The following is a 208449-nucleotide window of genomic DNA, read 5'->3' as shown; positions in this document are numbered from 1 at the left end:
GGGGTCGCGGTTGTATCGGACGGGGGATTTGGTGCGGTGGGATGGGTTGGGGTCGTTGGTGTTTGTGGGGCGTGCTGATTTTCAGGTGAAGGTGCGGGGACAGCGGGTGGAGTTGGGGGAGGTGGAGTCGGTGTTGGTGCGGTGTCCGGGGGTGGTGGCTGCTGCGGTGGTGGTGGGTGAGGGTGGTGGGTTGGTGGGGTATGTGGTGCCGGAGGTGGGGGTGCGGGTGGATCCGGGTGTGGTGGTGGAGTTTGCGGGGTCGGTGTTGCCGGGGGGTGTGGTGCCGTCGGTGGTGGTGGTGTTGGGGGAGTTGCCGGTGACGGCGAGTGGGAAGTTGGATCGTGCCGCACTCCCCGCACCGGAAGCTCCGGCGCGTCGATTCCGCGCTCCGGCAACCCCGTTCGAGTCCGTTGTCGCCGAGGTGTACGGCGACGTCCTCGGTGTCGATTGCGTCGGTGCCGACGACGACTTCTTCCGGTTGGGCGGAGACTCGCTGTCGGCCACCCGGGTCGTCGCCCGGGTCGATGCCGCTCTCGGCGTCGACGTCGGCGTGCACGCCCTGTTCGAGGCACCGACCGTGACGGCTTTCGCCGCGCGCGCGGCGAAAGCGGGTGTGCTGACGCACCGGCCGGAGTTGCGGGCAGCGCCGCGCCCCGAACGCATTCCCCTGTCCCTGGCGCAGACCCGCATGTGGTTCCTCAACCAGTTCGACACCTCTTCGCCCGCCTACAACATCGCCATGGCGTTCCGGCTCACCGGCGCACTCGACCTCGGGGCACTGCGGGCCGCGGTATCCGATGTGGTGAAGCGCCACGAATCGCTCCGCACCCGCTTCCCGATGGCCGGCGACGAACCGGTGCAGGTGATCCTCCCTGCTGCTGATTCGGTGCCGGACCTGCCCGTCACACCGGTGCCGAGCGACGAGGAGTTGCGGGAACGGCTGTCGGCGGCGGTCTCGGAGGGGTTCGACGTCACTGGGCAGATCCCGTTGCGGGCCGCCGTGTTCGAGATCTCCGGCACCGATCGCGTGCTGCTGGTCGTGGTCCACCACATCGTTGCGGACGGAGTGTCGATGGTCCCGCTCGCCCGCGACATGATGGTGGCGTACACCGCGCGGGCGGCCGGATACACCCCGGAGTGGCACCCGCCCACGGTCCAGTACGCCGACTTCACGCTCTGGCAGCGTCAGCTCCTCGGGTCGGAGGACGATCCGCAGTCGATGGTGTCGCAGCAACTGGACTACTGGCGCACCACGCTGTCCGGCCTCCCCGCCGCCCTGGACCTGCCCGCCGACCGCCCGCGGTCGATGCAACGCACACCCGACGGGAGCAGGGTCGGATTCGAGATCGACGCCGTTCTGCACCGCCGGCTGCTGGCGACGGCGTCCACGCACCAGTCGACCGTGTTCATGGTCGCGCACGCCGCCCTGGCCGCCTTCCTCGCGCGGATGTCCGGTACCGAGGACATCGCCGTCGGCACCCCGGTCGCCGGGCGCGGCGAGGCCGCCCTCGACGACGTGATCGGGATGTTCGTCAACACCGTGGTGCTTCGGACCGTCGTCTCCGACGCGAGCCGGTTCTCCGAACTGCTCGAGCAGGTGCGCGACGTCGATCTCGGTGCGTACGCCCACGCGGAGGTGCCGTTCGAGAAGGTCGTGGAAGCGCTCGATCCGCCCCGCTCGACGGCACACTCACCGCTGTTCCAGGTGCTGCTCGAGTTCCAGAATGTCGAGCGCCCCGACCTTTCGCTGCCCGGCGTCGAGGTCGAGGGCATCGACCTCGGTGCGACGATCGCCAGGTTCGACCTGCAGCTGACGTTGTCCGAGGAGTACACGGACGACGGAACACCGGCCGGCATCACGGCCGGTTTCACCTACGCCACCGACCTTTTCGACGCCGAAACCGTCGCCGGCCTGGCCGACCGGTTCGTCCGGATGCTCGACACCGCCGTCACCGACCCGTCGATCAGGGTCGGCGACCTCGAGATCCTCGACGCCCTCGAACGGGACGAACTCGTACCCATGCGCGGCTTTCCCGCGGCCGCGGAACGCACGCTCCCGGACGTCCTCACCGCGGGCGCTGCGCTCGCACCGGGGGCGACCGCAGTGTCGTGCGAAGGCGTCACCGTGTCCTACCGGGAACTCGACGAGCGGTCGAACCGACTGGCCAGGGCGCTGATCCGTCGGGGTGCCGGACCGGACGCCTTCGTCGCGATCGGCGTGCCGCGATCGCTCGAATGGGTGCTGTCGGTGTGGGCGGTCGCGAAATCGGGGGCGGCGTACGTGCCGGTCGATCCCGCCCTGCCGCCCGCGCGCACCGGCGGTATGCTAGAGGATTCGGGCGCGGTGGTCGGGTTGACGGTGACGGCGCACCGTGACCGGTTGCCCGGCGTGGTGCCGTGGCTGCTGCTCGACGATCCCGAGGTGGCGAACGGGTACTCCAGCGACCCGGTGACCGACGCCGACCGTCCGCGTCCGCTGAGAGTCGACCACGCCGCGTTCCTGCTCTACACGTCGGGGTCGACGGGAACACCGAAGGGGGTCGTGCTCACGCACGGCGGACTCGCGAATCTCGCAGTCGAGGAACGGGAACGGTTCGCATCCATGCACGGTGCGCGGGTGTCGCATCTGGCGTCACCGAGCTTCGACGCGTCGTTGTTCGAACTGCTGATGGCGTTCGCCGTCGGCGCGACACTGGTCGTCGTGCCACCGACGGTCCTCGGGGGACGGGAACTGGCCGAACTCCTCGCGAGCGAACACGTCTCGCACGCATTCTTCACACCCACGATCCTGGACACCCTCCGCCCCGAGGACGTTCCGTCCCTGCGGATTCTCGCCGTCGCGGGCGAGCGGTTCCCACCCGAACTGGCCGACCGCTGGACCCCGGGACGATTCGTCTTCAACGGATACGGACCCACCGAGGCGACGGTGCAGACCACGATCAGCGAGGTGCTGTCGCCGGACGAACCGGTGAACGTGGGAGGCCCGGGGCGGGGCGTCGACGTGATCGTGGTGAACACATGGTTGCAGCCCGTTCCGGTGGGGGTGATCGGGGAACTGTACGTCGCGGGGCCGGGGCTCGCGCGCGGCTACCACCGGCGGTCGGCGCTGACGGCCGCGTCCTTCGTGGCGAACCCGTTCGGCGAACCCGGCTCCCGCATGTACCGGACCGGCGACCTCGTGCGGTGGAGCGAGGTCGGCAGACTGGAGTACGTGGGACGCAACGACTTCCAGGTGAAGATCCGGGGCCAGCGGGTGGAACTCGGTGAAATCGAATCGGTGCTGGCCCGCTGCGACGGCGTCGGCCGCGCGGCGGTCACCGTGCACAGCGGCACCGGCGACCGGCTGGTGGGATACGTGACCGCCGAAGCCGGGGCGAGCATCGACACCGCCGGGGTACTCCGGTACGCCGGATCCCACCTCGCCCCGTACATGGTGCCCGCCCAGCTGGTGGTGCTCGACCGGCTGCCCGTCGGCCGCACCGGCAAGCTCGACCGGCGAGCGCTACCCGCACCGGTGCTCGCGCCCAGAGAATTCCGGGCACCCGCCACCCCGGTCGAGGAGGCGGTGGCGGAGGTCTTCGCCGACGTCCTCGGCATCGAACGCGTCGGAGCCGACGACGACTTCTTCGAACTGGGCGGGAACTCGCTCGTCGCGACCCGGGTGGCGTCCGCGCTCCGCGACCTGCTCGGCACCGACGTCGCGCTGCAATGGATCTTCCGCAACCCCACCCCGGAGGGCCTGGCTCGCCGCATCGTCGACCCGTCGGCGCTCGGAAGCATGCCGGCGGACGACGTGCTGAACGTCGTCGTTCCGTTCCGGGCGTCCGGTGCGCAACCCGCGCTGTTCTGCGTGCACCCGGCGGGCGGACTCGCGTTGGGATACGCCGGACTGATGAAATACGTCTCGCCCGACCGCCCGGTGTACGGGCTGCAGCTGCCGATCCTCAGTGGCGGAACGACGTTCGAGTCGATGGCGCAGCTCGCCCACCGATACGTCGTCGAGATGCGCGCGGTGCAGCCGCAGGGGCCCTACCACCTGCTGGGCTGGTCCCTCGGCGGTGTCATCGCCCAGGCCGTCGCCGTCGAACTCCGTGAGTCCGGCGCCGAGGTCGGCACACTCGCGATGATGGACAGCTACGTCGCGGAGGGCGAAAACTTCGGTGACCTCGAGGTGAACGCCGAGGAGTGGCTGCACGGGCTGGGTGTCGAGTTCGAGGGCGAGGGCGACACCGGCATGTCGTACCGCGAGCAACTGGTCGAGATGCTCGGACGATCCTTCGGCCGCGACCCCGCTTTCGCGTCTACCCTCCTCGGTCGCATCAGCACCGGCCTGGAGAACTCGAAGCAGATCTCCACCGGATACCGGCCGCGAGTGTTCGACGGCGACCTGTTGTTCTTCAGCGCCGCGCAGTCCGCCGACGGGGAGGAAGGCGAACGGCCGTCGCCGAGTGTCTGGCAGCCCGCGATCACCGGCGTGATCGTCGAACACAAGGTGGAGTGCGACCACCTGCGGATGACCACACCGGAAGCCCTCGCGGTCATCGGGCCGATCCTGGAGCGCTCCCTGGGGTCACGCCCCGATCGCACTGCCGATGACGGGCCAGGACTCCCGTAACTCGGTCTCGAACAGCCCCCACGAATGCGTGCCCTGCGACAGATAGGCGAACGTGGCGGGAATCCCCAGCGAGTGCAGCCGCGACTGGAACGCGGCCGCGCACACGTTGGTCACCATCTCGACGACGCTGCCGCCGATCGTCTGGGGCACCACCAGCACGGGGTCGTGGTTGTCGATGCTGCCGGGAAGCCCGTTGCCGCTCGAGACGAACAATTCTGTGCCGCGCAGTCGTTCGGCATTCAGCATCGGGTCGTGTACCCGCCACCGCGGATCCATGGCGGAGCCCCACATGTTGGCCGCATTGCCGCCGCCCCGCAGTTCCACCATCGACCGCACCATCGCCTGGCCCAGCAGTCCGCTCGTCGCGGCACACCCGCTGTACGAGCCGACGGCACGATAGAAACCCGGAGCCTGAATGGCGAGGTCGAGTACCGCGCCGCCTGCCATCGACACCCCGCCGATGGCGTTCGCCCCCGTGGTCGCGAAGCGGCTGTCGATGGCGGCGGGGAGTTCGGTCGTCAGGTACGTCTGCCACTTGTTCCGGCCGAGGACCGGGTCGTCGGCATCCCAGTCGGTGTACATGCTGTACTGGCCGCCGATCGGCATTACCACGTTGACGTGCTTGTCGGCGAAGAAGTCCCGCACACCGGTGTTGTTGAACCAGGAGATCCCGTCCGACCCGCCGCCGATCCCGGTGAGCAGGTAGAAGGTGGGCGCCGGAGCACCCGATGCGGGAGAGATGACGTCGTTGGCCACCCACCGGCCCATCGACTCCGAATACACGTCCACCCTGGTGATGCGGGGCTCGGCGGACGCCGACGGCGGGCCGAGCACCGCCCACACGGATACGACCAGCAGTATCACCGCCAGTACACGCAGAGAGATCGAGGATCGCAGAGCTTCGAACGTTCGCATGGACGCCCCCTGGCTGTGGCCTGCCCTTCCAATCTAGGTCTGCGGGGTACCTGCTTGGTGCGGTTCCAGCGAACCGGTGTAAAGATGATTCGGTGACCGACAACGACCGGCCCGACGAACGTTTCACCCTCGCAAGCGAGCGGACGTTCCTCGCCTGGATGCGGAGTTCGCTTGCACTTCTGGCCGGTGGCATCGCGATGATCCACCTGGTCCCCGAATTCAGCACGGGGTGGGTGCGGACGACCCTCGGCCTGATCCTGATCGGTCTCGCCGCAGCCGCGGCCCTCGTCGGCATGCGGCGGTGGTCGCAGGTCGAGAAGGCCCTGCGCGACGGCGCACCGATGCCGCCGCCCCACGAGCTGTGGCTGTTCGCGGTGACACTGACGGTGGTGGCACTGGGAGCGGCGCTCGCCAGCCTGGTGGCCGCGCTCTAACCTGCAGAAGAGGTTTGCATCTCGCGAACCGGACGCGAAGACGAAGGAGTACACGGTGGCCCACGAACTCAAGCTCGGTTACAAGGCGTCCGCGGAGCAGTTCGGTCCGCGGGAGTTGGTGGAGCTGGGTGTTCTGGCGGAGGCGCACGGTATGGATTCGGCGACGGTGTCGGATCATTTCCAGCCGTGGCGGCACGAGGGTGGTCATGCGCCGTTCTCGTTGGCGTGGATGACGGCGGTCGGGGAGCGGACGGAGCGGTTGCAGTTGGGGACGTCGGTGATGACGCCGACGTTCCGGTACAACCCGGCGGTGGTGGCGCAGGCGTTCGCGACGATGGGGTGTCTGTACCCGGGGCGGATCATGCTCGGCGTGGGTACCGGTGAGGCGCTCAACGAGATCGCGACAGGTTTCGCGGGTCAGTGGCCGGAGTTCAAGGAGCGATTCGCGCGGCTGCGGGAGGCGGTCCGGTTGATGCGCGAGCTGTGGCTCGGCGACCGGGTCGACTTCGAGGGGGAGTACTTCACCACGAAGGGGGCGTCGATCTACGACGTGCCCGAGGGTGGGATTCCGGTGTACATCGCCGCCGGGGGTCCGGTGGTGGCCCGGTACGCCGGTCGTAGCGGCGACGGGTTCATCTGCACGTCCGGGAAGGGCATGGAGCTGTACACGGAGAAGTTGATGCCTGCGGTCGCGGAGGGGGCGGAGAAGGCCGACCGTGATGTCGCGGAGATCGACAAGATGATCGAGATCAAGATTTCGTATGACACGGATCCGGAGTTGGCGCTGGAGAACACGCGGTTCTGGGCGCCGTTGTCGTTGACACCGGAGCAGAAGCATTCGATCGACGATCCGATCGAGATGGAGAAGGCGGCGGATGCGTTGCCGATCGAGCAGGTCGCGAAGCGGTGGATCGTGGCGTCGGATCCGGATGAGGCGGTGGCGCAGATCCGCCCGTATCTCGATGCCGGGTTGAACCACCTGGTGTTCCACGCTCCCGGCCACGATCAGAAGCGGTTCCTGGAACTCTTCGAGCGGGATCTGGCGCCGCGGTTGCGTGGGTAGGCGGCTTCGCCGCCCGTGCGCCTTTTTGGTAGTGGGTGCTACCAGAAAGGCGCACGGGTGCGGAGCGCCTCAGAGCATGTTCACGCGCTTGTAGAGGTGCCGGGAAGGACCGCCCAGCAGATCGGCGTCGTCCAGGAACCGCATGAGCGGCTGCGAACTCTCGCGGATCTTCTCGGCCCGGAATCGGTTGTTCTTCGCCTCGCGGAGCGCGCGTTCGGTGTCCAGTCCGGCTGCCGCGTAGACGGCGGGATTGATCATGCTGGAGACGATCAGATTGGACGCGATAGCGATGCAGGCGCGGCTCGCAGCACGGTGCGCCTTGCTCATGCCCTGGGCCCGTCGCAGGGTCTCCTCCCGGGCGAAGCGCATGTGCCGGGCTTCTTCGACCACGTGAATCTTGCTGGTGACGCGGACGATCGGCTGGACGCGTGTGTCCTTCATCCAGTCGCGCTGCATGACGTCGAGGATCTCTTCGGCGACGAGAATGCCGGCGTACGCGACCTCTCCCGAGGCGAGCGCCTTGAACCCGCGGCCCAGGGTGACCACCGACTTGCGCGGAACGTAGGAGGGGCATCCGAACTTCTCGGCGGTGCGAGCGAACATCACCGAGTGCCTGCACTCGTCGGCCACTTCGGTCAGCGCGAACTGGAAGTGGGCCTGCGATGCGTCCTTGGCGTACATGTCCCGGATGACCATCTGCTGAAGGATCATCTCGAACCAGATTCCGGTGCCCATGATCGAGGACACCTCGTGCTTCGTCAGCGTGATCTGCTGTTCGAACGTCATCTCGTCCCACATCGGCGTGCCGTACAGCGAGGACCACTCTGGGGTGAGGCCGTACAGGTCGTCGGAGACCGGTGCGTCCCAGTCCACCTCGACGGTCGGGTCGTACGACATGCGTGCGGAGGACTGGAGAAGCCGGGCGCCGGTGTCCTGGCGATCCGTGATCTTCGGATTGCGGAGAGCGAGCGTCGAGCGTGCCATGAAATCCTCCATGTCAGTGTGACCAGCAGTTACACCTAATCATGTCGAAGTAACCTCTTGACGTCAATGCCTCTGGTGTACAAATTGTGGACAACGGCCGGGCAGTTCTTCGGGCGTCAAGGCCCCGGTGATGATCCCCACAACTGCGACCCAAGGCTTGCTCAAAATTTGCCAATCGTCTGTAGTGAGTTCTCGGCAGCGGGCCCGGATGATCCCTTGCCCTGGCATCACCCTGCAGAAAGCGGAATGAACCCATGTCTGATCAGAAGAGTGCCGCCCAGCCCCACAGCCCCGACGTCGTCGTCGGCGCTCGCGTTCGGGTCCGCCGCGACTCCGACGCTCCCGCGCCCGGTGTCGTGATCGAGGATTTCGCGGACCTGTCCCAGTCGGAGGGACTCCTCGGACGTGATTGGGCGCCCGTGCACCGCTGGGCCGTCGCTCTCGACGACGGACGCCTCGTGTTCGCCGACGACGGCGAACTCGACCTCGACGCCGAAGCACCGCAGGCGGCGCGCGGCTGATTCAGCCGAGTCTGTCGGCGACATCCTGAAGTTGCTCGACTGTGCCTGCGGCGATGGTTCGCACATGTTCGGTGACGACGGAAATCGGCCAGTCCCACCACGCGATCCGCACCAGTGCGGCGATCTCGGATTCCGAATAGCGGTCCTTGATGTGGACGGCCGGATTCCCGCCCACGACCGCATAGTCCGGCACGTCCCGCGTCACCACCGAACCGGTCGACACGATCGCGCCGTGCCCGATGCGGACGCCAGGCATGATCGTCGCGTTGCCTCCGATCCACACGTCGTTGCCGACGACGGTGTCGCCCCGCGACGGTAGATCCGCGAGCAGATCGGCGTGCTGGGCCCACGACCCGCCCAGGATCGGAAACGGGAACGTCGAGACTCCGCTCATCCGATGATTTGCGCCGTTCATGATGAACGTCGTTCCGGTCGCGAACGCGCAGAACTTGCCGATGATCAGCCGGTCCGGCCCGTAATGGTGCAGGACATTGCGCGTTTCGAACTCGTCCGCGAACTCGGGATCATCGTAGTAGCTGTACTCCCCGACCTCGATCAGTGGATTCTCGATCAGAGGTTTCAGCAGGACCACCCGAGGCTGACCCGAAACGGGATGCAGGGTCATCGGATCCGGTGCGGCATTCGTGGGCAACTACTTCTCCATTCCTCGGCGCAGGCAGGCGTGCGCGATCTCCTGTATAGCGCCGTACTGCCCTGCGCTGCATGTGCTTTTCAGGGGCATCGGCTATTGCCGGTGTTCACGAACTGGTGCTAGTGTCGAACGACCTTGGGGGAGGTTGGTCCCCTCGCAAGAGAAGATCAGCAGTGCTCACCTCCCGCGCGCCCGGCCGTCTGGTCCTCGTCTGGCGAAGTATTGATCGAATCCAGGCGATAAGTTCTGCTGTGCTCACGGGCCGTGTAGGACCTGATCTGCGCCGGCATCGAGCAACGCGATTCGATCATCGATGGAGTGAAAGGCGCCGACCCCGATGAGCGCGGCTGCGAATCGCGTGGCTCTCAGGGCATGCACTGTGGCGAGCCCACTGCGGCGATGCGATCGAATATCGACGATTGCCACATCCCGAGGCAGCGCGCCATTTTCGCGCAGGCGGGCGATGACGGATCGCTCCAGATCGGCGTCGACAAGCACCATGCATGCGGAATGCACGGTGTGGGCGAGGGGCGTGTTCATCGGCATTCCCTGGACTGCGTTCCCCGCGATGAACGCGCGCCGTCCATCTCTGGGTCTGCTCTGCTGAGCCGTCAGTCGGCGGTGACGCCGTCGAACTCCGTCGCACAGGCAGCGCCGCCAGATGTGCCCTCCCGTGGAGTCCGCGAGACGCCGCGCGGCCGGCCCCTCCGCACGGTGCCCGCGATTCCCGATACTGGGCCAGAAAGGTGTGGTGGTCTCTCGCTGCATGTCACCGAGTCCGCTGGCCGGGGCCGGGTTCGTCGCATCCGATCGCTGCGCCGGGTTCGGTGTGGTCGGGCGCGAACATCGCCTCGAGATGGGCCTTGATCTCCTCGGTACTCATCGTCCCGTGCGGGCCGCGGGTCCGTGTGCCGGGGTGGCCTGTGTCCTCGATGAGTTCATGTGTATGGTTCCTTGCCTTCGTATCGTATTAATCAGGTTTCACCGGAAGGGGTTTCGTCACGTCATCAGCTCAATGGACGTGAGGTCCCACGCCGACAGGACCGGAAAGGTTGGTCGGGGAAGCGGGGCAGGGCAGGTCCGTGTGGGGTCAGAGGCCCACGGCGTGTTCGAGTGCGTCGAGTTCGCGGCCGAGGTGGGAGGTCAGCGTGTGCAGGTGCGGCACGGTGCGGCGGCATCCGGTGATCCCGAACGAGATGATGTCGTCGTTGCTGGTGCAGGTGATGTTGAGTCCCTGCCCGTCGACGGGGATCGAGAGCGGGTACACCGCGTCGAGCCTGGCACCGTTCCAGTACAGCGGGCGGCGTGGCCAGGGGACGTTGGAGATGATCAGGTTGAACGGTGGACGCAGCTTCGGATGGTGCCCGAACAGCATGCTTGCGCCGGCTGGGCTGGCGCCGAGTCTGCAGTGACACTTCTCGACATCCTTCCCTCCCTTCGTGGAACCACCACGTCCCGGTTGGATCCGACGGTGTGGCCGGTGACCACCCACTATCGTCACGGGCGCATCACGGTCGGCGGCGTCGACCTGGACGAGGTGGCCGATCGGTTCGGTACGCCGACCTACGTGCTCGACGAAGTGGGCCTGCGCGGCGCAGGTGCGACGATCTCGCGCGGGTTCCGCCACACCGAAGTCCTCTGCGGCACCAGTTCTTTGCTCACCGGCGGCGTCGCACGGGCGGTTGCCGGGCTGCGCTGCGATGCCGCACCGAACCCGGACGACATCTCTGACCGGATGCTGACCGCGGTCGCGGTGATGTGCGATACGCACCGCGAGCATCAGGTGCTGATGACGGAATTGCATGTCGGGATCGCCACGGGCGGCACCGACAGCGACGGAGCATCCGGACTCGGGGATGCTCTGGAGAACGCCGTCGACGAGGCGTGCATTCGAAACCGCCTTCCCCGCCCACGTATTGCTGTGGATTTCGGTGACTCGATCACGGGACGAGCGGCGGTGACGGTGACCCGGGTTCGCGGAGTCGATCGCACCGACTCCGGGAGGCCCGTCATCGTGGAGGGCAGTGCTGGGTCAGCGATCGCCGTTACCGCTGGGGAACCGGTCGCCGCGGCCATCGCGAACCGCCACCCGCTCGGCCCCACCGAGATCTTCCCAATCGTCGACAGTCGCGGTGTGATGGGAGACCATTTCTGCTCCGGAGTTGTTCTGTCGCAGGATATTAGGGCTGGGCACGTGGTGGCGTTGGTCGGTCGCGACGGTAGGGACCTGTTGGACTCGGCGCAAGTGGTCTCCGTCGCCCACGGCCGTATCCATCAGATCCCGGCCGAATAGAGTTGCAGGCGTTCACCCGGCAACATGGCACTGAGGTAGTCGTCGCGTAGCGCGGACTCGAAAAAGTGCCGGGTGAATGTCGAGGAGCCGCGATCGACGCATGCCGTGGGTGGGAGTGCTGCGTGTCAGGGTAGGCCCTGTGCCGACGGCACTCTCCGTCGGTTACGCGTGCAGGGGCCGGACCGGCGGTGACCTCAGTGTGAGGGGAAGCCCGGCCGCTTCGGCACAGCGGATCCGCATCTTCGATGCTGTCGGGATCGTCGCCTCGGACGAGTCCGGTGTGGATGGTGGCGGCGATCGCGCGGATGCGCCCGGCCGGGTCGCGGACGTCGGCGAGGGGGCGGCGGGGCAGGTGGTACTCGGTGCGGTTGACGGCGTTGGTGCCCAGGCGCATGCGGGTGGGGTTGGTGCAGTCGCACTGGTGGCACACCACCGCGTCGTCGGCGCCGAACCACCCCAGCCGTGGAATGACCCCGCGTTCGAGCTGATAGGCGAACAGGTGCGCCGGGACCGTGCCGCGGCGGGACGGTCCCGGGCAGGCTCGCCGCCTAGTTGACTGGTGGGGTGCGGTATTCGAAAGGTGCGGTACTCCTCCATCCGCCGATTGTCGACACAGAACGCCCGAGGTGGTGTATGGATACCGTCAAGAATCAGTCCGGATACTTCCCCGGGGCCGGTCGACGGCCGACTCTTGTCTGATCCGCGTCGATGACATTGGAAGGAAGACCCTGCCGTGGACCCGTTCGTCCTGACTCTCGTGCTCTTGGGATCGTTCCTCGGGGTAGCCCTGATACTCCGCCACATCAATACCCGCCCACCTGCCCGCCCTGGGCGTTCCGAAGGCCCGTCCGGTGCCGGTCCCCGCCGGTGACCGGCACCCGCACCCGTCCCGGCCGCGGCTGCAATGACCACGGCCTGGCATGTGATTTGCGATATGTCGCGCATTCAGGGTTCGGCTGCCCTACCGCCCGTGGGTAAGACCGCAGTTCGGGAGCGAAAGGAATCCGCAGTGCTGCCCGTAGGGCCCTCATCGCCCCCGACCGAGAAGATCACCTCCGGTGCCGGAGACTGGCGGGAGGACGCCGCGTGTCGCGGTATCGAATCGTCGGTGTTCTTCCCCCCGGACGGGGAACGCGGTCACGCCCGGGCCCGACGCGAAGCGCGGGCCGACGGAGCTGCCAGGACTGCCCCGTGTTCCGCCGGTGCCGCGACCACGCCCTCGCCGCGGGGAACCATACGGAATCTGGGGCGGCATGACCGAAACTGACCGCAGACGACACGCCCGCCGCCGCGTCGCGACCAGCACCGGCCTCTCACACCGCGCCAGCCTCTACCAGCCTTTACCAGCCTTTACCAGCCTCTACCAGCCTCTACCAGCCTCTACCAGCATCGAGGAGCTCGATGGCGGTCGTCGTGTCCGCACCCCCGTGAGATTGGGCCACAGGTTCACCTCACCGGGAACGTAGGCGAGCCGCCGGTGCAGCGACACCGAGTCGCGCCACGGGTCACCGCCCAGAAGGCGGGCATTGCCCGAATCCGCGCGCAGCAGGCCGAGCAGCACCCGGATGGTCGTCGACTTGCCGGACCCGTTGGGGCCGAGGAATCCGTGCACCTCCCCCGGCCCCACCTCGAGGTCGAGGCCGTCCAGTGCGCGGGTCGGCCCGAACGTCTTGACGAGATTCTCCACTGAGATCGCAGCCATGACGGGACGTCGAAAGTTGGTCACACGGGCTCCCTCCGGATGTCCGGACTGGCGGCGATCAACTCGCTGACCGTCTCGGGGGCCTCACGCAACGCCAGGTGCCCGACCCGGTCGAGGATGCGAATATCCACGCCGAGCAGCTCCCTGACCCGCGGGCGCAACCGTGCCGGAGTGATCAGCCGGTCGTGCTCACCGGTGGCGACGACCACCGGGACGCGCCCGGACCAGCGGAGCACGGTACCGGCCGGCAGACGGGGCGGCAGCCTCCCGGGAAAGCAGTGTTCGGCGATCATCGTGTACCAGCTCACCAACCCCATGTCGGGGACCGAGCGAGGCGACTCCAGGTACGACAGCAGTTGCTCACTGTGCTCGAGGGTGGGGTCGAAGCTCCATTTCGTGCGCAACCACGTCAGTTCCGGTGTGCGGCGCAGGGAGACGATGCCCGCGGGGTTGAGCAGAACCAGCTTCGCGACCCGCTCGGTGGGCGTGGAGGCGAGGGCAATCGCGGCGCCGAGAGAATGTCCGACCAGGATCAGCGGTTCGGCTACCAGTTGCGGAAGCAACGCGTCGAGCCAGTGACCGTACGTTTGCAACGAGTGGCGATGACGGTGCGGCCGCCGAGACGAACTCAGACCCGGCTCCCCGGGCAGGTCCGGGACCAGGATCCGGTGCCGGCCCCGTAACGCGCACACGGTCGCCAGGGTGGTTGCGGAGTTCAGGCCCGCCCCCGGAAGCAGCACGACCGGCGGCCGGCCGGCACTCGTCCCGGCGGACAGCACGGTGGTGGCGCCCAACGGCGTGTCGAGCCGCGCGAGGGAGTGCGGCACCGACCATTGCTCGAGGCGGTCCCGGCAGCTACGGCGGACCGGAACGCTGTCCCCGGAGTCGTGGTAGATGCCGTGTGTGGCGATGGGCACGTGCTTCATCGCACGCGCCGCGAGACAACGTGATTCGAACCGATCACGTGGCGATGACTGACACGACGAAAAAGGGATGCGGTGCGCATGATGAGGCCTCGGTCCGGTCTTGTATGCGAAAAAAACTTGCCGACCAGACTTCCCGGCGCACCACGATCACCTTATCGCGAAAAGTCCCTGGTGCGCGTAAACAATGCGCTAAAGCGCGCCCACCCGGCGCAGGCGGTGGTAGCGGGGATCGGTTACGGTCTGCCGGAGCAGAGCTCGAGCTCGGATCGGCCCCGAGACGTCCGCTGCCGGCACGCCCCCGGTGGGGATAGGCGTGCTCTCCGCGGCGGCTACCGGTCGAGGGTGGCGTACCACCGGTCGATGAGGGTGCGGTCACGCTTTGTGCGTCGGCGAAGCCACCGGTGCCCGAATGATCTCCGCCGACGAAGAGTCCGGCTACCTGGACCTCCTGCTGGCGCACCCGATCAGTCGCACCCGGCTCCTGCTCGAGCGCCTCGCCGCCCTGATCGTGGGCGCCGCACTGATCGCGGTCGTCGTCCTGGCCGGGCAACTCGCCGTACGCGGCAGCGCTCAGCTCGACAGCATCAGCGTCGCGAACTTCGCCGCACAGGCCGTGCACCTGACACTGCTCGCCATCTTCTTCGGGGCGGTGGCCGTGGCCATCGGTGCCGCCACCGGGCGTTCCCGTGCAACGGTGTTCGGCGCCACCGCCGGCCTCGGCGTCCTCGGCTACGCCGTCAACGGGTTCGCCCCACAGATCGGTGTCGAGTGGCTGCGCTACCTCACACCGATGCACTACTACATCGGCGGGGAGCCGATGGAAAACGGTGTGCAAGTCTTCGACGCCGTGATTCTTGTCCTCCTCACCGTCCTCGTTACCGCCGCCGGTGCCCAGCTGTTCAACCGCCGCGACATCGCTCGATGACGGTCGGCGCCGCGGACACGTTGCGGTGACGCTCGAATACTCGTCCACCAGGACCAGTCGGTGCACCGCTCATGTGCCGAGCTCGCCGAGAAGGTCATCGATCGCTCTGCGTCGGTGTACACCGCGACCAGGCTCGGCCCGACCACCAGTAGGGCGCTGAAACCGAGCAGGAGCCACGAGGAAATCGCGTGGCGGGGTCACCACGGACGTCTGATCGAATCCGATGTCTTGATCGGTCCCCGGTTGCCGGTCATGGGGAATCACCTCCGCGGGACTCGATATACACGTCGGGGATTCCGTCCTGATCCAGGTCGATCGCTTCCTCCTCGGCGATCTGCCGGTACACGCGGTTGCGGATCCGCAGCACCATCGTCGCGAGCAGCGCCGCGATCAGCGACCCGCACAGCACCCCGATCTTGACATGATCGTCGCGGACGCTCGCCCCGCCGTAGGCGAGTTCCCCGATCAGCAGCGACACGGTGAACCCGATCCCGGCGAGCATCGCCAGACCGAAGATGTCGATCCACCGCAGCCCCGAATCCAGGGTGGCGCGGGTGAACTTCGCCAGCACGAACGTGGTGCCGAAGATTCCCGTGGTTTTCCCGACGACCAGGCCGGCGACGATGCCGAGGGTGACCGGATCCTCGAACGCGCTCGTCAGCCCGGTCATCCCACCGACAGTGACCCCGGCGGCGAAGAACGCGAACACCGGCACCGCGAACCCCGCCGAGAGCGGCCGGATCCGGCGCTCGAAATGCTCGGCCAAACCGGGACCGGCCTCCGGCCCACCGGCGGCCTCACTGCGGATCACCGGAACCGTGAATCCGAGCAACACCCCCGCGACGGTGGCGTGTACCCCGGAGGCATGCACGAGTCCCCAGGTCAGCAAGGCCAGGGGGATCAACAGCCACCACGACCGGTTCCGCCGGTGCACGGCGAACGCGAACACGGCCAACGGCACCGCCGCCGCGGCCAACGGCAGCGCGGAGAGGTGGCCGGTGTAGAACACGGCGATGATGGTGATCGCCAGCAGATCGTCCACCACCGCCAACGTCAGCAGGAAGATCCGCAGCGTGGAGGGCAGGTGGGTGCTGATCACCGCCAGCACCGCCAGCGCGAACGCGATGTCGGTGGCCGTCGGGATCGCCCACCCGCGCAGGGCGCCGTCCCCGGTGCGCAGGTTCACCAGCACGAACAGGATCGCCGGCAGCGCCATCCCCCCGGCTGCCGCGGCGATCGGCAGCACCGCCCGGGCCGGGTCGCGCAGGTCACCGGCGACGAACTCGCGTTTGAGTTCCAGCCCGACGACGAAGAAGAAGATCGCCAGCAGCCCGTCCGACGCCCATGTTTCCAACGGCAGGTGCAGGTGCAGCGCTGCGGGGCCGACCGTGAAGTCCCGCACCGCGTCGTAGCCGCCCGACCAGGGCGAATTCGCCCAGATCATCGCGACGACCGTCGCCGCGAGCAACAGGCCGCCCCCGACGGTTTCCCTCCGCAGGATCACGGCGATCCGCGACGCCTCCGCCCACGATCCTCGGGAAAACAGCGGGGCGCGTGGGGAACGGGTATTGCTCACGAGATGCCTTCCGGTCGAGATTGCACGACCGCCGACCAGACTTCCCGGCTCACCGATCTCACCCTATCGTGGACGGCACCCGCCCGGTGTGGCTCCCGCTCGACCCACAGATCCTCAGCCACCACTGACCAGCCGTGTTCGGCGTCGGCGACCGCCGGGGTTACCCTCCTGTTCGTGACTTCACGCACCGGCGCGTCGCCGTCGACCGCGCTGCGACGGGCGGCGGATCGGGTGACCCTGTCCCCTGTCCGGGTGGTGGCCCTGGGTTTCGCGGCCGCGGTGGCGATCGGCACCGGACTGCTGCTGGTGCCCGCCGCGAGCCAACCGGGAACCGAGACCGGCGTCGTCGACGCCCTGTTCACGGCGACGTCGGCGATGTGTCTGACCGGGCTGGTCGTCGTCGACACCCCCACCCACTGGTCGGGGTTCGGCCAGGGCATCATCCTCGGCCTGATCCAGGCCGGCGGCTTCGGGATCATGACGATGGCGTCGGTGGTCGGGCTGATGCTCGCCAACCGGATCGGGCTGCGCGCCCGCCTCAACGCCGCCGCCGAGGTCCGCGCATCCGGTCTCGGTGACGTACGCAGCGTCGTCATCGGCGTGGTCCGGATCAGCATCCTCATCGAAACCGTCACCGCCATGTGCCTGGCGGCCCGCTTCGCGCTCGGCTACGACGAACCACCCGGCCGCGCCCTGTGGCTCGGGGTATTCCATGCGATCTCGGCGTTCAACAACGCCGGGTTCGCGCTCTACAGCGACAACATCATCGGCTTCGCCGACGACCCGTTCATCTGCCTCCCGCTGCTGGCCGCGGTCATCCTCGGCGGCATCGGATTCCCGGTGCTCTTCGAGGTGGGCCGGCGCGTGCGCGGCAAGTCCCGCCGGTGGAGCCTGCACACGAAGCTGACCGTCACGGTCACCGCCATCCTGTTGATAATCGGCCCGGCGCTGGTGCTGGCGCTCGAGTGGGGCTACACCCTGCGCGGACACGACCTCGGGTCGAAGCTGCTGGTTGCCGCGTTCCAGGGCATCATGCCCCGCACCGCCGGATTCAACAGCGTCGACTACGCCCAGATGGACCCCGCCACCCTGCTGGTGACCGATGTGCTGATGTTCATCGGCGGCGGCAGCGGCGGCACCGCCGGCGGCATCAAGGTCACCACCTTCGCGCTGCTGCTGTTCGCGATCGTCGCCGAGGTCCGCGGCGAGCGGTCGGTGGTGATCTTCGACCGGCGGATCGGCCCCCGTGTGCAACGGCAGGCGCTGGCGGTGGCCCTCATCGGTGTGGCCCTGGTCATGGTCCCCACCATCGTGCTGCTCGCCGGCACCGCCTTCGATCTCAACGTCCTGCTCTTCGAGGTAACCTCCGCATTCGCGACCGTGGGGCTGTCCACCGGCATCACCGCGCAACTCCCCGCCTGGGGCCAGTTGATCCTGGTGATGCTGATGTATCTCGGCCGCATCGGCTCCATCACCCTGGTCAGCGCACTCGCCGCCCGCCACCGGGACCGCCGCTACGAACTCCCCGAAGAAAGGCCCTTCATTGGCTAGGAAACCGTCCTCCGACGTCGTCGTCGTTTTGGGACTGGGCCGGTTCGGCAAGTCCCTCGCCCTCGAGCTGATGGAACAGGGCACCGAGGTGCTCGGCATCGACGCCAACGAGGTCGTAGTGCAAAAGATCTCACACCGCCTCACCCACGCCGCCGTCGCCGACACCACCGACGAGGAATCGCTGCGCCAACTCTCGGTGCACGACTACGACCGGGCCGTGGTCGGAATCGGATCCGACCTCGAGGCCAGCCTGCTCACCGCCTCCGCCCTGATCAACCTGGCGGTGCCGCACGTATGGGCCAAGGCGATCAGCAACGCCCACGCCAAGATCCTCCGGCAGATCGGCGTCCAGCATGTCGTGCGCCCCGAGCACGACATGGGCAAACGAGTAGCGCACCTGGTGCGCGGGCGGATGATGGACTACATCGAATTCGACGACGGCTTCGCCATGGTCAAGACCACCCCACCCGCGACCGTCGTGGGAAAACGCCTCGGCGACACCACCGTCCGCAGCACCTACGGAGTCACCGTGGTCGCGATCAAACGCCCCGGCGAGGGCTTCACCTACGCCACCGCCGACACCGTCATCGAACCCGGCGACACCATCATCGTCTCCGGCCAGGTCCGCGACACCGAACGCTTCAGCGACCTGACCTGATTCTCCCGTCTCGGTCCCGCCCCGCCGATCACTGACAGGATGGTCCGCCCGCGCAGTCGACAACCCCTGCCGCACCCACCTCATCGACGTCGGCACCCCGACCGGGCACCACTACCGGTCGGCGGCACCGCCGTTCCCGTCCGCGGCACGGCGCTCGGCTCACGAGGCGGTGAGAGCGAACACCCGCATCGTGCGGTTCGTTCGGTGCTCGTAGACGCCGTAGACGCGCACCATCTCGTCGAATTCGCGATAGATCCGTGTTCGCTCCGGTTCGGCGAGGAGAGTCGCGGTGACGGGGATGTCCTTCCCGCCGATCGTGACTTTCGCGTTCGGCTGGGCGAGAAGGTTCCCCGACCACGCCGGGTGGTGATCCTGCCCGAAGTTGCTGCCCACGACGAAGATCTGCTTACCCTCGCGGTAGTAGAGGAGCGGGCTCGTCCGTGGCGCGCCAGACTTGCGACCCGTCGTGGTCAGCAGCACTACCGGAGCGGCGATCGGACCGAGGATCGTGAAGCGTCCCCTGGTCTTCTGGAGGAGCCGGCGGTCGACTCCGGCGAGTTTCCGGATCACCCACGATCCGGGTCGGGTGGCGGCAAATTTGGCTGCGGGTTCGCGGAGGAAGCTGTTCTCGCTGCCCCATCGGACGTCGGGGAAGGGTGATTCGGCCATACGTCATCTGACCGCCGGGCGGGTGCGGTGTCAATCACCCAGAACCGGTGGCCGGATACGCTATGGCCATGGCTGCGCCAGCGACACCCTCACCCGTGAATCCGCCCGCACGTCCCCAGCCGTCGAGCGTCTACATCGCCTCACCGGAGGGGGATACCGGCAAGTCCACCATCGCGCTGGGTGTCCTGCAGATGCTGTGTGCGTCCGCGGCGAGGGTGGGCGTCTTCCGTCCCATCGCCCGATCGACGCAGGAAACCGACTACATCCTCGAGTTGCTCCTCGAACACACCACGGCCGACATCGGGTACGAGGAGTCCCTGGGGGTCACGTACGAGCAGGTCCACGCCGATCCCGACGGCGCGCTCAGCGAGATCGTCTCCCGGTATCACCAGGTGGCGGCGCAGTGCGATGCCGTCGTGGTGATCGGCAGCGACTACACCGACGTGGCCAGCCCCAGCGAGCTCGGCTACAACGCCAGGATCGCCGTGAACCTCGGCGCCCCGGTGTTGCTCGCCGTGAGGGGAGCGCGGCGTACCCCCGAGGAGATCGCCCAACTCGCCCAGCTCGCCATCGGTGAACTGACCGCTCACCACGCGCACCTGCTGGCCGTGGTCGCCAATCGGTGCGACCCCGACCAGCTCGATGCGGTCACCGACGCGTTGGCAGTCACCGGTGTGCCCGCGTGGAGCCTGCCCGAGATCCCCTTGCTGGTCGCACCGACCATGGCCGAACTCCTCGAGTCGATCGACGGGAGCCTGTTCAGCGGCGACCCGGAGCTCCTCCACCGGGAGGCGCTGCGGGTGATGGTGGGTGGAATGACGGCCGAGCACATCCTCGAACGCCTGACGGAGGGCACGGTGGTGATCGCCCCGGCCGACCGTTCCGACGTGCTGCTGGCGATGGTGAATGCGCATGAGGCCGAAGGTTTCCCGTCGCTGGCGGGCATCATCATGAACGGCGGGCTGATGCCGCACCCGGCAATCGCGAAGTTGATGGCCGGCCTCAAGCCGCGGTTGCCGATCCTCACCACCGGACTGGGCACGTTCGACACGGCCAGCGCGGCAGCGCAGACCCGTGGCCGGGTGGCGGTCGGTTCGCAGCGCAAGATCGACACCGCCCTGAGTGTCATGGAACTCCGGGTGGACGCACCCACACTGCTGGAGCGGTTGAAGCTGCCGATCCCGTCGGTGGTGACTCCGCAGATGTTCGAATACCAGCTGATCGACCGCGCCCGCCGCGACCACAAGCACATCGTGCTCCCGGAAGGCGACGACGACCGCATCCTCCGCGCGGCGGGGAGACTGCTGCAACGGCAGGTGGCGGAGCTGACGATTCTCGGCGACGAGGTGCAGGTGCGTCGCCGCGCGGCGGAACTCGGCGTGGACCTCGGTGACGCGCAGGTGCTCGACCCCCGGACGTCCGAACACGCCGGTCCGTTCGCCGAGGAGTACGCGCGGCTCCGCGCCCACAAGGGCATGACCGTGGACCGTGCCCGCGAGGTGATGACCGACATCTCGTACTTCGGAACCATGATGGTGCACTTGGGAATCGCGGACGGCATGGTCTCCGGTGCCGCGCACACCACGGCGCACACCATCCGGCCGTCGTTCGAGATCATCAAGACACAACCGGGAGTGTCCACGGTGTCGAGTGTGTTCCTGATGTGCCTGTCCGATCGGGTGCTCGCGTACGGGGACTGCGCGGTGGTGCCCGACCCCACGGCCGAACAGCTGGCCGACATCGCGATCTCGTCGGCGCAAACGGCGTCCCAATTCGGTATCGATCCGCGTATCGCGATGCTGTCGTACTCGACCGGCGACTCCGGCAGCGGTGCGGACGTCGACAAGGTGCGCTCTGCGACGAAACTCGTCCGCGAGCGTCGCCCGGACCTGTTGGTGGAAGGCCCCATTCAGTACGACGCTGCCATCGAGCAGAGCGTGGCCGACAAGAAGATGCCCGATTCGGCGGTGGCAGGGAAGGCGACGGTCTTCATCTTCCCCGACCTCAACACCGGGAACAACACGTACAAGGCCGTGCAGCGCAGCGCCGGCGCCATCGCCGTCGGTCCGGTGTTGCAGGGCCTCAACAAACCGGTCAACGACCTCTCGCGAGGGGCGCTGGTCGAGGACATCGTGAACACCGTGGCCATCACCGCGATCCAGGCGCAGGGAGCAGAGCAGTGACCGAGGGGTCCGTACTGGTAGTCAATTCCGGTTCGTCGTCGATCAAGTTCCAGCTGATCCACCCGGACACCGGTAAGTCCTCGGCGTCCGGTCTCATCGAGAGGATCGGGGAACCCGAGGGGCGCATCGTCTATCACCACCGCACCGGATTGGCGGAGCGCCACGTTCACATCGCCGACCACCGCGCCGGACTGAAGATGTTGTCGGACATCGTCGCCGAGGTGGGTCGACCTCTGAGGGAGGCGGGGATCGTCGCGGTCGGCCATCGCATCGTCCACGGCGGCGACGTATTCTTCGAACCCACGATCATCGACGACGCAGTGGTGCAGTCCATCTCGGACCTTTCGACCCTTGCGCCGCTGCACAATCCGGCGAACGTGATCGGGATCGAGGTGGCGCGGGAGGAGCTGCCGGACATCCCGCACGTCGCGGTGTTCGACACCGCGTTCTTTCATACCCTGCCCGCGGAGGCGTCGACGTATGCGATCGACCGGCAGGTCGCGAAGGAGCACTCCATCCGGCGGTACGGCTTCCACGGCACGTCGCACCAGTACGTGTCGGCGCGCACGGCCGAGTTCCTCGGCAGGGACCTGTCCGAGCTGAACCAGATCGTCCTGCACCTGGGGAACGGTGCCTCGGCGTCCGCGATCCGCGGGGGACTGGCCGTCGACACCAGCATGGGGCTGACCCCGCTCGAGGGACTCGTCATGGGCACGCGGTCCGGGGACGTCGATCCCGGCGTCATCCTGCACCTGCACCGCAGCGGGATGGGTGTCGATCAGATCGACGACCTCCTGAACCGGCATTCCGGCCTCAAGGGCTTGTCGGGGGTCAACGACTTCCGGGCGCTCCTGACGCTGGTCGGCGAGGGCGACGAGGCTGCGGCGCTGGCCTACGACGTGTACGTGCACCGACTCCGCAAGTACATCGGCGCCTACCTGGTGGAACTCGGCGGCGTCGACGTCATCACGTTCACCGGGGGAGTCGGCGAGAACAACGTCGACGTCCGCCGCGACAGCCTGGCCGGGCTGGGACGCCTCGGCATCGTCGTCGACGACGACCGCAACCGCGCGAGTTCCCGGGACGCACGCCGTATCTCGGTGGACGAGTCCGACGTTCAGGTGCTGGTCGTGCCCACCAACGAGGAGTTCGCGATCGCCTGTGCGGCGGTGGAGCTGATCGGGGCCTGAGCGTTACAGCAGGCTCTTGGGCCGGATGGTGTTGGCCAGATCCACCAGCGTGTACCGGTGAGTGCGCTCGGGGGCGTTGCGGGCCAGCGCCCGCAGGCCGGCCTCGGCGCCCTTGCGTAGGCCCCGTTCGGTGAACGGCACACCGAGGATCTGCTCGAGTTCCGTCGCCGACGTGTGACCGGCACGCATCCAATCCAGTGCGGTGCCCAGTACGAGCGTGCGCATCTGCAGTGCCCGGCTCTCCTCGGGTGCGAGCGCGGCGACACGGAGCGCGGCCTCCCGGAGAGCCGATTCGTCGAGTTCCTCGATCGGTTTGCCGGACAACAGCATCAGCACGCTCGTCATCCGGGCCATGGTGAAGTGCCGGGACGTCGGGGGAACCTGATCGAGGGCGGCGATGGCACCGGGCAGATCGCCGCGTTCGGTGAGTTGCCGCGCCAGCCCGAATGCCGCACTCACCATGCTGTGGTCGGTACGCCACACCGTCCGGTAGTACTTCTCGGCGAACGTTCGCCACTGGTGGGGGTCGGAGCTCTCCCAGTGCTGCAGAATCAGTTCGGCGGTGGCGGCCAGCGCAAGTTTGGGAGCCGTCTCCCCGGGCATCGCCTGCAGTACGGATTCGAAACGGGAGAACGCCGTCTCGTAGTCGCCGTCGATGAGCGTCGCGAGTCCGGCGTACCAGTCGACGCGCCAGTTCCCACCCATCTCTCCCTCCACGTCACGGAGGAGTTCGGTGGCGGTGGCGGCGTCACCGAGATCGAGGTGGGCCTTGATCTCGGCGAGCGTGAGTTCCCGGGAGAACGACACGTCCAGATCTCCGACGACCCGTTCGATACCGTTCTCGCGCGCGTGCCGAATGGAATCCAGCGTCTGCTGCGGCTCGCTGTGCACCGCGGCGGCCAGGAGCGGGGCGTTGGGATCGGTCGGGTCGATCAGGGGTACCGCCAACGCCTGCGCCACGGACTGCGGATCGAGATTCTCGTCCCGTTCGACGCCGTCGACGTACACGTCGGTCTGCTCGACGGCCTCGTCCGTGCCGAAAGTCGTTCTCTGCTTGCTGAACACGGTCGACAGTCCGGGATGCTCCTCGCCGGTCTGCTGCGCGAGGATCTCCCGCAGCACCGCCGTGAGCTGACCCGCCATCTCCTCGGCCGACGCGAAACGCCGGCTCGGGTCGGGGTCGGTGGCGCGCAACAGGAGTCGGTGGAAGAACTCGTACTCCGCGAGGAGCGGCGCCTGCTCGGGGGACGGGATCCCGTCGAGGTACCGGCCCTTGTCGGACGGCATGTCGAGCGTCAGGACGGCGAGGGTGCGCCCCACCGTGTAGATGTCGGACGCCACGGTCGGGCCGGTCGTGACGATCTCCGGCGCCTGATACCCGGGTGTGCCGTACAGGTAGCCGTAGTCCTCGATGCCCGCGACGGCACCGAGGTCGATCAGCTTGAGGGCATCCTCGGTGACCATCACGTTGTCGGGTTTGAGGTCGTTGTACACCAAACCGGTGGAGTGCAGATACGCCATTGCGGGAAGGATTTCGAGCACGTAGGCGATGGCCTGCTCGACCGGCATGCGTTCGGGCTTCGCGTGCGTCGACAGGACGTCCCGAAGCGAGTGACCGCCCACATACTCCATCACGATGTACCCCATCGGGGTCCCATCCGACCGGGGATGCTCCACGAAGTTGAAGATCTTCACGATGCTCGGGTGGGCCACCTCGGCGAGGAACTGGCGTTCGGCCACCGCCACGGCCTGAGCCTCGGCGTCGCCGAAGTGCAACAGTCCCTTGAGAACCACCCAGCGGTCACTGACGTTGCGATCGATGGCCAGATAGATCCAGCCGAGGCCGCCGTGCGCGATGCAGCCCTGCACCTCGTACTGGCCGCCGATCAGCTCGTTCGGGCCGAGAAGCGGCCGGAAGTCGTACGTGGCTCCGCACTGGGGGCACAGACCGAACTCGGAGCCCTCGGACGCGGCGCCGGTGCGGCCCACCGGCTTGTTGCACTTCCAGCAAAAGCGCTTGCTCTCGGGGACTTTCGGGTCGGTCATCACGGCGGATGCCGGGTCCAGTGTCTTCACGACGGGAACCTCGACGAGACCGCCGCCGAGACGCAGGCGCTGCCCGGACCGGGTGCGCGGTGAGCGCGTCGAGCGGCCGGTGCCGGACGCGCCGGACGGCCGGGACGTCGGCGCCGCCTGGGTGGCCTGGGTGGCCTGGGTGGCCGGACCCTCGTCCGGTTCTTCCCGGACCGCGGCCTGCGTGGCGTCCCCTTCCGGCTCCCGGACGGCGGCCTGGGTGGCGATGTCCGGGTCGGTGGACTCCGGATTCTGCGAATGCTGCGGCATGCGTCCCCTCAGTCCTGGTACACGGCGGACGGCGGGGCGGGGGACGGCCCCAGCATCGACAGCCACTGGTCGTACATCCTGGTCCAGGTACCGTCGCGGCGGATGCGTTCGAGCGTGCCGTTGACGAACCGCACCAGGTCCTCGTTCGACTTGGTGATGCCGACGCCGTACGGCTCGGCGCCCATGCTGTCCCCGACGATCTCGAGATACGGGTCCTGGGACGCCAGACCGGCGAGGATCGTGTCGTCGGTGCTCACCGCATCGACCTGCCGCTGTTGCAGGACCACCAGGCAATCCGACCACATGGGGACCGTCAGAATGTTCGCGGTGGGCGCCACCCGCTGCAACCGTGTCAGCGACGTCGTGCCGCGGACGACGCAGACCCGTTTCCCGTCCAGGTCGGCGGCGCTGCGGATCGGGGAGCCCTTCACGACGAGAACCCGCTGCTGCGCCTCGAAGTACTCGGAGGAGAACGCCACCCGTTCCTTTCGGTCGCAGGTGATGGTCATCGTCTTGGCCACGATGTCGACCATCGACTCCTGCAGCGCCTTCTCACGATTCGCCGACGTGAGGATGCGGTACTCGAGCCGGTCCGGATCGCCGAACAGATCCCGCGCGATCTCCCGGGCCACGTCGACGTCGAAGCCCTGGATGGCACCGGTCGCCGGATCGCGGAAACTCATCAGATTGCTGCCCGTGTCGAGGCCGACGACGAGACGCCCCCGCGCGCGGATGGCGTCGACCGTCGGCATCGGCGGTGCGGCGTCGGGGTCGGGGAACGGGCGCAGGCTCGCGGTGGGATCGCCGCAGTCCTTCTCGGGAGTCGGCGGCACAGCGCTGGTCTCGGGCGCCGGCGTCGCGGCCGCGGGAAGCGGGGGCTCGGTGTACGACACGCTCGGCGATCCGACGTGCTCGGGACTCGACTCGGCGCACCCGCCGATCAGTAAGGTGGCCGCCACGAGCACGAGCGCGATCCGGCGCCGCCTCACTGATATTCCCTCAATCGAGGCCACAACCCGATGATAATTCCGCCGACCGCGATCAGTGTCAGGACAATGGCGCCGGAACCGAGCGCGGTCAGCACCCGGGCCGCGGATTCGACATTCGACCGCAGACGGTCGCGTGCGGTGCCGATTCCGTCGGTGAGCGCGTCGTCGACGGCGGTGAACTGAGCCGCGGAATCCGAAGGTCCCGGTCCGATGGCGACCATTGCCGCCGAGACGAAGTCGCCCCTGGCGAGGTTCTCGTTCATGCGGTCGTGTGCCGAGGACCAGCGCGTCCACGCCTCCTGCGCCCTCGCCACCTCGTCGTGGCCGACCGCGCGGTCGCCGTCGTGGGGGTAATTCGACAGCAGGGTGTCGAGCTGACCGGACTTGTCTTCGAAGACGGCGTCGTAGTCACCGTTCGAGTCGCGGCGGACCAGTTTGAGGGTCTCCTCGGTGCGCGCCTGCTGGGCCAGGATGCGGGCCGCGGTCAACTCGTGCATCGGGCGGGCGCCCTCGGTCAGTGCCCGCTTGGTGTCGAGGGAGGAGACCAACCCGGCGACCAGCATCCACGCCAGGAGGATCGCCGTGCACGACGACGCCACGATCAGCCCGAGATTGAACGTGCGCCGACTGAGCCTCGCAATGACGATCTGGGCGACGAGCAACGCGACGAGTGCGACGAGGATCAGGATCAGCGCCAGCCAGGGCGGACGGGAGTAGTCCCGCTGCGTGTCCGCGACGTCGGCTTCCTGCTGGGCGTGCAACTGCTGCGCCATCGGCAGCATGCTCGTCTGCATCAGTGTGGACGCCTCGCTGAGGTAGGCCGCGCCGACCGGATGACCGGTGCGATTGTTGGCCCGCGCGGTCTCGACGAGACCGGAGTAGACGCTGAGGTCGGTGGAGATGGAGGCAAGCAGTCGGCGGCTGTCCACGTCGCTCGCCGCGAGTCCGCCGGACGCGTACACGAGGTCGGCGGAGGCGGTGCCGATCGCCTGCGTATAGGTGTCCCGGAGTTCGGGCGGTTCGAGACCGCCGGAGATGAACGCCGTCGTGGCCGCGGCATCCGCCACGGACAGGGCGCTGTAGAGGTTCTGCGCCGAGAACGACAGCGGTTCCGTCTCCGCGAGGACGCTGTCGAGAGTGGCTTCCCTGCTGTTCACCGTCGAGGCGGCCACGAACCCGGCGGTGAGGGTGAGCAGGACCAGGAGGGCCCCGAGGGCGGTGAGTTTGGCGGGAGTCGACTCCAGGAACGCGCGCAGTTCCTTGCGGCGTGCCACCGCGGGGTCGACGTCGTCGTCCGCGGCGGCAGACAATGCGCGGCTGCCGTGGGGTTCGATCGACGGTGCCTCACGCAGAACCACCTCGCACCCCTCCCGTGTCATGGCCGCACCTTGTGGGGAGCATATAAGCAGCGGTCGGTTCACGACTGCCGACGGGCAGTTCCGGAAGAAACCGTTAGTGTGAGGGAACTGCAGGGAGACCCATCAGGTCGGACAGGGGTAGTCGATGCGTGGTGACGGTGACGGTTGGGCAACCGGGCCGGACGGCAGTCGTCATTGGGGCAAGCACGGTGCCGCCGGGTTGTTGCTGCGTGCGCCGCTCCCCGACGAGACGCCGGCCGTCCTGCTACAGCACCGTGCGGTCTGGAGTCACCAGGGCGGTACGTGGGCGTTGCCCGGCGGTGCCCGGGACAGCCACGAGTCCACCACCCACGCCGCGGTGCGCGAGGCCCACGAGGAAGCAGGCATCGAGAGCGCGGCCATCCGCGTCCGCACCGAGGTCGTCACGATGAAGGCCGCGAGCGGCTGGAGTTACACCACGGTGATCGCCGACGCCGAGCGCCCACTGCCCACCGTCGCGAACGGCGAGAGCACCGAACTGCGCTGGGTGCGGGAAACCGACGTCGCCGGGTTGCCGCTGCACCCGGGTTTCGAAGCGGGGTGGCCGCAACTGCGCACCACCGAGGTGCGATTGCTGCTCGACCGGCACGACGTGCTGGGCGAGCGCGGCGCGCTGGCACAGTTGTCGAAGGCCCTGCCCCGCACGGTGCACCTGCCCGACGGCACCTACGGGTGGCTGCCGCGCGTCGAGGTGCTCGAGGCCCTGGACGCCGTCGGCCGCCTCGCCGAACCGGCCGGCCACGGCACCACGCTGGGAACGGTGACGGCGATCGTCACCACCGATCCCGACCTGATCGAACAGTTGCCGGCCACCGTCGTGGTCCTGCCGCCCGCCACGGTGCTGGACTGGCTGGATCAGCCGTAACTACGCGTTCTGCTGCAGCAGGGCGGACAGTGAGCGCGCGGCGGCCTGCGGGTCGCGGGCCTCGGTGATGGCCCGGACGACGACGATGCGGGAGGCACCCGCGGCGAGGATCTCCGGAACCCGGGACTCGTCGATGCCGCCGATCGCGAACCACGGGCGGTTCGGCTCCGAGTCGGCGGTCGATCGCACCAGATCGATGCCCGACGCGGTCCGTCCGGGCTTGGTGGGGGTGGCCCACACCGGTCCGGTGCAGAAGTAGTCGACGCCGTCCTCGATCGCCGCCAGGCTGGCCTGGGCGCGGCTGTGGGTGGAGCGTCCGATCAGGACGTCGGAACCCACCACGGTCCGTGCGTACGGGACGGGCAGGTCGCCCTGGCCGAGGTGCAGCACGTCGGCTCCGGCCGCCAGCGCCATGTCGGCGCGGTCGTTGACCGCGAGCAGCGCTCCGTGCCGCCTGGCCGCGGCCGCGAGCACCGACAGCGCCGCCAGTTCGTCCCGGGCGTCCATCGTGCCGAACTTCTTCTCTCCGGCCGAGCCCTTGTCGCGGAGCTGGATGATGTCGACGCCGCCGGACAGTGCGGCCTCGGCGAACTGCGCCAGGTCGCCCTTCTCGCGCCGAGCATCGGTGCACAGGTACAAACGTGCTGTTCCGAGGCGGCGCCGACGGTCCGTGAGGTTGCTGTGATGCGAGGTGGTCACGGCATGACGGTAGCCTCTACGGTGAAAGTGCAACACGGGAGTCCCGGGGAACGTGGGGCTGAGAGGGGCTCACGCCGAGCCCGACCGTCATACCTGACCCGGATCATGCCGGCGCAGGAAGTGAGGTGGAGTTCAATGGCGAGATCGGTATCCGTCGTCGGAGGCGGAGTGATCGGCCTGTCCATTGCGTGGCGAGCAGCCCGCAACGGCTGGTCGGTACGGCTGTACGACCCGTCGATAGGTTCGGGAGCGTCCTGGGTGGCGGGCGGCATGCTCGCCCCGTTGTCCGAGGGCTGGCCAGGCGAGGAGAGCGTCCTCGAACTGGGGAGCGCATCGCTCGACCGGTGGCCCGAATTCGGGAAGGAACTCGAGGCCGGAGCCGGCGTCGAGTTGTTCACGTCGGAAAGTTCGCTCACCGTCGCGCTGGACGGCGCCGACGCGGAGGACCTGCGGACCATCGCCGAATGGGTGGGCGCCCAGGGGCGGGAACTGCAGATCCTGGGCCGCGCCGAAGTCCGGGCCCTCGAGCCGATGCTGGGTCGCGGAGTCCGATTGGGACTCTTGGCCGTCGACGAACTGGCCGTGGACAACAGGCTGCTGTTGCAGGCGCTGCAGCGGTGCGCCGCCGACGCCGGAGTGGAGCTGATCGGGGAGGCCGTGCACAGCCTCGACCGGCTCGACACCGACCAGATCGTCGTCACCGCGGGCATCGCGTCACCGGCCCTGTGGCCCGGGCTTCCGGTTCGCCCGGTGAAGGGCGAGATCCTGCGGTTGCGCTCGCGTCCCGGGGTGACCCCCGCGCCGGGCCGGACCATCCGCGGCAGCGTGCACGGCAGGCCCGCCTACCTGGTGCCGCGTGCCGACGGCATCGTCGTCGGTGCCACCCAGTACGAGTCGGGCAACGACACGCAGGTCACGGTGGCCGGTGTGCGCGACCTGATCGCGGACGCCGAGGCCCTGATGCCCGCCATCGGCGAGTACGAACTGCACGAGACCTCGGCGGGTCTGCGTCCGATGACCCCGGACAACCTGCCGCTGATCGGCCGGGTGTCCGATCGGGTCGTGGTGGCGACGGGACACGGCCGTAACGGCATCCTGCTCACCCCGGTGACCGCCGACGCGACGATGGCATTGTTGGAGGGCTCGGCATTGGTCGAGGCGAAAGCCGCCGACCCCGAACGTTTCGAGAAAGTAGCGAGGTAGAGATGAGTGAGCAGCAAGTAGTGGTGCCGATCGGCATCAGCGTCAACGGCGAGGACCACGAGTTCACGGAACCGTTGACCGTCACCGGGCTGCTGGAGGTGCTGAACCTGCCCACCAAGGGCATCGCGGTGGCAGTGAACGGCGCCGTGTTCCCGCGCGCCCGGTGGGACGAGCTCGTGGTCCGGGGCTGGGAGATCGAGATCCTCACGGCGGTGCAGGGTGGCTGACGCGACGCCCGGCGTGCAGAAGGGCCTCACGATCGCGGGACGCACGTTCGGTTCACGGTTGATCATGGGCACCGGCGGCGCCGCCAACCTCACGGTGCTCGAAGAGGCGCTCGTCGCGTCCGGCACCGAGCTGACCACGGTCGCGATGCGCCGCGTCGACGCCGCAGGCGGCACCGGTGTGCTGGACCTGCTGCGCCGGCTCGACATCGCCCCGCTGCCCAACACCGCGGGGTGTCGCGGTGCGGCCGAGGCTGTGTTGACGGCGCAACTCGCCCGTGAGGCGCTCGAGACCGACTGGGTGAAGCTCGAGGTCATCGCCGACGAGCGCACCCTGATGCCCGACGCCATCGAGTTGGTCAGCGCTGCAGAGCAACTGGTCGACGACGGATTCGTCGTCCTGCCCTACACCACCGACGACCCGGTTCTGGCCCGCAGACTCGAGGACGTGGGCTGCGTGGCCGTGATGCCGCTGGGTTCGCCGATCGGCACCGGGCTCGGTATCGCGAACCCGCACAACATCGAGATGATCGTGGACGGTGCGGGGGTGCCCGTCATCCTCGACGCCGGCATCGGGACCGCAAGCGACGCCACCCTCGCGATGGAACTCGGCTGCGATGCGGTGTTGCTGGCCACGGCTGTGACCAGGGCGAAGGATCCGGCGCTCATGGCTTCGGCGATGCGCGGGGCCGTGGTGGCGGGGTACGAGGCACGTCACGCGGGCCGGATTCCCAAGCGGTTCTGGGCGCAGGCGTCGTCGTAGTCCTCGGGGTCGCGTCGGGGTCCGGCTCAGGGTCCGACCGGTACCAGGGGACGAGCCGGGAGTAGACCTGCGGCCGATGCGCGCCGTCCGCAGGTTCGGGCATCCTTCTCATCATGATTGAAGTGAGGGGACTGACAAAGACCTTCGGTGCGACGAAGGCGGTGGACAACCTGACGTTCAACGTGAAGCCGGGTATGGTCACCGGCTTCCTCGGCCCGAACGGTGCAGGCAAATCGACGACGATGCGCATGATCCTCGGGTTGGACCGCCCCACGGCGGGCAGCGCGTTGATCGACGGCAAACCGTACAGCGACCTGGTGCAGCCGCTGCGGACGGTGGGGGCACTGCTCGACGCGAAGTGGGTGCACCCCAACCGCTCGGCCCGCGCCCACCTGCAGTGGATGGCGGCGTCCAACTCGCTGCCGAAGAGCCGGGTCGACGAGGTGCTGCACCTCGTCGGGCTCACCGAGGTGGCCGGGAAGAAGGCAGGCGGGTTCTCGCTCGGCATGTCGCAGCGCCTGGGCCTGGCCGCCACGCTCCTCGGCGACCCGAAGGTGCTGCTGTTCGACGAGCCGGTGAACGGGCTCGACCCGGAGGGCATCGTCTGGATCCGGAAGTTCATGCAGCGCCTCGCGGCGGAGGGACGCACCGTGCTGGTGTCGAGCCACCTGCTGTCCGAGATGGCGCTCACCGCAGAACATCTGGTGGTCATCGGCCGGGGGCGTCTGATCGCCGACACCACCGTGTCCGAGTTCGTCAGCAAGTCCTCGGAATCGACGGTGCGGGTGCGGAGCCCCCAGCTGGACGCGTTGCGTAGCGCGCTCACGTCCAATGGGCTCACCGTGCGCGAGGACGGATCCGACGGGCAGCAGGCGCTCGTGGTGGTGGATTCGTCGACGGACGTCGTCGGCGGGATCGCCGGTTCGCAGGGCATCGTCCTGTACGAGTTGGCATCTCAGCGCGGATCGCTGGAGGACGCCTTCATGAAGTTGACCGGAGACGACGTGCAGTACCACGCAGAGGGCGTCGAAGATGTGATGAGGGGTGCACTGTAATGGCTGTTCTCAATGCCGAACGGATCAAGATCACGTCGACGAGGTCGCCGTGGTGGTGCACGGTCATCATCATCGTGCTGGGCCTCGGCCTCGCCGCAGTCATCGGGCTGAGCGCGAAGGCCAGCATCAACTCCTTCAACAACCAGATCGCGGACGGTAAGCAACCGGATTTCGATCCGTTCCTGCCGCAGATGTCGGACGCCGTCGGCGGTGTCTCCGGATTCGGCGTGCTGGTCCTGATGATCCTCGCGGCACTGGCCGTGACCAGCGAATACCGGTTCGGCGTCATCCGCACCACGTTCCAGGCCATCCCGAACCGGGCGTCCGTCCTCATCGCGAAGGCGGGCCTGATCGGCGCGTTCGGTGCGGTGCTGACATTCGTGCTCACGTTCGGCGCGTACGCCATCGCGAAGGCGACCGCGGGTGACGAGGCAGGAGCGGCGCTCACGCTGTCGGGTGACGACGCCTGGCGGTCGATCTACGGCGTCCCGATCTACGCGTTCCTGTGCGTGGTTCTCGCCGTCGGCGTCGGCACGCTGCTGCGCCAGTCGGCAGGCGCGATCGCCCTGCTGCTGCTGTGGCCGCTGCTGATCGAGAGCCTGTTCAACCTGTTCGGGTCGTTCGGCCAGAAGATCATGCCCTTCCTGCCGTTCCTCAACGCCAACAACTTTTTGGGGGCGCCGCAGGGGGTCGACTTCCACTGGGGCCCGTGGGGCAGCCTGGTCTACTTCGCGGTGTTCGTCTTCGTGATCTTCGGGGCCGGCCTGGTGGTCGTCAACAAGCGCGACGCCTGACACCCGATACAGTACTTTCGCCCCGTTCCTCCGCCAGGTGATCGTCGGGAGACCTGGCTGAGGGTGACGGCGGGGCGGGAGCCTGTGGGCCGGTGCGAAATCCATTCGCGCCGGCCCACAGGTGCTTCTGCGTTAGGCTCCCGACATGCGACTACGGGGAGCCTTCACAGTCGGAGTGGCCGGTGCGATGGTCTTGGCCGGGTGCTCGTCGACGAGCGAACCCGATTCGCCGCCGGTCGATGCGAGCGCTCTCGCGGCCTCGGTCACCGAGGGCGGTGTGGTGGGGCACCTGGAGCAACTGCAGACGATCGCCGAGAACAACAACGGCAACCGCGCGGCCGGAACCTCCGGCTACGACGACAGCGTCGACTACGTCGCACAGGTGCTGGAAGACAAGGGCTTCGACGTCGAGACCCCAGAGTTCGAGTTCCACAACTTCGACGTCCGGACGGAGGCGCTCAGGTCCGGCGACCGTGATTTCGAGGTGCGTGCACTGGCGTATTCGCCGTCCACCGGTCCGGACGGGATCACCGCCCGCCTGGTGCCCGCCCCCAAGGACGAGAGTCCGGGATGCGAGGTCACCGATTACGACGGCCTCGACGTGACCGGGGCGATCGTCCTCGTCAACCGCGGGGTGTGCCCGTTCGCGGCCAAGCAGCAGCTCGCGTCCGAGCGCGGCGCCGCAGGCGTGATCGTCGTCAACAACGAGGACGGGCCGATGAACGGCGGAACTCTCGGCGATCCGGACGTGGGCAAGGTACCCACGGGCGGAGTGAGCAAGGCGGACGGCGCCGCGCTCGAGCAGGCCGGGGGTGACGTCACCCTCACCCTCGACACCACCACCGAGTCGAGCACCGCTCGCAACGTCATCGCCCAGACGAAGACCGGTTCGACCGAGGACGTCGTGATGGTCGGCGCCCACCTGGACAGCGTCCCGGACGGTCCCGGGATCAACGACAACGGCACCGGCGTCGCCGCGACCCTCGAAACGGCCGTGCAACTCGGCGGTTCGCCCGACGTCGACAACGCGGTGCGCTTCGCGTTCTGGGGCGCAGAGGAGTTGGGTCTGCTCGGTTCGGAGGCCTACGTGAACAGCCTCAGCGAGGACCAGCGGAACGACATCGCGCTGTACCTGAACTTCGACATGCTCGGTTCCGAGAACGCCGGCTACCTGGCGTACGACGGCGACAACTCCGACAAAGTCGGCGAGGGGCCCGGACCGGAGGGTTCCGCGGGCATCGAGCGCACGTTCATCGAGTTCCTTAAGGGCAACGGGGTCGCCGCCGACGGCACGGACTTCGACGGCCGATCCGACTACGGTCCGTTCATCGAGCACGGCATCCCCTCGGGCGGCGTGTTCAGCGGCGCCGACGAGACGAAGACCCCCGAGCAGGCACAGAAGTGGGGCGGCACCCCGGATGTGGTGTACGACGAGAACTACCACAGCGCGACCGACACTCTCGAGAACGTGAACCGGGCCGCGCTCGCCAAGAATGCCGCCGCGGTCGCGTATGCCGTCGGGGTCTATGCGGAGTCGCTCGCCGGGCCGAACGGTGTCCCCACCGGCGCGGACCGGGAGAAGGCGCGGGCGGCGGAGTGATGTCCGATTCGACACGGGTTTGTGCATGTGACGCTGGGTTACCCTTACTCTCGTGAGCGACGACCCGGCCGAAGAGGACAGTGCCGAACTCGACGCTGCGCAGACACCGAAACGAGGCGACAAGGTTCTGGGCTGGATGGGATCGGTGAACCGGCAGCCACAGCTGATCGAAGGGCTGCGGAGGGTTCGTCGTGCGCTACCCGGCGATCCGGCGTTCGGCGATCCACTGTCGACGGCAGGCCCCGGCAGCGCACGGGCCATCGCCCGCGTCGCCGATCGCTTCCTCGACCACCAGCCGGGCGCGTCCCGCGAGATGAGCCTCGGCGCGCTGCAGGTGTGGCAGGCGCTGCTCGAGCGCACCGGACGCGGCCGGGGAACGCAGGAAGTGACCATTGTGTTCACCGACCTGGTGGGGTTCTCCAGTTGGTCGCTGCCCGCCGGTGACAGCGCCACCCTCGCCCTGCTGCGTGACGTCGCCCGAGCCGTCGAGACCCCCATCGTCGACCGCGGAGGACACGTGGTGAAACGCCTGGGGGACGGCGTGATGGCCGTCTTCCCGAGCCCGGACCGCGCGATCGACGCCGTCTTCGCCGCGCAGGAGGCTCTCGCGGAGGTGGAGGTGGACGGCTACCGCCCCCGCATGCGCGTCGGCATGCACACCGGTGTGCCCCGGCAGATCGGCAGCGACTGGCTCGGCGTGGACGTGACGATCGCGGCACGCATGATGGAACTGGGCGGCGACGGCAACGTGATGGCGTCGTCCGCCACGCTGGAGAGTCTGCAGCCGGGCACCCTCGACGAACTGGGTGTCGGCGTCAAACCGTGGCGACGCGCCTTCTTCGCCCCCGCGCCCAGCGGGGTGCCTTCCGATCTCGGTATCTGGCGGTTGCGGCTCCGCCGCCCGTGAGTACTTCTTAACCGCCGGACGTTAACAAGTACTCACGAGTGACGGAGTCGCCACAGGGGAGAGACGGGGCCGTGACCGGCGCCCAGGTCGTACGACGCCTCCAGACACTTGGTGACCCATTCCTTGCCGAACGCCACCGCATCGGGCACGGACCACCCGTGGGCGAGAGCGCTCGCGATGGCGGCCGCGAGGGTGTCGCCGCCGCCGTGATCGTTGCCGGTGTCGATACGGGGACTGCTGAACTCGAGGAACCTGTCACCGTCGAACAGCAGATCGGTGCTCGACGCCGACGTCCGGAGATGCCCGCCCTTCACGATCGACCACTTCGCCCCGAGTGCGTGCAGCGCCTCGGCGGCCCGGCGCGCGGTCGCGTCGTCCACCACCTCGATGCCGGTGATCAGCCGGATCTCGTCGAGGTTCGGGGTGACCACCGTGGCGATCGGGATCAGCGTGTTCCGCACGGCGTCCAGCGCCTCGGCGTGCAGGAGCGGATCTCCGTGCATCGACGCGCACACCGGGTCGACGACCAGCGGGACCGGTTGGTCGCGGCCGATCCCGACCTCGGTGCACACGGCGGCGACGGCCTCGATGATGGCCGTCGACGCCAGCATGCCCGTCTTCGCTGCCCCGACCCCGATGTCGTCGACGACGCACCGCACCTGCGCGGCCACCGTCTCCGGCGGAATCTCGTGGAAACCGCTGACGCCCACCGAGTTCTGCACCGTCACCGCGGCAACAGCGACGCAGGCGTGGACGCCGCACAGCGCCATCGTCCGCGAGTCGGCCTGGATCCCGGCGCCGCCGCCGGAATCGGTGCCGGCGATGGTGAGGACGCGGACGGGGGTCTGGCCGTCGGGGGTCAGGGGCAGCAGCTTCACGAAGGGGACCTTACCGATTCTCTGAGGTGACGGATTCGACGGGCAGATACACGCGACCACCTGCGTCGACGAACTCACTCGACTTCTCGGCCATGCCCGCCTCGATGGCTTCGACCGAATCGAGTCCGTGTCGCTGCGCGTATTCGCGCACGTCGGCGGAGATCCGCATCGAACAGAACTTCGGGCCGCACATCGAGCAGAAGTGGGCCGTCTTCGCCGGCTCGGCGGGCAGCGTCTCGTCGTGGAACTCCCGCGCGGTATCCGGGTCGAGGGACAGCGCGAACTGGTCGTGCCAGCGGAATTCGAACCGGGCCTTCGACAGCGCGTCGTCCCGCTCCTGCGCCCGCGGATGCTGCTTCGCGAGGTCCGCGGCGTGCGCCGCGATCTTGTACGTGATGACCCCGGTCTTGACGTCGTCCCGATTCGGCAGTCCCAGGTGTTCCTTGGGTGTCACGTAGCAGAGCATCGCGGTGCCGGCCTGCGCGATCATCGCCGCGCCGATCGCGGACGTGATGTGGTCGTACGCCGGCGCGATGTCGGTGGCGAGCGGCCCGAGGGTGTAGAACGGTGCCTCCTCGCACAACTCTTCCTCGAGGCGCACGTTCTCCACGATCTTGTGCATCGGGACGTGCCCGGGACCTTCGATCATCACTTGCACCCCATGGGATTTCGCGATCCGCGTGAGCTCGCCGAGGGTGCGCAGTTCCGCGAACTGGGCCTCGTCGTTGGCGTCCGCAATGGAGCCGGGGCGCAGGCCGTCACCGAGCGAGAACGTGACGTCGTAGCGGTGGAGGATCTCGCACAGTTCGTCGAAGTGGGTGTACAGGAACGACTCCCGATGGTGGGCCAGGCACCAGGCCGCCATGATCGAACCGCCGCGGGAGACGATGCCGGTGACGCGTTTCGCGGTCAGCGGGATGTAGCGGAGCAGCACCCCGGCGTGGACCGTCATGTAGTCGACGCCCTGCTCGCACTGCTCGATCACGGTGTCGCGGTAGATCTCCCACGTAAGTGCCGTCGGGTCTCCGTTGACCTTCTCGAGTGCCTGGTAGATCGGCACGGTTCCCACGGGCACGGGCGAATTGCGCAGGATCCATTCCCGGGTCTCGTGGATGTTCTTGCCGGTGGACAGGTCCATGATGGTGTCGGCGCCCCATCGCGTCGCCCACACCATCTTCTCGACCTCTTCCGCGATCGACGACGTGACCGCGCTGTTGCCGATGTTCGCGTTGATCTTGACTGCGAACGCCTTGCCGATGATCATCGGCTCGAGTTCGGGATGGCAGCGGTTGGCCGGGATCACGGCGCGTCCCGCCGCGACCTCGGCGCGCACCGCCTCGGGTGAAACACCCTCGCGTGCAGCGCAATACTGCATCTCGGGGGTGACGACGCCGGCGCGGGCGGCGTCGAGTTGGGTGCCCTCCCGATCGGCGATCCACGGTGCACGCAGATGCGGCAGTCCCGCTTCCAGGTCGATCGCGGCGTCCGCGTCGGTGTACGGACCCGACGTGTCGTACAGGTCGAGGTGCTCACCGTTGGTGAGGTGTACGCGCCGGACCGGCACCCGGACGTCGTCGCCCGACAGCAGGTACTGCTTGGTGCTGCCCTCGATCGGCCCCGTGGTGACGGACGTGGCTGTAGATACGTTTGTGCTCATCGATGATGCTCCCTACGCCGGCATTACCCGGACAGGTTCGACGGTCGACGGCCCTAGCCGTCCTCTCAGCCCGCTGGTGCGAGCCCCCGTGGATGTGTAGTTGTCCCACAAACTGTAACCGAGATCTCTGTGAGCAATCATTCGGGTGAAACTTGGACAGCGGTTCCCGGCATCGGTATAAAGGGTGATGAACATCACATTTCGGTTACGGCACACACCCCCAGGAGATAACCATGCTGACAGACGCGCAGGTTGTGGACGTGATCGACAACGCCGATCAGAACCGATTCGAGCTACGCCTGAGTGGTGACCTGGTCGGCATCCTCGGGTATTTCGCCTTTGCAGACGCGCCGCCCGGCGCCGGTGCCGGCGTGGGGGTGGTGGCCGCCCGGCCGCCGGGTCCGAAGGGTCGGGGGCGGCAGGCGCCGGTGGTCTCGTTCATGCACACGGTGATCGTGGAGGACTTCGGCCACCGCGGACTCGCCGCCCTCATGGTGGGTCGCTCCCTCGACCTCGCCCGCGGTTACGGCTGGAAGGTCCGGCCCGTGTGCACGTACGTGCAGCGCTTCGTCTCGGCGCACCCCGAGTACCGCGATCTCGTCGTCCCGGTGGAGGGCTGACGACGGTCGGGGCACGAATCGGGCACTCGTCGGCAACGAAACGGTTCCGGGGGCGGCGAGTCTGCTCGCGAGGATGCCGCCTTGCTGATTCCATGAGTGGCATGGATCACACTTCGAACAGTTCCGGGTCGTCCGGGAACATCACGGCCGCTGAGGCTCGCGTGCTCGACAACCCTGCCCACGAACGATTCGATCTGTGGCTCGGGGACGAGTTGGTCGGCATCCTCGGCTATCGGGACGAGGACGACATTCCCGGATTCACCGCGAAGCCGGGCGAGGTGGTCGCGTTCATGCACACGGTCGTCAAGGAAGAGTTCGGGGGGCAAGGGCTGGCCGCAATCCTCGTGGGCGAGGCGTTGAGCTCGGCGCGTCGGCGTGGCTGGAAAGTGCGCCCCATCTGCACGTATGTCCAGCGCTACCTGGCGCTGCATCCGGAGCATCTCGACGTTCTGGTTGCCGAGTAGCCCTACTTTCGAGAGCACTGCTCTTGCCATCTGCGACTCCGCTGTGAATACTGCTCTGTATAGAGAGCGGTGCTCACATTCGAGGGAGTCGTCATGGCCGTGTCGGATCGGATCGAGAGTCGTACCGGGGTCGCACGGATCTGCGCCGCGGCGCTGTTCGCCCTCGCCGGTGTCCTGTTCGTCGTCTACCCCGTGGTGCGTCCCTACGCGGCGGGTGGGGCGCCGGACGGACGGGCCGAGTTCGCCTCACCGTGGTGGCTCGTCGCTCACCTCGCCGCCGTCGGCGGGTTCATCGCGTTCGGGCTTGCGCTCGTCGCGCTCAGCGGACTGCTGAATGGGACGGGTGGCGAACGAGCGGCGGTGGTCGCAGTGGCGGCGTCGTGGATCGGGACAGGGCTGACGCTGCCCTACTACGGTGCCGAAACGTTCGCGCTGCACGCCCTGGGCGGCAGCGGCCTGGACGAGGGGGCCGTCACGACCCTCGCCGAGGGCGTGCGGATGGGGGCGGCGCAGGCGACGCTGTTCGCCGCAGGACTGCTACTCGTCGCGGTCGGCGCGTCGGCGGCCGCCGTGGCGATCGCCCGATCCCGGCTGCTCGCGGGCTGGGCGGGGATCCCGATGGCGGTGGGGTTCGCACTGTTCATCCCGCAGTTCTACGTCGACGCCCCATTGCGCATCGGGCACGGTGTGCTCATCGGGTTCGGGTGCGCGGTCGTGGCGCTCGGTGTGCTGCGTTCTCAGTCGCCGAGGTCGACGATGACCGGCGCATGATCGCTGGCGCCCTTGCCCTTGCGTTCGTTGCGGTCGATCTCGGCCTTGTCGACACGGCCGGCGAGGGCAGGCGATCCCAGCACGAAGTCGATGCGCATTCCCTGCTTCTTCGGGAACCGCAACTGGGTGTAATCCCAGTAGGTGTAGACGCCGGGGCCGGGGGTGTGCGGCCGGACGACGTCGGCGAATCCGGATTCGATGAATGCCTGGAAGGCCTCACGCTCGGGGACGGACGTGTGCGTCTTGCCCTCGAACAGCGCCGGATCCCAGACGTCCTCGTCGGTGGGGGCCACGTTCCAGTCGCCGACCAATGCGATCTGCGCGTCCGGGTTCTGCCCCAGCCACCCGACCGCATCGGTGTGCAACTTCGCCAGCCAGTCGAGCTTGTACGTGTAGTGCGGATCGGCCAGCTCACGGCCGTTGGGGACGTACAGGCTCCAGATGCGGACGCCGTTGCACGTGGCGCCGATGGCGCGGGCTTCCTGCGCGGGCGCGACCTCGGGGTCCTTGTGGAAACCGGGCTGATCCTCGAACCCGATCTGCACGTCGTCGAGACCCACGCGGGACGCGATCGCGACGCCGTTCCACTGGCTGAGGCCCACGTGCGCGACCTTGTAGCCCAGTTCGCGGAAACGCTCGTACGGGAACTGCTCGTCCTTGCACTTGGTTTCCTGCATCGCCAGCACGTCGACGTCGGACCGCTGGAGCCAGTCCAGGATCCGGTCGGTACGGGCACGAACAGAGTTCACGTTCCAGGTTGCGATGCGCACGGCAGCCACCCTAGCGGCACTCTCCGACAGGTCGTCAGCCGACAGGTTCGGTGGCGTAGCGGTACCGGTGGTGGGCCACGAAGCCGAGGTTGCGGTACATCGCCTGGGCGCCCTCGTTCTCGACGGCGACCTGCAGACACGCGTGGGTCGCGCCGTGTTCGCGTCCCCAGTTGATCATGTCGCCGCAGATGAGGCTGCCGATTCCGTGGCGGCGGTGAGCCTCCGCGACCTCGACCGCGGTGAGCCCGACCCACCGGCGGTCGTCGGGCGCGGACGTGACGGATCCGCGGGCGACGGCCAGCAGCGTCGAGTCGGCGGCGCCGATCCGGCCGAACCCGAGAGTGCCGCCGCGGACCGAATCCAGCACGTCGACCGCGAAGTCGGGGAGCGCGGACCCGCGGTAGCGATAGAGGGCGAGCCAGTCCGGATCGGGGTGATCGGTGACCGTGGTGGTGCGTGGGCCCTCGGGCAACGCCAGGTTGTCGATGTCGGCTGCCATCACGACCACTTCGTCGCTGACGTTCCAGCCGAGCGGTACCTCGCCCAGCCGGTCGGGAATCAGCAACCGCAGCGGGCGGTCGCGCTCGGCGTACCACTCGCGCAGACGGTCGAGCGTGCCGCCCGGGGAGGCGTCCTCCAGGCTGCCGACCGACCCACGGTCGCCGAGCGGGGCCGCCGAGTTGGCGCGTCCGGTGAAGCCGTGACCGTACCGGGCGAGCCACCCGTCGATCCACGCGTGCTCGACGCCCGGCCAGCCGTCGGCCGAGGCCAGTTCGAGGGACCGGATCTCGCTCGCGCGCACCGGTCGCGCGGGGACGGCCTTCAGCGCGATCACCCGCTCCGGATCCACCTCGACCACGGAGCCGTCCGCGGCGCGGACGACCACCGCCGGTTCGACGCTCTCCAGCACCCCGATGACGTCGGTCATCGGATGGCTGTGGCCGGGTGGCAGCTGATATCGCAGCACTACTCGGCTTCCGAGCGGAATGTCAGTCGTCATGCCCGAAGGGGTCTTCGACCGTTCCCGGCACCCAGCTGAGGCCGGGAACGCCCCAGCCGGCACGCTTGATGGTCTTCTTGGCGGCGCGTGCGTTGCGGCCCACCAGCATGTCGACGTAGAGGAAGCCGTCGAGGTGACCGACCTCGTGCTGCAGCATGCGTGCGAAGAAGCCGTGTCCCTCGATCTCGACGGCGTTGCCGTCGGCGTCGGTGCCGGTGACCTTCGCCCACTCGGCCCGTCCGGTGGGGAACTGCTCGCCCGGCACCGACAGGCAGCCCTCGACGTCGTCGTCCGGATCCGGCATGGTCTCGGGTCGTTCCGACGTTTCGAGGACCGGGTTGACGACGCAACCCCGGCGGCGGAGTGCCGTGCCGTTCCCGTCGACGTCCGGGCAGTCGTAGACGAACAACCGCAGCGGCAGGCCGACCTGGTTGGCGGCGAGCCCGACGCCGTTGGCGGCGTCCATCGTGTCGTACATGTCGGCGATGATCTCAGCGAGTTCCGCAGGTGACTGGGACACTGCCTCGGTCGGTTCGTGCAATACCGGGTCGCCCACGATCCGGATGGGGAGGATGGCCATGGTCGTCAAGGATAGTGCGGCGCGCCCGAGCCGTTCGCACTGCCCGCGGCGTTCGTCATGGTTGAATAGTCGCTGAAGAACAGTGGTGTAATTCGTTGCTCGGTCGGCCACGCGATCGAGGAGCCGGGGGAACGTGGTTTCGCTGAGGTCGAGCGAGAGCTAGTAGTCGAGGAGTGAGATGGACGGCGCAACAGCGCGTAGTCGGAACCAGTCCGAGCGCACCGACGGCGACAACTCGGCAGGGGTCAAGGACGTCGGTGACGACGGCCTCTCGCGTCGGGAGCACGACATCTTGTCCTTCGAGCGCCAATGGTGGAAGTACGCCGGCGCGAAGGAAGAAGCGATCAAAGAGCTGTTCGACATGTCCGCCACCAGGTACTACCAGGTTCTCAACGCACTGGTGGACCGGCCGGAGGCACTCGCAGCCGACCCGATGCTCGTGAAGCGCCTGCGACGGCTGCGCGCGAGCAGGCAGAAGGCCCGCGCCGCCCGCCGCCTCGGGTTCGACGTCACGTAGCACCCGGTCGCTAAGGTCGACATCGTGAGTACTCCGAAACCCGAATCGTCCGGCCCGCCGTTACGTGCCCTCGCGATGGTGCTGATCGCCCTCGCGATTCTGTTCGCGGGTCTCGGGTTCGCCTCCCTCGGAGGTTCGGACTCGGAGGAGACCGCCGCCACCGTCACCACCACGGCGGCTGCCACGACCACCGCCGCCGTGCGTCCGACGACGGCTGCCGGAGCCGCGGGCGCCACCTCGACGCCCGCGGCGAGCACCACGTCCGGTGCCTCGAGTACCTCGAAGTCCGCCGACGCGGCGTCGGTCCCGGTGCGGGTGCTCAACAACAGCAATGTCACCGGTCTCGCGAGCCAGACGGCCACCGAACTGATGTCCTCGGGGTGGACGGTGTCGGAAACCGGCAACTACAGCGACGGCACCATCTCCGAAACCACTGTGTACTACGGGACTTCCGCCGCCGAGAAGGAAGCGGCGACGGAGATCGCCGCGCAACTCGGGGTGTCGGCCCAGCCGCGGTTCCCGGGTATCGCCAATTCGTCCGCCGGTGTGATCGTCATCGTCACGTCCGCGCAGTAGACCGGACGGTCGGTGCACCATCGCCGCGGTTATGATCAGATGCACTTCTTCGCCACCTCAAAGGAGCGGTTTGATGGCCTCGAGTTCTACCCGTCGGATTTCCTGGCGCATTGTCACCCCGGTGGTGGCCATTGCAGCACTCGGACTGACCGCCTGCAGTAACAACGAGGAGCCGACCGACGTTCCCGGCACTACTCCTCCCGTCTGGACCGGCGCCGCCGATCCCAGTGCTGCAGGCGTTCCCGGCGACGCCGAGAGCGGTTCCAGTGAGTCCGCGGAGAGCGGCGCGGTCAGCGCGACGCTGAAGAACGCCGAGGGCGAAGACGTGGGCACCGCAACGTTCAAGCAGGCAGGCAGCCACGTCGAGGTCACCGTTTCCGTCAAGGATCAGACGCCCGGCTTCCATGGTTTCCACGTGCACTCCGTCGGCAAGTGTGAGACGAACTCCGTGGCACCGACCGGGGGTGCGCCCGGAAACTTCCTGTCCGCCGGCGGGCACTTCCAGGCCGAAGGCCACTCGGGGCACCCCGCGAGCGGTGACCTCACCTCGCTGCAGGTTCTGGCCGACGGCACGGCCGAGTTGGTCACCACCACCGACGCCTTCACGGTCGAGGACCTGAAGAACGGCGACAGCGGCACCGCGGTCATGATCCACTCGGGTTCCGACAATTTCGCCAACATCCCCACCCGTTACGCACCCGCCCCCGATCAGGAAACCCTGAACACCGGGGACGCGGGTTCCCGGGTGGCCTGCGGTGTCATCGGCGCCAGCTGAGTCGCGTGACATCCCGGCTTCGGCCGGGATGCCGGTGCGCTGCCGCGCACTGCGGCCTGTGGTTGGATCGAAACCGTGGTAGTTCCCTTTCCCGGTTCGCCGCGGCCGACTCTGGGCGTCGAGTGGGAGATCGCGCTGGTCGACAGGGTCACGCGGGATCTCTCCAACACGGCCGCGGAGGTATTCGACGCGGTGGCGAATCTCGCCGGTCCCGAGGATCCGCGGATCACCAAGGAGTTACTGCGCAACACCGTCGAACTCGTCACCGGTATCCACTCCACCGTCGGTGAGGCGATGGACGACCTCGATGAGTCGCTCGACCTGTTGCGGCGGGCGGCGAACCCGCTCGGCGTCGATCTCATCTGCGCGGGAACGCACCCGTTCGCGCAATGGTCGACCCAATTGGTCACGCGCACACCGGATTACGACGAGCTGATCGAACGCACCCAGTGGTGGGGCCGTCAGATGCTCATCTGGGGTGTGCACGTCCACGTCGGTGTGTCCTCGCCGCAGAAGGTGTTCCCGATCCTCAATGCGCTGCTGCAGCGGTACCCGCACCTGCTCGCGCTGTCCGCGTCCTCACCGATGTGGGCCGGCGTCAACACGGGGTACGCGAGTAATCGTGCGCTGATGTTCCAGCAGCTCCCCACCGCGGGGCTGCCGTACCAGTTCGCGAACTGGGGGCAGTACGAGGATTTCATCAGCGACCAGATGAAGACCGGTGTGATCACCAAGGTCGGTGGGATGCACTGGGACATCCGGCCGGCGCCACGGTGGGGCACCATCGAGGTCCGCGTCTTCGACGGCATCTCCACCCGCGCCGAACTCAGTTCGCTCGTCGCGCTCGTGCACTGCCTGATCGTCGACCTGGACCGGCGTTTCGAGGCAGGTGAGAATCTGCCCAACCTGCAGCCGTGGCACGTGAAGGAAAACAAGTGGCGGGCCGCGCGGTACGGGCTCGACGCCGAGATCATTCTCGACCAGGACAGCAACGAGCGCCTCGTCACCGACGACCTGAACGACCTGCTCGAGAAGCTGGCCCCGACCGCTGTGCGTCTCGGCTGCGCGGACGAACTGGCCGCCGTGGCCGAGATTCCCCGTCGTGGCGCTTCCTACCAGCGGCAACGTCAAGTCGCGGAGGCGACCGGCGGTGACCTGGTGGCCGTGGTCGATGCGCTGGTGAAAGAGCTCGGGACCTGAAGGACGGTCTCGGGCAGGACACTCGTCCACTTCCCGTTCACGTGTTGTTTACACTTGGCGGGTGTCGATCGACGATGTTGCCGTTGTACGGCCGGGTGGGCCCGTCGATCGATCCCGCATGTTCGCGGCGGGCGGGGCGCTCGGGGTGGCGATCCTGCTGGTGGTCGTCCAATTGGTCGCGTCCACACAGGGTTTCCAAGGCCCCCTCGAAAGCCTGTTCCACGACTATGTCCTGACCCCCAAGTCGGCGTCCGTCCCGTGGGCAGGCCTCGCGCTCGCGATGGTCGGGCTCACCAATCGCCAGCGCGTCGTGGCACTCTCCGCCGCGGCCGGTATCGATGTCGTGGTCGCCGCGGTGCGCTATCTGTCCGGTGGCCCGCTGACCGTCGGCAACGGCGCGACCTGGGTACTCACGGCGGTGGGCGTGTATGCGGCGGTCCGATGGACCGGCGACCAGCGGCGCAGCGCCCTCAAGGGTGTCGGACTTGGTGCGCTGCTGATTCTCGCGACCAAATTCGGTGACGCCTGGCTGCAGGTCACGATCATGGCCGGGCCGATGATCCTCGACGAATACGCGCAACTGGCCGATCACGCGCTGGGCAGCCCCTCGTGGCACCTGGGGCAGTTCGTCGACGCCCTCGGACCCGTCGGCTACGGCATCCTCCACTGGGTCTACATCGAACTGCCGGTCGCGGCCATCGCGGTGGCCGTCTACCAACTGCGGAACGGCTGGCCGTCGCACTACCTGGTCCGCACGTTCCTGTTGATCGGTCTCATCGGTCCCGTCTTCTACGTGCTGTTCCCGGTGGTCGGTCCGATCTTCGCGTTCGGCACCGAGGGGCAGGGGTTCCAGGTCAGCGACTACTGGCCCAACCTCGTCCCGACACCCGACTTCGCGCCCGAACCGATGTCGTTCGACTCGGCGACCCCCCGCAACTGCATGCCGAGCCTGCACACGGCGTGGGCTCTCGCCCTGTTCATCCACTCCCGGCAGGGCGCCTGGTGGCTGCGGCTCGGTGGCACGTTCTGGCTGGTGTGCACGCTGACGGCGACCCTCGGGTTCGGCTACCACTACGGCGTCGACCTGGTCGCCGGAGCCGTCCTGTGCCTGACCATCGAATCCGCGTTGCGCGACCCCGAACGGGGGTGGGGCTGGTTCCGGGTCCGCCTCGTCGGAGGCGGCGCGCTGGTGCTGGCCGGACTGCTGCTCAGCTACCGCTACCTCGCGGTGCCGATGGGCCGATTCCCCGAGGTGTCCGGACCACTCGTCCTCGGTGCCCTCGCCGCGATGAGCCTCGGGTTCTACGCGACGTTCTTCGCCCGGCCCGACACCGCACTCGCACGGTGGGGCAGCGGCGCCAAGGCAGCGGTCACGGACGTTCTGGCGGCTCCAACTCGTTGATCATCAACAGCCCGTCCTGATCTCGCTGCTCCCGGTACGCCACCCGGCCGACGCTGTGCGCGATGACCGGCGCGGTGAACAGGGTGAAGATGCCGACGAGGATCAGCATCCAGATGTCGACGTTGCCACGCAGTTCGAGGACGGCGCCCGCGAGAACCATGATGAGACCGACCACCTGCGGTTTGGTGGCGGCGTGCATGCGGCGCAGGGTGTCCGGGAATCGGACGATGGCGATGGCGGCCGTCAGCGCGAGCAGCGAGCCGCACAGCATGAGCGTGGCCCCGATGACGTTCAGCACGGTGGTCACGACTTGTCACTCACCCGGAACCGGGCCACCGACACCGAACCGATGAACCCCACCAACGACAGCGCGACGATGGCGGGCACGATCGTCGTGTCGCCGGTGTACGCGGCCCACACGGCGAGCCCGCACATCGCGAGCGCGATCAGGGTGTCGAGGGCGACGAGGCGATCCAGCGAGTTGGGCCCGTCGAGCAGCCGGAACGTCGTCAGAACCCCGGCGACGACCAGGACGATTCCGGAGATGACCGATACGACTGTCATGAGCTGCCCTCCTGAGTGGGGTCGTCGTAGTGCAGGTCGCGGTTGTGCCAGGGGCTCGGTTTCCAGTCGGAGTCGCGTTCGAACGCCTCGATGAACAACCGTTCCAACTGCGCGACCGTGCGGTAGAACTGGCTGACCGCCTTCTGCGAACCTATGTCCAGGACGTGCACGTAGACGATCCGCCGTACCTGGTCGATTTCGAGGACCATGGTGCCCGGAATCAGGTTCAGTACGTCGATGCACAGGGTCAGGACGAGGTCGGACTTGATCCCCAGCTGGTAGCGCAGGACCCCGGTGACGGGCGGCGGCCCGGGCCGGAGTGCGAGATAGGCGATCTGGAGGCTCGACTGGAGCGAGTAGTACACGAACATGACTGCCAGCCGGAGCAGTGGCAGGACGTGCACCCGGCCCTCCACGGGCACCCGCGGCAGCGGCATGAGCACCATGATGAGCGCGCCGACGGCGAGCCCGCCGAGGCTGTTGCCCCAGCTGACGTTGCCCCACAACAGGATCCACACCGCCATCAGCCACAGCAGCGCGCCGAACTGGAGAAGTCTCTCGCGTTTCATCGCGGTGCCTCCTGCGCTTCGCCGCCGGGGTGACCGCCGAGGACGGCGTCGATGTAGATGGACCGGTTCTGCAGATCGCTCGCCGCGCGATCGCTGATCTGGATGATCTGGCCGGCGAACACCGTCATCGCCAGCCCCACGGCGACGAGGGCGACGGTGGGGATGAGCATCATCGCGGGGATACGGCCCACGTCGGCGCGGTCGTCGAACGAGATGTCGGCCTCGGACTCGTCGAGCAGCGCCGACGGGCTGACGTCCGCGAGGTCACCCTCGGGGGCGTCGGCGCGCGCCCGCCAGAACGCCTTGGTCCACACACGTGCGACGACGTACAGCGTGAGGAGGCTGGTGAGGGTTCCGCCCGCGACGAGGATCCACGCCAGCACGCTCGCATCCGCCGAGCCGGCCTGCAACAGCGCGACCTTGCCGATGAACCCGGAGAACGGGGGGATACCACCGAGGTTGAGGGCCGGGACGAGGAACACGATGGCCAGGACGGGGCTCGCCGCGGCGAGCCCGCCGAGCCGTCGCAACGACGACGATCCGGCCTGGCGTTCGATCAGACCGACCACCAGGAACAGCGTGGTCTGCACGAGAATGTGGTGGGCCACGTAGTAGATGGCACCCGACAGCCCCGACTGTGTGGACAGCGCGACACCGAACACCATGTACCCGATGTGGCTGACCAGGGTGAACGACAGCAGACGTTTGATGTCGCTCTGCGCGATCGCACCGAGGATGCCGACGAGCATCGTCAGGAGGCCGCACACCATGAGCACGTTGTCGAGTTCGCCCTCCGGGAAGAGCAGCGTGTGCGCGCGGATGATCGCGTACACACCCACCTTGGTGAGCAGGCCGGCGAACACCGCGGTGACGGGCGCGGGCGCGGTGGGGTAGGAGTCGGGCAGCCACGTCGACAGCGGGAACACCGCCGCCTTGATGCCGAACGCCACGAGCAGCACACCGAAGATGGCGGTGCGCGTTCCGGACGGGATGCCGTCGAGGCGGGTGGCCATGTCGGCGAGGTTGAGCGTTCCGGTGGCTGCGTAGGCGAACGCGATGCCCGCCAGGAAGATCAGCGACGACACCATCGACACCATCACGTACGACACGCCCGCACGGACACGGTCTGCGCTCGCACCGAGCGTCAGCAGGACGAAGCTGGCGGCGAGGAGCACCTCGAAGCCGACGTACAGATTGAACAGGTCGCCCGCCAGGAACGCGTTGGAGATGCCCGCCGTCAGCGCCAGATACGTCGGCAGGAAGATCGAGACGGGCTGGTCCTCACTGCCGTCGCGGATACCCTGACCCACGGCGTACGCCATGACGGCGAGCAGCACGATCGACGAGACCACCAGCATCATCGCGGACAGCCGGTCGACCACCAGCGTGATGCCGATCGGTGAATCCCAGCCACCCACCTGAATGGCTGTCGTCCCGTCGCGGTCGGCCAGGAACAGCAGCAGTCCCGACACGACGAGAACACCGATCAACGCGACGAGCGTGATGATCCGCTGGGCACGCGGACGCCGGCCGAGCACCAGCGTGGCCGCGGCGGCGAGCATCGGGACGAGGACGGGCAGCGGCGCGAGGGCCGTGATGATGTGCGGGGAAATGGTCACGACCTCTCCCCGATCCCGGCCTTGTCGGCGTCCTCGTCGTCGTCGAAGTCACCCTCGTGCAGGTCCTCGTAGCATTCGAGGTCCTCGAGGTTCTTCAGCTCTTCCAGGGGAATAGGGTTTCCGTCCTTGTCGAATGCGTCGCCGCTGAAACTCGGCTCGCCGGTGACCGGGTCGTCGGAGCGGTCCCGGTCGGGTGCCTCGGCGGGCGACCGGCGCCGCAGGACCCTGGTGTCCTCGGGGTCGTTCTCGACGGCGTCCTGCGTGGTGATCTTGAACGACCGGTACGCGAGCGCGAGCACGAAACCGGCGATGCCCATCGTGATGACGATCGCGGTCAGGATCATCGCCTGAGCCAGCGGGTCGGCCATCGACTCGTGGATGGACTCACGGCCGACGATGGGCGGATTGCCGTCCGAACCGCCGGACGTGAGGATCAGGAGGTTGATGCCGTTGCCGAACAGCAGCAGTCCCAGCAGCATGCGGGTGATACTGCGCTCGATGAGCAGGTAGACGCCCGCCGACACCAGGACGCCGATGATGACGAGAAATCCGATGTTCGCGCTCATCGCTGGTTCACCTCGATCTGTGCGTCGAGACGTGCTCCGAGACTGCGGAGCACGTCGAGTACGAGCCCGACCACGATGAGATACACACCCAGGTCGAAGAACAGGGCGGTGACCATCTTGACGTGGCCGACCAGCGGCAGCGTCACCTCGAACACCGCGGAGGAGAGAGCCGGGGCGCCGAGGAACAGCGACGCCAGCGCGGTGCCCGCCGCAAGTGTGAGTCCGAGGCCCAGGATCTTGCCCGCGTCGATCGGGACGGTTTCGCCGAGTTCGTACCGTCCACCCGCGAGGTACCGCAGGACCAGCGCGAGACCGGCGGTGAGGCCGCCGGCGAACCCGCCACCCGGCGCGTTGTGACCGGCGAAGAAGAAGTAGACCGACAACACCATGATGGTCGGGAAGATCAGCCGGGTCGTCACCTCGAGGACCAGGGACCGGTGTTTCGGGTCGATGAGGTCGCCGCCGAGCAGCCACGTCGTCTCGGAATGCGACGCCGACGAATCGGCCGTGACCGCGGGGGCGTCGGACACCCGGGGTGCGCTGCCGAAGCGGCGGTTGCGGAACACCAGGCTCGCGACACCCGTGGCCGCCACCAGCAGCACCGAGATCTCACCGAGCGTATCCCAGGCACGGATGTCGACGAGCAGGACGTTGACGACGTTCTTGCCGTTGCCGAGGTAGTACGCCGCGTCGGGGAGTCGCTCGTAGATCGGCACCGAGTTCCGCGCGTTGATGGCGTACGCGCCGATCGTGGTGATGGTGGCACCGACCGCGACCGCCAGCAGCGCCCGCGGAATCTTGAATCCGATCGCCCGGCGCTCGTCCACCTCGGCGGGCAGTTTCCGGAACACGAGAACGAAGATGACGAGGGTCAGCGTCTCCACCAGGAACTGGGTGAGCGCGAGGTCGGGGGCACCGTGGAGGGCGAACAGCACACCGCAGCCGTAGCCGCTGAGACCGACGAGGATCACGCTGGCCAGACGGTTGCGCATCACCGTCGCGGCGAGCGCGGCCGCGACCATCATCAGCCCGATCACGAACTGCACCGGCGAATCCCACAACCGGACGTCGGCGCCCGTATTCGTGCCGACGACGAGCAGCACCAGCGGCACCACCACGAGGGTGCCGAGGATGGTCGCCTGGGTCAGCGGGAGCGAACCGCGCTGGGTGGCGCCGGTCAGCCGCATCGACAAGGCGTCCATGCCGCGCAGCGTCGCGTCGTAGATGCGGTCGGCGTTGCCGAGCGGCGGATGCTCGAACCGCAACCGGTTGACCCAGCGCTGCGCCACGAAGAGCGCGGTGCCGACGGCGAACACCAGCAGGGTGAGCAGCAGGGCGGTGTTCACGCCGTGCCACAGTGCGAGGTGGTAGTCGGAGACGCCCTCGGCGGGCAGGGTCTGCGAGTACGGCGTCAGAAGCTTCTCGAGCTGCGGCGCCACGAGTCCCGCCGCCAGGCTCAGTACGGACAGAACGGCGGGCGCGGCGAGAAACAACGGTCCCGGTGCGTGCATGCCCTGCACGGCCGGGCTCGGCCGCGCGAGCCGCTTGCGACCGAAGGCGCCCCACATGAACCGCACGCTGTAGGCGAGCGTCAGGATCGAACCGAACACCACGACGCCGACGGTGACGATCCGCGCCGGGTCGGCGAGGACGGTCGTGCTCAACAGGGAGTCGAATGCGGCTTCTTTTCCGATGAACCCGAGGAACGGGGGAAGCCCGGCCATGCTCGCCGCGGCCAGCGCGGCGACGACCATCAGAGCGGGAGCACGGTCACCGAGGTGCGCAAGTTTGCGGATGTCGCGGGTGCCCGTCGTGTGGTCGATGATCCCGACCACCATGAACAGCGCGGCCTTGAACATCGCGTGGGCGACGACCATCGTCATGCCGGCGAGCGCGGCGTCGCGGGTGCCGAGGCCGACGAGGACCATCATGAAACCGAGCTGGCTGACGGTGCCGAACGCGAGCACCAGTTTGAGGTCGAAGGCACGCATCGCCCGCCACCCGGCGAGGACCATCGTCAGCAGACCGAGCGTGATGATCGTGAACCGCCAGGGCGCCGAGTCGGCGAAACCGGGCGACAGTCTGGCGACGAGATAGATGCCGGCCTTCACCATGGCCGCGGCGTGTAGGTAGCCGCTGACCGGGGTCGGGGCGGCCATCGCTCCGGGCAGCCAGAAATGCAGCGGCACGATCGCGGATTTCGACAGGGCACCGATCAGGACAAGCACGACGGCGACACCGGCGAGCCAGCCGCGAGGTGCGATCTCGATCAGTTCGGACAGGTTGTACGTGCCACTCACCTGGCCGAGGATGATGATGCCGACCAGCATGGCCAGACCACCCGCGGTGGTGACGAGCAGCGCCTGCGTCGCCGCCCGGCGACTCGACGCGCGTTCGGCGTAATGCCCGACCAGCAGGAAGGACAGGACCGTCGTCAGTTCCCAGAATATGTACAGCAGCAACATGTTGTCGCTGGCGACGAGGCCGAACATGGCCCCGGCGAAGGCCACCATCTCGGCGGCGAAGATGCCGAGGCGGGGTTCGTCGTCGGTGAAGTAGCGCGCGCAGTAGACCAGGATGAGCGTGCCGATGCCCAGCACGAGCACCGACATGATCGCGGCGAGCGGATCGAACCAGAAGTCGAGGTCCATCGACAGGCCCGGAGCCCACTCGATGGACACGGTCTGCTCCGTGCCCCAGTTCGCGATCACCCATCCGAGCGACGCCAGCGGGACGAGGGAGAGAGGGTAGAAACCATTGCGGCCGAACTTGCGCACCACAAGCGGAGCCAGAACGGCGGCAACGGCATGGGCGAGCAGAACAGCAAGCAAAAGGCACTCCGTCGGGGGTCAGCGGGCGGCGGGGTGTCGGAACGAAACGAACCGAGTCGTGTAGACCGTTCGCTTAGCTAGCGAACTGGGCTACGGGGTACATCCTACTGGGTCGGTTATTCGGACTCACAATCGCGGCAAATCGGACTAATGGGGCGGAATGTGTTATGGGCGGCCGGCCGGACTGTTCTATCTTGTGACGGTGCCTGCCGAGATCCGAACCGCCGCGCTCGCCCACATCCGCGACCGGAAACTCCTCCAGACCCGATCGGTGGGGAAGACCGCGTTCTACATGGCAGGTGGAAAGATCGATCCGGGCGAGAACGCCGAACAGGCTCTGCACCGCGAGATCCGGGAGGAACTCGACGCCGGAATCGTCGACGGGACGCTCGAACATCTGGGGGTCTTCGAGGCGCCCGCGTACGGACACCCCGAGGGCACCGACCTGCACATGACCTGCTTCCTCGCCGAACTGAGCGCCGAGCCGCGGCCGGCGAGCGAGATCGCCGAACTGCGGTACTTCACCGTCGACGAATACGCGGCCATGCCCGACGTCGCGCCCGGTTCGATGCTCGTGTTCCGTCGGCTGCAGTCGCTCGGCCTCCTCGACTAGCTGCCTTCCGGGGTACTGCGCCGCTCGTGGACCGAGTAGACGCAGAACGCGACGACGAGCAGCATCACGAAGCCGACGAGATGGTCGGACGCGGCGGTCGAGGCAGGCGACGACGGCAGACGGTGTTCGCTGCTCGAGCCCGGGTAGACCACCCGGCTGCGGGGAACGGTGGTCGCCGCCACGAACACCAGCGACGCGAACGGCAATGCGAAACCGAGCACCGCGACGGGCGCCGACCCCGGCAGAGCGGCGGCGAGCGCGAAACCCGTGCCGCAGCCCAGCACGGCCAGCCGGATCAACAACGCGACGCCGTCGTCGCCGAAGTCGGGCCAGATTGCGGCGAGCAGCGGAACGACGGCGGCCAGGCTCAGTCCCCACTGCGGGCGCCGCCACTTCGGCGGGACCCTGACCGCCACCGCGATGCCCGCGGCAAGCGCGACGACGCCCACCGCCAGCAATGCCGTCGCGGGCGTCGTCACCCGCGGAGTCCGGAGGTCGTCGAGGACGAGCACGGCCGCGGCGGTGACACCGGTCGCGGCGAGCAGGAAGCGTCCGTCGATCCCCGGGAACCGGCGTGCGATCAGCACCGTGACCGTCAGAATCACGGCGAGCGAGAACGCGACGATCAGCCAGACCGTCAGGGGTTCGCCGAATTCCTGATCGTCGATCCATGCCCCGAGCAACCGGTTGAGCAGGGCGAGAGCCAAGGCGCCGACCAGCGCGGTCAGCAGGGTCTTCCGGTCGGGACGCTGCACCCGGAACTGCGACCGCGCCACCACCGCCGATGCGAGCGCGAGCACGAGAACTCCGATCAGCAGCCACTGCGGGGGTTCGCCGATCGCGGAGGTGCTCATACTCGCGGGCTCGACATACGCGGTGTCGCCGCGCGGTAGTCGCTGCACACTCGCGAGGAGGAACGCGCTCGCCACACCGAGAGTCGACGCCAGCTGCGAAACCCAGCGACCCCACACCGCGGCGACCGCCGCGCCCAGCAGGAACCCGGCAGTCGCGGTCTTCGCGAAGTGCAGGGCGATCAGCGTGTCGACCCCGCCGACGTCCGGCACCACCCAGCGCGCACCGATCAGGGCGAGCGCGCACGCCGCCGCCAGGAGCCACGACACCCGCCGGGAGCCGGACCGTTGCAGACCGGCGACCGCGATGACGGCGAGAACGAGAGCCACCACCACACCCGTCGGCTGGCTGCTGAGCCACCGGTCGACCTCCCGGTCGGACGCGTTGATCGTCCAGGCCCGGTTGCGGGGATTGGTGAGGACGAAACCGGCCAGTGCACCGGACGCGAGAGCAGCCGCGGCCGACAGGGGTTCCCGGAAGTCCATTCGCTCACGGTACTCGAGCGGGTAGGAATGGAAATGGCGAACCCGGCGTTGGCACCGAAGGCGTGCCCGAGAACGACTCCGATCGAATACCACCGAGGCGAGGAGCCCACCTATGACGTCGATCAACGAGAAGGCCACCACCCTGCTGGGACTGCACCAGCCCGGCAACCCCGTCATCCTGCCCACCGTGTGGGATGCCTGGTCCGCGAATCTGGCTGTGTCCGCTGGCTTTCAGGCGCTGACAGTCGGAAGCCATCCGGTATCCGACTCGATCGGCAAGCCCGACAACGAGGGGATCACGTTCGACGAGCTGCTGCACCGCATCTCGCAGATCACCGCAGCGGTGGATCTGCCGCTGTCGGTCGACATCGAATCGGGATACGGGCTCGAGCCCGCCCGTCTGATCGAAGGTCTGATCGGCGCGGGAGCCGTCGGCCTGAACATCGAGGACACGGTCCACAGCGAGGGCGGGCGTCTCCGCGAACCGCAGGAGCACGCCGACTTCGTCGGAGGGTTGCGGCAGGCGGCCGACGCTGCCGGGGTCCACGTGGTCGTGAACGCGCGCACCGACCTGTTCGTCAAGCAGGTGGGCGACGAGTCCGACCGTGTCGACCGCGCGATCGCTCGGCTGAAGCTCGCCGCAGAGGCCGGCGCCGACGTGCTGTACCCCGTGGGCCGTCACGACGACGCCACCCAGAAGCGGCTCACGTCGGAGCTGCCGCTGCCCGTCAACGCCATCGGTCTGCCCGATCAGGACGATCCGGCGAGCTTCGGGCCGCTCGGCGTCGCGCGGGTGAGCTTCGGCCCGTTCTTCCAGGCCGCCCTCGCCGCACACGCGGCCACGCTGCTCGGCCGCTGGTCCTGACCCGTGAGTACTTGTTAACCGCGGGCGGTTAACAAGTACTCACGGGCGCGTCAGCGCATAGGACTCGAGGTGCGCCACTTGCTCGGGATCGAGTGAGGGGCGCACCTTTTCGCGTGCCTCCGCCACGTCGGCGGCGGAGACGTCGGCTGCGTCGATGTTCCGGCGCATGGCGGCCAGCGCGGCTTCCCGCAGCAGCGCCGAGCAGTCGGCGGCCGAGTAGCCGTCGAGGTCGTCCGCCAGGGCGTCGAGGTCGACGTCGGCGGCGAGCGGCACCGACTTCCCGGACGTCCGCAGGATCGCGCGGCGGGCAGCACCGTCCGGCGGCGGCACGAACACCAACCGCTCCAGGCGGCCGGGCCGCAGCAACGCCGGGTCGATGAGGTCGGGCCGGTTGGTGGCGCCGACGACCACCACGTCGCGCAGCGGTTCGACGCCGTCGAGTTCGGTGAGCAGTGACGCCACCACCCGATCGGACACCCCCGAGTCGGAACTCTGACCGCGGCGCGGCGCGAGGGCATCCACCTCGTCGAGGAAGATCAGCGACGGGGCCGAATCCCGCGCCCGCTGGAACAGTTCGCGGACCGCCTTCTCGGACGCACCCACCCACTTATCCATCAGTTCGGCGCCCTTGACGGCGTGCACGCTCAGATGTCCCGAACTTGCCAGCGCCCGAACGAGATAGGTCTTGCCGCAACCGGGCGGGCCGTACAGCAGTACTCCGCGCGGGGGATCGACCCCCAGCCGGGCGAACGAATCCGGGTGCTGCAACGGCCACAGCACCGCCTCGGTCAGCGCCTGCTTGGTCTCCACCATGTCCCCGACGTCGTCGAGGGTGACACTGCCGATCGCGAGTTCCTCGCTGCCCGACCGCGACAGCGGGCGGATCACGTCGAGCGCGCCGAGCAGGTCGTCCTGGGTGAGCGCCGGGTCGACGGGTTTCCTGGCCGCGCGTGAGGCGGCACGCAGGGCCGCTTCCCGGCACAGCGCGGCGAGGTCGGCGACGACGAATCCCGGTGTGCGGGCCGCGATCGCGTCGAGGGCGATGCCGTCGGTGGGGACCTTCCGCAGAAGCAGTTCCAGCAGCGCCCGGCGGGTGGAGCCGTCGGGCAGGGTCAGGGTGAGTTCGCGGTCGCACAGGTCCTGTCCGCGCAACCTGGCGTCGACCGACTCCGGGTGCGCCGACGTCGCGACGAACGCGACCCCGACGGTGTCGACCGCGCGGCGGAGCTGTTCGACGATCAGCGCCGACACCGGCTCCGGCGTGGCGGGCAGCAGGGCATCGATGTCGGTGATCAGCAGGACGCCGCCGCTGCGGATCGCGTCGACCGCCGCGGTGACCCGCTGCAACCGTGAGTCGGCTTCCAGCGCGCCGGCACTCGGCCCGTCGAGTTCGACGACTCGGCGGGAGGCGAGCACCGCTCGGGCGAGCGTCGCCTTCCCGACGCCTGCGGGCCCGGTCACCAGGACGCCCAGATGCGGTGAGGCCCCGAGTTTGCGGAGCAGTTCGGGTTCGTCGAGCGCCAGTCCGAGCCATTCGGTGAGTTTGGCTGCCTGGGTGTGGGAACCGACCAGGTCCTCGACCGGGACCGGGGGAACTTCCTCGGCGGGCCGGACAGGCGGCGCGGGCAACCGGGACGGAGTCGCGGACACCGTCGCGCGCACACCCTCGCCCCATCCGACCGCGGTGTTGGGCTGCACGCTCACCGGACCACCGGCCGGGTCGACCCCGCTGACGGTGAGCAACTCGGATGTCCACGCGACCCCGAACGTCCGGGACAGTGCCTGCGTGGCGGGGGCGGTGCTGGTTCCGGGGCCCAGATCGCGGGGGAGCAGCGACACCGTGTCGCCGACGGTGAGGACCTTGCCGAGCAGGGCGTGACGCAGCGTGACGTCGGAGACGGAGTTGACGGCCAGGTTCGAGCCGCTGACCGTCACCGTCTTCCCGCCGTACACCGTCACCGGTGTCACGACGACCGTGCTGTTCTCGGTCAGCCCGGCGTTGGACAGGGTCACGTCGTCGAGGAGCGCAGTCCCGGTGGGCGTTCCGGACGGCGCGCGACCTGCCACCGCGGCGGTGCGGCGCGCGCCGACGAGGGCGATAGCGTCCCACTCGCGGAGGCCGAGCGCGGCCAGGGCTTCCGGATGCAGCCGGACCACACCGCGCCGGGTGTCGGCGGCCGAGGTGTTCAGTCGGACTGTGAGCGCGAGTTCCGGTGAGGTCACGTCGTCGAGCCTACGTGCGGGAGCGAACTATCGGGCCGGCCGGCGCAGTCCGAGCCGTGCGGCGGATCGCCTGCCGCGGGCGTCCGGCTGACGCCGGATGGCCCGCCGCTCGGAGGGCTTGATGTCCCACGTCTCGGGCCGCGCGGCCACCCACCGCTTCGAATGGACCGCGAACGGAATGTGCCCGAGGTACACCGCGACGAGCGCGATCAGCAGGATGTACGGGTAGGTGACCAGAGCCGCCGCCGCGAGCGCCACGAGGACGAGCAGACCGGCAGCCATGTGCGGCGGCACCGACACCGTCTTCAGCGCCAGCGTGGGGATCCGGCTGACGATCAGCGCCGCGGAGATCACGGTCCACGCCACGACGACGGGGTACGACGACCACCAGCCGTCGCCCCACTGCGCCGCGGCAGCCAGCGGGGTCAGCGCGACCAGCGCACCCGCGGGCGCCGGGACCCCCGTGAAGTACTCGTTGGCGTAGCCCGGCATGTCGTCCTCGTCGAGGAGCGTGTTGAACCGGGCCAGCCGCAGCACGATGCTCACCGCGTAGATCAGGGCGATGATCCAGCCGAAACTCTGGCCGTCCAGCAGCGTGACATAGAGGACGAGGGCCGGTGCGACGCCGAACGAGATGGAATCGGCAAGCGAATCCAGCTCCGCGCCCATCTTGCTGGTGGCGTCGAGCATCCGTGCGATCCGGCCGTCGAGCGAGTCGAGGACCGCGGCCGCACCGATCATGGCCAACGCCGTTCCGAGGTCGCCGTCGAGCGCGAACTTGACCGCGGACAGCCCCGCGCACAGCGCGAGGATCGTGACCACGCTCGGCAGGAGCCGGACCGCCTGCTTGGGTCGACCCCTCCGCTGTCGCTTCGCGTTGGCGATCACGGCAGTTGAGCGATGACGGTCTCGGCACCGATCGTCCGTTGCCCTCGCTCGGCGAGCAACGTGGTGCCCACCGGGAAGTACGTGTCGACGCGGGAGCCGAACCGGATCAGGCCGTACGTGTCACCGATCGGGAGGGTATCGCCGACCTTGGCGTCGCAGACGATCCGGCGGGCGAGCAGACCGGCGATCTGCACGACGGCGACATCGTGGCCCTCCGAGGTGTGCAGCAGCATGCTGTTGCGTTCGTTGACCTCGCTGGCGTCGGCGAGGTCGGCGGAGAGGAACTGGCCCGGCCGGTGGACGACCTTCCTGACCTCACCGCCGACAGGACTGCGCTGGACGTGCACATCGAGCACGGACAGGAAGATGCTGACCCGGGGGAGCGGCTCGGTGCCCATGTCGAGTTCGGACGGCGGGACCGCGGAGTCGACGAGCGCGACCTCGCCGTCGGCGGGCGCGACCACGACGCCGACACGGTTCGGCGGTACGCGGTGCGGATGCCGGAAGAACGCGGCGCAGGCCGCGGCGGAGGTCAGCGCTCCGCGCCGGACCCACTTGCGCTTGCGACCGAGGACGGCCACACCGAGTGGCGCGAGGACGAAGGGCAGCCCGGCCGGATGTAGGGGCGGAACTGCTCCGCGGACGAGGTCGACGATATGCCCGACGCTCGTGGGTTGCGGGGTTCCGGGGGGTGTGGGCTTGCGTGCCACGGGCTCCTCTAACTGTGTCGGACGGACGTGCTGCCTGCGCGCCATCGCGCCGCACTCACAGATTACGTGAGCGCTACCGGCTGCAACGGCATCAGGAGAGAGTACGCACTCGCGGGGTCCGATGTGTGAACGGATCGTGGCCGGATGGCGAGCGGCGTGATGGGTCCACCCACCTGGAACGTCAACTGCTCACCCGGCAGCGCATCGACGGCTTCGAGGAGAAAACCGGCGTTCACCTGCACATGGAAGCGCGCGGGCTGCTCCGTCGCCGGGCTGCCGACGACGATCTCGACCGACTCGAGAACACCGAGATCCACCCGGTCGCCGGCGTCCGCCAGGAGTGCGCGCAAGTCCGCCGAGGAGAAGGTGTGTTCGATTCCGCGGTCGAGGGGCGACAGACTGCGATGGTCTGGGAACGCGCCGTCGACGAGGCGGGTGGTGAGCTGCTCGGCGCCGCAGCGGAGGGTGACGCCGACGCCGACGCCGACGCCGACGACGACGGTCACCGTGTCGTGGCGACCCAGCAGTCTGGCCGCGTCGTCCAGGAACTTGCACGGGACGACGGCGGAGATCGGTTCGTCCGGCGGTTCGAGGACGGCCACCGTGCCGACCGCCAGCCGGTAGCGGTCGGTGGTGACGAGCCGCAGCACGTCGTGGTCGGTTTCCAGGAGGCAGCCGCGTAACACCGGGAACTGCGAGTCGGCGTCGGCGGCGAACCGCACCGAGCCGAACGCGGTGAGGAGGTCGGTGGTGCGGAGGACGATCGTGCACTCCCGCGCCGCTCGCGCGTCGAGCAGGCGGTGAATTCTCGTCAGTTCGTGCCGGGCGTCGTCCAGCCCCTTCTCGAGCCGGCCGAGATGCCGGTCGAGAAGTCCGTGGGCGTCCGTGCCGCTCAGCACGGCCGCCATCTCCTTCACGGGCATCCCCACCCGGCGCATCGCGGCGACGAGGACCGCTGCGTCCACGTGCTTGTCGGCGTACCAGCGGTAGCCCGTGCGCGGGTCCACCACGTGCGGGGTGAGCACGCCTGCCTTGTCGTAGAACCTCAGCGCGCTGACCGACAGACCGGACGACCGGGCGAGTTCACCGATGCTGAGCACGGTGCTCACTCTGCCCCTGCGGTCCGACAGCGTCGGCGTCGAGTTCTGCGCGGAGTCGCTCGACGGCCCCGCGGATCGTCCGTCCATATCTGTTTTCGGGGAGGTGTTCGCAGCTCTGCGCGGCCCGATCGAGATGGTGGCGTGCCTCGGACGACTGGCCGAGCGCGTGATGAGCGGCCGCCACGTTGAGGTGCAGCGACGGGTAGAACCCCGCGACCCGGAGCGAGGAGTGGTGCTGCCGAGCTCGGTCGTCGGTCAGCGAGTCGGCGGCGGCGAGGGCCCGCAGATCCCAGCGCAGCTCCTCGGCGGGGTCGGTCTGGACGTCCGCCAGGTAGTGGGCCAGCGTGACGACGTGCAACGGGTCCGGTGTGTCGTCGCCGGGACCGGCGAGGGCGTCCCACACCTCCTCGAAGATGCGTCGGGCGCCCTCCCGGTCACCCGTCACTGCCAGTTCCTGTCCTTGCGCGATCCTCGCCATGACGGCGTCCGGTGTGTCCATGCGGACCACGCTGAGGCCTCGACCAGGTCGAGGGTCAACCGGACTACGTGCGTTCGGCCGCCGACTTGATGCGGGCGAGGGTGGTGTTCATGCCCTTGACGAGGTCGACCTCGAAGTCCTCGTTGCCGCCGAGGACGGTCTTGACCAGGAACTGCGACACCTTCGACGTTCCGGTCGGTGCTTCGCGGCGCTCGGTGACCTTGGTTCCGCCTGCCGTCGGCTCGAGTTCGTACGACCAGATGGTGCGGTTCTCGAGGATCCGGAACGCGATGGTCTTGTTCGGCTGGAACTTCACGACCTTCGACGTGGTCGGCCACACTAGGAAGCCCTTGCGGTTGATGTTGACGGTCTTGGTGCCCTCTTCGACGACGCCACCGAGGACGCGCATCGTGCGGCACTGGGGGCTCCATTCGCCCATTCGCTTCAGATCCGACACGACGGCCCACACGTCATGCGGGGGCGCGTCGATGTCGATGCTTGCTTCGAGGGTGTTTGCCATCGGCTGTCTCCAGTCAGGGAAGGTGGTACGTAAGGTAACAATTACTTTGGCGTCATGATAGGCGCTCGTGCCAGAGAGGTGTGCGGTAGGTCACTGAATTCTCGTCCCGACTGCAGTTTTCCAGCACTTCCGCGCGCCTCATCGAAACCGTGTAACCAAAGGGGCACGATGGGCGATGAGTCAAGAGCGCGACGAAATGTCGCCGGTGCAATGGCGCAAAATGGAAAGTTGTCGAGTCGGTGTTCGGAAGTGATCGGTAGTGAATGTTCATTCGATCCTGCGGTGGGACCGCAGCCCTCTCCCTCTACTCGAATCAGCCCGATTGCAAGGACGTCCGTCCTCGTGGCCGAGTGAAAGACTCGAACGTCTGATGACGCCACGCGAAATCGAGGAAGCTCTCCGCGGCCGGTTGTAGACGCCGTCGTCGCTCCCGCAATCCCGTCACTCTCCGCCCGACCCCGGGGGAGACTGGGGTTGTGGGAGCCGAAGAGTCTGTCGTTGTCGGAACCGGAGCGGTCTCCGCCGAAGAAGTGATCCGGGTGGCACGTCTCGGCGCGCCGGTGCGGATCTCGCGGGACGCGATGTCGGCCATGGCGGAAACCCGGAAGCGCATCGAGGCGCTGGCCGAGGATCCGAAGCCCGTGTATGGGATCTCGACGGGTTTCGGGGCCCTCGCCACCCGGCACATACCCTCTGCGCTGCGGACGCAGCTGCAGCGCAGTCTGGTGCGCTCGCATGCCGCCGGAAATGGCCCCGAGTTGGAACGTGAGGTCGTGCGTGCCCTCATGCTGCTGCGGTTGTCGACCCTGGCCACCGGCAGGACCGGCGCGCGGCCGGAAGTCGCGCAGGTCTACGCGTCGCTCCTGTCGGCGGGGATCACTCCGGTGGTCCACGAATACGGCAGCCTCGGGTGCTCCGGCGATCTGGCGCCGCTGGCCCATGTCGCGCTCGCGGTGATCGGTGAGGGCACGGTGCGGGACGCGGACGGCGAATCGATGCCGGCTGCGAAGGCGCTGTCCGCCGCCGGTATCGCACCGGTAGTCCTCGCGGAGAAGGAGGGGCTGGCCCTCATCAACGGCACCGACGGCATGCTCGGCATGCTGCTGCTGGCGTGCGAGGACCTGCACGGGCTGCTGCGTCTGGCCGACGTCACAGCGGCGATGAGTGTGGAGGGGCTGCTCGGCACCGACAAGGTGTTCGCCCCCGATCTGCAGGCGCTCCGGCCGCACCCCGGACAGGCCCGCGCCGCCGCGAACATGGTCCGGTTGCTCGCCGGCTCGGAGATCGTGCAGAGCCACGCCAATCCCAGCTGCACCGTGGTCCAGGACGCCTACTCGTTGCGGTGCGCGCCGCAGGTGGCCGGGGCGGCGCGGGACACGCTCGCGCACGCCGAGCGGGTGGCGTCGTGGGAACTGGCGAGCGCAATCGACAATCCGGTGGTCACGCTGGACGGGCGGGTGGAGTCGAACGGCAATTTCCACGGGGCGCCGGTCGGATACGTGCTGGACTTCCTGGCCATCGTCGTCGCGGACGTGGCGAGCATGAGCGAGCGCCGCACCGACCGCTTCCTCGACGTCGCCCGCAATCACGGGCTGCCCCCGTTTCTGGCCGACGATCCGGGGGTGGACAGCGGCCACATGATCGCGCAGTACACCCAGGCGGCGATCGTCTCGGAGCTGAAGCGGCTGGCGGCGCCGGCGAGTGTGGACTCGATTCCGTCGTCGGCGATGCAGGAGGACCACGTGTCGATGGGGTGGTCGGCCGCCCGGAAGCTGCGCCGGGCGGTCGACGGACTGACCCGGGTCCTGGCGATCGAGGCGTTGACGGCCGCTCGTGCGCTGGACCTGCGTGCCCCGCTGGCGCCGTCGCCCGCGACGGGTGCGGTGCGGGACACGATCCGCGAGCACGTTCCCGGACCGGGAACCGACCGTCACCTCGCGCCGGAAATCGAGGCCGCGGTCACCCTCGCGGCCTCCGGCGCGCTGGTCGCGAGCGCGGAGACGGTGGTGGGAAAGCTGGACTGAGCGGCGTGCCCCGCGGCCCGTTGATGCCTCGAGCTTTGCGAACTACGGTGGAATGCAGGAGATGGTCCTCATGACTCTCGCGGAGTTCGACACACGAAGGAAGGCCGTCGACACGGACCGTGGTCCGGTGAGCTGCCTCGATTCCGGCACCGGCCCTGTGGCCTTCTTCATTCACGGTGTCGGGACCTCCGGCTACCTCTGGCGCAACGTGATCCGTCAACTCGAGGGAGAACGGCGGTGCGTCGCGCTCGACCTCCCGCTGCACGGTCACACCCCCGCCGCGCCCGATCAGGGACTTCACCCTCGGCGCACTCGCCGACGTGGTCGCGGCCACGTGCGACGCGCTGGGGCTGTCGAAGGTCGACGTCGTCGCCAACGACACCGGTGGGGCGGTCGCGCAGATCTTCGCGGCCCGGCACCCCGATATGTTGTCGTCGCTGACGTTGACGAACTGCGAAACCCATGACAACGTGCCGCCGAAGGCGTTCCTTCCCGCCGTGCTGCTCGCCCGGGCGGGACTGCTCGCCCGGATTGCGCGACCGCTGGCGAGGAACGTGTCGAGGGCTCGCAAGTTGTTGTACGGCAGTGGGTATCAGAACGTGTCCCTCCATCCACGCGACCTGCTCGCGGTCGAGTCGGACCTTGCGGCACTCAAGGTGCCCACACTCGTCGTGTGGGGCACCGGGGACGTGTTCTTCCGGACGAAGTGGGCCTACTGGCTGCGCGACCTCATCCCGGGAGCGCGGGAAGTCGTGGAGATCCGGGGTGGCAAGTTGTTCTTCCCCGGCGAGCGGTCGCGCGAACTGGTCGTCGAATTGCGCAGATTCTGGGCATCCCGTTCCTGAGCCGCGCTCAGCGCAGCGGGTCGAAATGCCGCATGACACCGGGAACCTCGCCGCCGGTCATGGAGTCGGCCAGCATGCGTCCGGTGAGCGGCCCCAGCGCGATGCCCCACATTCCGTGACCGCCCGCCACGTGCACGCGGGGGGAGCGGGTGGCGCCGACGAGCGGAAGTCCGTCGGTGGTGCAGGGCCGGGACCCGACCCACTCCTCCCGACGCGATTCCCAGTCGATGCCGGTGAACATGGGCGTCGCGGCCTCGATGATCGCCTGTACCCGGCGCGGGTCGAGAGGTGCGTCGGGACTACGGAATTCCATCATTCCGGCGACGCGGAAACGGTCCTGCAAGGGCGTGCACGCCACTCGCTGGGTGGGGAAGTAGATCGGGTTCTTCGGCATCTGCTGGGGCTGGACGCTGAAGCTGTAGCCGCGGCCGGCCTGCACGAGGGCGCGGACACCGAACGGGCGGGCGAGTGCATTGAGGCGCGCGCCGCTGGCGATGACGACGGCATCGGCGGCTACCGCGTCGCCGGTGGCCGAGACCAGCCGGACCCCTGACTGTCCCCGATCCTGCACAGCCGTCACGTCGAAGCCGGACCTGATCTCGCCGCCACGGGCCCGGACGGCGTCGGCGAGTGAGTGCACGAAGCGCGGCGGGTCGATGAAGCGCTGGTTGCGCAGCCTCAGACCGGAGTGCACACCGTTACCGAGACTCGGCTCGAGAGAGTGGATCTCGTCCCTGTCGACGCGGTCGTACTCGACCTCCCCGCCGGCGGCCTCGACGTGACGGAATTCGTCGACGAGCGCTTCGCGGTCCTCGTCCGACTTGAATGCGGTGAGGAACGGGTCGGCGAGATGGGTGTGCTCCCGCACGCCGCCGTCCGCGAGTTCGTCGTAGGCGCCCAGGGAGATCCGGTTGACCTCGGCGAATACCGTCATCGCGTCCGCCCACCGGGAGGGTGTGCAGTGCCGCGCGAAGCCGACGAGGAAACGCACCAGGCGCAGATCGGTCGTGAACGGAACGTAGACCGGCGACGACGGATTCAGCATCGCGCGCAGCCCGTACTTCAACACGGCGGGCTCGGGCAGCGGCAACGTCAATGCCGGTGCGAGCCAACCCGCATTGCCCCAGGACGCGTCCGACGCGACACCGTGCCGGTCGACGACCGTGACGCGCACGCCACGCTCCTGAAGGAACCACGCCGTGGACAATCCGACGACGCCTGCTCCGACGATCGCGACATGGTCAGGGCGCTGCACTGTGCTCATGACTCCATCATCGGTCGGCGACGGCGCCGGGGGAGTAGCCGTTCGGCCAGTCCCGGACAGTGACCCCTGTGCAATCGGCCAGGGGTCACATCCGCAGTCCCGTCAGCTTCAGATGCAACATCAGGATGAGCCGGGTGTCCGCGTCGGTCAGGTCCACGTCGCACGAATCGACGCAGCGTCGCAGCCGGTTCCTCAGAGTGTTGGGGTGCACGTGCAGTGCGGCCGCCGCATCGGCGACATCGCCGCCATGGGCCAGGAAGGCACGGGCCGTGGCCACGAGATCGGTACCGTGCTGCTCGTCGTGCCGGGTCAGCGCGGCGAGCGGGGTGAGCTCGCCCAGGCCGTCGAAGATGTCCGCGACGCGCAACGCCAGCACCGACGCGAGACTGTCCCGCATCGAACCGACGACACCGCCGGACCGGGCGTGCTGCAGGACGGTGAGGACCCGGTCGGCGTCCCCCCGCGACAGGTGAGCCTGGCTCGCCGTCGTCACTTCGCGTCCGACGGCGACCACGAACGCGGCCCCGCTGCGGGCGCGACCGAGGAAATTCTCGGCGAGGCGCCGGACGTCCTTCTCCGATGCGGCGATGACCACATAGATGACGTCGTCGAGCTGGGCGGCGACCGAATCGACCGCCAACGTGTCGAGGTACAGGCCGAGGGAGGCGAGCAAGCCGGACGGCAGTGGGCGCCCGACCGCGACCGGGGCGGCCGCCGCGACGGTCAGCCTTCCCTCCAGCCGGAGGTCGTCGGCGGCACGGAAGGCGGGCTCGCCACCGTTGATCAGTGCGCGCACCCGATCGACCTGCATCCGGCGCGTCACGTCCACCCGTTCCCGCTCCGCCGCGATGTGTTCGGCGACGACGGGGACCGCGGACCGCAGGATCGATTCCTGTTCCGGGGTGGGGGCGGACGTCATCGCCGCCCAGATGGACCCGACCGAGCGTCCCGCGTCCCGCACCGCGATCACCGCGCGGGGAGTCATGTTCGGCATCCGCATGTCCACGTAGAAGACGTCGGTGTCGCGATGCAGGCGTTCGAAGACACCGGCGTCCGCGAGGAGCTGCCGGTACTTCCCGGGCACCTGCCGTCCCAGGATGGTCTCGATGCGGGCTTGGTCCACGGCCTGCTCGCCGCTCGAATAGGCCAGAACCGTCGAGTTCTCGTCCTCGATCGTGATCGGCGCGCCGATCAGCTCGGCCAGCGACCCCGCCACCGTGAACAGGTCTTCACCGCGCAGGTCCATGTCTGGGAGCCTAGTTGCCGGGGACGGTCCGGCCCGGTCTTCGCCGCGACACCGTGTCCTCGAGACACGAGCCTCCGGGTCCTGGCGGTGGCCACCCCGCACGGGCATTGTGGGGGTATGGCGGCGGCGCAGGGCGGACCCGGAACGATGGCCGCGTGGCGCGTGGTCGCGCCCGGCCCCGTCGCGGGCCACCCCCTGGAACTCGGACGTGAGGCCGTTCCCGAGCCGGGACCGGGCGAACTTCTCGTGAAGGTGCTGGCGTGCGGAGTGTGCCGCACCGACCTGCACGTGACCGAAGGTGACCTGCCCGTGCACCGGTCCCGGGTGATTCCCGGCCACGAGGTGGTGGGGGAGGTTGCCGCACTGGGTGATTCGGTGTCGGGGACCTTCGCTGTCGGCGACCGGGTGGGTATCGCCTGGCTGCGTCACACCTGCGGACACTGCGCGGCCTGCCTGCGCGGTTCGGAGAACCTGTGCAGGCAGTCGCAATACACGGGTTGGGATGCGGACGGCGGATACGCCGAATTCGCGACGGTCCCGGCCGACTACGCGCTGCACCTGCCGGACGGCTACACGGACACCGAACTCGCACCACTGCTGTGCGCCGGGATCATCGGCTACCGCGCACTCGAACGTGCCGCGGTCCCCGACGGCGGTGCACTGGGCCTCTACGGGTTCGGCGGCAGCGCGCACCTCACCGCCCAGGTCGCGTCGATCCGCGGCGCCCGGGTGCACGTCATGACGCGTGGGGCGGAGGCCCGTGCGCTGGCGCAGCGACTCGGGGCGGCGTCCGTGCAGGGAGTGCGCGACGTGCCGCCGGAACCCCTCGACTCCGCGATTCTGTTCGCCCCGGTGGGCGATCTGGTGCCCGTCGCGATGGAGGCGCTCGCCGACGGCGGCACCCTCGCCGTCGCGGGGATCCACCTCTCCGACATCCCCGCGCTCGAGTATCAGAGGCATCTGTTCCGGGAACGGCAGATCCGCAGCGTCACCGCCAATACCCGTTCGGATTCCGTCGAATTCCTGCGCATCGCAGCGGAACACCGGCTGAGTATCGACATCCACCCGTACCCACTCGACCGCGCCGACCGGGCCCTGCGTGACCTGGCCGGCGGAAAGTTCAGCGGTGCAGCAGTTCTCGAGCCGTAGAGGGAGACAGATATGAGCGAACATGCAGGGGCGCCCGTGGTCGTCGGCGTCGATGGTTCCCGCGCCGCGCTCGACGCGGCGCGCTGGGCCGCGGGCACGGCGGTCCGGCTCGACGCCCCACTCCTGCTCGCCCACACGTACCCCGACGAGGCCACGTTCTACAACGGCACCGCGATGATGATCGACGCCCAGTTCATCCAGGAACTGCGCGAGGACGGCAACTCGATGCTCGACGCCACCACCGCCGCCGTCTTGCAGGACCATCCCGGACTCGCCGTCGAGCGCGACGTCCGATCGGGCGCGGCGGCGTCCCACCTGATCGAGTTGTCGAGGGCGGCGCGGATCGTGGCGCTCGGTGCGCAGGGTGCGGGCGCGGTCACCGACTACCTCCTCGGGTCCACCGTGCTCCGCACGGTCAATCACGCGCACAGCCCCGTCGCGGTCGTCCGGGGAGAGCCCGCGACGGCGGCACCGGACACCCGCCCGATCGTCGTCGGCGTGGACGGCAGCCAGGTCAGCGAGAAGGCCGTCGAGGAGGCGTTCGCACTCGCGTCCGCGTTCGGCGTCGGTCTGGACGTGGTGCACGCGTGGAGCGGCGAGAAGCAGCACGGGCTCGCCCATGCGTCGAAGTACGTGGACTGGACCGCCTACGAGGAAGGGGAGAAGGCCATCGTGTCCGAATGCCTCGCCGGTATCCGGGACGAGTACCCGGACGTGCCGGTGAACGCGGTGACGACGCAGGGGGTGTCCGCCGACGTCCTGCTGCGGCACGCGGCGCGGGCGCAACTGCTGGTGGTCGGAAGCCACGGCCGCGGCAAGGTGCTGGGTGCCCTGCTCGGATCCGTCAGCCAGAATCTGGTGCACCACGCTCCCTGTCCCGTCCTCGTCTGCCGGGCTCGGCAGTGACACCGTCCGAGCCGCGCGGATAGGCTCCTGTCATGGCTGGGGTCGAGGGTGTCCTGCTCGATATCGACGGGGTGCTGGTTACTTCGTGGCATCCGATCGACGGTGCCGCCGCCGCGGTGCGGGAGGTGCGCGAGCGCGGACTCGCGTGCGCCTACCTCACCAACACGACGTCCCGGACGTGCGACGAGATCGCCGATGCCCTGCGGTCGGCGGGCATCGAGGCCGACGCCGGCGAGATCGTCACAGCGGCCCGGCTCACCGCGGAGTACGTCCGGTCGACCTACCCCGGGGCGCGGGCCTGGGTCCTCAACAGCGGCGACATCACGGCCGATCTGTCCGGGATCGAACTGGACGACGACGACCCCGAGGTGGTGATCCTCGGTGGGGCCGGGCCGGAATTCACCCACGACGCACTCAGCCGCGTGGTGGAGCTGATGCTCGACGGCGTCCCCGTGGTCGCGATGCACCGGGGCACCACATGGGCCACCCACGACGGGCTGCGCATCGACACGGGTACCTACCTCCCCGGTATGGAGGAGGTCGCGGGAACGAACGTCGTCTCGGTGGGCAAGCCGTCGCTCGCGGCGTTCCTCACCGCCACCGATCTGATGGGCACGGAACCGGATGTGACGGTGATGGTCGGTGACGATCTGACGGGTGACGTCCTGGCCGCGCAGCGGGTGGGACTGATCGGCGTGCTGGTGCGGACGGGCAAGTTCCGCCAGTCGATTCTGGACCTCGCCCCGCAGCGTCCGGACCACGTCGTCGACTCGGTCGCGCAGCTGCCGAAGCTCCTCGACGAACTCGCCTGACCGCGGTCCGGGACTAACCGCCCGCGAGCGGGTACTCTCGCGGCGAATCCTCCAATTCGACGTTCCCAGAAGGAGCTTCCATGCTCGCTGTCTCCACACCCGTCACCTCGACCGCCTCGGCATCTCGTACTCGTATCTCGTCTCTGTTCGGCCGACGGCTGGCACGTGTGGGAGCGGCGATGGCCGTGGGTCTGGGCGTCGCGGCGGGAATCTCGGTGGCCGGCGCAGGCGTCGCCGGTGCCGCCCCCGTCAACTGTGTCTCCCCGCCGTCGGCGAACGACGTCCAGGTGTCGGACACCGCGAGCTGCGGCGCCAAGGCGACCGACGCCGGCGTCGCCCACGCGATGGCCGCGGACAGCGGCACCGCGGTGAGCGTCGCCAACGGACACAGCGGCGCCACCACGTACGCCAACGGATACGGAACGTCGCTCGGTGCGTCGACCGGCTCGGGGCAGGCGTACGCGCTCGCGCTCGGCGGCGGCATCGCCCGTTCCGGTGCGGCCGACGGCACCACCACCGTCGCGATCGCCGGGTGGGGTTCGGGTGCGACTGCCGACGCGAACGGCGTCGACTGCGTCGGTGCCCTGTCCCTCGCGTTCAACGTGAACACCGGTCAGGTGTGCGCGATGCGCTGATCGCCCGGCCACCGGTTCCGTCCCGACCTTGCACTCACCCTGTCCGAGTGCTAAAAATGCACTTGGCACTCACGACGCGTGAGTGCCAGGTCGGGACGGTGAGACCGGGAACCAAAGACACCCCTGGTCGTCCGTCGCGGGCACCGAACTCGGCCGAAGGCGTAAATGAGGCGACCCGACTAGCGGTCGCCTTGTGTGTCACCCCCAATCCGGAGGATCACTTCGCAATGGCCAAGATCATCGCGTTCGACGAAGAGGCCCGTCGCGGCCTCGAGCGGGGACTCAACGCCCTCGCCGACGCAGTCAAGGTGACGTTGGGCCCCAAGGGTCGCAACGTCGTGCTCGAGAAGAAGTGGGGCGCCCCCACGATCACCAACGATGGTGTTTCCATCGCCAAGGAGATCGAGCTCGAGGACCCCTACGAGAAGATCGGTGCCGAGCTGGTCAAGGAGGTCGCCAAGAAGACTGACGACGTCGCCGGCGACGGAACCACCACCGCTACCGTTCTCGCCCAGGCTCTCGTCCGTGAGGGTCTCCGCAACGTCGCTGCCGGCGCCAACCCGCTGGGTCTGAAGCGCGGCATCGAGAAGGCCGTCGAGGCCGTCACCGTGCGTCTGCTCGAGACCGCCAAGGAGATCGACACCAAGGAGCAGATCGCTGCTACCGCTGGTATCTCCGCAGGCGACCCGTCCATCGGCGAGCTCATCGCCGAGGCCATGGACAAGGTCGGCAAGGAAGGCGTCATCACGGTCGAGGAGTCCAACACCTTCGGCCTGCAGCTCGAGCTCACCGAGGGCATGCGCTTCGACAAGGGCTACATCTCGGCGTACTTCGCCACCGACCCGGAGCGTCAGGAAGCCGTCCTCGAGGACGCGTACATCCTGCTCGTGAGCTCCAAGATCTCCACGGTCAAGGACCTGCTGCCGCTGCTGGAGAAGGTCATCCAGTCCGGCAAGCCGTTGGTCATCATCGCCGAGGACGTCGAGGGCGAAGCCCTGTCCACCCTGGTGGTCAACAAGATCCGTGGCACCTTCAAGTCCGTGGCCGTCAAGGCTCCCGGCTTCGGTGACCGTCGCAAGGCTCAGCTCGCCGACATCGCCATCCTCACCGGTGGCGAGGTCATCAGCGAAGAGGTCGGCCTCTCCCTGGAGACCGCCGGACTCGAGCTGCTCGGCCAGGCACGCAAGGTCGTCATCACCAAGGACGAGACCACCATCGTCGAAGGCGCGGGAGACCCCGAGGCCATCGCCGGTCGCGTGGCGCAGATCCGCGCCGAGATCGAGAACAGCGACTCCGACTACGACCGCGAGAAGCTGCAGGAGCGCCTGGCCAAGCTGGCCGGTGGCGTTGCAGTCATCAAGGCTGGCGCTGCCACCGAGGTGGAGCTCAAGGAGCGCAAGCACCGCATCGAAGATGCCGTGCGTAACGCCAAGGCTGCCGTCGAAGAGGGCATCGTCGCCGGTGGTGGCGTGGCTCTGCTGCAGTCGGCTCCCGCGCTCGACGACCTGAAGCTCGAAGGTGACGAGGCCACCGGTGCGAACATCGTTCGCGTCGCCCTCGAAGCACCGCTGAAGCAGATCGCCTTCAACGCGGGCCTCGAGCCCGGCGTCGTTGCCGAGAAGGTTCGCAACCTGCCCGCAGGTCACGGCCTCAACGCCTCGACCAACGAGTACGGCGACCTGCTCGAAGCCGGCATCAACGACCCGGTCAAGGTCACCCGCTCCGCGCTGCAGAACGCAGCGTCCATCGCGGCTCTGTTCCTGACCACCGAGGCCGTCGTCGCCGACAAGCCGGAGAAGGCCGGAGCGCCCGTGGGCGACCCGACCGGCGGCATGGGCGGTATGGACTTCTAAAGGCGGCTACGCCTCCTGTGAGTGGTTGAGGAGTCCTCGGACTCGCCTACCACTCACGGGCACGAAGTGCTCGAAGAGCCCGGGACACCATCTGGTGTCCCGGGCTCTTTCGTGTCGGTGACCCGCCCCTTCCCGTGTGCGCGTCGGCAGATCTCCTGTCGGCAGTGGCCGTGGATTCGTTTCACGGCCACAGTGCTTTTCGGTGTCGCCCGGGTCAGTGTCCGGCCGGCATCAGCATCCAGGCGGCGAGGTAGACGAGGGCCGCGGTGCCGCCGGTGACCAGCGTGGCGACCACGGTGAGCAGCCGGACGAGGTTGACGTCCACCGAGAAGTATTCGGCGATGCCGCCGCAGACGCCCGCGAGCATCTTCTGGTTGTCGGAACGGGTGAACTGGCGGGGAGTGTTGCTCTCGAATGTCATGCTCCCATTCTGTTGGGCGAGACCTGCCGGCACATCGGGATGTACCCCGATCCCGACCCTGGTCTTTCACCCTGAGTGCCCGCTCCATACCGCTCGCTGTTCGTGCCTCGGGGTCGATCGTTCTCGTGTCCGCGCCGCGCCGATGAACTCGATATCCCACACTTCAGGGCGATTCGGTGTAAGGATAGAAACTTTTGCCGATCAATTTTGAATTAGAGACAAATCGGATGCGTTCACCGCGGCAAAAGAAGAGACATTCGAATTCGCCGACCCTCATTCTCGGGCGGGTGATTCAAGGGCAATGACAAGAAAAAGTCCGGAAACAATGCAATCAGGTATGTTCTGTCGCTCCTCGATTACGGGAACGTGGATCCGGAGGTCGTGGTGACGCTATATAACCTGATAGAGGCGCATGTTCAGGCGATAATTGAGAAGTAGCCAGTACTCATTCGTGAGTTCGTCGTTAAGTCAACGATCGCAAATGTTTACCACTTTGTGCTTATTCGAAGAGAAAACTCGGGTACAAATGACGGAGCCCCTGATCGCGGGGGGAAGTTCGAAATCCACTGCGTCGAAAAGGAGTAATACTATGTCCGACAGCTTTCTGACTCTGCTCGAAGCGCTCACCACACTGATCGACTTCATCGGGTCCGTCGCGGAATAGGGAAACCCCCGTTTCGACCCCACTTCTCGACGAGAGCTGGAGTCCACATGACATCATGTGGGCTCCAGCTCTCGCCTCTTCGGAGTCGGGCAGGTGACGTCGCAGCGAAGGAGAACGATGGTCAACCGCACTGCAGCGGGTAGGTACGGGGTGCGGCTCGCGCTCGCGGTCGCCCTGACGGCGGCGATTCCGTGCCTCGGAGTCCAGGCGTCCGCTTCCGCCGATCCGACCGGAGACGCCAGTGTCGCGGCCGGTGGCTCCCACCTGGTGAGCACCGACGAGATCGACGACCGGCAGTTGACCATGCAGGTGTACTCGGCCTCCATGGACCGGGAGATTCCACTGCGGGTCATCACTCCCGCGGACACGAGCGCACCGAGGCCCACGCTGTACCTGCTCAACGGGGCGGGCGGCGGCGAGGACTCCGCCACGTGGCAGGCCAGGACCGATGTCGTCGACTTCTTCGCCGACAAGAACGTCAACGTGGTCACGCCCATGGAGGGCGCGTTCAGTTACTACACGGACTGGGAGCAGACCGACCCGGAACTGGGCAACAACAAGTGGACGACGTTCCTCACGCAGGAACTTCCGCCGATCGTCGATTCCGCGCTCGGCACCAACGGCGTCAACTCGATCGCCGGCATCTCGATGGCGGGTAGTTCCGTGCTGAGCCTGGCGCAGTCGGCTCCCGGCCTGTACGAGAGCGTCGGCGCCTACAGCGGCTGCGCGATGACCAGCACGGACCCCGGCCGCACGTACGTGCGGCTGGTCGTCGAGGGCCGCGGCGGCGGCGACACCTCCAACATGTGGGGACCGGAAGACGGCCCCGGCTGGACGGCCAACGACCCGTACATCAACGCGGAGAAGCTGCGCGGACTCGACATCTACGTCAGCAACGGATCCGGACTGCCCGGGCCCGGCGACCAGCTGAACGGGCCGGGGATCAACGGCGACGTCGGAACGCTCGCCAACCAGATCCTCCTCGGCGGCGCCATCGAGGCGGCCACCAACCAGTGCACCCACGCGCTCGCGGACAAACTGAACGAACTGCAGATTCCCGCAACGTTCGACTTCCGGCCCGTCGGCACGCATTCGTGGTCGTACTGGCAGGAAGACCTGCACAAGTCGTGGCCGATGCTCGCTGCGTCGATCGGCCTGTAATCACCGGTCTCGGATGAGACTCGACCCCCGCAGATCCCGGATCTGCGGGGGTCGAGCCGTCTAGTCTGACGAGGTGGAGACAGTACCGATCCAGATGCCCGACGGAACCACCACTCCGGTTCGCCTGTTTCCCGGCCCGGACGAGGCCCCCGTCATCGTCGTGTTTCCCGGCCTGGGAATTCCCGCCGGCTACTACGAACCCTTCGCCGAGGAACTCGTGTCCCGGGGGTTCAACGCGGCAATCGGCGAGCTCCGCGGCCAAGGCGACAGTCGTCCCCGCCCGAGCAGCGCCAGCACGTACGGCTACCACGAACTGGTGGCCCTCGACTTTCCCGCAATCTTCGAAGTGGTGCGGGAGCGATTTCCCGCCGCCACGCCCTTCCTGCTCGGACACAGCATGGGGGGTCAGCTCGGTGTGATGTACGCGGCCCGGATCCGCGGCCGGCTCGGCGGGATCGTGCTCGTCGCGTCCGGGTCGCCGTATCACCGGGGGTTCCCCGGCATCCATGCCCCGCGGATGCTGGTCGGCGCCGCGGCGATGTCGATGACGGCCAACCTGGCGGGGTTCTGGCCCGGCGACAAACTCGACATCGGAGGGTTCGGGCGGCAGTCGAAGGCGCTGATCACCGATTGGTCGCGATTCGCCCGCACCGGCAGGATCGAACCCGACGGCGCCGACATCGACTACGAGGAACGCATCGCCCGGCTGAAACTGCCGGTGCTGTCGGTGACCGTCGAGGGTGACGATCTGGCGCCGGAATCCTCGGCGAAGAACCTCCTCGCGAAGCTCCCGAACGCCGATGTCACGCTGTGGCACCAGCCGCAGCCGCTGGGCCACAACGGGTGGATCCGCGACCCAGCCGGCACCGTCGACCGGATCGTCGAGTGGATCCACGACCACACCTGACCCGTGAGTACTTATTAACCGCGGGCGGTTGATAAGTACTCACGGGCGGGTGAGCATCTCCCACAGGAACGTGAACGTGAGCGCCGATTTGAATGCGGCCTGCGCGTTGTCCGCGGCCCCGCCGTGCCCGCCCTCGATGTTCTCGTAGTACCAGACCTCGTGGCCCTGCTTCTCGAGCAGTGCCGTCATCTTGCGGGCGTGGCCGGGGTGGACGCGGTCGTCGCGGGTGGACGTGGTGACGAGGATCGGCGGGTAGTCCGCGGTCGCGTCGGTGTTCTGATACGGCGAGTACTCGCTGATGAACTTCCAGTCGTCCGGGTTGTCCGGATCGCCGTACTCGGCCATCCACGACGCCCCGGCGAGCAGCAGGTGGTACCGCTTCATGTCGAGGAGCGGAACCTGGCACACGATCGCCCCGAACAGTTCCGGGTAGCGGGTGAGCATGACGCCCATGAGGAGTCCGCCGTTGCTGCCGCCCTGGATCCCGAGCTGCTTCGACGTCGTGATGCCGCGGGCCACCAGGTCGCGAGCGACCGCGGCGAAGTCCTCGAACGCCTTGTGGCGACCCTCCCGCACCGCCTGGGTGTGCCACGACGGGCCGTACTCGCCGCCGCCGCGGATGTTCGCCACCACGTACGCGCCGCCGCGTTCGAGCCACGCGAACCCGACCGAACCGCTGTATCCCGGGACCATCGAGTTCTCGAAGCCGCCGTATCCGTACAGCATGGTGGGGCAGGGGCCGGTGACGTCGTCGCGGCGCACCACGAAGTAGGGGATCTCGGTTCCGTCGTCGGACACCGCGAAGTGCTGCGCCACGGACATGCCGTCTGCGTCGAAGAACGACGGCGCCTGCTTGACGGGTTCGAGCGGTCCACCGACCGTGCCGTACAGCAGCGTCGCCGGCGTCGTGAATCCGCTGGAGTTGACGAAGAAGCTGTCGCTGGTGCGGGGATCGGTGCTGATGATCCCGCTCGCCGTGAGTTCCGGTACACCGTCGAGAGGCTTCTCCTCCCACCCGGTGTCGTTCGGCGTGAGCACCGACAGCTTGGTCTGCACATCCGACAGTCGCACGAGGAGAAGGTGGTTCCGGGTCCACGTTCCCTGCTCGAGGGACGTGTGCTCGTCCGGGGTGAACAGTGGCGTCAGCTCGCGTGACCCGGCGAGGAAGTCCGCGTAGTTCGCGGCGAGCAGCGACCCGGCCGGGTAGACGGTGCCGTCCACGTCCCAGTCGGTGCGCGGACGGATGGTCAACCAGTCGCGGTACACGGACGAGCCCGCGTCGTCGGGGGTGTCGATCCGGACCTTCGACCCGTCCGGGAGCAGCTGGTAGCGCTCGGAATTGTAGAAGTCCATGGACCGGCCGACGAAGTGCCGCTCGTATCCGGGGGTGTCGTCGTACGAGGCGCCGACGGACACGTCAGTGGTCTCACCCTCGAAGACGGTGACCGCCTCGGTGAGCGGGGTGCCGCGATGCCAGCGTTTCGCGATTCTCGGGTAGCCGGAGTCGGTCATCGAGCCTTCGCCGAAGTCGGTCCCGACGTACACGGTGTCCGTGTCGATCCAGCTGATGCTGGTCTTCGCCTCGGGGACGTCGAATGCGTGGTCACCGCCGACGAATTCGCGCTTCTCGATGTCGAATTCGCGCACCACGGACGCGTCGGCGCCACCACGCGAGAACGACAGCAGGGCGCGTGACTGCTCGGGTCGCAGCACGCTGGCCCCGGCCCACACCCAGTTCTCGTCTTCCCGTTCCGCCAGGGCGTCGACGTCGAGCAGGACGTCCCACTCGGGGTTCTCCGTGCGGTACTGCTCGAGCGTGGTGCGCCGCCAGATGCCGCGTTTGTGGTCGCCGTCGCGCCAGAAGTTGTACAGGTACTCGCCGCGCATGCCGGCGTAGGGGATCCGGTCGTCCGTGTCGAGCACGTCCAGGATCCGGCTCTCGAGCGCAGAGAACTCGGCGTTCTCGGTGTACTCGGCGAGCGTGCGGGCGTTGCGCTCGCGCACCCAGTCGAGTGACCGTTCCGCGGTGACATCTTCGAGCCAGAGGAAGGGATCCGTCATGGCGCCATTCTTGCAGGCGGTGTCGTGCCTGGTCGCGGCGGCAAAGGTGTGACGGATGAGGCTACTCGCGGGTAATACGACCGCGTGGAGACAGCGATTCCGGACGGGACTACCCTGAACAACCGTGACCTCACACTATGACGTCGTTGTCCTCGGAGCCGGTCCCGGTGGGTACGTCGCTGCTATCCGCGCGGCACAGCTGGGATTGAGCACCGCCATCATCGAGCAGAAGTACTGGGGCGGTGTGTGCCTGAACGTCGGCTGCATCCCCTCCAAGGCACTTCTCCGCAATGCCGAACTTGCGCATCTCTTCACAAAAGAGGCCAAGACGTTCGGCATCTCGGGAGAGGCGTCCTTCGATTTCGGCGCCGCCTACGACCGCAGCCGCAAGGTCGCGGACGGGCGTGTCAAGGGCGTTCACTTCTTGATGAAGAAGAACAAGATCACCGAGTACGACGGCAAGGGGTCGTTCACCGACGCCAACACCATCTCGGTCGAGCTGTCCAAGGGCGGGACGGAGACGGTGACGTTCGACAACGCCATCATCGCCACCGGTTCCACCACCAAGCTGCTGCCGGGCACCTCGCTCAGCGAGAACGTGGTCACCTACGAGGAGCAGATCCTCACCCGCGATCTCCCGGAGTCGATCCTCATCGTCGGTGCCGGCGCGATCGGCATGGAGTTCGGGTACGTCCTGAAGAACTACGGAGTGGACGTCACGATCGTCGAGTTCCTCGACCGTGCGCTGCCCAACGAGGACGCGGACGTGTCCAAGGAGATCGAGAAGCAGTACAAGAAGCTCGGCGTCACGATCAAGACCGGTGCCGCCGTCCAGAGCATCGACGACGACGGCAGCAAGGTCACCGTCTCGATCAAGAACAACAAGTCCGGCGACATCGAGACCGTCGTGGTCGACAAGGTGATGCAGTCGGTCGGATTCGCGCCCCGCGTCGAGGGCTTCGGCCTCGAGAAGACCGGCGTGCAGCTCGATCGCGGCGCGATCGGCATCACCGACACGATGCAGACGTCGGTGCCGCACATCTACGCCATCGGTGACGTGACGATGAAGCTGCAGCTGGCGCACGTCGCCGAGGCGCAGGGCGTCGTGGCCGCCGAGACGATCGCCGGCGTCGAGACGTTGCCGATCGAGGACTACCGGATGATGCCGCGGGCCACGTTCTGCCAGCCGCAGGTCGCGAGCTTCGGCCTGACCGAGCAGCAGGCCAAGGACGAGGGTTACGACGTGAAGGTCGCGACGTTCCCGTTCACCGCCAACGGCAAGGCACACGGCCTCGGTGACCCGACCGGTTTCGTCAAGCTGATCGCCGACGAGAAGTACGGCGAACTGCTCGGCGGGCACCTGATCGGCCCGGACGTCTCCGAGCTGCTGCCCGAGCTGACCCTCGCGCAGAAGTGGGACCTCACGGTCAACGAGCTGGCTCGCAACGTGCACACGCACCCGACGCTCAGCGAAGCCCTGCAGGAGGCCATCCACGGTCTCGCCGGGCACATGATCAACTTCTGACCCGAATACCGAGAGGGCCCGCACAGTCTCTGTGCGGGCCCTTCGCGTTTCTCCCCGAGTTGCTTCCGCGATCCGATGGCGAACTGCCCGCTGCGATGGCATCGTGGGGAGGATGACCATGCCGGACAGCACGCCAGAAGGATCCGAGGGCGAGTACAGCCTCGACGAAGAGGACCAGTTGCAGCCGGAGGACACGTTGGTCGACAGAGGTGTGGACGACGTTCTCGACGAGGGCTATTCGCCTCCGGAGAGGCCGCTCGGGCTCGACGCGTACGGGACGACGGCCGCCGAGCAGCGCGAGGGTGAGACCCTTGATCAGCGGCTCGCGGAGGAGGAGCCGGACCCGGCTCTGGAGGACGACAACGCGGAGATTCTCGACGACAACGAGGTCGGACGACTGCGGTCGGGCCGGCTCGTCGCAGAGGACGAGGGTGTGGGCGAGGACGAGGAGAAGGACCTCGTGGCGTCCGACATCGGCATCGACGGGGGAGCGGCGTCGGCCGAGGAGGCCGCGGTCCACATCGTCGACGAGGAAACCGACTTCGACGAACTCAGCTGACGCCGCGAGCGGCGTCGTATTTCTCCTGCGCTGCCCGGACGTCGGGTACGCGCGCTTCGACGAGCTCGATCAGGCCGATGAGGCGTGAGCCGACCTCGGCGCCGAGCGGCGTGAGGCTGTACTCGACCTTCGGCGGAATGGCTTCGAGCACTTCGCGGACCACGAGGCCGTCTCGTTCGAGGGCTTGCAATGTCTGCGACAGCATGCGCTCGCTGACGCCGTCGACGCGTCGGCGGAGCGCGCTGAACCGGTAACTGCCCTCGGTCAGCGCCGCGAGCGCGAGCACACCCCAGCGGCCGGTGACGGTCTGCAACGTTTCGCGCGACGCGCAGTCGCGTGCGAAGACGTCGGCTTCGAGGGTGCGGTCTTCACTTTCCTGTGCTGGGTGCGCGGGCTCGGACATACGTCCAGTCTACCCCACATGCAGGAAGTGCTTACGAGAACATTTGCACTTACGAAAAATTAGTGCATGATGGAAAGTGAGCTTGAATAGTCAACTCGCACCACTACGCGCTAGGAGTTCGTCATGACCATTGCCGTCACAGGAGCAACCGGACACCTCGGTCGACTCGTCGTCGAGGCACTGCTCGACAAGGGCGTACCCGCCGGCGACATCGTCGCCGTGGTCCGAACCCCCGCCAAGGCCGCGGACCTCGCCGACAAGGGCGTCGCCATCCGGCAGGCGGAATACGGCGATCGCGCCGCACTGGAGAAGGCGCTCGCCGGCGTCGACAAGCTGCTGCTCGTCTCGGGGAGCGACATCGGGCAGCGGATCGCCCAGCACACCAACGTGATCGCCGCCGCGAAGACCGCCGGCGTCGGCTTCGTCGCCTATACCAGCGTCCTCGACGCACAGAAGAGCCCGATCGGACTGGCCGTGGAACACCGCGCCACGGAGGACCGGCTGACGCAGTCCGGAATCGACTTCGCGCTGCTCCGCAACGGCTGGTACTGGGAGAACTACCTCGGCAGCATTCCCGCCGCGGCGGAGACCGGTGCGCTGTTCGGCAGTGCCGGAACGGGTGTCGTCGCCGCGGCCGCCCGCAAGGACTACGCCGAGGCCGCCGCCGCGGTCCTGCTCGCCGACGGGCAGGCAGGCAAGGTGTACGAGCTCGGTGGCGACGAGCGCCTGACGTACAGCGAATTGGCGGAGGTCATCTCGTCCGTCCTCGGAAAGCCGGTGTCGTACAAGGACCTTCCGCAGGCCGAGTACGCCGCGGTGCTCGAGGGCGCCGGACTGCCCGCACCGATCGCGAGCATGCTCGCCGACTCCGATGCGGGAGTCGCCGTCGGCGCCCTCGACACCGCGCACGGCGACCTGCAGAAGCTGATCGGCCGCAACTCGACTCGCGCCGCCACCGTCCTTGCCGTGAGTACTTATTAACCGCGGGCGGTTGACAAGTACTCACGGGTGTAGGCAACCCAACTGCCGAATTCGGTGATGTCCGTGGCCCCGTCGACCGCGTCGTGGGTGCAGCTGAAGCCGACCACGGCGCGGCCGTCGGACAATTCGACGCTCGTCAGCGCCATCGGGGCGGGCAGTGCGGCGAGGAAGGTGCCCAGCCCGGCGGGTGACACCCGGAACAGTTCCCCGATGATCGCCGCTCCCGCGCCGGGGCCGCGACGGACGAGACCGGGCTTGGGCGGCGTCGTGTCGAGTGCGGTGAGCCGGTAGGCGTCGGTGGTGGTGACGGTGTCCACGAACCGTGCGCCGATGTCCTCGAGCTGGAAATGCAGGGGCTGTCCGCGCAGGTGGGCTCCGAACACGGCCAGTTCCACACCGTCCGCGACGAGGGTGGGCGCCGGTGCACCGACGAGACGGGCCGCGAGGTCCACGGCCACCTGGTCGGCGAACGCCGGCACCACGAACATGACACCGAACGGGTCGCCGGTGGCGGTCGGGGCGCCCGGGACCGCGACGGCCGCCATGTCGAGCAGGTTGCAGAAGTTCGTGTACGTGCCCATCCGCCGGTTGATGTCGATCGGATCGGCTTGTACGGCAGCGATGGTCGGGTGTTCGGTGGTGGTGGGCAGCAGGAGGCCGTCGAAACCGGCCAGCAGTTCCCGCGTCTGCGCCTTGACGCGGGTGAGCGTGTCGAGGTCGGCGGCGAACTCGTGGCCCGCCGGCTTCCTCGCCGACTCGACGATGGCGGTGACCACCGGATCGGCGCCCGCCGGCGCGGTGTCGAGGAATTTCCCGACAGCGGTGTACCGCTCGGCGACGACGGCGCCGTCGTACAGCAGGCGGGCGGCGTCGAGGAGTGGGGAGATGTCGATCGCCTCGACGGAGAAACCTCGGTCCGCCAACGACCCCACCGTGGCAACGAATGCCGCACGGTACTCCGGTGTCAGCAGATCGAGATTCTGTTCCGCGGGAATCGCGACCCTCGGCTGCGTGGGCGCCGCCAGGCGGACGTCGGACGGCCACGCGCGGCTTCGCGGGTCCGCGCTCGCCGGGCCCGACATGATGCGGGCGGCGGTCACGGCCGTGTCGAGTTCGGTGGCGAAGACGGTGACGCAGTCGTAGTCGACGCAGGCGGGAACGACGCCGTCGGCGGGGATGACGCCGAGCGTCGCCTTGATGCCGACGAGACCGTTGAACGCGGCCGGGACCCGCCCGGAACCTGCTGTGTCGGTGCCGATTCCGATGTCGGCGATGCCGAGGGCGACGGCGACGGCGGAACCGGAGCTGGATCCGCCCGACACCCGGTCGGGGTCCCACGAGCACCGGACGGCGCCGTACGGACTGCGTGTCCCGACCAGCCCGGTCGCGAACTGGTCGAGGTTCGTCTTCCCCAGCACCACAGCGCCCTGCTCGACGAGGCGGCGCACAGCGCTCGCGGTGACGTCGGGGAGGTAGGCGAACTCGGGGCACGCTGCCGACGTCGGCAGTCCCGCGACGTCGATGTTGTCTTTGACCGCCACGACCTTCCCGGCCAGGGGGAGGTTTTCGCCGGCGTCGAGACGGGCCTGCACGGCAAGGGCATCGGCGTGCACGTCCTCGGCGGGCCGGAGGGTGATCCACACTTCCGGACGGTCCACCTCGGCGATCCGCCGGAAGGCATCCTCGACACGGGCGGTGGGGGAGAGGGTGGTCTGTCCGCGGTTCACGGCATCGACAGTCATCAGTTTTCTGCTCCAATCACGACGAGGGGGGTGCCCGGTTCGACGATCGCGCCCGGTGACACGAGGACTTCGAGGACTGTTCCGGACGTGGTGAATGCAACCGGCATCTCGAGTTTCATCGCCTCGAGTACCACGGCGTTCTGTCCCGGTTCGATGCGCTGCCCAGCTTCGACTTCGACGCGCCACACGCTGCCGACCATGGGAGCCTCGACGACGACAGCCCCGGGCGGAACGTCGACCCGTGCCGACGGCTCGGGTGCGGGCGCCTGCTCGACGCGGTCGAATTCGCCCGACGCGCGCCACGCGGACTTCTCCGCCTCGAACGCCGCGGACTGCCGGGAGTCGAACTCGGCGATGGATTCGGCGTTGTCCCGCAGGAACTTCAGGTGGTCGGCGAACGCGAACGTGCCGTCGGAGATCTCGGCGTCGAACCGCCCCGCGACGGCCTGCTCGCGGTATTCGCGCAGCTGCTCCGGGGTGACGGGTTCCCACACGATGCGGTCGAAGAACCGGAACATCCACGGTGTGCCCTCGTCGAAGGGGCGGTGCTGCCGGTAGCCGGACCAGATCGGGACGGTGCGCCCGATCAACTGGTAACCGCCTGGCGACTCCATGCCGTAGACGCACAGGTACTTGCCGCCGATCCCGACCGCGTCGGACGGCGTCCACGTGCGCGCCGGGTTGTATTTGGTGGTGACCAGGCGGTGCCGCGGGTCGAGGGGCACGGCCAGTGGTGCGCCGAGGTAGACGTCGCCGAGCCCCAGCACCAGGTACTCGGCGTCGAACACGGCGTCGCGCACGTCGTCGACGCTGTCCAAACCGTTGATGCGCCGGATGAACTCGGTGTTCGACGGCAGCCACGGCGCCTCGTCGCGGACACCGTTGCGGTACCGGTCGATGGCCTCGGCGATGGACGGGTCGTCGAACGACAGCGGCAACCGGACCGTGCGACTCGGCACCACCAGATCGTGTGTCGCGGGCAGCAGTTCCTCGATGTCCTGGAGGATGTCCAGCAACCGGCCGGCGGGAAGTTCGTCGGCATCGAAATGCAGGTGCAGGGAGCGCACACCCGGAGTGATGTCGATGATGCCCGGGACCCGACGCCGGATCAGCGCTTCCGACAGCGCGTGGACGCGCATGCGGAGTCCGAGGTCGAGTTCCCGGTCCCCGTACTCGACGAGGACGTTGTCGTCGCCGCCGCGGAGGTACGCGACCTCGGGACGGTCCAGTACGGGCGGGATGCGGCGCAGGACCCCGCCGTCGCTGTTCGCCGAGCGGGTTGCGGTGGGCGGAAGATCCAGTTTGCGAGACGAATCCGACGCCCGCAGCACGTGCGCACCGTCGTCGGAGACGGCGACGAACCGCACTTCGTCGCCGGGCCTGATCTGCCCGAGCTTCCACCGGTGCGCCTTCACCACGGTGAGGGGGCACGCGAAGCCGCCGAGGCTCGGTCCGTCGGGGCCGAGCAGGATCGGGGTGTCGCCGGATACGTTGAGCGCTCCGACGCTGTACGGGTTGTCGTGCAGGTTCGACGGGTGCAGCCCGGCGTCGCCGCCGTCGGTCCTCGACCAGACCGGCTTGGGGCCGTCGAGCCGGAGGCCGGTCCGGTTCGCGTGGGTCTGGACCTTCCAGGTCGTGTCGTAGAACTGCGCCATGTCGGAGTCGGTGAAGTAGGCGGGCGCCGGCTGCGGTCCCTCGGTGACGGCGAGATGCCACACGTGCGTGAATTCGGGACGCGAGTCCTCCGGGACGGGATGCGGTGCGCCGAGACCCGTGGTGTTCTCGAACAGCGAGTCGTCGAAGAGTCCCAGCACGTCACCGGTGGTGACGGCCTTGCCGGTGATGCCGCCGAACCCGCCGAGCGTGAACGTGGACGCGCTGCCGTGGTACAGCGGAGCGTCGATGCCGCCCCGGAACGCGACGTACGTGCGCAGGCCGGTGTCCGCCGGAGTGCCGACGTCGAGGACCGACCCGGCCGGCGCTTCCACCGGTTCCCACAAGGGGATCGGTTCGCCGTCGAGCGTGACCGGGGTGTCGGCACCGCCCACACAGATCACCGTGGCATCCGAGATCACGAGGCGCGGCCCCTGCAGGGTGCATTCGAGACCCGGCGCGCCGACCGGATTGCCGACCGCGGTGTTGACCAACTGGAACGACAGGTCGTCCATCGGTCCCGACGGCGGAATTCCGACCTCCCACAGTCCGGTTCGGCCGGGGTGATCCTGCACGGTGGTCATCGTCCCGGCGCGGAGCACGTCGACGCGTCGGCCGGTCGGCCGCAGATCGGCCAGCGACTGCGTGGTGTGCTCGCCGGCCAGCACCGTGTCGGCGACGCAGATCCGCCGCAGCTGGGGCAGGTTCGTCTGGACTCCGTAGATGTGCGTGTCGGCGAGTGCCTCCGCGAGGGCGGCGAACGCCGCCGTACGCCGGTGCCCGCGGGTGATCACCTTCGCCAGCATCGGGTCGTAATAGGCACTCACTTCGGTTCCCGTCTCGACCCACGTCTCGACCCGCGTGTGAGCCGGGAACTCGACCCCTGTGAGTCGTCCGGCGCTGGGACGGTAGTCGTGGCCGGGGTCCTCGGCGTAGATGCGGGCCTCGACGGCGGTTCCCCTGATCTCGGGTCCGGAGTCGGGCAGCCCGTCGAGCATGGAACCGTCCCCGCGGGCGAGCCTCAGCATCCACTCGACGAGGTCCACTCCGGTGACTTCCTCGGTCACCGGGTGTTCGACCTGCAGTCGCGTGTTCATCTCGAGGAACGACGCTTCACCGCGGTCCACGTCGTAGACGAACTCGACGGTTCCCGCGGACCGGTAGTTCACCGACGACGCGAGACTGCGGGACGAGCTGAGCAGTTGTTCCACCACGTCGTCGGAGAGTCCGGGTGCCGGGGCCTCCTCGACCACTTTCTGGTTGCGGCGCTGTAGTGAGCAGTCGCGGGTGCCGAGGCTCAGCGTGCGGCCGAGTCCGTCGCCGAACACCTGCACCTCGATGTGCCGGGCACGGGCGACGAAGCGCTCCAGGAACACCCCGGACGAGGAGAAGTTGGCCTGAGCGAGGCGCTGGACGCGGTCGTAGGCCTCGCGGAGTTCGGCGGCGTCGAAGCACGCCTGCATCCCGATGCCCCCGCCGCCACCGACCGCTTTGATCATCACCGGATAGCCGATGTCGGAGGCCGCGGACAGGGCGTCGTCGACGGAGTCGAGGAGCCCGCTGCCCGCGACGAGCGGGACGCCGACGGCGCGGGCGGCCTCGCGTGCCGTGTGCTTGTTCCCGAACGTGCGCAGCTGTTCGGGGGTGGGACCGACGAACGCGATCCCGGCGGATTCCGCCGCTGCGGCGAACGCGTCGTTCTCCGACAGGAAGCCGTATCCGGGATGAATCGCGCCCGCGCCCGTCGCCAGGGCGGCCTCCACGACGGCGTCGGCCCGCAGATACGACTCGTGGGCGGGAGCCGGACCCAGCCGGACGGCGACGTCGGCCATCTCGACGTGCGCGGCAGCCGAATCGGCGTCCGAGTGGACCGCAACCGTCTTCAGTCCGAGGAGGTGTGCCGATCGCATGATGCGGCAGGCGATTTCGCCCCGGTTCGCGACGAGCAGGGTGTCGAAGGAGTACTCGATCGGCGGTGTATTCATCCCTGTGGACATGGTTGTATACGCTAAGGACGGGGTGTTTCACCGAGATTGCTCGAGGTAACGCGTGGGTTAGTAAGACCTCTCACGGCCTGCGCGAATCGGGATCACGGTGAGGACGGCTGCACCGGGGGTACGAACTCGAACGTCGTTCCGAGCAGCCACACCAGGAGCAGGACCACCGGCAGGTGGAACATGAACTGCAGGAACGTGAATCCCACCAGATCGCGCGCCTTGAGCCCCAGCACTGCGAGCAAGGGCAGCATGAAGAACGGGTTGATCAGGTTCGGCAGGGCCTCGGCGACGTTGTACACCTGGACCGTCCAGCCCAGGTTCATCCCGACATCGGTGGCCGACTGCATGACGTAAGGCGCCTCGACGAGCCATTTTCCGCCTCCGGACGGCACGAAGAGGCCCAGCACGACCGTGTAGAGGGCGATGACGACGGTGAAGCCGCCGCCGCTGCCGATGTTCGTGAAGAACTCGGCCAGGTGCTCCGAGATGGTGAGGCCGTTTCTGCCCTCGGCCTTCGTGAGGATTGCGGCCATCGCGGCATACAGCGGGAACTGGACCAGGATGCCGGCCGTCGCCGGGACGGCCAGCGCGACGGCTTGCAGGAACTTGCGCGGCGTCCCGTGCAGCACCAGCCCCAGCATGAGGAAGACCAGCAGATAGGCGTTCAGGCTACTGACGACGGTGAGCACGGGTTTGGTCACCAGCTGGGAGATCAGCCACCCCAGCGTCATCAGACCGGCCAGCGCCGGCAGGATCCGGCTGTATTCGAGCCACTCTCCCGGTCGCGTTCGGGGCGCCACCTCCTTCGGCCGGTCGTCGAGGTCGACGTCCAGATCCTGGGCGGTGGTGACGGCCGCGCCCCTCGGCGCGGAGAAGTGGGCGATCACCACGGTCAGGGCGATGATGATCACGCACATCAGCAGCGACTGCCAGGTGAAGATCGTGGTCCCGAAGTCGAGGACGCCGGTGATCTCCAGCAGCGCCGGCGGTAGGGATGCGGCGGTGGCCTGCAGTTGCGCGGCGGACGAGGACATGCCGAGCGCCCACACGGCGCCCAGACCCATGAAGGCCGCAGCGCCGAGCGCACGGTAATCCACTCGCAGGTCGGATCGGCGGGCGATCGCCCGGGCGAGCAGCCCTCCGAACACCAGACTGAGCCCCCAGTTCAGGAAGGAGACCGACATGGACAGGAATGCGACGAAACTGACTGCGGTGCGCGCCGACTGAGGCACCAGGGCCAGGCGATCGATCAGCCGGGCGACCGGCGGGGACGTGGCGACGACGTATCCGGTCAGCACCACCATGGCCATCTGCAGGGTGAACGCCGTCAGATCCCAGAAACCGTCACCGAACGCGTCCACGACCGTCTGCGGAGACGAACCGTTGGCCAGTGCGGCCACCGAGACGACGAAGACGCCGACGAGCGCGAAGACGTAGGCGTCCGGAAACCATTTCTCCGTCCAGCCGGCCAGCGACTGCGCGACCCGCGCCAGTCCCTTCTCGGAGCGGACCTCGTCGGTAGCGGATGTCATGCGGCCGTTCCTCTTCTCTACGCGATGCGGAACCTACGAATAGTCGCGTTCGATCCTCAGAGTCCCGATGGTGGTGGCCAGGGCGTCGTACTGGGTCACCAGAAAGCAGAATTCGATCATCCGGCGGTCGTCGAAGTGGGTGCTCAGCGCCGACCACGTGGCATCGTCCAGGTTGTCGGTGGCGACGAGTTGGTCGACGGCAGTGAGGATGGCGCGGCGGCGCGCGTCCCAGCCCTCCGCGGCGGGACCTTCCAGCACCTGGTCGAGGAGCGCCGGGGTGACGCCCGCCCGGCGTCCGAGGCGCACGTGGTGGTCCATCTCGTAGCTGCACTTCCGCAGGTGTGCCACCCGAAGGATGATCAGTTCGGTCTCGTACCGGGAGATCTGCCCGCCCGGCATCAGCTTGCCGGAGTACTGCAGCCACGCACGGAAGAGCCCCCTCGTGCGGCCCACCGTGCTGAACAGATGTGCGTCCGGCACACCGGCGACACGGGAGATGATTCGCCACAGCACCCAGTTGACGGGGCCGAGTTCCTTCAGACGTCCGGGTGGAATGCGTGCGGTCACGCCGCCCCCTCTCCTTCTACTCGTCCCCTCGCGGGAACGGCTGCGTGCGCGCGTAGTTCGATCGAACGGGTCATCTCCGTGGCCCGAAGTGCGAGCATACGCACAGAATCCGACCCGGGTACCCGGGACGGCGCGTATATCCGATTCTTCCGCCCCGCGATTCCCCGTTCGAGTGCATCGACCGCCACCGTGATCGAGGAGGTCCGGGTCAGTGCACTGCCGCGGGGTGGGGGAACCGCGAGGCCGTCGAAGTCGATCAGGGTCCGGTCCGTGTCGATCTCGCCGAGCCGGGCGATACCGACCCGGGTCCCCAGCGGTTTCATCTCTTCCCGCAGGGCCCCGCCGAGCTCCTCGGCACCGCCTCTCGTGGCGCCGTGCACGCCGCGCAGGGGGCTGAACGTCGTCGACGACGCCACGACGAGTGCGTACCCGTTGCGGTGGCCGATGTACGGTCCCGCGGCGCGCAGCGTGTGATACGTCCCCATCACGTTCACCTCGATGGCATACCGCATCACCTCCGGATCGCCCTCGACGATGTGCGCCGGGGGCGTCACGCCCGCGTTGGCGACGACGACGTCGAGGCCGCCGAGCCGGTCGGCGAGGTAGTCGAACGAGTCCTCGACGGCTCGCCGGTCGCGGATGTCGCATCGACGCCACGGCGCCCGGCCGCACGTGGTGGCTGTCTGTTCGAGGAGTTCGGGTTCGAGGCCGAGCAGCCCGACACGGGCGCCCCGCTCGTGAAGTCGTCTGGCGAGTCCGGCGCCGATACCCCGGGCTGCCCCGGTGATCAGGACGCGGCGTCCGACCAGATTCTCTTCGAGAGTGCGTGACATGAAGCGAGTTCCCAACCTGTGTTACCGAGCGGTAGCAAGACGCTAGCACCCGCTCGGTTCGTTGGTGGGAAAAATGTCCAACCGAATTGGACAACTGTCTCAATCCCGGATCGCCCAGGCCATCCGTGCGAGGGAAAGTGCCTGTTCAGCACGCTCGATGACCACTTCACGCGACTCGCTGATATGCGCAAGCAGCGTGTCGTACGCCGTATCCAGCTTGCCGTCGAGAGCGAACTCGGCCACCGAGATGTGCTCGTCGATGGTCGCGCTCATGCGGTCGGGGGTGAGGTAGTCGAACATCCGGACCGGCCGCACCTTCGCATTCACGCTGACGAGCGCATCGGACAGCGCCCGGTTGCCGGCCGACCGCAGCAGAACGGTGTGGAACTGCTCGTCGAGCGCCACGAACCCGGCGTCCGGCTCGGGGTTCTCCTTCCGCAACGCGTACCACCGGTCGAGCTCGGGTCCCAGAACGTCCGGGTCGTGCGACAGCGACTCGTCGGCGCGGACCCGGGCGATTCCCTGGAGTTCGAGCGTGATGCGCAGTTCGTACAGGCCGGCGAGCTCGTCGATGCGGGGGCGGTACGGAAACAACCCGCCCACGTCGCGCTGGACGAGTCCGTCGGCGAGAAGCCGGGCCAGGGCCTCCCGCACCGGCGTCCGGGACACCCCGTAGGTGTCGGCGAGACGCTCCTCGCCGAGACGCTGTCCCGGTGGGATCCGGCCGCTCATCAGGTCGGTGCGCAGCGACAGATACACGTGATCGCTGAGGGAGCCGGCCGGTTCTCGGCGCGCCATCAGATGGCCATCGCCGCGCGGACGTCGGAGACCGCGGTACGGACGTCGGTATCGGGTGCGGCGCCACCCGCGCCGGAGGACGTGACCCGCCCCGACTCGAGGACGTAGTAGCTCTCGGCGGATTCGAGCGCGAACCCGATGTGCTGTTCCACCAACAGGACTCCGAGCCCGCCGCGGCGGGTGAGTTCCACGATGGTGCGCTCGATCTCGGCCACGACGGACGGCTGAATGCCCTCCGTCGGTTCGTCGAGGATCAGCATCTTCGGTTCCGTGATCAGGGCCCGCGCGATGGCGAGTTGCTGACGCTGCCCGCCGGAGAGGAGACCGGCACGCCGGTCGAGCAGGCCGCGCAAAGCCGGGAACAGATCCAGCACCTCGCCGACGAGTTCCCTTCCGCGCTTGCGGCCGTCGGCCACCACCTGCAGATTCTCCGCGGTGGTCAGCTGACCGAACGACTGCTGGCCCTGCGGCACGTAGGCGAGGCCGCGCGCCACGCGGGCGCTCGGCCGCAGCGCCGTGACATCCTCGCCGTCGAACAACACCCGCCCGGTGTCGACCTTGATCAGTCCGACCGCGGCCCGGAGAAGCGTGGTCTTGCCCGCGCCGTTGTGTCCCATCACCGCGGCCACACCGTCCGACGGGACCGTCAGCGCGACTCCGTGGATCACTTCGGTTCGGCCGTACCCGGCCCGGATGTCGTCAAGCTCGAGCATCGCTGTCCTCCTTAGAAACCTCGGGCTGCAACTCGGGGGCGGCGCCGGCCGCGGCGGTCCCGAGGTACACCTCCTGCACACGCGGGTCGGCCTGCACCTGCTCCACGGTTCCCTCGCTCAGCACCTTCCCGGCGTGCAGCACGGTCACCGACGTCGCGAACGCGCGCATGAAGTCCATGTCGTGCTCGACCACCACGACGGTCCGCTCACCGCCGATGCGGCGCAGCAGGTTTCCCGTCTCGTCGCGTTCCTCGTGGCTCATGCCGGCCACCGGCTCGTCGAGGAGCAGGACGGAGCAGTTCTGCACCAGCAGCATCCCGATCTCGAGCCACTGCTTCTGCCCGTGCGCGAGGATTCCCGCCGGGGTGTCGCGGAGCTTGCCGAGACCCGTGACGTCGAGCGCCTCCTCGATGGCGGGGAGCACCGTCTTGCGTCGGCGCAACAGTGTGAGTGCCGAACGGCCGGCGCCCGCCGCGATGTCGAGGTTCTGGAGAACCGTCAACTCCTCGAACACGCTGGCGGTCTGGAACGTGCGGCCCACGCCGAGCCGGGCGATGCGGTGCACCTTCTTGCCGATCAACTCGACACCGGATTTCGTGACCGATCCCGTCGCGGGGACGAGCCCGGTGATGGCGTCGACGAGAGTGGTCTTGCCGGCGCCGTTGGGGCCGATGAGGAACCGCAGGTCGCCCTGCATGAGGGTGAGGTCGACGCCGTCGACCGCCTTGAAGCCGTCGAAGCTGACCCGAAGGTCCCGGACCTCGAGGTACTCGCTGGACATTCCGGCGTTGCCGCCGAGCACGGGTTCCTTGGCCGTGGCAGGAATCGTCATCGCGCCATCTCCATTCGTTCCGTCGGCTCGGTCTCGTCTTCCGGTCCGGGCGGGGCAGGTTCGTCGGAGGATGCCTTCTTCTTCCGCTTCAGCAGCGCGAACAGTCCCGCGACGCCAGCCGGGAAGAAGCCGACGACCACGATGAACAGCAGGCCCTGCGCGTACGTCCAGCCGGAGGGGAACGACTCCGAGAACGCGCTCTGCGCCCACGCCACCCCGATGGCGCCGAGGACCGGGCCGAGGAGTGTGGAACGTCCGCCGATGGCCACCCCGATCAGGAACGCGATCGACGGGACGATCCCGACGTCGGCGGGGGAGATGATGCCGACGATCGGCACGAACAGCGCGCCGGCGAGGCCCGCGAAGAACGCGGCCGTCACGTAGGCGACGAGTTTGATGTTCGCCGGGTCGTACCCGAGGAAGCGGACGCGCTCCTCCTGATCCCGGACGGCGACGAGCAGTTCGCCGTAACGGCTGTTCATCAGCTGCCGGGTGATCGCGACCACGGCCAGCAGCACACCTGCGGCGATGAAGAACAGCATCTGCTTGTTGGCCGGATCGTTCAGGTTGAAACCGAAGAACGTGCGGAACCGGTTGAGGCCGTTGCTTCCTCCGGTGCTCTGCTGGCCCACCAGCAGGATGGCGAACGCGGCGGCGAGCGCCTGGCTGAGGATCGCGAAATAGGCGCCCTTGACGCGGCGCTTGAACACGCCGAGCCCGAGGACGAACGCCACCAGCGCCGGGATCAGCAGGATTCCCAGGATCGTCACGATCGGCGACGTGAACGGCACCCAGTAGCCCGGCAGTTCGCGGATGCCCGCGATCTGCATGAAGTCGGGCACGGTGTCGCCGCGGAGTTCTGCGTCGGCGATCTTCAGGTGCATCGCCATCATGTAGGCGCCCAATCCGAAGAACACACCCTGGCCGAGGGTGAGCATGCCGCCGCGGCCCCACGCCAGGCCGATACCGACCGCGACGATCGCGAAGCACAGGAACTTGCCGAGCAGGCTCAGCCGGAAGTCGCTGAGAACCGCGGGGGCGACGACGTACAGAAGCACTGCGGCCAGCGCGAATCCCGCCCACGCGCGGTAGCGGCCACTCGTCAGGATGCTCATACGAGACTCCTCGTCTTGACGGCGAACAGGCCCTGCGGCCGAACCTGGAGGAACACCACGATGACCACGAACACGATGACCTTGGCGATCGACGCCGTGGTCGAGTACTCGACGAACGAATTGAGGATGCCGAGCGCGAACGCGGCGATCACCGCTCCCTTCATCTGGCCAAGGCCGCCGACCACGACCACCAGGAAGGCGTCGATGAGGTAGCTCTGCCCGATGGTCGGGCTCGTCGAGCCGATCAGGGTGAGCGCCACACCCGCGACACCCGCCAGACCGGAACCGATGAAGAACGTCGTCACATCGGTTCGGCGACTGGAGATCCCGCTCGTCTCCGCGAGGTCGCGGTTTTGCACCACGGCGCGGATGCGGCGTCCCATCGGGGACTTCTGCATCGCCAGCGACAGCGCGACCACTGCCACGACCGCCAGCACCAGGATGAACAGGCGCGTCTTCGGCACCACCGCGCCGAGGATCTCCACACCGCCGGAGAGCCACTCCGGTGCGGCGACGTTGACGGCGGGTGCACCGAAGACGTCCCGCGCCAGCTGCTGCAGGATCAGTCCCACCCCGAACGTCACCAGCAGCGTGTCCAGCGGCCGGTGGTACATCCGCTTGACGAGGGTGACCTCGAGGAGGACGCCCATCGCGCCACCGACCACGAAGCCGACGAGCAGAGAGATGAACAGAGAACCGGTGGCGCTCGACACCACCTGCTGCACCACGTAAGCCGTGTACGAGCCGGCCATGATGAATTCGCCGTGGGCCATGTTGATGACGCCCATCTGGCCGAACGTCAACGACAGCCCCAACGCCGCCAGCAACAGGATCGATCCGATACTCAACCCGGTGAACAGCTGTCCGATCACTACATCCATCGATGTGTGTCCTCTCTTACCTCGTGCTCGTCGGACCCTGTCCTAGCTACCCAGCGACTCGGCCCACGGGTAGGACTTCAGGTACGGGTCCGGCTGAATCGGGGTGCCCGAATCCCAGACCGTGTAGATCAGGCCGTCGTTCCGGATCTCACCGATGCGCGCGGTCTTGGTGATGTGGTGGTTGGACCCGTCGATGGTGACCAGTCCCTCCGGTGCGGCGAACGTGACGCCGTCCGCGTTGTCCTGGATGTCCTTGGTGGCGAAGGAGTTCGCCTTCTCGACGGTGTTCTTCCACAGGTACACGGACGTGTAGGCGGCCTCCATCGGGTCGGACGTCGGCTTGTTCGCGCCGTACCGGGCCTTGTACGCGTCGACGAACTTCTTGTTCTCCGGCGTGTCGATGGTCTGGTAGTAGTTCCAGGCGGTCAGCTGTCCCTCGATGTTCTGGACGCCGATACCGCCGACCTCCTCCTCGGCGATCGACACCGACACGACGGGCATGTCGGCGGGCTTCAGGCCGACGTTCGCGTACTCGCGGAAGAACGCGACGTTGGAATCGCCGTTCAGGGTGTTGAAGACGGCGTCCGCATCGGCGGAGCGGACCTTGTTGACGATGGTCGAGAAGTCGGTGGAGCCGAGCGGGGTGTAGTCCTCGCCCTTGATCTCGATCCCGTTGGCCTCCGCGTACGCCTTGATGATGCGGTTGGCGGTCTGCGGGAACACGTAGTCGCTGCCCACCAGGTACAGCGACTTGACGCCCTTCTCCTTCAGGTAGTCGAGGGCGGGCACGATCTGCTGGTTGGTGGTGGCCCCGGTGTAGAAGATGTTCTTCGAATCCTCGAGCCCCTCGTACTGCACGGGGTAGTAGAGCAGCGAGTTGTTGTCCTCGAACACCGGCAGCATCGCCTTGCGGCTCGACGACGTCCAACCGCCGAACACGGCTGCGACGCAGTCACTGCTGATCAGCTTCTCCGCCTTCTCGGCGAACACGGTGGGCTCCGAGGCCCCGTCCTCCGCGACGATCTGGATCTTCTTGCCGAGCACGCCGCCCGAGTTGTTGATCTCGTCGACCGCGAGCGCGATCGAATCCCGGACGGTCACCTCGCTGATCGCCATCGTGCCGGACAGCGAGTTCAGTGACCCGACCTTGATCGTGTCCCCGGAGGTGTCCACACAGGACGCCGCGGTGGACTCGCCGGCCGTGTCGGACGCCTTGCTGCCACAACCGGTCAGCACGAGCCCGATGGCGGCGAGCGCGGTCGGTGCAGCGAGGGCGCGCTTGGAGAAGGTGCGCATGTACGGGCCTTTCCGTCGGAGGACTTGGGGACCTCCGCAACCCGGGACATGTATCCGCCCCACGTATACAGAGGTGTATTCGTGGGGCGAACATTAAGCGGCCGTTGTTGCGTCTGAATGTCTGTCGGTGACGTGTTCGTGACGCGAATTACGGTTACGTGAACAAGCGCTCACAGAGCCCCCGGCGTGGCCGGATGCTGCTGCCGCTGCGGCCAATGTCACACCGGTTCAGTCGGATTGAACCGATGTGACAAAGGACGAGTCAGCGGATCAGGTACGGCGAGACCGAACTCTGGTGCTCGCTGATGTCGAGTTGCTTGCCGAGCGGCGGGAACGCGCGCTGCGGGCAGTTGACGCGCTCGCACACCCGGCAGCCGGCGCCGATGGGGGTGCCCGGGTTGGAATCGTCGAGGTCGAGACCATCGCCGTAGACGAGGCGGTGGGCGTGCCGGATCTCGCAGCCGAGCCCGATCGCGAAGATCTTGGCGGGCTGGCCGTAGCGCTGAGCGCGACGTTCGACGGTGCGGGCGATCCACAGGTACCGGCGGCCGTCCGGCATCTGCGCGATCTGGTTCATGATCTTGCCGGGGTACGCGAACGTCTCGTACACGTTCCACAGCGGGCACGTGCCACCGCTGGTGGAGAAGTGGAACCCGGTGGCGGACTGCCGCTTCGACATGTTCCCGGCCCGGTCGACGCGGACGAACATGAACGGGACACCGCGCAGCTTCGGGCGCTGCAGCGTCGAGAGACGGTGACAGATCGTCTCGTAGCTCACCGAGTAGAACGCGGAGAGCCGCTCGATGTCGTACCGGAAGTCCTCGGCCACGTCGTGGAACTGGCCGTAGGGAAGCACCGTGGCCGCAGCGAAGTAGTTGGCCAGCCCGAGCCGGGCGAGCGCAACGGACTCGTCGCTCGTGAAGCCGCCCTCCGCCACCAGCTTGTCGAGCAGGTCGCCGTATTCGAGGAACGCGAGCTCGGTCGCGAACTTGAACACCTGCTGGCCGCCCGACAAATGCGGCGAGATCTCCAGCAGTCGGGATTCGGGGTCGTAGCGGTGCAGGACGTTCTCGCCGAGGTCGATGCGCCTGACGATCTGCACGTCGTGCACGGTCTGCAACCTGCGGGCGATCTCACCGCCGACGTCGCCGCGGTGGAATCGCATGCGCGCGGTCAGTTCCTCCGCCGCCGTGTCCAGTTCGTGCAGATAGTTCTGCCGCTGATAGAAGTAGTCGCGGACCTCTTCGTGCGGCATCGTGATCGAGCCGCTGCCGCTGCCGTCGCTGTAGCGGTCCTCCGTGGCGAGAGCCAGCTGCGCGGTGGTGTTGCGGAAGCGGCGGTGCATGTTGACCATCGCCTTCGCCAGACCCGGATGCGACGCCACCATCTCCGCGATCTCCTGGGCGTCCGCGTCGATGCCCATCTCCTGGTCCAGCGCCACCTCGCGCATCTCCGCGATCAGGCGCGTGTCGTCCTGGGACGAGAAGAACGTGGTGTCGACGCCGAACACCTCGCTGATCCGCAGCAGCACCGGCACCGTCAGCGGCCGGACGTCGTGCTCGATCTGATTGAGGTAGCTGGCGGAGATCTCCAGCGTCTTCGCCAGCGCCGCCTGGCTCAGTCCACGCTCGGTTCGGAGCTGACGCAACCGGGTGCCGACGAAGGTCTTGGACATACGGCAATGGTACCGGTGCAGGTCAGATGTGCGAACGGAACCTTCGCAAGATTCACTCGCGGGTCGGGACGCGATGACGCGGGGCGAACGTACCTCTGGGCGCACTGGAGGCGCTGAAAGGTACATTCGCCCGTGCTCAGGCCTTGTTCTCCGAGCGCGGCGCGCCGACGCCCGGGTCGATCTGGAACGGACCCGACGCGGACGGTGCGACGGGGAAGTCGAACATCGCCGTCGGCAGGTACACCGTCGAGCAGGAGTTCGGGATGTCCACCACCCCCGACAGCCGGCCCTCGATCGGTGCGGCGCCGAGCAGGAGGTAGGCCTGCTCGGGGCTGTACCCGAACTTGGTGAGGTAGTCGATCGCGTGGAGACAGGCCCGCTGATACGACAGGTGCGAGTCGAGGTACTTCTGTTCCCCGTCGAGGGTGACGGACGTTCCGGAGAACGCGAGCCACTCCGAGTACTGCGGGTCCGTGTTGCCGGGCATGAAGATCGCGTTCTCGGACACGCCGTACGTGTCCATGCCGCCCTTGATGATGTCGACGCGCAGGTCGATGAAGCCACCCATCTCGATGGCGCCGCAGAACGTGATCTCGCCGTCGCCCTGGGAGAAGTGCAGATCGCCGACGGACAGGTTCGCGCCGTCGACGAACACCGGGTAGAAGACGCGGCTGCCCTTGGTGAGGTTCTTGATGTCCTGGTTGCCGCCGTTCTCGCGTGGGGGCGCGGTGCGGGCGGCCTCGCCGGCGACGCGGTCGAAGTCGGCGCCCGACAGGGACCCGAGGACGGCGTCCTGCGGTTCGGGCGGCAGGGCGAGTGGGGGAACCCGGCCCGGGTCGGTGGCGATGAGCGCGCCCTCCCTCGCGTTCCACTTCGACAGGAGGGCGGCCGACGGCGCGGTGCCCATCAGTCCGGGGTGGACGATGCCGGTGAACGAGACGTGCGGGACGTGCCGCGACGTGGCGGTCTGACCGGAAAAGTCCCAGACGGCCTTGTAGGCGTCGGGGAACTGCTCGGTGAGGAATCCGCCGCCGTTGTGGCGGGAGAAGATCCCGGTGTACCCCCATCCCTGGCCTGCCAGCGGGCCGGAATCCTCCTGGGGGATCGGTCCGACGTCCAGGATGTCGACGATCAGCAGGTCGCCGGGCTTCGCGCCCTCCACGGCGAACGGTCCGGACAGTGTGTGAACCGTGGTGAGGGGCGCGTTCAGGATGTCGTCGGCGGAGTCGTCGTTGTGGATGGCGCCGTCGAACCATTCGCGGCAGTGCACGCGGAAGGAGTCGCCCGGTTTCACCGTGACTGCGGCCGGGATGTCCGGGTGCCAGCGGTTGTGGCCGACGATCGCCTGATCGGTGAACTTCTTCGAGGAATCGAGCGGAAACAGCAGTTCGGGCATGTGCGCTCCTTCGGTGACCGGTCAGGGACGAGGAAGTCGGCGGTGCAGCGGGTTGTTCGTGACGGGTGAACGCCCGGCCGTGGTCCCGGGCGGCGGACCGGTGACGACGTCCGGTTCGTGAGCCGACCTCTTCGTGCTGTCGAGGAGGTTCATCGCGGACGACGACCCGTGTCCGAGCCGCGGCGAGGACACGCGCCGGACGGCGTCGCGGTCGCATCGGGGGCAGCGGGTGGTGCCGGGTGCGTCGGCCATGGGGAACGACCGCTCGAACGAGCCGCAGTCGGCGGCGCATCGGAATTCGTACAGCGGCATCTGGTGCCCTTCGCCGGAGGAGACCATTCGAGGTCACGGTAACCGACCTGATTGGTGATTGCAGTCACAACGGCCGCGTCGAGGGGTATGCGGCGGCGGGAAGGCGAGGGGCGCAGGGGCGGAACTATCTGTGTACGACGAGTTGCGTGCATTTGGTTCACCACCTGCGGCTTTTTGCTACTGGCGAGTATTTTTCCTCTCCGATCGGGCAGGTATGGCGCCGAACTTTCTTAACAGTCTTTGCAAGGAGCTGTGAAAAGCTAGCCAAGATTGGCAGTAGCAACAGGTAGACGGCACTTTTTGCTTGTGTCACTCTGGGTAAGTACATACGAAGGGCCTGGCAAGGATGTGAAGCAGTACATCCGTACCGGACCAGCAGATCGAAGAGAGTGGAGTCTTGATGTCGACCACCGGCACCCCGAAGACCGCAGCTGAAATCCAGCAGGATTGGGACACCAACCCGCGCTGGAAGGGAGTAACCCGCAACTACACGGCGGAGCAGGTCGCCAAGCTCCAGGGCACCGTTGTCGAAGAGCAGACCCTCGCACGCCGTGGTTCCGAGATCCTCTGGGACCTCGTGAACAACGAGGACTACATCAACTCGCTGGGCGCGCTGACCGGTAACCAGGCCGTTCAGCAGGTCCGTGCAGGCCTCAAGGCCATCTACCTGTCCGGCTGGCAGGTCGCCGGTGACGCGAACCTGTCCGGACACACCTACCCCGACCAGAGCCTCTACCCGGCCAACTCGGTCCCGCAGGTCGTGCGCCGCATCAACAACGCCCTGCTGCGCGCCGACGAGATCGCCAAGGTCGAGGGCGACACCTCCGTCGACAACTGGCTCGCCCCGATCGTCGCCGACGGCGAAGCAGGTTTCGGTGGCGCGCTCAACGTCTACGAGCTGCAGAAGGCCATGATCGCGGCCGGCGTCGCCGGTTCGCACTGGGAAGACCAGCTCGCGTCGGAGAAGAAGTGCGGCCACCTCGGTGGCAAGGTCCTCATCCCCACGCAGCAGCACATCCGCACCCTGACCTCGGCTCGCCTCGCGGCCGACGTCGCGGACGTTCCCACCGTGGTCATCGCCCGCACCGATGCCGAGGCCGCGACCCTCATCACGTCCGACGTCGACGAGCGCGACCAGCAGTTCCTGGACGGCACCCGCACCGCCGAGGGCTTCTTCGGTGTCAAGAACGGCATCGAGCCCTGCATCGCTCGCGCCAAGGCCTACGCCCCGTACGCCGACCTCATCTGGATGGAGACCGGCGTGCCGGACCTCGAGGTCGCCAAGAAGTTCGCCGAGTCCGTTCGCAGCGAGTTCCCGGACCAGCTGCTCGCCTACAACTGCTCGCCGTCCTTCAACTGGAAGGCGCACCTGGACGACTCGACCATCGCGAAGTTCCAGAAGGAGCTCGGCGCGATGGGCTTCAAGTTCCAGTTCATCACCCTGGCCGGCTTCCACTCGCTCAACTACGGCATGTTCGACTTGGCCCACGGCTACGCCCGCGAGGGCATGACCGCCTTCGTCGACCTGCAGGAGCGCGAGTTCAAGGCCGCCGAGGAGCGTGGCTTCACCGCCATCAAGCACCAGCGTGAGGTCGGTGCCGGCTACTTCGACAGCATCGCCACCACGGTCGACCCCAACACCTCGACGGCTGCTCTGAAGGGATCCACCGAAGAGGGTCAGTTCCACTGAGCCTTGTCCTCCAAGGCTTCGACCGATCACGGTTTCACCTGATCAACCCGACCCCGGGGAGGGGCCTGTAACCGGGCCCCTCCCCGGGCGACGACTCCACTAGACGAAAAAGGAGCTGACGTGACCAGCGAAAAGATTCAGCGCGTCGGCGTGATCGGCGCCGGGATCATGGGTGCCGGAATCGCTGAGGTGTGTGCTCGCGCGCACGTCGACGTTCTGGTGTTCGAGCAGACCCGCGAGCTTGCGGCGGCGGGGCGTTCGCGCATCCTCCGTTCGCTCGACCGCGGAGTGAGCAGCGGCAAGATCACCGAGCGGGAACGTGAGCAGGCCGCCTGGCGGCTGCGGTTCACCTCCGATCTCGGTGATTTCGCGGACCGACAGCTCGTCGTGGAGGCCGTCGTCGAGGACGAGAAGGTGAAGAGCGAGATCTTCACCGAGCTCGACCAGGTCGTGACGGATCCGAACGCCGTACTGGCGTCCAACACGTCGTCGATCCCGATCATGAAGCTGGGCATCGCCACGAAGTCCCCGGAACGGGTCATCGGGATGCACTTCTTCAACCCCGTTCCGGTGCTTCCCCTCGTCGAGCTGGTGACCACGCTCAAGACGAGCAAATCGGTGTCCGAGCGGGCCGAGGCCTTCGCCAGCGATGTGCTGGGCAAGCAGGTCGTCCGTTCCGCGGACCGTTCCGGATTCGTCGTCAACGCCCTCCTGGTGCCCTACCTGCTCTCCGCAATCCGCATGGTGGAGTCCGGGTTCGCCACCAAGGAAGACATCGACAAGGCAACGGTTCTCGGCCTCGCACACCCGATGGGTCCGCTCGCGCTGACCGACCTGGTGGGCCTGGACACGGTCAAGTCCATCGCCGACTCCATGTACGAAGAGTTCAAGGAGCCCCTGTACTCGGCGCCGCCGCTGCTGCTTCGCATGGTCGAGGCCGGGTTGGTCGGCAAGAAGTCCGGAGCGGGCTTCTACGAGTACGGCGACAACGGTCGTGCCAGCAAGAAGGCCAGCTAGTAGGTAGGTAGGCGACTACACCTGTGCGCCTTTCACGACCACTGGCGGTTGTGAGAGGCGCACAGGTGCATCGAGCCCAGAGGCATACTCAGCCACTGGACTGAGTCCAGAAAGGTCGACCGCATGTCCAGCACCGCAGCATACGGATCCAGCATCCTGGGGTATCCCCGCATCGGACCTCGCCGCGAACTCAAGCGTGCCCTCGAGTCCTACTGGCACGGCACGAGCACGAAGGAAGAACTCGTCGCCGTCGCCCGGGACCTTCAGGAGGAGACGTGGAGCGAACTCGCCGCGACCGGTCTGACCCAGGTCCCGGGCAACACGTTCTCCTACTACGACCACGTACTCGACAACGCGCTGCTGTTCGGTGCCGTGCCCGAGCGGTTCGAGCCGCTCGAGAGTCAGCTCGATCCGCTGGACTTCTACTTCACGCTGGCCCGCGGCCGGCCGGACTTCCCGCCGCTCGAGCTGGTGCGGTTCTTCGGCACCAACTACCACTACCGTCAGCCCGAACTGGACGAGAACACCGAGTTCTCGCTGCGGTCCGAGACCGTGATGGACGAGTTCGAGCGGGCGAAGGCGCGCGGGATCGAACTACGTCCCGTCATCCTCGGCCCGGTGTCGCTGCTCCTGTTGTCGAAGGTCGGTCCGACGTCGAAGCGGCACGGCTTCTCGACCCTCGACCTGCTGGACAAGGTGCTGCCGGAGTACGAGCGGCTGTTCGAGCAGCTCGCGAAGGCGGGCGCCACGTGCGTTCAGCTGGACGAGCCGTCGTTCACCGAGGACCGCACACCGGAAGAACTGGCCGCGCTGGCCAAGGCGTACGAGAAGCTGTCGCACGCACCGCTGCGGCCCCGCATCCTCGTCACCGGTCCCTACGGGCATCTCGGGGAGGCGCTCGCCATCCTCGCCTCCACCAAGGTGGAGGCTCTGGGCCTCGATCTCGTCAGTCACCGGCTCAGCGCCGACGAGCTGGCGAAGATCCCGGGCATGAAGCGCAAGCGCATCTACGCCGGTGTGGTCGACGGCCGCAACGTGTGGCGCGTCGACCGGTACAACACGCTGACGTACCTGAACACGCTGAAGGACGTTGTGCCGGATCTCGTGGTGTCGACGTCGACGTCGTTGCTGCACGTGCCGTACGACGTGTTGTCCGAGTACGACATCCCGGGTGATGTCGCGGACCGGCTCGCGTTCGCGAAGCAGAAGGTCGGCGAGGTGGTCTCGCTGGCGAAGGCGCTCACCGAGGGGCCGTCCGACAAGTGGCGCAAGCGTCCCACGTCGGTGCACTTCAAGCTCAAGCACGCGGTGCGAGCACGGGTCAATGCGATCAAGCCGGGCGACCGCTTCCGGGTTCCGTACGAGGAGCGACGGGTCGCCCAGCAGGAGCGACTGAACCTGCCGCTCGTTCCGGCGACGACGCTGGGCTCGTTCCCGCAGACGGACGCGATCCGCCAGGCCCGGTACGAGCTGGGTGAGGGACGCCTCGAGTGGGAGGAGTACTACAAGCGGATCCAGGCCGAGATCGAAAGCACGATCCGTTTGCAGGAAGACATCGGTCTCGACGTCTTCGTGCACGGTGAGCACGAACGCAACGACATGGTGCAGTACTTCGCGGAGCTTCTCGAAGGGTATGCCTTCACCCACAACGGGTGGGTGCAGGCTTACGGCTCGCGGTGTACACGTCCGCCGATCCTCTACGGGGACGTGTCGCGGCCGAAGCCGATGACCGTCGAGTGGATTTCGTACGCGCAGTCGCTGACGGACAAGCCGGTCAAGGGCATGCTCACGGGTCCGGTGACGATGATCGCGCGGTCGTTCGTCCGCCAGGATCAGCCGCTGTACGAGACGGCAGACCAGTTGGCGCTGGTGATCCGTGACGAGATCGCCGACCTCGAGGCGGCGGGTATCGCGATCATCCAGGTCGACGAGCCGGCGATCCGGGAACTGCTGCCGTTGCGCGAGAACGGCCGCGAGGCGTATCTCGAGTGGGCGGTCGACGCATTCCGTCTCGCGACGGGCGGGGCGAAGCCGGAGACGCAGATCCACACGCATATCACGTACACGAGCCGGGCGTCGGTGGTCGACGCCATCGAACGGCTCGATGCGGACGTGACGGCGATCGTGGCGACGCGCTCCATCACGTGGGTGCTCGATGCCATCAAGGAGCGGGCGCTGACCCACGGTGTCGGTCCGGGTGTGTACGAGAGCCGGTCGGCCCGGATCCCGGACATCGACGAGTTGGACGAACTGCTCACGGAGGCGAGCGAGTCGATCTCACTCGAGCGGTTGTGGGCCAACCCGGACGGCGGACTGAAGACGCGGCACTACTGGCAGCTCGAGCCCTCGCTGCGCAATATGGTGGCGGCCGCGAAGCGTCTCCGCAGACGGGCCGAGAAGGAAGAATCCGAGGCCTGATTTCTCAGGCGTGTTCGGGGTCACCGCCTCTGCGGTGGCCCCGAACGTGCCTTCGGCCGCGCAAACATGTAGACGTGTAGGCCGCCACGAGTGGGGCAGCACGCGACGGCGCCTACGACCGCGTGGTCGGCAGCGACGTGCGGTACCGATTCGTGATCGACACGGCAACGATCTGACCTACGCATCACCGAGTTGATCTCGCAGTGACGCCAGTGTCTTCGCCAGCAACCGGGACACGTGCATCTGCGAGATGCCGACTCGGTCGGCGATCTGGGTCTGTGTCATGTTGCCGAAGAACCGCAGCATGAGGACGGTCCGCTCCCGTTCGGGGAGAGATTGGAGCAGGGGGCGCAGGGTTTCGTGGTTCTCGACGTCGTCCATCGCGGCGTCGTAGTCGCCGAGTGTCTCCACCATCGACAGCTCGCCGGTCCGGTCCGACGACGTGTTGTCGACGGAGACGGTCTGATACGCGTTGCCGGCGAGGAGCCCCTGCGCCACCTCCTCCTGTTCGAGGTCCAGGTGTTCGGCGAGTTCGCTGACGGTGGGGGCGTGACCGAGGCTCTGGGACAGTTCGGCGACGGCCTGGCTGAGCGCGAGGTGCAGTTCCTTCATCCGGCGGGGTACTCGCACGGCCCACCCGGTGTCGCGGAAGTGCCGTCGTACCTCGCCCATGATGGTGGGGACGGCGAACGACACGAAGTCGGATCCCCGCTCCACGTCGAACCGGTCGACCGAGTTGACCAGTCCGAGGCGCGCGACCTGAACCAGATCGTCGTGCGCCTCGCCGCGGCCGTCGAAGCGTCGCGCGATGTGTTCGGCGAGTGGGAGACAGCGCGTCACGACGGCGTCCCGCAGTCTGCGGCGCCGGGGATCGTCCTCGTCGAGGGCTGCCATCTGTTCGAAGAGTGCTGTGACGTCCTGATACTCGTCCGGCCAACGGGCCGTGTGCCCCCCACTGTGAGTATGGGACGTCACAGACTCAGGCCGTTCTTCACCTTGGTGAATTCCATGGTGGTCACGAAACCCGCGGTAGCGGGGTCGGGTTCCTGTTTCAGATCGACCGAATCGGTGAGGGCGTTGAGTACGTGCCAGGCGAACGAACGCTCGCCGAGGGAGCCGACCGACGTGGTGGTGCTCGATACGTCGACTCGCAGGGTGTTGTCGAGATATTGCAGCCGGCACACCAGAAGCGCGTCCGGTGTCGCGCGGACGATCAGCTGGGTACAGATCTCGTCCATGGCCAGTTTGATGTCGGCGATGGAGTCGAGGTCGAAATCTTCGTGGATGGCAACGGTTGCTGCCAGGGCGCGCAGTACGGAGAGCTGATCGGGCGTTGCTCGCACGCGCAGTTCGACGACGGGATGTGTGTGATCCTGGTCGGATTCGATTGTCTTGGCGATGGCCATGAGACCTCCGGGTCGGGCGTACCGTGCTGTCGGCGGGCGGTGGGTCGGCTCGCGCTGCTGAGAAGTCAGGGTAGCGATCCGGCGACACCGCAGGTGGAATACCGCAGAACAGGACCGATCAAACCAGTCCGATCAGTACGTTTGCCCGAGTAATGTTGGCGGCACGATCAGCGTTCCTGAGGCCCTCGGCAGGGTCATGGTGGTCACGGGAGACGAGTGGGATGCCTGACGAGATTCACCTGCACACGTTGACGAGTGCTGTCGAGGCTGTGCAGGCCGACGCGGTCGCCGTGTCGCTCGACTCGGTGCTCGAGTTGCTCGAGCCGGAGGACGAGACCGACGTCGCGCTGCACAGGCTGTGCCGTCGGGTAGTCCAGACGTTCCCGGGTGCGGCGATGGCCGGGATCACCGTTGTCCGAGCGACGGGTCCCGTCACGGTGGCCGCGACCTCGGACGAGCTCGCGGCACTCGAGGAGTTGCAGTACCGCCTCGGTGAGGGTCCTGCGCTCGACGCCGTACGCTCCGGCGAGACCGTGCGGGCCGACCGTGCCGCCGCGCACGAGAGGTGGCCGGCGTATGCCGCGAGTTCCGAACCGGCCGGCGTCCACAGCTATCTGTCCGTACCCCTGCCCGTCGCGGAGCAGTCCGCTGCGCTGAATCTGTACGGACTGCTGCCGCACGCCTTCCACCGGATGGACGAGTCGGCGCTGGAGCTGTACGTCGAGGCGGCTGCGGTCGCGGTGCGTAATGCCCGGCGGTACAGCGAGGCGAGAAACCTGATCGAGCAACTTCGTATCGCCCTCCGGTCCCGCGCCGTCATCGATCAGGCGAAGGGAATCGTGATGGCGTTGCGGGGTCTCGACGCCGAGACCGCGTTCGACGTCCTCGTCACGCGTTCGCAGCGGGAGAACGTCAAACTGCGCGTGGTCGCAGAACGTGTCGTCGCGGCTGTTTCGGCGCGTACAACCGTGCATAACGGTTTGTAATCGCTCACCAGGGCAAATGAGAGCTCGAGTATCTGTTATTTCCTTGTGACACATCACAGGCGGGAGTAGTCTCGAACCGAGGTTGAACACACAGCCGATGTCGGGAAGCGCTGCGGTAGCAGACGGTGTCATGTGTCCGAGGTCGGGTCTGTCTGCAGGTGCTCCGCTTCCCCTCTCAATGTTCGAGATGGGGTGAGCCATGTCTGTTGGTCCAGGGGTCCCAGAACCTGAAATGGCGTGTTCGGGCACGGAGTTCGGTACCACGTACAAGCCGAGGGTAACGCTCTCGGCTGTCGGTTCCGCTCCGACACGCTGTGCGAGCGCGGAATTCACTTCCGAGCGACTCGGGTCCGGGGTGATGTTGGTAGGGGTACGAGGCGAGATCGACCTGTTCAGTGCACCGGGGTTCCGCGACTACGTGTGCACGCGGATCTCGCCGGAGGGGCAGTTCATCCTCGACATGTCGCAGGTGGATTTCATCGGAACCGCGGGTCTGTCGGTGCTCGACACCGTCCACACGACGAACGTCCGGGACGGGCGGACGTGGGCGATGATCTGCGGCCGTCCCGTATATCGGCTGCTCAGAGCGGCGGGCCAGGAGTCGAGCTACCCCTGCTTCGCTTCCGTGGACAGTGCCCTCGGGGCCTGGCACGGCCGAACGGCCTGACCGTCCGAACCGGCGCCCGACTTTCAGTGGGCGCCGGTTCGACTCGTGCGCGGAGGGGCCGACACGCAGCGGCCGTAGGCGCGGAGAGTGTCGGTGGCGACCCGGTCCCACGAGTAGCGGGCGCGGGCGCGATCGCAGCCCGCCATGCCGTATCCCGTGCGCAGGGCGTCGTCGTCGAAGATCTGTCGCAGGGCCTCGGCCAGGCGGACCGGGTTGCGCGGTGAGATGAGGCGTCCGGTGATGCCGTCGACCACCGTGTCCCGCATCCCGCCGACGGCGGACGCCACCACCGGGGTGCCGCAGGCCATCGCCTCGAGCGGAACCATGCCGAACGGCTCGTACCACGGGGTGCACACGACGGCATCCGCCGAGCGCAGCAGCGAGGGCATGGCGTTTCTCGGCACGCGCCCGACGATCCGTACCCGGTTGCGCACCTTCGCCTCACGGGCCAGTGTCAACAGTCGCGACGCTTCGGGGTCGTCGGCGACGTCGTCGGCGGCCGGACCGCCCGCGATGACGAGTTCGGTGTCGGGGAAGTGGGAGAGTGCCTCGATCGCGGTGTCGAAGCCCTTGCTCGGCGCCAGTCGGCCGACCATGACGAGGCGATGGCGTTTACCCTTCTCGTCGGCCCGGCCGTCGGGCGTGAACTCGGCGACGTCGACGCCGGACGGAACCACGGACGTACGCGAGCGCGGCAGGCCGAGGTGGGAGAGTTCGAAGACCTCGTCCGTACACGTCGCCACCACCCGGGTGGCGCCGCGGGCGATCAACTGTTCCAAGTGAATTCGGTTGTGAGTGCTCGACGAATCCGCTCGCTCGAACCTCTGCTCGACCACCCCGAGCGCATGGAACGTCTGGACCACCGGAATGCCGAGCGTGCGGGCGGCGAGTTGCGTCGCGATCCCGGACATCCAGTAGTGGGCGTGGACGATGTCGGGCCGTTCGGATTCCCATTCGGTCTTGAGGAAGCTGCCGAATGCCCCCATCAGCGGCAGGATCTCGGCCTCGGACATCCGCCGCGCCGGCCCGACCGGCACGTGCACGACGGTGTACCCGCCCAGGGTGGTGACCCGCTCCGGGGCGTCCTCGCTGTCCGCCCGGGTGTAGACGGTGACGTCGTGACCCTCTCGTGTGAGGGCTGCCGACAGTTCGGCGAGGTGAATGCTCTGCCCCCCGACGTCGGCGCCGTCCGAGACGTCGAGAGGACTGGCGTTGGCCGAGACCATCGAAATCCTCAATCGTCTCGAGGTGCCGACGGCTGCCGTTCTCATCGGTTGCCCGCCGCACACGGGAGGTCTGGGTTCGCGATGAATGGCCGTCATGCCACGGGGATTCCCGAACTTCGGGTTTGTAAACCGACCGGCTAGCACTCTGTCACAGGACAGGTTGCACCAGCCGGCCGGTATTGCGTTCTAATACCAACGCCGCCTGCCGCCGACCGCACGTCCGGTGGCGCCGAGAATCCACAGGATCGCGCCGATCACCAGGAGGATGATGCCGATGGTCCACAGCCAGGTGAGGCCGGTGAGCCATCCGATCAGGAGCAAGATCAGTCCGAGCACGATCATGGCGTTCCTCGATTCTTCATCCCACCGGGGTGATGAGAGTGTCCGGTCCCGGACCCTCCCGCACCCCGTCGACTCCTGCGCCCATTGCGTAGGTCAGATGCCCGCCGAGCGCGCCGCCGATGCCGATCGCGAGAAGTCCCGCGGTGCTCGTGACGACAGCGCGTGCGTCCGATCCGTGCCTGCGGCGAAGGTAGGACGCGAGCATGGCCGTGATGCCGATGGCGTTGGCCTCGGCGTGGATCAGGCCGACGCGGCGCTGACGCGTATCGCGTTCGGCCCAGTCCGCCCAGCCGGTCACCAACGTCGGGGGAGTGGCGAGCAGTCCCAGGCCGATCAGTCTGCGTGCGCCGACGTGATCGCGGAATGCCAGATCGAAGACGGTCGCGCCGACCCACGCCCCGATGGGAAGGCTGACGAGAACGGGATGCACGGGGTGCCCGAGCCATGATCCGCGCAACACCGGGCCCGCGCCGGACGAACCGAGCGCCCCCTGGATCCGCTGTTGCAGGAACCGGCTGCCGCCGTCGAGGAACCCGGCGGATTCCGCCTTCCGGAACAGGCTCTCGAGGTTCATGCCTTGCGGTTACCCAGGGTGGCGCGAAGAAAACCGGCCCACCTTGTCGTCGATGCAGGTCGGGCGTAGCGTCGGGACCACGTTCTCGAAGGTGAGGTGAGTGCCGTGAAACTCAATCTCTTCGCTGCTTGGGTCAGCTTCGCTCTCGTGTTGTTCTCGGTGGTCTGTCTCGGCGGGTTCCTCGTCGCCGCCGGCTCGGGGCAGGGCGGCTGGGCGGTGATCTCCGGATCTCTGTGTGTCGTCGCGCTGGCCGGAGCGATGGCGCTGTACGGCGGAACCGTGCGTCACGATCACAGGCTGCACCACGAAACGCCGCACCTCTTCTGACGGCGGCATGTTCGGGAGGCCTCAGGATTCCGCGAGCCTCCGCTTCTCCGCTTCGATGTCGAAAGTCGCGGCCGGCCAGTCGAGGTCGAGCTTCTCCAGGGCGCCGATCAGCAGCTCGGTGACCGCGATCCGGCTGTACCACTTGCGGTCGCACGGAACCACGTACCACGGCGCGTAATCGGTCGACGTCTCGTCGAGCATCGCCTGATACGCGTCCTGGTATGCGGGCCACAGCCTGCGCTCGTCGACGTCCGACGGGTTGTACTTCCAGTACTTGTCCCGGCGTTCCACCCGTTCGAGCAGCCGCGCCTTCTGCTCGTCGAGTGACACGAACATCGCGACCTTCACCAGCGTCGTGCCGCCGGCGACGAGTTCCTTCTCGAATTGGTTGATCTCGTCGTAGCGGCCGCTCCAGACTTCCTCGGGCACGAGATCGTGAACCCGGACCACTAGCACGTCCTCGTAGTGCGACCGGTCGAAAACACCGAGTTGTCCGCCGCGGGGCAGGGCCTTGTCGATCCGCCACAGAAAGTGGTGGCGCTTCTCCTCGGGAGTGGGCACGCCGAACGACGCGTGATCCACGCCCTGCGGATCCACGTGCCCGACGACGTGGCGGACCATTCCGCCTTTACCCGCGGTGTCCATGCCTTGCAGCACGAGCAGCACCGACCGGTGGTCGCCGGATCGTCCGTTGGCGTAGAGCTTCTCCTGGAGCGACGACAGTACTGCCCCGCGTTCCTCCAGCAGCGCGACCCCGTCCGACTTGTCGCCGACGAATCCGGGTGTGCTCCCGCGATCGAGTTCGGCGATCGGCTGACCCGGGCGCGACCGCAGGGCCTCGATCGCCGACATTTTCCACAATCCGCGTGCCTTGTCTGCCATGTGCAAACAGTGCCACAGGAGCGTTACATGGAGTTGTGAGCGGCGAGGTGCATCGGTGTCGCGTCCTGGTGATCGGGACGGGTTTTTCCGGTCTGGGCACGGCCATTCAGCTGCGCAAGCGGGGGCGCGACGACTTCATTCTGCTGGAGAAGGCGCGGGAGGTCGGTGGCACCTGGCGGGAGAACACGTACCCCGGTTGCGCGTGTGACGTGCCCTCGCATCTGTACTCGTTCTCGTTCGAGCCGAACTCGGACTGGACCCGGATGTGGTCGGGTCAGGAGGAGATCTTCGACTATCTGCGCGGTCTGGCCGACAAGTACGACCTGCGGCGCAACATTCATTTCGGCCGCACGATGACAGGCGGGTACTGGGACGCCGAACGGCAACGGTGGCACGTCCACACCGAGTCGGGCGACGAGTACGTCGCCCAGTTCGTCGTGTCCGGGATCGGCGCCCTCCACATCCCGAACGTCCCGGATCTGCCCGGCGCCGACACGTTCGAGGGCACGGTGTTCCACTCGGCGGAGTGGAACCACGACTACGACCTGCGGGGCAAGAAGGTCGCGGTGATCGGCACGGGCGCCAGCGCCGTCCAGTTCGTTCCCGAGATCGTGGGCGACGTCGCCGAGTTGCAGTTGTATCAGCGGACGCCGCCCTGGGTGATACCGGGCTTGAACTTCGGCATTCCGCCGCAGGCGCGGCGCCTGTTCGGCCGGGTCCCGTTGGCCCGTCGAATGGTGCGTGCCGCGGTCTACTGGACCTACGAATCGCTCGCGCTCGGGTTCAACGGGCACTCCCGCCTGATGCGGCCGATCGAGAGCGCGGCACGGAAGAACCTGAACAGGACCGTCACCGATCTCGAACTGCGCCGGAAGCTGACCCCGTCCTATCGCATCGGTTGCAAGCGGATCCTGGGGTCGGACGTGTACTACCCGGCGCTGATCTCACCGAAGACGGTCGTGCTCACCGAGGGCATCGCGGAGGTGCGCCCGCACAGCATCGTCGCGGGCGACGGGGCGGAGCGGGTGGTGGACGCGATCATCTACGCCACCGGATTCCATGTCACCGACGGCTTCGACAATGTCGAGCTCACCGGGGTCGAGGGCCGGCGCCTCGCCGACGAATGGGAGGAGCACGGGATCCGCACCTACCTCGGTATCACCGTCGCGGGTTACCCCAACGCGTTCTTCCTCTTCGGACCCAACACCGGGCTCGGTCACAATTCGGTGGTCTTCATGATCGAGTCGCAGATTCGTTATGCACTGGAACTGATGGATCTCGTCGACCGGCGCGGCGCCGATTCCGCGGCCGTCCGGCCCGCGGTGCAGAGCCGCTTCAACACCGACATCCAACGGAAACTGGCGAAGGGGGTGTGGTCCACCGGCGGGTGCGTGAGCTGGTACCTGGACTCGCACGGCGTCAACCGCACCATCTGGCCGGGTTCGACCGTGCGCTACTGGCGCCGGACGCGGTCGGTCGAACCGGCGGACTTCGAGTTCACACTCGGCTGAACGGCGGGGGCGTCACTCCGTCGACGAGATGGCTTCCCCAGAGGTCCACCCCGGTGATCCGGGCGGTGGCCGTGCCTGCCGGGCTGGTGATCTGCAGTTCCGTGCCCGCGGACAGGTCGGCATCCGGGCCGAGGGCGTCCGTCAGGGTGCGGACGCGGCCGTGCCAGACGTACCGACCGCTGATGGGTTCGAAGTTTCCCGCCAACTGGACCTGCACGGTCACGGCGGGACGGTCGCCGACGACGACGTCGGCGGGGCCGCGGTAGCCCTCTTCTTCTTCATCGTGTTCGTTCACACAGGCAAGTTTACCTGTAACTGCTAGTTACACAAGAAACGGTCGGGCGCCTAGTCGGCCTCGGCCGCAGGCGGCAGCAACGGGTGCGGGATCGCGTTGAATCGCGCGGGCGAGCCGTTGACCGCAGCGATACCGGTGACGCCACCCCAGGTCATCATCGTGAGGTAGTTGATCAGATCCTCGACCGACATGGACCGGTTGGAGATCCACCAGTGCGTCGCCAACTGCACACCACCGACGATTCCGTACGCCCAGGGGACGGCGCCGCCGGAGTCCATCTCCATCTGCCGCAGCCGCTCGCCGAGAACGGTGGAGAGCACCTCCGCGATCATCCGTTCCGAGTCGGCGACCGTCTCGCGGCCGGGGCCGGAGCCGTTGGCCATGATGTACAGGTAGACGTCGGGATCCGACGCCACCGTCTCGACGTACGCCGTGATGGTGGCGCGGGTCAGCTCGAAGTCGTCGAGGTCGCCGCCGATGGCCTCGTAGATCCGCGGGGCGAGTGTGGTCTCCACGTAACGCGCCATGGTCGCGTTCGTCAGATCGCTCTTGTCTGCGAAATAGCGGTACAGCACCGTCTTGGAGACACCGATCTCGGATGCGATCTCGTCCATGCCGATGTCGCGTCCACGCAAGCGGATGGCGGCGATCGTTCCGTCGACGAGTTCTTCTCGGCGCGCAATCTTGTGCTCACGCCAGCGGCGCTTGCGCCCATCGGGCTTTGCCGCCTTGTCCAGCTTCGTCATCGACTCGGTCACCTGCTCAGGATCCTTCACGTCGTCGTTCGCCACTGAGTCTCTTCACATCCGTTTCGTGTCGCGATCTCCTGTCAGCTTAGTGCTCCGGTCTTGTCGCACGGCACAACGCCGTCTGTGCGGGCGCGCGTCCAGCGGCTGGGCTGCCGCCTCCGCGCCGTCCTTGGGCACAATGGCGTCTGTGGATCAACTGAGCCTTTCCGCCTTCGACGACGACGCGAAGCGCCGCGATCTCCGCAAGATGAAGGCTGTCGCGACGGGCTTCCTCGTGTTCGCCACCGTGGTCTACCTCGTGTGCAGGTGGCAGGAATCGCGGGGCGCCGGGGCTTGGGTCGGCTACGTGCGGGCCGCGTCCGAGGCAGGAATGGTCGGTGCGCTGGCCGACTGGTTCGCGGTGACGGCCCTGTTCCGGCATCCGCTCGGATTGCCGATCCCGCACACCGCGATCATCAAGCGCAAGAAGGACCAGCTGGGGGCGAGCCTCGGCAACTTCGTCGGCCAGAACTTCCTCGCCCCCGAGGTGGTGTCCGCCAAGGTGGAGGCTGCGGAGATCCCGCTGCGGCTGGGCACGTGGATGGCGCAGCCCAAGCACGCCGCGCGCGTCGCTGCCGAGACGGCCACCATCCTGCGCGGCTTCGTCGAGATCCTGCGCGACGAGGACGTGCAGCAGATCATCGACAGCACCCTGGTGCGCAGGCTGGCCGAGCCCCAGTGGGGGCCGCCGATCGGGCGGGTACTCGGCGAACTCCTGCGCGAGAACCGGCAGCTGCCGATCCTGGATCTGCTCGCCGAGCGGGCGCACCAGTGGGCGCTCGGGAGTCAGGAGACCATCGACCGGATCGTCAGCCGCGATTCGCCCGCCTGGTCGCCCAAGTTCGTCGACGCCATGCTCGGCGAGAAGATCCACCGGGAGCTCGTCGAATTCACCTGGAAGGTGCGATCCAACCCGGAGCATGAGGTGCGGCAGGCGGCCAACCGCTTCCTCGTCGACTTCGCCGACGACCTGCAGAACGATCCCGCGACCATGGAGAAGGCCGAGAAGATCAAGGCCGAGATCATGGGGCGCGAGGAGGTGACCGGCCTCGCCGCCGCGACGTGGACGGTCGCCAAGCGCCTGATCATGGAATCCGTCGACGACCCGAACAGCACGCTGCGCACGAAGGTCGCGGAGAACGTCGTGCGATTCGGTGAGCGGCTGCGCGACGACCACGAGCTGAGAACCAAGGTCGACGGGTGGGTGCTCGCCGGCACGCGCTACGTCGTCGTTCACTACACCGACGAGATCACCGCGATCATCTCCGACACCGTCGAGCGCTGGGACGCCGAGGAGGCGTCCAAGAAGATCGAATTGCAAGTGGGACGGGATCTCCAGTTCATCCGCATCAACGGCACGGTTGTCGGTTCGATCGCGGGCCTGCTGATCTACACGTTCTCGACGTTGCTGTTCGGGTGACATCTGCCTCGACGGAGGGTCCGCTTGCTGGGTGCTAGCAGAGTGCTTGCAATTGCTAGCACCCTGCTTTAGGCTTGGTTCTGCCCAGCAACACGGAGGACTGATGGCAAGCGACGATCGCGACGCAGCCGGTGCAGGAGATCTGGCAGCTCGCGTAGTCAGCAACGCCGCTCACGACATCGGAGGTTTCATTCGTGCCCAGCGCGAAGCGGCCCAGGTGTCGATGCGGCAGCTGGCGCAGCTGGCCGGTGTCAGTAATCCGTATCTGAGTCAGATCGAGCGTGGGTTGCGCAAGCCCTCGGCCGAGGTGCTTGGGCAGATAGCCAAGGGTCTCCGGGTGTCTTCGGAGGTCCTGTACGTCCAGGCGGGTTACCTCGAGCAGCGGCCACACGGTCCCCTCCGTGACGCTCTGCTCGCGGATACGGCCATTACCGAGCGGCAGAAGCAAGTGCTGCTCGAGATCTACGAGTCGTTCTGTCGTGAGAACGAATCGGCGGAAGCGGCCGAATCCCGGACGTCCGAGCTTCGGACAGAAGAACACCAGCGTTCTGATTCCCAGACGCCGGAACCAGAACCCCCCACCGTTGAACAGGAGAAAGCCGATGACTGACCAGAAGACCATCGACAGCGTCAAGACCTCGCTGTACGCGGCCGTAGGCGCCGGAGACGTCGTTGTGCAGGCCGTGGCCGACGTCGTCGCCCAGGTCCGCTCGCGCGCCGAGTCCACCCAGGGTGACGTCGAGGAGCGGGTCGGCGGCGCCAAGGAGCGCATCGCCGGACTCCAGGAAGAGGTCACCGAGGGTGTCGAAAACCTTCGCGACCGCCTCGCCGGACTGCCGTCCGAGCTGCCCGAGGAGCTTGCCGAGCTGCGGGAGAAGTTCACCGCCGACGAGCTGCGCAAGGTCGCCGAGGCCTACCTGAAGGTCGCATCCGACCTGTACACGTCTCTCGCGGAGCGCGGCGAGGACACCGTCGAGCGCATCCGCAAGCAGCCGGTCGTCGAGGAGGGCATCGGCCGCGCCGAGACTGCCTTCGGCGACGCCGTCGAGCTGACCGAGGAAGCTCTCGGCACCGTTGCACGCCAGACGCGCGCCGTCGGCGAGCAGGCCGCGAAGCTCGCGGGCCGCGCGTCGGGTCGCATCTCCGACACCGCCGAGGGGCTCGGCGAGGCCATCGCCGACGCCGGCGACGAGGCTGCCCTGAAGGTTCTCGACCTGGGCGACCAGGCCGAGGAGGCGTCGAAGGACGCTGCCGATCGCGTCACCGCCACCGCGGCCGACGTCCAAGCTCGTGCCGACAAGGCTGCCCCGGCCAAGCATGCCGCTCCCGCCAAGAAGGCTGCTCCGGCCAAGGCTGCGGCAACTCCGGCCCCGGCTCCGGCCAAGAAGGCCGCCGCTCCGGCCAAGAAGGCTGCTCCGGCCAAGAAGGCTTGATCCTTCACGCTTTTCGGCCCCCGCACGTTCGGTGCGGGGGCCGTTTGCGTGTCGACCTCGTAGGATGGGGCTGTGATTCAAGTTGACGGCGTCGTCTCGGTGATCTTGTTGGTGATTCGCATCGTCGCCCTGGGCGGCGCCGCGTACGCGCTGTTCCACGCGGCTCGCCAGCGCAAGGACGCGTTCACCGCCGTGGACAAGTTGAGCAAACCGATCTGGCTGAGCATTCTCGCCGTCGCGTTCCTCGTCCTCCTGCTGTTCCCCGCCGTGCAGTTGTTCGGCATCGTCGCGGTGGTCGCGGTGTGCGTCTATCTCGTGGACGTGCGCCCGCGCGTCGATGACGTGCAGCGCGGGCCTCGCTGGTAGTCGCTCCCACCCCATGAGCAAGTGACGGCGTGGCTCTCGTGCGCCCAAACGATGACAATGGACATTGTGACAATGCTATTGTGATGACACGGCTACCGAGGAGCTGACATGTCCGTCGTCCACCTGCGTGACTCAGCGAGCGATGCCCACCGGGCCGTGGGACTCGTCGGCGGTCCGTCCCGGCTGCTGCTCCGACGGGCGCGCACCGTCTGATGAAGGAATACCGGATCGACGACCTCGCACGCGAGGCGCGGGTGAGCGTGCGCAACGTGCGCGTCTACCAGGACCGCGGACTGCTTCCGCCGCCACGGAAGCAGGGGCGCACCGGGTGGTACAACGATTCGCACCTCGCCCGGCTGCACCTGATCGGCCGCATGCTCGATCGCGGCTACACGTTCGCCACCATCAGTGAACTCCTCACGGCTGCGCACTACGGACTCCAGGTCAAGGACGTTCTGGAGACCGACGACCCGGGCAGCCGATGGAAGAAGCGCAGGCGAGCGGCCCGTCTCACGATCGCCGAGCTGAAACGCATGTTCGGTGCGCAGACCACCGAGGCCAACATCGCCAAGGGCACCGAACTCGGTGTGCTCGTTCCCGCGGGGGACGACTACTCGGTGAACAATCCGCGACTGGTCGAGGCTGCGCAGGTCCTCGTCGACGCCGGCATCCCCCTCGAGGGCGTCCTCGAACAGACCGCGGCGATGCGACGAGACCTCTCGGACGTCGCCGCGCGGTTCGTCACCGTCGTCGCGGACCGTTACCTCGCCGCCGAGGGTGAGCCGCTCGAACTCGACGAGGCGAAGGTCTCGGAGATCGCGCGGCTCATCGACCAGATGCGTCCCCTCGCGCACGACGCCGTCCAGTCGCTGTTCGAAGAGGCGATGGAGGAGCAGATCTCCAAGGCCCTCGTGAGGGCGGCCCGGCAACTCGGTGAGACACCGGGTCCGGCGACGAGCACCGACACCAACAGAGCAAGTTAGACAGGACAGGGGTAGGAATGACCAGCAGTTCGCGCACCATCGCCTTCCGGGCACTCGCCGGCGCAGCCGGAGCGGGCGCCGTCGTCGCCGCGGCAGCGGCGATCCGCCGCACGCGCGCCACCCGCGGGTTGACGTTGTCGACCGAGGTGGCGCCGAACGAGTTGCTGCGCACCCCGAACCTGCGCCCGGACGTGACGGAGATCCTCACCGACGACGGAGCGACGCTGTACGTCCGCGCCTACGGTCCGGTGGACGGCGATCCCATTGTGCTGAGCCATGGCTGGACCTGTTCGACCGAGTACTGGTACCCGCAGGTGAACGCGCTGGCGGACGAGTACCGGGTCATCACCTACGACCAGCGTGGGCACGGCCGCAGCACGGTCGGTTCGCTCGCACTCGGCCCGGACGTCCTCGCCGACGACCTGTCTGAGGTGCTGAAGGCGACGGTGCGTGAAGACCAGAAGGCCGTGCTCGTGGGTCACAGCATGGGTGGCATGAGCATCATGGCGTGGGCAGGCCGGCACCCCGACGAGGTGAAGAAGTACGCGTCGGCGGTTCTGCTCGCCAGCACCGCCTGCGACCGGCTCATCGCCGAGACCACCGTCGTCCCGCTGCCGAATCGTTTTCCGCGAGTGCCGGTCCCGGTCGGCCGCGCCGTCCTGAGCACACCGGTGCCGTTGGTGTCGTCGCCGGTGATGACCCGCGCGCTCCAGTACGTGTCGATGTCGCCCAACGCCTCCCGCGCCGAAGTCCAGTTCTGCGAGAACATCGTCCGGGACTGCAAGCCGCGCATCCGCGGCGGCTGGGGTGCCGCGCTCAGCGGCCTCGACATCCACGAGGCTCTCGACAACCTCGACGTCCCGACCACGGTGCTCGTCGGCTCCATGGACCGACTGACCCCACCGGTCCACGCCCGCAAGCTCGCTCGCGTCCTGGACGAGGCGGGTCACCTCGAGCGGCTGATCGTCCTGCCCGGCGTCGGCCACATGAGCTCCGTCGAGAGCATCGACGAGTTCGACAAGGAGATCGTCCGGCTGCGCAATCTCTGATCCGACAGGCGCCCGCGTATTGGTCAGGCTCACACGCAATAGCGTGTGAGCCTGACCGATACGTCGGATTCTGTGTTCGCCGGGGCTAGCTGAACACCACCGTCTTACGGCCGTGCACGAGGACGCGGTCCTCGAGATGCCAGCGCAGGCCGCGGGACAGTACGAGCTTCTCGATGTCGCGACCCTGCCGGACCATGTCCGCGACCTCGTCGGCGTGGTCGACGCGGATCACGTCCTGCTCGATGATGGGGCCCGCGTCGAGTTCGGCCGTCACGTAGTGGCAGGTGGCGCCGATCAGCTTCACACCGCGGGCGAATGCCTGGTGGTAGGGGCGGGCGCCGACGAAGGACGGCAGGAAGCTGTGATGGATGTTGATCGCCCGGCCGGCCCAGTGCTCGCACAGTGCCGAGGGCAGCACCTGCATGAAACGCGCGAGCACCACGGCATCGGGGTCGTGGGCGTCGACCAGTTCACGCACCTGCTCGAACGCGGGCCCGCGTTCGGCGGGATCCTTCGGGAACGGCACGTGATGGAAGTCGATGCCGTGCTGTCGCGTGACGTTCTCGAGGTCGCGGTGGTTGCCGATCACCGCGCAGATGTCGGCGGGCAACTCGCCTCCGGCCGCACGGCCCAGCAGGTCGTGGAGGCAGTGCGCCTCCTTGCTCACGAGCAGCACCACCCGCTTGCGCTCACCGGTGTCGGACACGGTCCACTCGGTCTCGGGGCCCAGTTCGGCGGCGACGGCCGCGAAGCGTTCCCGGAGTTCCTCGATGGACATGTCGACGGACGACGCACGCACTGCCTGACGGGTGAAGAACCAGCCGGTGTCGGCGTCGGCGTGGTACGCCGCCTCGACGATCCAGCCGCCGACCTCGGCGAGGAACGTCGAGATCCGGGCGACGATGCCGGTGCGGTCGGGGCAGCCGAGAGAAAGAACGTACCGGTGGTCCTCGGTCGAAGCAGCGCTCATGGGCAACAGTCTTTCAGGTCGCGCTCCGGCCGTTCACCACGGCGGTGCCGACGAGGGTGCCGGCGTCGATGTCGTGTATCGCGCGTTCGGTGAGCAGCTGCAGGAGATCGAGACGAATCTGCTCGACGGTCCCGGCGTCGAACGGGGCGAGCGCGCGGCGGAAGTTCCCACCGAGGACGAGGTCCCAGGAGAACTCGGGGGTGGCGGGAATGATGTTGGACAGCTCCCGGACCTCGGTCGAGTGCGCGCCCAGCTCGCCGAGCCACTGGTGGAGCGCGTCCGGGGTGTCGATGCGTTCGAGGGGATCGAACGGCGACCCGGCTGGTTCGGGCTCGGGTTCCCGGTGCCGGGCGACGGCGTCCTGGAACGCGGCCGCGAAGTCGCGCAACGCGCCCCGCCGCCACACCGTGATCCCGACCTTGCCGCCCGGCCGGACGAGGCCCGCGAGCCGGGTGAACGCGGCGTCCATGTGGGGCAGGAAGAACACGCCGTACGAGCAGGCGAGCGCGTCGTAGCCCGCGTCCGGGACGGTGCTCGGCGGTTCCCAGGTGGTGGCGTCCGCGCAGACGAACTCGACGTTCTGCAGTCCTCGCTCCGACGCCTTCAGGCGCCCCTGCTCGAGGAGTTCGTCGGCCAGATCGACGCCGTGGACGAGGCCCGCCGGACCGACCGCGGTGGCCGCGGGGAGCGCCGAAGAGCCTGCGCCGCAACACACGTCGAGGACGGCGTCGCCGGGACGCAGTCCGAGCTGGAAGACGAGTGACTGCCCGGCAGGCGTCCACACGGCCGTCGTCAGCCGGTCGAACTCCAGCCGCGCCTCGTCGAAGATCGATCCCGGATCACTCATACGGCGATGCTAGGCCGTGCCGCGAGCCCCGGAAGGCATTGTGCGAAGCTCACAGGTATGTCCGACGTTGCACTGACCCGCTCCCAGGTGGCCGACCTCGTCGACCACACGCTCCTCAAGCCCGAGGCCACCACCGACGACGTGAAGGCGCTGATCGACGAGGCGCGCTCGCTCGGCGTGCTCGCCGTCTGCGTGTCGCCGTCGATGCTGCCGATCAAGGCGCCGGGTCTGGTGACCGCCGCGGTGGTCGGGTTTCCCTCGGGCAAGCACCACTCGCTGGTCAAGGGGGCCGAGGCCCGGCTCGCCGTGGACCAGGGTGCGCAGGAGATCGACATGGTGATCGACATCGGTGCCGCCGTGGCCGGCGACTTCAACGCGGTGCTGGCCGACGTCCTCACCGTCCGCGAGGCCGTCGGCGACCGCACGGTCCTGAAGGTGATCCTCGAGACCGCCGCGCTCACCGACGAGGCGATCGTCGAATCGTGCCGGGCCGCCGAGCGGGCCGGCGCGAACTTCGTGAAGACGTCCACCGGATTCCATCCGGCCGGGGGAGCGACCGTGGAGGCGGTGCGGCTGATGGCGCAGACCGTCGGCGGTCGGATCGGCGTGAAGGCGAGCGGCGGGATCCGCACCGCACAGGCCGCCCTCGACATGATCGCGGCCGGTGCGACGCGGCTGGGACTGTCGGGAACCCGTGCTGTCCTGGACGGGCTGCCCGACTGACCCGGTGGTCGGTCAGACCAGGAGGCCGCAGCTGCTCTGCTGTTCTTGCTGCTGTTGCTGGGTGCCGGCGGCAGGCATCCTGTAGGCGCCGCCTTCGAGGGTGATCTCGATGGCGTCGTCGGTGACCTTCAACGACGTCGGCTGCATGCCCAGCGGGTAGGTCTGCAGACTCGACGTGAGGATCTGGACGACCCCGTCGACGAGATCGGTGGGAAGACCGAAACCGAGGACCTCCGCACCCACCGTCTCCACCTTGACGGTCCCGTTCACGACCTCCGGTTTGACGGTCAGATCCGCGAGCCCGGCCGGGCCGACGGAGAACCTCAACGTCCCGGCGTTCGAATCGGCGGTGACGCCGCTGATGAGCGAACCGAACGCCTGCTGCTGCAGCGTCGCGAGGATGCCCGCGGTGGACCAGGTGATGTCCGCGTCGGAACTGCCGATGGTGCCGCTGCTGTCCGCGGTGTTCTCGATCCGGATGTCGTTGACCTGGGCGTGCACCTGCATTCCCTGGGCGGGGCCGAACTTGGTGTCGTCGCTGTCGATGGTGATGTACGGGACGTTCTTGTCGACCGACTGGAGCAGGACCGGCTTCCAGCTCAGGCCCACGTCCACCTGCGAGCCGAGTTGGCTCTCGAACTGGTCTGCCATGCAGGTCTTCACTCTGTTGCGCACGAAGAGTTCGCCGCCGACGAGGACCACCACGAGCGCGGCGATGACGACAAGAGAGATGACGAGCACACGGTTACTTCGGGGTGCGGAGTTCGTTCGGGCTGCCATTACACGGATTCTTCCCGACAACTCTGAACAATTTCTGTGAATGCGCCCGCGGCGGGTCGCCGAGATCCGCAGAAATTGTGATACGTGCCACAATCGCCCAGTAATCTAGGGGAATGTCCGGATGGTTGGCTCCACGTCCCGGTGACCCGGAGCGCGAAGGTGTCGGTGAAGAACTGACACGCGTCGCGACGGCTCAGGCGGGTTTCTTCACCACTGCGCAAGTGCTGCGCCTCGGTTTCGCCTCCGACGAGATCGGCGAGCGCGTTGCCGACGGCTCGTGGGTCAAGATCGAGCGAGATCTGTTCCGCTTGAAGGATTGCCCGCACTCCGATCTCGAGGAATTCGCGAAGTGGTGCACCTGGTTCGGTGCCGCCGCCGCGGTCTCCCACCAGAGTGCCGCCGAACTTCACGGTCTCGGGCATCTGTACCCGCGGTTCATCCACCTCTCGACGGTGCTGTCGCCGCCTTCGCCGACGCAGCAGTTGGCGCTGCACCGGCGTTCGCTCCGCCCGGAGGACTGCGAGCAGGTCGGCCCCCTGCGCATCACCACGCCGCTGTGCACGGCACTCGACCTCGCCGCCAGCGGCATCTCGCAGGAACTGCTCGACGAGGTGGTCGCCGACGGCGTCGCGATCGGGCGACTGAATGCGCGCGCACTGCACGGGCAGTGCGGATCCCTGCCGGCGCAGGTGGCGCAGCGCGTCGAACACGCACTGGCCACCTGCACCTGACCGGTCACCGCCCCGGGATCAGAACGGCCACTCGCCGTTCCGGGTGCCCTCCAGGATCGGGATCATCGAGAATCCCGCGTCCGTCAGTCCGCCGAACGTGTGGCGGTTCGCGGATCCCGTCGGTCCGTGTCCGTGTCGGTAGCCCGCCACGTTCCACGTGTACACGGGGACGTCGGCCGGGACGTGCCGGGTCGGATCGCCCCACGCCGCCTGCTCGTCGGTGACGATGACGACGCGATCGTGGTCGCGGTAGTGTTTCCGCACCGCCGACGCGGTGTCTGTGCCGCCCAGGTCGCCGAAACTGTCGACGACCCGCAGCACCGGCTGGTGCTTGAACGGCACGTACCGGCTGTCCGTGCCGAACTCGACCAGGTTGGCCCGTTCGGCACGCGCCGCCAGAACGGTGCCGAACACCGCGGCCGCGTCCGCCCGCGTCAGTTCCGACCGCGCCGAGACGCGGCTGTAGAACATCGATCCGGACCGGTCGACGAGCACCAGGGTGCGGCCGGGCAGCGACGGGACCGCGGACAGCGATGCCCCGAGCGCACGTTCGAGCGCATGTCCCCACCGCAGGCTCGGCGCGTTCCGGTAGGCCGCGAGGAACCGCATCGGCAGCTGCCGCGACTTCGCTACCTCGCCCGGATCGGCGATCCGGGCCGCCACCTGTTCGGCGACGTGGTCGGGAAGCCCGGCCTCGTCGAAGTTCCTCAGGTTGCGCAGAAGCGCCATGTACCCCATGGACGGGATCACCGCCTGCCATGCTGCCGCGTCCATCGGTCCCTCCAGCCAGCCGGCGAGCGACTCCCACGTCATGCCGGCCGCCGACAGCCGCTCCGGGGTCCGGAGGACGGCACGCCGATCCTCCGGCAGGAGCGCCGCCAGCGCCGCCCGTTCCGTGAGCATCCGCAGGCCGGTGGGGATCGTGTTCTCGCGTCCCTGCCGCCGATCGATCGCGTGCCGGAACAGCTCGCCCTGCCATGTCGCCGACGGCGACGCATGGGTGAGCTCGAGGACGTCGCCGAAGCGGACGTCCCTGGCATCGGAATCCCACTTCAGCAGTGAGCGTTCCGAGTACAGGCGGACGGCGGCATCGGCGACCCCGCGCTTGACCGGCTTCGGGATCGAACGACCGTGGCGCGCAATCCAGTAGGCGAGGATCTCACCCGGCTCGTCGGCCCGCTCCAGCGCCGACGAGATGACGGCGCGGTTGCCGCCGTGCAGACCGGCGCCCAGCCGGGCCCGGACGAACTCGGCCGCGGCCACCACGGACGCCGAACGCAGATGCGCGTCGCGGCGCATGTTGGTGACCGCGAGGAGGAACAGCTCGCTCTTCGCGTCGCGGGCGTAGCCGCCCTCGAACGTGCGGCCGGCCGGTTGCGTCTCCGACGTGATGGGGCTCTGTACCTTGGTGCGGCGCAGCGTCTTCAGGTTGAACTTGCTCATGGGTTGTTCCTCCTTCCGGGCGGTGTCGGTGCTCGTGGGGTGCGCGCCACCCGAGGTCGAGTCCACGACGGGGTGCGGAGTCGAACCGCGTGCTTGCGCACTTCACCTGAGGAGTATCCGTCGTCTGCGCACCGGGTGGCGCACACGCATGTCGTGCCGACTTCGGAGTCGGCGGAGGCACGGACGCGCTCTACCGCTGATGTAGGGTCTCGCGGCCGATGACATTTCGTGACGCGACGACCTGCTCATTCATCTTGAGTCTCATGGTATGGCCACGGCGATCTGTCTCAACCTGATGGCATTTCTTCAGCGGACCTTCCCCCACCAGCTCCCTGTGCCGACGGCGTAATCCCGATTGTTCGGAGATGCCCCGACGTGCTGGAAGATACCTCGCCCGGCGACTGGATCGCCCAGGCGCTGTCGCGGTTCGAGTGCACGGTCGGATCGCTCGTGCCACCGATCTACACCCGGTATTCGCGAGTACTGCATCCGCCGCCCGGATTGACCCCGCCACCGGCTGCAGGCCGGCATACATCACGGTGCCGGTGACGGCCGCGACAACGTCTGGAACCAAGAACCCGACGGAGGGGACATGCCGGAAGGACAGTTCGCGGCGCTGCCCGATGTCCTCGTGCAACACACCACTACTCCGGACGACTGCTGGTTCGGCTTCTGGGAAGGCCACGCCGGTCATGGCATGAACCTGCCCCATCCCGGGCCGCGCGTCCATATTCCGTCCCGGGCGTAGCCCCCACGACCGCGCGCAACGCGTCGGTGGCCGGGTCTCGCTTAGATCCTCGACGACGGCGGTCTCTCGCATCCACCACGAGCCACTGGGTCGGGCAGTCGGTTCGGTCCTCCGAACCTCGGACGGGATGCGGAAGCCGGAGGCTAGAGTCGATCACGTCGGATGTGGGAGCAGGGGAGGTGGGCGGTGCCTACGTCTCGGTTGCAGGCCGACCTGAGGACCCTGCCGATCATCCTGGCCCTGTCCTTCGCCTTCACGATCACGGTCGTCGACCCGCTGGTGCTGAGCCTGAATCTGCCGCAGGTGAGCCGGGCCCTCGATGTGCCACCGCAGTTCGGCGGATTGCTGGGCGGCATGGCGACGCTGGTGATGGCCGCCGCCGTCCTCGCCGCGGGCAACCTCGGCGACGCGTTCGGGCTTCGACGCTTGCTGATGTCGGGACTGGTCGTCGTCACGGTCGCCAACCTGCTCTCCATGCTTTCGCCCAACTACACCTTTCTGTTTGCGATGCGAGTCTTGGACGGATTGGGAATGACGGCGCTGCTCGGCGTGCCGCTGGCCCTGCTCAAGGCTTCCGTGACGGACAAGCAGCGGCCGACGGCCATCGGCGTTTTCGTGGCCGTCGAGATGGTTCTCTGTGGGGTACTCCCGGCGCTCACGGGCTGGGCGGTGGCGGCCGCCGGCTGGCGAGTCGTGTTCCTGGTCGCACCGCTGCTCGCCGTGATCTCGCTTCTGCTGACGGCGAGGTACGTCCCGGAGACGCCCGTTCAGCATCGCGCTCGGCTGGACGTGGCCGGCGTCGCCCTGGTCGGTACGGCGCTCCTGGCACTCGTCATCGGACTGGCAGCCGCGCAGAACGGCATGTTCCGGCCCGAGACATGGCTGCCGCTGGCTGTCAGCGTGGTCGCCGCCGTGCTTTTCGTTCGCCACGAACGCCGCACCTCCGAACCGGCACTGGACCTGGCTCTGTTCGCAAGCCGGCCCTTCAGCGTGGCTCTGGCCGCGACCTTCACGCTGAATTTCCTCATGGCCGGACTCGGCATCGTCCTGGGGCAGTTCGGCAGTGTCGTGCTCGCGCTGTCGCCGGAGACCATCGGCCTGTTGTTCCTCCCCGGCACGCTGCTGATTGCCGGCTTCGTGGTCTTGTCCGGGAGCCTGGTGGGGAAGTTCTCGCCGAGACCGGTGATGGTCGTCGGCCTCCTGTTCATGGCAGCCGCCGGACTGCTGATGGCGGGCACGGTCGAACCGACGATGGCGCTGTGGCTGCTCGTCTCGGCCGTGTGGCTGTACAACCTGGGCTCGATGGTGACCTCCACATCGGTGTCCGAGACGGTGCTCTCCCAGGCGCCGAGCGGGCAGTCCGGAACGGTGGCTTCCGTGCAGTTGGCCTTCGGGATGACCGGCTATGCGTTCGGACCCACCGTGTACCTGCTGCTTCTCAACGTGTTCTTCCAGCGCGAATGGCTGGCCGACACCGAGGCACGCGGACTGACGGCGACCCAGGGCGAGCAAGCCGTGGATGCCGCGCGCAGTTCGGTGGCGCAGAGCCTCGGTGGCGCCGGGTACGACCCGAACCTGCTTCGGCAGGTGGGCGGTCTCGACCTCGGAGCGGACTTCGCCGACGCGGTGCGACTCACCATGCTGACCGTCAGCGTCCTGCCCGTCGCTGTGGCTGTGGCGGCCTTCGTGCTCACGGCCCGCCGCAAGAAGCCGACGGTGTGAAGGTGACTACCAGCACGTCCCTCCGGGCCGGCTCACCGCGGTCGACGGGTCGGATCGGCGAGACACCGTGCCAGGTGCAACGGTCGTCGCCCAGGAGGAAGGTGCCGGGTTCGCGCGGGGTCGCCGTCACGAGTCGTTCGCCGTCCGGGCCGAACACCGAGCTTTCGCCCCCGACGGCATTGTCGACGCCGATCAACAGGGAACCGACCAGCGTGACACCGTCGCGGTGCACGCCCTCGGGCGTGGGCCGGCCCTCGTTGTCAGCCGATGCGACCACGCGGAACGGATGCACCCAGACCGTCCATTCGGGAGCGTCGTCGAGGACCGGCGCGATCCGGCCCACCAGCTTCACCGTGCGCTCGAACAGCGGATCTTCGAGGAACGCGGCTGTCAGCGGTTCGAAATGGCGGTCTCGTCCGAGGTAGAGAAGGTTGGAGTCGTCAGGCTGTACGAATTCACCGTGCGCCGTCGGCTCCAGCGCGCCGTCGACCGCCCGGTACCGGAACCGGCCGTAGCGCCGCAGCCGGTGCACGCCCTGTTCTGCCGCGTACGGGTCGGGCGCAAGCTCCTCCCAATGCGCGGAGAACCGAACCCAGGGATCGGCGTCGGCACCGATGGATCGCCTCAGGTCTGCCGCCGGCATCAGGAACGTACCCACGGAAGCGAGCGCTCGCCGTGCGGCGTCGACCGGGTCCGTGCCGGCTTCCCTACCCCCCGCGGCGTCCTCCCTCATCTACTCAGAGTCGCCGAGGACGGTCCCACAGCGCAACCTTCGCCGGTGCAGGGGCGGCGATGAATTCGGGAAGCGATTCGGTGGGCCAGACCTCCCCGCCGTGTTCGGCCGGTCCTGCTGGGCGATGCGGCGGATGGTCCAGGCGCATACCGCGAGCACCCCACGTACCAACCTGTCATCGGAGCAATGTCGCACCCCCAACTAGAAGCAGAGTGGCTAGCCTATCCTGCGGAGCTGCAGGATCAGATGTACCGCGCGGGCGATCGGCGCGGCACCTTCGGGAACTACCCGCCGGAGGTCTGACCTCAGACGGGAGCTCCTGTAGGGTCCCGCGGTCGGTGGCATTTTGAGACGCTGCGACCTGCGGACTTGTCACTTCTCTCGCAGTGCGAGCCAACTCCAGCCGCGACTCGTAGATCATTAGCGCTCGCTCCGTGCTGGCCCAGTAGGCGCCGGAATAGTGCTTCTGGCCGTGGTACCAGCTGAACGTTCGCCACGGTGCGGCGACGTCGACCAGATCCTCCGGCGAGACATCGCCCCAATCAGCTTCTGATTCAACACCATCGGCCTTACGGCGGATGCTCGCCACTACGGAGGTCGGATGCGGATCAAGATCAACGGCCTCAGGGAACCTCGATACCGAAGCGGACCGCACTACCGCAGCCCTTCACCATCGATCATCAACCCCGGTGATCCGTTGACCCGACATTGGCGTGGGCCTGTCTCACGACAATGGCGGATCCGCCATCTGCCCGCCACTCACCGTGAGATTCCGACTTATGGTCGTGTCAGCGGTCCGTGGTCCGGGTTAGCTGCCCGTAATGTGCCATAGCAGACCGGAAGGGTTGACTCCTGAGATTCCTGTCACCCCATCCTGCGGGTTGACTTCGTGGCGGTGTGTCGGCCCCTTCCGGCCTGCGTTCGCGGAGTGACTGAAGAGAGGCGTGACCCCAAGCTGCTGTGAGAGCTACAGGGACCTGCGTCCCTGACCGGATTCGAACCGGCGACCACGCGATCCACAGTCGAAGTAGCCCTCGCCTGCGCACCGGCACAACATGTTTCGTGAAGTGACTCTACGGGGCGCTTCGGGGGATGTCGCGTGAATTAATTCGTGCCGGAACCGGGCGCGACCACTTCCCACGGAACGGTGAGGATGTTGTCGCGGAGCCGGCGGCGCTGGGGTTGCACGGGAAGTCCCTGCGCGCGCAGCAGTTCGAGGGCGGCCCGCCACCGCACCCGCGGTCCGAACGAGCCGTGAGGCGCCGCAGTGGCCCACGCGCGGTCCGCTGCCGCGAGGAGGGCGTGGACCGGCTCACCCGGTACGTTGCGATGGATCAGCGCCTTGGGTAGCCGTTCGGCGATGTCCGACGGCTTCTCCACGGCGAACGGATCCCACGCCAGCGTCAGCGACAGCGGGCGGTGGGCGTCGAGCAGCACCCACGCGCAGCGGCGGCCCAGCTCGTCACAGGTGCCGTCGACGATCAGCCCGCCCGGTGCGAGCCCGGACTGCATCCGCGACCAGGCCGGCCCGACGGCATCCTCGGGATACTGCCGCAGCACGTTGAACGCGCGGACCAGGACGGGTCGCAGCCCGGAGAGCTCGAACCCGCCGCGGGCGAAACTCACTCCGTTCCTGCTCTCGACCACACGCTCGGGATCGATCTCGAGCCCCACCACCCGGCGGTCGCCGCGCACGGCGGTCAGCCGGTCGGCGAGCTCGAACGTGGTGTGCGGCCGGGCGCCGTACCCGAGGTCGACGACGAGCGGGTCGACGGACGCGTGCAGCGTCCGGCGCACCAGCGCGTCGTGGACGAGCCAGCGGTCGCTGCGTCGCAGCCGATTGATGCCTGTCGTACCCCGGGTGATGACACCGTGAGGCCGCTTCAGCGTCGCTGAAGTCATGGGAAATCCGTGCGGTGGTTGCTAGTGCTGCGACAACCACGTTTCGGTGATCTCGGCCTCGGCGCGGAAGAGGTCGATCAGGTTGACGAGCATCAGCTGCTCGAGCTTTCCGCCGATGAACGGCAGGTACACCTTGGCCTCGGACGAAGTGCGGAACGTGCAGCCGGTCTCGGTGGCGAACAGCTTCATGGTGCCCGTGAGGCTGCCCGGGCCCGCGGGGATCGAGGCTTCGTACGTGCCCGTGGTCGGCTCACCGAAGGGCGTGTACGACTCCTTGCGCGTGATGACCATGTCCTTCTTCATCACGGTCTGCGCGATCTCGGGGAGTTCCGACCGCGGCAGGATGTGGTGCAGGACGATGTCGATCCCGTCGTCGTTCACGTCGAAGTGCTCGATGTGGTTCTCGGAGTACTTCCGCATCTCCTCGATGCGCGCATCCCAGTAGTCACGGTTGGTGAACGCGTTGTACACCTCTTTCGGGGTGTGCTTGTAACGGGCTGAGTAGTCGATGCGGCGAGCCATGATCGCCAAGGTTACCGGCTGTGACGGAACACAAGGGACACCCGCCCCAGGTCAGGCCCCGAGCCACTGCTGCGTGAAGCCCTGCTCCTTCTCGATCAGGCGCAGGACCTCGTCCGCGATCGCGCTTTCGATCTTGCCGCCGATCAGCGGGATCCTCACGTCGGCCTTGCCTTCGACCTGCACCTTCGACCCGGAACCGGCAGCCGTCAGGGTCTGGGTCCCCGAGATCACCGCCGGCGCGCCCTGGACTTCGGCCGTGAACGTGCCCTCGGCGTGATCGCCGTCGAGCGTGCCCCACGTCTCCGTGCGCTTGATCACGAGATCGCCCGACCGGACCTTCGAGACGATGCTGGGCAGGTGCTCGGCGGGGATCGACTGCGACATGGCCACCGAGATGGTGCCCGGGCCGGTCGTGACCTCGTCCAGGGTTGCCCCCGGTCCTCCGACCCGGTCGAGACGGTCGCGCCAGTACTGCTCGGTGATCAGGCCCGCATGGACCTGGGCGACGGGAAACGTATAGGACGACGAATGCTCGATGCGGCGACTCACGATCCGCAGGCTACCGTTTGCGGTTGTGTGGGACGTGAGCATTGTCAGTCAACTCGTCGATTCGGGCGCATTCGTGTCCGAGAACCTCGAACTGTCGGGGATGACCACGCTGCGCGTGGGCGGGCCGGCGCGGATCGTGGCGGAGTGCCCGACCACGCAGGTCCTCGTCGACGTGGTGCGTCTCCTCGACGCCGCGCACATCCCGACTCTGATCCTCGCCGGCGGCTCCAATCTGGTGGTCGGCGACGACGGATTCGACGGTGTGGTCGTGCGTGTGTGCAACACCACCGTCGGTCTGGAGGAGGGATTCGTCACTGCCGAGGCGGGCGCCGAGTGGGATCAGGTGGTCGCGCAGACCGTCGCCGCCGAGCTGGGCGGGCTCGAATGCCTGTCGGGGATTCCCGGATCGACCGGGGCCACCCCGGTGCAGAACGTGGGCGCGTACGGCGTCGAGGTGGGGTCGATGCTGCGGCGGGTTCACCTCCTCGATCGACGCACCGGTGAGGCGCGCTGGGTCGAACCCGACGCCCTCGGCCTCGGTTACCGCACGAGCGTCCTCAAACACTCCGATGCCGCCCTGGTGCTGGCCGTGGAACTGACCGTGCATCCCGACGGGCTCGGCGAGCCGCTGCGCTACCGCGAACTGGTCTCCGCGCTGAACGCTGCCGAGGGCGACCGGTTGCCGTCGGCGCAGGTCCGCGACGCCGTGCTGGACCTGCGGCGGGGCAAGGGCATGGTGCTCGATCCCGAGGATTACGACACCTGGAGCGCGGGCTCCTTCTTCACCAACCCCGTCGTTGCGGACGGCGAGTTGGCGGGCGTCCTCGCCGCGATCGAGACCCGCCTCGGCGACGTCCTTGTTCCCCAGTACCCGGCCGACGGCGGAACCAAGTTGTCTGCGGGGTGGCTGATCGAGCGGGCCGGCTTCTCGAAGGGGTATCCCGGCGAGACCGCCGTCGCGCGGCTGTCGACCAAGCACACTCTCGCGTTGACCAATCGAGGTGCCGCGAAGAGCGAGGACCTGCTGGCATTGGCTCGCGACGTCCGGGACGGCGTCCAGGCGGCGTTCGGTGTCCGGCTCGAACCCGAACCCGTGACGGTGGGCTGCGCGATCTGAGACAGGTCCGTAGCGCAGGTAACCTGTTAGCTGTGCATGAACTGGGTTCTCGGACAAGTCGGTCGCGCGTCGCGTTGATCGCGACGGCGCTGATCGCGTTTCTCGTTTTGCTGACCGGATGCACGGTCGGCTCCGAGTCGGGAACCGCCACCGCGCCCCCCGAACCGGCGGTCGAGGTCACCCAGAATCCGGCGTCGGGCACCGAGGACGTCAATCCGGTGGCGCCGATCTCCGCGACCGCGTCGCAGGGCACGTTCACCGACATCTCCCTCGTCAACGCCGAGGGGCGTGCCGTGCAGGGTGTGCTGTCACCCGACCGGACCACGTTCACCGTCGGGGAGGCACTGGGTTACGGCGCCACGTACACGTGGACGGGCACGGCGCTCGGCACGGACGGCAAGTCCGTTGCCGTCGACGGCAGCTTGACCACGGTCGAGCCCGACGAGACCATCGGCGCCACACTCAACATCGGCGACGGTCAGGAAGTCGGCATCGCCGCCCCGATCATCGTCCAGTTCCACGAGTCCGTCGAGGACAAGGCGGCGGTCGAGAAGGCGATGACCGTCACGACCAACCCGCCGACACCGGGCTCGTGGGCGTGGCTGCCCGACGACAACGGGTCGCGCGCACATTGGCGTCCGCAGAACTACTGGGCGCCCGGCACCACCGTGAGCCTCGACGCCCGGCTGTACGGACTGGACTTCGGCGACGGCGCGTACGGCGCGGAGGATTTGTCGCTGAACTTCACCGTCGGGCGTAGCCAGATCGTGATCGCGAACGCGCCGAGCCACCGCATGCAGGTGGTGCGCGGCGGCGAGACCATCATGGACATCCCCGTCAGCTACGGCGAAGGCAACGAGGCCCGCAACGTCACCCGTAGCGGTATCCACATGGTGACCGAGAAGCACGAGGACTTCCTCATGTCCAACCCGCCGTTCTACGAGAACGTGCGCGAGCGCTGGGCGGTCCGTATCTCCAACAACGGTGAGTTCATCCACGCGAACCCCGAGACCATCGGCGTCCAGGGTTCGTCGAACGTCACCAACGGCTGCATCAACCTGTCCCTCGGGGACGCGCAGCAGTACTTCGGCACCGCGATGTACGGCGATCCCGTCGAGGTGACCGGGACGTCCATCGACCTCTCGGCCGCCGACGGCGACATCTACGACTGGGCCGTCAGCTGGCCCGAATGGCAGTCCATGTCGGCGCTCGCATAGGCGAGCGAACTTTCTTCACACCCGGTGGAACCGAAACCGGGCCGCCTGCGTCTACCTGAATGAGGACGCGTCAACGGCGCCGTGTTCTCGGGTCACACAACTGTGGGGAGTCGTCCGCTGTCGAGTCGACGGACGACCCCGACAGTCCGTTTCGGTCGAAAGTCGTTGATCGGCAGGGGGCTGTGGGATGGGATGGATGTTGCTGGGGGTCGTGACGATCGTGGCGGGACTGTGGACCGTGGTCCTGGTGCTCGAACACCAGGACCGGCGGACCGCCGCGAACGCGCCTACGTCGTGCGGTGAAAACGCCCGGACGAAGCCTGATCTCGTGGCTTGACGACGATCTGGTCGATGTTCACGTGGGAGGGCCTCGAGGCGACGAACCCGACGACGTCCGCGACGTCCGCGGCGACGAGCGGGGTGATGCCCGCGTAGACCTTGTCGGCGCGCTCCTGGTCGCCTTCGAAACGCACCAGGGAGAACTCGGTTTCCACTGCGCCCGGTGCGATCTCGGTGAGACGGACCGGCTTGCCGAGCAGTTCTCCGCGCAGCGTGCGGTGCAGGACGCCCTCCGCGTGCTTGGCGGTCGTGTATCCGGAACCGTTGTCGTACGCCTCGAGCGCGGCCAGCGATGTGATGGTGACGATCAGACCGTCACCCGACTCGACCAACTTCGGCAACAGCGCCTTGGTGATCCGAAGGGTGCCCAGGACATTGGTCTCCCACATCCACCGCCAGTCGTCGAGATCGGCGTCGGCGACGGTGGCCAGTCCCTTGGCGCCGCCCGCATTGTTCACGAGCACGTCGACCCTCGGCAGTACCGCGCTGAACGCGTCCACGGAATCCTGGTCCGTGACGTCGAGTTCGAGCGCGGTACCGCCGATGTCTTCGGCGATCTTCTCCAGACGATCCAGTCGCCGGGCCCCGATGACCACATGAAATCCCTGCGAGGCCAGGGTGCGGGCGGTGGCTTCTCCGATTCCGGAGCTCGCCCCGGTGACGACGGCGATGCGGGTGTCAGGTGAAAAGGTCATGCCGACATGTTAGGGCTCGTCGATGACGGAGTAGCCACTCGCGTCGCCGGCGACGCTGCGGCTGCGCTCGCCCCGGATGTCGACGGGGACGTCACCGGCCAGGGTGATGCGGTTGAGGCGCCGGTACTGATCGTCGTAGTCGGCAACGGCGTAGTGCTGAGTGGCACGGTTGTCCCAGATCGCGACATCGCCCGACTGCCAGTTCCACCGGGTCGTGAACTCGAGCGAGATCGCGTGATCCTGCAGAACCCGGAAGAGTGCCTGCGACTGGGTGCTGCTCAGGCCGACCAGGCTCTTGACGAAGCGACCGAGCAGCAGTGTGCGCTCGCCGGTCTCGGGGTGCACCCGCACCACGGGGTGCTCCGTCTCGAAGTAGGTGGACTGGAACTCGGCGCGGTACTCCTTCGCCTTGTCGTCCTGCGCGCGTTCCGCGCTGGTCGCCGCGTAGTCGTAGACGTTGGTGTGCGTCGCCCACAGGTTGTCGGCGAGGACCTTCAGCGGCTCGGGCAGCGCGTTGTACGCGGCGACACCCGACGCCCAGGTGGTGGATCCGCCGTACGTGGGGAGTTGTACGGCGCGCAGGATCGACGCCTTCGGGATGCGATCGACGAACGTGACGTCGGTGTGCCAGCTGTTGGCCTTGCCGTAGTCGGAGTCGATGGGCAGCACTTTGGTGCCGCGCGACGTGACGGTCGGATGCGCCGTGGTGGGGGAGCCGAGAAGCTCCGCGAATTCGTACTGCGAGTCGTCGGTCAGATGTTCCTGGCCGCGGAAGAAGATCACCTTGTGCTCGAGCAGGGCCTGGCGGATGAGCGACACGGTGGCGGGGTCGAGGTTGCCGCCGAGCCGGACGCCGTCGATCCGGGCGCCGATGTGGGCACCGAGCTTGACGACGCTCGCCGCGTTCTGGGAACCCTCGGCGTCTGTCACGTGCTCGGGCGCGAAATCGATGGACATGGTGAGCCTTTCGGATACCGGAGACGGTGTGGAGTCCCGTAACCGAACCACCGGTGGGTGTGTCGCAGGAAGGATTTGCGTCACCCTGATCGCAAGGGGCGGGCGCTACGCGGCGGCGCGAACCTTCCGCGTGATCGCGACGACGCAGAGCAGGCTGAGCAGCGTGACCGCAGTGAGGTACAGGGAGATCGGTGCCGACGAACCCCAGTTCGCGTACAGCGCGGCGGCCACTGTCGGGGCGAGCCCGCCGCCGAGAACCGATCCGATCTGATAGCCGAGCGACGCACCGCTGTACCGGACCTCGGCACTGAACAGTTCGGTGAACAGAGCCGCGATCACCGGGGGGTTCCGGAGGTCGATCAGCGGGAACAGCGCGGCCGCCCAGACGGTCAGCCCCACCGAGCCCGTGACGAGGAGCACGAGCGTCTTGCTCATGCCCAGGACCTTCGTCGAATAGGACAGCAGGTACGCCATGAAGATGTAACCGACCGTGTTGATGCCGATGAACGCACCCGCGGCCAGCAGCACTTCGCGCAGGTTCTCCCGCAGGACGGTGACGATCGGCAATCGTTGATCGCGGTGCGTGCTCTCGACCTTCTCGAAGTCGGGGCTCTCGGAGATGGTGAACCGGATGACGAGACCCATCGGCACCATCACCGCACTGGCCAGGAACGGGACCCGCCAGCCCCAGGACAGGAACGCTTCTTCGCTGACGGAGAACGTCGCGAACGCGGCCAGCGTCCCCGCGATCGAGGAGAAGGACGGGAAGAACAACGGGCCGAACACGATTGCCGCGGCCATGCCGTAGATGACGTAGTCGTACCACTCGATGGCGGTCCCGATGAGACTGGCGCCCGGCCACCTTCAGCGGCCGGACGGTCGCCCGGGGTGTCACGGAGTTCTGGGTGGAGGTCACGTCGATTTCCTTCGAGGGTGCGAATGGAGGTTCGGTCACGATGGCGATCTCGGCCGTCTGATCAGCGACATCTCGGAGGTGCTCACATCGATACATCTCGCTCCTAAAACTGTACGTTCGGTTGGTATTTCGGCGTAGTGCGTCGTGAAACACTCTTGCCGTCAAGAGTGGCGATGCCCTCCGATGTGCGCCGGCAGGCGCCACTCGCAGTGGCGGGAACTGGGGTAAGTGGCGCGGCGCGGAGGCACCCGCCGACGCGCCCTCCGATTGGTGAAACCGACCGAAGCTGCTACTTTCGTGTCATGTCTTCAGGCCAGTCGACCGCTCCGCGGGTCACCTATGTGACTTCCGCGCTGGGCTCGCGGCTGCCCTTGGCGCGGGAACTGTGTTGTCGCTGTCTCAGCATCTGCAGCTAATTCGCGCAGTCTTCTCCTGATCGATCGTCCTCGGTCGTCCCACTCTCGGCCCGGGACGGATGCAGCGTTCGGACGAAGGTGCGCACCGCCTCCGCATGCAAGGACTGCCACGTGTCTACCCCCACTCTTTCCAGCCCCACCCGGACCGGCTCCGCATCTCGATTCCAGCGGCCCGTGTCCCGTCCCCGTCTCCACATCGTTCCCCCCGAGCTGCGGATCAGCGACGGCCCGGCCGCCGGTGTTCTGCGGGTGGCCCGGTCTCGCGGCCCGTTGTCGCGGGACGTCGCCGCGAAGGCAACCGGCCTGAGCATCGCCACCGTCAACCGTCAGGTGTCGGCGCTCCTCGACCTCGGGCTGCTGCGCGAGCGCGGCGACCTCACGCCGTCCGGCGCGATCGGTCGTCCGCGGGTTCCGTTCGAGGTCAACCACGAGCCCTACCTGACGGTGGGCATTCACATCGGCGCGGTCGTGACCAGCATCATCGCCAGTGATCTGCGCGGGAAGGTCCTCGGCGCGGTCGAGGTGCCCACCCCGCAGGGCGCGTCCGCCGACGCACTCGCCGGCATTGCACGCAGCGCGCGGGCCTTCGCTTCCCGCTGGCACCGGCGTCGCCCGCTGTGGGCGGGTGTCGCACTCGGCGGTCGGGTCGATCCGCAGACCGGTGTCGTCGACCACCCCCGGCTGGGATGGAAGTCCGCTCAGGTCGGCGCCATCATCGCGACTAGACTCGGGTTGCCCGTCTCCGTCGCGGCGCACGTCGAGGCGATGGCCGCGTCCGAGCTGCTGCTGAGCCCGGACAGCGAAGACGGTGTCGCGCAAGGCGAAACGGGCCTGTACTTCTACGCCCGTGAGACGGCCGGCATCGCGATCACCATCGACGGCCGCGTTCACACGCCGTCGAGCGGTCCCGGTTCGATCGCGCACCTGCCGACGGGCTCGTCGGCGCAGTGCTCGTGCGGTTCACGCGGGTGCCTCGAGGCGACGATCAGTGATCGCGCGGTCATTTCCGCCGCCCTCGATGCGGGCATCCTCCCGGCGTCGAACCAGCGGCCGACGATGAGTGCCCTCTACAAGGCCGCGTCCTCGGGTTCCGTTCCCGCGCACGCGCTTCTGGTGGTACGTGCTCAGGTGCTCGGGAAGACGGTCGCCATGCTGCGGGACCTGTTCAACCCGGATCGGGTGATCCTCGGAGGCCAGGCGTTCACCGAGTACCCGGCCGGGATCCCGCACGTCGCGGAGGCCTTCGCGCAGGCATCGTCGCTGGAGCGCAGGGACATTCGCATCTCCGGATTCGGCAACCGGGTGCAGGAGTACGCCTCGACGGTGGTGTCGCTGAGCACCATCTACTCCGATCCGGTCGGAGCGATGCGCCGGACGTCGATCTAGCGTCACAGCGATTCGTCAGCCGCACAGGCAATTGCCTGTGCGGCTGACGAATTCGTATGCTTCTTCCCCGGGTGCTTGCTCCCCGGTGCGTCTCAGAGTTTGCGCAGCCCGTCGAGGACGCGCTCCATCAGTTTCCGGTCCGGCCCGGTGGACCCGGCGGTCTCGTTCACGGTGACCGCCCCGGCTGCCGCGAGGTCGCCGAGGAGTACGCGCGCGACGCCGAGCGGGATCGACGCGAGCGACGCGATCTCGGCCACCGACCGCGGTTCGGAGCACAGCGCGAAGACGCGGCGCAGTTCGTCCGGTGCAAGCATCCCGTCCACGACGGTGTCGCCGTCCGGGCGGGCGACGATGAGCGCCTCCAGTGGCAGATCGACCCCGGACTCGGTCCGCCCGCCCGTGAGGATGAACGGCCGGACGATGGAGACGGTGTCCTCGGGCGCCACCCACTCGGTGGGCTCGGCGGCAGGACTGTCGACGGACTCGGGAGTCTGATCGGCGTGTTCGGAAACGGGTTCCACCTGCTCGGGAGCGGCCTCGGCGCGGCCGGGCTCCACCCACTCGGCCGGCTGCGGCGGGCTCGGGTCCTGCTCTTTCCTGGCGCTGCGGCGCCGGCCGGCTGATCCGAAGCGCGCCCCTGTCGCGCCGATCGACGGCCAGTTCTCGTCGCTCACAGTCATCGGTTGGGACCCTTCTCGCACTACCCCACCCACTCCATGGTCCCAAACTCGCGTTTCGGGTGAATGCACCGGTCCCTGTGATTCCGGCTACAGGGTGCGCGCGAGCGTTAGATTTGCTGCGTGACCCACTGGCGGCAGAACTCGGATCCGTTCCTCGCTCCCGATCTCGGCCGGTCCGCGCTGCTCGTCGTCGACACACAGGTGGACTTCGTCGACGGCGGGACCGCCCCGATTCCCGGCACCTCCGCGGTGCTGCCCGCGATCGCGCGTCTCGTGGACGCCTACCGGGAGGCCTCGGCGCCGATCGTGCACGTCGTCCGGTTGTACGAGGGCGACGACGTCGACCTGTGCCGGCGCCGCGTGATCGCGGCCGGACTCGACATCGTCAGACCGGGCACCGCCGGCTCCCAGGTGGCGCCGGAGCTGGGGGTGCCACCGCTCGACCCCGAGTCGCTCCTCGGCGGCGGCCTCCAGTCCGTCTCGCCCACCGAGCACATCCTGTTCAAACCCCGGTGGAGTTCGTTCTACCGCACCGAACTCGACGGCCGCCTGCGCCAGTGGAGGGTTGACACCGTGGTGATCGCGGGATGCAACTATCCCAACTGCCCGCGCGCCACGATCTTCGACGCCAGCGAACGCGATTACAAGGTGCTCGTCGCAGCCGATGCGATCTCGGGCGTCGACGCGCGTCACCTGGAGGAGGCCGGGCGAATAGGGGTTCTCCACGCGGAGACCGACGAGATCGTCGAGGCGTTGCAGCCACCCGAGCTCGAGGTGATCAGCTGAGCGGCGGCGCCGAGGTCGCGTCCGGTGGCGCACCCCGCCTGCGCAGCTCCGCGCGCGCCCGCTCGATGCCGCCGTGCTCCAACGCGGCGAGTGGTGACTCGTCGGCCCAGACGAGCTCACCGCGACGGCGGACCGTGACACTCATCGAGCCCGCGAGGTGCTCGAGGGCGCCGGGGATGTTGCGACGCTCGGTGGGGAGCGGAACCGGCAGCACGTGCGCCGCGCTCAGCGGGGAGCCGCCCTCGATCTCGACGCTCCACGTGCGACCGCGGCCCCGCAGCGACCACCGATCGTCCGTGACATGCGCCCGGACGGGGGAGGTGACCGGGTTGCCGAGGCGGAACACCGTGCCGTCGGGCAGCGCGACGACGACGGCCGTGACCTCGGTGCGCAGCCCGCCCGCGGTGATCTCGCCGCCGGCGAACGCGACGCACGCCTGCCGGTCGGCGAAACCCTGAGCCTGGCCCCACCACCAGGAGTGGGGGAATCCGCCCTTGCCCCAATTCTTTTCGCCGTAGACCTGGGCGCCGTCGAGGTCGATCTCGGTGCCGCCCAGCACGGCCGTTCCCTCGGCCCGTCCGCCGAGCAGCCACGGGTGCCAGTACTGGTTCAGCGCGGGCACGGTCTGGAACACACTCGATCCGCCGAGCCTGCGCCGCGGCCACGGGACCTGGGCGCCGACCCGGACGTCGAGGCGGGCGTCCGGCCCGAGGTCCACCCGCACACGGTCGACGGACCCGCGGAAAGCGTCGCCCGCGAACGCGCCGAGTCCGGCAGGGTTGGCGTAGCCCTCCGGATGCGCGGCGGTCCGCAGGAACCGGGTGGGGTGACCGGCGAGACCGAGCGTCGCCCAGTGCCCGTCCGCGGCCCGGTTGATTCCCGCCAGCGCGATGACGACCTGTCCCGTCGCGGGCTGGGTGAACCGCCAGAAATAGCCTTCCATCGCGACGTCGTGTGCGGCGAGCACGTTGCCGAACGGCAGATCCGCTCCCGTGGCGCGGTATGCCCGCAGCAGACGCGGCATCGGTCAGCTTCCCGGCTGGGGGTGCAGCACCGCCTGCGACTGCGTCACCTGCGCCACGAGTCGATCCTCGCCGTCCCGCAGTTCGGTGACGACGGCGACCGTGGTTCGTCCGGCGTGCAGCGGCCGCGCCGTCGCGGTGACGGTGCCCTTGCGGACGCCGCGGGTGAACACCGTGCTCGAACTCGTGGTCGACGTGGATGCCCCCGCCGGAAGATTGAGAAACGCGCAGACCGCTCCGACACTGTCGGCGAGCGTCATCAGCGCCCCGCCGTGCATGCCGTTTCCCGCGGTCGTGCGGTGCTGTTCCCACTCGAGGTGCCCGACGACCTCTTCGGGCGCGGCCTTCGTGAGGCGGACCCCGGTATGTACGGCGAACGGCATGGTCGCGACGAGATCAGCGGGATGCATACCCGTGGATGCTAGGCGCGGAACCGAACCCGCGCAGGCGGTTCGCGGGGATACCCGCGCCGGTCGATCAGAGGGGCAGCGAAGACTCCGCGAGTCCGGCCGGTGCCCCGCGACGGCGGAACCACTCCTGACCGAACGCCGCCCGCAACTGATCCTCGGGCATCTGCAGGAATGGGCCGAAATCCCCGATCTGGGTGGCGTGCGCGTGCATCGCGGCCCGTTTGGCGTCCATGGCCGAGGTGACGTCCACGACCGTGGTGATCTCGGAGTCCGGCAGACCGAACGTGTCGAGGTCCGGTGGCTGGGCGTTCTCGGACCACTCCGGATTCGCGGCCATGAGCCGCCGGATGTGGTCGCGGCTCACGGCGGCCTCGTAGACGTGCGGCACACCGGCCAGTTCGGCGGCCCGGATGCCCACGTGATGCACCTGGACATGATCGGGATGACCGTAGCCACCGTTGGGGTCGTAGATGGTGACCACGTCGGCGGATTCCTCGACGAGGATCGCGGCCAGCCGGGCAGCTGCCTCCTCGACGTCGACGTTGCAGAACGCGGCGGGGTTCTCGTTCTCCGGCGTTCCCGCCATCCCGGAATCCGCGTAGTGGAGCAGCACCACACGCTGGGCGCCGAGCAGCGACGTCGACTCCTCCAGCTCGCGGCGCCGACGTTCGGCGAGTGATTCGCCGTCGGTCAGGATTCCGTCGGGGGCCTCGCCGAGCGCCCCGTCCGTCGCGGTGACCACGACGACGCGATGGCCGGCGTCGGCGGCCTGACGCATCACGCCGCCCGTGGTGAACACTTCGTCGTCGGGATGGGCGTGGAAACACACCAGGACACTCATGAGCGCAATACTTGCACGTGCTGGAAGTCGCGGCCACGATCTGTGAGGCTCGACGCGTGCTCGGTACCTATCGTCAGATCTTCGCCGCCCCCGGCTCCGCAGCGTTCTCCGCCGCAGGATTCGTTGCGCGGGTACCGATCGCCATGGTCGGCATCGGCATCGTCACGATGCTGTCCGAACTGCGCGGCGACTACGCACTGGCCGGTGCCCTCGCCGCGGTGTTCGCGCTGACCTACGCGTTCATCACCCCGGTCGTGTCCCGGGCGGTGGACCGGTACGGGCAGTCCCGTGTCCTTCCCGTCGCGTCGGGGATCAGCGCGACGTCCATCGCCGCGATGCTGTTGTGCGTCCGGTTCGGGACGCCCGACTGGGTGCTGTTCGTGTGGGCAGTTCCCGCCGGCTGCATGCCCACGATCGGTGCGATGGTGCGCGCCCGCTGGACCGAGCTGTACCGCGGCACGCCACTGCTGCGGACGGCGTTCGCGTTCGAGGCGGTGGTGGACGAGCTGTGCTTCATCGCGGGACCGGTGGTCTCCGTCGGATTGTCCGTCACGGTGTTCCCCGAGGCGGGACCGCTCGCGGGTCTCGTCCTGCTGGTGGTCGGCACGCTCGCGCTCGTCGCTCAGCGCGGCACCGAGCCCCCCGTGCATGCAGCAACGCACGACGGCCGCCCGTCCGTCGTCAGGACGCCCGCCGTGTGGATTCTCGTGGCGGTGATGGTGTCGATGGGCACGATCTTCGGTGTCATCGACGTCGGTGCCATCGCCTTCACCCGAAGCCACGACGCACCCGCCTCCGCCACCGTGGTGCTGGCCCTGTTCGCGGCCGGTTCCGCTGTGGCGGGCATCGTGTTCGGCGCGATCCGGGTGTCGGCGTCGCTCCGGAAACAGCTGATGGTCGCGGTCCTCGCGGTGGCAGTGCTGACGGTTCCACTCCTTCTGGCGGACAGCATTCCGGCGCTCGCCGTCGCCTACGCGGTAGCGGGGATGACGGTGGCGCCGATCATGATCGTCACGACCGGTCTCGTCGAGCAGATCGTGCCCGCGGCCGCGCTGACCGAGGGCATCACCTGGATCGTCACCGGGCTGGGTGTCGGCGTCGCCGTGGGATCGGCACTCGCGGGCCGGATGATCGACGAATTCGGCACGACGGCGGGTTACGCGGTGGCGGCGGTCGCCGCGCTGCTGGCCTCTATGGTGACCCCATGGCTATTCGTGAAACAGTCGGCGTCGACGGAACGCCCCTCGTCTACTCGGTGACCGGTGACCCCGACGCGCGGGCCCTGGTGCTTCTGCACGGTTGGGCGCAGTCCTCGAAGTGCTGGGGCCCCGGGGTGCTCGACGAACTCGCGGCCCGCTACCGCGTCATCGCCGTCGACCTTCGCGGACACGGCTACTCGGGTGCGCCCGACACCGGCTACGCCGACTCCGCGATCTGGGCCGGGGACGTCGACGCGGTACTCACGGCCGAAGGTGTCACGTCCGGCGCCGTGCTTCTCGGCTGGTCCTACGGCGGCCTCGTGATCTGCGACTACCTGGCGTCGCACGGCACGTCCGCCGTCGACGGTGTGGTCCTCGTCGGAGCCATCACCAGCATCGGTCGCGGGGAGGCAGGCGGCAAGGTCGGTGCCGCGATGCGCGCGGCGATCCCCGGCGCGATGTCCGAGGAACCGCGCGAGGCGATCCGCGCGCTGGGCGCATTCGGCAACGCGCTCACCGGACCGCCGGAAGGCAAGGGCGCACAGTCGCAGGCGCTGTTCGGGGCCAGCCTCACCACCCCGCCCCGGGTGCGGGCCGCCCTCTTCAACCGGTCCGCGAGCCACGACGACCTGCTCCGGTCCCTCGACGTGCCGGTGCTCGTCCTGCACGGCACCGAGGACTCCGTCGTCGACGTCTCGGCTGGTAGGCACGCTGCAGAACTGATCCCGCAGGCGCGGGCGTCGTTCTGGGAAGGCTGCGATCACGGACCGTTCGTGGAGGATCCCGAGAGGTTCGTGAAGGAGGTCGGCGAGTTCGTCGACAACCTCGGTTAAAGGGGCCGATCGGTGAGGGAGCACTATGGAGTGGTGACGCCCATGCACAACTCGCGCCCCCGCAGGGTGGCCGTCCTCTCGGTCCACACCTCACCACTGGCGCAGCCCGGTACCGGCGATGCGGGCGGCATGAACGTCTACGTGCTGCAGTCCGCCATCCAGATGGCGCGTCGCGGCGTCGAGGTGGAAATCTTCACCCGGGCCACGTCGTCCGCCGACGCACCGGTCCAGGAAGCGGCGCCGGGGGTCCTCGTCCGGAACGTCGTAGCGGGCCCGTTCGAGGGGCTGGACAAGCAGGATCTGCCCACGCAGCTCTGCGCGTTCGTCGCCGGGGTGCTCCGCGAGGAGGCCCGCCACGAACCGGGCTACTACAACGTGGTGCACTCGCACTACTGGTTGTCGGGGCAGGTCGGCTGGCTCGCCCGCGACCGCTGGGGTGTGCCGCTCGTGCACACCGCGCACACGCTCGCCGCGGTCAAGAATCTGTCGCTCGCCGACGGTGACACTCCCGAACCGGCCGCCCGCCAGATCGGCGAGCAGCAGGTGGTGGCCGAGTCCGACCGGCTCGTGGCCAACACCACCGAGGAATCCGATCAGCTGGTCCGCCATTACGGCGCCGACCCGAACCGGATCGACGTGGTGGCGCCCGGCGCCGATCTGACGCGGTACCGGCCGGGCGACGGGGCCGCCGCCCGGGCGAAGCTGGGACTCGACCCGCGCGAGACCGTCGTGACGTTCGTCGGACGCATCCAGCCGCTCAAGGCGCCCGACGTCCTGCTCCGCGCCGCCGCCGAACTGATCGCCCGAGACCCCGAATCGACACTGCGGGTGCTCGTGGTCGGCGGTCCGTCCGGTTCCGGGCTGGCTCGGCCGGACGCGTTGATCGAACTCGCGTCCTCGCTCGGCATCGCCGCGCGGGTGACGTTCCTCCCGCCGCAGGCGCCCGATCGGCTCGTCGACGTGTACCGGGCTTCGGATCTCGTTGCGGTGCCGAGTTATTCGGAGTCTTTCGGGCTGGTGGCCATCGAGGCGCAGGCCTGCGGCACGCCGGTGATCGCCGCGAACGTGGGCGGTCTCGGCGTCGCCGTCCGGAACGGCGAGACCGGGCTTCTCGTGGACGGGCACCGCACCGAGGACTGGGCGGCGGCGTTGCGGTCGCTGGTCTCCGAGCCCGGCAGGCTCGCCGCGCTGGCCGCCGAGGCGCCGCGTCACGCGGAGAATTTCTCCTGGGAACACACCGCCGACGGACTCCTCGAGAGTTATCGGATGGCGACCGTCAACTACAACTACGGACACGGCCCCAGCGAATTCTCACCGCGTCGCGGACGCGGACTGTGGAAGCTGCGCAGGGCCGGGGGAGTGCGCGCATGAGCGACCTGGCCGACGTGATCGAGTCCGCCCTGACCGAACGTGAGATGGACTTCACGAGGAAGGACTCGACGCACTTCATCGTCGAGTTGCCCGGCGAGCGCAAGCTCAAGACCACCACGCTCCTGACCGTCGGCAAGCACGGTCTGCGCGTCGAAGCGTTCGTCTGCCGCAAGCCCGACGAGAACTTCGAAGGGGTCTACAAGTACCTGCTGCGGCGCAATCGCCGGCTGTACTCGGTGGCGTACACGATCGACAAGATCGGCGACATCTACCTGGTCGGCCAGATCGCCGAGCACGCGGTGACCGCGGACGAACTGGACCGGATTCTCGGGCAGGTGCTCGAGGCTGCCGACGGCGACTTCAACACTCTCCTCGAACTCGGTTTTGCCGGTTCCATCAAGCGCGAGTGGGAGTGGCGCGTCTCACGCGGGGAGTCGCTGGCGAACCTGAAACCGTTCGAACATCTCATCGAGGACTCGCAGCCCTGAGTGCTGTCGACCGCCCGCGGACCGGAAATACGCACGGGTAGAGTTGCGGCGAGCTTGTGACTGTTGTCACAGGTTAGGTACATGTGTCTGATGTTCACAGAAACTTGTACCGACAACTGCTGCTGCAACACTTCGAGGGAGAGGCCCCAGTGAGCTTCAAGAGCCCGTTTCCGGACGTCGAGATTCCGAACCTCAGTGTCTACGATTTCCTTTTCGGTCAGGTCGACCCGGCCGATGGGGACCGGCCCGCGCTGATCGACGGTGCCTCCGGCGCGGTCACCACCTACCAGTCGCTCATCGCCCAGATCAACGGGGTCGCGGGGGCGTTGGCCGCGCGCGGTCTCGCCGTCGGCGAGGTGGTGGGTCTGCATTCGCCGAACGTTCCCGCGTTCGCGTCGGTGTTCCACGGGATCCTGCGGGCCGGTGGCGTCGCGACCACCATCAACGCCCTCTACACCGCGGAGGACATCGCCAAGCAGCTCACCGACTCGAAGGCGAAGTTTCTGTTCACCGTCTCCCCACTGCTGCCGCAGGCCAAGGATGCCGCGGCCCGCGTCGGGATCCCGGTAGAGAACGTGATCGTCCTCGACGGCGCCGACGGGCACCCGTCGCTGAAAGATCTGCTGGCCGACGGCGCCCCCGCCCCGGAGGTGTCGTTCGATCCGGCGACCCAGCTGGCGGTGCTGCCGTACTCGTCCGGGACCACCGGCCGGCCCAAGGGGGTGATGCTCACGCACCGCAACCTGGTGGCGAATGTGTGTCAGATCAACCCGCGGATGGGCATCGGTGCCGACGACAAACTGCTCGCGGTGCTGCCGTTCTTCCACATCTACGGGATGACGGTGCTGCTGAACGCGGCCCTGTACAACCGGGCGAGCTTGGTGACGATGCCGAAGTTCGACCTGGTCGAATTCCTGAAGATCGTGTCCGGGCAGAAGTGCACGTATGTGTTCATCGCCCCGCCGGTCGCGGTGGCGTTGGCCAAGCATCCGCTGGTCGACGATTACGACCTGTCGAGCGTGCATTCGATCTTCTCCGGCGCCGCCCCTCTGGATCAGGAGCTGGGCAAGGCCGTCGCGAACCGGCTCGGGTGCCGGGTGCGGCAGGGCTACGGGATGTCGGAGATGAGCCCGGTCTCGCACGCGATCCCGTTCGACCGTGACGACATCGCCCTGGACTCGGTGGGTCCGTCGATCGCGAACATGGAGTGCAAGCTGGTCGACCCGGCCACCGGGGAGGAGGTCGCCTACCCGGCGGAGGGTGTCAGTGAGCCGGGTGAGTTGTGGTGCAAGGGCCCGAACATCATGGCCGGGTACCTTGGCAACGACGAGGCCACCGCGGAGACCCTGGATGCGGACGGGTACCTGCACACCGGCGACATCGCGACCGTCGACTCCGAGGGGGTGGTGACGATCGTGGACCGGATGAAGGAGCTCATCAAGTACAAGGGTTACCAGGTGCCGCCCGCCGAACTGGAGGCGTTGCTGTTGACGCACCCGCAGATCGCCGACGCCGCCGTCATCGGGGTTCTCGACGACGAGGGTGAGGAGGTGCCGAAGGCGTTCGTCGTCCGCCAGCAGGGCGCCGACCTGGACGAGGCTGCAGTCATCGCGTTCGTCGCCGAGCGGGTGTCGCCGCACAAAAAGGTCCGCAAGGTCGAGTTCATCGACCTGGTGCCGAAGTCCGCCGCGGGCAAGATCCTCCGCAAGGATCTCCGGGCAAGCGAGGCCGGCCGGAGCTGACGGCAGGGGTTCACGGCGCGAGGGTTCCGGGAGGCATGCCAGGATGAACGGCATGAGTACCGGAACCCTTGTGCTGCTCCGCCACGGCGAGAGCGAATGGAATGCGCTCAACTTGTTCACCGGCTGGGTGGACGTCCACCTGACCGATAAGGGCATCGCCGAGGGCAAGCGTGCCGGCGAATTGCTGCTCGAGCACAACCTGCTCCCCGACGTGCTGTACACGTCGCTGCTGCGCCGCGCGATCAGCACCGCCAACATCGCGCTCGACACCGCCGACCGGCACTGGATTCCCGTCACCCGCGACTGGCGTCTCAACGAGCGCCACTACGGTGCCCTGCAGGGACGCAACAAGGCGCAGGTCAAGGACAAGTACGGCGACGAGCAGTTCATGCTGTGGCGCCGCAGCTACGACACCCCGCCGCCGCCGATCGAGGCCGGCAGCGAGTACAGCCAGGACACCGATCCCCGCTACGCGAACCTCGATGAGGTCCCACTGACGGAGTGCCTGAAGGACGTCGTCGTCCGCCTGATCCCGTACTGGGAAGACACCATCTCCGCCGACCTGAAGGCGGGCAAGACCGTGCTGATCACCGCGCACGGCAACTCGCTGCGCGCCCTCGTCAAGCACCTCGACGGAATCTCCGACGAGGACATCGCGGGCCTGAACATCCCGACGGGCATCCCGCTGCGCTACGACCTGGACGAGAACCTGAAGCCGCTCAACCCCGGGGGCACGTACCTCGACCCCGAGGCCGCCGCCGCGGGCGCCGCCGCGGTCGCGAACCAGGGCGGGAAGTAACCCGTGCGACCGGCCGGACGTCGCGTTCGCGGGACGTCCGGCCAACGGCAGGTTAACTGCGGACGAAGACTCCGGTCGCCGCGTGTGACGTGCGCGGAAATGCCCGGTCCCGGCGTAACCGGCCCGCCGCACGAACGTACGATTCAGGCGTGAGTGTTGTTCAGGCCGTCTTGCTTGCCATCGTGGGCGGCTTCGTCGGTTACCTCGTCGGTGGCGTGCTGATCCCCATGCTGTCCACCCGGCAGGCGCAGCGCATGGAAGAGCAGTCCGGGCTCACGATGTCGCAGGTGCTCGACCTGATCGTGCTGGCATCCGAGAGCGGCATCGCCGTGGTCGACCAGTTCCACGACGTCGTCCTGTTCAACCCCCGCGCGGAGGAGCTGGGCCTGGTGCGGAACCGGCTCGTCGACGACCGGGCGTGGGTGGCGGCGCTCCGGGTCCTCGAAACCGGCGAACCCGTCGAGGTCGACCTGAGTACCAAGAACCCGCAGCGCGGACGCGATCGGATCGCGGTGCGCGGCACCGCACGTCTGCTCAGCAAGCAAGACCACAACTTCGTGGTCCTGTTCGCCGACGACGACTCCGAGCAGGTGCGGATGGAGGCGACCCGCCGCGACTTCGTCGCCAACGTCAGCCACGAGCTCAAGACCCCGGTCGGCGCGATGGGTCTGCTGGCGGAGGCACTCCTCGAATCGGCCGACGATCCCGATTCGGTCCGGCACTTCGGCGAACGCGTGCTCAGTGAATCCGTCCGGCTCGGCAAGATGGTCACCGAACTGATCGCGCTGTCGCGGCTGCAGGGCGCCGAGAAACTGCCCGACCTCGAGGCCGTCTCGGTCGACGAGGTGGTGGACGAGGCGCTGCAGCGTTGCAAGATCTCCGCGGAAGCCGCCGGCATCGCCGTCACCACGGACCACAACAGCGGCTACGAAGTGCTCGGCGACCGCGCCCTCCTCGTCACCGCGCTGTCCAACCTGGTCCAGAACGCCATCGCCTATTCGCCGAAGGGCACCCCCGTCTCGGTGAGCCGGTCGATCCGCGGCGACAACGTGGCGATCTCGGTGACCGACCGCGGCGAAGGCATCGCCAAGGCAGACCAGGAGCGGGTGTTCGAACGGTTCTTCCGCGTCGACAAGGCGCGGGCCCGCGCGACCGGCGGAACGGGGCTCGGCCTCGCGATCGTCAAACACGTGGCCGCCAACCACAACGGATCGATCGACCTGTGGAGCAAGCCCGGAACAGGTTCGACGTTTACCCTGCAGATTCCTGCACACATCGAGACAGTGGACGCCGAGGGCGGAAACGTCGGGAAGAGAGAAACCGGTATGGAGGCCAAGCGATGACAAGTGTGCTGATCGTGGAAGACGAGGAGTCACTGGCCGACCCATTGGCATTCCTGTTACGCAAGGAAGGATTCGAGACGACGATCGTGGGCGACGGACCGTCCGCGCTCGCCGAGTTCGACCGGGCCGGTGCCGACATCGTCCTCCTCGACCTCATGCTGCCCGGCATGAGCGGCACGGACGTCTGCAAGCAGCTCCGCAGCCGGTCCGGTGTCCCCGTCATCATGGTGACGGCACGGGACAGCGAGATCGACAAGGTGGTGGGCCTCGAACTCGGCGCCGACGACTACGTGACCAAGCCGTACTCGGCGCGGGAACTGATCGCCCGCATCCGCGCGGTGCTGCGCCGCGGCGTCGACAGCGAACTCGACGTCGCGCAGGACTCGGCCGTCCTCGAGGCGGGACCGGTCCGGATGGACGTCGAACGTCACGTGGTCCAGGTGAACGGCGAGGCCGTCACGCTGCCGCTCAAGGAGTTCGACCTCCTCGAGTACCTGCTGCGGAACTCGGGCCGGGTGCTCACCCGCGGGCAGCTGATCGACCGGGTGTGGGGCGCGGACTATGTCGGCGACACCAAGACCCTCGACGTGCACGTCAAGCGTCTGCGCTCGAAGATCGAGACCGACCCGGCCAAGCCGGAGCATCTCGTCACCGTCCGCGGCCTGGGCTACAAACTGGAGGCGTGAGCGGACGCCGATCCGCCACAGTTGCACACGAATTCGTCAGCCGCGCAGGAAATTGCCTGTGCGGCTGACGAATTCGTGTGCGTGTGTCAGAACGGGTTGTACACGTAGACGCCGCGAAACGGCGCCGAGATGATCTGCGTGATGGCGTGCTCGCGACCCTGGTCGTCGAACTGCCTGCAGTAGACCGCGACGTAGTGTCCGTCGCCCTTGCACTCGATGACCCGGCCGGTGCCGTACGGGCTCAGCACAATTGCCCGGTCACCCTTGTCGCCGAAGGCACCCGGATCGAACGGTGCGACGAAGTTGGCCGTCTTGTCGTAGAAGGTGTTCCAGTCCGGGGTCGGCTGGGCGGACGCGGTCGGCGCGAGGGCGAGCGTCGCGGCGGCGGTCAACAGGGCACCGGTCAGAATTCGAGCGAACATGATCTCTCCTGTCATGGCTGTGCCCGGAACGGGGCCGTGACGGGTAAATCGACCGGTGGGTCTGATGCGTTACTCGGCGGCCTTCTTCTGCGCCGCGGCGGTGGCGGGATGGACGGCGACGAGGCCGAGGCCGGCCCTGCGTTTGCACATCTTCGCCAGCTCCGAGTACGCGGCCTTGCCGAGCAGTTCCGTCAGCTCGGGTGCGTACGACTGCCAGACGGCCTTGGCGCCCACGTGGGCGTCGGGGGAGCCCGAGCAGTACCAGTCCAGGTCCGAGCCGCCCTCGCCCCAGCCGCGCCGGTCGTACTCGCTGATGGTGGTCTTGAGGATCTGCTCGCCGTCCGGGCGTTCGACCCACTCCTGAGTGCGGCGGATCGGGAGCTGCCAGCACACGTCGGGCTTGACCTCGAGTGGTTCGATTCCGCGCTTGAGTGCCATCGAGTGGAGCGCGCAACCGACGCCGCCCTCGAAGCCGGGGCGGTTCAGGAAGATGCAGGCGCCCTGATACCGGCGGGTGCGCAGCGCGGGCTCGTCCTCGAGGTCGTCCTCCTCGACGTAACCCTTCTTGCCGAGACCCTTCTCCATGAACTGCCAGTCCGCGGGTGTGAGCATCTTCACTGACCGGTTCAGCTTCTCCAGGTCCTCCTCGTCGGTGAGGAACGCGCCGTGGGAACAGCAACCGTCGTCGGGCCGGTCGCCGATGATGCCCTGGCAGGCGGGGGTGCCGAACACGCAGGTCCAGTGCGAGAGCAGCCACGTCATGTCCGCGGCGATGATGTGCTCGGCGTTGTCGGGATCGGGAAACTCGACCCATTCACGAGCGAAGTCGAGGGGTACTTCCGGGCTGGGCGTCATCTTGTGTGAACGCCCTGCTTTACGTGCTGTCACAAAGCCCGACGGTAGACCCAGTACCGTGTCAATGTGCGACTAGGGGTACTCGACGTCGGAAGCAACACCGTCCATCTTCTCGTAGTGGACGCCCACAGGGGCGGCCACCCCACACCGATGAGTTCGACCAAGTCGACTCTGCGGTTGGCCGAGAACACCGACGACCGGGGTGACATCACCCCCCAGGGTGCGGATCGCCTGGTGTCGACGGTGTCAGACTTCGCCAGCATCGCGAAGACGTCGGGGTGCGGCGAGCTCATGGCGTTCGCCACCTCCGCCGTGCGCGACGCCAACAATTCGGACGCCGTGCTCGAGCGAGTGCACACCGAGACCGGGGTGGCACTCGAGGTTCTGTCGGGTGTCGACGAGGCCCGGCTGACGTTCCTCGCCGTGCGCCGCTGGTTCGGGTGGAGCGCGGGCCGCATCCTGAACCTCGACATCGGAGGCGGATCCCTCGAGCTGACGGCGGGTGGTGACGAGGACCCGGACGTCGCGCTGTCGCTGCAACTCGGCGCGGGACGGCTCACCCGGGACTGGCTCGAAGCCGACCCGCCGGGCAAGCGTCGGGTGGCCGTGCTGAGGGATTGGCTGGACGCCGAACTGACCGTCCCGTCCAAGGAACTGCGCGCGGCGGGGCAGTGGGATCGGGCCGTCGGCACGTCCAAGACGTTCCGCTCGCTGGCCCGGCTGACGGGCGCGGCGCCCTCCGGCGCGGGCCCGCGGGTCAAGCGCACCCTCACCGCCAGCGGTCTCAGGCAACTCATAGCTTTCATTTCGCGGATGACGGCCTCGGACCGTGCAGAATTGGAAGGGGTGAGCTCCGACAGGTCGCAGCAGATCGTGGCCGGAGCACTCGTTGCGGAGGCCAGCATGAGAGCACTGGGCGTGGAAGAACTGGAAATCTGCCCCTGGGCTCTGCGTGAGGGTTTGATCCTCCGCAAGCTCGATACGGAAATGGGCGGTGAATTGATGGTGGGTGCTCGATGACCGAGGACAGTCAGCAGATCTCTGTTTCAGAGCTGCTCAAACGCAACGGACAGCAGGTGGAGTCCCGGGGCGGGCGGCGTCGTCGCGGCGTCAAGGGGGGAATCTCCGTTGCCGAGCTGACCGGTGAAATTCCGGTGGTTCGGGATCCGTCCGATTCGCGGGCACTCGAACCCGAACCCGAACCGGAATCTGCCGCGCCCGAGCCGCCGCGCACCACCGCACCGGCGGCGCCGTCCGTGCGTGCCGACGGGCGCACCGCAGCATTCAAGGCTCCCGTCGACGACGAAGACGATGACGACGAGCCCATCGCCAGTCGCCCCGCCGGTCGTGGCCGCGGAGTGGTGTCGGGTGGGACGTCGCGTGATCACCAGGGAACCTGGGTCAGCCGCTCCGTCCAGAAGGAACGGCCGGCGCCCGAGGCCGCCGCGTCCGCACCGGCGCCCACCGTGGCCGCCCCGGTCGTGAAGAAGCCGGAGCCTGCGCCGACCGTCGCCGCTCCCCGCGTGAAGCCGGCGCCGAAGCCCGACACCCCGGCCAAGGCCGAACCGGCGGCGAAGTCCGCAGCGCCTGCCAAGCCCGCAGCGCCTGCCAAGCCCGAGGTGCCGGCGAAAACGGAGGCGCCGGTGAAAACCGGAACCGCAACGAAGGCCGGTCCCGCAGCGCCGACGAACGGCGCGTCGAAGTTCGTCGAGACGCCGAAGCCCGAGGCTCCCGCCAAGGCGAAGCCGGAACCCGCGCTGCTGTCCGGCTCGACTCTGGCCGGTGACCTGATGCGGCAGTCCCGGGACTCGGACGCGGCGAACGCGGGCGAGGAGACGGACCTCATCGAGGCCGCCACCGACGACGCGGACACCGAGAAGCGCGAGGGCGACGCGCAGAAGCCCGAGAGCCCTCGCCGTTCCCGCAAGGAGGCGAAGGCAGAGAAGGCCGAGGCCGCGAAAGCGGAGAAGGCGGGCAAGCAGGACGAGGCAGGCGAGAACTCCACCCGCGAGTGGGCCGTCCTCATCGGTCAGGGCGTCGTAGCCGTGATCGCCGGGGCCCTGCTCTTCAAGGGTTTCGAGAAGCTGTGGGACGTCTTTCCGTGGGTCGCGCTGATTCTGGCGCTGCTCGTCATCGTGGGACTGGTCGCGATGGTCCGCATCCTGCGTCGCACCGACGACATCACCAGCTTCGTGATCGCCGTCGTGGTCGGGATGATCGTCACTCTGGGGCCGTTAGCCTTCATGCTTGCGTCGGGCTGAGTTGCTCATGGTCGGGGACAGTGGGCACGGGCAGGTTCGACCGTCACCGCGCGGGCGGAAGGTACTGGTGGGCCTGTCGACGGCCTCGGTGTACCCGGAGAACACGGAGGCTGCGTTCCGGTATGCGGCCGATCTGGGATACGACGGCGTCGAACTGATGGTGTGGGCCGAATCGGTCAGCCAGGACATCGGGGCCGTTGCCGGGCTGGTGCGCAGGTACGCGATTCCGGTCCAGGCGATCCACGCGCCGTGCCTGCTCATCTCGCAGCGGGTGTGGGGTGCCGACCCGGTCGCGAAGCTGGAGCGTTCCGTCCGCACCGCCGAGTCGCTCGGGGCGACGAGTGTCGTGGTGCACCCCCCGTTCCGCTGGCAGCGCCGGTACGCCGAGGGATTCGCCGATCAGGTGGCCGAACTGGAACAGCGCAGCGATGTGGTCGTCGCGGTGGAGAACATGTTCCCGATGCGGGCGGACGGTTTCTTCGGCAGCAAGGAGAGGTCCGCGCAGCGGCTCCGGAAGCGGGGCGGACCGGGGGCGGCGCTGTCGGCGTTCAGCCCGTCCTACGACCCCACCGATTCGGGACACGCCCACTACACCCTGGATCTGTCCCACACGGCCACGGCCGGAATGGACGCGATGAAGCTGGCGGAGCGTATGGGGGAGGGCCTCGCGCATCTTCACCTCGCCGACGGTCGGGGCGCGTCAATGGACGAGCACCTGATCCCCGGCCACGGCGCCCAGCCGTGCGCGCAGTTGTGCCGTCATCTCGTCGACACCGGATTCGATGGGCAGGCGGTGATCGAGATCAACACGCAGAACGCCCGGACGCAGCGGGAACGGTCCTCGATGCTCGCGCAGGCGCTGGCGTTCGCCCGGGAGCACCTCGAACCGGGTCGCGCCGCCTCGGGGTCGTCGCGCAGCCACTCCGGTGGCGATCACGACGACACCTGAGATATCTGCCGCGTCCCTGCTGCGGTAAGCTCGTCGCCATATTGGATAGTTTTAGTATCTAGTGCTGGGGTATCCGAGGTCGAGAGTCGACGAGCCGAAGGAGGGGCCGTGCGCGTTTCCGAGTTGGTCGCCCGTACCGGCGTTCCGCTCGCGACGGTGAAGTACTACCTGCGCGAAGGTCTGCTGATGCCGGGCGAGGCGACGAGCGCCACCCAGGCCCGGTACGGCGAGAAGCACGTCGAGCGGCTGGGCCTCGTCAAGGCGCTGGCCGGAGCCGGACTCCCGATTCCGCGCATCCGGGAGATCCTCCGGCTCGTCGACCATCCCCACGGCTCGCTGTTCGAGGTGCTCGGCGAGGCCATCGCGCAACTCCCGCCCTACCTCGACGCCTCCGCCGACGACACGGACGAGTTCCCGCGGGCACGCGCCGTCCTCGACAGGCTCGGGCAGGTGTACGACCCGCGGTACGTCGCGGTCGGCCAGCTCGAACGCGCGCTCGAGGGGCTCGAAGAAGCAGGCATCCCGATGACCGAGGAGCGGCTCGAGGCCTACGGGCGGCACGTGCGCGGAATCGCCGAGATCGACATCGGACTCATGCCCACCGAACCGGCCGAGGACGCGATCCGCTACGCGGTGCTCGGCACGGCCATCTACGAGCCGGTGATCGCCGCGATGCGCCGCCTCGCACACCAGGACGTCGCGCAGAAGCGTCTCCGCAACCCCGAAGAACAGGATCAGCAGTGAGCTCAACTCCCTTCCGCGACCTCAACGTCCTCACCGCTGCCGGTGACGGGACCTATCAGGCGTCGATCGACCCGATCTGGACGATCGGCCCCAAGGTGCACGGCGGTTCGATGATGTCGCTCTGCGCGGCCGCGGCCCGCAGGCGACTGCTCGACGAGAACGGCGACGCCGAGCTGTCCCGGGTGCAGCCCCTCGCGGTCGGTGCCAACTACCTGTCCGCTCCCGATCCCGGCGAGGTGACCCTGTCGACGACGCTGCGCAAGCAGGGCAAGCAGGTGTCGTTCGTCGATGTGGAGCTGACGCAGGGCGACCGCGTGGCCGTGCACGCGTCGGTCACGCTCGGCGTCCCCGACGTGGGGGAGCCGCAGTACAACGGCGACCACGCCCTGTCCCAGCTCCCGGTGGAACCGCCCGCCGATGCCGTCGTCCTCACGGCCGACCATCCGATGGGGCAGATCGTCCACGTGTCGCAGGGCTGCGACATGCGGGTCGACGGGACGTCAGCGCACTTCCTGACCGGCAACCAGGGCGAACCCGAGGTGCGCATGTGGGTGCGACCGCGCGCGGGCGACGAGGACGATCCCGACACGGCGGCCCTGTTCGCAATCATGACCGGAGACATCAGCGCCCCCGTGACGATGAACCGCGGCATGTTCGGCTGGGCGCCCACGGTGCAGCTGACCACCTACCTGCGCAGGCAGCCGGCACCGGGGTGGCTGCGCGTGATGGCCAGCAGCACGGTGCTCGGCGGCGCGTGGTTCGAGGAGGACCACACCGTCCTCGACTCCTCCGGGGCGATCGTCGTGCAGAGCCGGCAATTGGCGATGATCCCCCGCTAGGAAGGCGCCGCAGAGCGTCGTGGCAGGCTGTTCGGCATGACGAGAATTGCGGTAATCGGAGGCGGCAAGATCGGCGAGGCCCTCATCTCGGGGCTTCTGCAGGCAGGTCACGCCATCAAGGATCTGGTGGTGGCCGAGCAGCATCCGGCGCGCGCCGACGAGCTGGCCGCGGCGTACTCGGTGCGCGTCACCACCCCCTCCGACGCCGCCGAAGGCGCCGACGTCATCGTGATGGCCGTCAAGCCGGGCGACGTCGAGGCCGCGCTCACCGAGGTGTCCAAGGTGGAACTCGACGGCGAGCGCGAGCAGCTGCTCGTGTCGCTCGCCGCCGGTATCCCCACCGCCTTCTACGAGACGAGACTGCCCGCCGGGTTCCCGGTGGTCCGGGTCATGCCCAACACGCCCATGCTGGTCGGTGAGGGCGTCAGCGTGCTCGCACCCGGCAGGCACGTGAAGAAGGAGCACCTCGAACTGGTGCGCGGCGTCCTGTCGTCGGTCGGCAAGGTCGTCGTCGTCCCCGAATCGCAGATCGATGCCGTCACCGCCGTCTCCGGCTCCGGTCCGGCCTATTTCTTCCTGGTCGCCGAGGCCATGATCGACGCGGGCGTCGGGCTCGGACTGACCCGGGCGACCGCATCCGAACTGGTCGTGCAGACCATGGTCGGCTCCGCAGCCATGCTCGACAGGTCGGGGGAGAGCGCAACCGAACTTCGTGCCGCCGTGACTTCGCCCGGCGGAACCACCGCGGCGGCGATCCGCCGGCTGGAAGGAAACGGGCTCCGAACAGCTTTTTTCGACGCTCTCGAAGCCGCGAAAATTCGTTCCGCCGAACTCGGCACGTCAACCGAATGAATATTCGATTGCCCACACCCGTCGCAGTAACCCCATCCGTCCCGCTAAGCTCGAAGTAGCACGTGCGTGTCTGTTCCGCCGGAGGGGAAGCCGGCGGCGCGAGACGTGCCGGAGGTAAGTGGTTGATGACGTCTGCAAAAAAGCCGTCCAAGGGCTCGGCCCCGGACGGACAACCGGCACTGGCCGGAACGCAATTTCTCACCGTCGCCGAGGTAGCGACGCTGATGAGAGTGTCCAAGATGACTGTGTATCGGTTGGTGCACAGCGGCGAACTGCCCGCCGTCCGTGTGGGCCGCTCGTTCAGAGTGCATGCGAAAGCAGTGCACGACTACCTCGAAACCTCGTACTTCGACGCCGGTTGACCGATCGGCACGAAGAGGGTCACCTCGGTTTCGCCGGTAGCGGTGCGACCTAGTTTTCAGGGAGAGGACCCGCACCGGTACGATTAGCGACTGTCGTACCAGCCAGCTGGTGTCGTAAGGCGCTGAGCTAGTTAAAACGAGGCCCAGGCGCCAGAGCGGCGCAGGCGTACGTGACCGGCGTGCGCAGGAACGCTAGAGAAGAACGTGAGGGACACCCGCTATGGGTTCAGTGATCAAGAAGCGACGCAAGCGCATGTCGAAGAAGAAGCACCGCAAGCTGCTTCGCCGCACCCGAGTGCAGCGCAGGAAACTCGGTAAGTAAAGAGTTGCGTCTGGATGCCCGTCACCTCCGGTGGCGGGCATCCGTCGTTTCGCCGACCCCTCCGCGTATTGGGCGGCCGACCAATTGTCGTTGTGCGGAGCGCCATCCCCCTCCTGCACGTATCGTTGACGTCACTCGCTACGTGATCGGGGGTCCTAGTGGTTGTGAGTGACGGAGACAGTACTACGCGAACGGCGGTGCCGCGCGTCGTGCTGGTCACCGGGGCAAGCAGGTTTCTGGGTGGGTACCTGGTCACCCGGCTCGCTCAGAATCCGGACATCGAGCGGGTCATCGCGGTGGACGCGGTGTCGCCGAGCAAGGACATGCTGCGCCGCATGGGCCGCGCCGAGTTCGTGCGCGCCGACATCCGGAATCCCTTGATCGGCAAGGTCATTCGCAACGCCGAGGTCGACACTGTCGTGCACGCGTCGACGCTGGCGCGCCCGCCGAAGTCGGGCAGTCGCGCGGCCATGAAGGACATGAACGTCATCGGCGCGATGCAGTTGTTCGCCGTCTGCCAGAAGGCGCCGACGGTCCGGAAGGTCGTGCTGCGCTCGGCCTCCGTGGTGTACGGCTGCAGCGCCAAGGACCCGGCCAAGTTCACCGAGGAGATGAGTGCCCGGCGGCGTCCCGCGGGCGCCTACGCACGGGACTGCATCGAGATCGAAGGATATCTGCGCGGAATGGGGCGCAGGCGCCCCGACATCGCCGTGTCGATTCTCCGCCTCGCACCGCTGGTCGGGCCCCGCCTCAACGCGACCGTCGCGCAGTACCTCACCTCACCGGTGGTGCCGACCATTCTCGGACGCGACGCACGCCTGCAGGTGCTGCACGAGGAGGACGCGCTCGCCGCACTGGAACGGGCCACGGTGTCGGGTCCGGCGGGCACGTTCAACGTCGCCGGCGACGGGGTGGTCATGATGTCCCAGGCCATCCGTCGCGCCGGGCGGATCGAGGTCCCGATGCCGTTCGGGTTGTTCCGCAACGTCGGACGTGCGCTGATGGGTCCGGTGATGCGGTCGTACACCACCGAGCAACTCGAGTACTTCCACTTCGGTTGCGGACTCGACACCACCCGCATGCGAAGCGAACTATCCTTCGAGCCACGGTGGACCTCGATGCAGGCGCTCGACGACTTCGCTCGCGCGGCAGGCGTCAAGCCGATCATCAAGAACGAATGGGTCGACGCAGCAGAAAACGCACTACTCGCTCTTACCGGCACGGCGAAAGGGGAGAGGTGAACGAAGTGGCGAAGGTCATTCCGTTGCACGGTGCGACAGCCGCGCGCGGGGCCGCTATCGGACGATCGAGGCGTGAGCAGAGCGAGAGCCGACATCCGTCCGCGATGCCTCCACCCGCCGTGATCACCCCACCCGAGCCCGTCACCGAGTCTTCGGCCGTCGACGCCGTCCGCAACGCCCTGGCCGAGCAGATCGTCAACACCGCCGAGTTCGTGCGCCGCCGGCTGTCGGGTGACTATCACGTCGACGACTTCGGCTACGACCCGCACTTCGCCGAGAACGTGTGGCTCCCGATCCTGCGGCCGCTGTTCGACAAGTGGTTCCGCGTCGAGGTCAGCGGTCTGGAGAACATCCCGTCGACCGGTGGCGCGCTGGTGGTCGCCAACCATGCCGGTGTCCTGCCCATCGACGGTCTGATGACGTCCGTTGCCGTCCACGACCATCACCCCGCGCATCGCCCGCTGCGGATGCTGGCCGCCGATCTGGCCTTCGAGATGCCGCTGGTCGGCGGTGTCGCCCGCAAGGCCGGGCACACCCTCGCGTGCCACCCGGACGCCGTGCGCCTCCTGCAGGACGGGGAGGTCGCGGCCGTGTTCCCCGAAGGTTTCAAGGGCATCGGCAAACCGTTCAGCGAACGCTACAAGCTGCAGCGGTTCGGCCGCGGCGGTTTCGTGTCCGCCGCCATGCGGACCGGTGCGCCCATCATTCCGTGCTCGATCGTCGGGTCCGAGGAGATCTACCCGAAGATCGGCGAACTGGGGACGCTCGCCCGGCTGCTGGGGATGCCGTACTTCCCGGTGACCCCGCTGTTCCCGCACTTCGGACCGCTCGGCCTCGTTCCGCTGCCGTCGAAGTGGTACATCGAGTTCGGCAAGCCGATCGTCACCGACACCTACGACGCGGCGGCGGCCGACGATCCGATGGAACTGTTCGAGGTCACCGACCACGTCCGGGAGACCATCCAGCAGACGCTCTACCGGCTCCTCGCGAAGCGCCGCAACGTGTTCCTCGGCTGAATCGTTGAACCGGCGGCTCAGGCCGCCTGTTCGCGGCGGCGCGCGACGATCGCGGCGAGTGCGCCGCCGGCAGCGCCGAGGAGCAGCGCCGTGGGGACGCCGATCTTGGCGGCCTTGCGTCCGGTCCGGAAGTCGCGGATCTCCCAGCCCCGGTTCTTGGCGAGCTCGCGCAGATCGGTGTCGGGGTTGATCGCGACGGCCGTGCCGACGAGCGACAGCATCGGTACGTCGTTGTGACTGTCCGAGTACGCGGTGCAGCGCTTGAGGTTGAGCCCCTCGCGGACGGCCAGGGCGCGCACGGCGTGCGCCTTGCCGAGGCCGTGCAGGATGTCGCCGACCAGACGCCCCGTGAACATCCCGTCCTCGCTCTCGGCCACCGTGCCGAGGGCACCAGTGAGGCCGAGGCGTTTCGCGATGACCTGGGCCAGCTCCACCGGGGTCGCGGTGACGAGCCACACCTGCTGACCGGCGTCGAGGTGCATCTGCGCCAGTGCCCGGGTGCCGGGCCAGATCTTGTCGGCGATCACCTCGTCGTAGATCTCCTCACCGAGCCGGGCGAGCTCGGCCGTCGACCGTCCGGAGACGAAGGAGAGGGCCTTCTCCCGGCCGGAGGCGACGTCGTCGCTGCTCTCCTTGCCGGTGATGCGGAACTTGATCTGCTTCCACGCGAAGTCGACGAGGTCGGACGTCTTCAGGTACTTGCGGGCCGCGAGTCCGCGGGCGAAGTGGATGATCGAGGCGCCCTGGACCATCGTGTTGTCGACGTCGAAGAACGCGGCCGCCGTGAGGTCGAGGGGAACGTCGTGTTCCACCACCTCGGTATCCTCGCCGGACGCGACGTGAAGTGCGAGGGCCGCATCGGCACTCGCCTCACCTGCGACGTTGGCACGTACCTCGGCTTCGCTGGGTCCCAGCGGATTCCTGAACTGGCGTCGGCCCGGGAGGATGATCCCCGCCAGACCTGAACCGAAACCCGTGCCGTTCGGTAGTGATCGCGCAGGCACTCGCACCTCCCGTATCGCAGAAGCCTCTGGGAGCAGCCTATCCCCCGAATCGGGGACGGGGCGGGTGGATGGCCGTGCAGGGGGGACTGTGTGACGTTCATCTCCGAGTCGATTGGCGTCTGTGGACCCCGAAACGGCACAGTGACTCCACCGGACGCGTCGAAAGGAAGTGGCGAGGCATGAGCACGAACGGACACGAGGTGACGCTTCTCACGAGGGCGGGGTGCGGTGCGTGCGCGCCGGCCCGCGAGCGGCTGCTGGTGGTGTGCGAGGAGTTCGGGCTGGAACTGACGTGCATAGACGTCGACGAGGCGGCGGCCACGGACCCCGAATTGCGGGCCGAATTCGGCGACCGATTGCCGGTGGTATTGCTCGACGGACGTGAGCACAGTTACTGGGAGGTCGACGAAGAGCGCCTTCGCTCGGATTTACGCAAGTAAGGGAACCCTAAAAGTGGGATCTTCCGATGCCGTGCAGGTAGGACCGCATGTCGCGCAGTCGCAGCGACTTTGTGCATGGGTTCACAAGCAGTTACCGTGGTGTGAACAATTCCCCGGAGCATCGTGAAGAACGGCATCGAATGCCGGTCGGACGAGGAGCCAACGACGTGACCGAAACGCACCAGACGCATGGGTCTGTGGCCCCTGGCGTCACGGGGGCGGTCGGGCAGTCTGTGGTCGGGTCTCCGGCCCCCTCGGTCGCCGGCGCGGCTCCGCTCCCCGAATCGCGGGACATCCCCCAGGCTACGGTGACGCGCCTCGCGACGTACCTGCGGGTCCTCGGAGTGCTGACGGAACGCGGCACGATCATCGTCTCGAGCGAAGAACTCGCCGCCGCTTCCGGTGTCGGTTCCGCGAAGCTCCGCAAGGACCTTTCCTTCCTGGGGCCGAACGGTGTGCGCGGCGTCGGCTACGACGTGACGCGCCTGCGGGCCCGCATCGAGCGAGCACTCGGCCTGGACCGCGGACACAAGGTGGTGCTCGTCGGCGTCGGAAACCTCGGCCAGGCGCTCGCCGGCTACGGCGGCTTCGGCCGTCGCGGGTTCTCCATGGTCGGACTGTTCGACAGCGACCCGGCGCGGGTCGGTGCGCCGGTGGGCGACCTCACCGTGCGGCACGTCGACGAACTCGAACAGGCCTGCGCCGAACTCGAGGCCACCATCGGTGTCATCTCGACGCCCGACGAGGCGGCGCAGGAAGTCGCCGACCGTCTGGTGCGCGCCGGACTGCGCTGCATCCTCAGCTTCTCCCCGACTTCGCTCGACGTCCCCGATCACGTCGAGATGCGCCGCGTCGACCTCGCGGTCGAAATGCAGGTCCTCTCGTTCAACAGCGCACGCAACACGGAATCGGTCCCCACCGCTCCCCGCGTCCGCATCGGACATTCGGCTGTCCCGTCCACCGCACCAAGAAACGGATCAGTGATCGCGCCGTGAGTGTTCTGCTTGTCGGGGTCTCGCACAGGACGGCCCCGGTGCCGGTTCTCGAGCGGGTAGCTGTCACCGACACCGATCGCCCGAAGCTGACGGACAAGCTTCTGGCGTCGTCGCACATCTCGGAGGCGATGATCGTCTCCACCTGCAACCGGGTGGAGATCTACGCCGTCGTCGATGCGTTCCACGGTGCGCTGTCCGAGGTCGGCGAATTGCTTGCCGACCACTCCGGACTGGATCTCACCGATCTGCACCGGCACGCGTACGTCCGCTACAGCGAGGCGGCGGCGGAGCACCTGTTCGCCGTGGCCAGCGGCCTCGACTCGATGGTGATCGGCGAGCAGCAGATCCTGGGGCAGATCAGGACCGCCTACGCGTCGTCCGACGCCCAGCAGGCCGCGGGCCGCACGCTGCACGAACTCGCGCAGCAGGCGCTGCGCGTCGGCAAGCGGGTGCACTCGGAGACGGGCATCGACTCGGCGGGCGCGTCCGTCGTGTCCGTGGCCCTCGACCGGGCTGCCGGCATCGTCGGCGACGGCGGACTGGCCGGACGCACCGCCGTCGTGGTCGGCGCCGGATCCATGGGTGGCCTGTCGGTCGCGCACCTCACGCGTGCCGGGATCGGCCGCATCGTCGTCGTGAATCGCACCAAGGAGCGTGCGGAGCACCTCGCCGACACCGCCCGGTCCAACGGTGTGGAGGCGGATGCCCTCGAGCTGAGTGAACTCCCGGCCGCGATGGCCCAGGCGGACGTCCTCGTGACCTGTACCGGCGCGGTCGGCGCCGTCGTCACGCTCGCGGACACCCACCGGGCGCTGGCACAGCCCGGCCGCGACGCCGAACGCCCCCTCGTCATCTGCGACCTCGGACTGCCCCGCGACGTGGAGCCCGCCGTGTCGGGCCTGCCCGGGGTCACCGTCCTCGACATGGAATCGCTGCAGCGCGATCCCGCCGCAGGCGCCGCCGCATCCGACGCCGACGCCGCCCGGACGATCGTCGCTGCCGAACTCGCCAACTACCTCGCCGGCCAGCGGCTGGCGGAGGTCACGCCGACCGTCACCGCCCTGCGCCAGCGCGCCGCGGACGTGGTCGAGGCGGAACTGATGCGACTGGATTCGCGTCTGCCCGGACTCGACGACCCCGAGCGCGACGAGGTCGCACGCACCGTGCGGCGAGTGGTCGACAAACTCCTCCACGCTCCCACGGTCAGGGTGAAGCAGCTCGCCTCCGCACCCGGTGGCGACTCCTACGCCGCCGCCCTGCGTGAGCTGTTCGAACTCAGCCCCGGGTCCGTCGAGGCCGTCGCCAAGCCCACCGACCTCGGCGGCGCCACCGACCTGAGCGCCATCGACATCACGGATGGCTTCATCGCCGGCCAGGACCCGCGCCTGCGCCGCTTCGTCACAGACGACAACCATGGGAAGGAATCGCAGGCATGAGCGCCGTCGGCACCCGTACGCTGCGGATCGGAACCCGTGGGAGTGAGCTCGCGACCACCCAGGCCGGAACCGTGCGTGACGCACTGATCTCGGCCGGGCACGACGCCGAACTCGTCATCATCAAGACCAAGGGCGACCAGTCCATGGAATCGGTGGAGAAGATCGGAGTCGGCGTCTTCACCGCCGAACTCCGGGAAGCGCTCGCCGACGGACGCGTCGACGTGGCCGTCCACTCCTACAAGGACCTGCCGACCGCCCCCGACGAACGGTTCACCATTGCCGCCATCCCGCCGCGCGAGGATCCCCGCGACGCGCTCGTGGCCCGCGACGGACTGGTACTCGGTGAACTGCCCGCCGGTTCGAAGGTCGGCACGTCCGCACCGCGGCGCACGTCGCAGCTCCGGGCGCTGGGCCTCGGCCTCGACATCCGCCCGCTGCGCGGCAACCTGCAGCGGCGCCTCGGCAAGGTCGAGTCCGGCGAACTCGACGCCGTCGTCCTCGCCCGAGCGGGCCTGGCGCGGATCGGACGACTGGACCTGATCACCGAGTCCATCGAACCGGTCCAGATGCTGCCCGCACCCGCGCAGGGCGCGCTCGCCGTCGAATGCCTGTCGGCGAACACAGCGCTCGTCGCGATCCTGTCGGAGCTCGACGACCCGAACAGCCGCGCCGCCGTCACGGCGGAACGCGCACTGCTCGCGGAGCTCGAGGCCGGCTGCACCGCGCCCGTCGGCGCCATCGCTGAGGTCGTCGAATCACTCGACGACGACGGCCACATCTTCGACGAACTGTCCGTCCGGGGCTGCGCCGCAGCCATCGACGGTTCCGACGTCATACGCACGGGGGCCGTGGGCTCCCCGGAGAACGCCGAAGAACTCGGCCGCTCCGTCGCGCGTGAGCTTCTCGAGCTCGGTGCGCGGGAGCTGATGAATGTCACCGAGGCCGGTGATGCCGATGTTTGATGTGCGAAGGCCGACTGATCGGCCGATCCGCTTCCTGTACCCATCTCGACACATGATCGCACTGGAGAATTACCGATGAGCCGAGTCCGTAAGAACACCCCCGGACGAATCCTGTTCGTGGGATCCGGACCGGGCGATCCGGCACTGCTCACCGTGCACGCACGGGACGTCCTTGCCGCAGCGACCCTCGCCTTCACCGACCCCGACGTCGACAAGGGCGTCACGGTCCTGGTGGGCACCGACCTGGGCGTCGACGCCGAGACCGGTGAGCCGCTCGCGGAGGTCCGTCCCGCACTGGGTGAGCCGGCGGAGGTCGCGAAGACCCTCGTCCACGAGGCGAAGAACGGCCACGACGTCGTGCGGCTGGTGTCCGGCGACCCGCTGACCACTGACTCCGTGATCGCCGAGGTCACCGCCGTCGCCCGCACCCAGGTGCAGTTCGAGGTCCTGCCGGGCCTGCCGTCCGCGTCCGCCGTCCCGTCCTACGCCGGTATGGCACTGGGGTCGGGACACACCGAGGCCGACGTCCGCGGCGAGGTCGACTGGGCTGCCCTGGCCGCCGCACCCGGACCGCTGGTCCTGCATGCCACGTCGGGTCATCTCGCCGAGACGGCGAGCGCCCTCGTCGAGCACGGCCTGGCTCCGCAGACCCCGGCCGCCATCACGGTCCGCGGCACCACCCGCCAGCAGCGCACCGTGGAGGCAACCCTCGCGACGCTGAACGAGGCCGGTTCCGAACTGGTCGGTTCGCTGGTCGTGACGGTCGGCAAGGTCGTCGCCCAGCGCAACAAGATGTCCTGGTGGGAGTCGCGCGCACTGTACGGCTGGAAGGTCCTGGTGCCGCGCACCAAGGATCAGGCAGGCGAAATGAGCGACCGCCTCGTCACGCACGGCGCCATTCCGATCGAGGTGCCCACCATCGCCGTCGAGCCGCCCCGCAGCCCGGCGCAGATGGAACGGTCCGTGAAGGGCCTCGTCGACGGCCGGTACCAGTGGGTGGTCTTCACGTCCACCAACGCGGTGCGTGCGGTGTGGGAGAAGTTCGAGGAGTTCGGGCTCGACGCCCGCGCGTTCTCCGGCGTCAAGATCGCCTGCATCGGTGAGGCCACGGCCGCCAAGGTGCGCTCGTTCGGAATCAACCCCGAACTCGTGCCCTCCGGCGAGCAGTCGAGCGAAGGCCTGCTGGCCGAATTCGCCCCGTACGACGACGTGTTCGACCCGGTCAACCGGGTTCTGCTGCCCCGCGCCGACATCGCCACCGAGACGCTGGCCGAGGGCCTGCGCGAACGAGGCTGGGAAATCGACGACGTCACCGCCTACCGCACCGTCCGGGCTGCGCCGCCGCCGGCCGAGACCCGCGAGATGATCAAGACCGGTGGGTTCGACGCCGTCTGCTTCACCTCGTCCTCGACGGTGCGCAACCTCGTCGGCATCGCCGGAAAGCCGCACGCGCGCACCCTCGTTGCCTGCATCGGTCCGAAGACCGCCGAGACGGCCATCGAGTTCGGCCTGCGCGTGGACGTGCAGCCGGAGACCGCTCAGGTCGGCCCGCTGGTGGAGGCTCTCGCCGAGCACGCCGCGCGCCTGCGTGCCGAGGGCGCACTGCCCCCGCCGCGCAAGAAGTCCCGCGCTCGGCGATAGGCGCTACGCGCCTGTGCGCCTTTTTGGTTGTTCCCACTGCCAAAAAGGCGCACGGGCCCGACGAAGGAGGGCATGTCCTTGTTCCCGACCCACCGACCGCGACGGCTTCGCCGGACACCGGCCCTGCGTCGTCTCGTCGCCGAGACTTCGCTCGAGCCACGGCATCTCGTGTTGCCGATGTTCGTCGCGGACGGTATCGACGAGCCTCGTGAGATCTCGTCGATGCCCGGTGTCTTCCAGCACACACCCGACTCGCTGCGGCGGGCGGCGAGGGAGGCGGTCGAGGCGGGACTCGGTGGACTCATGCTCTTCGGGGTGCCGCGTCCCGACGACAAGGACGCCGAGGGTTCCGGTGCATCCGATCCGGACGGCATCCTGAACCGCGGATTGCGCTGGCTCGCAGACGAAGTCGGCGATGCGACGGTGGTCATGGCGGACACCTGCCTGGACGAGTTCACCGACCACGGTCACTGCGGTGTTCTCGACGCGAGCGGTGCGGTGGACAACGACCTCACACTGCAGCGGTACGTCGACATGGCGGTCGCGCAGGCCGAGGCCGGCGCGCATCTGCTCGGTCCGAGCGGAATGATGGACGGCCAGGTCGCCGCCATCCGCAAGGCACTCGACGACGCGGGCTACGCCGACGTCGGTCAACTCGCGTACTCGGCGAAGTACGCATCGGCGTTCTACGGCCCGTTCCGTGAGGCCGTCGGTTCGTCGTTGCAGGGTGATCGCCGCACCTACCAACAGGATTCGGCCAATCGCCGGGAATCGCTGCGCGAGGTCGACCTCGACATCGACGAGGGTGCCGACATGGTGATGGTGAAGCCGGCGATGTCCTACCTGGACGTCCTGCGCGAGACGGCGGACCGTTCGCCCGTCCCCGTTGCGGCGTATCAGATCTCGGGCGAGTACTCCATGATCACGGCCGCCGCACAGAACGGCTGGATCGACCGGGACGCCGCGATCCTCGAATCGCTGACCAGTATCCGCCGCGCAGGCGCGGACGTCGTGCTGACGTACTGGGCGACCGAAGCGGCCGGCTGGTTGTGATCGTTTCGTCGGCGGATACGGTAGTGCCATGACCCAGCAGTGGCCACCGACACCGCCGCACCAGGCACCGCACCAGCAGGGCCCGTCTCCGCACAATTTGCCGTACCCCCCGCCGGTGCCGCAGCCGAAGCCGGAACGTCCGGCACCGGTCGACGTGGGCACCGCGGCGCAGCTGCTGTGGGCGGTGGCCGGGCTCGGTCTGATCCAGGCGCTGGCCGCGATGGTTCTGGTGGTGGGGGAGAAGTCGACGTTCGTCGACGAACTGATGAACAACCCCAGCGTTACCTCCGGCGAGGTCGACATGAGCCGCGACAGCGTGGAGTCGCTGTTCTACGTGGGTATCGGATTCACGGTCGTCCTCATCCTGATCCTCACCGGGCTGTTCCTCCTGTTCGTGCGTTTCATGCGTAAGGGCCGGAACTGGGCCCGGATGCTGCTCACCATCGCGTGCGTGATGATGGTGGTGTGGACCGTCCCGGTGCTCTTCGGCATCGGATCCGACGGGAGCGGCACCGCGCTCGCTCTGGGCGGCGTGCAGATTCTCCAGGCCGTGGTGGCCGTCGGCGCCGTCGTGCTGATGCACCGCAAGGATTCCAACAGCTACTTCCTGAGGTTGCCCCCCTCCGCCGAGTAGCTTCGATTTGCTCGTGAAATATAAAGATGTACCGTGAAGTACGTCACAAGGGCAGACCGCAGACTTCATTTCGACCGAAGGACTTTTCTCCATGCGCGCTGACGATCGAGCACACGGGTCTCGCAAGGAAGCACTGATGTTCGCCCTCATCGTGGCCTTCGTACTGCTGACCCTGTTGCTCGTCGTGATCCCGGGCGCCCTCTCCTGACGTGCCTCACGTTTTCCTCGCGGGCCACGATGTCGCAGGATGAGCGTGTGAGCGAACCAGCCGTCTTGTTCAGTGAGCCCGGCGCCCGCTGGCGGATGGTGGCGTTCGGTCCGGTGTTCTGCCTGATCGCATTGATCATCGAACTGCTCACCGGCCCGGTGGTGCACTGGTTCGCGCTGCCGCTGTTCGCGGTGCTGCTCAGCGGTTTCGTCTACGTGCAGGTGGTGGCCGCGCGCAGGCATGCCAGCGTCGAACTCACGACGTCGTCGCTGCGGCAGGGCGCCGAAGACCTGCCGATCACCGAGATCGTGAAGATCATGCCCCCGGCCGACCCGGAGTCGTACGAGCAGCAGCCGTGGGAAACCGCCCGGAGTCTGGGAGAGCTGTCCGCGGTTCCCCGCCGGCGGACGGGCATCGGGCTGCGACTGCGGGACGGTGCCCTGGTGCAGGCGTGGGCCAAAGACGACGTGGCACTGCGCGCGCAGCTCGAATCGCTGCTCGCGAAGTCGGCGGACGGGTCGGCGGAATGAACCGCCGGACCGTGGTGGTGGCAGCGGAGTGGATCGGCGCCGTGGCCGGTGTCGTCGCCGCGGTGTGGTGTTGGAACCACGCCCAGGTCACCTCGGAGTTCGGTCCCGTGGCGCCGGGTGCACCCTCCTTCGAGGGAACCGAGTATTCGGGGTCGTGGATCGCCGTCGCCGCCGGACTGCTGACGGTCGCGGGGTTGCTGGTGATCGACTCGGTACGCCGGTTCCGGTCCGGCCCGGCGGGCGAACCCGCCGAGCCGTCCTCGTCACCGGAAGATCTGGGTCTTGCGGACGGTGTCGGTCCCGGGACCGTCGAGCATCGCGGAGCCGAGTAGCGCCTCGGGAACCCCGAGTCCCTCGATCAACGTCTGCGCGTGCGGCCGCAGCGACCGGCAACGTTCGTTGATTCCCCGCTGCACCGCCTTCGACCGCTCCACCGACAGCTGCCGGTGCTCCATGAACCACGCCTTGTCCTCCTCGATCACGCTCAGCGCGTAGAGGTCGCAGACATCGCTCAGCAGGTCGCGGGCGTCGTCGTCCTCGCATTCGTCGATGCCGGCGACGAACGCCTCGAGCACGACCCGGTCGATGTGCGCCTGCGCGGCGTGCAGCACGTGATCCTGCACGAAATTGAAGGCGTCGAACGGGTTCTCCTCGCGCTTCTGCGCACCCTGGAGGCGACGGGCGGCGGTCGAGAGCAGGTACTGCTCGCGGTCCTCGAACATCGTCAGCTGGGTGCCGCGGTTGAAGAGGCTGCCGTCCTCCTCGTTGTCCTGCCTCGTGTCGAGGATCGTCTGGATGATCTGCTGCGCGGCGGTGCGCTTCTTGACGACGTCGGAGACCGTGGTGGCCGCGAAGCGCATCCATTCGACGGGGCTCATGCCGCGCACCTCGTCCGCGTAGGACGTGAGCAGTTCCTTGGCCACCAGCTGCGTCAGGACGTGGTTGTCGCCCTCGAACGTCGTGAACACATCCGTGTCCGCCTTGAGCGCCGTGAGACGGTTCTCGGCCATGTACCCGGCGCCGCCACACGCTTCACGGGCTTCCTGGATCGCACGGGTGGCGTGCCAGGTGTTCGCGACCTTGAGCCCGGCGGCGCGGCCCTCGAGCTCACGCTGTTCCTGGGGGTCGGCGTCGGCACTGCTCTGGATCTCGTGCATCTTGGCGACGAGCTCGTTCTGGGCGAACTGGAGCGCGTAGGAGCGTGCGATCAGCGGGAACAGCCTGCGCTGGTGGACGAGGTAGTCCATGAGCAGCACCTCGTCCTCGGCTTGCGGCGCATTGAACTGCCTGCGCTGCAACGCATATCGGGTGGCGATCGACAATGCGACGCGGGCGGCGGCGCCGGCGGACCCGCCCACCGTGACCCGTCCCCGCACGAGAGTGCCCACCATCGTGAAGAATCGGCGGTTCGCGTTGTCGATCGGCGAGGTGTACGTGCCGTCGGGTTCCACGTCCGCGTACTTGTTGAGTAGGTTCTCGCGCGGAATTCTGACCTGGTCGAACGTGATTCGGCCGTTGTCGACACCGGGAAGCCCACCCTTGTAGCCACAGTCCGACGTGTGGACGCCGGGGAGGTCGTTGCCGTCCTCGTCCCGGATCGGTACCACGAAGCAGTGCACGCCCTGCGACTCGCCGCCCGTGATCAACTGCGCGAACACGGCCGCCATCGTCGCGTGCTGCGCCGCCCCGCCGATGTAGTCCTTGCGTGAGGACGGCGTGGGGGAGTGGATGACGAATTCGCCCGCGTCCGCGTCGTACGTGGCAGTGGTCTCGAGCGCCTGTACGTCGCTGCCGTGACCCGTCTCGGTCATCGCGAAACACCCCAGCAGATCCAGGGCGACGAGACGCTTCACGTACGCCTCGTGGTGGCGCGCGGTGCCGAGGTTCTCGATCGCGCCGCCGAACAGTCCCCACTGCACGCCGGCCTTGACCATCAGGGACAGGTCCGACATCGCGAGCATCTCGATGCTCGTGACTGCGGCTCCGGCGTCACCGGTGCCGCCGTGGTCTTTCGCGAATCCGTCGGCGGCGTAGCCGTTGCTCGCCAGCAGACGCAACTGCGCCAGCGTCTTGGCGCGGGCCTCGTCGAGGTCGGGGGTGTAGTGCGGTGCGAAGTCGGGGGAGCCGGACAGTTCCGCCCTGACACGCTCGCGTACCTCCCGCCAGCGTCCGTCGAGTGTGCTTCTCAGGTGGTCAGCTGTGGTGGCCATGACTCGACAGTAGCCGTCGCTCCGAGGCGCGTGATGTCGGTCGAGGAACGGATGGGGATCGTGGCCGCGGCTCTACGCATCTGCGATCCCGTTCTTCCGGCCGACCGTGGCACCGGCGATGGGTGTTGCGCTCTGCACTGTCCGGGGTATTCCGGTGTGGTGAACTTTTCCCGCGCACTACGGTCCGCCGTCACGGGTCCGACCTTCCGGTGGACCTCCGCGCCGAGTGGCACCGCCCGCCACCCGGTCAGCATCACCACGGCATCGGTGTCACTCGAGCAACAGCATCGGGTCCGGGTGCGCAAGTACGTGATCGTGTCGTCGTTGAGGATCCTCGCGTTCGTGCTGTCGGCGGTGGTCTACGGCCTGTCCGGCAACCCGTGGGTGGCTGTGGCGATCATCGGTGCGTCCCTTCCCTTGCCGTGGATCGTTGCCCTGATCGTCGACGACCTGCCGCCGTGGGAGAAGGACGAGTCCCACGGTAGCGGGTGAAGCGTCTGACCAGGACGATCACCAGAAGCGACTCCCGGGCACACCCTTGAACGGGCCCACCACCCGATCGGTGATCCACCCGCCGTAGAAGCCCCCCGTCTGGGGCCGAACCCGCTCGCCGTCGACGAAACAGCCGTCCATCGATCCCGGCATGACCGCAACGTGCCCGACGAGAGATTCGTACCCGGCGACCGGCCGGGGATAGTGCCACGCCGCACGCTCGGCGACGTGTCCGCCCGCGACGACGTCGAAATAATCCGCCCGCCCCTTCCACTCGCACACCGTGCTCCCGGCAACCGGATGCAAGACCCCCTCGGCGAAACACGTGCGCGGCAGGTAGTACGTCGGCGGGTGGCTCGTCTCGAGCAGACGCAGCGGGTTGCGCGTGCGTGCGACGAGTTGCCCGCCGAACCGCACCTCCACCAACTCGCCGCTCGGCTGGACCACGGGTGGCCGCGGGTAGTCCCACACCGATTCCTGTCCCGGACCGACGGGGTCCGGGATCGGGTGGCCGCTCGTCATGCCGAGGTGCTGATCATCGCGAGGTATCCCACGGGGTCGCGCCAGAAGGCGGTGATCAGGTCGGCGAGTGCGGCCGGGTCGGCGATCAGGGGTGTGATGTGGCCGGCGCCGTCCACCGTGGTGGCCGCGGCGTGCGGCATCGTCGCCGCGGCGGCCCGTGCCTGCTCGAGGGAGATCATCGTGTCTGCGCGGGGGACGACCATCAGCGTCGGCGCCCCGATCCGGGGGAGGAGAGGGTCGAGGCCCTTGCGGTGCAGCATGATCGACTGCATCGCCTGGTGCATGCCGCGTCGCGGAGCCTGCCGGAAGCTGCGGGAGACGGCCCGGAATTGTTGCGGGTGCGTTCGTGAAAGCTCCTTGCCGAGAAGGACGTTCATCACCGCGGTGGTGAGCGGTGGAATCGGTCCGGCGATGCGGTAGGCCCACACCATCGGCACGATCCTGGCGCGTTCCCTGCGGGTGAGGGCCTGGGTCGGTGTCCCGATGGTGACCACGGTGCGGCACCGGTCGGGAGTGTCGGCGGCCGCGACGAGTCCGACGTGTCCACCCCAGGCGTTGCCCACCCAGTCGGCGGGCTCGGTGACGTCGAGCGCGTCGAGGACGGCGATTGCCGCCGTAGCGCACTCGTCCATCGTGAACCGCCGCTGTACGGCTGTGCTGGCCCCATGGCCGGGTCCGTCGATCGAGATCAACTGCCGGTGCGCGACCAGATGGCTGCGCAGGGGCGCCCACGTCGTCGAGTCGACGAAAAGGCTGTGCCACAGCACGGTCGGCGGCCCGCTGCCGGTGACGTGGACGGCGAGGTTCCCGACGCTCGTCGGGACGGTTCGGGTGATCGATTGTGTGTCCATGGGATGCCCCAGGTGCGTGATGTCGAGTATTGCTTCGGAAACCGAAACTTCGGTAACCGTAGTATTCTCCTGTGTCATGGAACGGTCAAGAGGTCTGCCGTCCGATCGGCCGGCGGTGGGGCAGCTGCTGGTTCGTTTGCTGCACGAGTTCCGCCGGGAGTTGAGCGAGCCCATGGCGGAACGCGGTTACGGCGACATCCGCCCGCCGCATCTACAGATCTTCGGCAACATCGGCTGGGAGGGCCGGCGATTGACGGAGATCGCCTCCCGTGCCGAACTGAGTCTGTCCGCCGCGTCCGAACTCATCAACGATCTCGAGGACCTCGGGTACGTCGAGCGGATTCCGGACACGCGGGACCGGCGGGCGAAACTGGTCGTCCCGACCGCGCGGGGACGGCAGGCGCTGCAGGACGCCGCGGTGCGGGTCGCCGAGATCGAGCACCATTGGGGCGGCATCGTCGGCCACGACCGGTTCGACGACGCCTGCTCCGTGCTCAGTTCCCTGCTGGACGAGTTGAGTCCCGAGGACCGCTGACGGTTGGCGGCGGGGCCGCGGCGCGGACGAGTTGGTCGTGGCGCAGGGCGATCTGGGTTTGTGTCGCGATGACGGTCGACGAGCGTAATACGTTGTGCCCGTCGACGATCGAGTTGATCACCCGCTGCAGGTCCGCGTGGGTACGCGCCACCACGCGGACCAGGACGTCGCCGGCCCCGGTGATCGTGTGCGCCTCGAGCACTTCGGGGATGGCGGTCAGGTGCTCGACGACCGCGGCGTGCCCGTTGCCCTGGGCGATCTCGAGGGTGGCGAACGCGACCACCGGAAACCCCAAGGCCTCCGGGTCGAGGGTCGGTGCCGAACTGGTGATCACGCCGGTGCGTTCGAGCCGGTCGAGTCGCGCCTGGACGGTGCCGCGCGCCACTCCCAGGCGTCTCGACGCCTCGAGCACCCCGACCTTCGGCTCGGCGTGGAGCAGGTCGAGCAGTGCCGCGTCGAGTCGATCGATGCTCATGGCGTCCCTGGTCAATATGTAGCGTCGAACCGTATTTTCATCCAGCATCCTGTACAGATTGAGCAGCGTCAAGAGGCGCCGTTGCGCAGTGATGTGTGCTGGATCACAGTGGGATATGACTATCTCCGACATTCGCCTGACGCCCCGCGAGGTGGCCGCACATTTGGAGACCGACGAGCTCCGGCAGTTGGTCGGGCTCGTCGAACACGACGACGCGTCAGATCCGTTTCCCGTGGTCGCGATGGATGCCGTGGTATTCGCGTGCGGCAACGCGACGCAGAGCATGCAGTACTTCGTCTCCACCTGGGGCATGACCCTCGTCGCCTACGCCGGGCCGGAGACCGGTCAGCGCTCGCACAAGTCGTTCGTCCTCGAGTCCGGGTCGGCACGGTTCGTGCTGCACGGCGCCGTCGATCCGACCTGCCCGCTCGCGGACCATCACCGGGCCCACGGCGACGGCGTGGTGGACCTGGCCATGGAAGTTCTCGACGTCGACCGCTGCATCGCGCACGCACGCTCGCAGGGCGCCACCATTCTCGAGGACCCGCGCGACGTCACGGATCAGTTCGGTACCGTGCGGCTCGCGGCGATCGCCACGTATGGCAGCACCCGGCACACCATCGTCGACCGCAGCCGGTACGACGGCCCGTATCTGCCTGGATTCGTCGCGCGCTCCAGCGGTTTCGCGGCGCGACCGGGTAAGCCCGAGCGGTTGTTCCAGGCGCTCGACCACGCCGTCGGCAACGTCGAAATGGGCCGGATGGATCACTGGGTACGGTTCTACAACCGGGTCATGGGGTTCACCAACATGGCCGAATTCGTCGGCGACGACATCGCCACGGAGTACTCGGCGCTGATGTCGAAGGTCGTGGCGAACGGCAATCACCGGGTGAAGTTCCCGCTCAACGAACCCGCGGTGGGAAAGAAGAAGTCGCAGATCGACGAATATCTCGAGTTCTACGGTGAGCCGGGCTGCCAGCACCTGGCCCTCGCGACCGGAGACATCCTCGCGACGGTGGACGCGCTGCGGGCCGAGGGCGTCGAATTCCTGAACACGCCCGACGCGTATTACGAGGACCCGCAGCTGCGTGCCCGGATCGGCACGGTGCGGGTGCCGGTGGAGGAACTGCAGAAGCGCGGAATCCTCGTCGACCGCGACGAGGACGGATACCTCCTGCAGATCTTCACCACACCGCTCGGCGACCGGCCGACCATCTTCTTCGAGCTGATCGAACGGCACGGTTCGCTCGGGTTCGGGGCGGGCAACTTCCAGGCCCTGTTCGAATCCATCGAGCGTGAGCAGGCGGCCCGCGGCAATCTGTGAACCTCCGATCGGCACGCAGTGCATCATCGACTGATGGAGGACACGGATCGGGGAACGTTCGCAGGGAAGGTCGCTCTCGTCACCGGGGCGTCCTCGGGGCTCGGGCACGCCGTGGCCCGGCTCCTCACCGACCGGGGCGCCCGCGTGTTCGGGGTCGCGCGGGACGGGGATGCGCTGCGGCAGGCCATGATCGAGATCGCCGGACCGGAGGCCGCGGGGCACTGTGCGCCGGCGGACGTGGCGTCGCCGGAAGCGTGCAGCGGGGCCGTGGTGGCCTGCGTCGACGGGCTCGGCGGTCTCGACGTCCTGATCAACGTCGCCGGTTCGCACACCCTCCGGCACACCGCGGACGTCACGGACGAGGACTGGGCGCGCGATCTCGCCGTGAACCTGAACGGGCCGTTCTACCTGTCGCGGGCAGCGTTGCCGCATCTGCTCGAACGCGGAGGCAACATCGTCAACGTCGCATCCGTCGCCGGACTGCAGGGGCAGGCGTACTCGGCCGGCTACTGCGCGGCCAAGCACGGACTGGTGGGCCTCACCCGCGCGATGGCACTCGAATTCACCGGCACACCGCTGCGGATCAACGCCGTCTGCCCGGGCGGGATGATGACGCCGCAGGTCACGAACTTCGCGTTCCCCGACGGTGTCGATTTCGAGCTCGTCATGAAGTCTGCCTCCCCGAGAGGGCTGATGGAACCCGAGGACGTGGCGAAGACGGTGGCCTTCCTCGCATCCGACGACGCCTCCGCCATCCACGGAGCCGTGTACTCGGTGGACAACGGGAAGATGGCATGAGTCTCGTCCAAGGTCCGATCTTCCAGATCTGCTGGGTCGTCGACGACATCGAGTCGGCGGAGCGGCACTTCACCGAACAGCTGGGCGTCGCGCGATGGCTGCGGCTCCCGGACGTGCACTTCGGACCCGAGCACTGCACCTACCGCGGGCAGCCCGCCGACTACGTGGTCCACGTGTCGCTCGGATACGCCGGCGGACAGCAGCTCGAACTGATCCAACCGGTGTCGGGACGCAACCTCTACACGGAACAGCTGGAGACCAGCGGTCCCGGCGTCCATCACGTGGCCTGGGTTCCCGAAGACTTCGAGGCCACCGTCGCCGAGGCCGGACGCCGGGGACTGCCGGTGGTGCAGCGCGGCCGGTTCGAGGGCGTCGGGATGGAGTTCGCGTACCTCGAGGGCGGCCCGCTCGGCGGTTACGTGGAACTGATGAAGCTGTCCGAGGAGATGCGGGCGATGTTCGCCTCGCTCGTCCCGGAATCGCCCGGCGCGACGGATCGGGCAGAGTGATCCTGGCCACCCACTACACCCTGTCGTTGGCAAATTCGACAGAACTGGGACACTGGAGGCCGTGACTGTTTCCTCCGGTGACCCCGACGTGCACGCATCCCGCTCCGCCCAGCTCTTCGAGAGGGCTGATCTGGTCATTCCCGGCGGCGTCAACTCCCCGGTGCGGGCCTTCCACTCGGTCGGCGGCACCCCCCGGTTCATCAGGGAAGCGTCCGGTTACACGCTCACCGACGTCGACGGCAACGACTACGTCGACCTCATCTGCTCGTGGGGACCGATGATCCTCGGGCACGCGCACCCCGCCGTCGTCGAGGCAGTGCAGAAAGCGGCCGCCACCGGCCTGTCGTTCGGCGCACCCACCGAGGGCGAGATCGAACTGGCCGAGGAGATCGTCGGCCGGGTCGCGCCGGTGGAGAAGGTGCGCCTGGTCAACTCCGGCACCGAAGCCACCATGAGCGCCGTCCGCCTCGCCCGCGGTTTCACGGGCCGAACCAAGGTCCTCAAGTTCTCCGGCTGCTACCACGGACACGTCGACGCCCTGCTGGCCGACGCCGGTTCGGGGCTCGCCACGTTCGGCCTTCCGACATCGCCCGGCGTGACGGGCGCGCAGGCCGAGGACACCATCGTCGTTCCCTACAACGACCTCGACGCCGTCGCCCAGGCCTTCGCCGCGAACGAGGGCGCGATCGCGTGCGTCATCACCGAGGCCGCCGCCGGCAACATGGGCGCAGTGGCGCCGCAGCCCGGATTCAACGAGGGCCTGCGGAAGCTGACCAGCGACAACGGCGCGCTGCTCATCATGGACGAGGTGATGACCGGATTCCGCGTCAGCTCCGCCGGCTGGTACGGACTCGACGGCGTCGCCGGTGACCTGTACACGTTCGGCAAGGTGATGAGCGGTGGTCTGCCCGCCGCCGCATTCGGTGGCCGCGCCGACGTCATGGCGCATCTCGCCCCGGCCGGACCCGTCTACCAGGCAGGCACCCTGTCCGGGAACCCCGTCGCCGTCGCCGCCGGGCTCGCCAGCCTGCGCGCCGCCGACCAGGGCGTGTACGACGCACTCGAGCGCAACAGTGCCACCCTGCGGACCCTGCTGTCCGACGCGCTGACCGCAGAGAGCGTGCCGCACCGGGTGCAGACCGCTGGGACGATGCTCAGCGTGTTCTTCAGCGAGGACCCGGTGACGAACTACGCCGAGGCCAAGGCCGCCCAGACCTGGCGCTTCCCGGCGTTCTTCCACGGGCTGCTCTCACGCGGTGTGTACCCGCCGCCGAGCGCGTTCGAGGCGTGGTTCGTCTCCGCCGCCATGGACGACAGAGCATTCTCGATCATCGCCGACGCCCTGCCGCACGCCGCGAAGGCCGCCGCCGCGGCCGTCCAGCCCTGACGTGTCCTCCCCCCTCGCAGCCGGCAGCCTTGCCGCCGACACCCACCCGCCCTCCCGTCCCGACCCGAGGAACCGCAACGTGACCGAAGCCGATCATCCCGACCACACACAGACCCGCACCATCGTGCACGTGCTCCGGCACGGCGAGGTGCACAACCCGCGAGGAATCCTCTACGGCAGGCTCCCCGGGTTCCGGCTGTCGGTGACGGGTGAGGCGCAGGCCCGCGCGGTGGCGTCGGTGCTGGCCAAGCACGACATCACGCACGTGGTGTCCTCGCCGCTGCAGCGGGCGCAGGAGACGGCGGTTCCGATCGCCGACGCGCACGGCGTCGAGATCGCGACCGACGAGAACCTCATCGAGGCAGGCAACGAATTCGAGGGCCTCAAGGTGTCCGTCGGCGACGGCGCGCTGTCCCGTCCCCGGCACTGGTGGAAACTGCGCGACCCGTTCACACCGTCCTGGGGTGAGCCGTACCTGCAAATCGCGCACCGCATGCTGGCCGCCGTCAACAGCGCCCGCGTGTCGGCGGTGGGCCACGAGGCCGTCGTCGTCAGCCACCAGCTCCCCGTCTGGACCCTCCGCCGATTCCTGCAGGGGGAGCGGCTGTGGCACGACCCGCGGCACCGCCAGTGCGGTCTCGCGTCGCTGACGTCCCTCGTCTACGAGGGCGACACCCTCATCGACATCGTGTACTCGGAGCCCGCGGGCGCGTCGGATCCGAGGGTGACCGGGGCATGAGTCGGGGGCGCTTCGCCGGGCTTCTCGCGGTGATCTGTACGGCCGCGGTGTCGCTGTCGGCGTGTGCGTCCGGCGACGACGCCGTGGCCCAGGGCGGCACGTTCGACTTCGTGTCGCCGGGCGGACAGACGGAGATCTTCTACGACCCGCCCGCCGACCGCGGCACCATCGGCACGGTGTCCGGACCCGATCTGATGACCGAGGGCAAGACCACCTCGCTCGACGATTTCGAGGGGCAGGTCGTGGTCCTCAACGTGTGGGGGCAGTGGTGCGGCCCGTGCCGGGGTGAGGCCAACGACCTCGAGCAGGTGTACGAGGAGACCAAGGATCAGGGAGTGTCGTTCCTCGGGATCAACGTGCGGGACAACCAGCAGGACAAGGCGCAGGACTTCGTGATCGACAACAAGGTGTCGTATCCGTCGATCTACGACCCCGCCATGCGGACGATGATCGCGCTGGGGCAGAACTACCCCACGAGCGTCATCCCCACCACGATCGTGCTCGACCGGGACCACCGCGTGGCCGCGGTGTTCCTGAAGGAACTGCTCGCCGAGGACCTGAAGCCGGTGGTCGAACGGGTGGCGCAGGAATCGTGAGCACCAGCACTACCCTTCTCGCCGGTGGCGTCGGCGACGCCTTCCAGTCCACTGCTGCATCCGGACCGCTGCTGCTCGCGCTCGGCGCGTGCGTCCTCGCCGGTCTGGTGTCGTTCGCGTCGCCGTGCGTCGTGCCCCTCGTGCCCGGATACCTGTCCTACCTCGCGGGTGTGGTCGGCGCGGACGCCCCGGCCGTCACCGCGGAGGAGGCGGCCACCCGCACGAAGACGGTCGCCGACGGTCGGCTGCGGGTCGCGGGCGCCGCGGCCCTGTTCGTCGCCGGTTTCACCGTGGTGTTCGTGCTGGCCACCGCGTCCGTGTTCGGCGCCATCTCGGCGCTCGCGATCAACCGCGACATCCTGATGCGGGTCGGCGGGGTGGTCACCATCGCCATGGGCCTGGTGTTCATCGGCCTGATCCCGGCCCTGCAGCGCGACACGAGGCTCGAGCCGCGCCGCATCTCCAGCCTGGCCGGGGCCCCGCTGCTCGGTGCCGTGTTCGCACTGGGCTGGACCCCGTGCCTCGGCCCCACCCTGGCGGGTGTCATCTCACTGGCCGCAGGCACCGACGGTGCCACCGCCGCCCGCGGAGTGGCCCTGATCGTCGCGTACTGCCTCGGCCTCGGGTTGCCGTTCGTGATCCTGGCGCTCGGCTCGTCCCGGGCGCTGCGCGGTGTCGGCTGGCTGCGCCGCAACGCGCGCACCATTCAAATCTTCGGCGGAATCATGCTGGTGGCCGTGGGCGTCGCCCTCGTCACCGGCGCGTGGGACCAGTTCGTCGGCTGGGTTCGCGACGCCTTTATCTCGGAAGTGACCCTCCCTATATGAGCGACACCCAGATTTCCGAGGCCCCGGAAGCCGCACCGGTGCCCCGTCAATCGCTGCCGGGCCGCGCGTTCGCGGTCGTCCGCAACACCTGGCGTGGCCTCACGTCCATGCGCACGGCGCTGGTGCTGCTGTTCCTGCTGGCCCTCGCGGCCATTCCCGGCGCGCTGCTCCCGCAGCGCAGCCTCAACGCGGGCAAGGTCGACGAATACATCTCGAATCGGCCGACCCTCGGTCCGTGGATGGACAAGCTCGAGCTGTTCGACGTGTTCGGCAGCTTCTGGTTCACCGCGATCTACGTCCTGCTCTTCATCTCCCTCGTCGGCTGCATCCTGCCGCGCTGTGTCGACCACGCCAAGGCGCTGCGCACCCGTCCGGTGCCTGCCCCGCGGAACCTCGCGCGACTGCCGCACCACCACGAGGACCGCGTCGACGAGACGCCGGAGGAACTCGCCGCCCGCATCCGCACCCACCTGAAGGGGTGGCGGGTCGAGACCCGCGCGGGCGGGGAGCGCGCCGCGCACGACGGCGAGATCACCATCTCCGCGGAGAAGGGCTACTTCCGCGAGCTCGGCAACCTGGTCTTCCACCTGTCGCTCGTGGCGCTGCTCGTCGCGATCGCCGTCGGCAAGCTGTTCGGCTACGAGGGCAACGTCATCGTGGTCGCCAACAACGGTCCCGGCTTCTGCACCACGTCGCCCGCGGTCTTCGACTCGTTCAAGGCGGGCAACACGCAGGACGGCACCGGCATGACGCCGCTGTGCGTCAAGGTCAAGGACTTCGCGGCCGACTACCTCGACAGCGGTCAGGCCGAGATGTTCACATCCAACATCGCCTACCAGGCCGGCGACGACCTCGAGACGAACACGTGGCGGGACGGACAGTTGCAGGTCAACCACCCGCTTCGCGTCGAGGGCGACCGCGTCTACCTGCAGGGGCACGGGTACGCGCCGACGTTCACCGTCACGTTCCCGAACGGGGAAACCCGCACCGAGACGCTGCAGTGGCGTCCCGACGACGCGACGACGTTCCTCAGCAGCGGTGCGATGCGGTTCGACCCGCCCGGCGGCATGTACACCGACACCGACGAGCGCCGGAAGAATCAGATCGCGATCGAGGGACTGTTCGCCCCGACCGCGCTGTTGCACGGCAATCTGCTGGCGTCGAGCTACCCGGCCATGAACGACCCGGCCGTCGCCATCGACATCTACAAGGGCGACACCGGCCTCGACACGGGCAATCCGCAGTCGCTGTTCTCGCTGAACACCGAATTGATCAACCAGGGCCGGCTCGTGAAGCAGGACCGGGTGAATCTGAAACCGGGGGAGAGTTCGACGCTGGCCGACGGCACCCAGGTGCGGTTCGACGGTGCCGTGGACTTCGTGAACCTGCAGGTGTCGCACGACCCGGCCCAGCAGTGGGTGCTGGTGTCGGCGCTGACGATGATGGCCGGACTGCTCGTCTCGCTGCTGGTCAAGCGTCGCCGCGTGTGGGCCCGCATCTACCCCGCGGACGCGTCCGATCTTGACCCACGACGTACTGTAGTAGAGCTTGGTGGACTCGCCCGGACCGATCAGGCCGGCTGGGGCGACGAGTTCGGCCGACTCTGCACCCGTCTGCTCACGGACGACACGAAGCCTGACGCGCAGGAGAGCCAACGATGACGACCAACGAGACACTGGCGCAGTACAGCGACTGGGCCTTCCGATCTGCCTTCACCGTCCTGGTGCTGGCACTCGTGCTGCTCATCGTGCAGTACGCGTCCACCCGGGCGCAGGCAGTGCAGGACCGGGAACTCGTGTCGGCAGGCTCCGGTGCACGCTCGGCCGACGCGCCCTCGGTGCCCGGTCGACTGGTCGAGCAGCCGAAGAAACCCATGTCCGAGCGCTTCGGCGGCATGGGCGCGGCCGTGCTCGTCGTCGGCACGGTGCTGATCTTCGCGTCGATCGTGCTGCGCGGATTCGCGACCGAGCGGTTCCCGCTCGGCAACATGTACGAGTTCGTCACGATGGCCTGCGCAGCGGCACTCGTCGTCGGTCTCGCACTCCTGTCGAAGCCGGCGTACCGGTCGATGTGGGTGTTCCTGCTCGTCCCCGTCCTGATCCTGATGTTCCTCGCCGCCACCGTGCTGTACGCGGACGCGGCACCCGTGGTGCCCGCACTGCGGTCGTACTGGCTGCCCATCCACGTCACCATCGTGAGCGTCGGTTCCGGTGTGTTCCTGGTGTCGGGCATCGCGAGCCTGCTGTTCCTGCTGCGCATGCGGTACCCGCGCGGCGAGGAAGGAACGGGCGTGTTCGCGCGGATCGCGGAGCGGCTACCCGACGCGCAGACCCTGGACCGGCTGGCATACAAGACCACCATCATCGGGTTCCCGCTGTTCGGCGCGGGCGTCATCCTCGGCGCCATCTGGGCCGAGGCCGCCTGGGGCCGATTCTGGGGCTGGGACCCCAAGGAGACGGTGTCGTTCATCGCCTGGGTGATCTACGCCGCCTACCTCCACGCCCGTGCGACGTCGGGATGGCGCGACACCAAGGCCGCTTGGATCAACGTGGCGGGCTTCGTCGCGATGCTGTTCAACCTGTTCATCATCAACATGGTGGTGTCGGGATTGCACTCGTACGCGGGCCTCAACTGACGGTAGTCACCGACTGATATCCTTCCGCCGCGACGTCTCCGATCGGTGTGATTCGGAGGGGACGATGGAGACTTCACGAGGGGGATGTTGAGTCATGTCCGAAAACAACGCCGGCATGTGGGAGCCGGTACGGCCTGCATCGAATCCGCCCGGGGACGACCACGCATCGGCCGCCGCGTGGAACGCCGCGCGGCAGGCTCCGTACGTTCAGCCGCAGGGTCCCAACCCGTTCGCGCAGCCCGGTGTCCAGGCCCCGGCCGCCGCACCCGCGCGGCCGCAGACCCAGGCCCCGGCCGCCGCACCCGTCCCGCAGCAGGCCCCGGCCCCGCAGCAGACTCCCGTGCAGGGAGCGTTCACGCCGCCGCAGCAGGCGCCGGTCCAGCACGCACCCCAGCAACCCCGCCCGCACACCACGAATGCCGATCAGCAGTACGCGGTGTCGGCGCGTGACCTGTCGACGTCGCTGCTCCTCAAGCAGGTCAAGCCGGCCCCCACCACGGGATGGCGCAAGGCGCTGTACCAACTGTCCGGCCGCTACATCAACGTCGGCAACAGCGCGAAGGAACAGCGCCGGATCGAGCTGACCAAGCAGGTCAACCAGCCGCTGCAGGGCTGCTACAAGATCGCGCTGCTGAGCCTCAAGGGCGGAGTGGGCAAGACCACCACCACCGCGACCCTCGGCTCCACGTTCGCGTCACTGCGCGGCGACCGCGTCATCGCCGTCGACGCCAACCCCGACCGGGGCACGCTCAGTCAGAAGATTCCCCTCGAGACCCCGGCCACGGTGCGCAATCTCCTGCGCGACGAGCAGAGCATCGAAAAGTACAGCGACGTCCGCAGTTACACGTCGCAGAGCCGGCACCGGCTCGAGGTGCTCGCGTCCGACAGCGACCCGGCGGTGTCGGAGGCGTTCAGCGCGGACGACTACTCGCGGACCGTCACGATGCTCGAGAAGTTCTACAGCATCGTCCTCACCGACTGCGGCACCGGACTGATGCATTCCGCCATGCAGACCATCCTCGAAGAGGCCGACGCGCTCGTGGTGGTCAGCTCGGGGTCCGTCGACGGCGCCCGCAGCGCCTCCGCGACCCTCGACTGGCTCGACGCCCACGGATACCGCGAACTGGTGTCCCGGTCGGTGGCCGTCGTCAACGCAGTCCGCCCGCGGTCGGGCAAGGTGGATCTGCCGAAGGTCGTCGAGCACTTCGAGCAGCGGTGCCGCCTGGTCCGGCTGATTCCGTTCGATCCGCACCTCGAAGAGGGCGCCGAGATCGAACTGGAGCGACTGCGTCCCAAGACGCGCAACGCTCTTCTCGAACTGGCCGCTGCGGTGGCGTCGGACTTCCCGGCGTCCAGTTTCGCGCTACAGGATCGTCGCTGAGGCAATGAGACCGAGGGTGCCGGATCGACCGGCACCCCGGCTTCGGCTCACCCGGCGGGGTCCGCCGGACCGGCATCGGGTTCGTCGGACTTCTTCCGACGGGTCTCCCGATCGACCTTCCAGAGGAAATCCGGATCGTCGTCGGGTCCCTGCACCCGATTGCTGAGCACGGGCCTGGTGTTCGGGCCGAACGCCTTCCAGAGCAGGACCGCCACTGTCACGAGCCCGATGAGTGCCAACAGATAGATCACCGCGCACCTCCTTACACCGCTCGAGGGTAGCCGGTATCCCTGAGCGTAGCCGCGTCGGCGGCAGAGGGCACTTATCCGGTCGCAGGGCGTCCGGGTAGTGCGGTCGCGGTCAGCTCTACGGCTGCCCGCCCAATATCAGGGTCGGCCCGCCTCCGTCGTCAGGGAGCGGAGCAGCTGCATGACCTCGGCCTCGCGGAAGCGGCGGTGCCCGCCGGGGGTGCGCAGCGATCCGAGCCGGCCCGCGTGCGCCCATCGCGTCACGGTCTTCGGGTCGACATGGAACAGGGCAGCCACCTGGCCCGGGGTCATGAGGGCTTCGTTGGATCCGCTGAATCCGGGTCCGTTGTAGGTGGGTGCGCTCACGACGGTCCTCCACTGCTTTCGACTGGTCTGTGCTGAAGCCGGCCGCTGTTGCGACTGATCTCGGTCATCGTGACATCTGGCCCCCCGGGTACTCGAACGATCTAATGTTGGTAAAGGGGAGGTAATAGACAAATCGGATAAGTCGGACGTGTGAGGGGCGGGCTCGGCGATGGGTAACCTGGGAGCGTGAGTGAGTCATCCGAGAAGCCAGAAGACCAGGTCGAGCGCCCCGTCACAGCCGATTCGAGCGCACCGGCGAAGCAGGACGGGCGGGTGACCAAGGGGCAGCTGGCGCGCGACGTCGCGATCTATTCGATCGCCCGGCTGCTGCTGGTCGTCGTCATCGGCGCCATCATCCTCGGGGTGGCTGCACTAGTCGGAGTCGCCGTGCCGCTGCTCGTCGCCGCCATCTTCGCGGTCCTCATCGCACTCCCGCTGTCGCTGCTGCTGTTCGCGAAACTCCGCCGGCGGGTCAACGAGGGGATCGCCGCGTTCGACGCGCAGCGTCGCGCCGACCAGGCCGACCTGCGTGCCAGGCTCCGCGGTGAGGGCACGTCCCGGTGACGGACGGCGACTGCGTCGTCATCGACCGGAGCTTTCCGCGTGACTGGGTGGACAACGCTGTCCGTCTCATCGACGCCGACGCGCAGCGCAGCGCCGACACGCACCTGCTGCGGTACCCGTTGCCCGTCGAATGGGGTGTGCAGCTCTACCTGAAGGACGAGTCGACCCACATCACGGGCAGCCTCAAGCATCGGCTGGCCCGATCGCTGTTCCTCTACGCGATCTGCAACGGATGGATCACCGAGGGGACCACGGTCATCGAGGCGTCCTCGGGGTCCACGGCCGTCAGCGAGGCGTACTTCGCGAAGATGCTCGGACTCGACTTCGTGGCCGTCATGCCGCGCAGCACGAGCGGCGCGAAGATCGCCCTCATCGAGGCGCAGGGCGGTCGCTGCCACTTCATCGACCGGCCGCCGGAGATCTACAGCGAGGCCCGACGGCTCGCCGCGGAGACGGGCGGTCACTTCATGGACCAGTTCACGCACGCGGAGCGGGCCACCGACTGGCGGGGCAACAACAACATCGCCGAGTCGATCTACCACCAGATGATTCGTGAAGAGCACCCGGTGCCGCAGTGGCTCGTCATGAGCGCCGGCACCGGCGGCACCAGCGCGACGCTGGGCCGGTACATCCGCTACCGCAGGCACGCGACCCGGCTGCTCGTGGTGGATCCGGAGAACTCGGCGTTCTTCGGCGGCTACGACACCAACTCCTGTGACTACGCGACGGGGATGCCCTCGCGCATCGAGGGCATCGGCAGGCCGCGGGTGGAGCCGTCGTTCGTCGGGCAGGTCATCGACCGGATGATGCGGGTGCCCGACGCCGCGTCCATCGCGGCGGCTCGGCACGCCAGTTCGGTGCTGGGTCGCCGGGTCGGCGGTTCCACGGGCACGAACCTGTGGGGTGCGTTCACCGTCGTCGCGGAGATGCTCGCGGCCGGACGGTCCGGCAGTGTGGTCACGATCCTGTGCGACGGCGGCGAACGCTACGCGGACACCTACTTCGACGACGACTGGGTGGCCGGGGAGGGTATCGACCTCACCGGTCCGACCGCGGTGCTCGACCGCTTCGCGGCGACCGGGGAGTGGCCCGGTCAGCCCGGCTGAGGCGCGGTCGCGCCGGTACGCACCGGCGCCGTCACCGGGCGGGACATCGTGACCCGCGGCCACGCGGCGAGGCCGTGCCGGGCCTCGTCGGCGCGGATGCGTGACAGGCCCGGGGTCAGGGCGTCCTCCGGCAGGGGGCGGAAACCCAGCCGCTCGTAGTAGGGGGCGTTCCACGGGACGTCGACGAACGTGGTGAGGGTGAGGGCGGGCAGCCCGCGGACCGCCGCCCACGACGAGATCTCGTCGAGGAGCAGGGCGCCGAGGCCCTGACGGGCGTGGCCGGGGTGGACCGACACCTGCTCGATGTGGGCGGCCCCGTCGACCACGGCGACGAGTGCGTATGCGACCGGGGCATCGTCTGCGTCGACCGCGACCCAAATGCATTCCAGCTGGAGGTATTCGGTCAACTCGTCGAGTGTGAACGGGGGATCGTCGGCGACGGCGTCCATTCCGATGTCACGAAACGGCGCTCCCGCCGCGATTTCGATGTCTTGCAGGACGGGCAGGTCGGTGGAAATGGCCGGGCGGATCACAGGTCTTTTGTACCCGAAATCGTGCTGTTCGCACAGTTTCCCTGCACTTTCCCAAACTTACTCCACCGTAGGCTACGCAACCGTAGGTTGGTAGCCTGGCGATAGGACGACGGAGTGGGGACGAGCATGGACAAGCCCGAGGTAACTCTCGAGAACTACGAAGCGGTGTACGCGTACTACCGCGACCATCAGCAGAATCGGATGCTCGCCAAGCTGGCGTACGCGTCGCTGTATGCGAAATACCGGCCGCGGGTCGTGTACGCGGACGACGCGAAGGCGCAGCTCGCCGGGCTCGTGAAGTCCGGCAGGGTGCTGATCGTCGCCGCCAATCACATCACCCACAGCGACCAGTACACGCTTGCGGCCACGGCCTGGAACACGCCGTTGCGCCGCGCGATCGGACGCACCCGGGTGCTCGCCAAAGACGAATTGTTCGTCGACCCCGACTTGCACAAGAAGGTCGACATGATGGGCGGCATCCCGGTGTTCCGCAGCAAGAACTACGGGCTCCGGGCGGTCGCCGACGCGGGCCGCCTCATGATGGACATCTCCTCCGAACGGCTCTGTCGCGGTGACAACCTGGCGATCTTCCCCGAGGGCACGTGCAACGAGGACGACCCGACCCGCCTGCAGCACATCAACAGCGGAATCGGTCACATCGCGAAACGTGCGGCAGATCGCGGAGTCTCACCCGTGCTGCTGTCCATCGGCATCAGTTACGGGCCGGACGCCCACGGGCCCGACCCCGAGAACGTGAAGTCGGCCAGCGTCTTCGTCGGGGAACCGCTGTTCGACCTCCCGGCGAAGCCGATGGACATCGCCCACGTCGTGCAGAAGGAACTGCAGATCGCCGTCGACGGGGCGGTCGCCGCGTACTGACGGCCGCCCCGAGATCTGTCAAGGCGGGTTGACACCCGGTCGGTGTCAATCTAAATTGACATGCATGACCGAAGCAACCACGCTCGCCGCAGCGGCGGGCAGCCCCGACCCCGCCGAGGGGTTGCGGGCCGTGCGTGCGCTGCGGCGTCTCCTCGAACGGCTCGAGGCCATCCAGGTCGCCAACGCCCGCGCCCAGGGCTGGTCCTGGCAGGCGATCGCCGATTCCCTCGAGGTGAGCAGGCAGGCCGTCCATCAGAAGCACAATCGGAGAGGGAGGTAACGGCGCATGTTCGAACGATTCTCGACGGACGCCCGGGCGGTGGTGATCGGCGCGCAACAGGAAGCGCGCGCACTGAAGTCGCCCCAGATCGGGCCCGAACACCTCGTACTCGCGCTGCTGTCCGCGAAAACCGAACCCGTCCACGGCATCCTCGCCGACGCCGGCGTCGAGGAGGAGACGTCGCGATCGACCGTCGCGACCCGCGGCACGGCCTTGAGCGACGCCGACGCGGAAGCGCTCGAATCGATCGGGATCGACCTCGACGCGGTGCGGCAGAGCCTCGAGCAGAACTTCGGCAAGGGCGTCCTCGATCCCGAAGAGCCGGCGGAGAAGCGCGGCTGGTTCGGCCGGAAGTCGGGGCACATCGGGTTCACCCGCGACGCGAAGAAGGCGATCGAACTGTCACTGCGGGAGGCGCTGGCGCGCAAGGACGATCACATCGGCGCCGAGCACATCTTCCTCGGAGTGCTGCGAGTTGCCGACGGCACGACACGGGAGATTCTCGAGGTCCAGGTCGGTGTCGGCGAACTCCGACGTCGCATCCACGCGGCACTCGACGACCGCGCGGCCTGACCATCCCGGTCCCGGGTTATCCAGTTCCCGTTTGTCCGAACGATGTGCCAGCATGCACCCATGACCTTCTTGGTACGCCTCGTCATCAACGCGTTCGCGATCTGGCTGGCGGCAGCCTGGGTGTCGGGCATCGACATCTCCAGTTCGGGCAACGGAACCGGCTGGGACATCGTGGTGCTGCTCGGCATCGCGGCGGTGTTCACCGTCGTCAACATCTTCGTCAAACCACTGGTGAAGCTGCTGTCGCTGCCGTTGCTGATCCTGACGCTCGGCCTGTTCACCCTGGTGATCAATGCCCTGATGCTGCTGCTCACCGCATGGCTGAGCTCCCAGACCGATTACGGCCTGACAATCGACGGCTTCTGGACCGCCGTATGGGGAGGCCTGATCATCTCGATCGTCAACTTCATCCTCGGCATCGTCCTCCCGGACGGCGACTGACCCGGCGGCCGCTCAGGCGACCAAGAGGGCCACAGCGGTGGCGGCGCCCCAGATCAGCATCGCCAGCCCCGAATCCCGAAGCGCCGGAATCAGTGCGAGGCCCAGGCCGCCGGAGCGGACCGGCGCGTTCGCCCGGACGGCGAGAGGCAGCGCGAGCAGTCCGACGAGCGACCAGGGGGTGCGCAGCACCAGGACGAGCGTCACGACGAACGGGACCGTCAGCGTGACGAGATGCAGGATGCGGGTACGCGAGTCGCCGAGCCGGACGGCGAGCGTGCGCTTGCCGGACTCGGTGTCGGTGGGAATGTCCCGCAGATTGTTGGCGACGAGAACCGCGCTCGAGAACGAACCGACGGCGATCGCGGACACGAGACCGGCCCAGTCCACCGTCTCGGCCTGCACGTACTGGGTGCCCAGCACGGCGACGAGACCGAAGAACACGAAGACGGCGACCTCGCCGAAGCCGCTGTACCCGTACGGCTTCTTGCCGCCGGTGTAGAACCAGGCGCCCACGATGCAGAGGGCGCCGATCAGCACGAGCCACCACGCGGTGGTGGCGGCGAGGACCAGACCGGCCACCGCGGCGACGGCGAAGCAGGCGATGGCCGCAGCCTTCACCGCCGACGGTTTCACCAGCTTGGACCCGACGAGCCGCAGCGGGCCCACCCGCTCGTCGTCGGTGCCGCGGATCCCGTCCGAGTAGTCGTTGGCGAAATTGACGCCCACGATCAACGCGAGAGAGACCACCAGTGCCAGTACTGCCTTCCACCACACCGCGCCGCCGAGCGACGCCGCGGCGCCGGTGCCCACGAGCACCGGGGCGATCGCGTTCGGGAGGGTGCGCGGACGAGCGCCTTCGATCCATTGAGCAGCCGTTGCCATGCACCGATCTTTGCACCGTGCGAGAAGACGCCCGCACCCACGCCGTGCAATACCATCGAACGCGGTGGACCAGCACATGAGCGTGGACGAGAGAGTGGCACCGGCAAGCACACCGATCCAGGTCGCCTTGTTGGGTGAGATATCGACGTGGCGATCGGGCGTGCTCGCGCCGCTGCCCGGCACCCGCGCGCGCAGCCTGCTGGTCGCTCTCGCCCGCGATCCCGGCCGGAGCCGGTCGGCGCAGGCCCTCATCGACGAGGTGTGGGGCGAGGATCCGCCGCGGTCCCCGATGAATGCGTTGCACACGCAGGTCTCCCGTCTGCGCGCGGCGTTGCCGGACGGAGCGCTGGAGATCGGCCCGGCCGGTTACCGGCTGGCGGTGCCCAGGGATGCCGTCGATCTGACGCGCGCGGAGGACGTGGCACGCCGGCTGAGAGGCCGGGGGAACGGTCGCAGCGTCGGGCCGGACGAGATCCGCGATGCGCTCGCGTTGTGGCGGGGCGACCCGGGCGCGGACCTTCCCGGGGGTGCCGCCGCAACAGAACTCGCCGCCGATGCCGCAGTGATCCGGGGGCAGCTCGAGGCCGCGGAACTGGCGGCGCTGGTGGCGGCCGAAGACTGGGACGCCGCCCTCCCGAAGGCGCTGGCCCACGTCGCCGCAGAACCGCTGGACGAGCAGGGGCACGCGCATCTGATGCGGGCGCTCGCAGGGCTCGGGCGGGACAACGAGGCGCTGGACGTGTTCGCGACCTTCCGCAAGCGGATGGTGTCCCGGCTGGGGGCCGATCCGTCGCCGGCGCTCGTCGCTCTGCACACCGAGATCCTGCGGGGCGGACGTCCCGGTGCTGTGGCGGCTCCGCTCCTCGCGTCGCCGGACCGGACGGCGATCGGGCTCCGCGCGGCACCCAACGCCCTCCTGGGACGCGACTCGGACATCGCGGAGATCGAGCGGTTGCTCACGTCTTCGCGGGTGGTGACCATCCTCGGGCCCGGCGGTGCCGGCAAGACGCGACTCGCGCACGAACTGGGTGCGCGGGCCGCGGCGGGGACGTCCGTGGCTCTGGTGGAACTCGCGTCGCTGCGCAGCAGCGAGGACGTCGTGGCGGCGATCAGCAGCACGCTCGGGCTCAGCGAGGTCGACATCGCGCCGGGCCGGCTCACCGTCAGCCGCGTCCATTCGGCGCGGGAACGGCTGCGGGAAGCGTTGTCGGCAGGGCCGATGCTCCTGATCCTCGACAACTGTGAGCACGTCATCGGCGCGTGCTCCGAGGTCGTGGCCGACCTGGTGGCGGCCGGCGACCAGCTGACGGTCCTCGCGACCAGCCGATCACCCCTGATGCTCGCGTCCGAGGCCGTGTACCCGCTGCCGCCGCTCGCGATCGACGAAGACGACGCGCCCGCCGTGCAACTGTTCACGGCGCGGGCCCGCGCGGTGCGGCCCACGGCGCGTCTCGACCCGGAGGCGGTGCGCAGCCTCTGCCGCACCCTCGACGGTCTCCCGCTCGCGATCGAACTGGCCGCCGCGCGGGTACGCAGCATGAGCGTCGAGGACATCGGCCGACGGCTCGAGCATCGGTTCGCGCTGCTGCGGTCGCACGACCCGACGTCGCCCGAGCGGCACCGAACCCTGCACGCCGTCATCGATTGGAGCTGGCAGCTTCTGGGCGAGCAACAGCAGATCGCGCTGCGCAGACTCTGCCGGTTCCCGGCGGGGTTCACCCTCGACGCCGCCCGGACGATCGCGGAGTGGGACGGCGTCGATGACGTCGTGGATGCGGTCGAGGGCCTCGTGAATCAATCCCTGCTGTCCGTGTCGGAGACGTCGGACACGCTGCGCTACTACATGCTCGAGACGGTGCGCGAGTACGGCGAGGAGCAGCTCGCGTCGGCCGGCGAGGAATCGGAAGTGTTTGCTCGCCAAGGGGTCTGGGCCGGCCGGTTCGCGTCGGAGGCGCTCCGCCGGTGCCGATCCGACCAGGTTGCGCTCGCGGACGACATCGACGCCGACCACGACAACCTGCTCGCGGTCCTGCGGTGGGCGGTCGAGCGCGACGACGCGGAGACGGTGGCAACCGTGTTCCCGGTGCTGGGCGGCCTGTGGGCCATTCGGGGCGCGCACTCGGAGGTGATGAACTGGACGCCGCGGATTCTCGGGTCGACGGCGGCCGCAGACCTGACGGACGTCGGTTCGGAACTGGTGGCGTACACGTTCCTGCTCGCGGCGATGCACTTGGTGTTCGGTGGCCAGACGCGCACGCTCGCCCGGGCCCGGATCCGGCTGCGTCACCTGCTCCGGGACCGCCCCGACCTTCCGTCGGTCACCTCGTTCGCGGTGCGGCTCATCCTGTCGCTGGGTTCGGGACGGCGCCTGGCCAGGGTCGTCGCGGACGGGGTGCGGTCGGACGATCCGGAGACCCGCGCGGCCGCGTTGTCCGCGCGGGCCAGCATGCGGGAGAACCTCGGCGACTTCCGCGGCGCGATGAGGGATGCCGCGACGGTGTCCGAACTGTGCGGGGCGATCGGTGACGTGTGGGGCACGGCGATGGCGTCGCAGTTCCTCGGTTCGCTGCACAGTCAGTCCGGGCGCTACCGGCACGCGGTGCGGCACTATCAGGACGCCGTCGAGGGCATGCGGAAGCTGGGTGCGCAGGAGGAGGCGGATCAGTTGTGGGGCTTCCAGGCCTCCGCGCTGATCGCCGACGGTGATGTGGAGGCCGGCCGGAAAGTGCTGGCCGAGACGGTACTCGAGCATCGCGGTGCGGGCACCGGGACCGACGACCACCAGCCGGACGAATGGCGGGCCGCCGCCACCGGCAGTCTCGCGGAAATCGATCTCGCGGACGGCGACGTCGAACGCGGGCTCGCCCGCTACCGTGAGGCGCTGGACATGGTGTATCCCCGGATGCTGTCCGAGCCGTACGCCGATCCGTTCGGAATGATGCTGGCGGCGTCGGTGGTGTGCGCCCACGTGCTGCACGGCCGGTCCGAGATGATGGTGGAGTTCGTGCCGAAGCTCGCGGAGGCAGCGCTGTCGAGGCTGGGACAGGCTGCCTACCAGGATCTGCCGGTCACCGGGGCCGTGGCGGCCGGGGTGGGGTGCTTCGAGCTCGCGCACGGTGATTCCGATCGTGGCCTCGCGTTGCTGGCATTGTCGGCCCGGGCCCGGGCGCGGCAGGACATCGCGTCGCTGCGACACCCCCGGCACGTCGCGTTCGCAGTCGAGCACGTGGGGGAGGACCGCTGGGAGTCGGCGCAGAATCGGTTCGGCAACTGGTCGCGTCGTGCGGTGCGCGCCGAAATCCTGGACATGCTCGCCAGTTCGAGCTGAGTGCCGGTCTCAGGCAGGGACCCGGCCGCTCACCCGGGCCGCACACGATCGCAGGAGGTCGGTGAGTTCCGGATCGTCGACGGCCAGGCGTCCGGTCTTGCCGATCGCCGCAAGGCATCCGACCACCGCGTTCTGCGCATCGTGCACCGGGACGGCGACGGCGCTGCGGCCCACCCGCACCTCGTCGACCTCTCGGGCCGAACCGGTGTGACGGACGGCGTCGAGTTCACCCCGCAGCGTGGCGATGTCGGTGACGGTCCGCGACGTGACCCGGCGCAGACTCGACGGCACCAGGTCCGGACGGGACGCGAGGAGGATCTTGCCGATCGCAGACGCGTGCAGGTGCGCGGCGATCGTGTTCTCGCCGCTGAGTTCGTGGTCGGGGTCCCGGTCGACGAGTCGCACCCGGCCGCCCGCGAACGACGCCAGATGGATCCCGAAACGCACCTGTTCGCGCAGTTCTTCGAGCACGGCGTGGTGGTCGACCGGGTCCGGCGCCGCATCCGCCCCCGCCAGCTGCCTGGTCCGCCGGCCCAGCGCGAACCCGGACAGGTCGGCGATCCGCACCAGATAGCCGTCGGCGGTCAGGAGATTGAGCAGCCGGTACGCCGTGGCCTGGGGGATCCCCGCGTGTGCGGCGATGTCTCGCGCGGTCGCCCCGGACCCGAGCTGAGCCACGGCCTCGAGCAGGGCGAGTGCCTTCTGCACGGCGCGTGGTTCGTGGCCCGCGATCTCCCCCGCTCGGGCGCCCATCACCGGGACCCGGGGGTACGTCCAGCCGCCGTCAACGCGAGGTTCCCGGCGGCGTCCGTGGCGAACACCCCGGCTCCCGGCAGCACATCGTCTGTTTCCGCGGTATCGAACACACCCATCGACCGCAGGCTCGCCGGGTAGCGCCATCGCAGGTACAGCTGCCACGCCGAACCCGACAGCAACAGGGTCAGCACCACGGTGGGGACCATAGCGAAGCCGTGGGCCACGTTCACGAACAGCATGTAGGCCAGGACGAGTCCGCCGGCGGCGCTGCCCGCGACTCCCGCCACCAGGACGAGAGGGGTGTGCTCCCCGATCCGGCTGAGGAACCGCACCGACGCCACGGCCACCAACACGTACGCCGCGACCACCGCACTCCTGGCAATCAACTGCACGTGACCGAATCCGGTCGACTTGCCGACGATGCCGAATGTCGCGGCACCGACGCACACGGCGCACACGATGACCGCCAGCGCCGCGTACGGGGTGCGGTAGCTCCGGTGCACCCGGGCGAACAGACGCGGCACGACTCGTTCGATCCCCATCGAATACAGCAGCCGCGACGCGGCATTCGACGACGCCATCGCCGACGCCAGCCACGACGTGCCCAACCCGAGGTTCAGGGCGATCACCACGGCCGAGTCGACCCCGGTGGAGGTGCCGTGCAGATACGCGTTGACCAGGGTGTCCGTGCGACCGGACCAGGCGGCCCACGCCGAGAAGATGAACAGAGCGCCGCAGATCATCGGCGTGAGCATCACGGTGCGGGTGACGGTGGCGAGCGGGCGCTTGGCCTCCGGCCCGAAGAACGTGGCGCTCTCGAAGCCGGCCAGGGCGAACACCGCGGCCAGCGTCATGAGCAGCGGCCCGTACGCGGAATCGGACGGCGGCACCGCGGCGTGCTGACCGCCCGCGCCGGTCACGATCATCAGACCGACGATGAACAGCAACGAGCACGATTCGACGGCGAGGATGGCGAGGGCCGCGAACCGCACCCCGCGGACCAGACAGGCGAGGATCACGATCGCGATCCCGGCGTAGACGAGGAGACGCTCGGCGGGTTCGCGCAGTTCCAGCCCGAAGAAGCCGAGCGTCGCGATCACGGCCTGGCCACCGTGGTACAGCGTCATCACCGCACTGCCCACGTACTTGGTCAGCATGGCGACACCCGCCGTCAGCGCGGCTCGCGTGCCGAGGCCCTGGAACACGAAACTGTAGAGACCGCCCGCGGCCGCCATACGTCGCGTGAACTGCGAGACGCACACCGCGATCAGGGAGACCACCACCGTCGCGACGACGATCGTGATCAGACCGCTCAGCAGCATCTGGTGGGTGAACATGGTGACGGGCAGGACCACCATCGACACCGCAGGCGCCGTCGTGGCCACCGACTGGGCGAGAACCTCGAAGCCCGACAACTGCCGCCTGCCCAGCGCACGCAACGGCGACAGGGCCTGACGTTCGGGCTCGCCGGTGGCGAACGAACGCGCGATGGCGTCGGAAAGGGCTGACATGCGCGTGAAACTAGCCGGGTCGTGTTGCCGAAAAGTTTCGGTTTCGGGTCGAACTCCGACTCGGGAGTGAGAACGGCCGGCGCCCGTTCTCGCTCGCCGGCCTCAGACTGTTTCGCCGCCGACAACTTCCCGACTCGCTTCCCTCCCAGGATGAATCCGGACAAGTTACCCGGGTCGCCGGGCGCAAGAATGGGAGCGCGAATTGGCATTCACACGTAGATCTTTCATGAAGGGCCTCGGGGCCACCGGCGGCGCAGGCCTCGCGTACGGCGCGATGTCGGCGCTCGGGCTCGCACCGTCGACCGCTGCGCCCGCCCGCACCTTCCAGCCGCTCGCGGCCGGCGACCTGATCGGCAAGGTGAAGGGCAGCCATTCCGTGGTCGTGCTCGGCGGCGGCCCCGCCGGTCTGTGTTCGGCATTCGAACTGCAGAAGGCCGGGTACAAGGTGACGGTCCTCGAGGCCCGCACCCGGCCCGGTGGCCGCGTCTGGACCGCACGGGGCGGCAGCGAGGAGACCGACCTGAGCGGCGAGACGCAGAAGTGCACGTTCTCGGAGGGCCACTTCTACAACGTCGGCGCCACCCGCATCCCGCAGAGCCACATCACGCTCGACTACTGCCGCGAACTCGGCGTCGAGATCCAGGGATTCGGAAACCAGAACGCCAACACGTTCGTGAACTACCAGAGCGACACGTCGCTGTCTGGCCAGTCCGTCACCTACCGGGCCGCGAAGGCCGACACGTTCGGCTACATGTCGGAACTGCTGAAGAAGGCCACCGATCAGGGTGCCCTGGATCAGGTACTGAGCCGGGAGGACAAGGATGCGCTGTCGGAGTTCCTCAGCGACTTCGGTGACCTGTCCGACGACGGCCGCTACCTCGGATCCTCGCGTCGCGGTTACGATTCCGAGCCCGGAGCCGGCCTGAACTTCGGCACCGAGAAGAAGCCGTTCGCGATGCAGGAAGTGATCCGCAGCGGCATCGGCCGCAACTTCAGCTTCGACTTCGGCTACGACCAGGCGATGATGATGTTCACCCCGGTCGGCGGCATGGACCGGATCTACTACGCGTTCCAGGACAGGATCGGCACCGACAACATCGTCTTCGGCGCCGAGGTGACGTCGATGAAGAACGTGTCCGAGGGCGTCACCGTCGAATACACCGCCGGCGGCTCGAAGAAGTCGATCACCGCCGACTACGCGATCTGCACGATCCCGCCGCACCTCGTCGGACGACTGCAGAACAATCTGCCCGGCGACGTGCTCACCGCGCTGAAGGCGGCCAAGCCGTCGTCGTCCGGAAAGCTCGGCATCGAGTACTCGCGCCGGTGGTGGGAGACGGAGGACCGCATCTACGGCGGCGCGTCCAACACCGACAAGGACATCTCGCAGATCATGTTCCCGTACGACCACTACAACTCCGATCGCGGTGTGGTCGTCGCCTACTACAGCAGCGGCAAGCGTCAGGAGGCGTTCGAGTCCCTCACGCACCGCCAGCGGCTCGCCAAGGCGATCGCGGAGGGCTCGGAGATCCACGGCGAGAAGTACACCCGCGACATCTCGTCGTCGTTCTCGGGCAGCTGGCGGCGCACCAAGTACTCCGAGAGTGCCTGGGCCAACTGGGCGGGCAGTGGCGGATCGCACGGCGGGGCGGCCACTCCCGAGTACGAGAAGCTGCTCGAACCCGTCGACAAGATCTATTTCGCCGGCGACCACCTGTCCAACGCCATCGCCTGGCAGCACGGCGCCCTGACGTCCGCCCGCGACGTCGTCACCCACATCCACGAGCGCGTGGCCCAGGAAGCCTGACCTTCCCCTCGAACAAGGAGTCGTGAACTGTGAAGTCTTTTCGTACCAAGGCCGTGACCGCCGCGCTCGCCGCATCCGCTCTGATCGCCGGGGCGGCGTCGTGCTCCTCCGAGGAGGCGGCAGCGGAAGCGCCCGGCAGCACGTTCGTCTCGAAGTCCGTTCTCGAAGCCGGCGAAGCGAATCCGATGATCGCGCAGGGTGTGGCCATCGGTGGCGGCACCGCCGTCTACAAGTCGAGCGGCATCGGTCCCGGCGCGTCCAACAAGGCCGCACCCGAGGGCACCCCCGAGTCGTACATCGACACCGACGTGTTCGCGGGCGGCGCACTCCCGGCCGGAGTCACGATCACCGAAGCGCAGGGCATCAACGCGCTGAAGCGGATTCGCGACAATCTCGAGGCACAGGGACTGACGCTCGAGGACGTCGTGACCATGCGGGTGTTCCTCGACAACGCCCCCGGCACCGACCGCGCCGACTACGCCGGCTGGAACCGCGCCTACCGGCAGTTCTTCGCGAACACCAACCTCGAGACCGGTGACACCGAACTGGTCCCGCTCGGCACCGCGGAACCCGCTGCGCCGATGGAACGGAACTCCGCGCGTCCCAGCCGGTTCGCGCTCGAGGTCGCGAGCCTGCCCGCCACCGGCTGGCTCGTCGAGGTCGAGGTGGACGCCGTGTACCCCGACGGTGAGGAGCCCCAGTAGTGGGGGCGCTGAGCCCGAGCCACTGGGCGATCATCGCGGTCGTGCTCGTGGTGCTGTTCGGGTCGAAGAAACTACCGGACGCCGCCCGCGGCCTGGGACGGTCGATGCGGATTCTCAAGACCGAGGTGGGGGAGTTGCAGGCGGACGCCCCCGAACTGGAGAAATAGGCGAAGCGAGCCGGTGGACCCCGCGTCCACCGGCTCGCTTCTTTCTTCGGGTGTCAGGCCTTACGCATGTACGTCCGGACCGTCAGCGGTGCCATGATCGCGACGATCACGGCGGCGCCGAGCAGCGACCACACGACGTGGACACCGAAGTGGCCGTCGTTGACGAGTTCACGCACCGCGGTCACGACATGCGACACGGGGTTGACGTTCACGAACGCCTGCATCCAGCCCGGCATCGTGTCGGCGGGCACGAAGGCGTTGGACATGAACGTCAGCGGGAACAGGATGAGCATCGAAATGCCCTGCACCGAAGACGCTTTGCTCATCAGAACACCCATCAGGGCGAAGATCCAGCTGATCGAGAACGCGCAGACGACGACGAGCGCGCCGGCAGACACCACTCCGACGACACCGCCGCCAGGCCGGTACCCCATCGCGATACCGACGGCGAACGTGATGGTCGTGGCGATGCCGTACCGCACGACGTCGGCGAGGAGCGCACCGGACAGCGGCGCGATGCGGGCGATCGGCAGGGACTTGAAGCGGTCGAAGACGCCCTTGTCCATGTCTTCCCGCAACTGGGTGCCCGTCACGATCGACGTGGTGATCACCGTCTGGACCAGGATGCCCGGGATGATGATCGGCAGATACGACGCCACGTCGCCGGAGATGGCGCCACCGAAGATGTACGTGAACATCAACGTGAAGATGATCGGCTGGACGACGACGTCGAACAGTTGCTCCGGGTTGTGCTTGATCTTGAGCAGCCCCCGGTACGCCATGGTCAGCGTGTTCGCGACGGATTGCTCGAGGCTGATCCGGTTCCGGGCCTCCGGAATCGGTTGGGGGCCCGCGTGAGCGCGGGATTCGAGGGTGGTGGTCATGCGACGCTCCGTTCGGTGTCGGCCTCGGTGGCGTCTGCGCCGTGGCCGGTGATGGTGAGGAAGACCTCGTCGAGACTCGGCTTCTGGACGGTGATCTCGTCGACGGCGATCCCGTGGTCGCGCAGTCGGATCAGGAGTTCCACGGCGAGCGACGGATCGGTCATCGGCGCGGTGAGGCGGCCGATCTCCGGGGTGATCGCGACCTCCACACCGAGGGTGTGGGCGATCACCGAACGCGCGTCGTCGGTCTGTCCGCGATCGACCAGCGTCAACTGCAGGGAGGAGACGCCCACGGACGCCTTCAACTCGTCGGCCGTGCCGTCCGCGATCACCTTTCCGCGGTCGATGACGGCGATCCGATCGGCCAGCTGATCCGCCTCGTCGAGGTACTGCGTGGTGAGCAGCACCGTCGACCCGTCCGCGACCAGCCTGCGGATGGTGTCCCACATCTGGGCGCGCGTCCGAGGGTCCAGACCCGTCGTCGGCTCGTCGAGGAACAACAGCGGAGGATGGGCGATCAGGCTGGCCGCCAAATCCAGACGTCGACGCATACCGCCCGAGAAATTCTTGAGCGGCTTCGTCGCCGCCTCGGTGAGGTCGAACTCCTCGAGCAGTTCCGTGCACTTGCGGCGGGCATCACCCCGGCTCAGACCGAGCAGTCGGGCGAAGATCACCAAATTCTCGACCGCCGACAGGTCCTCGTCGACGGACGCGTACTGGCCCGTGACACCGACCAATGAGCGCACCGCATTCGGTTCGCGCACCACGTCGTGGCCGAAGATGCGGGCCTCGCCGCCGTCCGGACGCAACAGCGTCGCAAGCATCCGCACCGTCGTGGTCTTACCGGCGCCGTTCGGGCCGAGCACTCCGTACACCGACCCGGTCGGGACGGACAGGCTCACGCCGTCGACGGCGCGCTGACGGCCGAAGAGCTTCACGAGCCCGTCGGCCTCGATGGCTGGGGGAGTTGCAGTGAGGTTCATGCCGTAGACGATGCAGTCCACCACTTGCAGCCGGCTTGCACGCCTCTTGCACGGGCTTGCGGGCGCTGTCGTCGGGTGATGCACAGACAGTGGTCGGAATCAGGGGCAATTGTGCCGGAATCTGGCGAATGTCTCGGCGAACGTCGGTCAGCGCCGGTGCTCTGCGCGTGCGCACGCCCTGTCGAAGCGCGCCTTGACGGTGGCGAAGTCGAAGAGGTCCCGCCACGTCCACCGGACGACCTCGTACCGGCGTCGCGGATCGCGTCCTCCCGGAGTTTCTCCCGGTGGACGGCGACTGCCGCCTGGTCACCGTCGACGCCGTATTCCCCATGCCGTCGAACTCCCCGACCACGCCGCATTCTGTCCAGAAGAAATCGGCCCGGCCGAGGAAGGCACCGGTGTCGTCGTGGAGCACGTGCTGGAGTTCGGGTGGCGGCAGGTCGTGCTGGCGGATCCGGATGCGGCTCAGCGATTCCCCAGGGCTCTCGCTGCGACCGTCGAGGAAGCCCGCTGCCCGCCGCGCCGTCGCGATGCCTTTGCGAGGTCCCGCCCGGCCGACCTCGTCCAGAATCTCGTCGAGCGTGACGAGTCGACGGTGCAGCGCCGAATCGCCGACGACGACGGCCTGGTCGAACGTCGAGATGCGTGCGGTGTCGACCACAGTCCGGGCGGGGGAGGTGACCGCCAGCCCGCCCAGGGCGACGACGTCGGTTGCGTCGAACCGTGTGGCGTGGACGTGGACTCCCGCGGTTCGGCCGCCGCCGGAGGCGTGGTTCCTCGTCAGATGCACCCGTTCCAGCGAAAGGTCGCCGAGATCCATGCCGTGCAGAAGTGCCGCAGACGTGTGGCTCACCACGATGCCGGGTGGGCGCGACTGCAGGGCTGCCGCAATGCGGGCCCGGTGCAGCGCAGGCGCATCGAGTGCGGCGAAGCGCTCGTCGGAGACGTATGCCCCCGCCGCGATTCGCACGAGACGTCCGGAATCGCGGGCATGCCGGATCTCGGAATCGGTGACGCCGTCGGCTAGGGCTCTGCGTCGGAAGATCACGTCGTCGCTCATGGCGACATCGTGCCGCACCCCGCAGAAGTGATTGGTCCGCTCACCTGGGCTTTCGGTGGAGCCTGTGGATAGAGCGCGGCATGTGGACTACAGCATCCGCGTGGATATTGGCCCGACGCGCGGAAATTGCGGGCGCATCTGGCCAATGTCTCCGCAGACGGGCGAATCCGCTAGCCGAACCGCGATTCCAGTGCGCGCCGGTCGATCTTCCCCGGACCTCTGACGGGGAGGGTGTCGACGAGGTGCAGTTCGCGTGGGGCGGCGGTGGGGTCGAGCGTGAATTCGACGAAGGAACGGAGTTCGGCGAGTGTCGGTTCGGTGCCGGGCTCGGCGACGACGACGGCGGTGACGCGGCGCCCCAGTCGCTCGTCGGGGAGGCCGATCACCGCGCATTCCCGGACGGCGGGGTGCGCGACGAGAGCCGCCTCGACCACCTGCGGGACGACGGTGAGACCGCCGGTGGAGATGGCTTCGTCGAGTCTGCCGGAGATGCCGAGGACGCCGTCGGTGACGGCGCCGGCGTCGTCGGTGCGGAACCAGCCGGGTTCGGCGAACGCCGGATGGTCGGGGAGTCCGCGGTAACCGGATGCGAGCATGGGCCCGCCGAGGAGGACACGGCCGTCACCGTCGATCCGTACTCGGGCACCGCCGAGGGGAACCCCGTCGTACACGCACCCGCCGCACGTCTCGCTCATTCCATACGTACGGACGACGGTGATGCCGGCGTCTACGGCGCGACGCAGGACGGGGGCGGGGGTCGCGGCTCCGCCGAGGAGCACGGCGTCGAGTGCGGCCAGCGACGCCACGGCTTCGGGGTGGTCGAGGGCCTTGACCAGCTGGGTCGGAACGAGCGAGGTGTAGCGGCGGGGACCGCTCATCGACGCGACAGCGGCAGGCAGCGCACCGGGGTCGAAGCCGTCGGCCACGTCGATCACCACCGGCTCGGTGCCGGCGAGGACACTGCGCAGCAACACCTGCATGCCCGCGATGTGGTGGGCGGGAAGGGCCAGCAGCCAGGCGCCCGGACCGCCGAGCCGCGCGTGCGTCGCGTCACCGCTGGCGCGGAGGGCGGCCGCGGACAGCATGGCCCCCTTCGGCACTCCCGTCGTGCCGGACGTCGCGACCACGAGGGCGACACCGTCGTCGATCGGCTCCCCGGGGTGCAACGCGTCCGTCAGTCGGCGGGTCTCCCGCTCGTCCGCGGCGGGGACGGGGAGCACGGCCGGGCCGGTTCCGTCGAGGATCGCCGACAGTTGCGGCAGGATGCCGAGAACCCCGACGCCCGACGGGACGGGCAGGACCTGCAGTTCGCTCACTGGGCAGGCCCGGCCAGCGGCCAGCCGCCTGCGGCGAGGTTGCTGCGCACCCGGTCTACGTCCGACTCCAGCGGCAACTCGTCGGTGACCTTGGTGATGAGCACCTGGATGTCGGTCTTCTCGATGGGCAGGTCGCCCTCCTCGACGAGGGCGTCGGCGACGGCGTCCACCTCGTCTTCCGACAGACGGCGGGTGAGCAGCGCGAACAACGGAATGTAGTCCTGCTCGGGCACGCCGTTCGGGTAGCCGGCTCGCAGCCAGCCGATGATGGAGGAGAGGAACGGTGGAAGGCTCATGGCTAGCCGGCGTCGCGGGTTTCTTCCGTGTCGCCGGAGCCGTCGCCGCATTCGGCGTCGGGTCCGACCGGCCACCCTCCGGCCTCGAGGTTCGCCGTCACCCGGGCAACGTCCTCCTCGGACGGTTCCTCGTGGGTGATCTCGCTGATGAGACGGCGGATGTTGTCGTAGTCGACGTGGCGTTCGGGTGTCTCGTGGGCCGTCTCGATGGACAGCGCAACGACCTGTTCGATCTCCTCGTCGGTGAGACGGCGACGCAGCACGGCCAGCAACGCGAAATGGTCCTTCGCCGGGATTCCCTCGGGGTACCCGGCGCGTAGCCAGTCGAGCACGGAGCGAAGTGAATTCTTGGGCACGCGTTCGGCCTCTTTCGTAGATGGAACGGGACTCGCGGTCGCCGCTCAGAAGATGTGGATACCGAAGCTGCTGGCCAAAAAGCCCTGCATCAAGAGAAGTATCCCAGTGATGATCGCGATCAGCACCACGGCGAAGCAGGCCCAGGCGCCGATCCGGCCTGCGAAGGTCGGCTGCGAGACTCCCTCACCGGTGTCCGTGCCGCCGAGCGACCGGAGTCCGAGCGCGAAGATCGCGGGGAGGCCCGCGCCGAACAGCAGTCCGACGAGGATGACCTGCCAGAGCGAGTCGATGGTGGTGGTCAGCAGTGTCATGGCGAGCCCCTCAGCGGTTCGTGGCGGGACCGGCGGAGTCCGCGGTCTCGGCCACGCCCGGTTCGATGGGTTCGGCGGGAACGTCGGTCTCGCCCGACTCCCATTCGGCGTTGACGTTGCCGGACGTCACCGGCTGCAGCCGGGAGCGCAAATACATGAACCCGGCGAGCACGATCAGGGCGGCGAACACGACGAGAACACCGGGCAGACCGCCGATCATGTGGGCGATGACCCAGCACACGGCTCCCACGATCGCCGCGGACGGCAGGGTGACCAGCCACGCGACGGCCATGCGTCCGGCGATGCCCCAGCGGACCTCGGCGCCCGTGCGGCCGAGGCCGGTGCCGAGGATGGAGCCGGTCGCGACGTGCGTGGTGGACAGCGGCAGTCCGAGGTGGCTGGACGTCAGGATGATGGCGGCGGACGAAGACTCCGCGGCCATGCCCTGGGGAGCGGCGATCTCGACGAGTCCCTTACCGAGCGTGCGGATGATGCGCCAGCCGCCGAGGTAGGTGCCGAGCGCGATGGCGATCGCACAGCTGAGCTTCACCCAGAACGGCATCTCGTCCTCGGCGGACAGGGACCCGTGCGCGACGAGTGCGAGGAAGATCACGCCCATCGTCTTCTGGGCGTCGTTGGTTCCGTGGGCCAGCGACACCAGGGACGCGGAACCGATCTGACCGATGCGGAACCCGTGTTCCTTGGTGTCCTCCGGCACGCCGGAGGTGATCCGGTAGACCAGCTTGGTGCCCGCGGTGGCGACCAGTGCTGCGACAACGGGGGCGAGGACGGCGGGCACGACGACCTTGCTGAGCACGCCGCCCCACTCGACACCGCTCATGCCGATGGATGCGATGGCCGCACCGATCAGTCCGCCGAACAGCGCGTGGGACGAGCTCGACGGCAGGCCCAGCAGCCACGTCGCCAGATTCCAGATGATGCCGCCGACCAGGCCGGCGAACACGATGAGCAGCAGATCCTCGCCGCCCACTTCTCCCAGATTCACCACGCCCTTGGCAACTGTCGCCGCAACCTCCACGGACAGGAACGCGCCGACCAGATTCAACGATGCGGAGAGCGCGACAGCCGCCTTGGGGCGCAGAGCTCCCGTCGCGATCGAGGTGGCCATTGCATTGCCGGTGTCGTGAAAGCCGTTCGTGAAATCGAAAGCGAGGGCGGTGACGACCACCACCAGGAGAACTACGAGCTCTGCGGTCACACCCAGATTGTGCGGATTTCAACCGAAAATGTACAGCTGACGTCCGGTGTCCAGGATCACTCCTGCGTATGGCTTCCCGTCAGTTCTCACCCTTCGGACGGGAGTCGCGGCGGATGGGGTGATCCTCCGGAATCTGCACCAGAACGATCGGGATTCCGTCGGGGTCCGCGATCCACATCTCGAACAGCCCCCACGGTTCCTGCCGGGCCTCGCGGTCGATCTTCACCCCGGCGAGAACAAGCTCGGTCTGGACCGCGGTGAGGTCGCGAACCTGCAGCCACAGGGCGCCGTCGAAGGAGGACGACTCACCGGTTCCGCCGTGCGCGGCAACCTCGATCAGACCCTGACCGGCGAAGAACACCGTGCCCCCGGGGTATTCGCGGGCGGTGGCGAGCCCGAGGATGTCACGGTAGAAGCCCAGTGTCGTCGTGTAGTCGCGCGGCCGCAGAATCGTCCTGCTGCTGAGGATCTCCACCCGTCACCCTCCTTCGCCGGGCCGGGCTTCGTGTCCCGTCCGGCCGTGTGTGCGTCGATCTTCCTTCATCTCCGCCTCGAACAGGTGCCGTCTTCCGTCGGCGAGTTCGTGACGTGCGCCCCGCTCGTGCTCGCGCAGCGGCGACCAGTAGTGATCGTCGAACTCTTCGACGAGCTGGAACGTCCACCGGCCTTCGACGACGTTGCGTCCCACGAGTTCGGTCTCCACCCGGTCCGCGACGGCCGCGTGTCCCGCGGCGCGGAGCGCGTCTACGGCTTCGCCGAGCTGAAGATCGGCGTGGCCGATCAGTTGATGGAACGAGTAGAGGTGCCCGCGGGCACGCTCGACCGTTTCGAGGGCCTCCGACAACTTCCCGAGCGCGGCGACGGTGTCGTCGCTCACTCCGGGCGGACGGCGGTGTTCCGGTGCGGGGACCTCGCGGTCGATGCTCATGTGGGTCAGTGTGCCCGAATCGGAGACGTCGCGTGCCCTCTCCTGCCGAGGCGACGAATCCGCCCGCGTATTTCACCCTCGGAGGGTCTACTCGTGCGTGACCGCCCGGTGCTGGACTGGATCGACAGCAGCGGACGACGAGGGGACCGGGCCATGAAATCGAGCGTGACAGGCGAGCCGATAGCGGGCGGCGAATCGTTACCGTTCCCGCCGACGCCGTCGGGAAGCATCGCCGGCCGGACCATGCAGGAGTCCGTGTACAGCCCACTTCCGAAGAAGCGGCGGCTTTCCGACGACGCCCCGAACATTCTGGTCGTCCTCATCGACGACGCCGGGCCCGGTCTGCCGAGTGGCCTCGGCGGTGAGGTGAACACCCCGACGCTCGACGCAATGTTGCAGGACGGTGTCGGGTACAACCGATTCCATACGACCGCGATGTGTTCGCCGACCCGCGCGTCGCTGCTGACCGGACGCAACCACCATCGCGTCGGCAACGGGCAGATCGCCGAGCTGGCCAACGACTGGGACGGCTACTCCGGCCACATCCCGAGGTCGAGTGCGACGGGGCCCGAGGTGCTGCGCCACTACGGGTACAGCACTGCCGCTTTCGGGAAATGGCACAACACGCCGGCCGAGGAGACCACCGCAGCCGGTCCGTTCGACAACTGGCCGACGGGTCTCGGGTTCGAGTACTTCTACGGCTTCCTCGCCGGCGAGGCGTCGCAGTACGAGCCGAACCTGGTGCGGAACACGACGGTGGTGCTGCCTCCGAAGACCCCGGAGCAGGGCTACCACCTCAGTGAGGATCTCGCGGACGACGCCATCGGCTGGCTGCGCAGGCACAAGGCGTTCGACGCCGACAAACCGTTCTTCATGTACTGGGCCAGCGGCTGTCTGCACGGACCGCACCACATCATGAAGCCGTGGGCCGACAAGTACGCCGGGAAGTTCGACGACGGCTGGGATGCCTACCGGGAGCGGGTTTTCACGAGGGCGAAGGAGAAGGGCTGGATTCCCCCCGAAGCGGAGCTGACCGACCGGGACCCGACGATGGCCGCATGGGACGACATTCCCGACGACGAGAAACCCTTCCAGCGCCGGCTGATGGAGGTCGCGGCCGGGTATGCCGAGCACTGCGACGTCCAGGTGGGCAGGCTGTTCGACGAGCTCGACCGTCTGGGGTACCGGGACGACACGCTGGTCCTGTACATCTGGGGCGACAACGGCTCGTCCGGTGAGGGGCAGAACGGCACGATCAGTGAACTGTTGGCGCAGAACGGTATTCCCACCACACCTGCCCAGCACATCGCGGCCCTCGAGGAACTCGGTGGCCTCGACGTCCTGGGGTCGCCGAAGACCGACAACATGTATCACGCGGGCTGGGCGTGGGCGGGCAGCGCACCGTACAAGGGGATGAAGCTGCTGGCCTCCCATCTCGGCGGCACCCGCAACCCGATGGTCGTCCGGTGGCCGGCGAAGGTGGCACCGGACCCGACGCCCCGTACGCATTTCCTGCACTGCAACGACGTGGTGCCGACGCTCTATGACATCGTCGGGATCACTCCGCCACGGACGGTGAACGGTGTTCCGCAGGATCCGGTGGACGGCGCCAGCTTCGCGCAGACGCTCGTCGAACGCGGCGCCACCGGGGGAAAGCTCACTCAGTACTTCGAGATCATGGGCAGCCGGGCGATCTACCACGACGGCTGGATGGCGTCCGCGTTCGGGCCACGCGCACCCTGGGCGGCGGGTGTGCCCGGTGGCATCCGCGACTGGAGCCCGGACGACGACGTGTGGGAGCTCTACAACCTGGACGAGGACTGGACCCAGAACCGGGACCTCGCCGAGCAGCATCCGCGGAAGCTGGCGCAATTGCGGGAACTGTTCGCGATCGAGGCCGCGAAGAACAACGTGCTCCCCGTCGGCGGCGGGCTGTGGGTCATCGCGCTGCATCCCGAGCAGCGGATCACGACGCCGTACACGAGCTGGGAGTTCTCCGGCGACACGATCCGTATGCCCGAGTTCTGCGCTCCCGCGCTGGGAAACAAGAACAACCGGGTCACCCTCGACCTCTCCGCTCCGGACAATCCGAGCGGAGTGCTCTACGCGCTGGGGAGTAACGCCGGCGGACTCACGTGTTTCGTCGACGACGGCTACCTCTGTTACGAGTACAACCTGTTCATCCTGATGCGCACCAAGATTCGTTCGACCGTGCCGATCCCGCCGGGCACCCGCACGGTGCAGGTGGTCACGGAGTTCGTCGAGACGCGGCCCGGTGGCCCGCTGAACGTGAAGCTCTGCGTCGACGGCAGTGTCGTCGGGGAGGGGCAGGTGCCGGTGAGCGTGCCGTTGCTGTTCACAGCCAACGACTGTCTCGACGTCGGCACCTGCCTCGGGTCCCCGGTGTCGCTGGACTACTACGACCGGGCGCCGTTCCCGTTCAACGGCACCATCGACCGCATGGCGGTCGAGTACACGTAGGGGATCTCAGAAATACCAGGGGTACGGCTTCCAGTCCGGTTCACGCTTTTCGAGGAACGAATCGCGGCCCTCGACGGCCTCGTCCGTCATGTACGCCATGCGGGTTGCCTCGCCGGCGAACAGTTGCTGACCGACGAGGCCGTCGTCCTGCAGGTTGAACGCGTACTTGAGCATGCGCTGGGCCTGCGGGGACTTGCCGTTGATCTTGGTGGCCCAGTCGATCGCGACGTCCTCGAGTTCGGCGTGGTCGACGACCTTGTTGACGGCGCCCATCTGGTGCATCTCCTCCGCGGTGTACGTCTCACCGAGGAAGAAGATCTCGCGGGCGAACTTCTGGCCGACCATCTTGGCGAGGTAGGCGCTGCCGTACCCGCCGTCGAAGCTGCCGACGTCGGCGTCGGTCTGCTTGAAACGGGCGTGTTCGCGGCTGGCGAGGGTCAGGTCGCAGACCACGTGCAGGCTGTGACCGCCGCCCGCGGCCCAGCCGTTGACGAGGCAGATGACGACCTTCGGCATGAACCGGATCAGCCGCTGGACCTCGAGGATGTGGAGACGTCCGGCGCGGGCCTTGTCGACGGTGTCCGCGGTTTCGCCTTCCGCATACTGGTATCCGCTGCGTCCGCGGATGCGCTGGTCGCCGCCGGAGCAGAACGCCCACCCCTCGTCCTTGGGGCTCGGACCGTTGCCGGTGAGCAGCACGGCGCCCACGTCGGACGTCATCCGGGCGTGGTCGAGCGCCTGGTACAACTCGTCGACGGTGTGCGGGCGGAAGGCGTTGCGCACTTCGGGACGGTCGAACGCCACCCGGACGATTCCCTGGGTGACATGCCGGTGGTAGGTGATGTCGGTCAGGTTCTCGAAACCGGGAACCGGTCGCCAGTGCTGCGGGTTGAAAGTCACGGCTCCGAGGTTATCGGGTGCGGTTGGCGGGTGTCCGCGCGCGCACGAGTTTGCCCGGGTTTACCGTGCAGGTATGAGCGAACAGGCTGCCGACGTCACCCGTCTCGACGGCAAGGGCGACGACGAGTACGAGCACCACGGCGGGTTCCCCAAGTACGAGCCGGTGACGCCCGGTCCGGACTGGCCGCGGTTCGTCGAGGGAATGCGCACGTTGCAGGACCTCGCGGTGTCGGTCGACGCCCCGGACGACGTGCTCGCGCAGGCCGCGGACCAGGTGGAGAAGCTGGCCGAACTGCTCGGACCGCACGTCGTTCCCGAGGGGCGGTCGCCGGCGGGCCGCACGATCGAGTTGCCGGGCCGGGGGAGTCTCCTCATGCCGCCGTGGAACATCGAGAAGTTCGGGCCCGAGGGGGTGCGCAGTGCGGGCATGTTCCGGCGCTACCACCTCGGGGGCAACGGTGCCGCGCACGGCGGCACGCTGCCGCTGCTGTTCGACGACCTGATGGGCATGATCGTCCACGCGTACGGGCGGCCCATCAGCCGCACCGCCTACCTGCACGTGAACTACCGCGCGATCACACCGCTCGACACGCGGCTGACCGTCGAGGGCAGCGTCGACCGCGTGGAGGGTCGCAAGACGTTCATCACCGCACGGTTGATGCAGGACGACACGTTGCTCGCC

Annotated in this window: 206 protein-coding genes, 5 pseudogenes and 2 riboswitches (1 of these 213 only partly in view); of the genes and pseudogenes, 115 read left to right on the top strand and 96 right to left on the bottom strand. The window is 68.0% G+C overall.

Annotation, left to right across the window (positions count from 1 at the left end):
* A partial coding sequence (locus HGB39_RS14005) for a non-ribosomal peptide synthetase (RefSeq protein ID WP_312029802.1) occupies positions 1-4615 on the top strand: 4615 nt, incomplete at its 5' end.
* Here HGB39_RS14005 and HGB39_RS14000 read toward each other — a convergent pair.
* The gene (locus HGB39_RS14000) at positions 4571-5530 is read right to left on the bottom strand and encodes an alpha/beta hydrolase (RefSeq protein WP_005571310.1); all 960 of its coding nucleotides are present in this window, start codon (positions 5528-5530) and stop codon (positions 4571-4573) included. The genes HGB39_RS14005 and HGB39_RS14000 overlap by 45 nt on opposite strands.
* A gap of 92 nt (positions 5531-5622) precedes the next feature.
* Between HGB39_RS14000 and HGB39_RS13995 the strand changes: the two genes are divergently transcribed.
* Positions 5623-5964 carry a YidH family protein gene (locus HGB39_RS13995; RefSeq protein WP_005264833.1) on the top strand — a complete coding sequence of 114 codons (342 nt, stop codon included), beginning with the start codon at positions 5623-5625 and terminating at the stop codon, positions 5962-5964.
* 55 nt (positions 5965-6019) lie between these two features.
* On the top strand, positions 6020-7027 hold the full coding sequence (gene fgd / locus HGB39_RS13990; protein WP_005571309.1) for a glucose-6-phosphate dehydrogenase (coenzyme-F420): 1008 nt from the start codon (positions 6020-6022) through the stop codon (positions 7025-7027).
* Between the two features lie 69 nt (positions 7028-7096).
* On the opposite strand, the gene HGB39_RS13985 is transcribed toward fgd, so the two are convergent.
* Positions 7097-8011, bottom strand: coding sequence for an AurF N-oxygenase family protein (locus tag HGB39_RS13985; RefSeq protein ID WP_043792388.1), 915 nt, complete (start codon positions 8009-8011; stop codon positions 7097-7099).
* Between the two features lie 254 nt (positions 8012-8265).
* On the opposite strand from HGB39_RS13985, the gene HGB39_RS13980 reads away from it, so the two are divergent.
* Positions 8266-8532 carry a hypothetical protein gene (locus HGB39_RS13980; RefSeq protein WP_005264836.1) on the top strand — a complete coding sequence of 89 codons (267 nt, stop codon included), beginning with the start codon at positions 8266-8268 and terminating at the stop codon, positions 8530-8532.
* A gap of 1 nt (position 8533) precedes the next feature.
* On the opposite strand, the gene HGB39_RS13975 is transcribed toward HGB39_RS13980, so the two are convergent.
* The 3 genes and pseudogenes from HGB39_RS13975 to HGB39_RS38625 form a co-directional block, all read right to left on the bottom strand.
* Positions 8534-9157, bottom strand: coding sequence for a CatB-related O-acetyltransferase (locus HGB39_RS13975; RefSeq protein WP_005571305.1), 624 nt, complete (start codon positions 9155-9157; stop codon positions 8534-8536).
* A 282-nt stretch (positions 9158-9439) separates the two neighbouring features.
* Positions 9440-9724, bottom strand: coding sequence for a response regulator transcription factor (locus HGB39_RS13970; RefSeq protein WP_064080993.1), 285 nt, complete (start codon positions 9722-9724; stop codon positions 9440-9442).
* Between the two features lie 550 nt (positions 9725-10274).
* Positions 10275-10586, bottom strand: a pseudogene (locus HGB39_RS38625) (WS/DGAT domain-containing protein); the annotation flags it as partial.
* 6 nt (positions 10587-10592) lie between these two features.
* Here HGB39_RS38625 and HGB39_RS38620 point away from each other — a divergent pair.
* Entirely contained in the window at positions 10593-11477 is an 885-nt protein-coding gene (locus HGB39_RS38620; protein WP_005571298.1) for a hypothetical protein, read from the top strand.
* A 1009-nt stretch (positions 11478-12486) separates the two neighbouring features.
* Positions 12487-12766 (top strand): annotated as a pseudogene (locus HGB39_RS38610) (WhiB family transcriptional regulator); the annotation flags it as partial.
* A gap of 134 nt (positions 12767-12900) precedes the next feature.
* On the opposite strand, the pseudogene HGB39_RS13950 reads toward HGB39_RS38610, so the two are convergent.
* Both HGB39_RS13950 and HGB39_RS13945 read right to left on the bottom strand, forming a co-directional pair.
* Positions 12901-13179 (bottom strand): annotated as a pseudogene (locus tag HGB39_RS13950) (ATP-binding cassette domain-containing protein); the annotation flags it as partial.
* A 20-nt stretch (positions 13180-13199) separates the two neighbouring features.
* Positions 13200-14105, bottom strand: coding sequence for an alpha/beta fold hydrolase (locus HGB39_RS13945; protein ID WP_005561198.1), 906 nt, complete (start codon positions 14103-14105; stop codon positions 13200-13202).
* A gap of 379 nt (positions 14106-14484) precedes the next feature.
* On the opposite strand from HGB39_RS13945, the gene HGB39_RS13940 reads away from it, so the two are divergent.
* Positions 14485-15030, top strand: coding sequence for a DUF2705 family protein (locus HGB39_RS13940; RefSeq protein WP_005561200.1), 546 nt, complete (start codon positions 14485-14487; stop codon positions 15028-15030).
* Between the two features lie 250 nt (positions 15031-15280).
* Here HGB39_RS13940 and nhaA read toward each other — a convergent pair whose 3' ends face one another.
* Positions 15281-16606 carry a Na+/H+ antiporter NhaA gene (gene nhaA, locus HGB39_RS13935; RefSeq protein WP_005561201.1) on the bottom strand — a complete coding sequence of 442 codons (1326 nt, stop codon included), beginning with the start codon at positions 16604-16606 and terminating at the stop codon, positions 15281-15283.
* A 174-nt stretch (positions 16607-16780) separates the two neighbouring features.
* On the opposite strand from nhaA, the gene HGB39_RS13930 reads away from it, so the two are divergent.
* The 3 genes and pseudogenes from HGB39_RS13930 to HGB39_RS38605 form a co-directional block, all read left to right on the top strand.
* On the top strand, positions 16781-18157 hold the full coding sequence (locus tag HGB39_RS13930) for a TrkH family potassium uptake protein (RefSeq protein WP_005563856.1): 1377 nt from the start codon (positions 16781-16783) through the stop codon (positions 18155-18157).
* Positions 18150-18815 (top strand): potassium channel family protein, encoded by a 666-nt coding sequence (locus HGB39_RS13925; RefSeq protein ID WP_043788365.1) that lies wholly within the window; start codon positions 18150-18152, stop codon positions 18813-18815. Before HGB39_RS13930 ends, HGB39_RS13925 begins: the two co-directional genes overlap by 8 nt.
* A 37-nt stretch (positions 18816-18852) precedes the next feature.
* Positions 18853-19029: pseudogene (locus tag HGB39_RS38605) on the top strand (HNH endonuclease); the annotation flags it as partial.
* On the opposite strand, the gene HGB39_RS13920 reads toward HGB39_RS38605, so the two are convergent.
* A complete protein-coding gene (locus tag HGB39_RS13920) occupies positions 18975-19484 on the bottom strand; it encodes a nitroreductase/quinone reductase family protein (RefSeq protein WP_005563854.1) in 510 nt (169 codons plus the stop codon). The pseudogene HGB39_RS38605 and the gene HGB39_RS13920 sit on opposite strands and share 55 nt — an antisense overlap.
* A 62-nt stretch (positions 19485-19546) precedes the next feature.
* On the opposite strand from HGB39_RS13920, the gene pta reads away from it, so the two are divergent.
* On the top strand, positions 19547-21667 hold the full coding sequence (pta, locus tag HGB39_RS13915) for a phosphate acetyltransferase (RefSeq protein WP_050998719.1): 2121 nt from the start codon (positions 19547-19549) through the stop codon (positions 21665-21667).
* Entirely contained in the window at positions 21664-22857 is a 1194-nt protein-coding gene (locus tag HGB39_RS13910; RefSeq protein ID WP_005264841.1) for an acetate kinase, read from the top strand. The genes pta and HGB39_RS13910 overlap by 4 nt, the downstream gene beginning before the upstream one ends.
* A 3-nt stretch (positions 22858-22860) precedes the next feature.
* Here HGB39_RS13910 and HGB39_RS13905 read toward each other — a convergent pair whose 3' ends face one another.
* Genes HGB39_RS13905 through HGB39_RS13895 form a run of 3 tightly spaced genes read right to left on the bottom strand, consistent with a single transcriptional unit; the run spans position 22861 to position 27547 of the window.
* Positions 22861-25200, bottom strand: coding sequence for a serine/threonine-protein kinase (locus HGB39_RS13905; RefSeq protein ID WP_005563852.1), 2340 nt, complete (start codon positions 25198-25200; stop codon positions 22861-22863).
* A gap of 8 nt (positions 25201-25208) precedes the next feature.
* Positions 25209-26189 (bottom strand): glutamate ABC transporter substrate-binding protein, encoded by a 981-nt coding sequence (locus tag HGB39_RS13900; protein WP_005563850.1) that lies wholly within the window; start codon positions 26187-26189, stop codon positions 25209-25211.
* Positions 26186-27547, bottom strand: coding sequence for a GlnX family signal transduction membrane protein (locus tag HGB39_RS13895; protein ID WP_510767366.1), 1362 nt, complete (start codon positions 27545-27547; stop codon positions 26186-26188). The genes HGB39_RS13900 and HGB39_RS13895 overlap by 4 nt, the downstream gene beginning before the upstream one ends.
* A 145-nt stretch (positions 27548-27692) precedes the next feature.
* On the opposite strand from HGB39_RS13895, the gene HGB39_RS13890 reads away from it, so the two are divergent.
* Complete coding sequence (locus tag HGB39_RS13890; protein WP_005563846.1) at positions 27693-28451, top strand: NUDIX hydrolase; 759 nt, start codon at positions 27693-27695, stop codon at positions 28449-28451.
* On the opposite strand, the gene thiE is transcribed toward HGB39_RS13890, so the two are convergent.
* On the bottom strand, positions 28452-29150 hold the full coding sequence (thiE, locus tag HGB39_RS13885) for a thiamine phosphate synthase (protein WP_005264846.1): 699 nt from the start codon (positions 29148-29150) through the stop codon (positions 28452-28454).
* A 24-nt stretch (positions 29151-29174) separates the two neighbouring features.
* Positions 29175-29287: riboswitch (TPP riboswitch) on the top strand.
* On the opposite strand from thiE, the gene thiO reads away from it, so the two are divergent.
* The 7 genes from thiO to HGB39_RS13850 all read left to right on the top strand — a co-directional run bounded on the left by thiO (position 29286) and on the right by HGB39_RS13850 (position 35696).
* Entirely contained in the window at positions 29286-30353 is a 1068-nt protein-coding gene (gene thiO / locus HGB39_RS13880) for a glycine oxidase ThiO (protein ID WP_005264847.1), read from the top strand. Its footprint overlaps the riboswitch before it by 2 nt.
* Before the next feature lie 2 nt (positions 30354-30355).
* The gene (thiS, locus tag HGB39_RS13875; RefSeq protein ID WP_005251712.1) at positions 30356-30580 is read left to right on the top strand and encodes a sulfur carrier protein ThiS; all 225 of its coding nucleotides are present in this window, start codon (positions 30356-30358) and stop codon (positions 30578-30580) included.
* Complete coding sequence (locus HGB39_RS13870) at positions 30573-31340, top strand: thiazole synthase (protein WP_005251713.1); 768 nt, start codon at positions 30573-30575, stop codon at positions 31338-31340. The genes thiS and HGB39_RS13870 overlap by 8 nt, the downstream gene beginning before the upstream one ends.
* A 113-nt stretch (positions 31341-31453) precedes the next feature.
* The gene (locus tag HGB39_RS13865; protein ID WP_043788362.1) at positions 31454-32395 is read left to right on the top strand and encodes an ABC transporter ATP-binding protein; all 942 of its coding nucleotides are present in this window, start codon (positions 31454-31456) and stop codon (positions 32393-32395) included.
* On the top strand, positions 32395-33189 hold the full coding sequence (locus HGB39_RS13860) for an ABC transporter permease (RefSeq protein ID WP_005265052.1): 795 nt from the start codon (positions 32395-32397) through the stop codon (positions 33187-33189). Before HGB39_RS13865 ends, HGB39_RS13860 begins: the two co-directional genes overlap by 1 nt.
* 145 nt (positions 33190-33334) lie before the next feature.
* Positions 33335-34789 carry a M20/M25/M40 family metallo-hydrolase gene (locus HGB39_RS13855; RefSeq protein ID WP_043788361.1) on the top strand — a complete coding sequence of 485 codons (1455 nt, stop codon included), beginning with the start codon at positions 33335-33337 and terminating at the stop codon, positions 34787-34789.
* 52 nt (positions 34790-34841) lie between these two features.
* On the top strand, positions 34842-35696 hold the full coding sequence (locus tag HGB39_RS13850; RefSeq protein WP_005563843.1) for an adenylate/guanylate cyclase domain-containing protein: 855 nt from the start codon (positions 34842-34844) through the stop codon (positions 35694-35696).
* 32 nt (positions 35697-35728) lie between these two features.
* Here HGB39_RS13850 and thiD read toward each other — a convergent pair whose 3' ends face one another.
* Positions 35729-36574, bottom strand: a complete 846-nt coding sequence (gene thiD / locus HGB39_RS13845) for a bifunctional hydroxymethylpyrimidine kinase/phosphomethylpyrimidine kinase (RefSeq protein WP_005264402.1) — start codon at positions 36572-36574, stop codon at positions 35729-35731.
* 10 nt (positions 36575-36584) lie between these two features.
* Entirely contained in the window at positions 36585-38231 is a 1647-nt protein-coding gene (gene thiC / locus HGB39_RS13840; RefSeq protein WP_005563842.1) for a phosphomethylpyrimidine synthase ThiC, read from the bottom strand.
* Positions 38224-38331, bottom strand: a riboswitch (TPP riboswitch). It overlaps the preceding gene by 8 nt.
* A 133-nt stretch (positions 38332-38464) precedes the next feature.
* Here thiC and HGB39_RS13835 point away from each other — a divergent pair.
* The 3 genes from HGB39_RS13835 to HGB39_RS13825 all read left to right on the top strand — a co-directional run bounded on the left by HGB39_RS13835 (position 38465) and on the right by HGB39_RS13825 (position 40086).
* On the top strand, positions 38465-38851 hold the full coding sequence (locus tag HGB39_RS13835) for a GNAT family N-acetyltransferase (RefSeq protein WP_005563841.1): 387 nt from the start codon (positions 38465-38467) through the stop codon (positions 38849-38851).
* A 101-nt stretch (positions 38852-38952) separates the two neighbouring features.
* Positions 38953-39315 carry a GNAT family N-acetyltransferase gene (locus HGB39_RS13830; protein ID WP_005563840.1) on the top strand — a complete coding sequence of 121 codons (363 nt, stop codon included), beginning with the start codon at positions 38953-38955 and terminating at the stop codon, positions 39313-39315.
* A 93-nt stretch (positions 39316-39408) separates the two neighbouring features.
* Positions 39409-40086: a hypothetical protein gene (locus tag HGB39_RS13825; protein ID WP_043788360.1), complete on the top strand. Its 678-nt coding sequence runs from the start codon at positions 39409-39411 to the stop codon at positions 40084-40086.
* Here the strand turns inward: HGB39_RS13825 and HGB39_RS13820 are convergent.
* From HGB39_RS13820 to HGB39_RS13810, 3 genes are read right to left on the bottom strand one after another with little or no spacing between them, the layout of a single operon-like run.
* Positions 40053-40856: an exodeoxyribonuclease III gene (locus tag HGB39_RS13820; protein ID WP_005563838.1), complete on the bottom strand. Its 804-nt coding sequence runs from the start codon at positions 40854-40856 to the stop codon at positions 40053-40055. The two genes, HGB39_RS13825 and HGB39_RS13820, sit on opposite strands and share 34 nt — an antisense overlap.
* A gap of 34 nt (positions 40857-40890) precedes the next feature.
* Positions 40891-41856: an N-acetylglutamate synthase, CG3035 family gene (locus tag HGB39_RS13815; RefSeq protein WP_005563837.1), complete on the bottom strand. Its 966-nt coding sequence runs from the start codon at positions 41854-41856 to the stop codon at positions 40891-40893.
* On the bottom strand, positions 41846-42436 hold the full coding sequence (locus tag HGB39_RS13810; protein ID WP_005251736.1) for a peptide deformylase: 591 nt from the start codon (positions 42434-42436) through the stop codon (positions 41846-41848). Before HGB39_RS13810 ends, HGB39_RS13815 begins: the two co-directional genes overlap by 11 nt.
* A 178-nt stretch (positions 42437-42614) precedes the next feature.
* Between HGB39_RS13810 and napA the strand changes: the two genes are divergently transcribed.
* The 5 genes from napA to HGB39_RS13785 all read left to right on the top strand — a co-directional run bounded on the left by napA (position 42615) and on the right by HGB39_RS13785 (position 46906).
* Positions 42615-42953, top strand: a complete 339-nt coding sequence (gene napA / locus HGB39_RS13805; protein WP_005251738.1) for a nucleoid-associated protein NapA — start codon at positions 42615-42617, stop codon at positions 42951-42953.
* A gap of 24 nt (positions 42954-42977) precedes the next feature.
* A complete protein-coding gene (locus HGB39_RS13800) occupies positions 42978-43529 on the top strand; it encodes a LytR C-terminal domain-containing protein (protein ID WP_005563834.1) in 552 nt (183 codons plus the stop codon).
* 73 nt (positions 43530-43602) lie between these two features.
* Positions 43603-44304, top strand: a complete 702-nt coding sequence (gene sodC / locus HGB39_RS13795; RefSeq protein ID WP_005563832.1) for a superoxide dismutase[Cu-Zn] — start codon at positions 43603-43605, stop codon at positions 44302-44304.
* 75 nt (positions 44305-44379) lie between these two features.
* On the top strand, positions 44380-45504 hold the full coding sequence (locus HGB39_RS13790; RefSeq protein ID WP_005563830.1) for a glutamate--cysteine ligase: 1125 nt from the start codon (positions 44380-44382) through the stop codon (positions 45502-45504).
* 118 nt (positions 45505-45622) lie between these two features.
* Positions 45623-46906, top strand: a complete 1284-nt coding sequence (locus tag HGB39_RS13785) for a phosphatase PAP2 family protein (protein WP_005563827.1) — start codon at positions 45623-45625, stop codon at positions 46904-46906.
* On the opposite strand, the gene mnhG is transcribed toward HGB39_RS13785, so the two are convergent.
* Genes mnhG through HGB39_RS13755 form a run of 6 tightly spaced genes read right to left on the bottom strand, consistent with a single transcriptional unit; the run spans position 46875 to position 53055 of the window.
* The gene (gene mnhG / locus HGB39_RS13780) at positions 46875-47213 is read right to left on the bottom strand and encodes a monovalent cation/H(+) antiporter subunit G (RefSeq protein WP_005264391.1); all 339 of its coding nucleotides are present in this window, start codon (positions 47211-47213) and stop codon (positions 46875-46877) included. The two genes, HGB39_RS13785 and mnhG, sit on opposite strands and share 32 nt — an antisense overlap.
* Entirely contained in the window at positions 47210-47470 is a 261-nt protein-coding gene (locus tag HGB39_RS13775) for a monovalent cation/H+ antiporter complex subunit F (RefSeq protein ID WP_005264390.1), read from the bottom strand. The genes mnhG and HGB39_RS13775 overlap by 4 nt, the downstream gene beginning before the upstream one ends.
* Positions 47467-48039 carry a Na+/H+ antiporter subunit E gene (locus HGB39_RS13770; RefSeq protein WP_005563825.1) on the bottom strand — a complete coding sequence of 191 codons (573 nt, stop codon included), beginning with the start codon at positions 48037-48039 and terminating at the stop codon, positions 47467-47469. The genes HGB39_RS13775 and HGB39_RS13770 overlap by 4 nt, the downstream gene beginning before the upstream one ends.
* A complete protein-coding gene (locus HGB39_RS13765) occupies positions 48036-49658 on the bottom strand; it encodes a Na+/H+ antiporter subunit D (RefSeq protein WP_005264385.1) in 1623 nt (540 codons plus the stop codon). The genes HGB39_RS13770 and HGB39_RS13765 overlap by 4 nt, the downstream gene beginning before the upstream one ends.
* A complete protein-coding gene (locus tag HGB39_RS13760; protein WP_005264384.1) occupies positions 49655-50224 on the bottom strand; it encodes a Na(+)/H(+) antiporter subunit C in 570 nt (189 codons plus the stop codon). Before HGB39_RS13760 ends, HGB39_RS13765 begins: the two co-directional genes overlap by 4 nt.
* Positions 50221-53055 carry a Na+/H+ antiporter subunit A gene (locus HGB39_RS13755; protein ID WP_005563824.1) on the bottom strand — a complete coding sequence of 945 codons (2835 nt, stop codon included), beginning with the start codon at positions 53053-53055 and terminating at the stop codon, positions 50221-50223. Before HGB39_RS13755 ends, HGB39_RS13760 begins: the two co-directional genes overlap by 4 nt.
* Before the next feature lie 160 nt (positions 53056-53215).
* Between HGB39_RS13755 and HGB39_RS13750 the strand changes: the two genes are divergently transcribed.
* Positions 53216-53668: an NUDIX hydrolase gene (locus tag HGB39_RS13750; protein WP_052023934.1), complete on the top strand. Its 453-nt coding sequence runs from the start codon at positions 53216-53218 to the stop codon at positions 53666-53668.
* On the opposite strand, the gene HGB39_RS13745 is transcribed toward HGB39_RS13750, so the two are convergent.
* A complete protein-coding gene (locus HGB39_RS13745; RefSeq protein WP_005563822.1) occupies positions 53665-55005 on the bottom strand; it encodes a hypothetical protein in 1341 nt (446 codons plus the stop codon). The two genes, HGB39_RS13750 and HGB39_RS13745, sit on opposite strands and share 4 nt — an antisense overlap.
* 112 nt (positions 55006-55117) lie before the next feature.
* On the opposite strand from HGB39_RS13745, the gene HGB39_RS13740 reads away from it, so the two are divergent.
* Positions 55118-55870 (top strand): isocitrate lyase/PEP mutase family protein, encoded by a 753-nt coding sequence (locus HGB39_RS13740; protein ID WP_005264377.1) that lies wholly within the window; start codon positions 55118-55120, stop codon positions 55868-55870.
* Between the two features lie 39 nt (positions 55871-55909).
* Here the strand turns inward: HGB39_RS13740 and HGB39_RS13735 are convergent, their stop codons facing one another.
* The 6 genes from HGB39_RS13735 to HGB39_RS13710 all read right to left on the bottom strand — a co-directional run bounded on the left by HGB39_RS13735 (position 55910) and on the right by HGB39_RS13710 (position 61789).
* Positions 55910-58093 carry an AAA family ATPase gene (locus HGB39_RS13735; RefSeq protein ID WP_064080817.1) on the bottom strand — a complete coding sequence of 728 codons (2184 nt, stop codon included), beginning with the start codon at positions 58091-58093 and terminating at the stop codon, positions 55910-55912.
* A gap of 27 nt (positions 58094-58120) precedes the next feature.
* Positions 58121-58981 (bottom strand): CDP-diacylglycerol--serine O-phosphatidyltransferase, encoded by an 861-nt coding sequence (gene pssA, locus HGB39_RS13730; RefSeq protein ID WP_005569664.1) that lies wholly within the window; start codon positions 58979-58981, stop codon positions 58121-58123.
* Positions 58978-59691 (bottom strand): phosphatidylserine decarboxylase, encoded by a 714-nt coding sequence (locus tag HGB39_RS13725; RefSeq protein ID WP_054245717.1) that lies wholly within the window; start codon positions 59689-59691, stop codon positions 58978-58980. The genes pssA and HGB39_RS13725 overlap by 4 nt, the downstream gene beginning before the upstream one ends.
* A 62-nt stretch (positions 59692-59753) precedes the next feature.
* A complete protein-coding gene (locus HGB39_RS13720) occupies positions 59754-60800 on the bottom strand; it encodes a DNA polymerase III subunit beta family protein (RefSeq protein ID WP_064080818.1) in 1047 nt (348 codons plus the stop codon).
* Complete coding sequence (locus HGB39_RS13715) at positions 60775-61299, bottom strand: hypothetical protein (RefSeq protein ID WP_043793261.1); 525 nt, start codon at positions 61297-61299, stop codon at positions 60775-60777. Before HGB39_RS13715 ends, HGB39_RS13720 begins: the two co-directional genes overlap by 26 nt.
* A 34-nt stretch (positions 61300-61333) precedes the next feature.
* Positions 61334-61789 (bottom strand): SRPBCC family protein, encoded by a 456-nt coding sequence (locus HGB39_RS13710; protein ID WP_005572534.1) that lies wholly within the window; start codon positions 61787-61789, stop codon positions 61334-61336.
* 476 nt (positions 61790-62265) lie between these two features.
* Between HGB39_RS13710 and hutH the strand changes: the two genes are divergently transcribed.
* Both hutH and HGB39_RS13700 read left to right on the top strand, forming a co-directional pair.
* Entirely contained in the window at positions 62266-63813 is a 1548-nt protein-coding gene (gene hutH, locus HGB39_RS13705; protein WP_064080819.1) for a histidine ammonia-lyase, read from the top strand.
* A 52-nt stretch (positions 63814-63865) separates the two neighbouring features.
* Positions 63866-64658 (top strand): annotated as a pseudogene (locus tag HGB39_RS13700) (alpha/beta fold hydrolase).
* 7 nt (positions 64659-64665) lie between these two features.
* Here HGB39_RS13700 and HGB39_RS13695 read toward each other — a convergent pair.
* Positions 64666-65922, bottom strand: coding sequence for an NAD(P)/FAD-dependent oxidoreductase (locus HGB39_RS13695; protein ID WP_005572537.1), 1257 nt, complete (start codon positions 65920-65922; stop codon positions 64666-64668).
* 85 nt (positions 65923-66007) lie between these two features.
* The gene (locus tag HGB39_RS13690) at positions 66008-67168 is read right to left on the bottom strand and encodes a helix-turn-helix domain-containing protein (RefSeq protein WP_064080820.1); all 1161 of its coding nucleotides are present in this window, start codon (positions 67166-67168) and stop codon (positions 66008-66010) included.
* A 147-nt stretch (positions 67169-67315) separates the two neighbouring features.
* On the opposite strand from HGB39_RS13690, the gene HGB39_RS13685 reads away from it, so the two are divergent.
* The 5 genes from HGB39_RS13685 (at position 67316) to groL (ending at position 72523) form a co-directional block, all read left to right on the top strand.
* Positions 67316-68317: a zinc-binding alcohol dehydrogenase family protein gene (locus tag HGB39_RS13685; protein WP_210752720.1), complete on the top strand. Its 1002-nt coding sequence runs from the start codon at positions 67316-67318 to the stop codon at positions 68315-68317.
* Between the two features lie 12 nt (positions 68318-68329).
* On the top strand, positions 68330-69223 hold the full coding sequence (locus tag HGB39_RS13680) for a universal stress protein (protein WP_064080822.1): 894 nt from the start codon (positions 68330-68332) through the stop codon (positions 69221-69223).
* A gap of 32 nt (positions 69224-69255) precedes the next feature.
* Positions 69256-70035 carry an HAD-IIA family hydrolase gene (locus HGB39_RS13675; protein WP_005560941.1) on the top strand — a complete coding sequence of 260 codons (780 nt, stop codon included), beginning with the start codon at positions 69256-69258 and terminating at the stop codon, positions 70033-70035.
* A gap of 80 nt (positions 70036-70115) precedes the next feature.
* Positions 70116-70670 (top strand): DUF6764 family protein, encoded by a 555-nt coding sequence (locus HGB39_RS13670; protein ID WP_005560942.1) that lies wholly within the window; start codon positions 70116-70118, stop codon positions 70668-70670.
* A gap of 227 nt (positions 70671-70897) precedes the next feature.
* Positions 70898-72523 (top strand): chaperonin GroEL, encoded by a 1626-nt coding sequence (gene groL, locus HGB39_RS13665; protein ID WP_005263938.1) that lies wholly within the window; start codon positions 70898-70900, stop codon positions 72521-72523.
* A 214-nt stretch (positions 72524-72737) separates the two neighbouring features.
* Here the strand turns inward: groL and HGB39_RS13660 are convergent, their stop codons facing one another.
* Positions 72738-72944, bottom strand: coding sequence for a PspC domain-containing protein (locus tag HGB39_RS13660; RefSeq protein WP_005263939.1), 207 nt, complete (start codon positions 72942-72944; stop codon positions 72738-72740).
* Between the two features lie 781 nt (positions 72945-73725).
* Between HGB39_RS13660 and HGB39_RS13655 the strand changes: the two genes are divergently transcribed.
* Together HGB39_RS13655 and HGB39_RS13650 are read left to right on the top strand one after the other, a co-directional pair.
* On the top strand, positions 73726-74769 hold the full coding sequence (locus tag HGB39_RS13655) for an alpha/beta hydrolase (protein ID WP_005560943.1): 1044 nt from the start codon (positions 73726-73728) through the stop codon (positions 74767-74769).
* Between the two features lie 73 nt (positions 74770-74842).
* Positions 74843-75676, top strand: a complete 834-nt coding sequence (locus HGB39_RS13650; protein ID WP_005251814.1) for an alpha/beta hydrolase family protein — start codon at positions 74843-74845, stop codon at positions 75674-75676.
* 39 nt (positions 75677-75715) lie between these two features.
* Here the strand turns inward: HGB39_RS13650 and HGB39_RS13645 are convergent, their stop codons facing one another.
* Positions 75716-77794, bottom strand: a complete 2079-nt coding sequence (locus HGB39_RS13645; RefSeq protein ID WP_265147568.1) for a prolyl oligopeptidase family serine peptidase — start codon at positions 77792-77794, stop codon at positions 75716-75718.
* A gap of 67 nt (positions 77795-77861) precedes the next feature.
* On the opposite strand from HGB39_RS13645, the gene lpdA reads away from it, so the two are divergent.
* Both lpdA and HGB39_RS13635 read left to right on the top strand, forming a co-directional pair.
* The gene (lpdA, locus tag HGB39_RS13640; protein ID WP_054245711.1) at positions 77862-79262 is read left to right on the top strand and encodes a dihydrolipoyl dehydrogenase; all 1401 of its coding nucleotides are present in this window, start codon (positions 77862-77864) and stop codon (positions 79260-79262) included.
* A gap of 112 nt (positions 79263-79374) precedes the next feature.
* Complete coding sequence (locus HGB39_RS13635; protein ID WP_005563352.1) at positions 79375-79821, top strand: DUF5709 domain-containing protein; 447 nt, start codon at positions 79375-79377, stop codon at positions 79819-79821.
* Here the strand turns inward: HGB39_RS13635 and HGB39_RS13630 are convergent.
* On the bottom strand, positions 79814-80224 hold the full coding sequence (locus HGB39_RS13630; RefSeq protein WP_005563350.1) for a winged helix-turn-helix transcriptional regulator: 411 nt from the start codon (positions 80222-80224) through the stop codon (positions 79814-79816). The genes HGB39_RS13635 and HGB39_RS13630 overlap by 8 nt on opposite strands.
* 123 nt (positions 80225-80347) lie before the next feature.
* On the opposite strand from HGB39_RS13630, the gene HGB39_RS13625 reads away from it, so the two are divergent.
* Positions 80348-81205, top strand: a complete 858-nt coding sequence (locus HGB39_RS13625; protein ID WP_005563347.1) for an SDR family oxidoreductase — start codon at positions 80348-80350, stop codon at positions 81203-81205.
* On the opposite strand, the gene atzF is transcribed toward HGB39_RS13625, so the two are convergent.
* The 14 genes from atzF to HGB39_RS13555 all read right to left on the bottom strand — a co-directional run bounded on the left by atzF (position 81202) and on the right by HGB39_RS13555 (position 98574).
* A complete protein-coding gene (gene atzF / locus HGB39_RS13620) occupies positions 81202-82947 on the bottom strand; it encodes an allophanate hydrolase (RefSeq protein WP_005563345.1) in 1746 nt (581 codons plus the stop codon). The genes HGB39_RS13625 and atzF overlap by 4 nt on opposite strands.
* Complete coding sequence (gene uca, locus HGB39_RS13615; protein ID WP_052023927.1) at positions 82947-86597, bottom strand: urea carboxylase; 3651 nt, start codon at positions 86595-86597, stop codon at positions 82947-82949. The genes atzF and uca overlap by 1 nt, the downstream gene beginning before the upstream one ends.
* Before the next feature lie 92 nt (positions 86598-86689).
* Complete coding sequence (locus tag HGB39_RS13610; RefSeq protein WP_005251827.1) at positions 86690-88129, bottom strand: short-chain fatty acid transporter; 1440 nt, start codon at positions 88127-88129, stop codon at positions 86690-86692.
* Positions 88130-88162: 33 nt separating this feature from the next.
* A complete protein-coding gene (locus tag HGB39_RS13605) occupies positions 88163-88696 on the bottom strand; it encodes a carboxymuconolactone decarboxylase family protein (RefSeq protein ID WP_005563343.1) in 534 nt (177 codons plus the stop codon).
* A complete protein-coding gene (locus HGB39_RS13600) occupies positions 88693-89529 on the bottom strand; it encodes an SDR family NAD(P)-dependent oxidoreductase (RefSeq protein WP_005563342.1) in 837 nt (278 codons plus the stop codon). Before HGB39_RS13600 ends, HGB39_RS13605 begins: the two co-directional genes overlap by 4 nt.
* A gap of 99 nt (positions 89530-89628) precedes the next feature.
* Positions 89629-90327, bottom strand: a complete 699-nt coding sequence (locus tag HGB39_RS13595; RefSeq protein ID WP_005261085.1) for a GntR family transcriptional regulator — start codon at positions 90325-90327, stop codon at positions 89629-89631.
* Positions 90327-91040, bottom strand: coding sequence for an urea ABC transporter ATP-binding subunit UrtE (gene urtE / locus HGB39_RS13590; protein WP_005563341.1), 714 nt, complete (start codon positions 91038-91040; stop codon positions 90327-90329). Before urtE ends, HGB39_RS13595 begins: the two co-directional genes overlap by 1 nt.
* Positions 91027-91872, bottom strand: a complete 846-nt coding sequence (urtD, locus tag HGB39_RS13585) for an urea ABC transporter ATP-binding protein UrtD (protein ID WP_005261083.1) — start codon at positions 91870-91872, stop codon at positions 91027-91029. Before urtD ends, urtE begins: the two co-directional genes overlap by 14 nt.
* Positions 91869-92987, bottom strand: a complete 1119-nt coding sequence (gene urtC, locus HGB39_RS13580; RefSeq protein ID WP_005563340.1) for an urea ABC transporter permease subunit UrtC — start codon at positions 92985-92987, stop codon at positions 91869-91871. Before urtC ends, urtD begins: the two co-directional genes overlap by 4 nt.
* The gene (urtB, locus tag HGB39_RS13575) at positions 92984-93868 is read right to left on the bottom strand and encodes an urea ABC transporter permease subunit UrtB (RefSeq protein WP_005251836.1); all 885 of its coding nucleotides are present in this window, start codon (positions 93866-93868) and stop codon (positions 92984-92986) included. The genes urtC and urtB overlap by 4 nt, the downstream gene beginning before the upstream one ends.
* A gap of 42 nt (positions 93869-93910) precedes the next feature.
* On the bottom strand, positions 93911-95164 hold the full coding sequence (gene urtA, locus HGB39_RS13570; RefSeq protein WP_005563339.1) for an urea ABC transporter substrate-binding protein: 1254 nt from the start codon (positions 95162-95164) through the stop codon (positions 93911-93913).
* Between the two features lie 262 nt (positions 95165-95426).
* Positions 95427-96839 carry an acetate metabolism transcriptional regulator RamB gene (gene ramB, locus HGB39_RS13565; RefSeq protein WP_005251841.1) on the bottom strand — a complete coding sequence of 471 codons (1413 nt, stop codon included), beginning with the start codon at positions 96837-96839 and terminating at the stop codon, positions 95427-95429.
* A 136-nt stretch (positions 96840-96975) separates the two neighbouring features.
* On the bottom strand, positions 96976-98235 hold the full coding sequence (fmdA, locus tag HGB39_RS13560; protein WP_005563337.1) for a formamidase: 1260 nt from the start codon (positions 98233-98235) through the stop codon (positions 96976-96978).
* Positions 98236-98256: 21 nt separating this feature from the next.
* Positions 98257-98574, bottom strand: coding sequence for an FmdB family zinc ribbon protein (locus HGB39_RS13555; RefSeq protein WP_005563336.1), 318 nt, complete (start codon positions 98572-98574; stop codon positions 98257-98259).
* A gap of 373 nt (positions 98575-98947) precedes the next feature.
* Here HGB39_RS13555 and aceA point away from each other — a divergent pair, with 373 nt between their 5' ends.
* The 3 genes from aceA (at position 98948) to metE (ending at position 103672) form a co-directional block, all read left to right on the top strand.
* Positions 98948-100237: an isocitrate lyase gene (gene aceA / locus HGB39_RS13550; RefSeq protein WP_005261078.1), complete on the top strand. Its 1290-nt coding sequence runs from the start codon at positions 98948-98950 to the stop codon at positions 100235-100237.
* A 120-nt stretch (positions 100238-100357) separates the two neighbouring features.
* Entirely contained in the window at positions 100358-101254 is an 897-nt protein-coding gene (locus HGB39_RS13545; RefSeq protein WP_005261077.1) for a 3-hydroxybutyryl-CoA dehydrogenase, read from the top strand.
* 123 nt (positions 101255-101377) lie between these two features.
* The gene (gene metE / locus HGB39_RS13540) at positions 101378-103672 is read left to right on the top strand and encodes a 5-methyltetrahydropteroyltriglutamate--homocysteine S-methyltransferase (RefSeq protein ID WP_005261076.1); all 2295 of its coding nucleotides are present in this window, start codon (positions 101378-101380) and stop codon (positions 103670-103672) included.
* A gap of 177 nt (positions 103673-103849) precedes the next feature.
* Here the strand turns inward: metE and HGB39_RS13535 are convergent, their stop codons facing one another.
* Positions 103850-104647, bottom strand: coding sequence for a SigB/SigF/SigG family RNA polymerase sigma factor (locus HGB39_RS13535; RefSeq protein ID WP_005261075.1), 798 nt, complete (start codon positions 104645-104647; stop codon positions 103850-103852).
* Positions 104644-105078 (bottom strand): ATP-binding protein, encoded by a 435-nt coding sequence (locus HGB39_RS13530; RefSeq protein WP_005563332.1) that lies wholly within the window; start codon positions 105076-105078, stop codon positions 104644-104646. Before HGB39_RS13530 ends, HGB39_RS13535 begins: the two co-directional genes overlap by 4 nt.
* Positions 105079-105299: 221 nt before the next feature.
* Between HGB39_RS13530 and HGB39_RS13525 the strand changes: the two genes are divergently transcribed.
* On the top strand, positions 105300-106064 hold the full coding sequence (locus tag HGB39_RS13525; protein ID WP_005563331.1) for a GAF and ANTAR domain-containing protein: 765 nt from the start codon (positions 105300-105302) through the stop codon (positions 106062-106064).
* A gap of 358 nt (positions 106065-106422) precedes the next feature.
* A complete protein-coding gene (locus HGB39_RS13520; protein WP_231137685.1) occupies positions 106423-106731 on the top strand; it encodes an STAS domain-containing protein in 309 nt (102 codons plus the stop codon).
* Positions 106732-106754: 23 nt separating this feature from the next.
* Here the strand turns inward: HGB39_RS13520 and HGB39_RS13515 are convergent, their stop codons facing one another.
* From HGB39_RS13515 to HGB39_RS13505, 3 genes are all read right to left on the bottom strand, one after another.
* A complete protein-coding gene (locus HGB39_RS13515; RefSeq protein ID WP_039953064.1) occupies positions 106755-107969 on the bottom strand; it encodes a glycosyltransferase in 1215 nt (404 codons plus the stop codon).
* 174 nt (positions 107970-108143) lie between these two features.
* Complete coding sequence (locus tag HGB39_RS13510) at positions 108144-108299, bottom strand: DUF6131 family protein (RefSeq protein WP_005251863.1); 156 nt, start codon at positions 108297-108299, stop codon at positions 108144-108146.
* Between the two features lie 16 nt (positions 108300-108315).
* Positions 108316-108873 (bottom strand): DUF2231 domain-containing protein, encoded by a 558-nt coding sequence (locus HGB39_RS13505; RefSeq protein WP_005563328.1) that lies wholly within the window; start codon positions 108871-108873, stop codon positions 108316-108318.
* Positions 108874-108969: 96 nt separating this feature from the next.
* Here HGB39_RS13505 and HGB39_RS13500 point away from each other — a divergent pair, with 96 nt between their 5' ends.
* On the top strand, positions 108970-109200 hold the full coding sequence (locus tag HGB39_RS13500; RefSeq protein ID WP_005261069.1) for a hypothetical protein: 231 nt from the start codon (positions 108970-108972) through the stop codon (positions 109198-109200).
* A gap of 21 nt (positions 109201-109221) precedes the next feature.
* On the opposite strand, the gene HGB39_RS13495 is transcribed toward HGB39_RS13500, so the two are convergent.
* Entirely contained in the window at positions 109222-110082 is an 861-nt protein-coding gene (locus HGB39_RS13495) for a polyphosphate kinase 2 family protein (RefSeq protein WP_005563326.1), read from the bottom strand.
* Positions 110083-110117: 35 nt separating this feature from the next.
* Between HGB39_RS13495 and HGB39_RS13490 the strand changes: the two genes are divergently transcribed.
* On the top strand, positions 110118-111593 hold the full coding sequence (locus HGB39_RS13490) for a flavin-containing monooxygenase (protein WP_005563324.1): 1476 nt from the start codon (positions 110118-110120) through the stop codon (positions 111591-111593).
* Here HGB39_RS13490 and HGB39_RS13485 read toward each other — a convergent pair.
* Both HGB39_RS13485 and HGB39_RS13480 read right to left on the bottom strand, forming a co-directional pair.
* Complete coding sequence (locus tag HGB39_RS13485) at positions 111580-111888, bottom strand: DUF4873 domain-containing protein (protein ID WP_005563322.1); 309 nt, start codon at positions 111886-111888, stop codon at positions 111580-111582. The genes HGB39_RS13490 and HGB39_RS13485 overlap by 14 nt on opposite strands.
* A 50-nt stretch (positions 111889-111938) precedes the next feature.
* A complete protein-coding gene (locus tag HGB39_RS13480; protein WP_005261065.1) occupies positions 111939-112679 on the bottom strand; it encodes a TetR/AcrR family transcriptional regulator in 741 nt (246 codons plus the stop codon).
* A gap of 145 nt (positions 112680-112824) precedes the next feature.
* Here HGB39_RS13480 and HGB39_RS13475 point away from each other — a divergent pair, with 145 nt between their 5' ends.
* The 6 genes from HGB39_RS13475 to HGB39_RS13450 all read left to right on the top strand — a co-directional run bounded on the left by HGB39_RS13475 (position 112825) and on the right by HGB39_RS13450 (position 117927).
* Positions 112825-114096 (top strand): DUF445 domain-containing protein, encoded by a 1272-nt coding sequence (locus HGB39_RS13475; RefSeq protein WP_005563320.1) that lies wholly within the window; start codon positions 112825-112827, stop codon positions 114094-114096.
* Positions 114097-114199: 103 nt separating this feature from the next.
* Positions 114200-114706, top strand: coding sequence for a helix-turn-helix domain-containing protein (locus HGB39_RS13470; protein ID WP_005261063.1), 507 nt, complete (start codon positions 114200-114202; stop codon positions 114704-114706).
* Positions 114699-115529, top strand: a complete 831-nt coding sequence (tadA, locus tag HGB39_RS13465; protein ID WP_005261062.1) for a major lipid droplet protein TadA — start codon at positions 114699-114701, stop codon at positions 115527-115529. The genes HGB39_RS13470 and tadA overlap by 8 nt, the downstream gene beginning before the upstream one ends.
* Before the next feature lie 72 nt (positions 115530-115601).
* Positions 115602-115895, top strand: coding sequence for a DUF2516 family protein (locus HGB39_RS13460; RefSeq protein ID WP_005251878.1), 294 nt, complete (start codon positions 115602-115604; stop codon positions 115893-115895).
* 212 nt (positions 115896-116107) lie between these two features.
* Positions 116108-116878, top strand: coding sequence for a MerR family transcriptional regulator (locus HGB39_RS13455; RefSeq protein WP_005563318.1), 771 nt, complete (start codon positions 116108-116110; stop codon positions 116876-116878).
* Between the two features lie 17 nt (positions 116879-116895).
* On the top strand, positions 116896-117927 hold the full coding sequence (locus HGB39_RS13450; protein WP_064079818.1) for an alpha/beta fold hydrolase: 1032 nt from the start codon (positions 116896-116898) through the stop codon (positions 117925-117927).
* An 85-nt stretch (positions 117928-118012) separates the two neighbouring features.
* Here the strand turns inward: HGB39_RS13450 and purU are convergent, their stop codons facing one another.
* Positions 118013-118897, bottom strand: a complete 885-nt coding sequence (gene purU, locus HGB39_RS13445) for a formyltetrahydrofolate deformylase (RefSeq protein ID WP_005261059.1) — start codon at positions 118895-118897, stop codon at positions 118013-118015.
* Positions 118898-118910: 13 nt separating this feature from the next.
* Complete coding sequence (locus HGB39_RS13440) at positions 118911-119744, bottom strand: class I SAM-dependent methyltransferase (protein ID WP_005571528.1); 834 nt, start codon at positions 119742-119744, stop codon at positions 118911-118913.
* 57 nt (positions 119745-119801) lie between these two features.
* On the opposite strand from HGB39_RS13440, the gene deoC reads away from it, so the two are divergent.
* On the top strand, positions 119802-120467 hold the full coding sequence (gene deoC / locus HGB39_RS13435) for a deoxyribose-phosphate aldolase (protein ID WP_005571530.1): 666 nt from the start codon (positions 119802-119804) through the stop codon (positions 120465-120467).
* A gap of 12 nt (positions 120468-120479) precedes the next feature.
* On the opposite strand, the gene HGB39_RS13430 is transcribed toward deoC, so the two are convergent.
* Positions 120480-121247 (bottom strand): LmeA family phospholipid-binding protein, encoded by a 768-nt coding sequence (locus tag HGB39_RS13430; RefSeq protein ID WP_043792530.1) that lies wholly within the window; start codon positions 121245-121247, stop codon positions 120480-120482.
* A gap of 113 nt (positions 121248-121360) precedes the next feature.
* Between HGB39_RS13430 and HGB39_RS13425 the strand changes: the two genes are divergently transcribed.
* Positions 121361-121978: a type IV toxin-antitoxin system AbiEi family antitoxin domain-containing protein gene (locus HGB39_RS13425; protein WP_005571532.1), complete on the top strand. Its 618-nt coding sequence runs from the start codon at positions 121361-121363 to the stop codon at positions 121976-121978.
* An 18-nt stretch (positions 121979-121996) separates the two neighbouring features.
* Here the strand turns inward: HGB39_RS13425 and HGB39_RS13420 are convergent, their stop codons facing one another.
* On the bottom strand, positions 121997-123421 hold the full coding sequence (locus tag HGB39_RS13420; RefSeq protein WP_064079825.1) for a TROVE domain-containing protein: 1425 nt from the start codon (positions 123419-123421) through the stop codon (positions 121997-121999).
* Positions 123422-124013: 592 nt separating this feature from the next.
* Between HGB39_RS13420 and HGB39_RS13415 the strand changes: the two genes are divergently transcribed.
* Together HGB39_RS13415 and HGB39_RS13410 are read left to right on the top strand one after the other, a co-directional pair.
* Positions 124014-124169, top strand: a complete 156-nt coding sequence (locus tag HGB39_RS13415) for a hypothetical protein (RefSeq protein WP_155755946.1) — start codon at positions 124014-124016, stop codon at positions 124167-124169.
* Between the two features lie 201 nt (positions 124170-124370).
* A complete protein-coding gene (locus tag HGB39_RS13410) occupies positions 124371-125891 on the top strand; it encodes an MFS transporter (protein ID WP_005569918.1) in 1521 nt (506 codons plus the stop codon).
* Here the strand turns inward: HGB39_RS13410 and HGB39_RS13405 are convergent.
* From HGB39_RS13405 to HGB39_RS13390, 4 genes are all read right to left on the bottom strand, one after another.
* Positions 125860-126624 (bottom strand): 2OG-Fe dioxygenase family protein, encoded by a 765-nt coding sequence (locus tag HGB39_RS13405; RefSeq protein WP_005569916.1) that lies wholly within the window; start codon positions 126622-126624, stop codon positions 125860-125862. The genes HGB39_RS13410 and HGB39_RS13405 overlap by 32 nt on opposite strands.
* A 1104-nt stretch (positions 126625-127728) precedes the next feature.
* Complete coding sequence (locus HGB39_RS13400) at positions 127729-128526, bottom strand: hypothetical protein (protein ID WP_064079819.1); 798 nt, start codon at positions 128524-128526, stop codon at positions 127729-127731.
* Positions 128527-128547: 21 nt separating this feature from the next.
* Entirely contained in the window at positions 128548-129048 is a 501-nt protein-coding gene (locus HGB39_RS13395) for a DUF2505 domain-containing protein (protein ID WP_005560412.1), read from the bottom strand.
* Positions 129049-129099: 51 nt separating this feature from the next.
* The gene (locus HGB39_RS13390; RefSeq protein ID WP_043786777.1) at positions 129100-129597 is read right to left on the bottom strand and encodes a DUF2505 domain-containing protein; all 498 of its coding nucleotides are present in this window, start codon (positions 129595-129597) and stop codon (positions 129100-129102) included.
* Between the two features lie 25 nt (positions 129598-129622).
* On the opposite strand from HGB39_RS13390, the gene HGB39_RS13385 reads away from it, so the two are divergent.
* Together HGB39_RS13385 and HGB39_RS13380 are read left to right on the top strand one after the other, a co-directional pair.
* Entirely contained in the window at positions 129623-130714 is a 1092-nt protein-coding gene (locus HGB39_RS13385) for a UDP-N-acetylmuramate dehydrogenase (protein WP_081276427.1), read from the top strand.
* 32 nt (positions 130715-130746) lie between these two features.
* Entirely contained in the window at positions 130747-131931 is a 1185-nt protein-coding gene (locus tag HGB39_RS13380) for a L,D-transpeptidase (protein WP_064079820.1), read from the top strand.
* 287 nt (positions 131932-132218) lie between these two features.
* Here the strand turns inward: HGB39_RS13380 and HGB39_RS13375 are convergent, their stop codons facing one another.
* From HGB39_RS13375 to HGB39_RS13365, 3 genes are all read right to left on the bottom strand, one after another.
* A complete protein-coding gene (locus HGB39_RS13375) occupies positions 132219-132965 on the bottom strand; it encodes an SDR family NAD(P)-dependent oxidoreductase (RefSeq protein ID WP_005560405.1) in 747 nt (248 codons plus the stop codon).
* A gap of 9 nt (positions 132966-132974) precedes the next feature.
* The gene (locus tag HGB39_RS13370) at positions 132975-133922 is read right to left on the bottom strand and encodes a TauD/TfdA dioxygenase family protein (protein ID WP_005560403.1); all 948 of its coding nucleotides are present in this window, start codon (positions 133920-133922) and stop codon (positions 132975-132977) included.
* A 105-nt stretch (positions 133923-134027) separates the two neighbouring features.
* Positions 134028-134723 (bottom strand): MFS transporter, encoded by a 696-nt coding sequence (locus tag HGB39_RS13365; RefSeq protein WP_005560400.1) that lies wholly within the window; start codon positions 134721-134723, stop codon positions 134028-134030.
* 642 nt (positions 134724-135365) lie between these two features.
* On the opposite strand from HGB39_RS13365, the gene HGB39_RS13360 reads away from it, so the two are divergent.
* The gene (locus tag HGB39_RS13360; protein ID WP_064079821.1) at positions 135366-136640 is read left to right on the top strand and encodes an ROK family transcriptional regulator; all 1275 of its coding nucleotides are present in this window, start codon (positions 135366-135368) and stop codon (positions 136638-136640) included.
* 92 nt (positions 136641-136732) lie between these two features.
* Here HGB39_RS13360 and HGB39_RS13355 read toward each other — a convergent pair whose 3' ends face one another.
* Entirely contained in the window at positions 136733-137320 is a 588-nt protein-coding gene (locus tag HGB39_RS13355; protein WP_005570454.1) for a DUF742 domain-containing protein, read from the bottom strand.
* Positions 137321-137440: 120 nt separating this feature from the next.
* Between HGB39_RS13355 and HGB39_RS13350 the strand changes: the two genes are divergently transcribed.
* Positions 137441-138106 carry a cysteine hydrolase family protein gene (locus HGB39_RS13350; protein WP_005570453.1) on the top strand — a complete coding sequence of 222 codons (666 nt, stop codon included), beginning with the start codon at positions 137441-137443 and terminating at the stop codon, positions 138104-138106.
* On the opposite strand, the gene HGB39_RS13345 is transcribed toward HGB39_RS13350, so the two are convergent.
* The 3 genes from HGB39_RS13345 to HGB39_RS13335 form a co-directional block, all read right to left on the bottom strand.
* Positions 138099-139130, bottom strand: coding sequence for a tocopherol cyclase family protein (locus HGB39_RS13345; RefSeq protein WP_054247479.1), 1032 nt, complete (start codon positions 139128-139130; stop codon positions 138099-138101). The two genes, HGB39_RS13350 and HGB39_RS13345, sit on opposite strands and share 8 nt — an antisense overlap.
* A gap of 3 nt (positions 139131-139133) precedes the next feature.
* Positions 139134-139538: a PaaI family thioesterase gene (locus tag HGB39_RS13340; RefSeq protein WP_005566244.1), complete on the bottom strand. Its 405-nt coding sequence runs from the start codon at positions 139536-139538 to the stop codon at positions 139134-139136.
* 67 nt (positions 139539-139605) lie between these two features.
* Positions 139606-140379 (bottom strand): PIG-L family deacetylase, encoded by a 774-nt coding sequence (locus HGB39_RS13335; protein WP_005566246.1) that lies wholly within the window; start codon positions 140377-140379, stop codon positions 139606-139608.
* Between the two features lie 56 nt (positions 140380-140435).
* Here HGB39_RS13335 and HGB39_RS13330 point away from each other — a divergent pair, with 56 nt between their 5' ends.
* The 8 genes from HGB39_RS13330 to HGB39_RS13295 all read left to right on the top strand — a co-directional run bounded on the left by HGB39_RS13330 (position 140436) and on the right by HGB39_RS13295 (position 148840).
* Complete coding sequence (locus HGB39_RS13330; protein ID WP_005566247.1) at positions 140436-141638, top strand: MFS transporter; 1203 nt, start codon at positions 140436-140438, stop codon at positions 141636-141638.
* Positions 141584-142411 (top strand): alpha/beta fold hydrolase, encoded by an 828-nt coding sequence (locus tag HGB39_RS13325; RefSeq protein ID WP_043789598.1) that lies wholly within the window; start codon positions 141584-141586, stop codon positions 142409-142411. The genes HGB39_RS13330 and HGB39_RS13325 overlap by 55 nt, the downstream gene beginning before the upstream one ends.
* 12 nt (positions 142412-142423) lie before the next feature.
* Positions 142424-143782: a D-inositol-3-phosphate glycosyltransferase gene (gene mshA, locus HGB39_RS13320; protein ID WP_183102233.1), complete on the top strand. Its 1359-nt coding sequence runs from the start codon at positions 142424-142426 to the stop codon at positions 143780-143782.
* Positions 143779-144270: a type III secretion system chaperone family protein gene (locus HGB39_RS13315; RefSeq protein WP_005258397.1), complete on the top strand. Its 492-nt coding sequence runs from the start codon at positions 143779-143781 to the stop codon at positions 144268-144270. Before mshA ends, HGB39_RS13315 begins: the two co-directional genes overlap by 4 nt.
* A gap of 149 nt (positions 144271-144419) precedes the next feature.
* Positions 144420-146012 (top strand): AMP-binding protein, encoded by a 1593-nt coding sequence (locus HGB39_RS13310; protein WP_064079823.1) that lies wholly within the window; start codon positions 144420-144422, stop codon positions 146010-146012.
* Positions 146013-146055: 43 nt separating this feature from the next.
* Positions 146056-146811, top strand: coding sequence for a phosphoglyceromutase (locus HGB39_RS13305; protein WP_169692668.1), 756 nt, complete (start codon positions 146056-146058; stop codon positions 146809-146811).
* 149 nt (positions 146812-146960) lie between these two features.
* Positions 146961-148154: a sensor histidine kinase gene (locus tag HGB39_RS13300; RefSeq protein ID WP_005560371.1), complete on the top strand. Its 1194-nt coding sequence runs from the start codon at positions 146961-146963 to the stop codon at positions 148152-148154.
* Positions 148151-148840: a winged helix-turn-helix domain-containing protein gene (locus HGB39_RS13295; RefSeq protein WP_005251956.1), complete on the top strand. Its 690-nt coding sequence runs from the start codon at positions 148151-148153 to the stop codon at positions 148838-148840. The genes HGB39_RS13300 and HGB39_RS13295 overlap by 4 nt, the downstream gene beginning before the upstream one ends.
* Positions 148841-148926: 86 nt before the next feature.
* Here the strand turns inward: HGB39_RS13295 and HGB39_RS13290 are convergent, their stop codons facing one another.
* A complete protein-coding gene (locus HGB39_RS13290; RefSeq protein ID WP_005258391.1) occupies positions 148927-149262 on the bottom strand; it encodes a hypothetical protein in 336 nt (111 codons plus the stop codon).
* A gap of 69 nt (positions 149263-149331) precedes the next feature.
* Entirely contained in the window at positions 149332-150117 is a 786-nt protein-coding gene (locus HGB39_RS13285) for a DUF3109 family protein (protein ID WP_005560373.1), read from the bottom strand.
* Between the two features lie 66 nt (positions 150118-150183).
* Here HGB39_RS13285 and HGB39_RS13280 point away from each other — a divergent pair, with 66 nt between their 5' ends.
* From HGB39_RS13280 to HGB39_RS13235, 10 genes are all read left to right on the top strand, one after another.
* Complete coding sequence (locus HGB39_RS13280) at positions 150184-151137, top strand: Ppx/GppA family phosphatase (RefSeq protein ID WP_037204265.1); 954 nt, start codon at positions 150184-150186, stop codon at positions 151135-151137.
* Positions 151134-152378 (top strand): Rv0497 family membrane protein, encoded by a 1245-nt coding sequence (locus tag HGB39_RS13275; protein ID WP_005560377.1) that lies wholly within the window; start codon positions 151134-151136, stop codon positions 152376-152378. Before HGB39_RS13280 ends, HGB39_RS13275 begins: the two co-directional genes overlap by 4 nt.
* 7 nt (positions 152379-152385) lie before the next feature.
* Positions 152386-153327 carry a sugar phosphate isomerase/epimerase family protein gene (locus tag HGB39_RS13270; RefSeq protein ID WP_051055313.1) on the top strand — a complete coding sequence of 314 codons (942 nt, stop codon included), beginning with the start codon at positions 152386-152388 and terminating at the stop codon, positions 153325-153327.
* Between the two features lie 108 nt (positions 153328-153435).
* Positions 153436-154071 carry a MerR family transcriptional regulator gene (locus HGB39_RS13265; RefSeq protein ID WP_005560379.1) on the top strand — a complete coding sequence of 212 codons (636 nt, stop codon included), beginning with the start codon at positions 153436-153438 and terminating at the stop codon, positions 154069-154071.
* Positions 154068-154910, top strand: a complete 843-nt coding sequence (locus HGB39_RS13260) for a thioesterase family protein (protein ID WP_005560382.1) — start codon at positions 154068-154070, stop codon at positions 154908-154910. Before HGB39_RS13265 ends, HGB39_RS13260 begins: the two co-directional genes overlap by 4 nt.
* A 36-nt stretch (positions 154911-154946) precedes the next feature.
* Positions 154947-155762 carry a pyrroline-5-carboxylate reductase gene (proC, locus tag HGB39_RS13255; protein WP_005560384.1) on the top strand — a complete coding sequence of 272 codons (816 nt, stop codon included), beginning with the start codon at positions 154947-154949 and terminating at the stop codon, positions 155760-155762.
* 125 nt (positions 155763-155887) lie between these two features.
* On the top strand, positions 155888-156124 hold the full coding sequence (locus tag HGB39_RS13250; RefSeq protein WP_005258384.1) for a helix-turn-helix domain-containing protein: 237 nt from the start codon (positions 155888-155890) through the stop codon (positions 156122-156124).
* A 220-nt stretch (positions 156125-156344) separates the two neighbouring features.
* Entirely contained in the window at positions 156345-156446 is a 102-nt protein-coding gene (locus HGB39_RS13245; protein ID WP_003402602.1) for a 30S ribosomal protein bS22, read from the top strand.
* 197 nt (positions 156447-156643) lie between these two features.
* Positions 156644-157687 (top strand): NAD-dependent epimerase/dehydratase family protein, encoded by a 1044-nt coding sequence (locus tag HGB39_RS13240; RefSeq protein ID WP_005258383.1) that lies wholly within the window; start codon positions 156644-156646, stop codon positions 157685-157687.
* Positions 157684-158703, top strand: a complete 1020-nt coding sequence (locus tag HGB39_RS13235; protein ID WP_005251979.1) for a lysophospholipid acyltransferase family protein — start codon at positions 157684-157686, stop codon at positions 158701-158703. The genes HGB39_RS13240 and HGB39_RS13235 overlap by 4 nt, the downstream gene beginning before the upstream one ends.
* A gap of 17 nt (positions 158704-158720) precedes the next feature.
* Here HGB39_RS13235 and HGB39_RS13230 read toward each other — a convergent pair whose 3' ends face one another.
* Positions 158721-159707, bottom strand: a complete 987-nt coding sequence (locus HGB39_RS13230) for an HAD family hydrolase (protein ID WP_005258382.1) — start codon at positions 159705-159707, stop codon at positions 158721-158723.
* A gap of 179 nt (positions 159708-159886) precedes the next feature.
* On the opposite strand from HGB39_RS13230, the gene HGB39_RS13225 reads away from it, so the two are divergent.
* The 9 genes from HGB39_RS13225 to HGB39_RS13185 all read left to right on the top strand — a co-directional run bounded on the left by HGB39_RS13225 (position 159887) and on the right by HGB39_RS13185 (position 167938).
* Complete coding sequence (locus tag HGB39_RS13225; RefSeq protein WP_005560387.1) at positions 159887-160147, top strand: glutaredoxin family protein; 261 nt, start codon at positions 159887-159889, stop codon at positions 160145-160147.
* Positions 160148-160287: 140 nt separating this feature from the next.
* Positions 160288-161142 (top strand): redox-sensing transcriptional repressor Rex, encoded by an 855-nt coding sequence (locus HGB39_RS13220; protein ID WP_007300746.1) that lies wholly within the window; start codon positions 160288-160290, stop codon positions 161140-161142.
* The gene (locus HGB39_RS13215) at positions 161139-162578 is read left to right on the top strand and encodes a glutamyl-tRNA reductase (protein WP_037204261.1); all 1440 of its coding nucleotides are present in this window, start codon (positions 161139-161141) and stop codon (positions 162576-162578) included. The genes HGB39_RS13220 and HGB39_RS13215 overlap by 4 nt, the downstream gene beginning before the upstream one ends.
* Positions 162575-163540, top strand: coding sequence for a hydroxymethylbilane synthase (hemC, locus tag HGB39_RS13210; protein WP_005258378.1), 966 nt, complete (start codon positions 162575-162577; stop codon positions 163538-163540). The genes HGB39_RS13215 and hemC overlap by 4 nt, the downstream gene beginning before the upstream one ends.
* A gap of 75 nt (positions 163541-163615) precedes the next feature.
* Entirely contained in the window at positions 163616-165181 is a 1566-nt protein-coding gene (locus HGB39_RS13205; RefSeq protein WP_005566479.1) for a bifunctional uroporphyrinogen-III C-methyltransferase/uroporphyrinogen-III synthase, read from the top strand.
* Between the two features lie 78 nt (positions 165182-165259).
* Positions 165260-166234, top strand: a complete 975-nt coding sequence (gene hemB / locus HGB39_RS13200; protein WP_005566480.1) for a porphobilinogen synthase — start codon at positions 165260-165262, stop codon at positions 166232-166234.
* Positions 166235-166262: 28 nt separating this feature from the next.
* Positions 166263-166868, top strand: coding sequence for a hypothetical protein (locus HGB39_RS13195; protein ID WP_039952859.1), 606 nt, complete (start codon positions 166263-166265; stop codon positions 166866-166868).
* 255 nt (positions 166869-167123) lie between these two features.
* On the top strand, positions 167124-167606 hold the full coding sequence (gene mce1N, locus HGB39_RS13190) for a transport-regulating membrane protein Mce1N (protein ID WP_064079824.1): 483 nt from the start codon (positions 167124-167126) through the stop codon (positions 167604-167606).
* The gene (locus tag HGB39_RS13185) at positions 167603-167938 is read left to right on the top strand and encodes a hypothetical protein (protein WP_005258361.1); all 336 of its coding nucleotides are present in this window, start codon (positions 167603-167605) and stop codon (positions 167936-167938) included. Before mce1N ends, HGB39_RS13185 begins: the two co-directional genes overlap by 4 nt.
* Here the strand turns inward: HGB39_RS13185 and HGB39_RS13180 are convergent.
* Positions 167870-169816 carry an acyl-CoA dehydrogenase family protein gene (locus tag HGB39_RS13180; RefSeq protein WP_005566484.1) on the bottom strand — a complete coding sequence of 649 codons (1947 nt, stop codon included), beginning with the start codon at positions 169814-169816 and terminating at the stop codon, positions 167870-167872. The two genes, HGB39_RS13185 and HGB39_RS13180, sit on opposite strands and share 69 nt — an antisense overlap.
* A 33-nt stretch (positions 169817-169849) precedes the next feature.
* Here HGB39_RS13180 and HGB39_RS13175 point away from each other — a divergent pair, with 33 nt between their 5' ends.
* Positions 169850-170308 (top strand): DUF3099 domain-containing protein, encoded by a 459-nt coding sequence (locus HGB39_RS13175; RefSeq protein ID WP_005258359.1) that lies wholly within the window; start codon positions 169850-169852, stop codon positions 170306-170308.
* Positions 170309-170326: 18 nt separating this feature from the next.
* On the opposite strand, the gene HGB39_RS13170 is transcribed toward HGB39_RS13175, so the two are convergent.
* The gene (locus HGB39_RS13170; protein WP_005566486.1) at positions 170327-170830 is read right to left on the bottom strand and encodes a DUF427 domain-containing protein; all 504 of its coding nucleotides are present in this window, start codon (positions 170828-170830) and stop codon (positions 170327-170329) included.
* Positions 170827-171681, bottom strand: coding sequence for an alpha/beta fold hydrolase (locus HGB39_RS13165; protein ID WP_005566487.1), 855 nt, complete (start codon positions 171679-171681; stop codon positions 170827-170829). Before HGB39_RS13165 ends, HGB39_RS13170 begins: the two co-directional genes overlap by 4 nt.
* A gap of 76 nt (positions 171682-171757) precedes the next feature.
* Here HGB39_RS13165 and HGB39_RS13160 point away from each other — a divergent pair, with 76 nt between their 5' ends.
* On the top strand, positions 171758-172216 hold the full coding sequence (locus HGB39_RS13160; RefSeq protein ID WP_206031912.1) for a MarR family winged helix-turn-helix transcriptional regulator: 459 nt from the start codon (positions 171758-171760) through the stop codon (positions 172214-172216).
* On the opposite strand, the gene HGB39_RS13155 is transcribed toward HGB39_RS13160, so the two are convergent.
* Positions 172176-172691, bottom strand: coding sequence for an Lrp/AsnC family transcriptional regulator (locus HGB39_RS13155; RefSeq protein ID WP_007300753.1), 516 nt, complete (start codon positions 172689-172691; stop codon positions 172176-172178). The two genes, HGB39_RS13160 and HGB39_RS13155, sit on opposite strands and share 41 nt — an antisense overlap.
* 115 nt (positions 172692-172806) lie before the next feature.
* Here HGB39_RS13155 and hppD point away from each other — a divergent pair, with 115 nt between their 5' ends.
* From hppD to HGB39_RS13105, 10 genes are all read left to right on the top strand, one after another.
* Positions 172807-174015: a 4-hydroxyphenylpyruvate dioxygenase gene (gene hppD / locus HGB39_RS13150; RefSeq protein WP_005566490.1), complete on the top strand. Its 1209-nt coding sequence runs from the start codon at positions 172807-172809 to the stop codon at positions 174013-174015.
* Positions 174016-174048: 33 nt separating this feature from the next.
* Complete coding sequence (locus HGB39_RS13145; RefSeq protein ID WP_005566492.1) at positions 174049-174813, top strand: SDR family NAD(P)-dependent oxidoreductase; 765 nt, start codon at positions 174049-174051, stop codon at positions 174811-174813.
* Entirely contained in the window at positions 174810-175322 is a 513-nt protein-coding gene (locus tag HGB39_RS13140) for a VOC family protein (protein WP_005566494.1), read from the top strand. Before HGB39_RS13145 ends, HGB39_RS13140 begins: the two co-directional genes overlap by 4 nt.
* A 61-nt stretch (positions 175323-175383) precedes the next feature.
* Positions 175384-176709 carry a glutamate-1-semialdehyde 2,1-aminomutase gene (gene hemL, locus HGB39_RS13135; protein WP_005566496.1) on the top strand — a complete coding sequence of 442 codons (1326 nt, stop codon included), beginning with the start codon at positions 175384-175386 and terminating at the stop codon, positions 176707-176709.
* A 79-nt stretch (positions 176710-176788) separates the two neighbouring features.
* Positions 176789-177448, top strand: coding sequence for a histidine phosphatase family protein (locus tag HGB39_RS13130; RefSeq protein ID WP_005566498.1), 660 nt, complete (start codon positions 176789-176791; stop codon positions 177446-177448).
* Positions 177445-178044: a TlpA disulfide reductase family protein gene (locus HGB39_RS13125; protein WP_005258349.1), complete on the top strand. Its 600-nt coding sequence runs from the start codon at positions 177445-177447 to the stop codon at positions 178042-178044. Before HGB39_RS13130 ends, HGB39_RS13125 begins: the two co-directional genes overlap by 4 nt.
* Positions 178041-178871, top strand: coding sequence for a cytochrome c biogenesis CcdA family protein (locus tag HGB39_RS13120; protein WP_005252012.1), 831 nt, complete (start codon positions 178041-178043; stop codon positions 178869-178871). Before HGB39_RS13125 ends, HGB39_RS13120 begins: the two co-directional genes overlap by 4 nt.
* Positions 178868-180532: a cytochrome c biogenesis protein ResB gene (gene resB, locus HGB39_RS13115; protein WP_005566500.1), complete on the top strand. Its 1665-nt coding sequence runs from the start codon at positions 178868-178870 to the stop codon at positions 180530-180532. Before HGB39_RS13120 ends, resB begins: the two co-directional genes overlap by 4 nt.
* Positions 180529-181506 carry a c-type cytochrome biogenesis protein CcsB gene (gene ccsB / locus HGB39_RS13110; RefSeq protein ID WP_005566502.1) on the top strand — a complete coding sequence of 326 codons (978 nt, stop codon included), beginning with the start codon at positions 180529-180531 and terminating at the stop codon, positions 181504-181506. The genes resB and ccsB overlap by 4 nt, the downstream gene beginning before the upstream one ends.
* A 94-nt stretch (positions 181507-181600) precedes the next feature.
* Entirely contained in the window at positions 181601-182887 is a 1287-nt protein-coding gene (locus HGB39_RS13105) for a MinD/ParA family ATP-binding protein (RefSeq protein ID WP_064080650.1), read from the top strand.
* Positions 182888-182934: 47 nt separating this feature from the next.
* On the opposite strand, the gene HGB39_RS13100 is transcribed toward HGB39_RS13105, so the two are convergent.
* Together HGB39_RS13100 and HGB39_RS13095 are read right to left on the bottom strand one after the other, a co-directional pair.
* On the bottom strand, positions 182935-183138 hold the full coding sequence (locus HGB39_RS13100) for a hypothetical protein (protein ID WP_005252018.1): 204 nt from the start codon (positions 183136-183138) through the stop codon (positions 182935-182937).
* A 135-nt stretch (positions 183139-183273) separates the two neighbouring features.
* Positions 183274-183501, bottom strand: coding sequence for a BldC family transcriptional regulator (locus HGB39_RS13095; protein WP_005252019.1), 228 nt, complete (start codon positions 183499-183501; stop codon positions 183274-183276).
* A gap of 186 nt (positions 183502-183687) precedes the next feature.
* On the opposite strand from HGB39_RS13095, the gene HGB39_RS13090 reads away from it, so the two are divergent.
* The gene (locus HGB39_RS13090; RefSeq protein ID WP_005258331.1) at positions 183688-184065 is read left to right on the top strand and encodes a DUF4229 domain-containing protein; all 378 of its coding nucleotides are present in this window, start codon (positions 183688-183690) and stop codon (positions 184063-184065) included.
* A complete protein-coding gene (gene cds1, locus HGB39_RS13085) occupies positions 184062-185171 on the top strand; it encodes an L-cysteine desulfhydrase Cds1 (protein ID WP_054248133.1) in 1110 nt (369 codons plus the stop codon). Before HGB39_RS13090 ends, cds1 begins: the two co-directional genes overlap by 4 nt.
* On the opposite strand, the gene HGB39_RS13080 is transcribed toward cds1, so the two are convergent.
* Positions 185159-185704: a GNAT family N-acetyltransferase gene (locus tag HGB39_RS13080; RefSeq protein ID WP_005258327.1), complete on the bottom strand. Its 546-nt coding sequence runs from the start codon at positions 185702-185704 to the stop codon at positions 185159-185161. The genes cds1 and HGB39_RS13080 overlap by 13 nt on opposite strands.
* Before the next feature lie 126 nt (positions 185705-185830).
* On the opposite strand from HGB39_RS13080, the gene HGB39_RS13075 reads away from it, so the two are divergent.
* The 4 genes from HGB39_RS13075 to HGB39_RS13060 all read left to right on the top strand — a co-directional run bounded on the left by HGB39_RS13075 (position 185831) and on the right by HGB39_RS13060 (position 187877).
* On the top strand, positions 185831-186583 hold the full coding sequence (locus HGB39_RS13075; RefSeq protein ID WP_005563677.1) for a lysophospholipid acyltransferase family protein: 753 nt from the start codon (positions 185831-185833) through the stop codon (positions 186581-186583).
* A 64-nt stretch (positions 186584-186647) separates the two neighbouring features.
* Complete coding sequence (locus tag HGB39_RS13070) at positions 186648-186863, top strand: hypothetical protein (protein WP_005258323.1); 216 nt, start codon at positions 186648-186650, stop codon at positions 186861-186863.
* 6 nt (positions 186864-186869) lie between these two features.
* Positions 186870-187436 carry a Clp protease N-terminal domain-containing protein gene (locus HGB39_RS13065; RefSeq protein WP_005563675.1) on the top strand — a complete coding sequence of 189 codons (567 nt, stop codon included), beginning with the start codon at positions 186870-186872 and terminating at the stop codon, positions 187434-187436.
* Positions 187437-187496: 60 nt separating this feature from the next.
* Positions 187497-187877: a phage holin family protein gene (locus tag HGB39_RS13060; RefSeq protein ID WP_005258320.1), complete on the top strand. Its 381-nt coding sequence runs from the start codon at positions 187497-187499 to the stop codon at positions 187875-187877.
* A gap of 12 nt (positions 187878-187889) precedes the next feature.
* Here HGB39_RS13060 and HGB39_RS13055 read toward each other — a convergent pair whose 3' ends face one another.
* Positions 187890-188759, bottom strand: a complete 870-nt coding sequence (locus tag HGB39_RS13055) for a 1,4-dihydroxy-2-naphthoate polyprenyltransferase (RefSeq protein ID WP_005563673.1) — start codon at positions 188757-188759, stop codon at positions 187890-187892.
* 76 nt (positions 188760-188835) lie between these two features.
* On the opposite strand from HGB39_RS13055, the gene HGB39_RS13050 reads away from it, so the two are divergent.
* A complete protein-coding gene (locus HGB39_RS13050; protein ID WP_064080651.1) occupies positions 188836-192087 on the top strand; it encodes an AfsR/SARP family transcriptional regulator in 3252 nt (1083 codons plus the stop codon).
* 9 nt (positions 192088-192096) lie between these two features.
* Here HGB39_RS13050 and HGB39_RS13045 read toward each other — a convergent pair whose 3' ends face one another.
* Both HGB39_RS13045 and HGB39_RS13040 read right to left on the bottom strand, forming a co-directional pair.
* Complete coding sequence (locus HGB39_RS13045; RefSeq protein WP_005564438.1) at positions 192097-192840, bottom strand: IclR family transcriptional regulator; 744 nt, start codon at positions 192838-192840, stop codon at positions 192097-192099.
* Positions 192840-194354 carry an APC family permease gene (locus tag HGB39_RS13040; RefSeq protein ID WP_005564440.1) on the bottom strand — a complete coding sequence of 505 codons (1515 nt, stop codon included), beginning with the start codon at positions 194352-194354 and terminating at the stop codon, positions 192840-192842. The genes HGB39_RS13045 and HGB39_RS13040 overlap by 1 nt, the downstream gene beginning before the upstream one ends.
* 226 nt (positions 194355-194580) lie before the next feature.
* On the opposite strand from HGB39_RS13040, the gene HGB39_RS13035 reads away from it, so the two are divergent.
* Genes HGB39_RS13035 through tatA form a run of 3 tightly spaced genes read left to right on the top strand, consistent with a single transcriptional unit; the run spans position 194581 to position 197032 of the window.
* On the top strand, positions 194581-196161 hold the full coding sequence (locus HGB39_RS13035; RefSeq protein WP_005564441.1) for a flavin monoamine oxidase family protein: 1581 nt from the start codon (positions 194581-194583) through the stop codon (positions 196159-196161).
* 29 nt (positions 196162-196190) lie between these two features.
* Positions 196191-196865 carry a Rid family hydrolase gene (locus tag HGB39_RS13030; RefSeq protein WP_005564444.1) on the top strand — a complete coding sequence of 225 codons (675 nt, stop codon included), beginning with the start codon at positions 196191-196193 and terminating at the stop codon, positions 196863-196865.
* Positions 196865-197032, top strand: coding sequence for a Sec-independent protein translocase subunit TatA (gene tatA / locus HGB39_RS13025; protein WP_005252050.1), 168 nt, complete (start codon positions 196865-196867; stop codon positions 197030-197032). Before HGB39_RS13030 ends, tatA begins: the two co-directional genes overlap by 1 nt.
* A gap of 53 nt (positions 197033-197085) precedes the next feature.
* Here tatA and HGB39_RS13020 read toward each other — a convergent pair whose 3' ends face one another.
* Both HGB39_RS13020 and HGB39_RS13015 read right to left on the bottom strand, forming a co-directional pair.
* On the bottom strand, positions 197086-197916 hold the full coding sequence (locus tag HGB39_RS13020; protein WP_005564446.1) for an ABC transporter permease: 831 nt from the start codon (positions 197914-197916) through the stop codon (positions 197086-197088).
* Entirely contained in the window at positions 197913-198899 is a 987-nt protein-coding gene (locus tag HGB39_RS13015; protein WP_043788634.1) for a daunorubicin resistance protein DrrA family ABC transporter ATP-binding protein, read from the bottom strand. Before HGB39_RS13015 ends, HGB39_RS13020 begins: the two co-directional genes overlap by 4 nt.
* A 406-nt stretch (positions 198900-199305) precedes the next feature.
* Here HGB39_RS13015 and HGB39_RS40210 point away from each other — a divergent pair, with 406 nt between their 5' ends.
* The gene (locus tag HGB39_RS40210) at positions 199306-199926 is read left to right on the top strand and encodes a hypothetical protein (RefSeq protein WP_005564450.1); all 621 of its coding nucleotides are present in this window, start codon (positions 199306-199308) and stop codon (positions 199924-199926) included.
* 203 nt (positions 199927-200129) lie between these two features.
* Here HGB39_RS40210 and menE read toward each other — a convergent pair whose 3' ends face one another.
* The 7 genes from menE to HGB39_RS12975 all read right to left on the bottom strand — a co-directional run bounded on the left by menE (position 200130) and on the right by HGB39_RS12975 (position 204386).
* On the bottom strand, positions 200130-201275 hold the full coding sequence (gene menE / locus HGB39_RS13005; RefSeq protein ID WP_005564452.1) for an o-succinylbenzoate--CoA ligase: 1146 nt from the start codon (positions 201273-201275) through the stop codon (positions 200130-200132).
* A complete protein-coding gene (locus tag HGB39_RS13000) occupies positions 201272-201571 on the bottom strand; it encodes a DUF3349 domain-containing protein (RefSeq protein ID WP_005252058.1) in 300 nt (99 codons plus the stop codon). Before HGB39_RS13000 ends, menE begins: the two co-directional genes overlap by 4 nt.
* Before the next feature lie 2 nt (positions 201572-201573).
* Positions 201574-201927, bottom strand: a complete 354-nt coding sequence (locus HGB39_RS12995) for a DUF3349 domain-containing protein (RefSeq protein WP_005258309.1) — start codon at positions 201925-201927, stop codon at positions 201574-201576.
* Positions 201928-201972: 45 nt separating this feature from the next.
* Positions 201973-202239, bottom strand: coding sequence for a hypothetical protein (locus HGB39_RS12990; RefSeq protein WP_005564454.1), 267 nt, complete (start codon positions 202237-202239; stop codon positions 201973-201975).
* A gap of 10 nt (positions 202240-202249) precedes the next feature.
* Entirely contained in the window at positions 202250-203458 is a 1209-nt protein-coding gene (locus HGB39_RS12985) for an inorganic phosphate transporter (RefSeq protein WP_005564456.1), read from the bottom strand.
* Between the two features lie 79 nt (positions 203459-203537).
* Positions 203538-203933 (bottom strand): VOC family protein, encoded by a 396-nt coding sequence (locus HGB39_RS12980; RefSeq protein WP_005258305.1) that lies wholly within the window; start codon positions 203931-203933, stop codon positions 203538-203540.
* Between the two features lie 3 nt (positions 203934-203936).
* Positions 203937-204386, bottom strand: a complete 450-nt coding sequence (locus HGB39_RS12975) for a hypothetical protein (RefSeq protein WP_005564458.1) — start codon at positions 204384-204386, stop codon at positions 203937-203939.
* A gap of 93 nt (positions 204387-204479) precedes the next feature.
* Between HGB39_RS12975 and HGB39_RS12970 the strand changes: the two genes are divergently transcribed.
* The gene (locus HGB39_RS12970) at positions 204480-206867 is read left to right on the top strand and encodes an arylsulfatase (protein ID WP_005564459.1); all 2388 of its coding nucleotides are present in this window, start codon (positions 204480-204482) and stop codon (positions 206865-206867) included.
* Between the two features lie 6 nt (positions 206868-206873).
* Here the strand turns inward: HGB39_RS12970 and HGB39_RS12965 are convergent, their stop codons facing one another.
* Positions 206874-207767 carry a 1,4-dihydroxy-2-naphthoyl-CoA synthase gene (locus tag HGB39_RS12965; RefSeq protein ID WP_005252069.1) on the bottom strand — a complete coding sequence of 298 codons (894 nt, stop codon included), beginning with the start codon at positions 207765-207767 and terminating at the stop codon, positions 206874-206876.
* A 73-nt stretch (positions 207768-207840) separates the two neighbouring features.
* Between HGB39_RS12965 and HGB39_RS12960 the strand changes: the two genes are divergently transcribed.
* Positions 207841-208449, top strand: partial view of a PaaI family thioesterase gene (locus tag HGB39_RS12960; RefSeq protein ID WP_005258299.1) — the 5' portion only. The gene runs 45 nt beyond the window's last position; 609 of the gene's 654 nt are visible here — the first part of the coding sequence; its start codon is at positions 207841-207843; the stop codon falls past the right edge of the window.

Origin of the sequence: Rhodococcus opacus, assembly GCF_012396235.1 — a bacterium.
In the GTDB taxonomy this organism is placed as follows: Bacteria; Actinomycetota; Actinomycetes; order Mycobacteriales; family Mycobacteriaceae; genus Rhodococcus_F; species Rhodococcus_F opacus.
The sequence above is the reverse complement of the archived record's forward strand: the minus strand, read 5'-3'. Positions and strand labels throughout refer to the sequence as shown.

Excerpts from the sequence above, each read along its gene's own strand:
- HGB39_RS14000 (WP_005571310.1), bottom strand. The coding sequence starts at position 5,530 with ATGCGAACGTTCGAAGCTCTGCGATCCTCGATCTCTCTGCGTGTACTG.
- HGB39_RS13985 (WP_043792388.1), bottom strand. The coding sequence starts at position 8,011 with ATGGCACGCTCGACGCTCGCTCTCCGCAATCCGAAGATCACGGATCGC.
- HGB39_RS13980 (WP_005264836.1), top strand. The coding sequence starts at position 8,266 with ATGTCTGATCAGAAGAGTGCCGCCCAGCCCCACAGCCCCGACGTCGTC.
- HGB39_RS13975 (WP_005571305.1), bottom strand. The coding sequence starts at position 9,157 with ATGACCCTGCATCCCGTTTCGGGTCAGCCTCGGGTGGTCCTGCTGAAA.
- HGB39_RS13970 (WP_064080993.1), bottom strand. The coding sequence starts at position 9,724 with ATGAACACGCCCCTCGCCCACACCGTGCATTCCGCATGCATGGTGCTT.
- HGB39_RS13945 (WP_005561198.1), bottom strand. The coding sequence starts at position 14,105 with ATGAAGCACGTGCCCATCGCCACACACGGCATCTACCACGACTCCGGG.
- HGB39_RS13920 (WP_005563854.1), bottom strand. The coding sequence starts at position 19,484 with ATGGCCGAATCACCCTTCCCCGACGTCCGATGGGGCAGCGAGAACAGC.
- pta (WP_050998719.1), top strand. The coding sequence starts at position 19,547 with ATGGCCATGGCTGCGCCAGCGACACCCTCACCCGTGAATCCGCCCGCA.
- HGB39_RS13905 (WP_005563852.1), bottom strand. The coding sequence starts at position 25,200 with ATGCCGCAGCATTCGCAGAATCCGGAGTCCACCGACCCGGACATCGCC.
- HGB39_RS13890 (WP_005563846.1), top strand. The coding sequence starts at position 27,693 with ATGCGTGGTGACGGTGACGGTTGGGCAACCGGGCCGGACGGCAGTCGT.
- thiO (WP_005264847.1), top strand. The coding sequence starts at position 29,286 with ATGGCGAGATCGGTATCCGTCGTCGGAGGCGGAGTGATCGGCCTGTCC.
- thiS (WP_005251712.1), top strand. The coding sequence starts at position 30,356 with ATGAGTGAGCAGCAAGTAGTGGTGCCGATCGGCATCAGCGTCAACGGC.
- HGB39_RS13865 (WP_043788362.1), top strand. The coding sequence starts at position 31,454 with ATGATTGAAGTGAGGGGACTGACAAAGACCTTCGGTGCGACGAAGGCG.
- HGB39_RS13860 (WP_005265052.1), top strand. The coding sequence starts at position 32,395 with ATGGCTGTTCTCAATGCCGAACGGATCAAGATCACGTCGACGAGGTCG.
- HGB39_RS13855 (WP_043788361.1), top strand. The coding sequence starts at position 33,335 with ATGCGACTACGGGGAGCCTTCACAGTCGGAGTGGCCGGTGCGATGGTC.
- thiC (WP_005563842.1), bottom strand. The coding sequence starts at position 38,231 with ATGAGCACAAACGTATCTACAGCCACGTCCGTCACCACGGGGCCGATC.
- HGB39_RS13835 (WP_005563841.1), top strand. The coding sequence starts at position 38,465 with ATGCTGACAGACGCGCAGGTTGTGGACGTGATCGACAACGCCGATCAG.
- HGB39_RS13830 (WP_005563840.1), top strand. The coding sequence starts at position 38,953 with ATGGATCACACTTCGAACAGTTCCGGGTCGTCCGGGAACATCACGGCC.
- HGB39_RS13825 (WP_043788360.1), top strand. The coding sequence starts at position 39,409 with ATGGCCGTGTCGGATCGGATCGAGAGTCGTACCGGGGTCGCACGGATC.
- HGB39_RS13815 (WP_005563837.1), bottom strand. The coding sequence starts at position 41,856 with ATGACGACTGACATTCCGCTCGGAAGCCGAGTAGTGCTGCGATATCAG.
- HGB39_RS13810 (WP_005251736.1), bottom strand. The coding sequence starts at position 42,436 with ATGGCCATCCTCCCCATCCGGATCGTGGGCGACCCGGTATTGCACGAA.
- napA (WP_005251738.1), top strand. The coding sequence starts at position 42,615 with ATGGACGGCGCAACAGCGCGTAGTCGGAACCAGTCCGAGCGCACCGAC.
- sodC (WP_005563832.1), top strand. The coding sequence starts at position 43,603 with ATGGCCTCGAGTTCTACCCGTCGGATTTCCTGGCGCATTGTCACCCCG.
- HGB39_RS13785 (WP_005563827.1), top strand. The coding sequence starts at position 45,623 with ATGTTCGCGGCGGGCGGGGCGCTCGGGGTGGCGATCCTGCTGGTGGTC.
- HGB39_RS13775 (WP_005264390.1), bottom strand. The coding sequence starts at position 47,470 with ATGACAGTCGTATCGGTCATCTCCGGAATCGTCCTGGTCGTCGCCGGG.
- HGB39_RS13770 (WP_005563825.1), bottom strand. The coding sequence starts at position 48,039 with ATGAAACGCGAGAGACTTCTCCAGTTCGGCGCGCTGCTGTGGCTGATG.
- HGB39_RS13760 (WP_005264384.1), bottom strand. The coding sequence starts at position 50,224 with ATGAGCGCGAACATCGGATTTCTCGTCATCATCGGCGTCCTGGTGTCG.
- HGB39_RS13750 (WP_052023934.1), top strand. The coding sequence starts at position 53,216 with ATGTGTTATGGGCGGCCGGCCGGACTGTTCTATCTTGTGACGGTGCCT.
- HGB39_RS13745 (WP_005563822.1), bottom strand. The coding sequence starts at position 55,005 with ATGGACTTCCGGGAACCCCTGTCGGCCGCGGCTGCTCTCGCGTCCGGT.
- HGB39_RS13740 (WP_005264377.1), top strand. The coding sequence starts at position 55,118 with ATGACGTCGATCAACGAGAAGGCCACCACCCTGCTGGGACTGCACCAG.
- HGB39_RS13710 (WP_005572534.1), bottom strand. The coding sequence starts at position 61,789 with ATGGCAAACACCCTCGAAGCAAGCATCGACATCGACGCGCCCCCGCAT.
- HGB39_RS13695 (WP_005572537.1), bottom strand. The coding sequence starts at position 65,922 with ATGAGCACAGTGCAGCGCCCTGACCATGTCGCGATCGTCGGAGCAGGC.
- HGB39_RS13690 (WP_064080820.1), bottom strand. The coding sequence starts at position 67,168 with ATGGACCTGCGCGGTGAAGACCTGTTCACGGTGGCGGGGTCGCTGGCC.
- HGB39_RS13685 (WP_210752720.1), top strand. The coding sequence starts at position 67,316 with ATGGCCGCGTGGCGCGTGGTCGCGCCCGGCCCCGTCGCGGGCCACCCC.
- HGB39_RS13680 (WP_064080822.1), top strand. The coding sequence starts at position 68,330 with ATGAGCGAACATGCAGGGGCGCCCGTGGTCGTCGGCGTCGATGGTTCC.
- HGB39_RS13675 (WP_005560941.1), top strand. The coding sequence starts at position 69,256 with ATGGCTGGGGTCGAGGGTGTCCTGCTCGATATCGACGGGGTGCTGGTT.
- HGB39_RS13670 (WP_005560942.1), top strand. The coding sequence starts at position 70,116 with ATGCTCGCTGTCTCCACACCCGTCACCTCGACCGCCTCGGCATCTCGT.
- groL (WP_005263938.1), top strand. The coding sequence starts at position 70,898 with ATGGCCAAGATCATCGCGTTCGACGAAGAGGCCCGTCGCGGCCTCGAG.
- HGB39_RS13660 (WP_005263939.1), bottom strand. The coding sequence starts at position 72,944 with ATGACATTCGAGAGCAACACTCCCCGCCAGTTCACCCGTTCCGACAAC.
- HGB39_RS13655 (WP_005560943.1), top strand. The coding sequence starts at position 73,726 with ATGGTCAACCGCACTGCAGCGGGTAGGTACGGGGTGCGGCTCGCGCTC.
- HGB39_RS13635 (WP_005563352.1), top strand. The coding sequence starts at position 79,375 with ATGACCATGCCGGACAGCACGCCAGAAGGATCCGAGGGCGAGTACAGC.
- HGB39_RS13630 (WP_005563350.1), bottom strand. The coding sequence starts at position 80,224 with ATGTCCGAGCCCGCGCACCCAGCACAGGAAAGTGAAGACCGCACCCTC.
- HGB39_RS13625 (WP_005563347.1), top strand. The coding sequence starts at position 80,348 with ATGACCATTGCCGTCACAGGAGCAACCGGACACCTCGGTCGACTCGTC.
- atzF (WP_005563345.1), bottom strand. The coding sequence starts at position 82,947 with ATGACTGTCGATGCCGTGAACCGCGGACAGACCACCCTCTCCCCCACC.
- uca (WP_052023927.1), bottom strand. The coding sequence starts at position 86,597 with ATGTCCACAGGGATGAATACACCGCCGATCGAGTACTCCTTCGACACC.
- HGB39_RS13610 (WP_005251827.1), bottom strand. The coding sequence starts at position 88,129 with ATGACATCCGCTACCGACGAGGTCCGCTCCGAGAAGGGACTGGCGCGG.
- HGB39_RS13600 (WP_005563342.1), bottom strand. The coding sequence starts at position 89,529 with ATGTCACGCACTCTCGAAGAGAATCTGGTCGGACGCCGCGTCCTGATC.
- HGB39_RS13595 (WP_005261085.1), bottom strand. The coding sequence starts at position 90,327 with ATGGCGCGCCGAGAACCGGCCGGCTCCCTCAGCGATCACGTGTATCTG.
- urtE (WP_005563341.1), bottom strand. The coding sequence starts at position 91,040 with ATGCTCGAGCTTGACGACATCCGGGCCGGGTACGGCCGAACCGAAGTG.
- urtD (WP_005261083.1), bottom strand. The coding sequence starts at position 91,872 with ATGACGATTCCTGCCACGGCCAAGGAACCCGTGCTCGGCGGCAACGCC.
- urtC (WP_005563340.1), bottom strand. The coding sequence starts at position 92,987 with ATGAGCATCCTGACGAGTGGCCGCTACCGCGCGTGGGCGGGATTCGCG.
- urtB (WP_005251836.1), bottom strand. The coding sequence starts at position 93,868 with ATGGATGTAGTGATCGGACAGCTGTTCACCGGGTTGAGTATCGGATCG.
- urtA (WP_005563339.1), bottom strand. The coding sequence starts at position 95,164 with ATGCGCACCTTCTCCAAGCGCGCCCTCGCTGCACCGACCGCGCTCGCC.
- ramB (WP_005251841.1), bottom strand. The coding sequence starts at position 96,839 with ATGTCCAAGACCTTCGTCGGCACCCGGTTGCGTCAGCTCCGAACCGAG.
- fmdA (WP_005563337.1), bottom strand. The coding sequence starts at position 98,235 with ATGCCCGAACTGCTGTTTCCGCTCGATTCCTCGAAGAAGTTCACCGAT.
- HGB39_RS13555 (WP_005563336.1), bottom strand. The coding sequence starts at position 98,574 with ATGGTCTCCTCCGGCGAAGGGCACCAGATGCCGCTGTACGAATTCCGA.
- aceA (WP_005261078.1), top strand. The coding sequence starts at position 98,948 with ATGTCGACCACCGGCACCCCGAAGACCGCAGCTGAAATCCAGCAGGAT.
- metE (WP_005261076.1), top strand. The coding sequence starts at position 101,378 with ATGTCCAGCACCGCAGCATACGGATCCAGCATCCTGGGGTATCCCCGC.
- HGB39_RS13530 (WP_005563332.1), bottom strand. The coding sequence starts at position 105,078 with ATGGCCATCGCCAAGACAATCGAATCCGACCAGGATCACACACATCCC.
- HGB39_RS13525 (WP_005563331.1), top strand. The coding sequence starts at position 105,300 with ATGCCTGACGAGATTCACCTGCACACGTTGACGAGTGCTGTCGAGGCT.
- HGB39_RS13520 (WP_231137685.1), top strand. The coding sequence starts at position 106,423 with ATGTTGGTAGGGGTACGAGGCGAGATCGACCTGTTCAGTGCACCGGGG.
- HGB39_RS13510 (WP_005251863.1), bottom strand. The coding sequence starts at position 108,299 with ATGATCGTGCTCGGACTGATCTTGCTCCTGATCGGATGGCTCACCGGC.
- HGB39_RS13505 (WP_005563328.1), bottom strand. The coding sequence starts at position 108,873 with ATGAACCTCGAGAGCCTGTTCCGGAAGGCGGAATCCGCCGGGTTCCTC.
- HGB39_RS13495 (WP_005563326.1), bottom strand. The coding sequence starts at position 110,082 with ATGGCAGACAAGGCACGCGGATTGTGGAAAATGTCGGCGATCGAGGCC.
- HGB39_RS13470 (WP_005261063.1), top strand. The coding sequence starts at position 114,200 with ATGGCAAGCGACGATCGCGACGCAGCCGGTGCAGGAGATCTGGCAGCT.
- tadA (WP_005261062.1), top strand. The coding sequence starts at position 114,699 with ATGACTGACCAGAAGACCATCGACAGCGTCAAGACCTCGCTGTACGCG.
- HGB39_RS13455 (WP_005563318.1), top strand. The coding sequence starts at position 116,108 with ATGAAGGAATACCGGATCGACGACCTCGCACGCGAGGCGCGGGTGAGC.
- HGB39_RS13450 (WP_064079818.1), top strand. The coding sequence starts at position 116,896 with ATGACCAGCAGTTCGCGCACCATCGCCTTCCGGGCACTCGCCGGCGCA.
- purU (WP_005261059.1), bottom strand. The coding sequence starts at position 118,897 with ATGAGCGCTGCTTCGACCGAGGACCACCGGTACGTTCTTTCTCTCGGC.
- HGB39_RS13440 (WP_005571528.1), bottom strand. The coding sequence starts at position 119,744 with ATGAGTGATCCGGGATCGATCTTCGACGAGGCGCGGCTGGAGTTCGAC.
- deoC (WP_005571530.1), top strand. The coding sequence starts at position 119,802 with ATGTCCGACGTTGCACTGACCCGCTCCCAGGTGGCCGACCTCGTCGAC.
- HGB39_RS13430 (WP_043792530.1), bottom strand. The coding sequence starts at position 121,247 with ATGGCAGCCCGAACGAACTCCGCACCCCGAAGTAACCGTGTGCTCGTC.
- HGB39_RS13425 (WP_005571532.1), top strand. The coding sequence starts at position 121,361 with ATGTCCGGATGGTTGGCTCCACGTCCCGGTGACCCGGAGCGCGAAGGT.
- HGB39_RS13420 (WP_064079825.1), bottom strand. The coding sequence starts at position 123,421 with ATGAGCAAGTTCAACCTGAAGACGCTGCGCCGCACCAAGGTACAGAGC.
- HGB39_RS13415 (WP_155755946.1), top strand. The coding sequence starts at position 124,014 with ATGCCGGAAGGACAGTTCGCGGCGCTGCCCGATGTCCTCGTGCAACAC.
- HGB39_RS13405 (WP_005569916.1), bottom strand. The coding sequence starts at position 126,624 with ATGAGGGAGGACGCCGCGGGGGGTAGGGAAGCCGGCACGGACCCGGTC.
- HGB39_RS13400 (WP_064079819.1), bottom strand. The coding sequence starts at position 128,526 with ATGACTTCAGCGACGCTGAAGCGGCCTCACGGTGTCATCACCCGGGGT.
- HGB39_RS13395 (WP_005560412.1), bottom strand. The coding sequence starts at position 129,048 with ATGGCTCGCCGCATCGACTACTCAGCCCGTTACAAGCACACCCCGAAA.
- HGB39_RS13375 (WP_005560405.1), bottom strand. The coding sequence starts at position 132,965 with ATGACCTTTTCACCTGACACCCGCATCGCCGTCGTCACCGGGGCGAGC.
- HGB39_RS13370 (WP_005560403.1), bottom strand. The coding sequence starts at position 133,922 with ATGTCCATCGATTTCGCGCCCGAGCACGTGACAGACGCCGAGGGTTCC.
- HGB39_RS13365 (WP_005560400.1), bottom strand. The coding sequence starts at position 134,723 with ATGGCCGCGGCAATCGTGTTCGGCCCGTTGTTCTTCCCGTCCTTCTCC.
- HGB39_RS13355 (WP_005570454.1), bottom strand. The coding sequence starts at position 137,320 with ATGACTGTGAGCGACGAGAACTGGCCGTCGATCGGCGCGACAGGGGCG.
- HGB39_RS13345 (WP_054247479.1), bottom strand. The coding sequence starts at position 139,130 with ATGCCGCGTCTGCTGCGGGCATACCGCGCCACGGGAGCGGATCTGCCG.
- HGB39_RS13340 (WP_005566244.1), bottom strand. The coding sequence starts at position 139,538 with ATGCATCCCGCTGATCTCGTCGCGACCATGCCGTTCGCCGTACATACC.
- HGB39_RS13335 (WP_005566246.1), bottom strand. The coding sequence starts at position 140,379 with ATGAGTGTCCTGGTGTGTTTCCACGCCCATCCCGACGACGAAGTGTTC.
- HGB39_RS13325 (WP_043789598.1), top strand. The coding sequence starts at position 141,584 with ATGGCTATTCGTGAAACAGTCGGCGTCGACGGAACGCCCCTCGTCTAC.
- HGB39_RS13315 (WP_005258397.1), top strand. The coding sequence starts at position 143,779 with ATGAGCGACCTGGCCGACGTGATCGAGTCCGCCCTGACCGAACGTGAG.
- HGB39_RS13305 (WP_169692668.1), top strand. The coding sequence starts at position 146,056 with ATGAACGGCATGAGTACCGGAACCCTTGTGCTGCTCCGCCACGGCGAG.
- HGB39_RS13295 (WP_005251956.1), top strand. The coding sequence starts at position 148,151 with ATGACAAGTGTGCTGATCGTGGAAGACGAGGAGTCACTGGCCGACCCA.
- HGB39_RS13290 (WP_005258391.1), bottom strand. The coding sequence starts at position 149,262 with ATGTTCGCTCGAATTCTGACCGGTGCCCTGTTGACCGCCGCCGCGACG.
- HGB39_RS13285 (WP_005560373.1), bottom strand. The coding sequence starts at position 150,117 with ATGACGCCCAGCCCGGAAGTACCCCTCGACTTCGCTCGTGAATGGGTC.
- HGB39_RS13275 (WP_005560377.1), top strand. The coding sequence starts at position 151,134 with ATGACCGAGGACAGTCAGCAGATCTCTGTTTCAGAGCTGCTCAAACGC.
- HGB39_RS13270 (WP_051055313.1), top strand. The coding sequence starts at position 152,386 with ATGGTCGGGGACAGTGGGCACGGGCAGGTTCGACCGTCACCGCGCGGG.
- proC (WP_005560384.1), top strand. The coding sequence starts at position 154,947 with ATGACGAGAATTGCGGTAATCGGAGGCGGCAAGATCGGCGAGGCCCTC.
- HGB39_RS13250 (WP_005258384.1), top strand. The coding sequence starts at position 155,888 with ATGACGTCTGCAAAAAAGCCGTCCAAGGGCTCGGCCCCGGACGGACAA.
- HGB39_RS13245 (WP_003402602.1), top strand. The coding sequence starts at position 156,345 with ATGGGTTCAGTGATCAAGAAGCGACGCAAGCGCATGTCGAAGAAGAAG.
- HGB39_RS13225 (WP_005560387.1), top strand. The coding sequence starts at position 159,887 with ATGAGCACGAACGGACACGAGGTGACGCTTCTCACGAGGGCGGGGTGC.
- HGB39_RS13220 (WP_007300746.1), top strand. The coding sequence starts at position 160,288 with ATGCCGGTCGGACGAGGAGCCAACGACGTGACCGAAACGCACCAGACG.
- hemC (WP_005258378.1), top strand. The coding sequence starts at position 162,575 with ATGAGCGCCGTCGGCACCCGTACGCTGCGGATCGGAACCCGTGGGAGT.
- HGB39_RS13205 (WP_005566479.1), top strand. The coding sequence starts at position 163,616 with ATGAGCCGAGTCCGTAAGAACACCCCCGGACGAATCCTGTTCGTGGGA.
- HGB39_RS13195 (WP_039952859.1), top strand. The coding sequence starts at position 166,263 with ATGACCCAGCAGTGGCCACCGACACCGCCGCACCAGGCACCGCACCAG.
- HGB39_RS13185 (WP_005258361.1), top strand. The coding sequence starts at position 167,603 with ATGAACCGCCGGACCGTGGTGGTGGCAGCGGAGTGGATCGGCGCCGTG.
- HGB39_RS13180 (WP_005566484.1), bottom strand. The coding sequence starts at position 169,816 with ATGGCCACCACAGCTGACCACCTGAGAAGCACACTCGACGGACGCTGG.
- HGB39_RS13175 (WP_005258359.1), top strand. The coding sequence starts at position 169,850 with ATGTCGGTCGAGGAACGGATGGGGATCGTGGCCGCGGCTCTACGCATC.
- HGB39_RS13170 (WP_005566486.1), bottom strand. The coding sequence starts at position 170,830 with ATGACGAGCGGCCACCCGATCCCGGACCCCGTCGGTCCGGGACAGGAA.
- HGB39_RS13165 (WP_005566487.1), bottom strand. The coding sequence starts at position 171,681 with ATGGACACACAATCGATCACCCGAACCGTCCCGACGAGCGTCGGGAAC.
- HGB39_RS13160 (WP_206031912.1), top strand. The coding sequence starts at position 171,758 with ATGGAACGGTCAAGAGGTCTGCCGTCCGATCGGCCGGCGGTGGGGCAG.
- HGB39_RS13155 (WP_007300753.1), bottom strand. The coding sequence starts at position 172,691 with ATGAGCATCGATCGACTCGACGCGGCACTGCTCGACCTGCTCCACGCC.
- hppD (WP_005566490.1), top strand. The coding sequence starts at position 172,807 with ATGACTATCTCCGACATTCGCCTGACGCCCCGCGAGGTGGCCGCACAT.
- HGB39_RS13145 (WP_005566492.1), top strand. The coding sequence starts at position 174,049 with ATGGAGGACACGGATCGGGGAACGTTCGCAGGGAAGGTCGCTCTCGTC.
- HGB39_RS13140 (WP_005566494.1), top strand. The coding sequence starts at position 174,810 with ATGAGTCTCGTCCAAGGTCCGATCTTCCAGATCTGCTGGGTCGTCGAC.
- HGB39_RS13125 (WP_005258349.1), top strand. The coding sequence starts at position 177,445 with ATGAGTCGGGGGCGCTTCGCCGGGCTTCTCGCGGTGATCTGTACGGCC.
- resB (WP_005566500.1), top strand. The coding sequence starts at position 178,868 with ATGAGCGACACCCAGATTTCCGAGGCCCCGGAAGCCGCACCGGTGCCC.
- ccsB (WP_005566502.1), top strand. The coding sequence starts at position 180,529 with ATGACGACCAACGAGACACTGGCGCAGTACAGCGACTGGGCCTTCCGA.
- HGB39_RS13105 (WP_064080650.1), top strand. The coding sequence starts at position 181,601 with ATGTCCGAAAACAACGCCGGCATGTGGGAGCCGGTACGGCCTGCATCG.
- HGB39_RS13075 (WP_005563677.1), top strand. The coding sequence starts at position 185,831 with ATGGACAAGCCCGAGGTAACTCTCGAGAACTACGAAGCGGTGTACGCG.
- HGB39_RS13070 (WP_005258323.1), top strand. The coding sequence starts at position 186,648 with ATGACCGAAGCAACCACGCTCGCCGCAGCGGCGGGCAGCCCCGACCCC.
- HGB39_RS13065 (WP_005563675.1), top strand. The coding sequence starts at position 186,870 with ATGTTCGAACGATTCTCGACGGACGCCCGGGCGGTGGTGATCGGCGCG.
- HGB39_RS13060 (WP_005258320.1), top strand. The coding sequence starts at position 187,497 with ATGACCTTCTTGGTACGCCTCGTCATCAACGCGTTCGCGATCTGGCTG.
- HGB39_RS13055 (WP_005563673.1), bottom strand. The coding sequence starts at position 188,759 with ATGGCAACGGCTGCTCAATGGATCGAAGGCGCTCGTCCGCGCACCCTC.
- HGB39_RS13050 (WP_064080651.1), top strand. The coding sequence starts at position 188,836 with ATGAGCGTGGACGAGAGAGTGGCACCGGCAAGCACACCGATCCAGGTC.
- HGB39_RS13045 (WP_005564438.1), bottom strand. The coding sequence starts at position 192,840 with ATGGGCGCCCGAGCGGGGGAGATCGCGGGCCACGAACCACGCGCCGTG.
- HGB39_RS13040 (WP_005564440.1), bottom strand. The coding sequence starts at position 194,354 with ATGTCAGCCCTTTCCGACGCCATCGCGCGTTCGTTCGCCACCGGCGAG.
- HGB39_RS13035 (WP_005564441.1), top strand. The coding sequence starts at position 194,581 with ATGAAGGGCCTCGGGGCCACCGGCGGCGCAGGCCTCGCGTACGGCGCG.
- HGB39_RS13020 (WP_005564446.1), bottom strand. The coding sequence starts at position 197,916 with ATGACCACCACCCTCGAATCCCGCGCTCACGCGGGCCCCCAACCGATT.
- HGB39_RS13015 (WP_043788634.1), bottom strand. The coding sequence starts at position 198,899 with ATGAACCTCACTGCAACTCCCCCAGCCATCGAGGCCGACGGGCTCGTG.
- HGB39_RS13000 (WP_005252058.1), bottom strand. The coding sequence starts at position 201,571 with ATGAGCCTTCCACCGTTCCTCTCCTCCATCATCGGCTGGCTGCGAGCC.
- HGB39_RS12990 (WP_005564454.1), bottom strand. The coding sequence starts at position 202,239 with ATGACACTGCTGACCACCACCATCGACTCGCTCTGGCAGGTCATCCTC.
- HGB39_RS12975 (WP_005564458.1), bottom strand. The coding sequence starts at position 204,386 with ATGAGCATCGACCGCGAGGTCCCCGCACCGGAACACCGCCGTCCGCCC.